This window comes from Vibrio inusitatus (genome assembly GCA_024346935.1).
Lineage (GTDB): Bacteria > Pseudomonadota > Gammaproteobacteria > Enterobacterales > Vibrionaceae > Vibrio > Vibrio inusitatus.
This window is the reverse complement of sequence record AP024878.1, coordinates 173,014-403,699: the sequence shown is the minus strand read 5'-3', so window position 1 is coordinate 403,699 and position 230,686 is coordinate 173,014. Positions and strand designations below refer to the sequence as shown.

Sequence of the window (230,686 nt, the reverse complement as noted above, 5' to 3'; positions counted from 1 at the left end):
AGGATATATTGTCAGTATTAGGTACCCAAGAAGAACCAGATCAATACCTTGTCACACTTGGCTATTCGGGTTGGGAGGCTGGCCAACTGGAAAATGAGTTGGCAGAAAACTCTTGGCTAACTATGGAAGCCGACCCCAATATTATCTTTACCACACCAGTACAAGAACGCTGGGCTAGCGCAGTTCAGTCGCTCGGTATAGATGCATCTCAATTATCAACACAAGCAGGACATGCATGAGTAGAACCATTATGGCGTTTGATTACGGCACCAAGAGCATTGGTAGCGCCATCGGACAAGATGTAACAGGCACCGCCACTCCTCTAAAAGCATTTAAGGCGAAAGATGGCATCCCACATTGGGATGATATTGGCGCACAGCTAGAGGAATGGAAACCCGATCTTGTGGTTGTTGGGTTGCCAACAGATCTGCATGGTAAAGACCTACAGACCATCACCCCAAGAGCAAAGAAATTTGCTCAGCGAATTCATGGCCGATTTGGGGTACAAGTAGAACTCCATGACGAGAGGCTTTCTACTACTGAAGCGAGAGCAGATCTATTCGCTATGGGTGGCTATAAAGCCCTAAGTAAGGGCAATATTGACTGTCAATCTGCAGTGGTCATCTTAGAAAGTTGGTTCGAAAGCCAATGGGGCGAGTGACTCTCACCCCATATCAATTTTAATATCATCTAACGGACCACTACTGCTCGTTCCTTGATGATTTTTAAGCATTAAGCGCAGATCGTTTGCGGAATCTGCGCTTCGCAACGCTTCTTCTTCAGTGACCTTACCTTCTATTACCAAGTCAAATAGAGACTGATCAAAGGTGCAGATCCCTACTTGCTTGGTTTTTGTCATGTAGTTCTTGATCTCAGCGATCTCTCCTTGGCGAACAAGATCCGAAGCTCTTGGTGTTACTAGCAAGATCTCTAGTGCAGCATGGCGCCCTGTATCATCTTTTGCTTTAAGTAATTGCTGACCCACGATCCCTTTCAAATTAAGCGATAGATCTAATAAAAAATGTTCTCGCTGACCCTGAGGAACTAAGTGTAATATTCGTTCAAGTGCTTGATTAGCATTATTGGCATGTAAAGTTGCGACGCACAGATGACCTGTTTCGGCAAAAGTCATCGCATAGCGCATAGTTTCTGGTGTTCGAATCTCACCAATTACAATCATATCAGGGGCTTGTCTTAGTGAATTCTTGAGAGCAATTTCATAACTTTCTGTATCTAACCCTACCTCACGCTGAGTGACTATGCTCTTTTGGTGCTGATGCACAAACTCGATAGGGTCTTCTACCGTAAGAATATGCCCTCGCTGATGCTGATTTCTATGTCCGACCATCGCTGCCAATGTCGTGGATTTTCCTGATCCTGTCGCTCCAACCACCAGCACTAAACCACGCTTTACCATCGCCAACTCTTTCAGCGTATCAGGCAAGCCAAGCTCATCAAAAGACGGAATATTGGTTTCTATATGACGAATAACAGCACCGGGCAGATCTCGCTGAAAGAAAGCACTGACCCTAAAGCGCCCAGATTCACTTTCTATGGCAAAGTTAGCCTCCCTAATGGCTCGATATTCTTTGCGCCTATCGTTATCCATAATGCTATCAAGGATAGCGGTCACCCCTGACTGATGTAGCTTTTCCCCAAAAGGCTGAAGCTCGCCATCTACTCGAAACATACAAGGAGAATCTACGGTGATATAGAGATCCGATGCCTTATGCTCTGTCATCGCATCTAACAGTTCTTTTAATTCCATGGTCTTCCCCTTTTCTGTTTCGCCAGCAATTAAAAGCCTGTACCTAAGCCAGTCTGTATTTCTACTTTGGCCTCAGCTTCTTCTCTGCTAACGAGATTCTGTTGCATCAGTTGATTTACCGACTGCTCCATTGTTCTCATGCCTTGAGCGGCACCCGTTTGGATAATTGAGTACATCTGCGCTACCTTATCTTCCCGAACAAGATTACGAATAGCAGGGTTCGCCAGCATGATCTCATGACATGCTACTCGCCCTCCACCGATACGCTTTAGAAGTTTTTGCGCGATAACGGCACGTAATGATTCTGACAGCATAGAGCGAACCATATTTTTATCCCCTGCGGGGAATACATCAATAATACGATCTATGGTTTTGGCCGCAGAGCTTGTGTGCAAAGTGCCAAAAACCAAGTGTCCTGTTTCAGCTGCGGTAAGGGCAAGACTTATGGTTTCTTGGTCACGAAGCTCGCCTACCAGAATCACATCCGGGTCTTCACGTAATGCTGAACGAAGAGCTGCTTTAAAGCTATGTGTATCGCGATGCACTTCCCTTTGATTGATCAGGCATTTTGAGCTTTGATGGACAAACTCAATAGGATCTTCAATGGTTAAGATATGTTTATTCTGACGGCGATTAATGTAGTCAACCATGGCAGCTAAGGTGGTTGATTTACCCGAACCGGTAGGTCCAGTCACTAAAACTAGCCCTTTCTCGTAATTAGCTATTTTTTCAAATATTGGCGGACAATCAAGCTCTTCAAGAGTTGGAATCGTTGTGGGGATGGTTCGAAACACCGCAGAGGCACCTCGGCTTTGATTAAAGGCGTTGACCCTAAATCGACCCACACCACCCAATTCAATTGAAAAGTCTAACTCTAGATTAGATTCAAACTCACTTCGCTGTGCATCATCCATAATGTCGAAGATAAGCTCATGCACCTCAGCTTCACTAAATTCTGGCATTTCCAAGCGTCTCACATCGCCATCAATCCTTACCATTGGCGGTAGTCCTGATGAAAGATGTAGATCTGAGGCATTATGCTTTACACTAAAGCGAAGCAATTCGGTGATATCCATATAATTTCCTGTTAAGTCAAAACTATGCAGACAATCCAATCAAATTTAGAACATATTCATCAGCAGATTAAAGAGTCTGAACGTAAGTTTGGGCGCGCAACTGATTCAGTGCAACTTCTTGCGGTAAGTAAAACTAAGCCTAACCATGCAATTGTAGACGCTTGTAGGGCAGGTCAACGCCAATTTGGTGAGAACTACGTGCAAGAAGGTGTTGAAAAAGTCCAATACTTTCAAGAACATCATAGCGATTTCGACATAGAATGGCACTTTATTGGACCAATACAATCCAATAAAACACGCCCTATTAGTGAGAACTTCGACTGGGTTCACTCTATTGATAGAGCTAAAGTTGCGCAGCGCCTTAATGACCAGAGACCTGAAGGTAGAAGGCCATTGCAAGTACTCATCCAAGTCAATACCAGCGGTGAGGCAAGCAAATCAGGTATTCCCGTTCAACAAGCGTTAGAGTTAGCCTCTTCTATTGAAGCGCTACCAAATCTCAGTTTGCGTGGATTAATGTCCATACCCGCAGCTGTTGCAAGTTATGAGGAACAGCTACAAGCCTTTAATCAACTCAAAGACTTGTTTGAAGCAATTAAAGCCCAATATCCTCAAGTAGATACTTTATCTATGGGCATGAGCGGTGATATGGAAGCCGCCATCGAAGCAGGTAGCACTATGGTTCGTATCGGCACTGCCATTTTTGGTGCTCGAGCCTATTCAAGCAAACAGTAAGTCAAACAAACAATAAGGGACAGAGCTCTTGGCAAATTCAGTACGTAACATCGCCTTTATTGGTTCTGGCAATATGGCAAGCTCCATCATTGCAGGGCTTATAGATAGTGGTTATCCAGCGAACGCATTAACAGCAACCGCTCCGTCACAGCAAAGCCGTGACAAAATTAGTCAGCGCTTTTCTATTAACGCTATATCTGACAACCAAGCTGCCGTCGCTCAGGCCGATGTCATAGTACTATCCGTTAAGCCGCAGATTATGTCTGAAGTATTAGCCGAACTTTCTAGTATCGACTTTAGCGACAAGTTACTGATCTCAATTGCAGCTGGCATTACGATTCCGAGATTGCAGTCAATGCTAGGGCAAGATGCCGACTTTGTGCGTGTGATGCCAAATACTCCGTCTTTACTTGGACTGGGTATGAGTGGCCTTTATGCACCGGAGAAAATCAGTCAAGAAGATAAGACCTTCGCCGGTGAGCTAATGCAAGCAGTAGGTAAAATCTGCTGGGTGGATTCAGAATCTCAGATAAACTCCATTATTGCTGCAGCAGGAAGCTCTCCTGCTTACTTCTTCTTGTTTATGGAAGCCATGCAGAAAGAAGCCATCGCACAAGGTTTTGACAACGATACCGCACGGATGCTTGTGCAACAATCTGCAATAGGTGCTGCGCAAATGGTTGCTGAAAACCCAGAGCTCGAGTTAGCAACTCTTCGCCAACAAGTGACCTCAAAAGGTGGCACTACCGCAGAGGCCATTGCCACATTTAATCAACACCAACTCTCTGACACCGTTGCTACCGCCATGCAGGCTGCAGTAAAACGTGCCGAAGAGATGGAATCCCTTTTTTAACCTCATCAAGGATTTGTAATGAATTCAATGCAGTTTTTAGTGACGACCTTTTTTGATCTCTACATCATGGTAGTCATCCTTAGAATCTGGTTACAGGCAGCGCGCGCTGATTTCTATAACCCGTTTTCTCAATTTATAGTGAAAGCAACTCAACCGGTATTAAAGCCTTTACGTCGCGTCATTCCATCTATTGGTAATGTTGACTTGGCAACACTTACCTTCGCTTATGTATTGTGTGTACTTAAGTTTGTACTTCTAATGTTGATGGCGTCAAATGGCGCTGTCGGTTTTAGTCCAGACCTTCTAATCATTGGTTTACTTGCCCTGATTAAAGCTGGCGGTAAGCTATTATTCTGGGTACTACTTCTTCGCGCAATTCTTAGTTGGGTTAGCCAAGGCCGTAGCCCTATCGAATACGTTTTCCATCAATTGACCGAGCCAATGCTAGCTCCGATCCGTCGCATCCTTCCAGCTATGGGCGGATTAGACTTAAGCGTACTCGTGCTATTTATTGTATTGCAGTTTGCTAATTTCTTAATGGGCGATCTCACCAGTAGCTTATTTGGACCAATTTGGTACGGCCTGTAAGAAACTAACTGTAACGCTCAAGTATAATTTTAGGGGTAAGAATGACAAAGCTACTCACAACCGCACTGTACACATTACTAATGGCCGGATTTGCTATGCCTACCTGGGCTGAGCAGTTTGTGCGTATGAAGGATATTGAATTGCACTACTCTGCTTTTAATTCCACATTCATTGCCCCTGAAATTGCAAGAGAGTTAAAATTAAAGAGAAACTCCAACGTTGCTCTAATCAACATCAGTGCCCTTGATCTCTATAGTGTTGGCAAAAAACCAACGCAGGTAGTACTTAAAGGCACAGCAAAAAACCTCATTGGTAATACTCGCACTCTAGCGTTTCGAGAAATCACTCAAGGTGAAGCAATCTATTATCTTGCTGAGTTGCCAATCACAGAGAATGAAACCTATCGCTTTGAAATAAAAGCAGATGCTGGTTCTAAAGGCAGTGGCATTCTCCGATTTAACCAAACTTTTCATATTCAGGAGTAATCCTTTGTCAGCAAAAAATAAACTCGTACTTGCTACCGGAAATCAAGGCAAGGTACGTGAAATGGCGAACCTGCTTTCTGACTTTGGCTTTGCAGTCCATGCTCAAAGTGAATATCAAGTCTCAGATGTAGCCGAAACGGGCACAACCTTTATTGAAAATGCAATCATCAAGGCTCGCCATGCGGCCCAAGAAACGGGACTGCCTGCTATTGCTGACGATTCCGGGTTAGAAGTCGACTTTCTTAATGGTGCTCCTGGCATTTACTCTGCTCGTTTTGCCGGTGAAGGGGCTACTGACCAACAAAATCTAGATAAACTGTTAAATGAACTAGATGGCGTTGCCGAGGAACAACGTAGCGCGCGCTTTCATTGTGTACTGGTTTACATGCGCCATGCGAGCGATCCTACCCCCATCGTTTGCCATGGAAAATGGGAAGGGCGTATTTTGACTAAAGCTCACGGTGAAAATGGCTTTGGTTATGACCCTATTTTTTATGTCCCAGAAGATGAATGCGCCTCTGCAGAATTGCCACCAGAGCGTAAAAAGCAGCTTTCTCATCGTGGTAAGGCTTTGAATGAGTTGTTCCAACAGCTAAAACAGGCTTTATGAGCAAACTAATACCACCTGCGCTGGGTCTTTATATTCACATACCTTGGTGTGTGCAAAAGTGTCCCTATTGCGATTTCAACTCCCATGCTTTGAAGGGAGATATTCCTGAAGATCAGTATATTGATGCTCTCCTCGAAGATCTCGATGGTGATATCAGTAAATATTCAGATTCTGTTGGTGAAAGAATACTGACCTCCATATTTATTGGTGGTGGTACGCCAAGTTTAATTTCCCCAAAGCAAATTGCACGCTTACTTAAGGAGGTTGAACAACGCATCGCCTTCTCTGAAAGTATAGAGATCACCATGGAAGCCAACCCAGGGACTATTGAAGCAGAGCGATTTGCGCAGTATGTCGAGGCAGGAGTAACACGTATTTCCATAGGCGTGCAAAGCTTTGAGCAACAAAAGCTAGAGCGTTTAGGTCGTATCCACGGTAAAGATGAAGCCGTGAATGCAGCCAAGCTAGCACATAGCATTGGTCTGAATAGTTTTAATCTAGATCTTATGCACGGCCTTCCAGAACAAAGTATTGAGCAGGCACTGGATGATTTGGATAAAGCCATTGAGCTCGCTCCGCCGCATCTATCTTGGTATCAACTGACCATAGAGCCCAACACTCTGTTCTACTACAAAACGCCGACACTGCCTGATGATGATGACCTTTGGGATATCTTTGAAAGGGGGCACGAGAAGCTGAATGCTGCAGGGTACGTGCAATACGAAATATCAGGATACAGTAAGCCTGGTTATCAATGTCAGCACAATCTTAACTACTGGCGTTTTGGCGATTATCTAGGTATCGGCTGTGGTTCGCATGGCAAACTTAGCTTTACCGATGGACGCATTGTTCGCACCACCAAGACAAAGCACCCTAGGGGCTACCTAGCAAGCTATCAGAACTTGGTTAAGCCGTATCTCGATACTGAACACATAGTCACTGATGAAGACCGTCCATTTGAGTTTTTTATGAACCGCTTTCGATTAATCGAAGCGTGCCCTAAACAGGACTTTGTGAACACTACAGGATTGCCACTCAGTTCGATCCAACCCACTATCGATTGGGCAATAGAAAAATCATACTTAAGTGAAACTCAAACTCACTGGCAAATTACCCATAAAGGAAAGCTATTTCTGAATGATTTGCTCGAAGCCTTTATGGCTGAAGAAGATTAGCGGTCAACTTTAAACATTTAACCGTCAGTTTCATTTCTTACCTTGCGTTATTCAAGGGCAAAAAAGCCAACACTAAGTTGGCTTTTTCAGTATCTATTTTAAAGCTAGCTTAAGGTTTAACAGCAATAAAAATATTGCGGTTAATTGACTGATCTACACGATGCAGATATCCAGTATAGGGTTCCTTATCTTGCACCTCAAAGCCTTGCTCGGCAAATAGCTCTGCTAGCTCTGTCCATTTTAGAGTGAACTCATTGAACGACAGTACTATCGCTCCCTTTGGCTTCAATACACTCTTCCATGCAGGAAGTGCTTCTTCAATTAATTCTAAAGGGCTTCTCGCCATTTTAGTGTCTTTGGCGCTTTTACTACCATGCTGCACACCGTACGGAAGATCAGATACCATCACGTCACATGAGTTTTTCTTGATGATTTGATTAACAATGCGCGTATCCGCCGCATACAGCTTCATCGACTGCCCTAGGTCGTTAACAAAATCTTCTTTGTTTACTGCAGCATTAACCACAAACCCATCAGCAATTTTTTTGCCCGCACTTCCAGTACGTTTTTCTTTGGTCACCTTGTGCTTATAACGACCGTTTTTCATGTATTTAACAATAAAGGTCTGGATCTCTTGGACCCATTTTGTATTGATCTCGACTCCCATGACATCAAGGCCTTGGATCAAGCCCTCATACAGAGTAGTGCCCTTCCCACACATAGGGTCCATTAGACATTTACGTGAGCTATTTGTTTTTGCGGCGCTTAAACCCAGGTTCACCATCAAACGCGTAAACTGCTCATTAGTCTTACCTGTATAGCGCAAGATTTGACTCATGCTTTCAGGAAAAGTGTTAAACGCTTCAGGCTGAAGTGGCTTGAGTAGACCCGACTCGACGACTTGGAAAATGGCATAATAAATTGACGACGACGACAGCCTTTTAAGTTGCTGTTCATTCAGTTCTTTTTCTGTTTCAAACACTAGGGCTGCTGGTAAGCCGATATCCTTTTCTATGACTTCATCCACAATGATATCCATAGAAGAAAGAATCGCTTTTAACTCTGAACACGCAATCTTTACTGCGGTATCAAAGTAGATGCGGTTGTGGCCTGGGTTCGCCAAAATAGCGTATTGAAACATCTAAAAACCTTATTATGTAATTCTGAGCAAGGTAGAAATAAAAAGGAGCTACCTAGTAGCCCCCTCGATATCAATTAAGCAGTGCGCTTATACTTAATATCCCAGACACCGTGTCCAAGACGATGGCCTCGAGCCTCAAACTTCGTCAGAGGACGCTCCTCTGGGCGAGGAATGTAATCACCATCTGTTGCAATATTAGCAAAACCTGGAGCTTGATTCATAATCTCAATCATATGCTCTGCATAGTTTTCCCAGTCAGTCGCCATATGGAAAATACCGGTTTCCATTTGAAGTTTAGAACGAAGCATTTCAGCAAATTCAACCTGTACAATACGACGCTTATGATGACGCTTCTTATGCCATGGGTCTGGGAAGAACAGCTGAACGGTCTGTAAACTTCCATCAGCAATCATGTTCTCAAATACCTCAACGGCATCGTGACACATAACACGAAGGTTAGTGATACCCTCATCACGAGCAAGACTTAAACAAGCACCAACACCAGGACGGTGGACTTCGATGCCGATGAAATTCTTCTCTGGTGCTGCCTTCGCCATTTCAACTAACGAAGCACCCATACCGAAGCCAATCTCAAGTACGACTGGATTAGTGTTACCAAACACTTCTGCCCAATCTAGCAATTCATTTTGATAATCGATGCCCAAAGTTGGCCAGCAATCGTTCAAAGCGGTTTCCTGACCTTTAGTCAATCGACCTTCTCGACGTACAAAGCTGCGGATTTTTCTCACCAGCTTGCCATCTTCGGTATATTCGTTAGTCGTTACTTCGCTCATTTTGTTGCCTGTTCATCGATTAATCAAAGCGGGAATTATCCAAAGAATTCTGCATTACGCAAGTGCATATATCATTCCAAAGGTAAATTATTCCAATTTCTATGCGTATTGGTTGTAAGTTGCGCTCAATCAGCACAACTTCGTTTTACTTAACCTAACTATTATGGTGCAATTTCTAACCTTTGATGACTAATTTTGTGAGCTCTCAGTGACACCATTCGCAAATCAGATACTTACTTGGTATCAGCAATACGGGAGGAAACACCTTCCTTGGCAGCAAGACAAAACGGCTTACAAGGTATGGCTATCAGAAATAATGCTTCAGCAGACGCAAGTGGCCACTGTTATTCCTTATTTTGAGCGCTTTATAGAGCAGTTTCCCGACGTTGATTCATTGGCTAAGGCCCATATTGATGAAGTGTTGCACCTTTGGACAGGGCTAGGTTATTACGCCAGAGCGCGCAATCTACACAAAAGTGCTCAGATCGTAATGCAGCAATATGAAGGTGACTTCCCACTAGATATTGATGAACTTAATGCTCTACCAGGCATTGGTCGATCGACTGCAGGAGCAATACTGTCCTCGGTATTTAAACAGCCACATCCTATTTTAGATGGTAACGTAAAGCGGGTTCTAGCTAGATGTAATGCTATTGATGGCTGGCCAGGGAAAAAAATCGTTGAAAACGCGTTGTGGGAAGTGGCAAGTGAGCATACACCCACTGAGCGAGTAGACGAATATAACCAAGCTATGATGGATATGGGAGCCACGGTCTGCACTCGAAGCAAGCCTAAATGCTCGCTGTGTCCCGTATCCAAGCACTGCATAGCTTTTAAGCAACAGAATCAAACTGACTATCCGGGTAAAAAACCTAAAAAAGATAAGCCAACAAAACAAACTTGGTTTGTAATTCTGCATCATAAAGATGAAGTATGGCTAGAACAAAGGCCTTCATCAGGTATTTGGGGAGGTTTACATTGTTTTCCTGAGCAACCGAGCGCCGATATCCAACACTACTTACAGAGCTTAGGTTGTAGTGAAGATGAAATTAACAATGCGAAAACGTTAATCGCCTTTAAACATACTTTCAGTCATTATCACCTAGATATTACACCTGTATTGTTAAACCTAGAGCAACTTCCTAGCCTTGTAATGGAACAAAACCAAGGTCTTTGGTATAACTTGTCTCAACCACAGAAACTTGGGCTAGCTGCACCGGTTAAGAACCTGCTAGCAAACCTTAAGTATGATCTAACATAAGGAACACTCATGAGTCGCACAGTATTTTGCGAGCATCTAAAGAAGGATGCAGAAGGTCTGGATTTTCAACTGTATCCCGGTGAACTTGGCAAACGCATCTTCGACGGTATTTCCAAGGAAGCTTGGGGCATGTGGCAAAGCAAGCAAACCATGCTAATCAACGAAAAGAAGTTGAACATGATGGATCCTGAACATCGAAAATTATTAGAAACAGAAATGGTTAACTTTCTATTTGAAGGTAAGGACATCGTTATCGATGGCTATACGCCACCAAGTCAATAATTCTATCGAGTGGCGTTTGCCACTCTTTTTTTAGTTTTTGGATGCCAATGAAAAAGCTGCTCTATCTTTTCCTTCCCTTAATTCTTGCCGGTTGCAGTCGTGAATTTGTAGAAAAAATATACGACGTAAACTACGAACCTACCAGCCGATTTGCAGCCAAAAATTTAGCGCCTAAACCCGGACAGTTTGAAAAAGACACCCTAGCTTTAGACTCATTGATCAATAGTTTTACCGGTGATATTGAGAAAAAATGGGGTAAACAACAGGTCAAGGTTGCAGGCAAAAGCAACTATGTGAAGTACATAGATAACTATGACAGTCGAGCTGAAGTTAACTTCTCAACCGGCAAGATCACGATCGAAACAGTAGCATCTAATGATCCAAAAGCTCACCTAAAAACGGCGATCATCACGACTTTATTGACACCGGATGATCCTGCTCATGTTGATCTTTTCTCTTCTTCCAATATTAAATTAGAGGGTGAACCCTTTCTATATCAACAAGTTGTAGATCAAGAAGGTAAACCGATTCAGTGGAACTGGCGAGCAAATAAGTTCGCTGACTACTTAATTGCAAACAAGATGAAGACCAAGAAAGTGGACTACAAAATAGCCCACTATGTCGAAATACCAATGGTCGCTACACACTCAGATGTGCGTTCATATAAGTACGCTGATATTGTACGAAGAGCTTCACAGCGCTACGACATCCCAGAAGATCTTATCTACGCAATAATTAAAACGGAAAGTAGTTTTAACCCCTACGCTGTAAGTTGGGCCAATGCCTATGGACTTATGCAGGTGGTACCAAAAACTGCAGGTGCCGACGTATTCAAACTGGTTAAAAAGAAGCCAGGCATCCCTACCCCTGAGTATCTATTTAATCCTGAAAATAATATTGATACCGGTACGGCCTACTTCTACATTTTGAAAAACCGTTATTTGAAGGATGTGAACAATTTCTTGTCACTAGAGTACAGTATGATCTCTGCGTACAACGGCGGAACTGGTGGAGTATTAAACACCTTTGATCGAAATAGTCGTAGCAATGCGATGAAAAACTTAAATTCTTTGCAGCCAAATCAAGTTTATTGGGCATTAACTAATAAACATAGCAATGCTGAAGCTCGACGATATTTAGAGAAGGTGACCAAATATAAGCGCGATTTTAACCAAGGAAAGGGATAATTTGAGCAATATGCTCAAATTAAAAGCAAACAACACGCTTTTTGAAAAAAAACCAAAAAACAGGTTGACGAATTCCTCAAAAATACGTTTAATAGCGCTCCGTTGCCCGGATAGCTCAGTCGGTAGAGCAGAGGATTGAAAATCCTCGTGTCGGTGGTTCGATTCCGCCTCCGGGCACCACAATTAGATTGTTGGTGTTCAAGTAACGTCAACATTGCACAAAGAATAAAGTGTGCCGACTTAGCTCAGTAGGTAGAGCAACTGACTTGTAATCAGTAGGTCACCAGTTCGACTCCGGTAGTCGGCACCATTCTTTATGCCTCGATAGCTCAGTCGGTAGAGCAGCGGATTGAAAATCCGCGTGTCGGTGGTTCGATTCCGCCTCGAGGCACCATTATTTGGTGTTTAATGTGAAAACATTACACAAATAATTCCCCTTTAGTTCAGTTGGTAGAACGGCGGACTGTTAATCCGTATGTCGCAAGTTCAAGTCTTGCAAGGGGAGCCACATTATAAGCCTCAGTCTTAGGACTGGGGCTTTTTTGTATCTGAAGAGCTTTGTGAACGATGAATATGCCGCAACCGGATGGCCGGCCCATTCAAGTCTTGCAAGAGAACTACATTACAAGCCTCAGTCTTAGGACCGGGGCTTTTTTGTATCTGAAGAACTTTGTGAACGATGAATATGTCACAACCGGATGGCCGGCCCATTCAAGTCTTGCAAGAGAGCCACATTACAAGCCTCAGTCTTAGGACTGGGGCTTTTTTGTATCTGAAGACTCATCTTGGAATAAATTGAGCTTAAACTGTTCTCAACAACTCAAACTTCCCCACTACCGTCGTCTCCGAAGTCTTTTATCGGAGACCTCTTCAACTTCCGACCTAACTAGCCTCCCCATAAACCATTCGGGGATGACGCTGATTTATCTTTAATTCCATGACCACCGTCTCCGAAGTCTTTTATCGGAGACCTTTTCAACTTCAGTCCTAATTAGATCTCCGATAAAAACATTCGGGGATGACGCTGTTTTATCTTTAATTCCACTGTCGTCGCCTCCGAAGTCTTTCATCGGAGACCTCTTCAGCTTCCGATCTAATTAAATTCCCGATAGACCATTAAGAGATGACACTGATTGCCTTTGCACTAGTGAGCCCGCAAGAGCAAAATCAAGCCCACTTAATATTTCAGATCTCAAGAGTTCCCCCTTTACCTCTACTATTTAAAGGTACAATAAACCAACACTCAAAAACTTATCTCTCAACTAATCTCAAGATATGCTCACAGTTAGCAACCAATAAGTTATTACTCAGTACGATCTCTGTATCATCATCGCTAAGTCATAGGTTTATCAGTCGCTACCCTATATGCGATAAGAAAATAATGTAGCAATAAGAAAAGAATTCGTTATTAATTGGTGAAAAAAGCGCTCTTTTATACATAAAACGTACGCTTCGGACTAGAATTTCATCAAGCGGAATATTTTTTGCATTTTTTTGTTGACCTGAATAACGAAAAACCGTTTAATACCCCCCGTCGCCCGGATAGCTCAGTCGGTAGAGCAGAGGATTGAAAATCCTCGTGTCGGTGGTTCGATTCCGCCTCCGGGCACCACAATTTAATTGTTGGTGTCTAAGACATCAGTAAAAAAATATAGTGTGCCGACTTAGCTCAGTAGGTAGAGCAACTGACTTGTAATCAGTAGGTCACCAGTTCGACTCCGGTAGTCGGCACCATTTATTTACTTTAAAAGTAATTCCCCCTTAGTTCAGTTGGTAGAACGGCGGACTGTTAATCCGTATGTCGCAAGTTCAAGTCTTGCAGGGGGAGCCATTTTTCGTTAATAGCTTAGGCTATTGATACGGAGCCGACTTAGCTCAGTAGGTAGAGCAACTGACTTGTAATCAGTAGGTCACCAGTTCGATTCCGGTAGTCGGCACCATTTATTTGCTTAAAAGTAATTCCCCCTTAGTTCAGTTGGTAGAACGGCGGACTGTTAATCCGTATGTCGCAAGTTCAAGTCTTGCAGGGGGAGCCACATTATAAGCCCTAGTCTTCGGACTGGGGCTTTTTTGTATCTATCGAAATCTAAAGATGAGCCATGGCTACTTAGGAAAAAAGATATTCCATGTTGCCAATACAATTATCAAATCACTATTGATTATTAGCACCCACATCATTTTGGCAGTGGAGCATCCAACGGATACCAAACTTATCAACTAGCTGCCCGAAGTGTGCGCCCCAAAACATATCGGTTAGAGGCATAATCACTTGCCCCTCTTGTGCCAACGTATTAAATATCTCAGCCTGCTGACTCATATCATCAAGCATAATAGACAGAGCTATAGGTCCGTCTCTCTCCGTGCTTTTCAGACCATCAGACATCATCAGTGAGAAGTGAACGCATTTAAACTCGGCATGCATAACCCAGTGAGGTTCAGCGCCTTCTATCACCTGCGGGGCATCAGAGAAGAGTTGCTGTGAAACAACCTCGCCAGAGAAAACATCACAATAAAAACTTAGGGCCTGTTCGCATTTCCCTGAGAAAAACAAATATGGAGTCAGTTGGCTCATATGCACACCTTGAATGAGTTGATCTGTATTTCAAAACTAGAAGTGCTACAAACAATGTTCAAGTTAGAGCGCTGATAAAAACTGGAACTAGACCAAAAACCAATAGTCTACATACGCTTGTGAATTCACACATGCTGAAACGCAGATCCTCACTTTTTAGAATATCACCCTGCTAGCAATGTAATTTAATTACAAAATATTGCTGACAACCATACTTCGCCTGCAATACACACAAGAGGTGCTTATAAATCACTCATGAATTCATGGTAATTATGTATGAAATAAAAGAAATGTGACCTTGATCTCATTAAATATTCCAGCCAAAGAACAGAAAGTGTGATCTTAATCGCCTGCAAATGAGATTGATTCTCACATGTAGGCTTATGTAATTTACTGACACCCATTTTGTGTGATGTGCATCACCATTAATTAATAACACAAACAATGGCAGTGAGATCCCCATCACAAATTATGCGTGAATCGTGCGTTTTCCAATTTATGTGATAGATTTTTGTCAACGTTAAACAAAACAACACTGCCAACTGGCTCAAATAATAAACGAGGTTACCCTTATGCTATCTCCCGAAGCTAAGATCAAAGTACAGAACTTTGGTCGTTTCCTCTCCAACATGGTTATGCCTAATATTGGGGCATTCATTGCTTGGGGTTTCATTACCGCTCTATTCATTCCAACAGGCTGGATCCCTAACGAAACGTTAGCTGCTATGGTTGGTCCTATGATTACCTACCTTCTACCGCTCTTAATCGGTTATACAGGTGGTAAAATGGTCGGTGGAGATCGCGGTGCAGTAGTAGGTGCTATCACTACTATGGGTGTCATCGTTGGTACTGACATCCCAATGTTTATGGGTGCAATGATCGTAGGTCCTTTAGGCGGCCTAGCAATTAAGAGATTTGACGCTGCGGTTCACGGTAAAGTGAAGAGCGGTTTTGAAATGTTGGTAAACAACTTCTCTGCCGGCATCGTTGGTATGATTTGCGCCATCCTAGCTTTCTTAGTGATTGGTCCTGCTGTTAAACTTCTATCTTCAGCACTGGCTGCTGGTGTAGATGTAATGGTAAATGCTGGCCTACTTCCTTTAGCCTCTATTTTCGTAGAGCCTGCAAAGATCCTGTTCTTAAACAATGCAATCAACCACGGTATCTTTACTCCACTAGGCGTTCAGCAGTCTGAAGAGCTAGGCCGTTCAATCTTCTTCCTAATTGAAGCGAACCCAGGCCCAGGTCTTGGTCTACTTCTAGCGTACATGGTATTTGGTAAAGGCAATGCTAAGCAATCTGCTGCGGGTGCTTCTATCATCCACTTCTTTGGTGGTATTCACGAAATCTACTTCCCATACGTATTGATGAACCCTCGTCTAATTCTTGCTGTAATCGCAGGTGGTATGACGGGTGTATTCACTAACGTAGTATTTAGCTCAGGTCTGATCTCTCCAGCTTCACCTGGTTCTATCTTTGCTGTTCTAATCATGACACCTAAAGATTCATTCGTTGGCGTCATTCTTTCTGTAGTCGCAGCAGCAGCAGTATCATTCCTTGTTGCATCACTACTAATGAAAACTCAGGCTCAAACTGACGACGAAGAAGACTCTTTAGAGAAAGCAGCGAGCCAAATGAAAGGCATGAAGGCTTCTTCTAAAGGTCAAGCTGCAAACGCTGACGTAAACATGTCAGCAGTAAAGAACATCATCGTAGCGTGTGACGCTGGTATGGGTTCAAGTGCAATGGGTGCAGGTCTACTACGCAAGAAAGTAGAAGCAGCCGGTCTCGATATCTCAGTAACCAATCTGGCAATCAATAACCTACCGCAAGACGTTGATATCGTTGTAACACACAAAGATCTAACAGACCGTGCTCGTTCAGTTGTTGATAGTGCTTACCATATTTCACTGTCTAACTTCCTAGACGGCGCTGTATACGACAATCTAGTTGCACAGCTACTAGAAGCTCAAGGTGCTTCAGAAGCTCCAACCACTGCTAAAAAAGAGCCAGAGCAACAAGGTACATTGAAGCTATCAAACGACAATATCTTTCTAGGTATGCAAGCAAAAACCAAAGAAGAAGTTATCAGGTTTGCGGGAGAACAATTGGTTAAGCTTGGTAATGTTCGCCCAGAATATGTAGACGGCATGCTTGCTCGTGAAGAGCTTGTATCTACCTACCTAGGTGAGTCGATTGCTGTACCACATGGCACTATCGAAGCTAAACAATATGTAGAAAGCACTGGCATCGTGTTCTGCCAATTCCCTGAAGGTATTCAGTGGGGTGAAGACGAAGATGATATTGCGAAGATGGTAATTGGTATCGCAGCACAAGGTGACGAACATATTCAAGTAATCACCGCTATCACGAATTCACTTGATGACGAAGAGGCTGTTGAACTGTTGAAGACTACATCTAACCCTCAAGATGTATTGAATATCCTCAACGGAAAGTAAAAGCTTTAAGTCACGCTCCTAAGTAAGTGACGAGGCCAGCTCCCCTTATTATGCTGGCCTCCTTTTTATTTTTATTAATTTCTATTGGTTAGGTACTGTTATGAAAGCTTTACATTTTGGCGCAGGTAACATTGGTCGTGGTTTTATCGGGAAGCTACTTGCTGATGCTGGTATCGCTGTGACATTTGCAGATGTAAATGAAACTGTAGTGAACGCTCTTATCGAGCGAAATGAGTATTCAGTTAAGGTTGTTGGCGCGGATTGTGTTGTAGACACCGTTTCAAACGTAACGGCAGTTTACTCAACTAGCCCTGAAGTTGTGAACTGCATTGCAGAGTCAGATATGGTGACAACTGCTGTAGGTCCAACAGTTCTAAACATCATATCAAAGACCATCGCACAAGGCCTTGAACTGCGTTTCTCACAAGGTAACGAAGCGCCACTAAATATCATTGCTTGTGAAAATATGGTGCGTGGTACGACTCAGCTTAAAGAAGCAGTTTACGCCCACCTAGATGATGAAGTAAAAGCTAAAGCGGACCAATTTGTAGGTTTTGTTGATTCAGCAGTAGACCGCATCGTTCCACCAGCAGAAGAAGGCGAAACTGATCCACTAGCAGTGACTGTTGAAACCTTTAGTGAGTGGATTGTAGATCAAACTCAATTCAAGGGTGAGATTCCTAACATCCCAGGAATGGAATGCACAGATAACCTAATGGCATTTGTTGAGCGCAAATTATTTACCCTTAATACCGGCCATTTAATCACAGCATACCTTGGCGTTCTTGCTGGTCACGAAACCATCAAAGACTCTATCGAAGACCCTGCAATTCTTGCTGAAGTAAAAGCGGCAATGGAAGAAAGTGGTGAAGTATTGATTCGTCGCTACGGCTTCGATCCAGAAGCTCATGCAGCTTACATTCAAAAGATTCTTGGTCGATTCGCTAACCCGTTCCTTCGTGATGAAGTTGATCGCGTAGGTCGCCAGCCTATTCGTAAGCTAAGCCCTCAAGATCGTTTGATTAAGCCTCTTAACGGCACTCTAGAGTACAGCCTACCAAACAAACACCTTTTAAAAGGCATTGCCGCTGCGTTCCATTATAAGAATGATGACGATCCACAAGCAGTTGAGCTTCAGGCTATGTTTGCTGAAAAAGGCTTTGCTGAGACATTAGCACACTACTCTGAGCTGAATATTGACGCTGAAGTTGTTAAACTAGCAGAACAAGCTTACCTAGCGATTAAATGATCCAAACCAAAGGTGCCTCTTATGGGGTACCTTTTAATTTTTGCCCCACAACAATAAGAGTAGTATGCCCATAACTCCTGAGCATGAAACAGATCTCCTAGAGGCCCTTTCTGAAGCAGAAAGCGCTCACGAGTGCCTGCTAACTGCCTATGATGCATTAGACGATACCGTCGATGCATTGCTTAAGAGTATCTTTTTCAAAGATGATTATGCGGTAAAATTTGTGGTTGATCCTCTATTAACTAACGATGGTCCGTTAGGTGAAATCCAAGTAAGAACCAAGCTCTTATTAGGATTAGGCAGTATTTCCAAAGAAATCTACGACGATATAGACATCTTCGTAACATTAAGGGAATGGGCTAAAATTCAAGGAGAAGAAGTTAGCTTCACTGAAGTTGATGTGTTGTTCGAGCTCAATAAGATCAACTCCATTAAAGGGATTATGCCACTTGAGTTTAATGCGGTCCTTGCTGATGGCATGAGTGGCGCAACGTTAGATATGTTTCTAACTCGACATTTCCAGAGAGTACGCTCTACCCTTGTGTTGGCCATCACGGATATCATCAATAAACTCTGCCGTGAAAATGATTTAACGTCTTAAAACAAAAAACCACCTTACGGTGGTTTTTTTATTCTCTGAAATCAGGTTTTTTCAATCTAACTAAGCTTATAAATCTTTAATGTTCTCAGCTTCTAGCTCGTTAAAGTATTTAACCGTCTTCACTTTAAGTTCTTGTTGTGCAGGTTCATCAGCAACAATGATTGCCTTATTATGAAGTTGTAGAGCTGTCACTGTCCACATGTGGTTTACACTGCCTTCAACTGCCATCTGCAATGCTTGTGCTTTATTGTGACCAAGAGAAAGAATCATCACTTCTTCAGCATCAAGCAAAGTAGCAACACCAATAGTAAGTGCGTATTTCGGAACTTGATTGATGTCACCATCAAAGAAACGAGAGTTCGCAATGCGAGTATCTTCCGTTAGAGTCTTAATACGTGTGCGTGATGATAGAGATGAACCAGGCTCATTGAATGCGATGTGCCCATCAATGCCAACGCCACCCATGAATAAGTTAATTTTACCGTAAGACTTCATTTTCGCTTCGTATGCAGCACAATGAGCATCAATATCATCAGCTAAGCCATCAAGCAGGTTGATGTTTTCGTCTTGGACATCAACATGATTGAAAAAGTTGTTGTACATGAAAGAGCGATAAGACTCTGGATGCTCAGGATCAATGCCCACGTACTCGTCCATATTGAAGGTAACAACATTCTTGAAGCTCACTTCGCCCGCTTTATATAAGTCAATTAGCGCTTTATAAGTGGTTAGTGGAGTGCCACCAGTTGGTAGACCAAGTACAAATGGTCGCTCTGCTGTTGGTTGGAACTTGTTGATGCTTGCAACGATATGACGAGCAGCCCACTTACCTACTTTTTCAGCATTGCTTAACGGAATCAGTCTCATAACTTTACCTTTTAATAATTAGGGTTTTAATGTTTTTTTGTAGTGTAAAATAAGTGGTCATTTTGTCCAACTCTTATTAGTGATTTTTTGACCTAGATCAGCCATCAACGCCAAAGAATTCCCCTTAATTACTCAATTAGTGTCCTTTCATTCCCTTTCAAAACGAAAGATAGCAACAATAAACCACTCCATAATTCTCAGCGAGAATTATGCGTTGAGATTTATGAATAACAGCAACTTTTGTGACGAAGCATACAAGCCCTTCACCCATCTAGCTTTCGAATTGTAGACATTTAAGTTTCGATATGAAAGAATCTACCACCCGAAACGAAAGATTATGAATATGACGAAACGAAATACTCAAATTCGACGCAGTGCTATCGCCTCCCTTGTGGAAGAACAAGGCGAAGTGACTGTTGAGGAACTAGCAAAGCGCTTTGATACGTCAGAAGTTACTATTCGTAAAGACCTCGCATCGTTAGAACAAAGTGGACAATTACTTCGTCGCTATGGTGGCGCAGTCTCTATCCCAACAGAAACGGTAGCGGAAGAACTCAATATACTCGTTTCAGAAGAAAAGTTATCTCTAGCGTCAGTTGCTGCCTCCTTGGTTCGTGACCACAATCGAATATTAATTGATAGTGGTAGCACCACTGGGGCCCTTATTTCTAAGCTCAGCACAAAGAAAGGCTTAGTGGTAATGACTAACTCTTTGACCGCAGCTAATGCGCTCAATGAACTAGAAAGTGAACCTACTCTATTAATGACAGGTGGCACCTGGGATGCGCATTCAGACTCATTTCAAGGCCAAGTCGCCGAGGCTGCTCTGCGTTCATACGATTTTGACCAACTATTTGTTGGCGCCGATGGAATCGACCTTGAACGAGGTACGACTACTTTTAATGAACTCATTGGCTTAAGTCGCGTGATGGCAGAGGTATCTCGTCAGGTCATCGTCATGATTGAGTCAGACAAGATTGGACGTCGAATTCCCAACCTAGAACTTGCTTGGGATAGTATCGATATCGTAGTGACCGATAAAAACCTGTCTGACGAATACAAACAAATAATCGAATCAAAAGCTGTTCGCGTTATTCGAGCAGCCAATTAAATTAAAACTACTATCGTCTTTGCTGCATATGCAAAGACAAACTGGAGAATAAAACATGTGTGGAATTGTTGGTGCAGTAGCACAGCGTGATGTAGCAGAAATCCTTGTAGAAGGCCTACGTCGTCTTGAATACCGCGGTTACGACTCAGCTGGCGTTGCTGTGGTAGACGCAGATTCAAACCTAACTCGAGTTCGCCGTTTAGGTAAAGTTCAAGAACTTGCAGACGCTGTAGATGCACAAAACGTTCTAGGTGGCACAGGTATCGCACACACTCGCTGGGCGACTCACGGTGAGCCAAGTGAAGTGAACGCACACCCTCATATGTCTGGTGATATTGCTGTTGTACACAATGGCATCATCGAAAACCACGAAGAACTACGTGAACTGCTCGTTGGCCGTGGCTATGTATTTACTTCTCAAACAGACACTGAAGTTATTGCTCATCTAGTTGAGTGGGAATTAAGAACATCAGCTTCTCTTGTTGAGGCGCTACAAAAAACCGCTAAACAACTTGATGGCGCTTACGGCACAGTAGCGGTTGATCGCAAAGACCCTAGCCGTATTGTTGTCGCTCGCTCTGGTAGCCCAATTGTGATTGGTTTAGGTGTAGGTGAGAACTTCCTTGCATCAGATCAGCTAGCACTGCTTAACGTAACTCGTCGCTTCATCTATCTAGAAGAAGGTGACATTGCAGAGATCACACGTCGTGACGTGTCTATCTTTGACATCGAAGGCAATCCAGTTGAGCGTGAAGAGCACGAATCTAACGCTGAACACGATGCAGGTGACAAAGGTAAATACCGCCACTTCATGCAAAAAGAGATCTTCGAGCAACCTACAGCGCTAATTAGCACTATGGAAGGTCGTATCTCTGCAGACTCAGTCATCACCAATGCTATTGGCGTTAAAGCAGAAGAAATTCTTAGCAACGTTGAACACGTTCAAATCATTGCATGTGGTACTTCTTACAACTCAGGTATGGCTGCTCGTTACTGGTTCGAATCTATTGCGGGTGTAAGTTGTGATGTCGAAATCGCTTCTGAGTTCCGCTACCGCAAATTCGTAACTCGTCCAAACAGCCTACTTGTTACTCTTTCTCAATCAGGTGAAACCGCCGATACGCTAGCAGCACTTCGCCTAGCAAAAGAAAAAGGTTACATGGCGGCAATGACCATTTGTAACGTGGCAGGCTCTTCTCTTGTTCGTGAATCTGATTTTGCTTTCATGACTCGCGCAGGAACAGAGATCGGTGTTGCTTCAACAAAAGCATTTACCACTCAACTTGCAGCAATGCTAATGATGGTTGTATCTATTGGTCGACTGCAAGGTCGCGTGGATTCAGCACGTGAAGCAGAAATTGTTCAAGCTTTACATGAACTACCGACTGCGATTGAGAAAGCACTAGCGTTTGATAAAGAAATCGAAGCTTTGGCTCCTGACTTCGCTGACAAGCACCATACGTTATTCTTAGGCCGCGGTGAGTACTACCCAATTGCGATGGAAGCGTCTCTTAAACTAAAAGAGATCTCTTACATTCATGCTGAAGCATATGCGGCAGGTGAATTGAAGCACGGCCCTCTTGCTCTAATTGATGCAGATATGCCTGTAGTAGTTATTGCTCCAAACAACGAACTTCTTGAGAAGCTGAAGTCTAATGTTGAAGAAGTACGTGCACGTGGCGGTCTGCTATATGTATTTGCAGACGAAAAAGCGGGCTTTGAAAGTGATGAAAACATGAAGATCATCAAGATGCCTCATGTAAATGAAATTACGGCACCTATCTTCTACACGGTTCCAATGCAACTACTGTCATACCATGTAGCATTGATCAAAGGTACCGACGTAGACCAACCTCGTAACCTAGCAAAAGCGGTTACCGTTGAGTAAACCTATAACTCTCTGTATTTAAAGGGGCCTTTGGCCCCTTTTTTAGACCTAAACAAAATAATATTCACACAATTGCACTTAATAGCCTAATATTTAACCACCGCAATATTGGCCGGATGAATTGATATGCAAATTGAGGAAACACAAAACTTCATCCAACCACTAAAAAATACCTTGTCCGACTTTTTCTTTTATCTTGCTATCGTCTGGGGAGCAGTAATGATCCTCGGGTATGTTCTTTTAACCCTAAAGCGCCACTTAGATGTCTTAAAAGAACAAAGAATTATGCAAAATAGGCATGACACGTCTCATCACAAATAGAATATTAATATTGCTTTAAATTATTTTATTAATAAATATATTTTAATTGCAAATTTATGAATTGTTACGGTTTGGTTGGTTATTTGTTTCTCTGTCTAATTTAAAGAATTAGACCATGACAACAGTTAAATTATCTCAATGAAATTTCGTTCATTATGATTTTTCGTATTACATTTATTATATTCACCGAATGAGTTTAAGATCACAACATCGTATTGACTCGGTGTATGAGTTTTTACTCTGCTGTTAGACTCATGCGACTTTGTTCTGACTCTATGGCTTATTGTTATTGTGGATAGGAAATATCGAATAAACTTGCTATTCAATGCAAATAAGGTTTATGACCGACAAGTAATTGAAGGCATTGGTGAATACTTACAGGCAACTCAATGTGATTGGGATATTTTTCTAGAAGAAGATTTCACGACTCACTTGGAGAATGTTCAAGATTGGCAAGGTGATGGCATTATCGCTGATTTTGACAATCCTGAAATAGAACGCTTACTTTCTAACTCAGACATACCTGTTGTCGGTGTAGGCGGCTCTTACGAGTCTGAGAGTGATTATCCTAATGTCCCCTATGTAGCAACAGACAACCAAGCCTTAGTGGAAATGGCATTCCAACATCTAAAAGGCAAAGGGCTGCAAAATTTTGCTTTCTATGGCATCCCTGATGCTCCTTGTCGCCGTTGGGCTGGAGAAAGAGAGAAAGCATTTAAAAACATAGTCACTCGTGAAGGTTATGCTAGCGCAATATTTCGTGGTAATGAGACCTCATCAAGCAGTTGGCAATATGATATGAACCGTCTAGCTGACTGGTTACAAAGGCTTCCAACGCCAACCGGAATTATCGCAGTCACCGATTCTAGAGCCAGACATTTACTGCAGGTATGTAGCCATTTGAACATTATGGTTCCCGACAAGGTTGCCGTGATTGGCATCGACAACGAAGAAGTGACTCGATACCTCACAAGAGTCTCTCTTAGCTCTGTGGCTCAAGGCAGTAAAGAAATGGGTTATCGCGCAGCTAAGATGCTTCACAACATTTTAGACACTCGAGTAAACTCAGAAAATGAAGCTTTAGTTCCCAAAGCAAAACCTAGAGTTATGATTCCACCATCAATGGTGTACGAGCGTCAAAGCACTGATTATCAAGCCTTAAATGACCCTTATGTGATTCAAGCAATGCACTTTATTCGACATAATGCTTGTAAAGGAATCAAAGTCGATCAAGTACTAAGCTATGTCGGTATTTCTCGTTCAAACATGGAGGTAAGGTTTAAAGAAGCCAGAGGGCACTCTATCCATCAAGAGATCCATAACTCCAAACTAAAGAGAGCTTGCAACCTACTCACCAGCACCTCACTCTCGATTAATGATATCGCTGAAGTATGTGGTTACCCGTCATTACAATATATGTATACGGTATTTAAAAAGAACTTCGAAATAACACCTAAAGACTTTAGAGAGAAATCGGCCTAAAAAATTCAAAGCCAATTCATATTAAAAAGCCCCGCTATAAATGCGGGACTTTTATTAATTAAATCTCTTACTTGGGGGTGAGCTTATTATAAACAATCACTCAGTAAATAATCTATCAATCAAGTTAGATAGTAATAAATAGGCGACCATTTGAAATTACTATTATTAGCAACTTGATTATGCAATCTAGTTTATGTGATAAGCATCTAAAAAATCATTATCACTGCTCAGTAATTCGACATAAATCGTGAATTCAAGCGTTTAAACTTCCTGAATGAGACTTGTCGCACAAATAACAAATACATGAATTTTACTACTAAAAATCGTAATTGAAGGAATTAAATAAAAAGTAAATTATGACTATCGAAGCCTGTTACTCATTTTGGATATTACGATCATGACCGAATTCTTTAAAAACATTAATACAATTAAATTTGAAGGCTCTGAGTCTTCAAACCCGCTTGCTTTCCGCCACTATGACGCCGACAAAATGGTTCTAGGCAAAAGTATGAAAGAGCACCTGCGCTTTGCTGCATGCTACTGGCACAACTTCTGCTGGGCTGGCTCTGACGTATTCGGTGCTGGCACTTACGACCGTCCATGGCTAAAAAGCAACGATGCGATGGAAGTCGCTCGCATGAAAGCCGACCACGCGTTCGACTTCTTCTCAAAATTAACTGTTCCTTACTACTGCTTCCACGACACCGATGTTGCTCCTGAAGGGAACTCTATCAAAGAGTACATCAACAACTTCCAGACGATGGTTGACGTATTAGAGCAGAAACAAGCCGAAACCGGCACCAAGCTACTTTGGGGGACAGCAAACGCGTTCTCTAACCCTCGCTACATGTCTGGTGCAGGCTCTAACCCTGACCCGAAAGTCTTTGCTTATGCGGCCACTCAAATCTTCAACGCTATGGGCGCAACTAAGCGTCTAGGTGGTGAGAACTACGTACTTTGGGGTGGTCGTGAAGGTTACGAAACACTACTTAACACCGACCTGCGCCAAGAGCGTGAGCAACTTGGTCGCCTAATGCAAATGGTCGTTGAGCACAAACATAAGATTGGCTTTAACGGCACTATTTTAATTGAGCCTAAGCCACAAGAGCCGACTAAGCACCAATACGACTACGATACGGCTACCGTGTATGGCTTCTTGAAGCAATACGGACTGGAAGACGAAATCAAAGTAAACATTGAAGCAAACCACGCCACTCTTGCAGGGCACAGCTTCCATCATGAGGTTGCGACAGCGACTTCTCTAGGTCTATTTGGCTCTATCGATGCAAACCGTGGCGATGCTCAGCTAGGTTGGGATACTGACCAGTTCCCTAACAGCGTTGAAGAAAACACGCTAGTGATGTACGAAATCCTAAAAGCAGGTGGCTTCACCACCGGTGGCTTTAACTTTGATGCTCGCCTTCGCCGTCCGTCTATCGATGCACAAGACCTATTCCACGGCCATATCGGTGGCATGGATGTCATGGCGAAATCTCTAGACAACGCCGCGGCTATGCTGGAGAACGATGTGCTAGGTAAACTCACTTCTGAGCGCTATGCAGGCTGGAATGACGACCTAGGTAAGAAAATTCTAAGCGGTGAAATGAACCTTGAACAAGTGGCTAAATTTGCTCAAGAGAAAAATATTGCACCTAAAATGGCATCGGGTCGCCAAGAGCATCTAGAAAACATCGTTAACGGCTTTATCTTTAAATAACAAAGCGGTACGTTAATCAATCGAGCCCGATCGCCATATACATTGAGGTTCTCGGGCTTTTTAATTAACAAGCTCTCAGTGAACGACAAGAATAAGAAATAACAATGACACATGTAATCCAAAACCCAATACTTAGAGGCTTTAATCCCGACCCTTCCATAGTTCGAGTCGGCGATGATTATTATATTGCGACTTCAACATTCGAGTGGTTTCCTGGTATTCAGCTCCACCATTCTAAAGACCTAGTTAATTGGCGTCTTGCCGGACATGTTCTCACTCGCACCTCACAGTTAGACATGAGAGGCATGGATAACTCTGAAGGCATCTACGCCCCTGCTCTTACCTATGCTGATGGTCAGTTTTGGGTATGCTTTTCCAACGTACACTCATGTCGAGGCGGAAACTGGATGGCCACCCCTTGTTTTGTGGTTACCGCAGAGAATATCGAGGGCCCATGGAGCGAGCCTATCTCTATCGGCAACTATGGCTTTGACCCTTCATTATTTCACGACGATGACGGCAAGAAATATATGGTTAACATGGTGTGGGATGGCAGACAAAAAAAGAATTTCTTTGGTGGCATTGTTGTTCAAGAGTTTGATGTCGAAGCTCAATCTTTGATTGGCAAGCCACACAATGTATTTAAAGGCACCAAACTCGGCTGCACTGAGGGGCCGCAAATCCTCAAAAAAGAGGGGTACTATTATCTGATTACAGCAGAAGGTGGTACATCTCGTGACCATGCAGTAACCGTCTGCCGCTCTAAGAACATATTAGGCCCTTATGAAGTTCATCCTGAAAATCCAATCCTCACCACACGCTTTCAGGAAAACGCTCCCCTTGAACGTGCTGGACATGGTTTCTTTGTTGAGACTCAAAATGGCGAATGGTACCTGAGTCATCTGTGTAGTAGACGAATACCAAACCCAGAGGGTTATCAATTCATACCCGATTATGACAATGGCTATTCTATTCTTGGACGTGAATCTGCAATTCAAAAAGCACACTGGCAAGAGGGTTGGCCTTATGTCACTTCAGGCCGAATCCCCGCTCTAGAAGTGGAAGCCCCAGATCTTCAGCCTCACCCTTGGCCAAGTAAGCCAAATCGCGACAACTTCGAGAGCACGACACTTGCTGTTGATTATCAAACATTAAGAGAGCCTGCGGACGAGTCTTGGTTGTCTCTAACTGAGCGCCCTGGATATTTAAGACTGAAAGGTCGCCACTATCTCTCATCAAGATACGAACAAAGCATGCTAGCTCGCCGTTTTCAGGCTTTTTATTGCACAGTAGAAACTAAGCTAGAGTTTGCACCTGAAACACCTTACGAGATGGCAGGGTTGTGCGCCTACTATTCGCGCAATGGCCACTACTTCCTGAAAATGAGCGCGGATGATGATGGGAATAGACTGCTACAAATTGCCGGAAACATTAATGATGTATATGGGGAATACTCCGAAGAAGTCTTCATTGGTGATGCAGACTCAGTGTTTTTGCGTCTCGAGCTCGATCGCCAATGGTATCGTTTCAGTTATTCATTAGACGGTCAAACTTGGCAGCCTATAGGCGCTCCCCTAAACAGCACACCGCTGTCAGATGAGGGTGGTCCAGATATCTTCCGCTTCACTGGTAGCTTTGCTGCCCTGTTTTCCGCTGATATTCGCGGACAAAAACAAGCTGCTGACTTTGCATATTTCGAGTATATCGAACATCAAGCCAAGCAATAAAACCGAACTATCAGCACATTGCTCAATCTGGTGATGTGCTGTGACAAGATTAAATGACTATTTGAGTGAGAGTATTATGAATGACACAACAGCAACCGAATTGAGTGATGCGGAAAAAGTAACGGCTCGCGATCTTGAGCGTGCGAGCTCACTGAAGCCAATCTCTTCTCCATTGGTTACTCACATGTACACTGCAGATCCCTCAGCACATGTGTTCAATGGCAAGATCTACATTTACCCTTCTCATGATGTCGAGACAGATCAGCCTTTAAATGATAGTGGTGATCACTTTGATATGCGTGACTACCATGTTGTCTCTCTTGACCAACCTTTTGGTAAGGCAACCGACCACGGCAAGGCATTAGACGTTAAAGACGTTAAGTGGGCAGAACGTCAAATGTGGGCACCAGATGCAGCAGAGAAAGACGGGAAATACTATCTATACTTCCCTGCAAAAAATGCAGAGGGCATTTTTCATATCGGTGTTGCCGTTGCCGAGCAACCTGAAGGTCCATTTGTTCCTGAAGAAACATATATTCAAGGCACATACAGTATCGACCCTGCAGTATTCCAAGATGAGGACAACCAGTACTACCTTTATATCGGAGGACTTTGGGGTGGCCAACTACAGAACTGGCGTGATAATGAATATGGTGAAGAGATCTTTCCACAAGATCACGAGCCAGCCCTTTTACCTAAGGTAGCTAAACTTGCAGACAACATGGTTGATCTTGCAGAGACACCTCGTGATATAGAGATCCTTGATGAGAATGGAGAGCTGCTTTTAGCAGGAGATACCGACCGTCGTTACTTTGAAGGCCCATGGCTACACAAACACAACGATACCTATTACTTCTCATACTCTACCGGCGATACCCACAAAATAGTGTACGCCACCAGCCAATCGCCATATGGTCCATTTACATACCAGGGTGTTATTTTAGAGCCGGTTCTGGGCTGGACAACTCACCACTCAATTGCTGAGTATGAAGGTAAGTGGTACTTGTTCTACCATGACAGCACGTTATCTGGGGGCCAGACACACCTTCGCAATATCAAAATGACAGAGCTCACTCACAACGAAGACGGCAGTATTCAAACCATTACACCTTATCTCGATATCTAAAAATAAAGTATCAACTCCCTTTAAGCGCACACTATAACGGTGTGCGTTTTTTGTTTATTTTCTTAATTTAACAACGAAAAAGAGATGACCTAAGCCACCTCTATCCTGATATCGGTTTATAGAACCTAACCAATCTAACGCAAAGTTATCCTAGTTAACTCCTCACCAAGATATGACATGTTACTACCCGGTACTGGATAGAGTTGGTATTTACGCCCCTCTCCGTCGTTATCTGAAAGGGCGATATTCCACTGAATGCTTTCGCCATCTTTTAGCTCTGAATCAAGTTCAATGGCAAACAATAATTGTGTACCCTCTTCGTTCCATTGCGCTTGATAGCCAAGTGCATAGTTAGCTGGCTCAAAACCTTCTCCAACCACAGTTCTAAATTGCGTCATATCCTTCTCGCCATACTGCACAAATACCTCTACGTTATCATTTTCATAGCTTTGTTCAGCTCCAGTAAAGGTCACATCATCTTGTCGCTCAACAACGCCGTACAACCATTTACCATGCACACCAACCTGCCACGAGCCCGATATATCTGCATCATCAAAACTCATGTCTCTTTGATTTAGCTGATTAAAAGCAAATGAGTAACGATAGGCATTTTCCCAAACAGCGTCATCTGCGCTACTTGGTGCGTTATTTAACTGGCTCATGGAGAAAGTCGGTGGTGTAGAAATTGGATTAGGTGACACAACAGCATTCTGTCCGTTCATGAACAACTCACCAAACTCCTCCCCCTGCCAACCTACGTTGTTACCGGTTAGTGGGTAAAGCTGAGCTTTGCGATTACCATCGTCTGTATCGTTGTCATTATCCGATAGTGCAATATTAAAGCCTACCGTCTCACCAACTAGGTCTTCAAAACCTTCAAATTCAATAACAAAATCAAACATCTTGCCGTCTTCACTCCAAGTTCCCTTTGCTTTTCCTGGGAAGCCTAGCGGAGCAAAATCTTGACCTATCACTGAACGGAATTGCCAATATTGTTCGCCAAGTCGAATGAACACCTCAACATTGTCATTCTCATGAACAAGGCTGTGATTGGTCACGGTTGTCTCGTCTGAGCGAATAACTTGGCCTATTAATTTGTTCTTGTAATAACCCACGCCCCATTTACCACTCACCGTCTCAGAATTAGGCAGCCTTTGGTCTTTACCATTAAGTTGGTTGTACACAAATGGATAATAGACGATAGCTTCCGCATTCAAGGATTCTGACGATAAAGGCTTAGCATTAAATGGAGAAATATGACGCTTCGCATTACTTAGGTCTGTAATCGGTTCATAACCAAAGTTTCCAGTTACGGCATCCACCAACACATCTTGCACCGCTAAATAGGCAGGTTTTGCTCGATAGTCTTTATCCAACATCAACGCTCTACCGTAACCCTCAAACCACGATGGAACCCATGAGTACTTATCAGTCAGTCCCCAGGTGGTGTACATATCTACTTCTGGATAATAAGCAGCAAGCTTCATTAAGGTCTCATAATGCTTAGCTTGGTCATTGAGCCCCGCCTGACCGTCGCTGTCTCGCATACGCACATCAATCTCAGTGAAGTGTGTATCCAATCCAATCTCAGAGAATCGTTCAATATTGCGAGCAATAGATGCCTCACCAATTGGGTACTCACTCATTAAATGTAACTGTGTACCTACACCATGAATCGGCACACCTTTATCCAGCAAGGTTTTTAAGTGACGATATACGGCATTGGATTTAGGGCCTATGGCTTCTGTTGAATAATCGTTATAAAACAGCACTGCGTCAGGATCGGCTTCATGCGCCCATCTAAAGGCCATCTCAATGTAATCTTCGCCTAACACCTGATACCAAAGCGTCTCTCTAAAAGTACCGTTGTCATTGAAGGCTTCGTTGACAACATCCCAGTAGGCTACTCGCCCTTTATAATGACCGACCACCGTCTTGATATGTTGCTCAAGTACCTCGCTCAATTCTTGTTTGGTCCACTTTGTCTCTTCTAACCATTTAGGGTTTTGGATATGCCAAACAAGAGCATGTCCTTTCACGACCATGTCATGCTCTTGCGCAAACTCAATAAGTTGGTCTGCTTTACTAAAATCAAACTGACCACGTTGAGGTTGAACATAGCTAAACTTCATCTCATTCTCTGGTGTAATCTGCGAAAAATCGCGGATCAACACCTGACGAAATAGAGGATCTTCTAAGTGACGCGTCTCTACAGCCGCACCTATAGCAAGGTTGATTTGGTCAGCTAAAGATTTAAGAGGCATACCAGGAAGTTCACCCGATTTAGCCATAGCCTGTGTGATTTCTTGAGTTGGTTGGTTTGTTTGTTCGGTGGAGCAAGCTGAGAGTAATGCGAGACAGAGTGAAGGGAAAAGTAACTTTCTCATCTTTATTTCCTTTTTCAAGATGCAATTACACAACTGGATGCCTCAGTAGCATCCAGTGTGTTGTTGTCATCAAATAGTTAGTATGTAGGATTTATCCTTTAACTGCACCAGAGGTAAGTCCGTCAATGAGTCGACGTGATGCCAGTATAAATAGAATAAGCAGTGGCAATACTGCGATGGCAGCACCAATAGAGACCGCGCCCCAAGGTACTTGCCCTGTACCCTGCAAAGCACGCAGAGCTAGCGGTACTGTAAACATTTTCATGTCATTCATTACTACCAAAGGTCCCATGAAGTTGTTCCATGTTCCGATGAAAGTAATCAAACCTAAAGTACCGAATGCAGGTGTGATAAGAGGCACGATAACTCGGTAATAGATCTTAAATTCCCCACAGCCATCCATGCGCGCCGCTTCAACAAGCTCTTTAGGGATAGAGCTTGAAATGAACTGACGCATCATGAAGATCCCCATCGCTCCACAAGCAGCAGGGATGATCAGTGCTTTTGGATCGTTCATCCAACCGATAGTTGACATGATCATTGCTGTTGGGATCATTCCTAAGAATGGTGGCAATAACATGGTCGCCATAATGCCAATGAACAGAGTGTTCTTAAATTTGAAATCAAACATCGCAAACGCATATCCTGCCAATGAACAGAATAGTAAGTTTAAGAACGTAACTACTATTGCTATGTATAAACTCAAACCCAAGTTGTGCCAGAAATACGGTAAAAATTCTAACAAGGTATTAAAGTTATCTAGTAAATAGTCTCCCAATCCAATCGGAGGCGGTACTGATAAAATGCCTGCATTTGAGTGCGAAGAAAATATAAACATGAAGTAGAACGGAGCAATCATGATCAATGCTCCAACGGCGACAAAACCGTAGGCAATGAGTTTGTCTTTTCCTATTACTTTTCTCATTGGTTGTTCCCACCTAATAGTTTGTTATTTACTAACGTCAATCCTGCGATAATCATGAATAGAATCCAGGAGATGGCCGAAGCTGTACCAAAATCACTCTCAACAAATGCCGTAATGTACATGTGCATTGCCGCTGTTTTACCTGCTTGTTCCAGACCACCTGTGCCACCGGTGATAATGAACGGTTCTTCAAACAACTGCAGGTTGCCAATAATAGTTAAGGTAACGGCAAAGAACGCCATCGGTTTTAGCATTGGTAAAGTTATGTGCCAGAATTGCTGATAACGATTAGCACCATCGATAATGGCAGCTTCATAGATATCTTTTGGAATCGTCTGTAATGCAGATAAATAAAGCACAGTATTCCAGCCAACAAATCGCCAGAAGACCACAAATGAAATCATATCCTTGGTATAAGCCGGTTTGGCCCAATCAATGTTTTCAGTAGGGAATAGCCACGCCAAGACTTTCATATCCCCAATGGTAAAGTTACCGAGAGAGGTTAAAACTTGGTTGATCATGCCAAAGTCGCGGGAGAACAGCGTAGTGAAGACCAAAGATATCGCCACGGTTGAAGTGATGTAAGGTACAAAATAAATACCGATAACCGTGTTACGCATTCTCATAAAGCTGGTATGAATAAAGAATGCTAAAGGCAGTGCAACTGCGTGTTGTGGAATACCTGATTTAAGTGCAATGACAAAGGTATTGTAAATTGAGGTTTGGAACCATTCATCTTGTAAAGCGAATACATAGTTCTCAATACCCACCCACTCCATAGAGGCTAAACCTGCTGCAGGTTCCCAATAATGGAATGACAAATACAAAGAAAATAACAATGGAAATAATCCAAACACGCCAAAAATCACAAAGAATGGCATCACAAATACATATGGAGCAATCTTGTTGCCTTTGCGAAGCCAAAAGCGACCTTTTTGTGACGAAGTAGGATTGGCAGCTAATAAAGAACTCATAATCTTATCCCAACTAAAAAAGAGCGGGTTAGAGCTAACGCCCTAACCCTAGGAGCGTTATTTAACGACGACGTGCACGTCGTTTGATTTGCTTCTCAGCTTCCGCTAGTACCGTGTCGATATCAGCGTCTTTTTCTAACACTTTTTCAAGAGCATCATTGATCACCTGACGAGCAACTTCGTCATAACGGTCAGCAACACGCGCGGGTACTTTTTCTGACGCAGCACGCCAGATCAAGCGAGCTTTTTGCCCCCCTAGGTACGGTACCTCTTCATTGAAAAATTCAGCTGAGTGAACGGATGTCAAAGCAGGGAAAGCGTTGATTTCTTCAAAACCAAGCATTTGCACTTCAGGGTTAGTTGCCATGAATTCTATGAATGTCCATGCCGCTTCTTTATTCTTCGCTCTCTTCGGAATGCCGTAGAAAGAGCCACCCCAACTCGCATAAGCACCTGCTGGAAGTTGCGCTGTACGCCACTTACCCACTTCCTCTGGTGCGATCCAATCTTGTAAGTGCCCACCTAACCAAGCGCCCATCATTTGTGATGCGATGGTTCCGCGACGAAGGCCTTCTGTCCACTCGTTTGACCAAGATCCTACTTCTGCATCGATTCCTGCATCACGCGCTTTTTTCGCCAAGCGGAACGCTTCTTTAAAGCGTGGCGAGTTAACTAGGATGTTGTGATCTCTGTCGAAGTAAACACCTTCACCATCTTTAAGGTTGGCACGAATGTAGATGTCTTTAATATCAACCGCATTAGCTAGCATGTAGCTACCTGTCGCTTCTTTAACCTTAATCCCTGCCTCAATAAAAGAATCCCAGTCTTTAAGAAGCTCTTCTTCAGTTACACCCGCCTCATCAAGGATGTCTTTGCGATAAAAGGTGGCACCTGGGCCAATATCTGCTGGAACACCAGATAGAACACCTTTTGAATTCGTACCCTGCGCAACAGCATAAGGCACTAATTGATCGGTAAATTTAGCTGCGTTGTACTGAGGCGCATTAAGATCTTCTAAACCACCACCCTCAATGAAACGTCCAACATAGGCATACTCTATACCCATAACATCAGGAACATTTGCACCGGTTGCTAGTGCCGTGGTCATCGCGTTGTGGTGATCGCCATAAGCCAATGTCACAACCTTTACTTTAATATTTGGATATTGCTTCTCAAATAAAGGAACTGCAGCTTCCGCCACTTGGTTGAAGTTTGGGAAAGAGGCAACACTAAGTTCCACTGTCTCTGCTTGCGCATAGCCCGCAACGGCGGATGCTATGGCAATAGACATTACCTTGAGGTTTAACTTTTTCATTATTTTTCCTTGTTATAGTAGGGTAATGTTTTGATTTTCATCGAAATAATGAACATTTCGAGAATCAAAGAACACGTTAATACGCTCGTCTATTTCTTCTTCTTGATATGGGGTCTCAATGGTGACTCGCTTCGAACCCAACAAGCCATTGACATGAATAACGGAGCCCAATACTTCATGCCCAATAACGTCTATCTCAGCAGAACAGCGGTGGGTAACATCAATGTCATTCTCAGCCAAAGTAAAATCTTGCGGACGAATACCAATAGATTCGATATTGCTGGTATCAATAGAAGTTGGCAGGCGACTTACGAATTCGTTCTCAGTCGAAGGCAGGATGTTGATTTCAGGGCTACCAATGAACTTGGCAACAAACTTAGTTCGAGGTTTTTCAAATATCTCTTTAGGCGTTCCAACCTGTTCGATGACACCATTGTTAAGAATCACAATGCGATCAGCTAAGGTCATGGCTTCAACCTGATCGTGTGTTACATAGATAACGGTAGTTTGCACACGCTTATGTAGAGCCTTAATTTCTTTACGCATCGCTCCACGTAATTTGGCATCTAAGTTAGACAGTGGCTCATCAAATAAGAAGACTTCTGGCGTACGAACCATTGCGCGTCCCATCGCTACACGTTGACGTTGACCACCCGATAGATCTTTTGGCTTTCTGTCGAGCAGCGGAGTCAACTCCAAAACCTCTGCTACTTCAGCAACCATCTCTTTACGCTTAGATTTATCTACCTTCATGTTTTCTAAAGCAAAACCAATGTTTTCTTCTACTGACATGTGTGGATAAAGGGCATAGCTTTGAAATACCATTGCGATATTTCGCTCGATTGGGTGTAGGTCATTGACGAGTAAGTTATCAATGTATATTTCGCCGTCACTGATGTCTTCTAGACCTGCTAGCATTCTTAGAGTGGTTGATTTTCCGCAACCAGAAGGCCCCAACAGAACCACAAACTCACCATGCTTTATATCTAGATCAACGCCCTTTACTACTTCCGTATCGCCGTAGGATTTTTTTAAATTATTAAATTTTACAGATGCCATTTACATCACCTAAGAGTAATAAACCTTCAAAATTTGCTGTCATTCATACTGTGAAATAATAAGCTCATCAGCAATTGTGAAATTTCATATCAAATTTATTCTTTTTATTTGTAGGCTATTTTTATCTCAATAATTAGCTATTGCTCACATTTACTATTACCTTGCAGTACATCATGTTGACGAAATCTATTTATTTAATGATAAGGCCAAAATCACTAAATAAACTTGAATAAGTAGAGCTAGATCAAACTCTAATTCTTTTGGTTTTATATGTGAACTTCGTCACTTAATTTATTATTTCCATGCTAAATAACCTAGAGATGTGATCATTCGCAAATTAGTCAAATAACTTAAAGTCAGTAATAAATTTCATAATTGAGCCAATGGATAAAACTGATTCATGATAAGGCAAGTGATTCATCCTTTTGGACTTAGGTAGAGACGATGGCAACGGTAGAGTTTAGAGGCGTAGACAAGATTTACTCCGGAGATACACACGTAGTAAAAGACTTCAATCTTAAGATTGAGGATGGCGAATTTGTAGTATTACTAGGTCCCTCTGGCTGCGGTAAGTCCACTACTCTCAGAATGCTGGCAGGCCTAGAGGACATCAGTAATGGTGAAGTTGTCATTGATGAACAGATAGTTAATGACCTGAATCCAAAGGATAGAAATATCGCAATGGTATTTCAAAGCTATGCGCTCTACCCACATATGACTGTGGCTGAAAACATTGGATTCTCCCTTAAAATGGCAGGCATTAATAAGAAAGAGATTGAGCAACAGGTTCGCCGTGTCTCTGACATGTTGCAGTTAACCCCGCTACTGAATAGAAAGCCTAGAGCATTGTCTGGCGGTCAACGTCAGCGTGTTGCTATGGGGCGCGCAATGGTCCGTACACCAGAGGTGTTCTTGTTTGACGAGCCACTATCAAACCTAGATGCTAAATTGCGAAATACCATGCGTACCGAATTAAAAGAGCTACATAAAAAGCATAAAAAAACCACGGTTTATGTTACTCACGATCAAATAGAAGCAATGACCTTAGCTGACAAGGTTGTTATTTTACGTGATGGATTAATCGAACAGGTAGGAACCCCAAAAGAGATTTTCCACAAACCTGCAAACCAATTTGTCGCCACCTTTATTGGCAGTCCAACCATGAATATGTTACCTGTGAATATTCATAAAAAGGATGAGCAGTGGGAACTCAGTGTAGAGGATACCAACTATCTGCTTTCAGAGGCCTATCACAACTCATCTATCCAAGAAGGCCCTGCAACCCTAGGTATCAGACCATCGGATATCAGCAGCGAAGAAAGTGACAACTCAATTCCCATCGAATTGTTTGTTGAAACAACTGAGTTGTTAGGTGCAACGGTACAAATAAACGGTCACTACCAAGATGTAAATGTTGTTATTGAAGTTGATTCTGATAAAAGTGTGTTAGCTAATAGAATGCACCGATTTTATATAGATAAAAATAGAATGCATATCTTTGACTGTAATGGGAAAGCTTTAATTTAATCTCCCGATTTAATTAAAAAAACAACCGCAGTGATAATTAAGTCACTGCGGTTGTTTTGCTGTTATAAATAACAGCAAAACAATAATAAATTACCTAAACAACAAATAAAATTTCATAATTGTAATTAAAACGCGGAACATTGATTATTGAATTCGAAGATTAATCCTAATAACTAGGTACCAAAATCATGACTGAATTCTTTAAAAACATCGATACTATTAAGTTTGAAGGTTCTAACTCTTCAAACCCGCTTGCTTTCCGCCACTATGACGCCGACAAAATGGTTCTAGGCAAAAGTATGAAAGAGCACCTGCGCTTTGCTGCATGCTACTGGCACAACTTCTGCTGGGCTGGCTCTGACGTATTCGGTGCTGGCACTTACGACCGTCCATGGCTAAAAAGCAACGATGCGATGGAAGTCGCTCGCATGAAAGCCGACCACGCGTTCGACTTCTTCTCAAAATTAACTGTTCCTTACTACTGCTTCCACGACACCGATGTTGCTCCTGAAGGGAACTCTATCAAAGAGTACATCAACAACTTCCAGACGATGGTTGACGTATTAGAGCAGAAACAAGCCGAAACCGGCACCAAGCTACTTTGGGGGACAGCAAACGCGTTCTCTAACCCTCGCTACATGTCTGGTGCAGGCTCTAACCCTGACCCGAAAGTCTTTGCTTATGCGGCCACTCAAATCTTCAACGCTATGGGCGCAACTAAGCGTCTAGGTGGTGAGAACTACGTACTTTGGGGTGGTCGTGAAGGTTACGAAACACTACTTAACACCGACCTGCGCCAAGAGCGTGAGCAACTTGGTCGCCTAATGCAAATGGTCGTTGAGCACAAACATAAGATTGGCTTTAACGGCACTATTTTAATTGAGCCTAAGCCACAAGAGCCGACTAAGCACCAATACGACTACGATACGGCTACCGTGTATGGCTTCTTGAAGCAATACGGACTGGAAGACGAAATCAAAGTAAACATTGAAGCAAACCACGCCACTCTTGCAGGGCACAGCTTCCATCATGAGGTTGCGACAGCGACTTCTCTAGGTCTATTTGGCTCTATCGATGCAAACCGTGGCGATGCTCAGCTAGGTTGGGATACTGACCAGTTCCCTAACAGCGTTGAAGAAAACACGCTAGTGATGTACGAAATCCTAAAAGCAGGTGGCTTCACCACCGGTGGCTTTAACTTTGATGCTCGCCTTCGCCGTCCGTCTATCGATGCACAAGACCTATTCCACGGCCATATCGGTGGCATGGATGTCATGGCGAAATCTCTAGAAAACGCCGCGGCTATGCTGGAGAACGATGTGATAGGTAAACTCACTTCTGAGCGCTACGCAGGCTGGAATGACGACCTAGGTAAGAAAATTCTAAGCGGTGAAATGAACCTTGAACAATTGGCTAAATTTGCTCAAGAGAAAAACATTGCACCTAAGATGGCATCGGGTCGCCAAGAGCATTTAGAGAACATCGTTAACCAGTTTATCTTCAAGTAAAACTAAAGGCGCCAGTGTTTACTCACTGGTACCTCCCCTCATTATCACTTTCTCCTAACACCATAGGATTAACAAACATGAACAATGCACTGCAACAATTAAGAAAATTCACAACTGTCGTTGCTGATACCGGCGAAATAGATGCGATTAGAAAATATGCACCTCAAGACGCAACCACCAATCCATCACTGATCTTAAAAGCGGCGCTAGTGCCGGAATACGCGCCCTTAATTGATGAAGCCATTGCCTATGCAAAATCTCAAAGCAATGACAGAACCACACAGATCCAAGATACCTGTGACCGACTTGCGGTAAACATCGGCAAAGAGATCCTCACTACTATTCCTGGTCGTATTTCAACAGAAGTCGATGCGAGATTGTCTTACGACACAGACGCGAGTGTCAGCAAGGCTCGTCAGTTGATTAAGATGTACAACGATGCTGGCATCAACAATGACAGGATCCTGATCAAACTTGCTTCTACTTGGGAAGGGATTCGCGCGGCAGAGATCTTAGAAAATGAAGGGATCAACTGTAACCTGACACTGTTATTTTCTTTTGCTCAAGCTCGTGCCTGCGCAGAGGTCGGCGTATTCTTAATCTCACCATTCGTGGGCAGAATCATGGACTGGTACAAAGCCAAGCAAGGACAAGAATTCCAAGCTTCTGAAGATCCAGGAGTACTTTCTGTCACCAAGATCTACAACTACTACAAGCAGCATGATTACAACACCATAGTTATGGGAGCTAGCTTCCGAAATATTGGTGAGATCATCGAGCTAGCAGGTTGTGATCGCCTCACTATCAGCCCTAACTTACTTCAAGAACTGGAAGAAACTGAGCTTGAAATCAGCGAGAAATTACAGGCTAATCAGCCAGTACAACATCGACCAGAGCCATTAACTCATGCCGAGTTCTTATGGCAACACAACCAAGATCCTATGGCCATAGAAAAGCTTGCTGAAGGCATTCGAAACTTTGCTATCGACCAAGGCAAACTTGAAGCGATGATCGCCAAAAAGCTTTAACTCAATTCCCTGCACCTAATTAGAGCGTTTGTATTCGTAAACCCGTTCAGTAAACAAATGCTCTGTTAGATAAGCCAACAATTTCCTTTTATCTATAGAGACATTCTAATATGGACCGTAAACACCTCGCAAACGCGATTCGTGCATTGAGCATGGACGGTGTGCAGCAAGCGAATTCTGGACACCCAGGAGCCCCAATGGGTATGGCTGATATCGCCGAAGTACTTTGGCGTACACACCTAAACCACAACCCAACAAATCCAAATTGGGTAGACCGCGACCGATTCGTACTATCGAATGGCCATGGATCAATGCTTATCTATTCTTTGCTACACCTTAGCGGTTACGATTTATCTATTGACGATCTAAAGCAATTTCGACAATTGCATTCTAAAACGCCAGGGCATCCTGAGTACGGGTATGCCCCGGGTATAGAAACAACCACAGGTCCATTAGGACAGGGAATCACTAACGCTGTTGGAATGGCAATTGCTGAGAAAACTCTAGCAGCACAATTCAACCGTGACAATTTTGATATCGTTGATCACCACACCTATGCGTTTATGGGTGATGGCTGTCTAATGGAAGGCATTTCCCATGAAGCCTGCTCTCTAGCTGGAACTTTAGGTCTAGGCAAGCTGATTGCTTTTTGGGATGACAATGGCATCTCTATTGATGGTGAGGTTGAAGACTGGTTCTCTGATGATACCCCTAAACGATTTGAAGCCTATGGCTGGCAAGTGATTGCAAACGTTGATGGCCATGATCCAATCGCCATCAACACCGCGATTGAAGAGGCGAAAGCAGACAGTTCACGCCCTACTCTAATCTGTACCAAAACCATTATTGGTTTCGGTTCCCCGAACAAGTCGGGCTCTCACGATTGCCATGGCGCACCATTGGGAGCTGACGAGATTCTTGCAACACGAAAACAACTAGGTTGGAACTATGGCTCGTTTGAGATTCCATCGGAAATCTACGCACAGTGGAACGCGGCTGAGGCAGGCTCAGCTAAGGAAGCAACGTGGAACCAGAAGCTTGCTGATTATGAAAAGGCATACCCTGAACTTGCCAGCGAGTTCAAGCGCAGAACCAGCGGTGAACTTCCAGACCAATGGCAAGAATTAAGCCAAAAAGTCATCGACGATCTACAAGCAAATCCAGCGGATATTGCCTCTCGAAAAGCATCGCAAAATGCCCTTGAAGCCTTTGGTAAGATCTTGCCTGAATTCTTAGGAGGATCGGCTGATCTAGCTCCATCTAATCTCACCATGTGGTCAGGATCTAAGGCGATCTCTGCAGAGGATGCCAGTGGCAACTACATGCACTACGGTGTTCGTGAGTTTGGCATGACTGCCATCATGAACGGCATCGCTTTGCATGGCGGTTTCGTTCCCTATGGTGCTACCTTCTTAATGTTCATGGAGTATGCACGCAACGCCATGCGCATGGCTGCATTGATGAAGATCCAAAATATTCAGGTATATACTCACGATTCTATCGGTCTTGGTGAAGATGGACCAACTCACCAACCTGTTGAGCAGATCGCATCGCTACGCCTAACTCCAAACATGATCACTTGGCGCCCTTGTGATCAGGTAGAATCAGCAGTGGCTTGGAAGCTTGCTATAGAGCGTAAAGATGCGCCAAGCGCATTGATATTTTCTCGTCAAAACCTAGCTCAGCAACCAAGAAACCAACAGCAACTCACTGATATCACTAAGGGTGGCTACATCCTAAAAGATTGCTCAGCTAAACCTGACCTGATATTGATTGCGACGGGCTCTGAAGTAGAACTGGCAATCAATTCAGCTGCAGAATTAGCAGCGCAAGGCAAACAAATACGTGTTGTATCAATGCCATCAACAGATACTTTTGATAAGCAGAGTGTGGAATATAGAGAGTCTGTATTGCCATCAGAGGTTACCAAGCGTATTGCTATTGAAGCAGGTATTGCCGATTATTGGTACAAATATGTCGGCTTTGATGGCGCTATCATTGGCATGACCACATTTGGTGAATCTGCCCCTGCTGGTGAGCTGTTCAAAATGTTTGGCTTTACCGTCGACAACATTGTTGGCAAAGCTACAGAACTATTGAAGTAACCTGAAGTAACCTGAAGTAACAAACCAAAAGCCAGTGCCGGAAGATTCAATTTCCAGTACTGGCTTTTTTGCATTCCCCACCAACCTCAATTCGAACTGTTCCATCGTATCCAAAAGCAAAAAGGCCAGCCCTTTCGGCTGACCTCTATTGTTCATAACTTAATTTCAAGTGACTTAAAACAGCCCTTTAAGTTGGGAGTATAACGCCTGATAAGTCTCTCGCTTAGTTGCATACTGCTCTGTAAGCGCTAAGTCAGGCATATGTATCTGTACTGCTGGAGGTACCGGACAAACATCGGTTATAGTCGCACCTTCTTCAACACCAAGTCTTGCCAACCTTGCTGCACCAAGAGCTGGACCTACGTCGCCACCTTCTCTGAACACTACCTTCATACCAAAGATATTGGACAACATTTGACGCCAGTATGCACTGCGTGCCCCGCCACCAATCAATGAGATCTCTTCTGGTATTAATTTGGTTTCATGCAAAGCATCGAGACCATCTGCAAATGCAAAGCCTACCCCTTCCAGTACGGCCTGAACTAAGTCATATTTAGTCGTAGAGTGGGTCATGCCAAAGAACACACCCTTTGCGGTAGGGTCATTGTGTGGTGTTCTTTCTCCTGAAAGGTAAGGCAAGAAACATAACGCCGACTCTTGATTCGCGTTAGCTTCTGTTTCCGCCAGCATCTGACCGACTTCTTCAAAACCGGTAAGCTGTGCAACCCAATCTAGACATGAAGCTGCACTTAAGATTACTGACATTGCATGCCAAGTACCTGGCAAAGCATGACAAAAACTATGCAGTGCAGATTCAGGGTTAGAGATATAGCCATCACTTACTGCGAAATATACGCCCGATGTACCAAGAGACAACATCGCCTGACCAGGCTCAGTAATACCTACGCCGACAGCACCTGCAGCATTGTCACCCCCACCAGCAATAATAGGCACCTCTTGCATCCCCCAGCGGGTGGCAAGCTCAGAGATGAGATGACCAGTCACTTCACTGCCCTCAAACAGTTTTGGCATTTGATTACGAGTCAGTCCCGTCGCTTTAAGTAGCTCTTCGCTCCAGTCTCTGTTGGCGATATCAAGCCACATAGTACCTGCAGAATCAGACATGTCAGATGCATAGTCACCACTGAGTTTAAAGCGCAGGTAATCTTTAGGAAGTAACACCATATCGACCTTGGAGAAAACATCAGGCTCATGATTAGCCACCCACTTCAGCTTAGGAGCGGTAAAGCCTGGCATCATTAAGTTACCAACGATATCGCGGCTATTCGGTACGTCTTTTTCAAGCTCAATACATTCAGCCGCACAGCGACCATCATTCCATAAAATAGCCGCTCTTAGGACTTCACCTTGACTGTCCAATAAGGTTGCACCGTGCATCTGCCCAGAAAGACCAATGGCTGTAACTGCTGACATGTCTATTCGCTCAGCAAGGCTATCAATAGCATTTTGTGTTGCTTCCCACCAAGCATGAGGATCCTGCTCTGACCATAGAGGTTGTGGTCTTTGTACCGTCAACGACTGCGTAGCTTGCGCGACAATTTTATCTTGATTATCCAGTGCGATCACTTTCACACCCGATGTGCCTAAATCTACTCCAATATACATACTCATTACCTGTTCATTGAAAACTAGTGTCACCGCGTATTCATCACAACGACATGCTTAAGACGATAATGAGCGCTCTATGAGAGGCTCTCAATTACGTTTTTTGTTTCTCAAATTAAGGGATTTCACGACTGGGGGGTGGATCACATCAGGTTGGTATTTTGTGTGGGATAGAAATATGGAATCCATAAATAAAACAGCCAATGAGAGTAATTTCTCATTGGCTGTTTTATTGCTAGTTTAAAAGCGCCCTATGATAGGTGACTTGCTACAATAATTAACTATCTCGTTTAAGAAGTAGGTTGTTCAGCTTGCAGGTTAATTGAGTGGGAGCCGAATACTAGCCTCAAAACACCATCATCTTTACCTATGAGGTCACTTAGTTGATTAAGTTGTGTGCCATATTGATTATTGATCTGTGTGAGATCTCCTGGAAAAAGATCCAATTCAATATTATCTCCGTACGAGTTGACCCAATTAGATAGTTCTATCTCTACACCATTAACATTTACAGCATAGTACCCCATATAGTCACTACCAACTTGTTGCATACTAATTGATAACTCTGGTTTAGCATTAGCTTCGTTTAAACTATATAGGATCGTTAGGTTGTCCAAAGTCGTTGCCTCATAATACGCTCCCACGGGCGTCAACTTGGCAATATATTGTTCTTCCCCTGGATTGTGTCCATCAAGTTCAGGTGGTGCTACAAGATTATTTTCATCTCTTATCTGTGGCGTATCACCTTGCACTGGTGCTGGTACTAGAAGACCATTTTCATCTCTTAGCTGTGGCGTATCGCCTTGCACTAATGCTGGTGCTGCAAGACCGTTTTCATCCGTTAACTGTGGCGTATCACCTTGCACTGGTGCTGGTGCTACAAGACCGTTTGCATCTCTTAGCTGTGGCGTATCGCCTTGCACTGATGGTGGTGCTACAAGACCGTTTTCATCCGTTAACTGTGGCGTATCGCCTTTCACTGGTGATGGTGCTACAAGACCGTTTTCATCCGTTAACTGTGGCGTATCGCCTTTCACTGGTGCTGGTGCTACAAGACCGTTTGCATCTCTTAGCTGCGGCATATCGCCTTTCACTGGTGCTGGTGCTACAAGACCGTTTGCATCTCTTAGCTGCGGCGTATCGCCTTTCACTGGTGCTGGTGCTACAAGACCGTTTGCATCTCTTAGCTGCGGCGTATCGCCTTTCACTGATGCTGGTACTACAAACTTGCTTGGATCCAAATTCGGTGTATTGGCAGCTGTAAGAGGGTAATCAGATGGAGCTAGTCGCCCTTGACTATCCACTTTGTGCGGTGTTAAACCGGCATAAACCTTTGAAGGTTCACTATTCACACGTAACTCAGGAGTCTGCTGGGTAATAACTGTAGGAACAGTTTGTTCTATTTTTGATTTTATATCCTTTTGAGCATCTAGATCTGCTACTGCAGAATCACCATTGCCACTACCACAACCAACCAAAGATGCAGTTAAAAGTGCAGGAACTAATACTTTATACATGTTTTTCTCCAAACATTTTGTAAAACGTTTATCAGAGGCCCCCCCCCTAAATACCGTAGACAATCGTTTGTGAAAGACTTGTGTAATTTCGAAACTGATAATGCTCTAAATTTGAGCATGTGAATAGGTGAGCATAATAACTTTCCAAATTTGAAAGTAGAGACTGACATTTATGCAAATGACAAGAGTAATTTGCACAAATGTCCATACTATTACGTTGTATTTCTTTGGTTAAAGTTTGAAGAGGATGGAATAGCACAACGAAGAATTGCTGGGTTATCTTATCGTCATTTCTGGTGTGAGTGGCTTTGGCAATATTTTCATTACCTAAGCCACTTGGGGAAAGAATAACCTTCGTTCTGTGCAGTATCACTGTACTGGATGTTGGACTTCTGCTCGTTAAAGCGGTCGATGATTCCATTGAGACATCTGTCGAAGAAGTCAGTGCAAATTAACCAGTAATCTAAGCTGCAACTTCATCAAACCTTAATATCTAGCTAAAGTTTTCTTATATAGATGCGTGGGTAACCTTTAGTTCAGAGATAAACACTATACTTCCTCCCAAACAAAAAAGGCCGCTATAAATAGCGACCTTTCTTTGTCATGGTACCGGTGGGCGGACTTGATGGGCCGACATTTCGGACGCCACTCGAATACACACTTAAGCGCATCATATTATATGATATTTCATACGCCAGAAACGACGAAAGGCCGCTATAAATAGCGACCTTTCTTTGTCATGGTACCGGTGGGCGGACTTGAACCGCCACGCCCGAAGGCAACGGATTTTGAATCCGTCGTGTATACCAATTTCACCACACCGGCTTTATGTACCTTTAAGGTACGTTTTGCATTATACGTAAGCCTAAGGGGCACGCAAGGGCAAATATTGTAATTATGACTCGTTCGCATGTTTTTTAGACATGAGTGCCACTTTTTTACACTGAATTACTTTGCAGTCAGGCAACAAATAGCTATTCTGAGCCGCAAAATACAATGATTAGAACTTCAAAACGAATGAATTCACAAAACTCTCTACCTAAAGCAGGTTTGATGCGACGTCTTGGTGCTTGGCTTTATGACGCACTAATTGTAATTGCTATTGAGATGATGGCGGCAGGTGTAGTCGTAGCAATCTTTGAAGCATTAGTTGCTGCAGGTCTAATGGATTATGGCCAATACATTGATGTTAGTGACTATCTTACTCAACACCCTCTATGGAGCGTCCTATTCACTTCCTACCTAGCCATCATCTGGATTGGGTTCTTCGTCTATTTCTGGACTAAAGCAGGACAAACTCTGGGAATGCGAGCTTGGAAACTCAGAGTACAAAATAAAGATGGGTCACTCATTAGCGTCACTCAAGCCTGTATCCGTATTGCAACCTCAGCCTTCGGTTTGAGCAATTTCGCCGTTCCTGTCGATACTGAAAAACGCGGTTTCCATGATATTTGGGCAAAAACTGAAGTAGTCGTGTTACCTAAGGCCATCTAATAAAAATGGCAAAAAAAAAAGGATGGCTGATTAGCCATCCTTTTTTGTTTACATTGTTTTATAGCTTACGTCTCAGCAACATAATGGCCACCAACATGAAGGCGACACTTGGAGCCAGCGCTCCCCACATGGGAGGGATTTGATAAACAACACTCAGAGGCCCGAAAAACTCGGAGGAGATGTAGAAAGAGAATCCTGCAATAACCCCTGAAAGTATCCTTGCCCCCATAGTTACACTACGTAGCGGACCAAATACAAAGGACAACGCTAGCATCATCATTACTGCGATGGATAAGGGCTGGGTTATCTTTCGCCAAAAGGCTAGCTCATATCGAGAGGCATCCAGTTCTGAGTCTTTAAGGTAGGTGACATAACTATATAAACCCGACAAAGACAGTTCTTCAGGTTTAACCGTTACAATCTCAAGTCTTTCTGGTGCGAGTGTGCTTTCCCATTCCAACTTACTTTGCTTGCTTTTATCAATTTCAGTTTCGTTGGTATACAAGGTGGTCGTGACGTCATTCAAGGTCCAAATATTGTCCCCTTTATAATCCGCACTTTTCGCGAATAAACTGCGCATTAGGTCTTTGTTTTCGTCATATTCCCATATATTTACTGCGGTTAGCTCTTTATCATTTACTCGCCCAATATAGATGAAATCATTGGCATCTTTAGCCCAAACGCCAGCTCGGGTAGAAACCATTTGCCCGCCAGAGACTGAAACGGTTCTTAAGTCACGAGCCATTTTTTGCGCTTGCGGAGCACCCCACTCACCCAACAGCATCACCATCATCATTAGCGGCAGTGCTGTCTTCAGTACCGACATGCCAATGTTCACTTTTGAGTAACCTGAAGCCTGCATTACCGTTAGCTCTGAGCTTGTCGCCAAGGTCCCTAGAGCAATCAATGCACCTAGCAACGCTGCCATAGGGAAGAACAGTTCGATATCACGAGGAACACTTAATAAAACAAAGTAAAGTGCATGCAATAAATCATAAGTACCACGCCCAACCTTACGCAGCTGTTCAACATATTTAATGATGCCAGACAAACCGACTAAGGTAACCAAACAGATAGTTGTGGTACCTATAATGGTTCTGCCAATGTATAAATCTAGAATCTTAAACATCTAGGCAGCCCTCTTTTTGCGAATCTTATCTTTCCAACGTCGCACAGGTAAACTATCCATTGAATTGAGCACTAACCCCACGACCAACAAACCAATATTCATCGGCCACATACCTATTACTTCGGATATTTTTCCATCTTCAATCGCCGATTTTGCAGCGCTGATAGACATAAAGTATGCCAAATAAAACAGAATAGCAGGTCCCATTTTAGCAAAACGACCTTGTCTTGGGTTTACCGCAGAAAGCGGGATAACCACAAGGGTGAGTAATGGAATACAAATAATTAGACTAATACGCCAATGAAGCTCAGCCTTTGCTCGTTTGTCAGGGTTATTGAACAATTGAACCGTGGGTAATGCTTCAAAGTCTCGCCCTTTAGGTTTGACGTCGCGCTGACCGATTAACGCATCATACTCATCAAAATCTGTTCTCATATAGTCCAGTTGGGTTGGTATTCCTTCCCATCGCGTACCATTGAACAGAGTTAAGATCTGACGACCATCAGACAACTCTTGCGCCACCCCTGAATCAGCAAAGGCAACACTTGGACGAATTGAACCTTCACCGACCGTTTGAGCAATAAAGACGTTGGTTAGCCTTTTATCTTTCAGTTCATCGATGAAGACTACCGCTGTGCCATCTGGCGTTCGCTGGAACTGGCCTTTCTGCAATAACTCAACGCTAGTGTCAGCTGCCAGATCCTCCATTATTTGCGCTTCTTTATCTTGAGCCCAAGGCGAGAAGTACAAAGAGTTAAACGCAGCAACACCAGAAGTAATAAGAGCCAGATACAAAGCAGCCTGAATCAAGAATTTATTCCCAATCCCTGTTGCATTCATAACGGTTATCTCACTTTCAGCGTATAAACGGCCAAAAGTAAGCAAAATACCAATGTATAAGCTCAGCGGTAGCATTAACAAACCCATAGCGGGCATGTTCAAACCAACCACTGTCATGATAAGTCTGGCGGGAATATCGCCATTTGAGGCTTCGGCCAACACACTGATGAATCTTTGGCTTAGAAAGATTAAAAACAGTACGAAAAAGATGGCCAACTGGCTCTTGATTGTCTCGCGGATCAAATATCTAACAATAATCACGCTAAAGTCCCTATAAGCTCGGATGCAAAACTTGTATTTTTACAGGAATCGCTATAATTTCTGATTAAACCTTTTGTTTTTCAATTTTTCTGACTAATCGATAATCAATTAACTTGCTTACGCTCATTGAGTAAACATAGCTCTTGACCAAGATTCAACAAGTTAAGCAGTTATTATCTAACATTTATTGTGGTTTGTCTTCAGGATGTAGGAGTAGGCATGGAGTTCAGTGTAAAAAGTGGTAGCCCAGAGAAGCAACGCAGCGCATGCATCGTTGTTGGGGTGTTCGAACCACGACGCCTTTCACCAGTTGCAGAGCAACTGGATAAAATCAGTGATGGATACCTAAGCTCACTGCTTCGCAGAGGTGATTTAGAGGGTAAACCAGGTCAAATGCTGTTATTGCATCAAGTACCTGGAGTGTTATCAGAACGTGTTCTGTTAGTAGGTTGTGGTAAAGAGCGTGAGCTTGGCGAGCGCCAATATAAAGAAATCATTCAAAAAACCATCAGCACGCTAAACGAAACAGGTTCAATGGAAGCCGTTTGTTTCCTTACTGAGCTTCACGTTAAAGGACGCGATACTTACTGGAAAGTACGTCAAGCGGTAGAAGCAACGCACGATGGCCTTTATACTTTCGACCAGTTTAAGAGCAATAAACCAGAGACACGCCGTCCACTGCGCAAGCTAGTGTTCAACGTGCCAACACGTCGTGAGCTGAATATCGGTGAGCGTGCAATTAACCATGGCTTAGCAATAGCATCTGGTGTTGCTGCTTCTAAAGACCTAGGTAACATGCCACCAAATGTGGCGAACCCAGCTTATCTGGCCTCTCAAGCCCGTCGTCTAGCGGATGACTATGAAACGGTCACCACTAAGATTATTGGTGAACAAGAGATGGAAAAACTGGGCATGACGTCTTACCTAGCAGTAGGCCGTGGCTCACACAATGAATCTATGATGTCGATCATGGAGTACAAAGGTAACCCTGAATCCACCGCTAAACCTATCGTACTTATCGGTAAAGGACTAACTTTTGATTCAGGTGGTATCTCATTGAAGCCCGGCGACGGCATGGATGAGATGAAGTATGACATGTGTGGTGCAGCTAGTGTTTTCGGTACAATGAAAGCCCTTGCTCAACTTAACCTGCCAATCAATGTGGTAGGTGTACTTGCTGGCTGTGAAAACATGCCAGGAAGCAACGCATATCGCCCTGGCGACATCCTAACTACTATGTCAGGTCAAACAGTAGAGGTGTTGAACACCGATGCAGAAGGCCGTTTAGTGTTGTGTGACGCTCTAACATATGCAGAACGCTTTGAACCAGATTGCGTGGTTGATGTTGCAACGCTAACAGGTGCTTGTGTGATTGCCCTTGGTCATCACATCAGTGGCGTTATCTCAAACCATAACCCACTGTCTCACGAACTTGTGAATGCATCTGAACAATCGGGTGACCGTGCATGGCGTTTACCTATGGCTGATGAATACCAAGAGCAAATCGCCAGCCCGTTTGCTGATATGGCAAACATCGGCGGTCGCCCTGCTGGCACTATCACTGCGGGTTGCTTCCTTTCTCGCTTCACCAAGAAATACAACTGGGCTCACCTAGATATTGCCGGTACAGCTTGGAAGTCTGGTCAAGCGAAAGGCTCAACCGGCCGTCCTGTATCTCTATTGGTTCAGTTCCTACTAAACCGTAGTGGACAAGAAGCCGAAGAATAATAGCCTTATACTGTGTGCTAATCTAAGTTAAGTAACGCCTCCTTCTGGAGGCGCTTTTTATTGAGAAAGATCATGTCTATAGCCACCTTCTACTTGATTGAACCTAATAGTGTTGCGGACTCGGAGCAAGGCTTTCGTGAGTATGTCTGCTACTTAATTAGGCATTTTACCAAGCAAGGCGCTCGTATCTATTTGAATACCAAAGATAAGCAACATTCAGACGTTTGGGATGACGCTCTATTTCAACTTAACGGCGCAGACTTTATTGCTCACAACCTGACCGGAGAGGGGCCTAGGCAAGGCACTCTTGTCGAGATTGGCAGTGGTTCTACTCAATTTAATCGCAGCCGTAATATTGTCATTAATCTGGCTGAAGATAATACAAACTTTGCGAGAATAGTGTCTCAAGTGGTAGACTTCGTGCCTTGCGATGAAAAAGCGAAGCATGTCGCCCGAGAAAGGTATAAAATTTACCGTCAGGCTGGCTATCAGATGCAGACGATATCCATTGCAGAATTAGACAAATAAACCAAACTTCATAGCTAAAGCATTTATCAACTGGCGGTTGATAAACCCTTAATTTATGCAGTTTGCCATCAACCAACTATCCATGTAAGAGCATTATGGAAAAGACATATAACCCACAATCTATCGAACAAGATCTGTATCAGACTTGGGAAGAAAAAGGCTACTTTAAGCCACACGGTGACACCTCGAAAGAATCATACTCAATCATGATCCCACCGCCGAATGTCACAGGTAGCTTGCACATGGGACATGCATTCCAAGACACCATCATGGATACGCTAATCCGTGCTGAGCGAATGAAGGGTAAAAACACTCTTTGGCAAGTAGGCACCGATCACGCTGGTATTGCCACTCAAATGGTAGTTGAGCGCAAGATTGCGGCAGAAGAGAACAAGACCAAGCACGATTACGGTCGTGAAGCTTTCATTGACAAGATCTGGGAATGGAAAGCTGAATCTGGTGGCACGATCACCAAGCAGCTTCGTCGCCTTGGCGCCTCTGTCGACTGGGATCGTGAACGATTCACTATGGATGACGGCTTGTCAGCTGCCACTCAAGAAGTATTCGTGCGCCTATACGAAGATGACCTTATCTACCGCGGTAAACGTCTCGTTAACTGGGATCCAAAACTGCACACTGCTATTTCAGATCTTGAAGTTGAGAACAAAGATAAGAAGGGCTTTATGTGGCACTTCCGTTACCCGCTAGCAAACGGTGCTACAACGGCAGACGGAAAAGACTACATTGTTGTTGCGACCACTCGTCCAGAAACAATGCTGGGTGATACAGGTGTTGCTGTAAACCCAGAAGATCCCCGCTATAAAGATCTTATTGGTCAGCACATTGAGCTACCTATCGTCGGTCGTCTCATTCCAATCGTAGGCGATGAGCATGCGGACATGGAAAAAGGCACAGGTTGTGTGAAAATCACTCCTGCTCACGACTTTAACGATTATGAAGTTGGTAAGCGCAACAACCTTCCAATGATCAACATCCTAACGTTCAACGCTGATATTCGTGATACTGCTGAAGTATTCAATACCAACGGTGAAGAAAGCGATGTTTACAGCACAGACCTTCCTATTAAATACCAAGGAATGGAACGTTTCGCTGCTCGTAAAGCTATCGTTGCTGAATTTGAAGAGCTTGGCCTTCTTGATGAGATCAAAGATCACGACCTAACCGTTCCTTACGGTGACCGTGGTGGCGTAGTTATTGAACCAATGCTAACGGACCAATGGTACGTTCGTACTGCTCCTCTAGCTGAGCCGGCGGTAAAAGCCGTTGAAGATGGTCAAATTCAATTTGTACCTAAGCAATATGAAAACATGTACTTTGCGTGGATGCGTGATGTGCAAGACTGGTGTATCTCTCGTCAACTTTGGTGGGGTCATCGAATCCCAGCATGGTACGACAACGACGGCAAAGTCTACGTAGGTCGTACTGAAGAAGAAGTTCGTGAAAAGAACAACCTAGCGCCAGTTGTCGTACTGCGCCAAGATAATGACGTTCTCGATACATGGTTCTCTTCTGCGCTTTGGACTTTCGGCACTCAAGGCTGGCCTGAAGATACAGAAGCACTGAAAACATTCCACCCATCTGAAGTTCTAGTATCAGGCTTTGATATTATTTTCTTCTGGGTTGCTCGTATGATCATGATGACCATGCACTTCGTGAAAGACGAAGACGGTAAGCCTCAAGTACCGTTCAAAACCGTGTACATGACAGGCCTTATCCGTGATGAAAACGGCGACAAGATGTCTAAGTCGAAGGGCAACGTACTTGACCCTATCGATATGATTGATGGTATTGGTCTTGAAGAACTAGTTGAAAAGCGTTGTGGCAACATGATGCAGCCACAATTAGCGAAGAAGATCGAAAAGAACACACGTAAGACCTTCGAAGACGGCATTGAACCATACGGTACTGACGCATTGCGCTTTACGCTAGCAGCAATGGCTTCTACTGGTCGTGATATCAACTGGGATATGAAACGCCTAGAGGGTTACCGTAACTTCTGTAACAAACTGTGGAACGCAAGTCGCTATGTTCTAATGAACACAGAAGACCAAGATTGCGGTTTTGCTCAAGGGGCAGAACTTGAGTACTCAATCGCTGATAAATGGATTGAATCTCAGTTTGAACTTACAGCGAAAGAGTTTAATGCTCACCTAGACACCTACCGTCTAGACATGGCTGCGAACACGCTCTATGAGTTCATCTGGAACCAATTCTGTGATTGGTACCTAGAGCTAACTAAACCTGTTCTTTGGAAAGGCACCGAAACTCAGCAACGTGCAACACGTCGCACGCTGATCACTGTGCTTGAAAAGACTCTACGTCTTGCTCACCCAGTTCTACCTTACATCACAGAAACAATCTGGCAGAGCGTTAAGCCACTTGTTGAAGGTGTAGAGGGCGATACCATTATGACTCAAGCACTGCCTCAGTATGAAGCAGCTAACTTCAACCAGGAAGCGCTTGATGATATTGAGTGGGTTAAAGCATTCATTACTAGCATCCGTAACCTGCGTGCAGAATACGACATTGCTCCAAGCAAGCCACTAGACGTAATGCTTAAAGCTTCTGATGCAAGTGAGGTATCTCGCCTAGAAGCAAACAAGGCTGTGCTTATGTCTCTAGCCAAGCTTGAGAACATCACTGTTCTAGAAGACGGCGCAGAGACTCCTGCATGTGCAACCTCTTTGGTTGGCAAGTCTGAACTAATGATCCCTATGGCAGGATTGATTGATAAAGACGCTGAACTTAATCGTCTAGCGGGTGAAATCAAGAAAACTGAAGGTGAGATCAAGCGCATCGAAGGCAAATTAAACAACCAAGGCTTTGTTGCTAAAGCACCTGAAGCGGTTGTTGCTAAAGAGCGAGAAAAGCTTGACGGTTACAAAGACACATTGACTAAACTTGCTGAGCAGAAAGCGACAATCGCAGCACTGTAATAGTAAGTAGTTGAATAACAAGGGTTGACGAAAGTCAGCCCTTTTTTTGTGCCTGATGTACTCTGCTGGTCGCTCATGTTTGGTGCGCTATGAGTTATTTGTCTCAGGTAGCTTTTATGTTCTCTAAGGTTCTAGATAAAGTCCAGAATGACGGTGCCAAATAGCTACATTTGATACCACCCACCTCTTCAAGAGAATCGTCATTCCGGCCATCGAGCCGGAATCTTAGGTCGTACATTGTGTACCTTTAACACGCATTCAATACCTTGATTACTTTTCCCTATCAAATTAATCAAAAAATAACTATTGACCAAATGAGAATAATTATCAATACTATTCTCAACAAAGGAAAGCACTATAGGATCCACAATGAAAAAGACACTTAGCTTTGCAGTATTACACTTCTCAATCGCCTTTACCGTAGCTTACGTTCTTACGGGTGATGTGATCCTAGGTAGTCTAATAGCAATGATTGAGCCTAGCGTTAACACTGTGGCATTTTATTTTCATGAAAAAGTCTGGAACTCAGTGCCTTACCTAAAAGCAAAACAAGCGTTTTCGCAGGTTAAAACCACCAGCTTTGCTGTTGTTCACTTTAGTGTGGCATTCACCGTTGTCTACCTAATCTCTGGAGATGCTTTAGCCGGTGGCTTGCTAGCTTTAGTAGAACCAACCATTAATACTGGCGTCTACTACTTTCATGAACGCGTATGGCGCAAATACTTCGCGCAACCAACTTTTAGCCACGCTTAATAGAGGCTTGAGTTACTTTCCAGTAGATACAAAAAAGCTCGCTAAATAGCGAGCTTTTTCAGTTAGATAGATAGGCAACGATTATTCGTCTTCATCATCTTCTTCGTCATAAACAAGCGCGTCTTCGCCCTCGTAATATGTACCCCAACCGTCATAAATAATGTCGTATTTTTCAGCTAGGTTAATCAGCGTCTCAACTTGCTGATCGATCAACTCAGGGTCTAGAGTACAAGTCATTGTTGCATCACAGCACAATAACTTTTTACCATCTTCGTCTTCAGTTTCTTCTGCTTCCAGAACCTCAAAACCCATTTTGAAAGCTTCAACAACCGCTTTTTCTAGAGTTTCAAAGTCCTCAGCAAAAAGGTGATGTTCAATTTCATACAAAGCATCAGGTTCACTACCGTCTTCAAGTAAAGCGGCGATGATATCGCGCGTCTCTTCTTTCTGAAATTCGATAAGTTCTTCGACTGATAGATACTCTTCCACTTGTGACATGGGTGTGCTCCCGAACAGGTAAAAATAATAGATTTATATACCGACGAAATATGGCACGGTTCGACACGAAATACCATATCTAGGCTCAATCTAGAGGGAGATTTCTCAATTATCCTCCTTGCTTACCTCTGTAACTTGCAACTTCACGCCATCCTTGTCATAAAGGATGGGTCATAATGATAAAGGATGCATAATGAGTAAGCTGTACGTCGGTTCAGAAGTGGGACAATTGCGCCGAGTTTTACTTAACCGCCCAGAAAGGGCATTGACCCATTTAACACCATCTAACTGCCAAGATTTACTGTTCGACGATGTTCTCGCCGTCGAAGCTGCTGGTAAAGAACATGACGTCTTTGCCGAGGCTCTACGAGACCAAGATGTTGATGTGCTGCTGCTACATGATCTTCTCGCCGACACTCTCGCTATCCCTGAGGCCAAGCAATGGTTGTTGCAGAATCAAATCTCCGATTATCGATATGGCCCTACTTTTGCCAGTGAACTTCGTGAGCACTTAGCCGATATGGATAACGACCACCTTGCTACTGTGCTCACTGGTGGTCTGGCCTACTCCGAGTTATCTATAACGTCTGCATCTATCTTGCCCAAAATGCATAAGGCTCTTGATTTTGTTATCGACCCACTACCCAACCATTTATTCACTCGCGATACCTCATGCTGGATCTATGGTGGTGTGTCATTAAACCCAATGATGAAGAAAGCAAGAAAAAGAGAAACTAACCATCTTCGCGCTATTTATCGCTGGCACCCTACTTTTGCTAAGCAAAACTTTGAAAACTATCTCGGAAATGAGAATGAGCACTATGACAACACCAATATAGAAGGAGGTGATGTATTAGTGATTGGTCGAGGTAGCGTGTTGATTGGTATGTCTGAACGCACTACTCCACAAGGCGTTGAAAACTTAGCTCATCGACTCTTTGAGACTGGGCAAGCAACACAAGTTATCGCTTTGAGACTGCCAAAGACCCGTTCATGTATGCACCTCGATACAGTAATGACCCAGCTTAACATCGATACCTTTTCTATCTATCCTGAAGTCATTAACTCCTCTTTAGAAACTTGGATTTTAACTCCATCAGAAAAAGGTCGAGTGCACGCTGTTCAAGCTGACTCATACGCTAGCGCCATCAAAGATGCTTTAGGTTTGCAAGAGCTGAAAATAGTCACCACTGGAGGAAACAGTTATGAAGCAGAGCGCGAGCAATGGAATGATGCCAACAACGTTTTAACCGTGAAACCTGGTGTTGTGATTGGTTATGAGCGTAACGTCTATACCAATGAAAAATATGAACAAGCGGGTATCAAGGTTATATCTATTCCTGGAAACGAACTCGGCAGAGGACGTGGGGGCGCACGCTGTATGAGTTGCCCTATTGAAAGAGATGCAGTTTAAGTGAATTTATATTTGATTAAAAAGCATTAATATGCAATAAATCATACATGACATCGAATGAGAGAACCCATATGGCCTACAACCTAAGAAACCGTAACTTTCTAAAACTTTTAGATTTTACTCAAAAAGAGATTCAGTTCTTATTAGAATTGTCTGCAGAACTGAAAAAAGCAAAGTATGCAGGTACAGAGCAAAAGCGATTACAGGGTAAAAACATCGCTCTAATTTTTGAAAAGTCTTCTACGAGAACACGCTGTGCGTTTGAAGTAGCAGCCTTTGATCAAGGTGCTCAGGTTTCTTATTTAGGTCCATCCGGTTCTCAAATTGGTCACAAAGAATCGATGAAAGATACCGCTCGAGTGCTCGGTCGTATGTATGATGGCATTGAATATCGTGGTTTCGGTCAAACCATAGTTGAAGAGCTAGGCGAATATGCTGGAGTGCCTGTTTGGAACGGTCTCACTGACGAATTCCATCCAACGCAAATCTTGGCTGACTTTTTGACGATGCAAGAGCATGCCCGAGGCAAGCAACTTCATCAAATCAGCTTTGCCTATCTTGGTGATGCACGTAATAACATGGGTAACTCGTTACTTGTGGGCGCGGCAAAGATGGGCATGGATATTCGCTTAGTTGCCCCAAAAGCCTACTGGCCAGAAGAAGAACTCGTTGCACAATGTCAGGAAATAGCTCAAAGCAGTGGAGCGTCGATCACTCTTACTGAAGATGTCGCATCTGGAGTTAAGGACTGTGATTTCTTGTACACTGATGTTTGGGTTTCGATGGGTGAACCCGCTGAAGCTTGGGAAGAACGCATCGCAGTAATGAAGCCTTATCAAGTGAATATGGATGCAATTAAAGCAACGGGTAATCCGCACGTTAAGTTCATGCATTGCTTGCCTGCTTTTCATGATGATCAAACTACTGTAGGCAAAGAAATAGCAGCTAAATATGGCATGCAGGGACTTGAGGTTACAGATGAAGTGTTTGAGTCTGAACACTCTATTGTATTTGATGAAGCTGAAAATCGAATGCACACTATCAAGGCAGTAATGGTTGCAACCTTAGGTCAATAATTCTGACGCAAACGCTTGCGATCGCATACTCAGTGCGTATAATCCCAGACGATAAATAGGAGGGTTGTATGCTACACCGTGGCAATCAAAACGTGACTAAGAAACACTGCCAACGCCGTGTTCCACTCCTATTCATTCAGAATTGATTCTAGCCTCCCTTTTTAGGGGGGCTTTTTTGTGCGTACTATCAGGGGAAGAAACCATGCAAAACACGCTTTTCAATAAGCACATCATCTCCATTCCAGAGCTAAACCGCGAAGAGCTTGAGCTAATTGTGCAAACGGCAGGAAAACTCAAATCAGAGCCTATGCCTACACTGCTAAAGAACAAGGTTGTCGCTAGTTGCTTTTTTGAGCCTTCTACGCGCACACGCCTATCATTTGAAACCGCGATTCAACGTGTTGGCGGCAGCGTCATTGGTTTCGATAATGGCGGTAATACTTCATTAGCAAAGAAAGGTGAGACCCTAGCGGACTCAGTACAGGTAATCTCAACCTACGTTGACGCATTTGTGATGCGCCATCCTCAAGAAGGTGCGGCTCGATTAGCATCGGAGTTTTCCAACGGTGTTCCAGTGATCAATGCGGGGGACGGTTCAAACCAACACCCTACACAAACCCTACTTGACCTGTTCTCAATCTACGAAACTCAGGGACGCTTAGATAACCTTAACGTGGCTTTTGTTGGCGACCTTAAATATGGCCGTACTGTGCATTCGCTGACTCAAGCTTTGGCTAAGTTTAACAACGTGCGCTTTTACTTTATCGCACCTGAAGCGCTAGCCATGCCTGATTACATTTGTGAAGAGCTAGATGAAGCAGGCATTCAATATAGCCTGCATACAGATATGGAAAGCGTTATTCCTGAACTAGATGTTCTTTACATGACTCGCGTTCAAAAAGAGCGTTTTGACGAATCAGAATATGCACACATCAAATCGGCTTACATTCTTACAGCCGCATTGCTGACAGAAGCACGTGAAAATCTAAAGGTTTTACACCCATTACCACGTGTTGATGAAATCACTGTTGATGTCGATAAAACACCTCATGCCTACTACTTTACCCAGGCTGAAAATGGTGTCTATGCACGTGAAGCTCTGTTAGCGCTTGTTCTTAACCAAACCCTGTAATAGAGGAGATTTAACCATGACTAAACCAACTCAATTACAAGTTGAAGCGATTAAAGACGGTACTGTAATCGACCATATCCCTGCACATGTAGGTATCAAAGTACTAAAACTCTTTTCAATGCAGAAGTCGAACGAACGTGTCACTGTAGGTCTAAACCTGCCTTCGTCGGCACTAGGTGCGAAAGATATCCTTAAGATTGAAAACGTATTCATCAACGAAGAGCAAGCCAGCAAACTCGCTCTCTACGCTCCTTGCGCTACGGTGAATCAGATTGAAGATTACAAGGTAGTGAAGAAGCTTGAGCTAGAACTGCCGAGCCAAGTTCGCGGTGTCTTTGCTTGCCCTAATAGCAACTGCATTACCCACGGTGAACCTGTTGAAAGCCAGTTTAATGTGGTTGAAAAGAAAGACAGTATTCGTTTGAAATGCAAATACTGTGAAAAAGTGTATTCACGTGAAGTGGTCACTGAGTTATAACTAGTATTCGTTAAAACAAAATAGAAATGGAATGAAAATGACGAAAGTACTGCATACTGACAATGCTCCAGCAGCAATCGGCCCTTACGTTCAAGGTGTTGACCTAGGTGGCATGGTAATGACTTCTGGTCAGATCCCTGTAAACCCAGAGACAGGCGAAGTGTCTTCTGATATTGCAGAGCAAGCGAAACAGTCTCTAGAAAACGTTAAGGCTGTGGTTGAATCATCAGGCCTAAGTGTTACCGATATCGTGAAGATGACGGTATTCGTAAAAGACCTCAATGACTTCGGCACAGTAAACGAGGTATATGGTAAATTCTTCGACGAGCATAACGTAGCAAACTACCCTGCACGCTCTTGTGTAGAAGTTGCGCGCCTTCCTAAAGATGTAGGCATAGAAATCGAAGCTATTGCAGTTCGCAAATAAGCATTCTAAAAATGACTAAAAGGGAGCCGAAGCTCCCTTTTTTATTGTTTAGTTTTTCACGCCGTCTGCGGTATTTCTTGCGTCAACTTCGTCATCCAAGTCTTTCAGCTTTTCTTCCATCTGAGCGCGGCAAAGCTCTGCCAATTTACGCACATCGGTTTTACCGTATTGAGAGGTATCTACCGGTGGTAACATCTCGATAATCACGTGGCCGTTATTCCAACGATTGAGTTTGATCTTATCTTGAGTAGTACTGCATACAATTGGAATAATTGGTGTTTCAGCACCAACTGCCGCATGAAAGGCTCCAGTTTTGAACGGCATCAAACCACGACCTCGTGAGCGTGTCCCTTCTGGGAACATCCATACAGAAAGGCTACTTTCTTTCATTTTATCGATAACTTGATCGATCGTCCCCATAGCTTTAGAACGGTTGGCTCTATCAATAAGAATGTTACCTGTTAGCCAGTAAATCTGACCAAACAAAGGTAGCCACAATAGACTTTTCTTACCAACGGTCACCACACTTGGTGTTACTGCTGAAGATATCGTGAAAAGATCCCAAGAGTTTTGGTGGTTTGCAATATATACAGCCTGGCCACGCTTATATGCATCTTCAGGAAGACGCAGTTCCAATTTGATACCAAACACACGGTGCATCGCGCCAAAGTAGCGACCAAATCTAAATACATGCTTTGGGTTTCTTGGACTAAATAGGCAGTAACCACACCCAAACACAAACATCAGTACAGCAAAAATTGCGACCATAAATATGCGCAGTAAAGCAATCATTGTTTCATTCCTAGCGATATCCTTCGCAGTTATATTGTTATACCCAACATATCCAAATCTCGGGGACATTGTTCTTTAAGAAGGTTATTACCCATGTTTACCTTGGGTTTAAACTAATTACATAAGCACACTGACAATACCTGTACTTAGCCCCACAAGTCTACCAAATAAAAAAGCCGAAACCATATGGTTTCGGCCGGAAATAGCATCTAAATATCGTAATTAGTCACTAAATCGCTCTATATTAGCGCCCAATAAGCTGAGCTTATGTTCAATGCGATCATAACCGCGATCAATATGGTAGATGCGATCAACTATGGTTTCACCCTTAGCGATACACCCTGCAATAACTAAGCTCGCTGATGCACGAAGATCTGTTGCCATTACTTGAGTACCGCTTAGCTCATCACTATCACCGCAAATCACTGTATGGCCTTCGATTTCAGCTTTTGCACCCATACGCTGTAATTCAGGCACATGCATAAAGCGGTTTTCAAAAATAGTTTCAGTGATGACACCGCCACCTTTAGCCATCATATTAAGCAAAGTAAACTGTGCTTGCATGTCGGTAGGGAAACCTGGATGTGGCGCAGTACGAACAGTGATCGCTTTAAGTTCACGACCGGTCATATCAGCAGAGATCCAATCTTCACCGGTTTCAATTTTAGCACCCGCTTCTTCTAGCTTAGCTAAAACAGCTTCTAGCAAAGATGCGCGAGTATTACGACACACAACCTTACCGCCGGAAACTGCTGCAGCCACAAGGAAGGTACCTGTTTCGATGCGGTCTGGAACAACGATATGCTCACCACCACCAAGACGCTCTACGCCCTCGATAGTAATAGTATCCGTGCCCGCGCCCGATATTTTTGCACCTAGAGTATTTAGGAACTCAGCAGTATCAACAATCTCAGGTTCACGAGCTGCGTTGTCCAGTACCGTAGTCCCCTCTGCTAGTGTCGCTGCACTCATGATGGTAATAGTGGCGCCTACGCTCACTTTATCCATGACAATGTGTGCGCCCTTTAGGCGCCCATCAACCTTCGCTTTAACATAGCCATCTTCTAGCGTAATTTTGGCACCAAGATGCTCAAGACCCTGAATATGCAGATCCACTGGGCGTGCGCCAATAGCACAACCGCCAGGCAAACTCACTTGGCCTTCACCAAATCTTGCCACTAATGGGCCCAATGCCCAGATAGATGCACGCATGGTTTTTACGAGTTCATACGGAGCACAGAACTCATTGATGCCCGATGAGTCCACCTGCAAAGTAGTGGTATCTCCATCGCGTGATGCTTTAGCACCTAACTTTTGTAGTAGTGCCATGCTTGTATCGATGTCACGCAGTTTTGGCACGTTGTGCAGCGCTACAGGCTCTTCTGCCAAGATCGCAGAGAATAAAATAGGTAAGGCGGCATTTTTAGCGCCAGAAATCGAAACCTCACCACTTAGTGGTGCTGACGATCCAGTTACTCGGAATTTTTCCATTACTTTTCCTTAAAGCGACATGAGTTTTTTATCGCGCTGCCACTCATCAGGAGTAAAAGCTTTGATTGATACCGCGTGGATATCATTACGTTGGATATATTCCATTAAAGGTGCATAGATAAGCTGTTGCTTCTTAACACGACTCATACCGTCAAAAGATTCGTCAACGGCAATGACCTCGTAGTGGCTACCTTCGCCTTTCACATGAATTTCTGCTAGCTGCAACGCATCGTCGAGCAACTTCTTAACTTGTGTACTATCCACTTTTACCCTCAATTTCGATTTCTATATGCCCCGCCAGTAACGGCATAGCATTACTTACTTCAAATAGTGTAAGCAGTTTATTTGGTACAGATCGCAACATTATATGGCAGTTACAATTTTTTGCATGTTCAATTAAGTGCAGAATGAGTGCCATTGCCGCAGAATCGGAATTTAGCACTTCATTTAGGTTGATTTCTAACCGCCTCACACTTGGGGTCCATTGTGAAATCTGCTGCCAAAGCTGGGGAACACTGTTTCTATTCAACACACCGTTAATCTCAGCATGCTGTTCATCAATTAATATCCAGGCTGCAGTATCGTTCATTATTTTGCAGACTCATAGCGAATAGGGGTTTTAGCTAGCCTCGCTAACTCTTTAGTGACTGCCGGAAGGCCATCACTGCGGATCTTGCCGCCCCACTCTGATTGCTTGCTAGATATCAGACTGACACCTTCAGCAACCATATCAAACGCTTCCCACTCGCCAGTTTTCTTATCTTTACGCCACTTAAATTCTATCTTTATTGGCGGCCGATCACCTTGCACAATTTCTACAGGAATAGAAACTATACGCTGGTCATCTCTTATCGACTTTGGCTTTGAGTAATTAATCTGTTGGTCTTTGTATTGCGTAAGCACCTGAGCATATGACGTCACCAGGTACTCACGAAAAACGACTAAGAAGTCAGCCACTTCAGCTTTGTCGGCTCTTTTCAGGTGGTTTCCTAGTACTTTCAATCCAGCGTAACGATCATTGACGTAGGGCATTAACTCCTCTTCTACAACGACTTTTAGTTGATCGGGGGACTCCCTCAACTGTGCCTGCTCGCTTTTTAGCCTGTCGAATGTGTTGCTACCTACCTGCTCCATCATCTGATACGGCTGAGTTTTATCAATAGTTCCACCCCAGACAATCGGTGAACAAAGTATTAAAATCAATGACATAAACCTAAGAATGCATTTCATACTTATTCTCCTGAACCATCACCAACGCTATATAAAAACTGTCCAATCAAATCCTCTAGCACTAATGCCGATTTAGTATCTTCAATCAAGTCGCCATCTTTGAGTAACTCTACATCTTCATCAATAAAGCCAGGTATTAAACTAATGTATTGCTCTCCTATCAGTCCTGACGTCAAGATGTGTGCACTTGAGGTATCAGGGAAGTGACCGTAGTGCTCTCCAATCGACAGGGTCACTATCGGCGTATAGTACTCAGTATCTAGGCTAATATCCGAAACTCTCCCGACGACTACCCCACCCACCTTGACGGGGGAACGCACTTTAAGGCTACCTATATTGTCAAAGTAGGCTTTTAACTTATAACTGTCTTGGCTTCCTAGTGATTTTACATCGGCAACCTTAAACACCATAAAAAGCACCGCGATGATACCAAGGATCATAAAGCTACCGACCCAGAATTCGAACTTCCTTGATTGACTCATACTTAACTTCCAAACATTAATGCGGTAAGCACAAAATCCAGCCCTAGTACGGCCAGAGAAGAATGCACTACTGTGCGAGTAGTTGCTTGACTGATGCCCTCTGAAGTAGGCACTGCGTCGTAACCATTAAACAAAGCGATCCAAACCACGGTGATAGCAAATACCAAGGACTTGATGAGACTGTTACCGATATCTCTACCTAGTTCCACAGAGGATTGCATTGCTGACCAAAAACTTCCATGGTCAATTCCCTTCCAATCAACGCCGACTAACTGACCGCCTAAGATACCAATGGCAATAAAAATCATAGTAAGCAGCGGCATCGAAATTACACCAGCCCAAAATCTTGGGTTGATGATGCGCTTTAGGGGGTCAACAGCCATCATCTCCAAGCTTGATAATTGCTCTGTTGCCTTCATCAAGCCTATCTCAGCCGTCAACGCAGAGCCTGCACGTCCAGCAAACAGTAGCGCTGTTACCACAGGACCTAATTCTCTCAATAACGACAAAGCAACCATCTGCCCCAGACTGCCTTCTGCGCCATAATCCACTAGCACCACATAGCCCTGAAGGCTCAATACCATACCGATGAAAAGCCCTGACACCATAATGATTGCCAAGGATTGCACACCTACTGAATGAAGCTGTTTAATCAGTAAAGGAAAACTTTTTAATGGTTCAGGTTTACTAAATAAAGCACCAATCATCATGAAAGTTGCTCCACCCAAAGAGCGACTAAACCTCACTCCTGAAGCGCCGAAATCAGCAACCTTGTTGATCACTTTAGACATCATCGTAGAAATAGGTCCTTGTCTAATTCTTTGGATGGAAACGCAAAGGGCACCGCACCATCTGCAGTTCCTTGCAAAAACTGCTGAACCTTTGGATCTGTACTTTGTTCAATCTCTACAGGCTGCCCTTTGGCAATGATTTTCTTGTCGGCCATCAAATACACATAATCAGCGATACTCATGACCTCAGGCACATCATGAGACACTACGATGGAAGTCATACCTAAAGCTTGATTTAACTTTTGAATCAACTCAACCAATACCCCCATCGTAATAGGATCTTGCCCCACAAAAGGTTCATCATACATAACCACTTCGGGATCCAGGGCTATCGCTCGAGCTAAAGCGACTCTTCGTGTCATTCCTCCAGACAACTCACTAGGCATCAAATCAGCAGCACCTCTCAAGCCAACCGCTTCCAACTTTAACAGCACAATGGTACGGATGAGAGACTCAGGCAGAGCAGTATGTTCACGAATAGGAAAGGCTACATTGTCAAAAACCGTCAAGTCGGTAAAAAGTGCACCAGATTGAAACAGCATGCTCATTTTCTTTCGAGTTTGGTATAGCTGTCGTCGACTCAAGGTTGGAATATGATTATCTTCAAACCATATCTCTCCGCTATCTGGCTGTATCTGTCCGCCAATTAGTTTCAACAGAGTAGTCTTACCTATACCTGACGGCCCCATGATTGCCGTTATTTTCCCTTCAGGGATCGATAAACTGATGTCATCAAAAATCACCCTATTGCCACGCGAGAAGGTGACATTATTGAGAATGATTTTGGGATTTGGTTCAGCCATCGACACTCCTTGTCCAGACCATATACACGCAATATATTAAAAAGGTTGAATAAATCAGTTAGTTGCTCGACTTAATCATAGGAATTTTATTAGACTTATGTGTAAATAATTTGTCTAAAATCTTCCCTTTTTGACAGCTTAACGTCAAAATCACTGTTTAACTCGCATCAATTAATAAAGAGTCCACTAATGATCGTAGCGATTTGTCTTCTTGTCGTCGGCTTAATCATGCTGGTATGGAGTGCCGATAGACTGGTATTCGGTTCCGCCGCACTGGCCAGAAACTTCGGAATTTCTCCTCTAGTCATCGGTATGACCATTCTAGCTATGGGCTCTTCTGCTCCTGAAATGATGGTATCTGCAACAGCAGCTCTTGAAGGTAAAACCGATACAGCGGTAGGTAACGTACTGGGCTCAAACATTGCAAACATTGCTCTTATCCTTGGTATTACAGCACTAGTTAAACCACTTTCAGTCAGCTCTGGTGTATTACGTCGCGAACTGCCTTTAATGATTGGTGTCACCTTGATTGCCGGCGGTATCATGTGGAACCACTATTTGGGATTCATGGAAGGCGTATTACTGGTCGTACTATTTGCTGCATTCATTATCACTATGCTACGTATCTCACGCGCTGAAAAGCTCAAGGGGGATACCATGATAAGTGAACAAGAATCAGAAGTCCCAGATGGCGTAGACAATAGAAAAGCCATATTTTGGGTGGTTGTCGGCCTCATCGTTTTACCTATTTCAGCAGATCTTCTGGTAAACAACGCAGTGATCATTGCTAAATACTTTGGTATGAGTGATTTAGTTATAGGTCTGACTATTATTGCCGTCGGTACTAGCCTTCCTGAGCTAGCAGCCTCTCTTGCGGGTGTAATGAAAGGAGAGGATGATATGGCAGTAGGTAATATCATCGGCTCAAATGTATTCAACATTCTTGCTGTAATGGGCATTCCGGGACTTCTAAATCCATCATTTCTCAATGAAGATGCGATGAATCGTGACTTTTGGGTAATGCTGGGGGTTTCTCTTCTATTGGTGGTCATGGCACTCGGTAAGTCCAGAAGTATCAATCGAATTGAAGGTAGTATCCTGTTCCTGTTATTTATCGCCTATCAAGGCTACCTAATCATGAATGTGTAGAATTAAATATCTAAGGAATCAACCGTGTCTTCAAAATTTGACTACCAAAAAGCTGCACAAGAAGTTCTGGACATAGAAATTGCAGGGCTCACTCAGCTATCTCAATATTTTAATGCTGATTTCAATCGCGCTTGTGATGCCATTTTAGAGAACAAACACGGCAAGGTCGTGGTAATGGGCATGGGAAAATCTGGCCATATTGGCAATAAGATTGCAGCAACATTAGCGAGTACTGGTACCTCCGCCTTTTTTGTTCACCCTGGAGAAGCCGCCCACGGCGACCTTGGCATGATAGCTCAAGGGGATATTGTTATCGCCATTTCTAATTCTGGTGAATCTTCTGAGATTCTATCGCTATTCCCTGTATTAAAACGGTTGAACATCCAGATCATCAGCATGACCGGCAAACCAAACTCCAACATGGCGAAGCTAGGGGATATTCACTTGTGTATTGCCGTTCCTCAAGAAGCTTGCCCAAGAGAGTTAGCGCCGACTAGCAGTACAACAGCTACCTTAGTGATGGGTGATGCTTTAGCTATGGCTTTGATGCAAGCAAGAGGCTTTACTACTGAAGACTTTGCACTCTCTCATCCGGGTGGTGCACTGGGTCGCAAGTTGTTATTAAAATTAGAAAACATTATGCACACTGGCTCAGCAGTTCCTAAAGTTAAAGCTGACGCTTTGATTAAGGATGCCCTGATTGAAATCAGCCAAAAAGGCTTAGGCATGACGGCTATTGTTGATGATCAGGACAAAATACTAGGTATATTTACCGACGGCGACTTGCGACGCCTTTTAGATAAGCGCATTGACATCCACAGCACTATCATTGGTGATGTAATGTCAAACAATCCAAGCTTTGCCTCGCCATCTCTGTTGGCGGTTGAAGGGCTGAATGTGATGCAGCAACGCAGCATCACAGCCTTGTTACTATGTGAAGATGATAAACTGGTTGGTGCCCTCAATATGCACGACCTTCTTAAAGCCGGAGTAATGTAATTCATGACTGAGATGGTCAACTCTCTATACGGTCCAGTTTCAACCTCTGTTTTTGCGATCGCAAAAGAGATAAAACTACTCATCTGCGATGTGGATGGGGTCTTTTCTGACGGCCTCGTTTATATGGGCAATGATGGCGAAGAATTAAAAACCTTCCACACCCGAGATGGCTACGGCGTGAAATCGCTTATGAACGCAGGTATTGAAATAGCCATCGTCACGGGTCGCCGCTCACAAATTGTTGAAAATCGCATGCGCGCTTTAGGTATATCGCTGATCTATCAGGGTCAAGATGACAAAATCAAAGCCTACAACGACATCGTTGATAAGTTAGGTATCCAACCAGAACATACTGGATACATCGGTGATGACCTCATTGATTGGCCGGTAATGGATAAGGTTGCTCTTAAAGTGTGCGTCAATGATGGACACCCATTGCTGGTTCAGCGTGCCAATTACGTGACCAAGATTAAAGGCGGACATGGCGCAGTGCGTGAAGTCTGCGATCTCATCCTGGAAGCTAGAGGTGAGCTTGAACAACACAAAGGCTTGAGCATATGACGGGTTCTCGCATTTTTCAGATAGTGCTAATCGGAGTCATCTGTATTTCCGGTTACTACCTACTGACAAATCAAGAACAAGTGGTTATTCAGATCGAGCCTAGTGCCGAACTGCCTATGTTTACTGGACGATTAGTCACGAATACCAATTATGATCAAAAGGGCATTCGCAACTACAAGATCACCTCAGAGAAGCTAGACCATTATGCCGACAGTGGCGATACCTTATTTGATAACATCGTTATGTATGTGTATCGTGAGGGGACTGTCGAAGAGTGGCAAGTAGTTTCAGATAAAGCCGTTTTAGATAACAATCATCACCTGACGCTGGAAGGCAATGTCATTGCGACCAACTTGCTTCCCGATGCCAGCTTTGAAACATTAACTACAGACAAAATGACAATTGAACTGGACACCAAAGACTTCAACTCTGATGTTCAGGTTACTCTCACAGGGCCACAGTTTGTGAATATTGGCCAAGCACTGGAGGGGAACCTGGATGAAAACGAAGCGGTACTGTTCAATAGTGTACAAGGGATCTATGAAAAAGCTCAGCCTTAGTCTTTTACTGGGAATATTGCTGTCTCCTGCTGCTCTCGCGCTATCAACAGATTCAGAGCAGCCGGTTTACATCGACTCAGACAGTCAGCACCTCGACATGAAAAGCAACAAAGTAACCTTTATTGGCGATGTAAAAATGCGCCAAGGGAGCATCAATGTTGAAGGTGATAAAGTCATTGTTTTCCGTGACCCAGAAGACGGCTCAATCAAAGAAATCGAAGCCTATGGAGAGCTAGCTAAGTTCTCTCAACTTACTGATGATGGTAAAACCATCCGCGGTCACGCAGAAGAGCTTTACTACAACATGGCAGAAGACCAATTAACTATGGTCAAACAGGCGATGCTGGCTCAGGATGGCAGTACCATTAGCGGTCAGCGCATCAAATACCATATCACTACCGAGAAAATGATCGCTGAAAGTGGCGAAGGCTCTCGAGTTTCAACGGTATTACAGCCACAACCTAAACAGCCAAAAGAGAAGAAATAGTCAACCTATGGCAATACTCAAAGCTGAACACCTAGCGAAAAGCTACAAGAACCGCAAAGTGGTTGCTGACGTGAGTCTGCAAGTAGAATCCGGACAGATCGTTGGCCTGCTAGGGCCTAACGGTGCAGGAAAAACGACATCGTTCTACATGATTGTAGGCCTAGTGGCTCGCGATGAAGGGCAAATCCTCATTGACGATCAAGACATTAGTATTCTTCCTATGCATAGCCGCTCTAGAATGGGTATCGGCTACCTACCTCAGGAAGCCTCCATCTTCAGAAAGCTTTCGGTTGAAGATAACATTTATGCCGTATTGCAAACTCGCAATGAAATATCCAAACAAGAGCGAGACGAGAAGCTAGAAGAATTACTCGATGAGTTTAATATTCAGCACATTCGTAAAAGTAACGGTATGGCACTTTCTGGTGGTGAACGTCGACGCGTAGAAATCGCCAGAGCACTAGCTGCAAACCCACAGTTTATCTTGCTAGATGAACCCTTTGCCGGTGTAGACCCTATCTCCGTTATCGACATTAAGAAAATCATTGAGCATTTAAGAGACCGCGGCCTAGGTGTTCTCATCACTGACCACAACGTGCGTGAAACCCTAGACGTATGTGAACGTGCATACATTGTTAGCCAAGGACATCTAATAGCAGAAGGAACTCCTGAGCAAGTCCTAAGTAACGAGCAGGTTAAGAAAGTTTACCTTGGTGAACAGTTCCGTCTGTAGACGGTTCGTTTCGGGCGACTCATTATCATGAAAGCGGCATTACAACTCAAATTTGGTCAGCAACTCGCAATGACCCCTCAGTTGCAACAAGCTATTAGACTGTTGCAATTGTCGAGCCTTGAGCTTCAGCAAGAGATTCAGGAAGCCCTAGATTCCAATCCATTACTACAAGTTGTAGAAGAAAATAATCACACAGACGAAAAAACAGAGTCATCGCAAGAATCATCACCAGAAACAACAGTAGTTGAAGCCAGTACTCAAGATAGCGCAGAACTAATGGCAACTAACTCCATTGGTGAAGACTTGGCAATGGATACTTCATGGGAAGATGTTTACAGTTCAAACACGGGTAATACAGGTATAGCATCGGATGATGAATTACCTATTTATCAAGGCGAGACTCAAACCAGTCTATACGACCATCTGTTATGGCAATTAGAGCTGACTCCCTTTACCGAAACTGACCATGCCATTGCTATCGCCATCATTGATGCTATTGACGATAGAGGCTTTCTAACTCTTTCTACGGCCGATATTACGGCTAGTTTGTCTCTTCCAGATATCGAAGAAGATGAAACCGTAGCAGTGCTCAAACGCGTTCAACAATTTGAGCCTTTAGGGGTAGGGTCGCGCAATCTACAAGAGTGTTTGTTGCTGCAGCTTAATGCTCTACCTGACGATACACCGCGTAAGCAACAAGCTTGCGAGATCTTAGAAAACTATATCGAACATTTAGCCAATCGCGACTACAAAATGATCGTTAAAGAAACTAAGCTCAAAGAGAGTGATTTGATCGCGGTTTTGCAGCTCATTCAGCAGTTAGACCCGCGACCAGGAAGCCAAATTGGTGAAAATGACATCGAGTATGTAATACCGGATGTCAACGTGATAAAAGTGAATGGTAAGTGGACGGTATTTCTCAATAACACGAGTACGCCTAAACTAGAAGTTAATCAGCATTATGCGACCATTACTGGTGCAAATAGCGATGACAATCAATACATCAAAGACCAGCTTCAAGAAGCAAAGTGGCTAATTAAAAGTTTAGAGAGTCGTAATGATACTCTACTCAAAGTAGCGAGATGCATAGTTGAAACACAACAAGAGTTTTTCAACAAGGGTGAAGAAGCTATGCAACCAATGATATTGAACGACGTCGCGCAAGTTATCGATATGCACGAATCGACTATTTCACGTGTCACAACTCAGAAATATATGCACACACCACGCGGTATTTTTGAGCTAAAATATTTCTTCTCAAGTCACGTCAGTAATGATGAAGGTGAGGATAAATCGTCAACCGCTATCAGAGCATTAATCAAAAAATTGGTAGCAGAAGAGAACAGCGCCAAACCATTGAGCGATAACAAAATTGCCACCCTACTCGCTGAGCAAGGGGTGAAGGTAGCAAGACGTACCGTGGCAAAATACCGTGAATCACTAGGTATTGCCCCATCGAGTCAGCGAAAACGCCTAGTTTAGGCATCACTAGAAGGAACGCTTATGCAAATCAATATCAAAGGCCACCATGTAGAGCTTACAGAGTCACTTCAAGAGTACGTTGATACCAAGTTTCAGAAATTAGAGCGTTTCTTCGAGCACATCACCAATGTGCACGTGATCTTAAAACTCGAGAAGGTCAATCATATCGCAGAAGCCACATTACACGTTAGCCAAGGCGATATTCACGCCACTGCTGAAGAAGAAAACATGTACGCAGCTATCGATGCACTCGTTGATAAGCTAGTACGCCAGCTGACCAAGCACAAAGAAAAGTTAAGTAATCACTAACCATGCAAATTAATGAAGTATTGTCGTTGGACTGCACCAAAAGTGCAGTCCATTGTACGAGTAAGAAGCGCGCTTTAGAGCTAATCAGTCAAATTGCAGCTACACATACAGGTCATGATTCAACTGACCTGTTTGAGTGTATGCTGGGCAGAGAAAAGCTAGGTAGTACAGGCATAGGCAATGGCATTGCTATCCCTCATGCACGCATGAGTAATTCAGACAAAGCGATTGCTGTACTCCTACAGTGTGATGAAGCTATTGAATTCGATGCCATTGATAACCGCCCAGTTGACCTGTTGTTTGCATTACTTGTCCCTGAAGACCAGTGCAAAGAACACCTTAAAACTCTTTCTTGTATGGCTGAACGCCTCAACGACAAGAAAGTTCTCAAACAGCTTCGTCACGCTAAGTCCGACGAAGAACTATTCGAGATTATGATCTCTGAATCGATTGAGTGTCCAAAGGGATAAATACATGTCCGAACCACGCCAACTAGTTGTTGTCAGCGGTAACTCCGGTGGTGGCAAAAGTGTTGCTTTACGCGCCCTAGAAGATATTGGTTACTACTGTGTTGATAACCTTCCGGTAACTCTGCTTAGCGCCTTTGTTGACGGTTTAAATCCACAACAAAGAAGAGTTGCAGTAAGCATTGATATTCGAAATTTACCTACAAACCCAAGTCAAGTTACTGCAGTACTGACAACCCTTGATGATGCAGTTCAGATAACGGTTTTATACCTCGAAGCCAATGAAGAAACGTTAGTTAAGCGATACAGTGAAACTCGAAGAATTCACCCTCTCTCTCTGGTTGAAGATTCACGCTCATTGCAGCAAGCTATTGTACAAGAGAAGCAACTTCTCTCTGGGCTTAAAGAGCAAGCTGATTTAGTCATCGATAGCAGTAAGCTCTCTATTCATGAACTAAGCGAGATGGTACGCAAGCGCATTTTAGGTCGCGATGGTCAAGAGTTAGTCATGGTGTTCCAATCCTTTGGTTTCAAACATGGCTTACCCTCTGATGTCGACTATGTGTTTGATGTACGATTTCTTCCGAACCCTCACTGGGAGCCTGAATTACGGCCTCTGACTGGTTTAGATAAACCTATTCAGGACTACTTGTTTGGCTTTGAGGATGTGGTTGAACTCAAAGAACAGATACAAGCTTTCATCGAGCGCTGGCTACCGTCTTTAGAGAAGAACAATCGCAGTTACCTTACGGTGGCTATAGGCTGTACTGGTGGCAAGCACCGTTCTGTTTTTCTAACACAACAAATCGGTGAGTATTTCCAACAACAAGGCCAACACGTACTGATTCGTCACAACGAGTTGGAGAAAGGCCGATGCTAGAGTCTCGCACCTTACTTATCGTCAATAAGCTAGGCTTACATGCTCGCGCAGCCGTTAAATTGGTAGAGCTAGCACAAAGCTTCGATGCTAAAGTCAGCGTTCACAACGAAGAGAATAGCGCCGAAGCAGACAGTGTAATGGCTTTGCTAATGCTAGAGTCTGCTCAAGGTGAATACGTGACTGTCACCGCAGATGGTACTGAGGCACCACAAGCTCTCAACGCTATTTGCTCACTTATCGAAGGCAAGTTTGAGGAAGATGAATAGTTTTCGTCCACTCAAATTAATTTTCTCTTTTAGTCTTAGGGCCTGCTGACCTTTTGCGATTAAATTTTGCTCGACCAGAAGCCATTTAATCAAGGCGAGCGTATTGCCGCCTAGTCATCTAAGCAAAAGACGCTCAACGACGAGTAAATGGTTTCTGGCCGAGCCCTTCGGGTAGCGGTTTGTTGGGCATTTCTACGGCGTTAGCCCCTTTTCATGTGGAAGCACCACACCTAAAAGTGACTGCCTTGTATAAATACTCAACAAATCGCTACAAAAATCAACTCAAAAGGTCAACAGGCCCTAATAACTTATTAACCCCTTGAATAAAATAAGCTAATATCCTTCTATTAAACTATTCAGTGTTCACAAATCTAACGGAGGCAAATAATGGCGGAACAGATCGAGTTTGATCAAGCCCACCAAACGCTCCAAGAAGTTAGTGATGCATTGGATAACGGTCGCTTTGTCTTCGTACGACGCCAACTGCAAAGTATGGAGCCAGAGGATATTGCCCACCTCCTCGAAGCCTCCCCAAGAAAAAGCCGTGAAGTATTGTGGCAACTCACCGATCCCGAAGATTACGGTGAGATCCTTGATGAATTAAGCGAAGACGTTAAAGATAACCTCGTCTCCAAAATGGCTCCTGGCAAGCTTGCAGAAGCAACAGAGGGCATGGATACCGATGATGTAGCCTACGTACTTCGAAGTCTGCCTGATGATGTCTCACAGCAAGTTCTAGGCCAAATGGATGCGGCAGATCGACTTCGCGTCGAGAAAGCCCTTTCCTATCCAGAAGATACCGCTGGCGGGATAATGAATACCGACGTAACCACGATTCGTGACGATGTCGATATTGACGTAGTTCTTCGCTACATGAGAATGAAAGGCGAATTGCCTGAGGCAACCGATACCTTATATGTTATTGATAGTGATGACCGACTTATCGGTAACTTATCACTAACAACATTACTGACTACTCAACCCGACATTCCTGTCATTGATGTAATGGAAGATGCCGATGAGGCGATCTCTGTTGACCTCAGTGATACTGATGTTGCTAGCCTATTTGAACGTCGAAACTGGGTATCAGCTCCTGTTGTGGATGAGAATCAACACCTAGTCGGTCGAATCACTATCGATGATGTGGTTGATATCATTCGTGAAGATGCCGAACATTCAATGATGAGTATGGCTGGTCTCGATGATGATGAAGATACCTTTGCTCCTGTAGTGAAATCAGCGCGCCGTCGAAGTGTATGGCTCGGAGCCAATGTTCTAGCCGCATTGGCTGCCGCTTCTGTTTCAAACATGTTTGAGGCAACCCTCGAACAAATGGCTGCGATTGCTATCCTAATGACTATAGTGCCATCAATGGGCGGTGTTGCGGGTAACCAAACCGTAGCACTGGTTATTCGTGGTTTAGCACTTGGACATATCGGTGACAGTAACCGCAAAGAACTCTTAATGAAAGAGGCGGCAATAGGCTTCTTAAACGGCATCCTATGGGCGCTGATTATTGGTGCGATTGTAGTGTTCTGGAAGAGTGATTGGATGTTAGGTCTGATTATTTCTGCAGCTATGCTAACCAACCTATTTATAGCTGGCGTCGCTGGTGTAACCGTACCTATTGTGCTGAAAAAGATGAACATTGACCCAGCTCTTGCAGGCGGTATGGCCTTAACGACCATTACGGATGTTATTGGCTTGTCGGTATTCCTTGGTTTAGCAACGGTATTTTTGCTTTAGAGCATTGGTTAAATAGATCCCCCGACCGAGATGCATGCCCAGAAAAGCGTTCGGGGTGATGTGTCTTAAGTCTGTCATGCCCGAAGTATTTTATCGGGCATCTGCTTCTTACATATACCAACTAATAACACAGTCACTAGATCTCCGATAGAAGCGCTCGGAGATGACAATTTCACGTTCAAAACATCAAATTTAATCCAATAAAAAACGAGCCAAACGGCTCGTTTTTTGTCACTGATTGCTAAGCTTAAGCACCTGCAACCTTCATCGATTCAATGAGCATCGAGCCAGTTTGGATCTGAGAGCGAGTCTCCACATCATTACCTACAGCAACAATTTTCTGGAACATATCTTTGAGGTTACCAGCAATAGTAACCTCTGATACAGGGTACTGAATCACGCCATTTTCAACCCAAAAGCCAGCCGCACCACGAGAGTAATCACCGGTTACGCCGTTAACACCCTGCCCCATCAATTCAGTGACTAAGAAACCTGTACCTAGTTCCTTGAGCATTGCTTGATAATCTTGACCTGTAGATTGAACAAACCAGTTGTGGATACCACCAGCATGTCCTGTTGTCGTCATACCTAGCTTCCGAGCGGAATAGCTCGTTAATAGGTAGGTCGCAAGCTTGCCATCTGTGATGATGTCGTAATCTTTGGTCTGCACACCTTCACTATCAAATGGTGTTGATGCTAGACCACGTAATAGATGTGGCTTCTCATTGACGTTAAACCACTCTGGCAATATTGTCTTGCCTAGGTGATCGAGCAAGAAAGACGATTTGCGATACAAGCTACCACCACTGATCGCAGTAACCAAGTGCCCCATCAAACCTGTTGCTACTTCTGCAGCAAACATAATAGGGTATTCACCGGTTTCAATCTGACGAGCATCAAGACGATCGACGGTTCTTTGAGCCGCTTTTAAGCCAACCTCTTTCGCTGACCAAAGATCTTCCGTTCGACGAGCTACGCTATAGCTATAGTCACGCTCCATATCGCCCGTAGCACCTGCACCAATCACACAACAGCTTACACTATGACGACTAGATGGATAGCTCGCGAGTACTCCGTGAGAGTTACCGTACACTCGAATACCATAGTGTGTATCGTAGCTTGCACCGTCACTCTGTTTGATCTTATCGCTGTAACTAAGAGCCGCTTCTTCAGCTTCAATGGTAATTTGTGCAATTTGGTCAGGATCTGGCTCGTAAGGATGGAAAAGATCTAGGTCTTTTATCTCTTTGACCATAAGATCTGCTGGAGCAGGACCTGCACATGGGTCTTCAGATGTGTATTTGGCAATATCTAGGGCTGCAGCCACGGTTTGTGCGATAGCTTTCTCGCTCAAATCAGAGGTAGAGGCACTTCCCTTCTTTTGACCTCGATAAACTGTGATACCCAGAGCACCGTCGCTATTAAACTCGACGTTCTCCACTTCACACATACGAGTGGATACACTGAGACCGGTAGATTTGTTGATCGCAACCTCAGCACCATCGGCCTCGGCAGAGGCTAAACTCAATGCTTTTGAGACAGCTTCTTCTAATTCTACTTTTTGTTGGGCAATTTGTTGTCTAGCGTCCATAGTTAAATCAAATATTTGCAGGCAATAAAGGTTAGAATAACAAGCTTTTCGCATTCTCCCCACTTTGTTTGGTAAAATAAACGACATTAAGCAAAATACGCATTAAGAATTGAGTAACTAAGAGCAGATTATGGCCAGAAAAAATCAGAAAGCCCCTTGGGAAGAAGAAGAAGAAATCATTTGGGTAAGCAAAACCGAAATGAAAGAGGACATGGAAGCCCTGCAAAAACTAGGTGAAGAGCTTGTAAGCTTAAAACCTTCAGTGCTAGAGAAGTTTCCATTGCCTGAAAGCCTAGCTGAAGCAATTAAAGATGCGCAGCGTTTTAATAAAGAAGCAAAACGTCGCCAATTGCAGTTCATTGGCAAGCTAATGAGACAAATTGAAATTGAGCCAATTCAAGCCGCGCTCGATAAGCACCACAATAAACACTCGCAAGCATCATCAGAGCTACACAAGCTAGAAGCATTGCGTGACCGCGTTGTTGAAAATGGTGACGCTGCAATTGAAGAAGTGCTGACTCAGTTTCCATCAGCAGATAGACAGCGTTTGCGCCAATTAGCTCGTCAAGCTAACAAAGAGAAGAAAGCAAGTAAGCCGCCTAAGGCTTATCGTGAGATCTTTCAAGTGTTGAAAGAATTGAACGAAGAAGTTTAATACACGCATCGTCATCCTGAACTTGATTCAGGACCTTAGATACAGCTCTAGTGTGTACTTTATAGATCTGTACTTTCTAAGGTCCTGGATAGCCGCAGGGCGGCTTCCAGGATGACGGGGATTGCATTAATATTTAGATCACTCGAACTAATCAGTACCACCAACAGTAATACTGTCTAGCTTCAATGTAGGCTGGCCAACACCCACAGGAACGCTTTGTCCTGCTTTGCCACACACACCAACACCTTTATCTATCTGTAGGTCATTACCCACCATAGATACCTGCTGCATTGCTTCTATACCTGAACCGACCAAAGTTGCACCTTTCACTGGGCGAGTGATCTTGCCGTCTTCAATTAAATAAGCTTCTGAAGTTGAGAACACAAATTTGCCAGACGTAATATCCACCTGACCACCAGCAAAGCTTGGGGCATAAATACCCTTCTTCACCGTAGAAATTATCTCTTCTGGGGTGTGTTGACCCGGTAGCATGTAAGTGTTCGTCATACGTGGCATAGGAAGGTGCGCAAATGATTCACGACGACCATTGCCCGTTGGAGCAACGCCCATTAAACGAGCATTAAGCTTATCTTGCATGTAGCCTTTTAGAACACCGTTCTCAATCAAAGTATTGTATTGCCCTTCGACACCTTCATCATCTATATTCAATGAGCCACGACGATCTAACATAGTGCCATCATCAACGATAGTACAAAGATCCGAAGTCACCTTCTCTCCCACTTTTCCAGAGAATACGGATGACTGCTTACGGTTAAAATCACCTTCCAGACCATGCCCAACCGCTTCGTGTAGCAGTACTCCCGGCCAACCGGCTCCAAGAACAACAGGCATAGCGCCTGCAGGTGCAGCACCTGATTCAAGGTTAACAAGAGCAAGGCGGATTGCCTCATCAGCCATGTGTGTAGCGACAGTTTTAGCACCATCCATTTCTAGGAATCGTTGATAATCATAACGACCACCACCACCAGATGAACCACGCTCTCGACGCTCTCCACGCTGAGCTAATACACTAATAGAAAGGCGTACTAAAGGACGAATATCTGTTGCATAAGTGCCATCTGTTGCGGCAACCAGTACCTGTTCGTAAACACCACTGATACTGATATTGACCTCAGAAACCAAAGGCTCCTTAGTGCGAATGTAGACATCTAGCTCTTTTAAAAGATCGATCTTTTGCTGCTTTTCGAGGCTTTGTAAAGGATTCACACTTGAATAGTGCTGATGAGAATGATGTCGAGAAAATGCCTGCACTTGAGCCGTTTGCCCTTGCTTAGCAATACCACGCGCTGCAATTGCACTTTGTTTTAAGCTATCAGCCTGAATTTGGTCAGAATAAGCAAAACCCGTTTTCTCACCGCTTACTGCTCTAACGCCTACGCCTCTATCGATATTAAATGAGCCGTCTTTGATGATGCTGTCTTCTAGGACAAGCGTTTCATGCCAGCTTGACTGGAAATAAACATCTGCATAGTCGATATCTCGAGTAGCGATCATAGAAAGTGTATTGTTGACATCCTGCTCAGTAAGGCCTGTAGGGGCCAGCAGTTCTTGTTCTACTTGTTCAATAGTCATAATCTACTCTTTATCCTCATTATTGATGAGGTTAGAAATTTTCTGATGTGAAGCGACAGGCATTGCCTTGCGAACCTTCTCCACTTGATGTAATTCAATGTCAGCTACTAAGTTGCACGGAGTCATAGCCCCTTGTGTGATGATTTTTCCCCATGGGTCAATAACCATAGAGTGCCCCCAAGTTTGTCTGTTGGCAGAGTGGTAGCCACACTGTCCTACGCCAATTACCCAAGCTTGGTTTTCAATAGCTCTAGCACGAAGTAATACTTCCCAATGCGCTTCTCCTGTGACCGCCGTAAAAGCAGCAGGCACTAGAATAATATCTGCCCCCTGCTCTCGCAGAAGGTTATACAGGTGTGGGAATCTTAGGTCATAACAAATCGAAAGCCCTAACCTTCCTATAGGCGTGTCTGTTACTTGAGTTTGAATACCATGAGCAAAGCAATCAGATTCTTTATAGCTACCATGTTCATCCTCAACCTCAACATCAAACAAGTGCATCTTGTTATAATGTGCGACTAACTCTCCGTTATTGTCAAAAACTAAGCACGAAGAATAAAGATGTGTCGCATCATAACGTATAGGAAAAGAGCCAATCACGATCCAAGTTTGCAGCTCTTTTGCCAATTGCGCCAATTTGGATTGAATTGGACCAGAGTTTAACTCTTCCGCGATTTCTTGATACGCCAATGCATTATCAAACAGCAAGCTATTTTCTGGGGTCACAATCAACTGACAACCTTGCTTGACCAACACTCGCAACTGTTGCTCAATGAACTGCAAATTCACAGAAACATCATTGCCTGATGTCATCTGAATCAACCCTATCCTTGGTTTATCCGCCATGAATTATTTTCCCTGTGATTCTGAGCGAAGCTGTTTTGGAACCTCGTAATCCGCCTTACGTCGAGACTTCTCTTTAACTTTAGGCGCATTCATTGGGCCTTTTACCTCATAGGTAACTTGAGTAATAATCTCTACAACCGGTGCAACTACTGTACTTATTGCCAATACATAAAGAGCCGTCTGCGGTGCCACAGCAAAAGCGGTCAACATAGGTATACCAGACGTAACATCCGGTTTAAACGTGACTTCCGCATCGACTGTCTGAGTATTCAAGTTGGCTAAACCACGGATGGTCATGTCTCCGGAGATAGAGTCCATCTTTAAGTCATTGGTAACAAAAATGCCCTCTTCTACCTTACCGGTACCCTTGATAGAGTCGAATGCTAAACCATCATCAAATACATCGCTGAAATCGAGTTGCATACGTCGAATAATAGAGTCGAGGCTAAACATACCCAAAAGCTTTGCTGCACCTCCAACATCTGAGATAACACCACGACCGAGCTCTGCTTTGAGCGTACCGTTAATCGTGTCAACGTGCATATTCCATGGAGACCCTTGCCATTCTAATGATGAATTCAGATCAAAAGAGGCTTTCTGTATGCCAGAATCAATACCAAAGCGTGCCATGATTTCAGAGTTATCTTCACCCTTCATATTTAAATCAAGATGCGTTGTACTGTCATCATCGCTTAATTCCCACCAACCACTAGCTAAGACACTTGATGTACCACTAGTAAAGTTAGCTTTATCCCAAACAATACGTTGGCCTTGATGATTCATCACCACATCAACTTTGCCGACCTTGTAACCCTGCATCCAAAAATCATCGACCTTAAAATCAAGGTTAGGCATTTTCTCAAAAAACTGTCGATCAAAATCTGTAATCAGTGGTTTGATGTCACCATTCTTATCTTTCACTTCGCCTTTAGCGACGGACTCTTCAATTAAACTCTTTGGCTCAGAAAGATAAAGTTGCAGTAGCGACAGGTTAACCCCAAGATTGGACCCATCATATTCAGCCTTACCTTTTATCTGCGAACTATCTACATTAAATAGCCATTTCTCTGCTCTCTTCCTGGCAATAAAGTCCACTTCATTCCAATCCAAACCACCTACTTTAATACTATTAGATTGTACTTGAATACGTTGTGGAACAGGGAACTCGGGAGCATTAAGCTCACTAAGGATAGGCTTAGGTCCAACACTAGGTCGCTCCAATGCATCCATCCATTCATCAAGATTAAATTCAGGCAAGCGTAATGAAGCATGGTGACCCACGATAGGGCTTACTCTGAAACTACCCGAGCCAATCACAGTATTGGTTGCTTCAAGAACCGGTCTTCCCTGAGTAATATCAATTTCGGTCTGAAATTTAGCGGTAGGAAACTGTAGCCTAGCTGAAATCGACTCTTGATTACCAGATGCTTGCATTCGAGCCTGCCAGTTATCCCCTACCTTTTTGTTCATTGGCGCAGGATAGGTACTCGCAAGAGAAGTTAAATTGGCTTTAGCATCTATCTGATAAGTAAAACCAACATCATTAATTTGTAAATCGATCCCCATATTCCATGGCGCATGTCCCGATATAGGCTCGAGCCAAGTCTTACCCAAATAAGGAATCAGCGGTTCAGCGCGCCAATCACCTATAAGGTCCATTCTGGTGTCGTAACTCGACTCTGCATTTTGCCCAACAAAGTCGAAGGTAATAGGTTGCTCCAGCAAGTTAGCACTAATTCCTGATGAGCGAACAACATCATTATCAAACTCAATTCGACCCGATGCTTTTTTCAATAGCATTGGTGGTGCTGTAATATTGATATCATTTTCACTAAGATCTGCATAACCCCACGCTCTAGGTTCCTGCTCTTCATTGAAAGGAATCTTAAGCTGGAACTGTGATTCAACCTTACCCTTGATATCGACGGTCGTAAGCACCGCCCCTACAGACCCCACTAATGGAGAGGCGCTCATATAATCCCGAACGTCCTTTCCTTCCGCCTTAGCAGCTGCAAAAATTTCTATATGCCCATTCCCATACATACGAGGAATTTGCCCTGAGATACGGTCAGCCTGAATATTAAGGAGCTTGGCATCTTTCGAGTCGAGGAACATAGTCTCGTTCTGGAATAGAAGGTCCAGTTGCATGTCGGTCAATGGTGGCCATTCGGTACTAAAGCTAAATTTGGTTTTGCGTAGCGGTACCCACGCTTGAAAAATACCGCTGTTATCGTTGTATGGGAAACTAGACAACTCTCCATACCACAACAGTTTTGCTGTTTTTACTCGACCACCTTGAATACCAGCAGACAGGTAATCGGTAAGACCTCGCCCTAGAGCAAGAGTCGGTAAGTAACGCCAAGTTTGTCCCGCATTCAGCAAGTCAGCTTCTGCATAGAAAGATAAAAATGCAGGGGCATCTTTTGGAAAGTCTAGTTTGAAGGCTCCCAGGACTTGTAAATCTGGAGTAGCGGCTGTGACTTTATCTGACCATAAACTCCAGCCGTTATCATCTGATTGCCAAACTATATCAACCTCTGCTTGGCGTATCTTAAGAGGAGCCTGAAATACTTCCCCATAAGGGAGCGTGTCATCAAGCATAGTGACCGTTGCTTTCGCGAGATCTGAGCGACCAAATATTCTCGCCTCTAAGGTATGAAACCCTGGGATCAGTTCCCAGTAATTCATACGACCGGCTTTTACCTTAGCCGAATACCGAAGTGTCTCTATGCCTTTCCCCATTGATACACGAATGTCTTGGATTGTGCCTCCAAGACGAACGGTATCCACCCACTCTTCACTCTTTTCCATATCAGGCAGTAGATCAAGGATCGGGGTAATGCTTTCTAACTTTATTTGGTTAGCATTCAATCGCCACGTCTCTGGAGACCACTCGAATGCCACATTCAAGTCTGGCCAAGAGGTACCATTTGAGCTGAACGCAAGGTCTTGCGCATTTAACTGCCAACCATTCTCTGTTGGATCGAGTTTGGCCACTCCCCCTTTAATAGAGATCGCGTTGGAGATATCATCTTTATCGCGCCACTCTAATTTAGATGGAGATATATCAAGGTAGGCGTCAACCGGCTGATTATGCTGTAGAGAAATCCATGTATTGAGGCTAACTCTACCCTTATCAATAATCACACCATCGGCAAGATACGGAGATACCCAAGGGGTGATATCGAAGTTATTACCTTGCAGATAAAAGTCGCCACTGATATCGGATAGGCCATTGTGGTCATAAAAATCGGCAGTAACACTAATGCTGTTAAGCTGCACATCTTTAACGCTCACTACACCATCAGCGCGGTGTCGGTTATCGTTATTGAGCCAAGCCAACTTTTCTATATCTATCTCACGCACATCACCAGAAATATCTGTAAAAATCACGCTCGAGTTAGTCAGTGAAAACTCACTTAACTGGCGTAGCAACAGATTTTCTAGACTGGTGAGTAATTGCTGCTCACCCTTTTCAGAGGAATCGGATGACTGGGGATTTGTTTTGAATAGATCGATATCGCTGATATCAATATGCAAACCATCAACGGTCAACTCACTTACCTTAGGTTGAAGGCTTAGCAGTGAATCGATTAGGTCAAATTCTGCGCGAACCTCACCAACCGAAAAGGCTTTAACACCCTGAGGTATGTCGGCTTCTAAGCCAGAAAGTGAAAGTGATGGGTGGGTATTTTTCCAGTACCCATGAACCTCACCAATGGTGAAATTTAATCCAGAGACTTGATTGAACCAAGTTTGAATATCATCTTGGTAGTGATCTAAGCGAGGCAAAGTAACACGTAAAGCGGTGACTAGCACCGCTAACGAAACAAAGATAAAGACCAGCAACGATAAAACTAGTCGCTCTAGTCGAACTGCGAATGACGCCAATGAAACATTATCCTACATCATAACTACGTCGAACTGCTCTTGAACATAAAGCGGTTCAGCCGTGATTTTAACTTCTTTACCAATAAACAGTTCTAACTCAGCTAGCGCATGAGACTCATCACCATGTAATGCGTCTGCTACTGCTATCGAAGCATAAACTAAAAATTTATCTGCATCGTACGCTCGGTTTACTCGAGTGATTTCGCGGAGCACTTCATAACAAACAGTTTCAACTGTTTTTACTGAGCCTCTACCTTCACAGCTAGGACAATCAGAACACAGTACATGCTCAATACTTTCCCTAGTGCGCTTGCGCGTCATCTCAACCAAACCTAACTGAGTAAAGCCATTTATGTTAGTTTTCACTCGGTCATGGCTGAGTGCGGCCTCCAGTGAGGCGAGTACTCGCTTACGGTGCTCATCGCTGGCCATATCAATAAAATCGATAATGATAATGCCACCTAAGTTACGTAATCTTAGTTGGCGAGCAATGGCTTCTGTGGCTTCTAAGTTGGTATTGAAAATGGTTTCTTCAAGATTACGACGGCCTACAAATGCCCCGGTATTGATATCCACCGTAGTCATCGCTTCGGTTTGATCAATAATGAGATAACCACCTGATTTCAATGTAACTTTACGATCTAGTGAGCGTTGAATCTCGCTCTCTGCATCGTATAAATCAAAGATAGGCTTATCACCATCATACAGCGCCAACTTTTCCATCAACTCAGGAACAAACTCTTCTGTGAATTCCAGTAAAGAGTCATACACCATACGTGAATCGACCTGAATTAAAGAAAGCTCAGTGCCAACGAAATCACGTAAGATACGAGGAGCAAGTCCTAGTTCACCATAGAGCGTCGAGCGAGTAATGTACTTAGAGCGACGCTCCATTACCTTAACCCACAAGCGTTCAAGAAAGGCTGCATCTTGTGCTAATTCTTTCTCATCGGCACCTTCGGCAGCAGTACGAATGATAAAACCACCCGACTCACTGCAATATGGAGCAACAATTTTCTTCAGACGGTTGCGCTCTTGCTCAGATTCAATGCGTTGTGACACGCCGACATGGCTAGCACCGGGCATGAAAACAAGATAACGAGATGGGAGAGTAATATCAGTTGTTAGACGAGCACCTTTGGTCCCAAGCGGATCTTTAACCACCTGAACCACAATATCTTGCCCTTGGCGAACTAGTTCAGAGATATCTCGAACTTTAAATTGCTGCTTTTCATTTTCAGCAACACACTCGGTATGAGGAACAATATCAGAGGCGTGTAAAAATGCAGCTTTATCCAGTCCAATATCAACAAAAGCGGCTTGCATGCCAGGAAGAACGCGACTCACTCGCCCCTTGTAGATATTACCGACAATGCCTCGTCTAGCTTCTCTTTCAATATGGACTTCTTGAAGGACACCGCCTTCGATCATTGCAACCCGCGTCTCACTCGGGGTTGAGTTGATCAATAACTCTGCACTCATAGCGCACCTCTAAATCTTATAAAAATTGGTGCAAGAGCTGTTCGGTTTCAAATAAAGGTAGACCTACAACTGCGTGGTAACTGCCCTCAATACGGGTAACAAACTTACCGCCTATCCCCTGAATCCCGTAGCTTCCTGCTTTGTCGCACGGTTCGCCAGTCAGCCAATAATCTTCTATTTCTTGGCGGCTGAGGGGCTTAAACCATACGTCTGTAATACAAATAATAGTTTCTGATTTTTCGGCATCACATACACATACAGCCGTCATCACTTGGTGCTTAGCATTAGACAGTTGACCCAACATATCTATGCTTTGTTGTAGCGAGCTCGGTTTTTCGAATACTCGCTCGCCTTGCGTAACTATGGTGTCTGCACCAATAACAATAGGTTTTGCATTATCCTCAGAGCGAGCGTGTTGCAGAACCGCTTTTGCCTTACTTTCAGCTAATCGCTGTACGTACTGACTAGGGGTTTCTCCCTCACTACGTACTTCTTCTATATCACTGATAAGTATAGTGAATTCATAGCCAAGTTGAGATAAAAGTTCGCGTCTTCTTGGAGAGGCAGACGCAAGAATTAGAGGCTTATGCATGACTTATCGTACTCTCCAAATGCGACGCACTCGGCGCAACAATAAAAATAGCCATGGCCATAGAATACCGTTAATTAAACCTACCCACAGTGACGCAGGATTAAATACCACATCTTGGATGACAAATTCGCCAAAGAACTCAATTAAGACACTCAACATGGTAAGTAGTGCCATAATCAAAGCTTGCTGCCACAGCGCCATGTTACGAAGTACTAGGAAATTGATCGCTACTAGATAAGTAATGATAGCCATCATCATGCCACGAACGCCAAGCGTCGAGCCTAGCAATAAATCCCATATCAGCCCCAGAATTAAACCAGTTCCAACATTGACTCTATGTGGCGCAGCCATCACCCAGTAACAGGTAACCAGCACCAACCAAGATGGGCGGAATACGTCCATAGTGCCCGGCCAAGGGATGGTTTGCAGAACTAAGGCAATTAAAAACGTTACCCAAATAACGAGCTTGCTACTAAAGACACTATTCGCCATCTTCGACCTCAATAACGGGTTGCTCAGGCTGAACTGGAGCTTGCTCTAGAGTGATGTCTTGCTCATCTTGCTGTGGCCACACCAACAGCAAATACCGTAAGCGACCAAAATCTACCGCAGGTGTTGCAGTAATCGTTGAAAACTCACGGTGGTTATCAATCTGCACTTTGCTTACCGTAGCGACAGGATATCCTTCAGGGTAAATACCACCTAAGCCAGAAGATACCAATACGTCGCCTTCTTGAATATCAAAGTTACTCGGGATGTGTTGAAGGTGGATATTGGTTTGATCGCCACTGCCTGCTGCAATCACTCGAATATCATTACGAATCACTTGAACAGGAATAGCAGAATTAGCATCGGTTAACAGTAGTACTCGGCTATTGTGAGCACCGACTTCGGTAACTTGTCCGACGATACCGTTTTCATTAATTACAGGCTGACCTGGATAAACCCCGTCAATATGGCCTTTATCAATCACAATCTGCTGATGGTAAGACGATGAATCTACCGCCATTACTTCAGTCACCACTTTCTTTTCATCACGTACAAATGTTGAACCAAGTAGTTTTCTAAATCTCTGATTTTCTTCTTTATATTGAGAGAGCAAAGAAAGCTCACTCTTCATTTTAAGAAGTTCTTCACGTAGCACTTTATTAGTAGTCAGCAATTGCTGTCTGCTACTAAAACGCTCATAGACGCTGCCAAACATACTGCGCGGTAAGTCCGCAAGATATTGAATTGGCGCTACCGTACTATTCAACACGTAGCGTACATTTGAGAAGGTATCTAAACGACTATCAGCCAACATTAAGCTGGCTGATAGTAATACGGCAAAAAAGAGTCTCAATTGCAGAGATGGGCCTCTGCCAAAGATTGGATTCATTCTTTATTACCCGTTCTAATTGCTAATCGGGAAAATCCAATGAAAGAGTTATTCTTCACTGAATAGATCACCGCCATGCATATCAATCATTTCTAAAGCTTTACCGCCGCCACGAGCAACACAAGTTAGTGGTTCTTCAGCAACAACAACAGGGATACCGGTTTCTTCAGTTAGTAGACGATCTAGGTCTTTCAGTAGCGCACCGCCACCTGTCAATACCATGCCGTTTTCTGAGATATCTGATGCCAACTCTGGAGGACACTGCTCTAGTGCAACCATTACTGCAGAAACGATACCAGATAGAGGCTCCTGAAGGGCTTCTAGGATCTCGTTTGAGTTTAGACTAAAGCTGCGAGGCACACCTTCTGCAAGGTTGCGACCACGAACTTCTAGTTCTTCTACTTCATCACCTGGGTATGCTGAGCCGATCATGTGTTTGATCTTCTCTGCTGTTGCTTCACCAATCAAGCTACCGTAGTTACGACGAACGTAGTTAATAATCGCTTCATCAAAGCGGTCACCACCGATGCGAACAGAAGAAGAGTAAACCACACCGTTTAGTGAGATAACTGCAACCTCAGTAGTACCACCACCGATATCAACAACCATAGAACCCGTTGGTTCAGAAACACGTAGACCTGCACCAATTGCCGCAGCCATTGGCTCGTCAATTAGGTAAACCTCACGAGCACCTGCACCTAGCGCAGATTCGCGGATAGCACGACGCTCAACTTGTGTAGATCCACAAGGAACACAAACAAGTACACGTGGGCTTGGTTTAAGGAAGCTGTTGTCATGAACTTGCTTAATGAAGTGCTGAAGCATTTTTTCAGTCACGAAGAAGTCAGCTATTACGCCGTCTTTCATTGGACGGATAGCTGAAATATTCCCTGGAGTACGCCCAAGCATTTGCTTCGCATCATGACCTACAGCTGCAACGCTTTTCGCAGAGCCTGAACGATCTTGACGGATAGCCACTACTGATGGCTCATCAAGGACAATACCTTGTCCTTTAACATAAATTAGTGTGTTCGCTGTACCCAAATCGATAGACAGGTCGTTTGAGAACATTCCGCGAATTTTTTTAAACATATCTAAGCGCTCTTCTCACAATCTTTGGAAGACAAAATTGTACTAAATGTACCAATGCCACACTTATTCAGCAAGGCATTGGATTACAAAGATTGATATAAAGTGCCTTTTTCTGACGTTGTCCTGACTTAGGCGCTAAAAAAACCATTTTAATTGGCAAATAACTCGCTTTCACCTTTAAATATGATCCGATCGTTACCTCGGAAAGTACCAAAGGTCACAACCGTTGATGGGTCTTCGTCACCTTGGTCTCTCCAGTTGTATTGGAGCCATGGTTGATCGACAAGAAGGCCTGAATCGGCAGTACAAACAATCCCTGCTTCATTCATTTGAGGAGAAGTATCGCCTTGACGCAACCAAAGACGCACCTGTGCTCTCTCGTTATTTGAGGCGGAACCAGAACTGTGTTGTGCGTGCAGTTCTTCAGAAGAACCTTGAGATACCTTTTGCTCACCATCACTTACCAAATTACTCGAGGCGCTTCCATCAGCCGCGTTACTCCAAATAACCTGTATACACTGCCTGTTGGCAGCGTTAAATGCACTACCTTGATCATCATTTGTATTGATCACGAAGGTTTCTCCATTCCAATACTCCACTCTCAACGGAACTCTCAGTTCTTGACCTGTATTACCACCCACATCATCCAAGTTCATACGGCCATATCGAAACTCAGGCTGATTAGGTAAGGTTTGCCCAATATTCACTTCACTATTACCAAGATCCGGTATATCAAGGCTCTCAATATCTACCCCATCTACGATCTGGGTTGTCTTCAAACCAAAAACAGCATTATCATTATCATACGGGCCATCAGGCAATGTATACGTTGCTGTTGTACCGACTTTCCTTAATAAAGAAAAGTTCGTCATTTCAACAAATAAAGTAGATGCATTAGCTCTAATCTTCGGCCAAGCATCCCCTGTCCATATACTCGTCCCCTTGATTCGGCTGCTATCTACAAAATCTATTTCGGGAGACTCGCCTTGAGTTTGAGCCATGTAGCCTATTTCTGAAATTAGGTCATCATTAAACAAACCATAATTCTCTGTAGGAGTGTCATCGGTAGCTTGCGCTTGCACCTTAAATCGATGAGTAATTTCTTGGCTCATATAGGCAAAATCACTATGCCCATCTGCATATTCCCATTGGATCCACACATCACCTGGATCATCGACTTCATCTAACATAGCTATATGGTTTGGGGAGAAACGGCCTACAGAGCGATAACCTGGATTAATAGGCTCGAACAGATAGTCCGCTTGATCTTTTAAGCTAGCGATAACACTGATACTTCCCGCTTCTCGCCATTTCAACGACGAAAAAGTTACTGGGCCAGACGTGTTTGTATTGTTTGGTATACCGTCAACCGGCACACCCTCTATATTACTACCAATAGTACCTGTATCTTCACTCCCCAAATCTACATGAGGACTATGGAGCTCAGCTTCTAAACTTACGTTTACAGCAGGTGCAAGATCAGGATAAAAATTCTTTGTTTCAAGGCTGTCGAGTTGGTTACAGAAAGTGCTCACTTCAATTGGTATGGTTGGTTCTATATCTCCGTCGTTCACCCAACGAATGGGGACTGCATTTAATTGAAACACCTCTCCTGAACGCTTGAAGAAAGAGCCCGACTCTGATGTGCCAGAAATATCATTTCCTTTAGGCTCACACACTGCAAATGTCCAAGGGCGAGATTGAATTGACTGTTCTCCAATTATTTCCTTACACTCCTCATCACCATCATCATTAGTGATACAAACTTCATCTTTCATTGTATAACTAACGCTACCCGCTTCTGAATACCGAACTTCAGCTGTAGCTTTTGCTGATTCGCTATCGCTCCCGCCAGTAAATGTTAGCTGAAGCTGGCTGTTCGGAGCATCAATCCAATTACCATCTTTGTCTTTAATTGATATGACTTCACTGGCATTGCGATCCGTACTTGGTTCAACATAAGTTGTGTCAGATAATATTAGTGTTTTATCGCCACTATATTCGTCAGAAGGTATACCAACCGGTTGCCCCTGCTCATTACACTGTATAGGGAAAATATCAATAGAAGTAGGCTTGCCTGCAATAACCCCTTTTGGCGATTCCATTGCAAACTTTTGAGGTACAAACTCATAGTTACCAGTCACAGAAGTTCCTGAACAATTGGTGCTTAAACATCCCGTCACGGTTACAGTACTGACCTCCCTTTGACCAAGAGATAGGTTTAGTTCCCCTGTATTATCTGGTGTGTACGAGCCTCCTCCTGGTTGCAGTTCTCCGGCAGTGTTTGTTACTTCAATAGTCCCCGGATAATCAGTTGCATTACTCCCATTTTTCTTTACTTGGAAGGTAAGATGCTGATCTTCACAGGTTAAACTAATACCGTTCAATGGAAATAATTCAAGAGTGTAATTTCCTGGAGTCGTTCCACCGCAGTTATCAGCAACCCGCCTCAACCAGTCTCCTCCCATGTAAACGTCATGAGCGGTAACTGAACCAGTATGTTCTGCCCCTTGTGCTAAAGTGACACTTCCGCGACTAAAAATGTCAGCTTGCAAGGTTTCCACAGAAACAGTAATACTAGGGGCTTGATCTTGCTCCAAGGGTTCGCCCCATAAAATCAAGCCTTCAGCAGCCCCACCAGATGGCGAGGTAATGCTAGCGCCTCCGTCAATCTCAAATCTATTAACCTTTATAAAGGTATCGCTACCTACTTTCAGTTGAGCGCCCCCAGTAAGGGTCAGTGTTTCTATCTCATAGTAACCATCGATTAATTCATATATATCGTCACCGCCACTAAGATTAATCTCTCTATACTTACCCTCTGGAATTTGAGGTTGCGCCTCATCAAAATCTTTATAATCCCCTGACGAAAATGGCATATCTATAGGTTCAGGAATTAGCAAGGTAGAGTCAGCGATACACTTTAGATCGTCACAGGCTTGTTGCCATTCACCTTGATCCGACACCGAACCAAAGCCTACTTTACCCAAGTCATTAGCTGTGCCATAAATCTTTGAGCCACCATTGGTAATTTGTAAAGATGATGCCCCATCCCACGACTGTACAACATCAGGAAACACTTCACATAAATCAGGAATTTCAGGTGGAGGAAGCGGTAAAGGTACATCCTCCCCACACTCAAGATTAATCACTTCTGATCCCCAGAAGCCTATTTGTCCATTAGTAATTTCACCCTCTTTTTGGGGTGCTGTTGGTAAATCGTGAGGGGGTACCTTAACCCCATTTACTACCCAATAATAATATAACTTACTAGGCTGATTACCTTGTTGATGCTCAACCTCAATTCGTATTGTGTACCAAACTCCCGTTTCCAAATCTAATTCTTTAAAATAGTGCTCTCTCGTACCAGTATCACCTGAGTCTTCATAGTTATACCAAAGCACATCTTCATCGTCTTGCCCGTTACCAGTACCTTTGGCAATTAAAGCCTGCAAAGGATCAACCGGATTTTTCTGTGAACCCTGAACTTGAAACTGAACCACAAAATCTTTACTACCATTCGTATCACATAAGAAATCTCCAGGTGGAAAATCAATATCCGAGGCAAATGATAAACCTGAAAATAAAATAGAATAGAAGATCACCAAAACACAAAGAAACCTATTCACCTTTCACTCCTCTAACCCATACCGTTTCTTCACGCTCGACTTCAAAGACATTACTTTCATTGCACTTTGCTCTAGTAGTAACTTTCAAGTGCTTCAAATCATCAGGAATATTTTCAGGCGAAACTTCACAAGAGATAATTGGCGACGAACAAGGGATATCACTGTTAGCAACGAGAGCATTTGCAGCATCTACTGCACTCGTACCTAGCGAGCCACATCGACCTTTCAATGAGGCAAAGTCATCAGCTTCATTTAATGGGAATAGGTGTGTTAGAGCCCATTCATTGCCTGATTGCGCAAGCAGAGAAGCTTGAGTACCGAGAACTTCTCTAGTGAGGGTGTCTTGGTTTGACCAAGCGATACGAGTGAGATTTAAGGTTAACATGCCCAAGACCACGATAACGAAAATGGCAATGATGTAGACATTACCTTGCTGCTTTGAAATTGATGTGTGTTTACTAAGGGACATTGCTCACCTGCACATCATGTTTGTATTGGCTCTGTTCGTCACCATTGTGGAACAGAAAATTGAAATGTATCAATCCACCTCGTTGCAAAGAGGTTTGCTGATAACTAAAACTGCTTTCGTTAAACGCCACTCCACTAGCCACAACAACGCCGATGAGATTAGAATCATCAAACGCTCCATAATAGCGAACCATTCGAGCGCTATTCACAGTTGTAGTCAGCTTTTCTATGCAATAAATAACGGCTTTATCTTGGTAGATATAGTGACGATTGCCACTAGATTGACTGGTTAAATTCATTGTTATTGAAAAGTAATCACCACCAGACTCTGGTATTTTGCCATCAGGTATCTCAACTGACTGCCCATTATTTTGCAGGTCTTCAATACGGCTAGGGTTAATCACTAAACGAGACCCACCAGAAAAAGCTGTAGGCTGATCATTCCCCACAACAAACTCAACATCACCCGTCGGCTCTCGGTACTTGTAGAAGCCAGCATATTCAATGGGATAAAACGTGAGACACTTATTATTGTCACTTAAGGCAAAGCTATTAGGTACCGCGTGCTGAACTTCTCGACTCATTTTCTCTATCGCAAAACGAGCTTGGTTCTGCAGTCTCTGCCTATCGATAGTTTGTGTGTAGCCTTTAGCACCAAACTCAACAAACCCTGCTATACCAAGAAATATGATGGCCACCACGACAATGGTTAATATCATCTCAATTAAGGTAAAACCGCGCTGCTTCATCAGTAGTTACCTCGATGCGCGACAAACTTAAAATCACCGTACTGACTGGCTGTGATAGTCACTGTAATCATTTTGAATAGGTCTGTGTCACTCGCACCCAGTCGGGTGTCGTTGTCGTAAACGACCTCTACTTCGGCTCTAAAGCCTAAGTAATCTTTTGCTATGTCATTACCGAAAATATCGGTGAGGCTGCCACCTTGCGAGGTATTATTGCAACCGTCTTGAGATTGTTCCGTGGTGTACCAACAGCCAATGTAATCATCCACATCGTTGAATAATTCTGGTGGCTCACCATTATCTGGGCCAAACAAGTTCTGAGGTGTGCAAGTGATTTCTTCATCATTGGTATTGGTGTACACATCCTCACCACAACGATAAAAGCCACCATTATGGTCACTGTTTTCATCAAAGTTTCGAGACAATATTTCAGTCATTAAACTGTTGGCTAAAGCGGACGCCCGCACTTCATAAAAAGGCTTGGCCGATTGTGCGATTTGTGGAAATAAAAAGCTGGTTAAGGTAACTAAAGCAATCCCTAGAATAACAATCGCAACGATGCTTTCGATAAGAGTAAAACCAGCGTTTTTATTGACAGCCATACACATACCCTTGACTGTTAATACATATCAATTCCGACTCTGTGGTACTGGCAATATGGATACGAATAGGATCAGCACAAGAGTCATTACCTGTACATCCTGACGGTAAACAACATCGAACAGGGTTGCCCAGCAAATCAAAATCTATGGATTGTGGTGGGTTAAACACCATGTTTTGCTCTTCAATCACGACTTTGTGGCTAAAAGGTTCTGTCGTTGTGGAATTACACGCTTGCTGCGAGCCAAGGCAATCCCCAGTGATCACCAATCGAAACCTGTCATGAAGTGAGCTCACATCTTCGATATTGGACTGCATTCTCCCAAGCTGTAATTGCCTAATCACAGCAATACCTTGTTCTTGTGCAGCAAGTGCTGAGAATTGAGAGACACCGATGTATTTACTGGAGGCGTACAAAGCCATGATCGCGACTACAATAATCACGATAATCAGCTCTACCAAGGTAAAGCCTGCATGATGCTTTATACGAGGATGATTCACTGCTTGTCCTTAACCAATGAAAACGTAAGTAATTAGATTATATATAATTAGTGGTAATTACGCTGAGAATTAGCGTGATTTATATAACTAAAAAAGGCCAGCGATGCTGGCCTTTCGGTATTTTATTTTTAACGACTAGCAATTGTCATCATTAACTGAAATTGATGGTGTAGATGCTGAATTTTCTGCTTCTACATATTCTACATAACAATCAGTAGCTAAAATGGCCGCTTCGTCCAATTGTGGTTCTCCTGCGAATGTCGCCACTAAAGTAGCTCCTGCTGCCGATGCATCTGTACCTAGAGCCCAATTCCATTCATTTGTATCTTCAAGGCCTTGAACTACAGCTACCAAGCCAGTAGCGTCGGCTGTTGGGTAACCAAAGTTAATTGTAGTACCATCTTCTAGGGCTGGTTTGGTTGAATTATCCAAACGCTCTTTTCCTTCAATTGCAGCCTTACCGTAAACGATAGAACCTGCGCCAGCCATTGCGCCCTTCAAGCCTTGTAGAGAAGACTCACGAGCATCAGATTGTAGATTCAAGAAGCGAGGAGCAGCCGTTACAGCTAGGATACCTAGGATAACGATAACTACTACTAGCTCAATCAGTGTAAAACCGCCTTGCTTTTTCATACTTTAATACCTTTTTAGTTGGGTAACATCCAAGTGTTACTAAATATATTAACTGGTAAATTTATATAAACAAGATGTATACCGTTATTTTTATGGTACATCATGCTTTTAATGATTTTTTAATCTAACAGCCTGTTTCTACAACTGTTATCTGAGGCGTAGAAGATGCGTTTTCAGCATTTTCATAGATTACCGAGCACTCAGTTCCGTCTGTAATCGTTCTATCGACAAAGGTCACGGCTAAACCTCCAGAAACTGCAGAGGCATACTTCCATTCATCTTTGTCTTCCAAGCCTTGGACAGCCAATACGATACCTTCCTCATCAGCAGTTGGATAACCAAAAGCAGTTGTTATGGTAGTTGTACCATTACTAATCCCGCTTAATGGGTTTGTCTCTACACCATTAATGGCAGCCTTACCGTACACAATTGAACCCGCTCCGGCCATTGCGCCCTTCATACCTTGCAATGCAGAAACTCGCGCATCGGACTGAAGGTTTAAAAAACGAGGTGCAGCTGTGACAGCTAAAATACCCAAGATCACAATCACAACTACAAGTTCGATTAATGTAAAACCACTTTGCTTTTTCATAGTACTGCTTACTCTATGTCGGTCAGATTAGTTAAGTGTTACTTGCACACTGCCTTTCGAAGCGTCGTATTCAAAGTAATGTGCTGCTGAAGCGCTTTGACTGCTTCCACGTTGAGTATAACGACAGTTATCACCACTCAGCTGAGCTGAGTACTTGATTGAACTATCAGCATCAGCTTCGGCTTCTGTGCCTACTGTTGGTGGATTCTGAAGAAGATTTTCAAATAAATCGGTACAAGCGCCCACAGTTAACGCTGTTGGAGAAGTACCCGTTGGTTCAGTATCATCAGCAAATGCAATTGGATAGCCATCTCTAAGTCCTGTGTCTGTTCCATTTCCAAGCTCTGAAGAAGTCAGTTGAAAGTAGCTACCATCGTAATCTACGAAGTTACTATTTTTATTGTCTGAAACAGCACGTGGACGCTGCTCTGCTTCCCACTGCGCACGAGCTGACAACACTGCGGTAGCAAAACCACCAGCAACACCTTCGACACTGGCCTCTTTTGCTTTATCAGTTACATCTAAAAATCTTGGTAGAGCCGCTACGGCTAGAAGGCCTAAAACAACGATAACAATCACTAGTTCAACTAGAGAAAAACCTGCATTACGTTTCATAAAAATTCCTCTTGGGTACGACTTTGGACGGCAGATTATATATAGATCGATTAAATAATCTACTAAAAATGTAAAATAAAGTTACTAAAACCACTAGTTTTGTTTTGATATTGATAGGTTCCCTCCAATCATTTTTACAATCAATAACTCGCCATTCTTAAAGGTAAAGGTGCATGAATAGATATTACTTTCCTGCAACAATCTGGTTGTAACAGGAGAGTAGTCTTGCTTTGGTACAGGCAACAATAATTGCTCCCATGTATCGCAGTTTCTCACCCCATCGAGTTCAGGGATCACCCAACCTTTGCTGTTGAAACGAACTATTGTTCCCTTTATCTCTGCATACTCTGGCTTGCCGTTAAGCTCCCAGTATTGACGCAGATAATTTGCTTTATCTAGAGCTTTTGCACTAATTAAAGTTACAGAAGTACTCTCGGCTTCTACTGTGATGCGGTTCAACGAAGCAATCAAAACACCAATGAGCATTAGCACTACAGCTGCCCAAGCAGCTAAGTGATTTATGTTGGCATTACGATATGTCGTCTCCACACTTAGCCCTGCATTGCATCCAGCATTCCCCACATAGGTAGGAATATACCCAGTGCAAGAATCAGTACCATACCCGCTACGATCACCAATAAAATAGGTTCAATACGTGCGGTTAGAGTTTTTAGGTCGTAATCCACTTCTCGATCGTAAAAATCAGCAACCTCAATTAATAACTCATCAATACGACCGGTTTCTTCACCAACTGAGATCATCTGCTCAACCAATGGCGTGAAAATGCCCGTATTTTTTGCTGCACTTGAAATAGCCGACCCAGCTTCAATAGCAGACTTCATTTCCAATAGGCGAGCTTCAAGGTATTTGTTGTCCATCGATTCTGCGGAAAGCGCCAAAGCATTATTAAGTGGCACGCCGGATTGGAGCATCAATGAAAACGTTCGAGAAAAACGTGCCAATTGAGCTCGATTGACTATGTCACCCACAATAGGAAACCTAAGACGCATTTTGTCCCACTTCTCTCGCCCTTCAGCTCGACTAATCCAAGCCTGAAAAGCAAATAACGCACCAGCCATCACCGCAATAATCAGTGTCCAATACTCAACAAAGAAGTTAGATGTGCCAATCAATATTCGTGTAGGTAGTGGCAAATCCACGCCAAAGCGACTGAACATGCTGGCGAATTGCGGTATTACCTTAATGTTGAGCACAAACATCGCTAGAGTAATAAATCCCAGTACTAGAATTGGATAACGCATAGCGGTTTTAATACGCTTACGGGTTTCCATTTCCTGCTCGTAGTAGTTACTCAGCTGTAGCAATGCCTTATCAAGGCGACCTGTACTTTCCCCGACAGAGATCATAGACACAAACAAAGGGCTAAAGACGTTCGAGTGCAACTGCATTGAAGCGGATAGACTTCGACCATTGGTTAGCTCATTCCCTACTTCTTCTAAGGCATGTTTTAACTGTTTATTTGTCGTATCAATGGTTAAACCACGAATAGCTCGCAGCAACGGGATTCCCGCTTTGGTTAAGCTGTACATTTGACGACAGAAGATAACGTAAACCTCTAGTGGCACCGCAGGGGTGAATATTGCCTTCCAATCAAAATTACTTTTATCTGACGATTTTCCTGTACGCAGAGAGATAGGGATAATTCCCTTATCCATCAAGGCTTCTGCAGCCAACTCTTCAGTTGCCGCATCCACTAGGCCATTCACTTTCTGGCCCTCTAAGTTTCGTCCTTGATATCTAAACGTCGCCATATCGCCCTACAACATATGCGCTTCAATTAGGCCAGAGCTATCGCCCTCGCCAAGACTCATCACTTCTTCTAAGCTGACCGTTCCTTTCAATGCCAACTCCATCGCAGACACCAGCAATGGTTTATACCCTTCGGTATGACGAGCTTGCTTGGTAAAGCCCACCGCATCGTTAGAGCGCAATGCATCCATTAACGGCTGATCGAGCTCTAGCAACTCAAAGACACCCACACGACCTTTGTAACCGGTTAAATTGCAGCTTTGGCAACCGCGCCCTTTATTAAAGGTCGCAGCAACTTGATTAGGAAAACGAGCTTGTAACCATGTTTGTTGGCGCTCACTAACGGAATGTGTTTCACCGCAATCACTACACACACGGCGGATCAGGCGCTGGGCCAATACCGCACGAACTGAGCTTGCTACCAGATAACCTGGAGCACCCATGTCCATCATTCGAAGTGCGCTGTCTACTGCATCGTTGGTGTGAAGTGTGCTCAATACAAGGTGACCGGTAAGAGCAGCACGCAAACCAATCTCCACGGTTTCTTGGTCACGCATCTCACCAACTAGGATAATGTCAGGATCTTGTCGTAAGAAGGTCCGCAGTACTGTCGAGAAGTCGAGGTTGATCTTAGTATTAACCTGAACCTGATTGACTCGAGGAAGTCGATATTCCACAGGGTCTTCTACTGTAATGATTTTTTTACCGGGTGAGTTAAGCTCTGACAGTGCACCATATAAGGTAGTGGTTTTACCTGACCCCGTAGGCCCAGTAACCAAAATCATGCCATGGGGACGCTTGAGCTGATAGCGCACTCGTTCCAATAGCTCTTTAGGCAAGCCAGTTTCATCTAGCTGACGTACACCTGCGGTCTGGTTAAGCAGACGCATAACTACCGATTCACCATATTCAACTGGCATGGTCGACATACGAATATCAATAGATTGGCCTTTCACTTTGATGTGAAAGCGACCATCTTGAGGCAAACGCTTTTCAGAGATATCAAGATCAGCCATTAGCTTAAGGCGTAGTACTAATGCAGAGGCAATATTAACCTCATTAAGAATGGTTTCATGCAAGATGCCATCAACACGCTGTCTCAAGCGCAGAACATTCTCGTCGGGTTCGATATGAATATCTGAAGCACCAACCTGAACCGCATCCTCAAAGAGAGAGTTGATCAGTTTAACAACCGTAACTTCATCACTATCAGCGTCACTACTTGCACTAATATCAAAGCTGTCTGTCGGTTGATGCTCTGCGTGCAACTGCTCAGCAAAAGAGGCAATTTCTTTAGTTCGGCGATAATAGCGATCAAAGCCGGAGACCAGTTGACGCTCTGAAGCGATAACCAGTTCAACATCATAATTAGATAGCAAACGCATGACCGACTCTTGCGCAAACAGGTCTGCTGGGTCACTCATTGCCACACGTACTGTGTGCCCATTTCTATCAATGACTAACGCTCTCAAACGACGAGCATGCACCTCGGGCAAAAGCTGTACGGCTTCAATATCAACTTGTGCAAGATTGAGGTCGATAAGAGGGAGGCTTAGTTGCTGAGACAAGAACTCTAAAAGCTGCTTCTCTGTAATAAAGCCAAGCTGAATTAAAGAATCACCGAGTTTTCGCCCGGTTTGTCTTTGCGCTTCTAGGGCCTGCTGAACCTGCACTTCAGAGACAATGTCATTTTCTACCAACAAATCGCCAAGGCGCTTTAAGAGTTTAATCGCCATTAGCGTCACCCTCTAATGATTCAAGCAGTTGCAAGCGATCACGAATAAAAGATTGGGTTTTTCTCGATACCCCAACAAGACCCAGTGCCTTTGTATAGGAGGCATGCGCTTCTGTGTATTCTAAACGACGCTCTTGCTGGATAGCCAAACCAAGCCACCATCGGGCATTATTAGGATCTCTCTCGGCTAAGCTTTGATAGCTTTCTAATGCTACATCGGTATTTTTTAGTTGCTGAGCGACACCAGCCCGCAAAGCTAAATAATCTTCACTAGCATTTTCAGGAACATACATTAGCGGACTCAATGCAGCTTCTGGTTGTTGTTCTTTAATTAATAGCTTGGCTAGAGCAAAACGGAGTTCTTCGCTTTTATCGTTCAAACGGATGCCATCTTGTAGCAAAGTTGCCGCTTTTCTAGCGTCTTTTCGGCCATAGTAAAGCGCGGCTAGTTTCTGGCGCACTTTTTCATCATTGGGTACTAAGCGAAGTGCTCGGCTGTATTCTGTAAACGCTGTTTTAACATCATTGGAATCAAGCGCCTTCTCTGCACGAGCTATCGATTTGTTTGCCAACTCCCTTGGTGTCAACTCAACATGCTCCACTGTCATGCTTTCTTCGGCAGGAGTATCGACTTTTGCGATCAATATTGGCTCTTTTTTTACAACCGCAGATGGAGCAGCAACAGAAGTTTGCGCAGGCTCTACCCTAGCGACCTTTACTGGCACTGTTTTTGCAGGCACTGGCGTAGTCGTCACAACAGACTGCACCGTTTTTGTCATACTCGTCGGTTTAGTCGCTACAGTCACCTTCTTCGAAGTTGGTTTAATTTCAGGTTGCTCTTCAAATGATGCCACTGATGGTTGGACAGTCTGCGTGGTATGTATCACAACAGACTCTTGTACCTTGTTATGAGTAGGTGAAGGCAAGTTTACTTTGGGTGTATCGACCACAGCCTCTGCTTGTGAATTCTGCTGTTGAGTTTTACTCACCGTCAGGATCTCATTCGAAGAATCTAAGCTAAGTGCTGATGTTTCCTGTTGTGAAACCGCCCAGCCACCAATAGCCATGCTGATCGCAAAACCGCCTACCAACCATACAACTGGTTTTGAGCGTTTAATTTCAGGTACTTCAGCCTTAGTAATGACTTGCCCTTGTAGCTTCTCTTTTTCAGCTAGCTTGGATAGAGCACTGTTAACTACACTCATACTTGTTGCCACCCCCATAAACATGGCGTTTTGTATTTCGGCTTTTGCATAACGTATGTATCTTTCATTGCGTCAAAAAGGTGCCGATTTGCGACGGTTTGTTTGTCTGAAGTAAATGCCAACAGCAAAGCCTTGTGACACAACTGATTCATAATTCTTGGTATCCCTGAGGCTGCTTTCCAAATCGACTTTTTCTGACTCATGTTGAATAAGTCTTTGCTACCCCCGCATGAAGTAATGCGATGATCGATATAAGCAGAGGCTTCCGCTAATGTCAGTGGTCGAAGCTGGGCACTGAATGTGATTCGCTGACGAAACTGACGCAAATGATGCTGAGCTAAACGCTCTTCAAGCTCCGGCTGACCAATCAAAACAATTTGCAGTAACTTACTATTTATCGTTTCAAGATTACCAAACAGGCGAATGGTCTCTAATGCTTCATCACTCAAGGCTTGCGCCTCATCAATCAGGGCAACTACAGGCTTGCCTGCTTCTCTCAGTTCCACCAGCTTACGCTGAACATTATCGACAATGGCCCTTGGATCACTGGCATCAACTTGCAGCTCATTGGCTATTGCAAAGCGAATGCCATCGCCATCCAGTACAGGATTGGGCAAATAGACCAATGAATATTCATGCTCTAGTTGCTCAATGAGCATTCGGCAGACCATTGTTTTACCCGTACCCACCTCGCCAGTAAGCTTGATAACACCCTCACCCATGTTTATCGCCGACATTACGGTATGGATAGCTTCGTAATGTGGTGCCAAACCATGGAAAAGTTCAGTGTTAGGTGTCAGCCCAAACGGAGGCTGACTAAAGCCAAATCGCGAAAAATACATTATTGCCCTTCAGGGAACCACTCATTCAACAAATTGCGCGAACGCTCAATTTCTTGCTGCCAAGTGTTCACTCCAACAACAGTTGGTTTAAGCAAGATGACTAGCTCGGTTTTCTCCGTTGAATTCACGGTATTTCGGAATAAATGCCCGATAGCTGGAATATCACCAAAGAAAGGAACCTTCGAAACAATTTCTTTATTGGCTGATTTCATCAATCCACCAATCACAACTACATCACCATCCGTGGCACGAATGATAGTGTCGGATTCTCGAATAGAACTTTTTGCCAGTGGCAACTGAATGACACCCGCCGTATCACCTAGATCGATCGCTTTAACTTCGGTGGTAACTTCAATAACCGCAGGATGAACATGCAAAAGTACATTACCTTTGTCATCTATCTGTGGAGTCACATCTAAAGAAATACCCGAGAAGAAAGGGGTTAATTCGACGTCAGGGGCTACGTTAGCATTGTCACCACTACCTACTGTGCTAGAGACATCAGTAACGAAATACTCATCTTCACCCACTTTAATCAATGCTTTTTGGTTGTTAGCTGCCGTCACTCTTGGGCTGGATAGAACGTTAAGATCACCTTGCGTGGCCATGAAATTTAGTACGGCTTGAAAATTGCCATCTGAAACAGTAACGCTTGTCGACCCACCTAATAGGTCTGCAATTGGATCTAAGCCTGCTAGTGTTGATGCAGCACGATTCACAATCACATCGGCACCACCGATTGACGCGCTCATGTTCGACCATTCGATGCCTTGTTGATATCCATCATTCAAGGTCACTTCTAAGATCTTAGTTTCAAGAATAACCTGACGCTGCAGGCGCTCTTGCGAAATACCAAGGAAGCGACGAATTTCGCGAATTTCATCAGGGTAAGCGCGTACAGTAATAACACTCGCTTGTGGAGAAACCACGACACTGCGTCCATCGCTAGAGCCTATTAAGGTCGCAACAGCGGATTCCAACTGAGTCCAGAAATCACTTTCACTGAGTGTTTCAATATCCGTGCCGCCGGTTTTTTCCGTTGAGCTAGAGTTTGATGAAGAATTTGAACTAGAGTCCGAGCTGGAATCAGATGAGCTGCTACCTGAGCTATCATCTTTTGACGTCACTGAACCATTGGTAATCGACGTTAAAGAGCGCCCCATTCTTTTCATCTGCAAGTAGTCTACTGGGATAGTTTCTGTACGTAGGCCTGCAGGATAAACCTGAATCACCTTGCCAGATTTAATCACATCGTACCCGTACATATCACGAACGACGTTAAGCACTTCATCCATTGTGACATCAGTAAGATTCACCGTGATGCGCCCCTCTACATTAGGGTGAATCGCAGCGCTGAATTCAGTACCTTTAACTAAACTGGCAAAGAAAGCCTTAGCTTGCACGCCATTAGCTTGTATTCTAAATCGTTTAATTGTGGGCTGTTCAGACGGAGACAATCCTTCAAGATCTGGCATCAGATCCGCTTGTACCGATTCTGGCAGTTCATCCAAACTTTTACTGTTGGCTTGATTAGCAGCTTCGTTCAAGGCTTGTTTTATCTCAACTGGATCCTTGTGCCCCATTGAGCACCCAGATAAAACTGCTATAACCATCCCTAGGAATATAATACGCATCAAATTACTAAAGCCTTATTGTCTAACGTCTGAATTAAAAAGTTCTAAATGCCAGATTTTTCCGGCGCGAGCTACAATGACTCGTTCTGAATTGATATGCCTGATTTTATAACCCGCCACAGACTGCCCATCAGACAAGATCTTATCGTTGAGCATAGCAAAGCAATTTGAGCCTTCATCGCATACTATGCTTTGCAAAGTAGGCAAAGGGTACGTCTTTACCTTAGCTACCCCAGTGGATTTTTTCTTGTACCAACCTAAAGGCGCAGTAGGATCTTGTGCGGCATAAGCAGCTTGTCCACTCACCAGCAAAGCAAGACCAATTATCATCACTTTAACCACTGATAAACTCCTGTCTTGTACCTAAGGTATATACCTCTAAAACCAGCTCTGCCCTCGGAAATTTTTGAACTTGATAGTCGAAACTGCGCCAAAAATACTTAACCGGCATATCTTCAAGAGTTGCTAGATAGTCTTTGATATCGAAATATCGACCAGAGATGGTAATTCTCACTGGGTGTAAGAAATAGCCAGAGCTATCGCTCGTTTTAGTGATTGACTCAGCAGGCAATGATTGCAGTGATTCCAATTTAAGTTTGCCACTGCTTCCCAACACCGCTTCTAAAAGTTGTGCCATCTGACTCGGAGCTATCAGACTATCCACAACTTCGGATAATTCTTCTGAAAGTTGCTGGTTCTGTACGGTTAATTCAGTAAGCTTCTGATCGATTTCAGCATCTGGGTCTCGCTTCAGCTTAGCAATCAATACATCGATATCCCCTTGAGTCATCTGAACTGCGTTCATTTCTCGTTCAAGGTTTCGTTGTGCCTTATTTTTTTCCTCTGAAGCGGGGTCCAATAGGAAAGTCAAAGAAATAAGAAGAATACCGACCCAACCACCAATAGAAACTAACCACTTTTCACGGTCACTGAGATCAGCGAAGCGGTCACAAAATAAAAGCCATTGTTCTTTCATTATTTCACCCCAGCCTTAGCTTTAAGCTCAAATGTCACAACGTTGTCTTCATCTCGCCCAATGTTCAGTGATTCAAAGGTTCTTCCTACCAATGCGAGCTCTTCTTTAAATTGATTAACCCAACTTGGTACGGATGCCGGTTCACTAGCTATACCCGAAAGATCTAGACGGGTGCTTGTAATGACTATGTGCTGTAGAGAGATATCGTTTCGAGCTTGTTCAGATAACGCGACCATTATTCCCGAATAGCCTACCTTTTGAGAGTCATCAAATTTTCCCACTGCCTCCAATGAGCTTCTTTTAGCTTCGATATCTTGCTCAATACGCTTGGCCGCATTAACTTTTGACTGAGTGGGAGTATGACTTGCTAGACGCTGCTGCAGGCTTGATTTCTCTCGGCTAAGCAGTTCGGATTGGCTTTTTACACTGACGAGCTTTTGTTGAAGATCTGCAGTTTGAGTCTTTTCTAAATAAGTCAGCCCAACAATAGCCACAACAGTTAATACCCACAAAGCAACAACCTTGTTTAGGTTCAGTAACTCTTGTTTTGGTCTTAGATGTTCAGGATAAAGGTTAATGCTAAATGAGGTTAACCCTGCCACCGTTTTGCATAGCTCGATGCCACAAGGCAGATGAGGCTCAGATAAAGCACTTATCTTAGGATTCACTGAATCTTGTAGACGAGCCATCAGCTCTTCTATGTTGTCTTCGTCACAACAAACCAAAAGCTGCCTAAATGAGGATTGAGGCATGGAGGCTGCCAAGTAATCTGCACTGCGCTGAATATCCAGAGCAAGTGAGTCATACATTAATGACGTGCCATTCTCTCCCGTAATAGGGGCAACAATACCGCGTAAGCTACGGTTAAATACTGGAGCTCCATCAACATAGGCCGCCAACTTGTAGCCATCGTTGATGCAACGCCTTAGTAATAGGAAACTTTGTTGTTCGGTAGGCGAATGTCCCCAGACTTCATCTTCAGTAATGACTCGAGTAACATCAATATCATTAGCTGCGCTGACTTCGAGAAGGGTTTGCAAGGTGCGTTTGGCCATGACATAGGCTTGCACTTTCTGACCATCAGGCATCAAACTGCCATCAGCAACAATATCTGAGAATTTTTCGGTGATCAGGTCTTTGAGTAAAAATGGCAGAGCTACTGGCCATTCTTCTTTTGGAAGCTGTGGCTTATCAAGCTGATAACTTTGATAGTGCTGTGCTCCAAGCACAACGCAAGCCTTTCCCTTGACGGACTTAGTAGACAGGGATTCTTTAAGAGCGCTCTCCCAGTTACCATGGGCAATAGGAAAGAGTTCAGGCGCTTTTTCAGAGTGTGACAATTCAGACAAATATACTGCATCCGTCTGAATCACTATGATTAATTGGAAGTCATCATCCTTTGACGACGTTAATTTTTTTAAGCTCGACAACCATGTCATATTAATTATCTACCAATAACCTATTTACAGGATCTATTGAATATTAGTACTCAACGGGGCACTTTATTCTTCCATCTATTCCTTCTGCTAGGAATAGTCGATATTATTTTTTTACTTTGTAATATTGGTGATGAAATAAAGTCACTTTCTTTTGCAAAAAATCGCCCTTGCCCACCATCTATGCCTAAAGCAACTAATTGATTCCACTCTCGCTTAGTCTCGACACCAACCGCAATAACCTTCGTTTTGGTATTGGCACAGGCACCAATCAAACTTCTAATATAGAGTTGATTCTCAGAGCGATTCTCGATATTACGTACTAGGCTTCTATGCAACTTGAGATAGTCAATCGTAGAGTCTTTGAGATAATGGGAGCTGATAATTGTGCGCCCAGCTTGATTGACAATAACTTTACACCCCAACCCAGATAGCATTCTTAATACAGGACGCATAGCATCTAAGTAAGTCACCATCGGGCCTTCCATAAACTCAAACGCCAGTCTTTTGCGTTGTGAAGGGGTCAACTGCAACAATTCGTCTCTCAGCCAATTGAAGTGCGAACGGTATCTGAAAGGTTGTGCATAGAAGTTGATAGAATAACACGATTCTTGAGCATCTTTCTTTAAAAACTTTACGATGTTTAACAAAACGTTTCTATCAAGTTGCCTCTCGTACCCCACCTGTCTAATCGCTGGGCTAAATTTAGACGCTTTCAATATTTTGCCTTGCTCATCAAGTATCCGACTAAAGATCTCTTGGTGAATCAGATCAACTTCTCCGGACTCATTTAATAAAAAGCACGGCTGTTTAATGAGTATCAGTTTATCTGCATCAAGCTGTTTATCGAATAGCGTACGCCACCGAACACTGCCACGCTCTGAAGATGGCGTATTAACCTTATTAAAGCGACTCCAATTATTTGAACCTTCTAGCTGGGCACTTTTAAGAGCTGTTTCTACTTCATTTAAAATATCAGTTTTTCGCTCGCCTTGTTGATACACCGTCATACCAGCATGAAGCCAGTTTTCAGAGTCTAACCCCTCTAGTGGTTCCAACTTTGCCACTTGTTTTAAAATTTGAGAGGCTAGGCTTGATAGATCTGTCGGTGACTGATTAGGGACTAGCGCTGCAAAAGTTGCTTCAAAATAGCGTGCAAACACCACATCGGGAAAGCGATTGACACAGTTAGCGACGGCCTCACCTAAGCTGACGATAAACCTATCTTTTTGCTCTTTAGTTAAATTATCTCGGATCTCAACCCAGTCATTCACCTGCACTACCAGAACACCACCAGCTGCGCCACTTTCGGTCAGCGTTGACTCCAGTTTATTGTCAAATGAAAGTCTATTGGCAGCACCAGTAAGCTGATCAAGGAAGGTTTGTGACCGAATGAAGGTATCGAATCGACTACGCTCTTGTCTTGCATCTTGTAGTTCCGCAATCATCTTATCTAGTGCCTCACTCGCGGTGTAAGGCCACTCTAAATGATCACCAACAGCATACTGCTCTACTCTACCGGCTAGGATCATCCGCCCACGCTCTTCTAGCAATTCAGAGCCTTGCAGTTGATCGCGCAGCCAGCGAACACCTTGAATCAAGCAAATAGCAATCAAGCCAAATGCCAATGTGAGGGACCATAAGGCACCGACTGAGTAGCTATAGCCGATATAGGGTGGCAATACTTTCACATCAACGGTGTATGTCGGATTCAAAACAAGAGGATTGGAGATGGAAATCAGCCGAGTTTTATCAAACTGAGCTTCAGTATCATGATAGTGAAAAATAACAGAGTTTGGCGTTGAAACTTCTAGTTCAATAACGTTACTAGCTTTGATGATCTTTGGGATCCAGCGACGTAGCTCACTAGTTTCAACATGCTCAAGCAATTGTTGATCTATGACCTTAACAATACCTTGGACAGAATGCTTGGTGTATTCCTCACCGAGCTGCTTAATAGACAGTGCTCCTCCAACGAAGAGGATAAATACAGCACCAATAACAATCATGGTCACAAAGGCAACCAAGCGAGTGCTGAGCTTTAAAGAAGGGGTTGAGCGCATGAAGATTCAATCCTTGAATTTCATCAGTAATCTATAGGATATACAGGTCGAGGGTGAATGATACTATTTTTGCTGTAAAAGCAGAGCGCGGTTAAAAAAATGGCCCCATTAAGGGACCATTTTGTTATTTTTCAATAAGTTTTGAGCTCAATGCCGGTTCTAGAACGGAATATCGTCGTCAAAATCCATTGGTGGCTCGTTGTACTGCTGAGGAGCCTGTTGTGGCTTCTGCTGCTGTTGTTGCTGTTGAGCTGGCTGATGAACTTGAGGTTGTTGCGGTTGACCCCAACCACCCTGTTGCTGTTGACCACCTTGAGATGCACCGTATTGACCGCCTTGGCTTGGCGCTTGACCACCGACTTGTCCACCTTGGCGAGAGCCTAGTAGTTGCATCTGACCCGTAGGCCACTGAACAACAACTTCCGTTGTATAACGGTCTTGGCCTGACTGATCCTGCCATTTACGAGTCTGTAATTGGCCTTCGATGTAAACTTGTGAACCTTTTTTAAGGTATTCACCTGCAATTTCAGCCGTTTTACCAAACAGAACAACACGGTGCCATTCTGTTTTCTCACGTTGCTCGCCATTGGCTTTGTCACGCCAAGTTTCAGAGGTAGCAATTGTAATGTTTGCAATTGCATTGCCATTTGCGGCGAAACGAACCTCAGGATCTTGTCCTAAGTTACCCATAATAATTACTTTGTTGACGCCACGGCTAGCCATGTATCGCTCCATTTGTTTCTTTATTTCGCTAATACGCCAAGCATAACACGCCTAACGGACTACTTAAATCACTAGAAAGTGTATTCGAGAACCTCAACCGTTGCGCGGTTACCGAGCACACCCTGACACACTTAGTTGCATCTTTTTCGGCTTATTACGCAGAATTATGCAACAAAAGGCATAATATGAGGGTTCTTATTGAATAAACACGCAAAAACTAGTGCCTGATTTCGCAAACTAAAGGAATGCAAAAGAAACTAGATGTAGGCAACAGGGAGAAAGAAGTATGTATTTTGATGGAATAAATTCTCAGATTTTCTTGCATGAAAACTGTGGTTTTGATGACAACACAATCAAGCAATTAGTGAAGGCTTCCGGTATTCAACTTTATCGACTTGAAGATTGGCATCAGAAATACAAGCCGAGCATGACACCTATGATCTTGGTGGACTACAACGACCCTACGTTTGAACCTATTGATTTTGAGAACCCTAGTTTTCCAGGACAGAATATCAACATGGTTATCACTCAAGCTCCTTTGCATCTCAGAACAACAGATCTTCTTAAATATGGCCGTCTTCGTGGCATCTTCTACAAGCAACAAGTCATTGATGAGATTGCCACTGGTTTACAGACTCTTAGTCAAGGCAACTCTTGGTTGAGTCGAAGCGTTACCGATCAGTTGCTTTCATATTATCAATCAGTACTGATTCGCTATGCACCTCCACACACGATCAATTTGACTCGGCGTGAAATGGAAGTACTTGAAGCATTACGAATCGGCAAATCAAACTATGGCTTAGCTGAGCAGTTATTTATCAGTGAGCACACTATTAAATCGCACCTATATAAAATATTTCGCAAGATTAACGTCAAAAATAGAGAAGAAGCCGTCGTCTGGGCGCACCATTTCTTACCATAAAGTGACAAAACGGGGCAATTTAATCAAAGTGTATTTTATATCGCCTATCTGTAATGATAGAGTTAGGTGCAACAATTTTATAATAATGATTCAGTTAGGCTATCCCCATGATCAAAAAATGTCTTTTCCCTGCCGCAGGCTACGGCACTCGCTTTCTTCCAGCGACTAAATCAATGCCAAAAGAGATGATGCCAGTGGTTAACAAACCACTGATTGAGTACGGCGTTGAAGAAGCAATCGACGCGGGCATGAATGCAATGTGTATTGTAACGGGTCGTGGTAAGCACTCCATCATGGACCACTTTGACAAAAATTATGAGTTAGAGCACCAGATTCAAGGCACTAACAAAGAAGAGTTGCTGATTGATATTCGCGATATCATCGAATCCGCCAACTTTACCTATATCCGCCAACGTGAAATGAAGGGCTTAGGTCATGCTATTTTGACAGGCCGTGAATTAGTGGGTGATGAACCTTTCGCGGTAGTTCTTGCGGACGACCTTTGCGTTAATGAAGAGCAAGGCGTTCTAGCTCAGATGGTTGCACTTTATAAGCAGTTCCGTTGTTCTATAGTTGCTGTTCAAGAAGTACCTGAGAACGAAACTCATAAATACGGTGTGATTAAAGGCGAGATGATCAAAGACGACATCGTGCGTGTTGATGACATGGTAGAGAAACCTGAACCTGGCACAGCGCCAAGTAACCTAGCTATTATTGGTCGTTACATTCTAACCCCTGATATCTTCGATCTTATCGAAGCAACAGAGCCGGGCAAAGGTGGCGAGATCCAAATCACTGATGCTCTGCTCAAACAAGCTAAAGCTGGCTGTGTTCTAGCATACAAATTCAAGGGTACTCGTTTCGACTGTGGTAGCGTTGAAGGCTATATTGAAGCAACCAACTACTGCTTTGAAAATGTCTATTTGAAAGACCAAAAAGCGACGGAACTTGGCAAGCAATCAACACATAAAGAACCAGAAGCTTAATCGTTAAGATTCATCCAATGCATAAAAACAGTGACCTTGTGTCACTGTTTTTTTATCCAGTATTTATTTGCAGGCGTATAAAGCTATGCAATACTTGGACAACGATTATGTAATTGAGCGGTATTAGATGGACACTATCGACGTTCGTGGCGCCCGAACCCACAACCTAAAAAACATCAACCTCACCATTCCGAGAGACAAGCTGATTGTTATTACTGGCCTTTCTGGTTCAGGTAAGTCTTCTTTAGCTTTCGATACCTTATATGCTGAAGGGCAACGTCGATATGTAGAGTCTCTATCTGCTTATGCCCGCCAATTCCTGTCATTGATGGAAAAGCCCGATGTCGACCACATTGAAGGTCTATCCCCTGCCATTTCAATTGAACAAAAATCGACATCGCATAACCCTCGCTCTACCGTAGGAACCATTACCGAGGTATACGATTACCTTCGCCTATTGTACGCGCGAGTGGGCGAACCCCGTTGTCCCGAGCATAAAGTCCCGTTATCAGCACAAACCATTAGCCAAATGGTAGATAAAGTTTTAGAGATGCCAGAAGGCTCGAAAATGATGCTAATGGCTCCGATTGTAAAAGAGCGCAAGGGTGAACACGTTAAAACCTTTGAGAACCTAGCAGCACAAGGCTTTATTCGAGCTCGTGTAGATGGTGATATCTGCGATCTTTCTGATCCACCGACTCTAGAACTGCATAAGAAACACACCATTGAGGTAATCGTCGACCGATTTAAGGTACGTAGCGATCTTAAACAACGACTGGCCGAATCTTTTGAAACCACACTCGAATTATCTGGTGGTATTGCTGTGGTGGCTTCAATGGATAAATCAGATGATGAAGAAGTCATTTTTTCTGCTAACTTCGCCTGTCCTTATTGTGGCTACAGCATGCAAGAACTTGAGCCTAGGCTCTTTTCTTTCAATAACCCAGCAGGAGCCTGTCATACTTGTGACGGCCTTGGTGTGCAACAATACTTTGATGAGACGAGAGTCGTTCTTGATCAGAATCTAAGTATTTCCGAAGGAGCAATTAAAGGCTGGGATCAGAAAAACTACTATTACTTCCAAATGCTTAGCGCTTTAGCTGATCACTATGACTTCGATTTATACGTCCCATTCAAATCCCTTTCTAAAAGAATCCGCGAGATCATATTAAAAGGTTCAGGTCGAACAGAGATCGAATTTAAGTACATCAATGATCGTGGTGATATTCGAGTTAAAACTCACCCATTTGAGGGAATCCTTAACACTCTAGAGCGTCGCTATCGTGACACTGAATCCAATTCAGTTCGTGAAGATTTGGCCAAATACATATCCACCAGATCTTGTAAAAGCTGTGATGGAACTCGTCTTCGAGAAGAAGCTCGAAATGTCTTCGTTCAAGATACTCCTTTACCTAACATCGTTGAGATGAGTATTAGTGAAGCTTTGGACTTTTTCGAAACCATGAATCTTGAAGGCCAGAAAGCCCAGATCGCTGAAAAGATCATGAAAGAGATTAATGATCGCCTCAGCTTCTTGGTTAATGTAGGTCTCAACTACTTAAACCTGTCGCGAAGTGCTGAAACTCTTTCTGGTGGTGAGGCGCAGCGCATTCGCCTTGCCAGTCAAATCGGAGCAGGGTTAGTTGGCGTTATGTATGTGCTTGATGAGCCCTCTATTGGATTACATCAACGAGACAATGAACGCCTACTTGGAACCTTGACACACCTGCGAGACCTCGGAAATACAGTGCTTGTGGTTGAGCATGATGAAGATGCTATCCGTACTGCTGATCATATTATTGATATAGGTCCTGGTGCTGGCGTTCACGGTGGCAATGTTGTCGCAGAAGGAACCTATGACGAGATCATTAATAACCCTGAGTCTTTAACCGGTCAGTACTTAAAAGGCACTAAAGAAATCGCGGTTCCTAAAAAGCGCACTCCTGTCGACAAAGCTAAACAACTGATACTCAGCGGTGCGTCGGGTAATAATCTAAAATCGGTAGATCTCACCATTCCATGTGGTTTATTTACTTGTGTAACGGGCGTATCCGGCTCTGGTAAATCAACGCTTATTAACGATACCTTTTTTAAGATTGCTCACCGAGAACTTAACGGAGCGACCACCAGCAACCCTAGTCCTTATAGTTCCATTAAAGGCTTAGAGCATTTTGATAAGGTCATCGACATCGACCAAAGCCCAATAGGGCGTACGCCAAGATCGAACCCAGCCACTTATACTGGGATCTTCACTCCAATAAGAGAGCTCTTTGCCGGTACACAAGAGTCACGATCTCGTGGCTACAAACCTGGCCGATTTAGCTTTAACGTCAGAGGTGGTCGCTGTGAAGCGTGTCAGGGAGATGGGGTTATTAAGGTAGAGATGCACTTCCTGCCCGATGTGTACGTTCCGTGTGATTCTTGTAAGGGTAAGCGATACAATCGCGAAACTCTTGAGGTGAAGTACAAAGGCAAGTCTATCGATGAAGTGTTGAATATGACGGTTGAAGACGCTCATGCCTTCTTTGGGCCCGTGCCTGTTATTGCACGTAAATTAAAGACTTTGATCGATGTAGGCCTTTCGTATATTCGCCTAGGACAAGCCGCAACAACCTTATCTGGGGGGGAAGCACAACGAGTCAAGCTAGCGAGAGAACTGTCTAAACGCGATACAGGTAAAACGCTATATATTCTTGATGAACCTACCACAGGTCTTCATTTTCATGATATACAACAATTACTTACTGTACTGCATCGTCTTCGTGATCACGGCAATACTGTTGTGGTGATAGAACATAACCTTGATGTAATTAAAACTGCAGATTGGATCGTCGATCTCGGCCCTGAGGGTGGACAAGGTGGCGGTGAGATTGTCGCAACCGGAACACCTGAACAGGTTGCTAAAGTGAAAGGCTCACATACGGCTCACTTTTTAAAACCGATGCTTAAATAGAACAAAGGATACAATTCATGGCAACCCTGTTGACCACAGGTACACAACTTGAAAAAAAGGCCCCTAAAGTACCGTTTAACAGGCGTTTTCTACTATTTATTGGGATTACCTTCCTGATAGCAACTCACTTCTTCTCCCCCAACCCCGGGGGAGCAGGATTGGCGCTTTCATTTAACCCTCCTGTATGGTTGTTTTTGAGCGTCGCGTTAGGCATTGCCATATATCAAACGGCAATTAACCGTGTCATCAAATACTCAAAGATGACGGTTGTATTGTTTATCAGTTGCCTATTAATGACGCTACCTATTGTCTTACCTAATGCCAGTATTGCCATTGCTGTACCAAGGCTCATTGGTTTATGGGCAGGGTTTCTTCTGTTTTTATCTTTTCAACAGTTCAGGTTTAGCAATGAAGAAAAACAACGCTTGTTATGGTTTATTTTATTCGCTATTGCTATTGAAGCTGTATTTGGCTGGGTTCAATACACCCTGTTATCTGAAGGAAATCCCTTTGGTTACAATACGATAAGAAATCGTCCTTACGGCATTTTCCAACAGCCTAATGTAATGGCTAGCTTTCTTGCAACAGGTCTAGCCTTATCTGCCTACCTTCTAGCGCGACAACCGCACGATAAGTACCTAAGCTGGCGACAAAAGATCGTCTTTCTTTATGCTATTCCCTTACTAACTGTCCCATTGCTGGTTGTTCTTGCATCTCGAACTGGGTGGCTAGGAGCGGTACTTGCAACGGCTATGGTTGCGCCTTACCTCTATCGCTTTGCACTAAAGTCACGTGCCATTATCTGGTCTGCTTGTTTAGTAGTAGGCCTAGCGATTGGTATAGGCATGACTTTTGTTGGTGATAATCAATCATTGTTGGGCGATAAGGCAGATTTAGAGAGCCCTAGAGCTTATACCTTCCCTCAAGGGCTAGACATGATGATAGAGCGACCTTTGTCTGGTTATGGTTATGGTAATTTTGAATCAGCCTATATGTTGTATACCGCAAGGCAGCATCAATTAAACCCTGACTATCCTGCTGGTCTTCCTTCTATGGACCACCCTCACAATGAGTTACTGATGTGGGGAATTGAAGGGGGCATGATTCCACTGATTGGTATTTTTCTCGCGATGGGATTTGTACTGTATCGCTTGCATATGGCAAGACCCGGCACTCGCATTGGAATATTATCGCTGTTTATACCGATTGTATTGCACACTCAATTGGAATATCCATTTTATCATTCAGCGATCCATTGGGTTTCTTTTATTGTCCTTCTGTATTGGGTTGACCAACGAACAGCGCGCTACAGGCAATTTAATTTTGGAAAATTAAGTACAATCAGTCTGCGCCTTGCGAGTCTGCTATTACCTATACTCACTTGTACCTACATGCTCACAGCACTGCATACCAATCATGTATTAACGGAATTTGAACGCTCTAAACCTAAAAATCCGGATATCTTAGACCGGGTGAGTAACCCAATAGCATGGAAAGATCGTTATGAATGGAATATTCACAGCACATTACTAAACATAGGCATAGCCACCAATGAAAAGGCGCATGTTCAAGCTTACGTAGATTGGTCTTTACCTTTTATACAGGATAAGCCTAGACCAGCGTTGTATAAAAACTTGATACTTGCGTATCAAGCACTAGACCAACAACAAATGGCTAGTGCTATACGAAGCGAAGCTGAGTTTCTATTTCCCAATGTGGACTTTAGCTCAGTTTCCCTAAAACGAATTCAAGTCAGCCAAGCTAACCAAAACCACAACGATAGCTAGTTTAATTTATAACCTCTTTAAGTGCCTGCAAGCAAAGTGCGATATTTTCCTTGCGGGCACCGTACCCCATCAAGCCAATACGCCATGCTTTTCCAGCGAGCTCTCCGAGTCCTGCACCAATTTCTAGATTGTATTCATTCAGTAAGCGCTGACGTACTAACGCCTCATCAATCCCTGTGGGTACATACACAGCATTGAGCTGTGGCAATCGATATTTTTCATCCACTACGAAATCAATTCCTAGCTGGGTCAATCCCTCTTTTAACTGTTGGTGGGCATCTGCATGACGCTTCCAAGCCAGTTCAAGCCCTTCTTCTTTGAGTAGCAACAATGATTCATGCAGGGCATAAAGGCTATTTACTGGCGCAGTATGATGATACGCACGTTTGCCTTCACCGCTCCAGTAACCCAGCACCAAGCTTTGGTCTAAAAACCAACTTTGAACAGGATACTGTCTAGATTCAATTTTCGCGATGGCTTTACTTGAGAACGTCAGTGGCGATAATCCAGGGGTACAGGAAAGGCACTTTTGACTACCCGAATACACCGCATCTAACTTCCACTCATCAACCTTCAGTGGCACGCCACCTAGTGAGGTCACAGCATCGACAATCACAAGCATATCTTTACTTCGAGCAATCGTTGACAAAGCTTCAGCGTCACTAAGCGCACCTGTAGAGGTTTCGGCATGCACAAACGCCACAGCTACTGCGTCTGGATGTTCTTCTACAGCATTTTGTAGCTTGTGTGCTGATACAGGGCTTCCCCATTCATCATCAACAACAATCGCAATGCCTCCACAGCGCTCTACATTCTGGCGCATGCGTTCGCCAAATACACCATTACGACACACGATCACTTTTTCACCCACCTCAATAAGGTTCACGATACATGCTTCCATTCCGGCACTCCCTGGTGCAGAAAGTGCAATAGTGAACTCATTTTCTGTTTGAAATGCATATTTTAAAAGTAACTTTAGTTCATCCATCATTCGAATAAACAATGGATCTAAGTGCCCTATAGTTGGTCGGGAAAGAGCTTGTAAGACCTGCGGAGAAATATCGGAAGGACCAGGGCCCATCAAAGTACGATGTGGTGGGATGAAGCTGCGCATAGTAAAACCCTATTCAAGGAAAAGTTTCGAATAGCTTATTGCATCACTAAAAGAGCCTCAATAAACAATGCTTAGAAGTATGGGATAGGTAAAAAAGTGACGATTTGTATACAAGCCATTGACATAATTTCGTCAAACCAGTTCAATGAAGACAAAGAGTGGATGACCAATGCAGTGCGATAAGAGCAAGCTCTTCTCATTTTATGCGGGTTAACTTTCTCGCATTTTATACTCACCTCTACAATCAGAGTGAGTATTTGCACATTTAAAGGACTAATGGAGAGACGCTGTGAGCGCAATCAACGTCGCCAAATTTGGCGGTACTAGTGTAGCAAATTTTGAGGCGATGAGCCGATGTGCGGCCATTGTAGAAAACAATCCGAATACCAAACTCGTTGTCATTAGTGCCTGCTCAGGTGTGACCAACGTATTGGTTGAGCTTGCTAATGGTGTCCCAGACCAAAGTAGGCGAGAGCAACTTCTACAACAACTGGTAGACATCCACTTCAGTATCATCAATCAATTAAAACACCCTGAGGTCATCAATGATGCGATCAACGAGATCCTAACCAAGGTATCTCAGTGCGCCGAGAAAGCCACCAGCGAGACTAGTGAACAATTGACTGATCAATTGGTTTCTTGTGGAGAACTGATGTCGACACACATCCTGTGTCAATTAATGAATGAACGTGGGCACAAGAGCGAGCGTTTCGATATTCGAACCGTAATGAAAACAACATCGGTATTTGGCAATGCAGAGCCGCTACTGGATGAAATCAGCATTGCAGCTCAAGCTCATTTAGTACCATTATTTAAAGAGTCTATTGTCATTACTCAAGGGTTTATTGGTTCAGATCTAAACAACAAAACAACGACGCTAGGTCGCGGTGGTAGTGACTACAGTGCAGCCTTGGTTGCTGAGGCTATCTCTGCATCTGGTCTTGAGATTTGGACAGATGTACCTGGCATCTACACCACAGACCCTCGTATTGCACCACAAGCACAACCCATCAAAGAGATCAGCTTCAGTGAAGCATCCGAGATGGCAAACTTTGGTGCTAAGATCCTGCATCCTTCAACTTTAGTTCCAGCTCTACGACACAAAATCCCTGTATTTGTTGGGTCATCGAAGGAACCAGAGCTCGGCGGTACTTGGGTAACACAAGAAGTAGAAAGTGCTCCTCTATTTAGAGCCGTTACTCTTAGAGGCAATCAAACCCTGATTACTCTAAAGAGCCTTAACATGTTCCAAGCCAGTGGATTTTTGGCAAAAGTATTTACTATTTTAGCTCGTCACAAGGTATCGGTAGATCTAATTACTACCTCAGAAATCAGCGTATCGCTGACGTTGGATCGCACAAACACTCAAGGCGGTGCACCGCAACTGCCTGCGGCTGCTCAACAAGAACTCGAAGAACTGTGCTCAGTCGTTGTGGAGCAAAACTTGAGTTTAGTCGCGCTTATTGGTAACAATATGGGACAAGCTAAAGGCACAGCGAAGCAGATTTTTGGCACTCTTGAAGACCATAATTTACGAATGATTTGCTATGGTGCAAGCAATCATAACCTATGTTTCTTATTGCATGAGTCATCAGCAAGACATGCCGTTCAGCAGCTACATCGACAACTATTTGAAAGTTAAGTCAATTAGCAAACATTGGTAAAAAAACAAGGGGCTATTTAGCCCCTTCTTACTTTCTGTTGCTAGCCGTTCAAGTTAGGCCCTAGCCACTTTTCGGCCTCAGTCCATTCCCAACCTTTACGTTCAGCGTAATCTCTTGCTTGGTCTTCTTGGATTTGCGCAATGGCGAAATAACGACAATCAGGGTGAGAGAAATACCAACCAGACACTGACGCACCTGGCCACATTGCGTAGCTCGTAGTAAGCGACATACCAATGGTTTCTTCAACTTGCATCAAATCCCAAATCGCTTGTTTTTCAGTATGCTCAGGACACGCAGGGTAACCAGGAGCTGGGCGTATACCTTGATACTTTTCACGGATGAGATCATCGTTACCCAATTGCTCATCAGGTGCATATCCCCAGATATCCTTTCGTACCTGCTGATGAAGATACTCGGCAAAACCTTCTGCTAATCGATCGGATACCGCCTGAATCATAATTGCATTGTAATCGTCACCGTCCGCTTTGTAGTTATCTGCAATCTCACGCTCGCCAATACCTCCGGTAACAGCAAATCCACCAATCCAATCTCTAACACCGCTTTCTTTAGGCGCAATGTAATCGCTCAAGCAATAGTTGAAGCCTTTAGGCTTTTTAGTTTGCTGACGAAGATTAAACAGCTTTTTAGCCACAACAGTGCGTGATTCATCGGTATACACCTCGATGTCATCACCGACACTGTTCGCAGGGAACATCTGACACATTCCGCTTGCCTTAATAATACCGTCCGCTTCTATCATATCGAGCAAGTCGTTGGCGTCTTTATACAAACGCTTCGCTTCTTCGCCGACTTCTTCATGCTCTAGGATGGCAGGATATTTACCCATGAGGCTCCAAGTCATAAAGAATGGCGTCCAGTCAATATAGTCACGTAATACCGATACACTCATATCCTTGATAACCACGGGATCAAGTTGCTTAGGTTGTGGTGGAGTGTATGACTCCCAATCAATAGCGACTTTATTCTCACGAGCTTTATCGAGAGTCACTGGTGCTGTCTTTGGTCGCTTCCTAGCATGCTGATCACGAACTCGTTCATAGTCGAGATCCAACTTTTCAATAAAACCTGGCTTTTGTTCATTAGAGAGCAATGCAGAGCATACCCCTACTGCACGGGAAGCATTATTGACATAAACAACAGGTTGAGAGTAGTTTTGCTCTATCTTCACCGCTGTATGAGCTTTAGAGGTAGTTGCACCACCTATAAGTAGCGGAAGATCGAACCCCTGGCGTTCCATTTCTTTAGCAACATGCACCATTTCATCTAGAGATGGAGTAATCAACCCTGATAAACCAATGATATCGACGTTCTCTTCTTTTGCGACTTTGAGGATTTTCTCACAAGGCACCATTACGCCAAGATCGATAATTTCGTAGTTATTACACTGTAAAACCACACCCACGATATTTTTACCGATATCGTGGACATCCCCTTTTACCGTCGCCAACAATATCTTACCGTTGGTATGACCCGCTTGTTTTTCTGCATCAATGTAAGGTTCTAGGTGACCCACAGCTTGTTTCATTACTCGAGCAGACTTTACTACCTGAGGTAAAAACATCTTACCTTCACCAAATAAGTCACCGACGACATTCATACCGTCCATCAACGGCCCTTCAATGACTTCTAAAGGTTTAGATGCCTTAACTCGAGCCTCTTCAGTATCTTCGATAATAAACTCGGTAATACCTTTAACCAATGCGTGCTCTAAGCGTTTTTCTACTGGCCAACTGCGCCACTCAAGTGCTGCACTATCATCCTTTGCAGCTACTCCGTTTTCACGATATTCATCAGCAATATCAAGTAGACGTTCTGTTGCGTCATCTCTACGGTTTAGAACCACGTCTTCAACGGCTTCGCGTAATTTGTCGGGTACGTTGTCGTAAATCTCTAACTGACCTGCATTCACGATACCCATATCCATACCGTTTCTAAAACAGTGGTATAGGAACACAGCATGAATGGCTTCACGTACGTAGTTATTGCCGCGGAATGAGAAAGAAACGTTAGATACACCACCAGACACCATTGCATGCGGCAGATCACGCTTGATATCCGCTACAGCGTTGATGAAATCAACCGCGTAATTATTATGATCATCAATACCCGTCGCTACTGCAAAGATGTTTGGATCAAAGATAATATCTTCAGCAGGGAATCCAACTTCATCGACTAGGATGTTGTAGGCATTGGTACAGATCTCAATCTTACGTTCACGCGTATCTGCCTGACCCTGTTCATCAAAAGCCATAACAATAACAGCTGCGCCATATCGACGAATAAGTTTGGCTTGCTCGATAAACTTCTCTTTCCCTTCTTTCAATGAGATAGAGTTAACAATGCCTTTACCTTGAATACATTTAAGACCAGCTTCAATCACTTCCCATTTAGATGAATCCACCATAACAGGTACTTTCGATATATCAGGTTCTGATGCACATAGGTTGAGGAAACGAACCATACACGCCTCAGCATCTAGCATTCCCTCATCCATGTTGATATCAATGATCTGAGCGCCGTTTTCTACCTGTTGACGAGCAACATCTAAAGCTTCTTCATAGAGCTCTTCTTTGATCAATCGTTTAAAGCGAGCAGAACCAGTAACGTTGGTACGCTCACCTACGTTCAAAAATAAGGTTTCTCTTTCGATAGCTAGCGGTTCTAATCCAGATAGGCGACAGGCTGCTTTTATTTCAGGAAGTTGACGTGGTCGAGCATTTTCAACCGCTTGCGCCATTGCCTTTATATGTTCAGGCGTTGTACCACAACAACCACCAACTAAGTTCAAGAAGCCTGACTCTGCCCACTCTTTAATATGTTCAGCCATATCTTCTGGCGATAAGTCATACTCCCCAAAAGCATTTGGTAGACCCGCATTAGGATGAACGGATATAAATGTTTCTGAAATACGAGATAACTCATCTACATAAGGACGTAGTTCATCCGGCCCTAAAGCACAGTTCAGACCAAAAGAGATTGGGTTTACGTGACGTAAAGAGTTATAGAAAGCTTCTGTAGTTTGACCTGATAAGGTACGACCGGATGCATCTGTGATGGTTCCAGATATCATGACAGGTAACGTGTAACCCAACTCATCAAAAACAGTATCAACAGCAAACGCACATGCTTTCGCATTCAAGGTATCAAAGATAGTCTCAATAAGGATAAGATCTGAACCGCCCTTTATAAGAGCAAGCGTGGATTCTTTGTATGCTTCTACCAATTCATCAAAGCTAACATTTCTAAATCCTGGATCATTTACATCTGGAGAGATAGAACAAGTGCGGTTTGTTGGACCAAGAACACCAGCGACATAACGTGGTCTATCGGGTGTTTTTGCTGTCCATTCATCTGCCGCTTCTCGAGCAAGCTTTGCCGCCGCAAAGTTAATCTCCTCACTGAGAGCCTCCATATCATAATCCGCCATCGCAATGGTGGTTGAATTGAAGGTATTAGTTTCAAGGATGTCTGCACCGGCTTCTAAATAATCGCAATGAATCTGCTTTATGAGCTGCGGTTGAGTAAGAACAAGAAGATCATTATTCCCTTTCAGATCACAATGCCAGTCTGCAAAACGATCACCTCGATAATCCGCTTCTTCTAATTTTTGATTTTGAATCATGGTGCCCATACCACCATCGATCAAAAGAATATGGTTCTTCAACTGGGCTTCTAATTGTGCTCTCATTTTGCGTCCTGCTCGGTATGGCATTTCCAACTTATTACTAACATCCTATCACAGTAAAATTAGATTTCTAGACGTCTAAATAATGCATATTTACGCTATGATGCTATCTAAGGTACAACTATATTTGATCTAGTTAAATTTTTGTCTCACAGTGTTGAGGCTATTCAAACTTAGGAGAAAGGAATGGAAGCCTACCATACGCTGTGCTTTCTAGCTGCGGGTGCAGCGCTCATCGCATTAATCAACAGTAAAATTGGCAAAATGCAGACCACCATTGCAATTACGGCTGGCGCTATGCTGTTGTCATTAGCCATTATTATCGCAGGTCAAGCGGGGTGGTTTAAGCTGTCCCATGTGGCCATTGAAACCATTGCGTCAATTAACTTTGAAGACTTTTTGCTTAAAGGAATCCTAGGGTTTCTGTTATTCGCAGGTGGACTTGGCATTAAGTTAGATCACCTAAAAGACCAAAAGTGGGAAATCACTGCGCTAGCGTTAGGGGCAACTCTATTCTCTACCTTCTTCATTGGTTTTGTTCTATTTGGTCTCTGTACTTTAATCGGCTTTAATTTAGACCTGATTTATTGCTTATTATTTGGTGCGTTAATATCGCCAACCGACCCCATTGCTGTATTGGCCATTGTTAAGAAACTTAATGCTCCTGCACGTATTTCCACGCAAATAGAAGGCGAGTCTCTCTTCAATGACGGCTTTGGTTTAGTTATCTTCGTAACCCTATTGACGATTGCCTTTGGCACAGAAGCTCCAACCGTTGGCTCGGTCTCTGCATTATTTTTGCAAGAGGCCATTGGAGGCATTGCCTACGGTTTTGTTTTAGGTGTTATTTTTCACTGGTTAATATGCACAACCGAAGATCATTCAATGGAGATGCTGTTAACCATTCTGATACCATCAACAGGCTATGCTATCGCAGAACTACTTGAAGTATCAGGGCCACTATCAATGGTGGTATCTGGCATCATTATTGGTAACTGGACACGAAAAACTGGATTTTCAGAATCTGGATTTAAAAATTTGGACCATTTCTGGGAATTGATTGATGAATTCCTCAATGCCATATTGTTCCTGCTTATCGGCATGTCGATGTTACTTTTCGAATTCCATCACGAAGATTGGATCATGATGGTAATAGCGGTGCCACTAGTACTCCTATCTCGCTACCTCAGTATTAGAATTAGCTATATTGGCTTCAAGCGATTTAGGTACTACAACCCTATGTCAGTGAAAATACTCACTTGGGGTGGGCTCAGAGGTGGTCTTGCGTTAGCCATGGCTCTATCAATACCTGCAGGTATCATGGTGATCCCTGAAAAGAATATCGATGTAAAAGAGATCATTATGGTCATGACTTATTCTGTAGTGATGTTCTCTATCTTAGTTCAAGGGATGACTATTACTCCTATGATAGAAAAAGCAAAACAGCTAGAACCCTCAGCTGAAACAGAACAAGAGTAATACCAATCACAGTAAGTAAGTGATCATAAATAGAGCAGGAAAACAGAAAAGGCATGCCAATGGCATGCCTTTCTTTAGCTCTAAAGAATGATAAGCTACTCATCTTTAGTAAAGTTAGCTTCGGAGAATTTATCCAAATCGTATGGCGTTTGTTGATAAACGCAGTAGTTGAGCCAATTACTAAATAATAGATGCCCATGGCTACGCCAAGTCGCCCTAGGCGCATTATCAGGGTTGTTATCAGGATAATAGTTAACAGGAATAGCCGGTTCCATTCCTTCCGCTAAATCTCGCACGTACTCAGTATGCAGAGTCTTTGACTCATACTCAGGGTGACCAGTAACAAATACATTGCGCTTGTCTTTGGTGGAGGCCAGATAAACACCAGCAGTATCAGAGGTTGCTAAGATATCGAGATCAGTATACTCAGATAAATACTCTGGAGAAAAGTCTGCATAGCGGGAATGAGGCGCTAAGAAAGAATCATCAAACCCACGAAGTATAGGATGGTGCTGATCCTGAGTGAAGTGCTCATAGACACCCGATAACTTTTCTTTACGAGTACGCTTAGGCAAGTCATAAAGTAGTTTTAAACCAGCTTGAGCTGCCCAACAAACGTAAAGCGTAGAAGTCACATGCTCTTTTGCCCAGTTCATTATGGACTGTAAGTGTTCCCAATAGATGACATCTTCAAACTGAACTAAACCAAGTGGCGCACCAGTGATGATCAGTCCGTCAAAATTACGCCCTTTAACACCTTCAAACTGGCGATAGAACGTATCTAAATGCTCGGTAGGTGTGTTTTTGCTTGGTCTGTTATCAATGCGAAGCAATTCGACATCGACTTGTAATGGACTGTTAGAAAGCAAACGTAGAAACTGAGTCTCAGTCTCAATCTTCTTGGGCATTAGGTTGAGCAGTAGGACTCTTAGAGGACGAATCTCTTGCGATGAGGCACGAGATTCAGACATAACGAAAATCTTCTCTCCTCTTAGTACATCTGTCGCAGGTAATTGATCAGGGACTCGAATCGGCACAACTTTTCTCCTTTAAACATCTAGACGTCCATACGTATCTAATTCAGATTACTGCATTCACTCCTTGATGTCGAGACTGATATCGTAAACCAATATTCAATCGCGAGACCATTGGAACTCTGTTGTCTCCCCTAGTCGTTCGAAATACTCGGGATGTAGTTGTTTGAACTGATCTTTTTTTAATTCAGCAACATTCCACGGCGCAAAGTCTATCTTCATTACGTGATTATTAAGTTCGATAGTCACACGTTCTAACGAACGTTCAATCGATAGATATCTAAGCTCAGTAGATTTAGTGCACTTTAACGTAATTGTTCTTTCTATATCATCATTAAGTGCCAATCGAGCTTCAACATCACTATCACACGAGGTAAACGCTGTCAGTTGTAACACCATGTTGTTATCCATGGTGGTATAAGCAGAAACTTCTAGAGAGTGCAGAGGATACAATTTGCGTAGCAACAGCTGATGCGTATCTTTAGTGCGAGCTATCTGCACACCACTATCTAATAATGGAAACCCTAACCATTGCCAGTCATAACCTCGATCCTTATATATCAGCAGCCCGTACAGGCTTGCCAGAGCACTAATTAGCACCATAGAAATCAAGCAACTCATAAGTATCAATAGTTTTTTCATTAACTGAGATTGTTGTGGGTATTAATATAAAGGTATCACTGATATGGCATAAAAGCAGGAAAGAGAAGTTAGGTTAGGAATATACAAGTGTAATGAAATAATCAGTGACAGAGGGATTAGAATCGTTACCGACAAGAAAACGTAATGCCAATCACAGTAAGTAAGTGATTAGAAATAGCGCAGGAAAAACGCTGGATAGCAAAGCAGGATTTTTGATAAGTAGTTGTTCTACAGTTAAAAATACTAACGCCGTTATCGGAGTATTTTAACAAGCTAGGATGAGAAATTATTTACTACGATTGGTATAATTTCTTACAAACGAAAAAAAGCCTTAGCATTTCTGCTAAGGCTTCTTATTAGTGGCGGAGTGGACGGGACTCGAACCCGCGACCCCCGGCGTGACAGGCCGGTATTCTAACCAACTGAACTACCACTCCGCACCAATTTGTTATTGTCTTGAAGTCTTACTCGCGTTGCTTCAATACAATCTAATTTAAAGCCTGGCGATGTCCTACTCTCACATGGGGAAACCCCACACTACCATCGGCGCTATTATGTTTCACTTCTGAGTTCGGCATGGAATCAGGTGGGTCCACAATGCTATGGTCGCCAAGCAAATTTTAAAATTCGGAAAGCTAATATCTAAAAGTTCTTAATACACATTCAAAGTTCTTACTTCGAGTCCACAAAACCCCTTGGGTGTTGTATGGTTAAGCCTCACGGGCAATTAGTACAGGTTAGCTCAATGCCTCGCAGCACTTACACACCCTGCCTATCAACGTTCTAGTCTTGAACAACCCTTTAGGACACTTAAAGTGCCAGGGAAGACTCATCTCAGGGCTCGCTTCCCGCTTAGATGCTTTCAGCGGTTATCGATTCCGAACTTAGCTACCGGGCAATGCCATTGGCATGACAACCCGAACACCAGAGGTTCGTCCACTCCGGTCCTCTCGTACTAGGAGCAGCCCCCTTCAATCTTCCAACGCCCACGGCAGATAGGGACCGAACTGTCTCACGACGTTCTAAACCCAGCTCGCGTACCACTTTAAATGGCGAACAGCCATACCCTTGGGACCGACTTCAGCCCCAGGATGTGATGAGCCGACATCGAGGTGCCAAACACCGCCGTCGATATGAACTCTTGGGCGGTATCAGCCTGTTATCCCCGGAGTACCTTTTATCCGTTGAGCGATGGCCCTTCCATTCAGAACCACCGGATCACTATGACCTGCTTTCGCACCTGCTCGAATTGTCATTCTCGCAGTCAAGCGGGCTTATGCCATTGCACTAACCACACGATGTCCAACCGTGTTTAGCCCACCTTCGTGCTCCTCCGTTACTCTTTGGGAGGAGACCGCCCCAGTCAAACTACCCACCAGGCACTGTCCGCAATCCCGATAAGGGACCAACGTTAGAACATCAAGCATACAAGGGTGGTATTTCAAGGACGGCTCCAACGATACTAGCGTACCGTCTTCAAAGCCTCCCACCTATCCTACACATGTAGGGTCAATGTTCAGTGCCAAGCTGTAGTAAAGGTTCACGGGGTCTTTCCGTCTAGCCGCGGGTACACTGCATCTTCACAGCGATTTCAATTTCACTGAGTCTCGGGTGGAGACAGCGTGGCCATCATTACGCCATTCGTGCAGGTCGGAACTTACCCGACAAGGAATTTCGCTACCTTAGGACCGTTATAGTTACGGCCGCCGTTTACCGGGGCTTCGATCAAGAGCTTCGACCGAAGTCTAACCCCATCAATTAACCTTCCGGCACCGGGCAGGCGTCACACCGTATACGTCATCTTACGATTTTGCACAGTGCTGTGTTTTTAATAAACAGTTGCAGCCACCTGGTATCTGCGACTCCTAGTAGCTCCATCCGCAAGGGACTTCACCGCCAAGAGCGTACCTTCTCCCGAAGTTACGGTACCATTTTGCCTAGTTCCTTCACCCGAGTTCTCTCAAGCGCCTTGGTATTCTCTACCCGACCACCTGTGTCGGTTTGGGGTACGATTTCTTATAATCTGAAGCTTAGAGGCTTTTCCTGGAAGCATGGCATCAATGACTTCACTGCACGTAGCAGCTCGACATCGTATCTCAGCGTTAAGAAAGTCCGGATTTACCTAAACTTTCCGCCTACATACTTGAACCTGGACAACCATCGCCAGGCCCACCTAGCCTTCTCCGTCCCCCCATCGCAATTATAAGAAGTACGGGAATATTAACCCGTTTCCCATCGACTACGCCTTTCGGCCTCGCCTTAGGGGTCGACTTACCCTGCCCCGATTAACGTTGGACAGGAACCCTTGGTCTTCCGGCGAGGGAGTTTTTCACTCCCTTTATCGTTACTCATGTCAGCATTCGCACTTCTGATACGTCCAGCAGCCCTTACAGACCACCTTCAACCGCTTACAGAACGCTCCCCTACCCCGCATACAAAAGTATGCAGCCGCAGCTTCGGTGTATAGCTTAGCCCCGTTACATCTTCCGCGCAGGCCGACTCGACCAGTGAGCTATTACGCTTTCTTTAAATGATGGCTGCTTCTAAGCCAACATCCTGGCTGTCTGAGCCTTCCCACATCGTTTCCCACTTAGCTATACTTTGGGACCTTAGCTGGCGGTCTGGGTTGTTTCCCTCTCCACGACGGACGTTAGCACCCGCCGTGTGTCTCCCGGATAGTACTCAATGGTATTCGGAGTTTGCAAAGGGTTGGTAAGTCGGGATGACCCCCTAGCCTTAACAGTGCTCTACCCCCATTGGTATTCGTCCGAGGCGCTACCTAAATAGCTTTCGGGGAGAACCAGCTATCTCCAGGTTTGATTGGCCTTTCACCCCTAGCCACAAGTCATCCGCTAATTTTTCAACATTAGTCGGTTCGGTCCTCCAGTTGATGTTACTCAACCTTCAACCTGCCCATGGCTAGATCACCTGGTTTCGGGTCTAATTCTAGCAACTCGACGCCCAGTTAAGACTCGGTTTCCCTACGGCTCCCCTATACGGTTAACCTTGCTACTAAAATTAAGTCGCTGACCCATTATACAAAAGGTACGCAGTCACGCTTCGAGGCGCTCCTACTGCTTGTACGTACACGGTTTCAGGTTCTATTTCACTCCCCTCACAGGGGTTCTTTTCGCCTTTCCCTCACGGTACTGGTTCACTATCGGTCAGTCAGTAGTATTTAGCCTTGGAGGATGGTCCCCCCATGTTCAAACAGGATATCACGTGTCCCGCCTTACTCGTTTTCACTTAAAATGCGTTGTCGGTTACGGGGCTATCACCCTATACTGCGAGACTTTCCAGACTCTTCACCTGACGCATTAAAAGCTTAAGGGCTAATCCAATTTCGCTCGCCGCTACTTTCGGAATCTCGGTTGATTTCTCTTCCTCCGGGTACTTAGATGTTTCAGTTCCCCGGGTTTGCCTCGTTATGCTATGTATTCACATAACGATACGTGCTTATGCACGTGGGTTTCCCCATTCAGAAATCCCAGACTCAAATGGTTATTACTACCTAATCTGGGCTTATCGCAAGTTATTACGTCTTTCATCGCCTCTGACTGCCAAGGCATCCACCGTGTACGCTTAGTCACTTAACCATACAACCCCAAAGGGTCTTGCTTAACGCAATACGCTTGCTACAGCGTAGTATGACGTTTCCAAGGTGCGTTATCTCTTTATTATGAGCGAGATAACATTCGATTTTGCCGGACTCAAATTTGAATGCACTCTGGCAAGAGTACATTCCCAAGAACACTTGAATGTGTGTTGGTACCTACATCATAAAGACATAGGATTTGAGAACTTTTAAATTTGAACAACAATGAAATCACATTGTTGTTCGTCAGCTTTCCAAATTGTTAAAGAGCGAGATTCAAACAAATGAACCATTTTTAAACACACTAACTTCTTTATTTCTAGAAGAAATATGCTTAAAGATGGTGGGCGATACCGGGCTCGAACCAGTGACCCCCTCCTTGTAAGGGAGGTGCTCTCCCAACTGAGCTAATCGCCCACATTGTTTTGCTGTTATTCACAGCTTCCTCTGTGGGGAGGAAATGGTGGGTCGTGCAGGATTCGAACCTGCGACCAATTGATTAAAAGTCAACTGCTCTACCAGCTGAGCTAACGACCCAATGGTATCCCGTAGGGGAGTCGAACCCCTGTTACCGCCGTGAAAGGGCGGTGTCCTAGGCCTCTAGACGAACGGGACACTAGATTTATCTTCACTCCGAAGAGTAAACATAAACTGTCGAAGCACCTTGGGAGGTGCTTCAAATCTCTTTACTTTCTAAACCATATCAATCTGTGTGGACACTCATCGTGAGTAATCATCGTATAAGGAGGTGATCCAGCCCCAGGTTCCCCTAGGGCTACCTTGTTACGACTTCACCCCAGTCATGAACCACAAAGTGGTGAGCGTCCTCCCGAAGGTTAAACTACCCACTTCTTTTGCAGCCCACTCCCATGGTGTGACGGGCGGTGTGTACAAGGCCCGGGAACGTATTCACCGTGACATTCTGATTCACGATTACTAGCGATTCCGACTTCATGGAGTCGAGTTGCAGACTCCAATCCGGACTACGACGCACTTTTTGGGATTCGCTCACCATCGCTGGTTGGCCGCCCTCTGTATGCGCCATTGTAGCACGTGTGTAGCCCTACTCGTAAGGGCCATGATGACTTGACGTCGTCCCCACCTTCCTCCGGTTTATCACCGGCAGTCTCCCTGGAGTTCCCACCATTACGTGCTGGCAAACAAGGATAAGGGTTGCGCTCGTTGCGGGACTTAACCCAACATTTCACAACACGAGCTGACGACAGCCATGCAGCACCTGTCTCAGAGTTCCCGAAGGCACCAATCCATCTCTGGAAAGTTCTCTGGATGTCAAGAGTAGGTAAGGTTCTTCGCGTTGCATCGAATTAAACCACATGCTCCACCGCTTGTGCGGGCCCCCGTCAATTCATTTGAGTTTTAATCTTGCGACCGTACTCCCCAGGCGGTCTACTTAACGCGTTAGCTCCGAAAGCCACGGCTCAAGGCCACAACCTCCAAGTAGACATCGTTTACGGCGTGGACTACCAGGGTATCTAATCCTGTTTGCTCCCCACGCTTTCGCATCTGAGTGTCAGTATCTGTCCAGGGGGCCGCCTTCGCCACTGGTATTCCTTCAGATCTCTACGCATTTCACCGCTACACCTGAAATTCTACCCCCCTCTACAGTACTCTAGCCTGCCAGTTTCAAATGCGGTTCCGAGGTTGAGCCCCGGGCTTTCACATCTGACTTAACAAACCACCTGCATGCGCTTTACGCCCAGTAATTCCGATTAACGCTCGCACCCTCCGTATTACCGCGGCTGCTGGCACGGAGTTAGCCGGTGCTTCTTCTGTCGCTAACGTCAAACACATAAGCTATTAACTTATATATCTTCCTCACGACTGAAAGTACTTTACAACCCGAAGGCCTTCTTCATACACGCGGCATGGCTGCATCAGGCTTTCGCCCATTGTGCAATATTCCCCACTGCTGCCTCCCGTAGGAGTCTGGACCGTGTCTCAGTTCCAGTGTGGCTGATCATCCTCTCAGACCAGCTAGGGATCGTCGCCTTGGTGAGCCATTACCTCACCAACTAGCTAATCCCACCTGGGCATATCCTGAAGCGAGAGGCCCGAAGGTCCCCCTCTTTGGTCCGTAGACGTTATGCGGTATTAGCTATCGTTTCCAATAGTTATCCCCCACATCAGGGCAATTTCCCAGGCATTACTCACCCGTCCGCCGCTCGACGCCCAACAAATCACCCGAAGGGTCAATGTTGTCGTTTCCGCTCGACTTGCATGTGTTAGGCCTGCCGCCAGCGTTCAATCTGAGCCATGATCAAACTCTTCAATTAAAGTTTTTTTGGTCTTTCGACCGGCTCAATGAATACTGACTTCAAAACTGTTCCTTACTCGAAAGTAAGAAGTAATTTTAAAGCTATTATCGTTCCAACAGAACGATAATGAATTGACTGTGCCAATGATTAAAAATCATTGTATTGGTCACTCAGTTCATTGATAAATCTTTTCGATTATCATCAACGAGTGCCCACACAGATTGATAGGTTTAAATTGTTAAAGAGCGTGCTTTAAGTGCCTTAACACTTAAGCAGGTCGCATATATTACGCGACTGACTGTTAAAGTCAACATAAAACTCTAAATAAATTAGAATCTTATGGTGACTCGCTTCAATAGAAGCAAGTCTAAAATTAAAGCCTGGCGATGTCCTACTCTCACATGGGGAAACCCCACACTACCATCGGCGCTATTATGTTTCACTTCTGAGTTCGGCATGGAATCAGGTGGGTCCACAATGCTATGGTCGCCAAGCAAATTTTAAAATTCGGAAAGCTATTATCTAAAAGTTCTTAATACACATTCAAAGTTCTTACTTCGAGTCCACAAAACCCCTTGGGTGTTGTATGGTTAAGCCTCACGGGCAATTAGTACAGGTTAGCTCAATGCCTCGCAGCACTTACACACCCTGCCTATCAACGTTCTAGTCTTGAACAACCCTTTAGGACACTTAAAGTGCCAGGGAAGACTCATCTCAGGGCTCGCTTCCCGCTTAGATGCTTTCAGCGGTTATCGATTCCGAACTTAGCTACCGGGCAATGCCATTGGCATGACAACCCGAACACCAGAGGTTCGTCCACTCCGGTCCTCTCGTACTAGGAGCAGCCCCCTTCAATCTTCCAACGCCCACGGCAGATAGGGACCGAACTGTCTCACGACGTTCTAAACCCAGCTCGCGTACCACTTTAAATGGCGAACAGCCATACCCTTGGGACCGACTTCAGCCCCAGGATGTGATGAGCCGACATCGAGGTGCCAAACACCGCCGTCGATATGAACTCTTGGGCGGTATCAGCCTGTTATCCCCGGAGTACCTTTTATCCGTTGAGCGATGGCCCTTCCATTCAGAACCACCGGATCACTATGACCTGCTTTCGCACCTGCTCGAATTGTCATTCTCGCAGTCAAGCGGGCTTATGCCATTGCACTAACCACACGATGTCCAACCGTGTTTAGCCCACCTTCGTGCTCCTCCGTTACTCTTTGGGAGGAGACCGCCCCAGTCAAACTACCCACCAGGCACTGTCCGCAATCCCGATAAGGGACCAACGTTAGAACATCAAGCATACAAGGGTGGTATTTCAAGGACGGCTCCAACGATACTAGCGTACCGTCTTCAAAGCCTCCCACCTATCCTACACATGTAGGGTCAATGTTCAGTGCCAAGCTGTAGTAAAGGTTCACGGGGTCTTTCCGTCTAGCCGCGGGTACACTGCATCTTCACAGCGATTTCAATTTCACTGAGTCTCGGGTGGAGACAGCGTGGCCATCATTACGCCATTCGTGCAGGTCGGAACTTACCCGACAAGGAATTTCGCTACCTTAGGACCGTTATAGTTACGGCCGCCGTTTACCGGGGCTTCGATCAAGAGCTTCGACCGAAGTCTAACCCCATCAATTAACCTTCCGGCACCGGGCAGGCGTCACACCGTATACGTCATCTTACGATTTTGCACAGTGCTGTGTTTTTAATAAACAGTTGCAGCCACCTGGTATCTGCGACTCCTAGTAGCTCCATCCGCAAGGGACTTCACCGCCAAGAGCGTACCTTCTCCCGAAGTTACGGTACCATTTTGCCTAGTTCCTTCACCCGAGTTCTCTCAAGCGCCTTGGTATTCTCTACCCGACCACCTGTGTCGGTTTGGGGTACGATTTCTTATAATCTGAAGCTTAGAGGCTTTTCCTGGAAGCATGGCATCAATGACTTCACTGCACGTAGCAGCTCGACATCGTATCTCAGCGTTAAGAAAGTCCGGATTTACCTAAACTTTCCGCCTACATACTTGAACCTGGACAACCATCGCCAGGCCCACCTAGCCTTCTCCGTCCCCCCATCGCAATTATAAGAAGTACGGGAATATTAACCCGTTTCCCATCGACTACGCCTTTCGGCCTCGCCTTAGGGGTCGACTTACCCTGCCCCGATTAACGTTGGACAGGAACCCTTGGTCTTCCGGCGAGGGAGTTTTTCACTCCCTTTATCGTTACTCATGTCAGCATTCGCACTTCTGATACGTCCAGCAGCCCTTACAGACCACCTTCAACCGCTTACAGAACGCTCCCCTACCCCGCATACAAAAGTATGCAGCCGCAGCTTCGGTGTATAGCTTAGCCCCGTTACATCTTCCGCGCAGGCCGACTCGACCAGTGAGCTATTACGCTTTCTTTAAATGATGGCTGCTTCTAAGCCAACATCCTGGCTGTCTGAGCCTTCCCACATCGTTTCCCACTTAGCTATACTTTGGGACCTTAGCTGGCGGTCTGGGTTGTTTCCCTCTCCACGACGGACGTTAGCACCCGCCGTGTGTCTCCCGGATAGTACTCAATGGTATTCGGAGTTTGCAAAGGGTTGGTAAGTCGGGATGACCCCCTAGCCTTAACAGTGCTCTACCCCCATTGGTATTCGTCCGAGGCGCTACCTAAATAGCTTTCGGGGAGAACCAGCTATCTCCAGGTTTGATTGGCCTTTCACCCCTAGCCACAAGTCATCCGCTAATTTTTCAACATTAGTCGGTTCGGTCCTCCAGTTGATGTTACTCAACCTTCAACCTGCCCATGGCTAGATCACCTGGTTTCGGGTCTAATTCTAGCAACTCGACGCCCAGTTAAGACTCGGTTTCCCTACGGCTCCCCTATACGGTTAACCTTGCTACTAAAATTAAGTCGCTGACCCATTATACAAAAGGTACGCAGTCACGCTTCGAGGCGCTCCTACTGCTTGTACGTACACGGTTTCAGGTTCTATTTCACTCCCCTCACAGGGGTTCTTTTCGCCTTTCCCTCACGGTACTGGTTCACTATCGGTCAGTCAGTAGTATTTAGCCTTGGAGGATGGTCCCCCCATGTTCAAACAGGATATCACGTGTCCCGCCTTACTCGTTTTCACTTAAAATGCGTTGTCGGTTACGGGGCTATCACCCTATACTGCGAGACTTTCCAGACTCTTCACCTGACGCATTAAAAGCTTAAGGGCTAATCCAATTTCGCTCGCCGCTACTTTCGGAATCTCGGTTGATTTCTCTTCCTCCGGGTACTTAGATGTTTCAGTTCCCCGGGTTTGCCTCGTTATGCTATGTATTCACATAACGATACGTGCTTATGCACGTGGGTTTCCCCATTCAGAAATCCCAGACTCAAATGGTTATTACTACCTAATCTGGGCTTATCGCAAGTTATTACGTCTTTCATCGCCTCTGACTGCCAAGGCATCCACCGTGTACGCTTAGTCACTTAACCATACAACCCCAAAGGGTCTTGCTTAACGCAATACGTTTGCTACAACGTAGTATGACGTTTCCAAGGTGCGTTATCTCTTTATTATGAGCGAGATAACATTCGATTTTGCCGGACTCAAATTTGAATGCACTCTGGCAAGAGTACATTCCCAAGAACACTTGAATGTGTGTTGGTACCTACATCATAAAGACATAGGATTTGAGAACTTTTAAATTTGATAAATAATGAAATCACATTATTTATCGTCAGCTTTCCAAATTGTTAAAGAGCATGAATTTCTTACGAAACCATTTTTAAGAGTACTTAAGCAAATACGCTTAAAGATGGTGGAGCTATGCGGGATCGAACCGCAGACCTCCTGCGTGCAAGGCAGGCGCTCTCCCAGCTGAGCTATAGCCCCATCTTGGTATTTTTTCTTAAACAAGGCAGATTGTGAGGCCGTGTACATCAGTACACAACGAAGAATCTAACGCAGTATAAGGAAAAATTGGTGGGTCTGAGTGGACTTGAACCACCGACCTCCCGCTTATCAGGCGAGCGCTCTAACCAGCTGAGCTACAGACCCAATTTTTCACAAAACAGTACAAGTACCATTTCGCAAAATACTCTCTTTACTTTCTAAACCGTATCAATCTGTGTGGACACTCATCGTGAGTAATCATCGTATAAGGAGGTGATCCAGCCCCAGGTTCCCCTAGGGCTACCTTGTTACGACTTCACCCCAGTCATGAACCACAAAGTGGTGAGCGTCCTCCCGAAGGTTAAACTACCCACTTCTTTTGCAGCCCACTCCCATGGTGTGACGGGCGGTGTGTACAAGGCCCGGGAACGTATTCACCGTGACATTCTGATTCACGATTACTAGCGATTCCGACTTCATGGAGTCGAGTTGCAGACTCCAATCCGGACTACGACGCACTTTTTGGGATTCGCTCACCATCGCTGGTTGGCCGCCCTCTGTATGCGCCATTGTAGCACGTGTGTAGCCCTACTCGTAAGGGCCATGATGACTTGACGTCGTCCCCACCTTCCTCCGGTTTATCACCGGCAGTCTCCCTGGAGTTCCCACCATTACGTGCTGGCAAACAAGGATAAGGGTTGCGCTCGTTGCGGGACTTAACCCAACATTTCACAACACGAGCTGACGACAGCCATGCAGCACCTGTCTCAGAGTTCCCGAAGGCACCAATCCATCTCTGGAAAGTTCTCTGGATGTCAAGAGTAGGTAAGGTTCTTCGCGTTGCATCGAATTAAACCACATGCTCCACCGCTTGTGCGGGCCCCCGTCAATTCATTTGAGTTTTAATCTTGCGACCGTACTCCCCAGGCGGTCTACTTAACGCGTTAGCTCCGAAAGCCACGGCTCAAGGCCACAACCTCCAAGTAGACATCGTTTACGGCGTGGACTACCAGGGTATCTAATCCTGTTTGCTCCCCACGCTTTCGCATCTGAGTGTCAGTATCTGTCCAGGGGGCCGCCTTCGCCACTGGTATTCCTTCAGATCTCTACGCATTTCACCGCTACACCTGAAATTCTACCCCCCTCTACAGTACTCTAGCCTGCCAGTTTCAAATGCGGTTCCGAGGTTGAGCCCCGGGCTTTCACATCTGACTTAACAAACCACCTGCATGCGCTTTACGCCCAGTAATTCCGATTAACGCTCGCACCCTCCGTATTACCGCGGCTGCTGGCACGGAGTTAGCCGGTGCTTCTTCTGTCGCTAACGTCAAACACATAAGCTATTAACTTATATATCTTCCTCACGACTGAAAGTACTTTACAACCCGAAGGCCTTCTTCATACACGCGGCATGGCTGCATCAGGCTTTCGCCCATTGTGCAATATTCCCCACTGCTGCCTCCCGTAGGAGTCTGGACCGTGTCTCAGTTCCAGTGTGGCTGATCATCCTCTCAGACCAGCTAGGGATCGTCGCCTTGGTGAGCCATTACCTCACCAACTAGCTAATCCCACCTGGGCATATCCTGAAGCGAGAGGCCCGAAGGTCCCCCTCTTTGGTCCGTAGACGTTATGCGGTATTAGCTATCGTTTCCAATAGTTATCCCCCACATCAGGGCAATTTCCCAGGCATTACTCACCCGTCCGCCGCTCGACGCCCAATAAATCACCCGAAGGGTCAATATTGTCGTTTCCGCTCGACTTGCATGTGTTAGGCCTGCCGCCAGCGTTCAATCTGAGCCATGATCAAACTCTTCAATTAAAGTTTTTTTGGTCTTTCGACCGGCTCAATGAATACTGACTTCAAAACTGTTCCTTACTCGAAAGTAAGAAGTAATTTTAAAGCTATTATCGTTCCAACAGAACGATAATGAATTGACTGTGCCAATGATTAAAAATCATTGTATTGGTCACTCAGTTCATTGATAAATCTTTTCGATTATCATCAACGAGTGCCCACACAGATTGATAGGTTTAAATTGTTAAAGAGCGTGCTTTAAGTGCCTTAACACTTAAGCAGGTCGCATATATTACGCGACTGACTGTTAAAGTCAACATAAAACTCTAAATAAATTAGAATCTTATGGTGACTCGCTTCAATAGAAGCAAGTCTAAAATTAAAGCCTGGCGATGTCCTACTCTCACATGGGGAAACCCCACACTACCATCGGCGCTATTATGTTTCACTTCTGAGTTCGGCATGGAATCAGGTGGGTCCACAATGCTATGGTCGCCAAGCAAATTTTAAAATTCGGAAAGCTATTATCTAAAAGTTCTTAATACACATTCAAAGTTCTTACTTCGAGTCCACAAAACCCCTTGGGTGTTGTATGGTTAAGCCTCACGGGCAATTAGTACAGGTTAGCTCAATGCCTCGCAGCACTTACACACCCTGCCTATCAACGTTCTAGTCTTGAACAACCCTTTAGGACACTTAAAGTGCCAGGGAAGACTCATCTCAGGGCTCGCTTCCCGCTTAGATGCTTTCAGCGGTTATCGATTCCGAACTTAGCTACCGGGCAATGCCATTGGCATGACAACCCGAACACCAGAGGTTCGTCCACTCCGGTCCTCTCGTACTAGGAGCAGCCCCCTTCAATCTTCCAACGCCCACGGCAGATAGGGACCGAACTGTCTCACGACGTTCTAAACCCAGCTCGCGTACCACTTTAAATGGCGAACAGCCATACCCTTGGGACCGACTTCAGCCCCAGGATGTGATGAGCCGACATCGAGGTGCCAAACACCGCCGTCGATATGAACTCTTGGGCGGTATCAGCCTGTTATCCCCGGAGTACCTTTTATCCGTTGAGCGATGGCCCTTCCATTCAGAACCACCGGATCACTATGACCTGCTTTCGCACCTGCTCGAATTGTCATTCTCGCAGTCAAGCGGGCTTATGCCATTGCACTAACCACACGATGTCCAACCGTGTTTAGCCCACCTTCGTGCTCCTCCGTTACTCTTTGGGAGGAGACCGCCCCAGTCAAACTACCCACCAGGCACTGTCCGCAATCCCGATAAGGGACCAACGTTAGAACATCAAGCATACAAGGGTGGTATTTCAAGGACGGCTCCAACGATACTAGCGTACCGTCTTCAAAGCCTCCCACCTATCCTACACATGTAGGGTCAATGTTCAGTGCCAAGCTGTAGTAAAGGTTCACGGGGTCTTTCCGTCTAGCCGCGGGTACACTGCATCTTCACAGCGATTTCAATTTCACTGAGTCTCGGGTGGAGACAGCGTGGCCATCATTACGCCATTCGTGCAGGTCGGAACTTACCCGACAAGGAATTTCGCTACCTTAGGACCGTTATAGTTACGGCCGCCGTTTACCGGGGCTTCGATCAAGAGCTTCGACCGAAGTCTAACCCCATCAATTAACCTTCCGGCACCGGGCAGGCGTCACACCGTATACGTCATCTTACGATTTTGCACAGTGCTGTGTTTTTAATAAACAGTTGCAGCCACCTGGTATCTGCGACTCCTAGTAGCTCCATCCGCAAGGGACTTCACCGCCAAGAGCGTACCTTCTCCCGAAGTTACGGTACCATTTTGCCTAGTTCCTTCACCCGAGTTCTCTCAAGCGCCTTGGTATTCTCTACCCGACCACCTGTGTCGGTTTGGGGTACGATTTCTTATAATCTGAAGCTTAGAGGCTTTTCCTGGAAGCATGGCATCAATGACTTCACTGCACGTAGCAGCTCGACATCGTATCTCAGCGTTAAGAAAGTCCGGATTTACCTAAACTTTCCGCCTACATACTTGAACCTGGACAACCATCGCCAGGCCCACCTAGCCTTCTCCGTCCCCCCATCGCAATTATAAGAAGTACGGGAATATTAACCCGTTTCCCATCGACTACGCCTTTCGGCCTCGCCTTAGGGGTCGACTTACCCTGCCCCGATTAACGTTGGACAGGAACCCTTGGTCTTCCGGCGAGGGAGTTTTTCACTCCCTTTATCGTTACTCATGTCAGCATTCGCACTTCTGATACGTCCAGCAGCCCTTACAGACCACCTTCAACCGCTTACAGAACGCTCCCCTACCCCGCATACAAAAGTATGCAGCCGCAGCTTCGGTGTATAGCTTAGCCCCGTTACATCTTCCGCGCAGGCCGACTCGACCAGTGAGCTATTACGCTTTCTTTAAATGATGGCTGCTTCTAAGCCAACATCCTGGCTGTCTGAGCCTTCCCACATCGTTTCCCACTTAGCTATACTTTGGGACCTTAGCTGGCGGTCTGGGTTGTTTCCCTCTCCACGACGGACGTTAGCACCCGCCGTGTGTCTCCCGGATAGTACTCAATGGTATTCGGAGTTTGCAAAGGGTTGGTAAGTCGGGATGACCCCCTAGCCTTAACAGTGCTCTACCCCCATTGGTATTCGTCCGAGGCGCTACCTAAATAGCTTTCGGGGAGAACCAGCTATCTCCAGGTTTGATTGGCCTTTCACCCCTAGCCACAAGTCATCCGCTAATTTTTCAACATTAGTCGGTTCGGTCCTCCAGTTGATGTTACTCAACCTTCAACCTGCCCATGGCTAGATCACCTGGTTTCGGGTCTAATTCTAGCAACTCGACGCCCAGTTAAGACTCGGTTTCCCTACGGCTCCCCTATACGGTTAACCTTGCTACTAAAATTAAGTCGCTGACCCATTATACAAAAGGTACGCAGTCACGCTTCGAGGCGCTCCTACTGCTTGTACGTACACGGTTTCAGGTTCTATTTCACTCCCCTCACAGGGGTTCTTTTCGCCTTTCCCTCACGGTACTGGTTCACTATCGGTCAGTCAGTAGTATTTAGCCTTGGAGGATGGTCCCCCCATGTTCAAACAGGATATCACGTGTCCCGCCTTACTCGTTTTCACTTAAAATGCGTTGTCGGTTACGGGGCTATCACCCTATACTGCGAGACTTTCCAGACTCTTCACCTGACGCATTAAAAGCTTAAGGGCTAATCCAATTTCGCTCGCCGCTACTTTCGGAATCTCGGTTGATTTCTCTTCCTCCGGGTACTTAGATGTTTCAGTTCCCCGGGTTTGCCTCGTTATGCTATGTATTCACATAACGATACGTGCTTATGCACGTGGGTTTCCCCATTCAGAAATCCCAGACTCAAATGGTTATTACTACCTAATCTGGGCTTATCGCAAGTTATTACGTCTTTCATCGCCTCTGACTGCCAAGGCATCCACCGTGTACGCTTAGTCACTTAACCATACAACCCCAAAGGGTCTTGCTTAACGCAATACGCTTGCTACAGCGTAGTATGACGTTTCCAAGGTGCGTTATCTCTTTATTATGAGCGAGATAACATTCGATTTTGCCGGACTCAAATTTGAATGCACTCTGGCAAGAGTACATTCCCAAGAACACTTGAATGTGTGTTGGTACCTACATCATAAAGACATAGGATTTGAGAACTTTTAAATTTGATAAATAATGAAATCACATTATTTATCGTCAGCTTTCCAAATTGTTAAAGAGCATAAAGCAAAAAGCTTTAATCAATAACCGAAGTCATTAATTAAAGCTCTATTACTTTAACTAAATTAAACCATCAATCTGTGTGGACACTCATCGTGAGTAATCATCGTATAAGGAGGTGATCCAGCCCCAGGTTCCCCTAGGGCTACCTTGTTACGACTTCACCCCAGTCATGAACCACAAAGTGGTGAGCGTCCTCCCGAAGGTTAAACTACCCACTTCTTTTGCAGCCCACTCCCATGGTGTGACGGGCGGTGTGTACAAGGCCCGGGAACGTATTCACCGTGACATTCTGATTCACGATTACTAGCGATTCCGACTTCATGGAGTCGAGTTGCAGACTCCAATCCGGACTACGACGCACTTTTTGGGATTCGCTCACCATCGCTGGTTGGCTGCCCTCTGTATGCGCCATTGTAGCACGTGTGTAGCCCTACTCGTAAGGGCCATGATGACTTGACGTCGTCCCCACCTTCCTCCGGTTTATCACCGGCAGTCTCCCTGGAGTTCCCACCATTACGTGCTGGCAAACAAGGATAAGGGTTGCGCTCGTTGCGGGACTTAACCCAACATTTCACAACACGAGCTGACGACAGCCATGCAGCACCTGTCTCAGAGTTCCCGAAGGCACCAATCCATCTCTGGAAAGTTCTCTGGATGTCAAGAGTAGGTAAGGTTCTTCGCGTTGCATCGAATTAAACCACATGCTCCACCGCTTGTGCGGGCCCCCGTCAATTCATTTGAGTTTTAATCTTGCGACCGTACTCCCCAGGCGGTCTACTTAACGCGTTAGCTCCGAAAGCCACGGCTCAAGGCCACAACCTCCAAGTAGACATCGTTTACGGCGTGGACTACCAGGGTATCTAATCCTGTTTGCTCCCCACGCTTTCGCATCTGAGTGTCAGTATCTGTCCAGGGGGCCGCCTTCGCCACTGGTATTCCTTCAGATCTCTACGCATTTCACCGCTACACCTGAAATTCTACCCCCCTCTACAGTACTCTAGCCTGCCAGTTTCAAATGCGGTTCCGAGGTTGAGCCCCGGGCTTTCACATCTGACTTAACAAACCACCTGCATGCGCTTTACGCCCAGTAATTCCGATTAACGCTCGCACCCTCCGTATTACCGCGGCTGCTGGCACGGAGTTAGCCGGTGCTTCTTCTGTCGCTAACGTCAAACACATAAGCTATTAACTTATATATCTTCCTCACGACTGAAAGTACTTTACAACCCGAAGGCCTTCTTCATACACGCGGCATGGCTGCATCAGGCTTTCGCCCATTGTGCAATATTCCCCACTGCTGCCTCCCGTAGGAGTCTGGACCGTGTCTCAGTTCCAGTGTGGCTGATCATCCTCTCAGACCAGCTAGGGATCGTCGCCTTGGTGAGCCATTACCTCACCAACTAGCTAATCCCACCTGGGCATATCCTGAAGCGAGAGGCCCGAAGGTCCCCCTCTTTGGTCCGTAGACGTTATGCGGTATTAGCTATCGTTTCCAATAGTTATCCCCCACATCAGGGCAATTTCCCAGGCATTACTCACCCGTCCGCCGCTCGACGCCCAACAAATCACCCGAAGGGTCAATGTTGTCGTTTCCGCTCGACTTGCATGTGTTAGGCCTGCCGCCAGCGTTCAATCTGAGCCATGATCAAACTCTTCAATTAAAGTTTTTTGGTCTTTCGACCGGCTCAATGAATACTGACTTCAAAACTGTTCCTTACTCGAAAGTAAGAAGTAATTTTAAAGCTATTATCGTTCCAACAGAACGATAATGAATTGACTGTGCCAATGATTAAAAATCATTGTATTGGTCACTCAGTTCATTGATAAATCTTTTCGATTATCATCAACGAGTGCCCACACAGATTGATAGGTTTAAATTGTTAAAGAGCGTGCTTTTCGATGATTCCTTTTGTGAGGAACCTCTCAAAGCGGACGGCCATTCTAGCGATTTGAACCTCAGTGTCAAACACTTTTTTGAATTTATTTTCGAATCGAACTTAAACTCAAATGGTTCGGCTAGTTAGCCTACTGAACTACTGCGAAGCGTTGTGCGCTCTGCCGTGTCAGTGAGGCGCATTATAGAGATGCTCGTCACATTGGCAAGGCTTTTTTTCAATAAATTTAATAAAAAAGGCTTTTCGCTCGTTTTTTGAGTGAAACGCTTATTTATCTATTTTTACCCCCTTGTTAGGTACAGGTTATCCACAGACTTATTCTTATTTCACTGATTTCGCATTCCACAAACAATAAAAAAGAAACCGCCTAAGCGGTTTCTTTTTCTTTATGAGCAGCAACAAAAGGAGGAATGTCTAAAAAATTAAATTCCCGAACCGTCTTGCTCTGCATTATCTTCGTGTAACCCACATTCTCTTTTAAGACCAAAGAATCGTGTATCTTCTTCTTTCATGCCTTGTTCAAACTTAGTAGTGGTATGAATGTCACCAATTGACAGATAACCCTGCTCTTTAAGTGGGTGCTGAGGCAAAGCATGTTCCTCTATATAGCTATCTACTTGTGCAGCGCTCCAATCTACTATTGGAAGAAACTTGAATACACCATGTTGAATTGAGAGAACCGGTAACCCCTGTCTAGAATCAGACTGACTTCTTCTCAAGCCTGAAAACCATGTCCCAGCATTGAGCTCAGATAAAGCTCTACGCATCGGCTCCACTTTATTCAGTTGGTTATATTGAGTAATACCTTCTACGCCCTTTTCCCACAATTGGCCAAAGCGCGATTCTTGCCAAGCTGGACTTAAAGAGCTTCGGTATATCTTGAGATTGAGCCCCAGAAGTAGCGTTAACTCATCTATGAACTGATAGGTTTCAGGAAATAAGTAACCAGTATCCGTTAGTATCACCGGAATACTAGGTGCTTGTCTTGTTACTAGGTGCAACATAACCGCGGCTTGAGCACCGAAACTTGATGACAGAACTAGGCTTTGTTGCAAATTCTCTAGCGCCCATGCAATTCTTTGCTCGGTTGTCATATCCTCTAACTCAGCATTGAGTTTAGCCAACTCTAGACTCTGCTCTACCTTATTGAGTTTGACTATCTCTTTCAGGTTTGGTTTTTGAGTAAGTTCAAGCATGAAAATCCCTCTTAGATACTAAGACTTCTTTTACGATGCCATCTCTAATGACAAAGTCCCCAAATGCTTCTTCTGGTAAACGCTCATTCGACCAACGAGCCACCAGCGAATCGATATCTTGTAATATTTGGCCTGAACTAATGTTCTCTTTATATATATTAGGAACACGAGTACCCGCTTTATTGCCACCAAGGTATAAATTGTATTTATCCGGCGCTTTACCTACTAAACCAATTTCAGCTAGCATCGCTCGACCACAACCATTAGGGCACCCGGTTACCCGCAATATAATGCTTTCATCTTTACTAAGTCCGTGTTTTTCCAGTACCCCTTCAACATCAGTAACGAACTGAGGAAGGAATCGCTCTGCTTCTGCCATTGCTAATGGGCAAGTAGGAAATGCAACACAAGCCATGGAATCTTTTCGTTGCTGGGACGTAGCAGGATCTAGTAGCCCACTTTCAAAAGCTATCTTTTCAATCTGTTCTTTGTCTTTCGCATCTACGCCGGCCACTATCAGGTTTTGATTTGCAGTCATACGCAAATCCCCTTTATGAATTTTGGCAATGTTAGCCACACCGCTCTTCAAAGGTTTACCTGGGTAATCAAGTAATCTTCCATTTTCAATAAACAAAGTTAGGTGGTGCTTTCCATCAATACCTTCTAGCCAACCGAACTTATCACCCCTATTAGTTAACTGATAAGGCTGTATAGGTTCAAAACTCACAGCGGCACGCTTTTCGACTTCTTGTTTGAATACCTCTATACCTATTCGGTCTAATGTATATTTGGTCTTCGCATTTTTTCTGTTTGAGCGATTACCCCAGTCACGCTGCGTAGATACTACCGCAGCGGCAACATCTAGCGTTTTATCTAGTGGGATATAACCAAATTCATCCGCTTTTCTTGGATAGGTCGACGTATCACCATGTGTCATCGCCAAACCACCACCAACAAGGACATTAAAACCGACCAGTTTTCCGTCTTTGGCAATCGCTACAAAGTTGAGATCATTGGCATGTAAATCAACATCATTATCCGGCGGCACTACTACTGTTGTTTTAAACTTACGAGGCAAATAATTACTGCCTAGAATTGGCTCTTCATCTGTAGATTCAAGCTTTTCACCATCTAACCATATCTCTGCATAAGCTCTAGTTTTAGGGAGTAGGTGCTCACTTATCTTGGTTGCCCATTCATAGGCTTGCTGATGCAGTTCTGTTTCAACTGGGTTACTGGAGCATAGAACATTACGGTTTACATCCCCAGCCGTAGCGATTGAGTCAATTCCAATAGCATTTAGCGTTTGGTGCATCAGCTTAACATTTGGTTTTAACACTCCATGAAATTGAAAGGTTTGACGAGTCGTAAGACGAATACTGCCATACATAGTACTTTCGGTAGCAAACTTATCGATGGCTAACCATTGCTTCGGGGTAATTACCCCCCCAGGCATACGCGCTCTTAACATTACATTGTGTAGCGGTTCTAGTTTTTGCTTAGCTCGCTCGTTTCTATAGTCTCTATCATCTTGTTGATACATCCCATGAAAACGAATCAGCTGGAAGTTATCTGCATCGAACCCACCCGTAATCTCATTATCGAGGTCGTTGGTAATGGTACCGCGCAAAAAGTTACTTTCTCGTTTAAGTCTTTCATTGTCAGAAAGTGGGCCTAGTTCTTCACCCAATACAACTTGCTTTTCCATTAGTACACGTCCCTTTGATATCTTTTCTGTTTACGGAGGTCTTTTAACCACTCTTCTGCGCTTTCTGGGTTTAGCCCACCTTCTTGTTGGGCGATTTCCAATAATGTTGACTGCACATCTTTGGCCATTCGTTCAGCATCTCCACAAATATAGAGATAGGCTCCGTCTTGTAGCCATTGCCAAACCTGCTGAGCATTCTGCTTAAGTTTGTCTTGAACGTAGACCTTATTTGCTCCGTCTCTACTAAAAGCCACATCTAAACGACTCAATAAGCCATCTTTGAGATAACGCTGGAATTCAAGCTGATATAAAAAGTCTTGAGTAAAGGTACGATCACCAAAGAACAACCAGTTTTTGCCTTCCGCTTCTCTGGCATCACGCTCTTGCAAGAAGCTTCTAAACGGAGCAATACCTGTTCCTGGACCAATCATGATCACTGGAGTGTTGTCATCGGTGGGTAGTTTGAAATTGTTGTTATGTTCAATGAACACTTTAACGTCTTCACCTTCTTCAAGTGCGTGAGATAAGAAACCTGAAGCACCACCGACTCTTTGGCCCTTATTGGTTTCGTACTCGACAACACCTACAGTTAAATGAACCTCTTCATCCACTTCTGCTTGTGAAGATGAGATGGAATATAGGCGAGGAGTTAGGCGTCGTAGCATTGCTAATAGCTCTGTGGCACTTAGCTTTGTTCTCTTCTCAGCTAACACGTCCATCACTTGTGTGCGGGCAGCATATTCTCGTAGCTTGCTTTTATCTTCTGTAAGTTTGAGGAGTCTCTTACTCCCCGACGTCTCTGCATATTGAGAAACAAATTGAGGATTAGAGGCAGTGACTTCAAAATGTTCTACGAGAGCCTGCTTTATAGATAGTGCTTCACCACCGACCTCCACTTGCTCGTCTTTATCAATAGAAACGAGTGCTAAGATAGAGTCCACCAGCTGTAGGTCGTTTTTGTACCAAACACCTAGTGCATCGCCAGGTTGGTATGTAATGCCCGATTTTTCCAAATCAATTTCGATGTGTCTGACATCTTTTGTAGAGTCTCGACCGGTAATTTTTTGATTGGTAAGCAAAGTAGCGGTATAAGGGTTTTGCTTAGTGTATTGAGATTGGCTTGCAGCCAAAGGCAATTGAACTACTGCACTTTCTGCTCCTGCTGAGTTATCTTTGAACAACTCAGCAACTTTACTTAGTGCTTGTGATTGCCACGCAGCGACAGGAGACTCGTAATCCACATCACAATCAATTCTATCGAGAAAGGCTGTCGCTCCGAGTTTGTTTAATGCAGTATCAAAATCTTTACCCGTTTGGCAAAAGAATTCATAGCTAGAATCCCCCAGCCCCACAACGGCATATTGCAACTTATCTAGCTTTGGCGCTTTCTTGGAGCTGAGGTAATCATAAAATTCAATCGCATTGTCTGGAACTTCACCCTCACCATTGGTAGAAGCCACAATTACGATATGCGTTTCATTTTTTAAGTTCTTTAGTTTGTAATCTGCTGCATCGTATAGTTTGGCTTGATATCCCTCCTCTACAACCTTGGCATGCAATTGCTTAGCGACACCTTTGGCATTACCTGTTTGCGAAGCAAAGATGATCGAAAGCTGAGAGGCTGTCGCTACAGCAGGTGCAGTATCTGGAACCGAAGCTAAAGAGTGGTTTTGGCTGATGCCATAGAAATAGCCACTAACCCAAGCCAACTGTTGTGGCGATAATTCGGCGGCGGCCTGTTTTAGTTGATTGGCTTGGTTATCACTCAACGGAGTAGCAAAGCCAGAAAGTTCCTTAAGCAACATGGTCACGTTATCCCTGTATATTACGTGACCATAAGATTACCTACTATTTGTAATAGCAATAAAGAATAAAGGGGTATGTTTAATAATCAAAAGGAATGAAAAAGTATTTTACCTACAAGACTTCAACTCTCACTTGGCTAAACCCAACAGCCATCGCACTCTTAGAGGCCGAATCTAAGTCATTGTAATAGCGCTGTTCTCCTTGCGGATCAGTAAGAGCAAGTATTCCGCCACGACTGTCTCTAAACTCTACCACCCATAAGCCATCTTGATCAGCTTGTTCTACGATTGCTTCCACCAAACGCTCAGAGCGATATAACACACGAAGTTCATTGATTGTCATATAACCGCTTGCTCCTATTCAACTCTACTAATGATGGACCAAACGCGCAAAAATGCGAATTGAGAACAGCTATCAATTACAAAACGATAGGCAATAAAAAACCCATCCGGAGATGGGCTTTATCATTCTAATAGGTACTTTAAAAAGCGACTTGTCCGCCAACAAACCAGCCGTCGACAAAGCCATAGGCTTTACTATCGAACTCTTTAAAGGTGTAGTCCAACACACGATAACCACCGCGTACAACCAAATCAACTGAATCTAGGTCGAAGGTGTATTGTAAACCAGCTGTTAAGTCGGCTGATTTAATATCAGATGTTTCACCAAAATCAAACTCACCGATGACCGCTAGGTTTGTATTAGGAACAGCGATTAATGCATTGGCATACCAACTAAAGATAATGCCATCAAAATCACCACTTTCACCTGTATCGGTATCTTCATAGAAACTATTGCGATAGTCAGTCAAAGTGAAGCCAAGATCCAACTCAAGATTTTCAGTTCTCAAAGGTCGATAATAGAAAGTGTAATCGAACTTATCATGAGCAATGTATTGGGTATCTAACGCAGTATAACGGATTCTAAAGTTAGGCAAATAAGGCACATCGTGCTCAATTTGCGCAGCAAGAACCGGAATCTCATCATCTTCTTGACGAGTTTCTCTGATCTTAGTGCTACCCCAGAACATGTCTGCAGTAACTTTACCATGAACACCTGGTTCAGCGACTTTTGCCTGCACCGACCAAGAACTTGCTAATGCACTGGCTCCTACGACCGCAATTAAAGTGCATTTGTTCATTTTCCACTCCCAAGAAAACTAAATTCGTTACTTTATGAGCAGATACTAGCATACATACACCTTAGTTAAATCAATAACTAACATCATGAACATGCACTTGTACGCTTAAGCACCCAGTAGATCACAACTGCAAGTAGAATATAAGGCAAGAACTTAAGTGCGACTCCCAGTAAACCTAGCACTAGGCTGAATGCAAATACGACAAAAAATGCCATTAATAGGCCAAAGAAAGTCAGACCCGTAAAGAAAAATACACCAAAGAACATCAACAACATAAGTAGCTCAAACATAGATACTCTCCAACTACAGATTAATAAGTAGGGGTAACATCGTGTTTAAACCCCATGATTACAGTTAGAAAGCAAGTACAGTGCCAACCTTGCATTGGATGCTAAGCCCCTGATTAAAGTTAATAAAAAAGGCCTTCACTGTATGTAAAGGCCCTTGGATGAATTGAATGTAGTGAAAATAACCAGTTAATGGTGAGTTTTACACACCTAGCTCTTTAGGGATTTTAGCCAATGCAGCCTCAACCACCTCAATACCAGAACCCGGCTTATGTGCATTTTCACTGATATAACGTCGCCATTGGCGTGCGCCAGGCATGCTTTGGAATAATCCTAGCATGTGACGAGTGATATGCCCTAGGTAAGCGCCTTCCGAAAGTTGTTGTTCGATGTATGGGTACATAAGCTCAACCACTTCACTGCGCTTAATAACCGGCTTGTCTTGACCAAATATACGCTGGTCCACTTCTGCTAACAGGTATGGATTTTGATAAGCTTCTCGACCAATCATCACGCCATCAAGATACTCAAGATGCTCTAACGTTTCTTCTAAGGTTTTCACACCACCGTTAACAGCAATATCTAAATGAGGGAAATCTTTCTTAATCTGATAAGCACGAGGATAATCCAATGGCGGGATCTCGCGATTTTCTTTCGGGCTAAGTCCACTCAGCCACGCTTTACGCGCATGAATAGTAAAGTGCTCACAGCCACCCTTCTCATTAACTGTAGAAACAAAGTCCGTCAAAAACTCATACGAATCTTGATCGTCGATACCAATACGAGTTTTTACTGTCACTGGAATATCGACTACAGATTTCATTTCGGCAATGCAATCCGCAACCAATTGTGGTTCAGCCATTAGGCAAGCGCCAAACCGACCATTTTGGACTCTATCAGATGGACAACCGACATTAAGGTTCACTTCATCATAACCGCGCTCTTCTGCCAGTTTTGCACAGTGCGCTAGATCTTTTACGTTTGATCCGCCAAGTTGCAGAGAAATTGGATGCTCTTGTTCGTTAAAACGTAGAAAGTCACCCTTACCATGAATAATCGCACCCGTTGTTATCATCTCGGTATACAACAAAGTGTTTTGCGATAGCAACCTGTGAAAATATCGACAATGACGATCCGTCCAATCAAGCATTGGAGCGACAGAGAGTCTAGAAGATGGGTACATAAGGTTCAATCCACGAATAAAAATGAGGCCGTATTCTACATCCTGTCTATAAAATAGACCAGTTTATTACAGGCATAAAAAAGACCAGCACTAAAGCTGGTCTTATATAACGTTAGATAAATTACGCTTTGTATTGTTTAAATGCGTTAATCAAACCGTTAGTAGAGCTATCATGCGAATCAACTGCAGAGCCGTCAGCTAGCTCAGGAAGGATTTGGTTTGCTAGTTGTTTACCTAGCTCCACGCCCCACTGATCAAAGGTAAAGATGTTCCAAATAACACCTTGAACGAAGATCTTGTGCTCGTACATTGCAATTAGGTTACCCAGCGTGCGCGGAGTAATTTGCTTCACAAGGATAGAGTTTGTTGGGCGGTTGCCTTCAAATACTTTAAATGGTGCTAGTTCAGCCACTTCTTGTGCAGATTTACCCGCGGCTACAAGCTCAGCTTCAACCACTTCACGAGACTTACCAAACGCCAATGCTTCTGTCTGAGCAAAGAAGTTCGACATTAGTTTCTGGTGGTGGTCACCCGTTGGGTTGTGGCTGATTGCTGGTGCAATGAAATCACACGGAATCAGTTTAGTTCCTTGGTGGATCAACTGGTAGAACGCGTGTTGACCGTTAGTACCTGGTTCACCCCAAATAATTGGACCAGTTTGGTAATCAACAGCATCGCCATTACGGTCAGTGTACTTACCGTTTGATTCCATGTTGCCTTGCTGGAAGTAAGCAGCAAAACGGTGCATGTATTGGTCGTATGGAAGAATCGTCTCAGACTCAGCACCGTGGAAGTTGTTGTACCAAATTCCAATAAGCGCAAGAATTGTTGGAATGTTGTTCTCAAGGTCTGTTGACTTGAAATGGTTATCCATCTCGTGAGCACCCGCAAGGAGCTCAACAAAGTTGTCGTAGCCTACACCTAATGCAATAGAAAGACCGATTGCAGACCATAAGGAGTAACGGCCACCAACCCAGTCCCAGAACTCAAACATGTTATCAGTATCAATACCAAACTCTGACACTGCTTCGCCATTGGTAGAAAGAGCAGCGAAGTGCTTAGCTACGTGTGCTTCATCTTGTGCTTCAGCAAGGAACCAATCACGCGCACTGTGTGCGTTAGTCATTGTTTCTTGAGTAGTGAACGTCTTAGAAGCCACCAAGAACAATGTTGTTTCTGGGTTCACTTTCTTAAGAGTTTCAGCAATGTGTGTGCCATCAACGTTAGAAACGAAGTGCAGGTTTAGGTGATTCTTGTATGGGGCTAATGCCTCAGTCACCATGAATGGACCTAGATCAGAGCCACCGATACCGATGTTCACTACATCAGTGATAGCTTTGCCTGTGTACCCTTTCCACTCACCATCAATAACGCGATCAGTAAAAGATTTAATCTTTTCAAGTACAGCGTTCACTGCTGGCATTACATCTTCGCCATTAACCACTACTGGCGTATTGCTGCGGTTACGAAGTGCAGTATGAAGAACTGAACGTCCTTCCGTCTTGTTGATGGTCTCGCCAGAGAACATTGCGTCGATCGCAGACTTCAGTTCTGTTTGTTTAGCAAGATCAAACAGGTGCTTCATCGTCTCGTTGTTCACTAAGTTCTTTGAATAGTCGACTAGGATGTCGTCGCCGAATTTTTTAGAGAAGTTATCAAAACGCTCTGAGTCTTGTGCAAAGAGATCTTTCATCTCCATATCTTGAGCTGATTCAAAGTGAGCAGTTAAGGCTTTCCAAGCATCGGTATGCGTCGGATTGATGTTTTTCAACATTGTGAGTTCCCATTATTTCTAATTTTAAGTTGTGCTCAACAAAGGGCAGACAAGCCACTCAATTGTTAAACGCCCCTGATACTGGTTCTAGTGGCCGTGCATTGTTCCGCACCACCACTTCAAATAATTTGTTCTAATGTACCGTGTTCTGGGGTCGATTTGGGATTATCACTGAAGCGTTTCACGCAGTTATTGACTCAGTTCACATTTTAATCTGCTAAATGCTGTCTTTAGTGTAAACAGGTATCACTCGTGAGGTGAGTTTTGTCACTAACTCATAGCCAATAGTTCCTACATACCTTGCTACTTCCTCTACGGGTAAAGCCTCTCCCCAAAGCACGGAAGGATCACCGACCTTATCGCTTGCATCAGGCCCAAGGTCCACGGTCAGCATATCCATCGATACTCTTCCAACTAATGGAACCTTGCGGTTGTTGACCAAGACAGGTGTGCCATTTGGTGCCATACGAGGGTAACCATCACCATACCCGACCGCTATCACACCGATTTTAGTATCTCGTTCTGAAGTCCAATTTGCACCATATCCTACGCTTTCACCAGCCTTAAGTTCGTTAACCGCAATAAGGTGTGAACGCAAAGTCATGACTGGGCGATAGCCTAACTGCTGTGCATCGTTGTCACTGAACGGAGACACCCCATACATGATTATGCCAGGTCGTACCCACTCAAAATGGCTATCACTGCGAGACAATATGCCCGAAGAAGCAGCAATTGAGCGCTCACCCGTGCAATTAGCCGTCGTATTTTTAAAAAGCTCAATTTGTTGCGAAGTGATTGGATTATCTAGTTCGTCTGCGCAGCCAAAGTGACTCATATAACGCAAAGGGTGAGCTACATTTTTGCAGTTATGTAGGCGTTGAATATACTCATCATAATGTTCAGGACGCACACCTAAACGGTGCATTCCTGTATCCATTTTCAACCACACAACAACAGGACTTTCCAGTTCTGCTTGTTCTAGAGCGTCTAGTTGCTCTTCGCAATGCACCACGGTTTGTATGTTATTGGCGACTAAGATAGGTAAATCACTCGCCGAGTAAAATCCTTCGAGTAACAATACAGGTTTAACAATACCACCGGCGCGAAGTTGCAATGCTTCTTCTATGCGAGCCACACCAAAGGCATCGGCACCTTCGGCGTGTTTGGCCACTTCTATTAAGCCATGTCCATAACCATTGGCCTTAACAACCGCGAGCAAACGACTGTTAGGCGCTTGCTTATGCAGTAATTCTATATTGTGGCAAAGAGCATCTGTATTAATTGATGCTACAGCAGCTTTTAATCTACTCATACCGCTTCCTACTCGTCATCATAATCGAATGCTGGACCTGCATAGTTATCAAAACGAGAGAACTGTCCTTGGAATGTTAAACGGACAGAACCGATTGGGCCGTTACGCTGCTTACCAAGAATGATCTCTGCGGTTCCTTTCATGGAACTGTCTGGGTTGTAAACTTCATCTCGGTAAATAAACATGATCAAATCGGCATCCTGCTCGATCGCACCTGATTCACGAAGATCTGAGTTGATCGGACGTTTATCAGCACGTTGTTCCAAAGAACGGTTGAGCTGAGAAAGCGCGACAACCGGTACTTGCAGTTCTTTCGCTAGTGCTTTCAAGGAACGTGATATTTCAGATATCTCTAAAGTACGATTATCTTGCATACCAGGTACACGCATTAACTGCAGATAATCGACCATGATAAGACTTAATCCTCCATTATCACGGGCGATTCGTCTTGCACGAGAGCGTAATTCTGTTGGTGTTAGACCAGAACTATCATCAATGAACATATTCTTCTTTTGCATCAGAATGCCCATCGTAGATGAAATACGAGCCCAGTCTTCATCGTCTAACTGACCAGTACGAATCTTCGTTTGGTCAACACGAGATAAAGAGGCAAGCATCCTCATCATAATCTGTTCTGAGGGCATCTCTAGGGAGAAGATTAAAACCGGCTTATCGGAGCTCATCGCTGCGTTTTCACACAGGTTCATTGCAAATGTGGTTTTACCCATAGATGGACGAGCTGCAACGATTATTAGATCAGAAGGTTGAAGACCTGCTGTTTTCTTGTTTAGGTCATTAAAGCCAGAATCCACACCGGTTACACCATCTTGCGGAGTTTTGTATAACTCCTCAATGCGCTCCAGCGTTTTCTCAAGAATGTTATCTACGTTCTGCGGACCATCTTTTTCACTACTTCGCTCCTCTGCAATCGCAAAGACCTTACTCTCAGCAAAGTCGACAAGATCACTGGATGAACGACCTTGTGGATCATAACCTGCATCTGCAATTTCATTAGCAACACCAATAAGATTTCGAACGACGGCCCGCTCTGCCACTATCTCCGCATACGCATTGATGTTTGCCGCACTCGGTGTGTTCTTTACAAGGTCAGCGAGATAAGCAAATCCACCTACATCTTCAAGTTGCTCTCGACGCTCTAAGAATTCGGATAGCGTAATTAAATCAAGTGGTTGGCTGTCTTCAAGAAGAGTTATTACCGCTTCAAAGATCAATCTATGTGGGCGACTATAAAAGTCTGTTGCCATCACTTTTTCGGCAACTGTATCCCAACGCTCATTATCCAGCAATAATCCACCAATTACCGACTGCTCAGCCTCTAATGAATGTGGAGGCGCTTTGATTGCATCGACTTGGGAATCTTGTTTTGTGTTTGTTCGTTGATCTACCATGAATGTGCTCAGTGACTTGCTGTTATTTGCATTATACCAATGCTAATGATGATGTGTTTAGAAAATTATCTTTAATAGATATCATCATAAAAACTAACCACTTATTGACGTTGTCTAAAGAGTGACAGGTTTGAAGTTGAGTGGACACCCATTGTATAATTTTTACCTAAGCTTGACGCTTAATCAATAAGTTGGGGTACAATGCGCCAGCGCTATTTTATGCTAGAGGTATTTCGTGTCGAAAAAACTGCTATTTTGTCTGGGGTCTCTGATGTGCTCAGTGCTCCATGCGGAAGAGCTTACTGATACGGATATCGAGAGCCCTTCCCCCTTCAAGAGCGAAGTAGAATTTGGTTATCAGGCTCACTCTGGAAATTCAGATTCTGAATCGCTAAACGCTCGACTCAGTGGCGAATACACCAAGAACCGCTATCGTGCAACCGGCGAATGGAAATATTACCTGTTATACAAAGACGGGGAAGAAGATAAACGTCAATCAACCTACGACCTTCAAGCGGATTATAAGTTAGGCTCCAAGAGCTATGCATATTCAAGTTTTAGTGGCTATGACTCGAAATACAGCGCTTACTATACAGATTACACCATATCTGCTGGTCTAGGTTATCAGTTAACTAACAGTAAACATTGGCTAATAGAAGGCGAACTAGGTCCCGGCTATCGCTATCAAGAACCCAACCTTGATGAGATCGATGATGATGACATTGTTTTTCCTGACGTCGTTAAAGAGGCGATCATTCGTGGCAACTTGGCTGCGACTTGGAAGCCCATTAAAACATTGTCGATTGGTGGAAAACTGACTGTGGTTGCTGGTGAAAGTAATACCCGTACCGATACAGAGATTTCAGTAATCAATGAAATCACCGCTGATATAGCGCTTAAATTGGTACATAACCGCCAATATCACAATAAGGTTCCAAATGGATTGAGTAATACAGACTCTATACTGTCGGTAAACTTATTGTTCCTTTTTTAGCTATCCCCATATTTTAGATAAAAAAAACACCGGCCAAGGCCGGTGTTTTCAAATCGTCTTTAGAGTAAAGAATTACTCTGCAGGTACAACTTGTAGGTTCACAGTTGCGAAAACTTCAGAGTGAAGTTGAACGCTTACTTCGAACTCACCAGTGTTACGTAGTGCGCCTTCAGGAAGACGAACTTCGCTCTTAGCAACTTCAACGCCAGCAGCTGTAACAGCGTCAGCGATGTCACGAGTACCGATAGAACCGAATAGTTTGCCTTCGTCACCAGCTTTAGAAGCGATAACAACTGCTTCTAGAGTGTTAACTTTCTCAGCACGAGCTTGAGCAGCAGTTAGTTGCTCAGCAACTTTAGCTTCTAGTTCAGCACGACGAGCTTCAAACATTTCAACGTTAGCTTTAGTAGCCATTACTGCCTTATTTTGAGGAATAAGGTAGTTACGAGCGTAACCAGATTTAACATTAACAGTATCGCCAAGTGCACCTAGGTTACCGATTTTATCAAGTAGAATAACTTGCATTATTTAATCCTCTATTTAATAAACGGTGCCGATTACTGATGCTTATCAGTGTACGGCAGTAGTGCTAGGTAGCGAGAACGCTTGATTGCACGAGCTAGTTGACGCTGATATTTAGCGCTTGTACCAGTGATACGGCTAGGTACGATTTTACCAGCTTCAGTGATGTAGTTTTTAAGAGTTGCTACGTCTTTGTAATCAATCTCTTGTACGCCTTCTGCAGTAAAACGGCAGAATTTACGACGACGGAAGAAACGAGCCATGGGCTATCTCCTGATCTTAAATTTGAGTGATATCTTGGGCATGTAAAACCAGTTTTCCTGAGCCGTTTCGACTCATTTGATAAGCAACAAAGCCGCTTACCCTGATTGTACTGCCTTTAACTAGTTCTTGAGTTAATGTGTGTGACCCTTTGCCACTCACCACTACAGGCATTCGACAGTAAACCTGTCTTGGAAGCTCAGCTTCCATCACATTTGAGCGATGCTCGAGCCAAAATTGGCAATGCGATATCCCCGAGGGGCTTTGCGTTCGAATTGGGTCTTTAGCAACAATGCCGCTTAAGTCCATTCGATTGGTCATACAATCAATTACTCAGCAGATGCTTCTGGCTTAGCTTCAGTACGCTCTTCGCGACGAGGAGCACGTTCAGCACGCTCTTCTTTTTGCTTAAGCATAATTGATTGCTCAGTCACAGCGCCTTTAGTGCGCATGATCATGTTGCGTAGAACTGCATCGTTAAAACGGAAAGCAGTTTCTAGCTCGTCGATCACAGCTTGATCAGCTTCAACGTTCATAAGAACGTAGTGAGCTTTATGAAGCTTGTTGATTGGGTAAGCCAGTTGACGACGACCCCAGTCTTCTAGACGGTGTACAGTACCGCCAGCTTCAGTGATAGAACCAGTGTAACGCTCGATCATGCCAGCAACTTGCTCGCTTTGATCAGGGTGCACCATAAATACGATTTCGTAATTACGCATTTGTTGCTCCTTACGGATTATTAGCTTCCACGAGTGGCTCGGTCGTCCAGAGGAAGCAAGGAACTAAAGATAAATGACCGAGTTTTAAGGACGGCAAATAGTACAGAAAGCAGGCAGTAAGATCAAGTAAAAAAAGGGCATCTGAAAAATATAGTTTCCCCATCCCTTATTGTCTTATATCTATTGATGTTTTTTATTCATAAACCCTTGTTTCTTAAGGTAACTAAGAACTGAGTGTGAAAGTTCAACATGGGACTCTTTGGTGTATTTTTGTTTGATGTAAACTTCAATCAAATTCTCGACTCTAAACACTTCAATCATCAGCTTAAGCTCCGGAAATACCGTATAACGTTACCAGTGTGCAGATTCTCGTTGTCGATAAATATCAAAAATCGCTTACTCAGTATGATCTCACCCTTGATACAAAAATAGGAGCCAAAGCTCCTATTTGATTTTACTATGGGTTAATGGCACTTAACCTTGACGTTGTCTCACCGCTTCAAATAAACAGACACCCGAAGCTACAGAAACATTCAGGCTTGATACTGAACCCGCCATAGGGATCTTAATCAAGTCATCACAGGTTTCACGAGTAAGACGACGCATGCCATCTCCCTCTGCACCCATCACAATCGCTAAAGGACCTGTTAGCTTGCTTTGATACACATCATGGGTCGCCTCTCCTGCCGTGCCTACAATCCACACGTTCTGTTCTTGTAGGTGACGCATAGTACGCGCTAGGTTAGTTACTCGAACCAATGGTACGGTTTCTGCGGCGCCACACGCTACTTTGCTTACTGTCGCCGTTAGAGGCGCTGATTTATCTTTTGGCACAATCACTGCCGCCACACCTGCTGCATCGGCGTTACGCAGACAAGCACCTAGATTGTGCGGATCCGTTACGCCATCCAAGATTAGAAGCAATGGATTAGCCTGAGAAGCTAGAATCTCGTCTAAGTCATTTTCATTCAGGGCTTTCGCAGGCTTAACACGGCCAATAATCCCCTGATGATTTGCACCATTGGCTTTATCATCCAGAGCCTTACGGCCTGTTTGCTGAATAGACACACCAAATACCTGAAGCTGATTGATTAAAGGTAACAAACGGTCATCCTGACGCCCCTTTAAAACAAACGCTTCGACAAAGCGTACAGGATCTTTCTCTAGTACCGCTTTAACTGCGTGGATACCGTAAATATATTCGTTACTCATTATTTGCTTCTCTTATTTCTTCGAACCACGAGCTTTATTCTTGCTGCTACGCGCTTTACTCTTTCGGGCTTTTTGCGACTTTTGCTTCTTCGATGCAGATTTCTCATCAGAGCTGCCATCTGGGCGAACCGTAGGTTCTACCATAGTCTTCGCACGTTTAGAGCTGCCTTTTCCTGCTGCGCCGTCTTTCTTTTTATCAAAGCGCTTCGCTTCTTCGACTAAGCGCTTCTTCGCCGTTTTTCCTTTGCCTTTAGGCGTACGCACAGTACCAGCTAATTCAAAATCAATCTGTTTGTCGTTGAGGTTAACAGCTAACACCTTAACCTTAACCTGATCACCTAAACGATATATTTGGCCAGAGCTTTCACCCACCAATCTTTGGCTCACTGCATCATAACGATAGTAGTCGTTAGCGAGTGCTGATATATGCACCAAGCCATCGATATGTAACTCAGTCAGCCTAACAAAGAAGCCAAAACCAGTCACATTAGCAATAACACCATCAAGCTCTTCACCTACATGGTCTTGCATGTACTCACACTTCAACCAATCCGCTACATCACGAGTCGCATCATCGGCACGGCGCTCTGTCGTTGAACATTGCTCACCAAATACATCCATATCATCAAAGGAGTAATGGAAGCCGCCTGTAGGTGTCCATCGGTCTTGATTATGGCCTTCTTGCTTGGCAATCAGGTACTTAATGGCTCGATGCAACAACAAATCAGGATAACGACGAATTGGAGAAGTGAAGTGCGCGTATCGCTTCAGTGCCAGACCAAAGTGTCCAGCGTTGTCGGGATTATACACAGCTTGCTTCATTGAGCGTAGCAACATTGTCTGAATCAATTCTTTATCAGGACGCTGGGTTACAACGTGCATCAAATCAGCGTAATCCGTAGGAGAAGGTGCAAGCCCGCCATTTAGGGTTAAACCCAGTTCACTCAAGAAATCTTTGAAACCAACGAGACGTTGCTCTCCTGGAGATTCGTGGATTCGATATAAAGCGGGTTCTTTTAGTTTCTCTACGAGTGAAGCTGAGGCAATGTTTGCCAAGATCATGCACTCTTCTATTAGCTTATGTGCATCATTGCGAATCACAGGTTCAATGCGATCAATCTTTCTATCCGCATTAAAAATGAACTTAGTTTCTACTGTTTCAAACTCTATTGCCCCTCTGCCATCTCTAGCAGTCTTTAGAGTGCGATACATATTGTGTAACTCTTGAAGATGCGGCACTAACGGTTCGTAACGCTGATTAAGCTCCTCATCGCCATTGAGAATATCATTTACCTTGGTGTAGGTAAGACGAGCGTGAGAGTTCATCACTGCTTCATAATGCTTATAGCCAGACAGTTTACCGCTTTCGGAAACCGTCATCTCACAAACCATACACAAACGGTCGACTTCTGGGTTTAATGAACATAAACCGTTCGACAGTACCTCTGGTAACATTGGTACAACTTGAGAAGGGAAATAGACTGAGTTACCGCGATTAATGGCTTCTTTATCTAGCGCAGAGTCTGGGCGTACGTAATAGCTGACATCGGCTATAGCTACCCATAACCGCCATCCTCCACTTTTTTTCTTCTCGCAGAAAACAGCATCATCGAAGTCTCGTGCATCCTCGCCATCGATGGTCACCAATGGTAACTCTCTAAGGTCAACTCGCCCTTTTTTAGCCTGCTCTGGAACTTCCTCTTCAAGAGAAGCTATTTGCTTGGTAACTTCTTCTGGCCATTCATTTGGAATTTGGTGTGTACGAATAGCGATTTGAGTTTCCATGCCCGGCGCTAGGTTTTCTCCGAGTACCTCAACCACTTGACCTGTCATGCCTCGAGAACGACTCCCCCTGTCGGTAATCTCGATAACCACAACATTGCCCATTCGAGCACCCATTCTATGTTCTTTGGGTATGAGGATATCTTGATGGATTCTTGAATCGTCGGCAACGACATAGGCTTGTCCAAATTCCAAGAAGAAGCGACCAACGATCTGCATGGAGCGTTCTTCAAGCACTCGAACAATACGAGCCTCTTTTCGACCTCGTTTATCCGTGCCCGATTCTTGAGCGAGAACATAGTCACCATGAATGATGCCACGCATCTGGTGGAATGGCAGAACAAGGTCATGCTCTTTTCCAATCACACCTTCAGGCCGCACCCAGCCAAAACCATCTTTATGACCAATTACATGCCCTTTAATCATCTCAAGTTTTTCTGGCAAGGCGAAGCATTGACGACGAGTAAAGACCAACTGACCATCGCGTAACATAGCATTTAGCCTGCGACGTAAGCCTTCATATTGTTCTTCACCATCAAGTTCAAGGGCGGTAAATAAATCATTGCGATTCATTGGTGCGCCAGCACTTTCTAGAAAGCTTAAAATAAACTCTCTACTCGGCACTGGGTTTTCATAATTTTTCGCCTCTCGATCTGCATGGGGGTCAAGAGAATTAGAATCGGACATGGAGTGCTCATTAATTAGAATAATTGAGTAAAGTATATTCTAGTAATGCCCTACAAGGAAAAAATGCTTTAAAAATTAATGAAATATTCGCTTTTACGTCTAGCCCTTAGACAACAGAATCATTAGATCTGAATTATCATCGACCAAATCATCAAGATTGCATTTATCTAACTCAGCCAAAAAGGCTTCTTTCGCTTTATGTAGATAATTCTTAAGGCGGCACGCCGGGGTAATGTGACAAAATTCTGGGGAGCAATTGATTACTGTCAGTGGTTCTAGCTCTCTGATCACATGCCCTATATTTATTTCACTTGCTGGCTTGTTCAGTCTAATGCCACCATTCTTACCTCGAATAGTTTCAATAAAACCGGTTTGCCCTAACTTGTTAACGATCTTAACCATGTGATTGCGAGATATACCGAATACTTCACTGACCTGAGTAATATTTGTCAGTTCATCATCTTTAAGTGCTGCTAAGTAGATGAGCGTGCGGATGGCATAGTCAGTAAAGCTAGTAATTTGCATATAGTGGTACTCCGTATCGTTCAACAAGTGTAATTCTTTTGTTGACTTTAATATACACTTTCTACAACATTAAACATGAATCTTAAATACACCTTTAAATGAGACGCTAAGATGTTAGAACAAAAAACCATTGATATTGTTAAAGCTACTGCTCCACTCTTGGCAGAAACGGGCCCTAGTTTGACAGCTCATTTCTATGATCGCATGTTTGCACATAATCCAGAGTTGCAAGATATTTTTAACATGAGTAATCAGCGCAATGGGGACCAAAGAGAAGCATTATTCAATGCTATCTGTGGTTACGCTTCTAACATCGATAACCTCGGTGCCCTATTACCCGTTGTAGAAAAAATCGCACAAAAACACACAAGTTTCATGATCACTGCAGAGCAATACAACATCGTTGGTAGCCATTTATTGGGCACTATTGACGAGTTATTTTCTCCGGGCCAAGAAGTACTTGATGCATGGGGCGAGGCTTACGGCGTTCTAGCGAATATATTTATACAACGCGAAGAACAGATTTATGTGGCCAACGAACAAAGCCTAGGCGGATGGCGTGGGCTTCGCGAGTTCGAGGTAGTAGAGAAAAAAGATGAAAGCGCTGTAATAACAAGCTTTGTATTCAAGCCTATTGACGGTGGTTCAGTTGCTGACTTCAAACCTGGACAATACCTAGGTATTTACCTCAACACACCAAAATTTGAAAACCAAGAAATTCGTCAATACAGTCTATCGGCAGCAGGTAATGGCAATACTTATCGCATTTCAGTGAAGCGCGAAGGAGAAGGTAAAGTGTCTAATTTCTTGCACGACCACCTTCAACAGCGTGATATCGTCAAACTTGCACCGCCTGCAGGCGATTTCTTTTTAGATTCAGAATCGAAAGAACCTGTAGTACTTATCTCTGCAGGCGTTGGTCTTACTCCTATGTTATCTATGCTAGAGACGCTGGAGCAAAGCAATCAAGCTGTGACCTGGCTGCATGCAGCTGAAAATGGCGAACATCATGCCTTTAAACAGCACGTATCTCAACTTTGCAATCGCAAGGATAACTTTGAGCACTTCACTTGGTATCGAAGCCCTCTAGCATCGGACCTTCAGTCTGAAGACTATCAAGCAGAAGGGTTAATTGACCTATCTAAATTGAATCAAGAGCAGCTACCAAAGAATGCCAAAGTGTACTTCTGTGGCCCTGTTGTCTTCATGCAATCTGTAGCTCAACAACTCATCGACCTAGGCTATGCTAAAGAGCAGCTAAACTATGAGTGCTTTGGGCCACACAAGGTTCTTTAATAAAAAGCAGAATGACAGATACAAAAAAACCGGCAATTGCCGGTTTTTTTTATTCAAGATACCTATTCAATTAAGAATTAAATGGGTGAACCTTGATCATAGTCTCGTTACGGTCAGGACCGGTAGAGATAATATCGATAGGCACGCCTGTGAGCTCTTCAATGCGTTTGATGTAATCTAGAGCTGCTTTTGGCAATTGCTCAAGAGAAGTTGCACCGTATGTTTTTTCAGACCAACCTGGTACTGTTTCATAGATAGGCGTTGCTTCTTCAAATGCTTCTGCAGCCATTGGAGAAACTTCTAGTACAGAACCGTCTTTCATCTTGTAACCAGTACAGATTTTCAGTTCTTCTAAGCCGTCTAGTACGTCTAGTTTAGTTAGACAGAAGCCAGTAATTGAGTTGATTTGAACCGCGCGACGCATAGCCACTGCATCAAACCAACCAGTACGACGCAAGCGACCTGTTGTTGCGCCAAACTCATGACCAACATCACCTAAGTGCTTACCTACTGGGTCTTGCTTGTCCAAGCCATCATATAGCTCAGTTGGGAAAGGACCTGAACCTACGCGAGTACAGTATGCTTTTGCAATGCCTAGAATGTAGCCAATGTGACGAGGACCAAAACCTGAGCCCGCTGCAACGCCACCTGCTGTAGTGTTAGAAGACGTTACGTATGGGTAAGTACCGTGGTCGATATCAAGCAGAGTACCTTGAGCACCTTCAAACATCATCTTGTCGCCACGCTTACGTGCTGCGTCAAGTTCATCAGTTACGTCAATAACCATTGAAGTAAGAAGATCTGCATAGCTCATCGCTTGCTCTAGAACTTCTTCGTAGCTTACTGTGTCTGCTTTGTAGAAATGCTCTAACTGGAAGTTATGGAATTCCATTACTTCTTTTAGTTTTTCAGCAAATGCAACTTTGTCGAACAAATCACCAACGCGTAGACCGCGACGAGCAACTTTATCTTCGTATGCTGGACCAATACCACGACCTGTAGTACCGATAGCTTTCTTACCGCGTGCAATTTCACGAGCTTGGTCGATAGCGACATGGTAAGGAAGAATTAGAGGACACGCTTCTGAAACGAATAGACGTTCGCGTACTGGGATTCCGCGGTCTTCAAGAGGTTTCATTTCTTTCAGAAGTGCTTCTGGAGAAAGTACAACACCGTTGCCGATAATGCATTTTACATTATCACGCAGGATGCCTGATGGAATTAAGTGTAGAACGGTTTTTTCACCGTCAATAACTAGAGTGTGGCCTGCATTGTGACCGCCTTGGTAGCGCACCACGTACTTCGCATCTTCAGTTAAAAGGTCAACGATTTTACCTTTACCTTCGTCACCCCATTGGGTGCCTAAAACAACTACGTTATTTCCCATCTTTCCAAATCTGATTGCTAGTTAAAAAAGGATTCTAGCACCGAAAAATCAAATTTGCAGTCATTTTTTAAACACTAACCATAAAATAATGGCGGTTATTCCTATTGATTTAAGCCAAAAGCAAAGAGTTTATTAATGCTCACAGTAACATAAAGGTAATTACTGCTCCGGCAACAACAAGACATCCACCCAGCCTTCTCAGTTGATTATCAGGTTGCTGGCTCAGCTGTGCCATCATATTGCGCCATGCGTTTGGAGCGAGTAACGGACCAATACCTTCCAAAATTAAAACTAAGCCTAAGGCAATCCATATTCCTTGAGACATATCTACTTCCTATTTTTTATGAATAAAAAAGGCTCCTGTAAAAGGAGCCTTTGCGATATCTAGCTGATATTACTTACGCGGTGCGCCGCTTGAATCGTTCATGAAGCGGAAGAAGTCGCTCTTCGGATCAAGGACCATGATGTCCCCTTTCTGCGAGAATGATTTCTCATACGCTCTAAGTGAACGAACGAAGCTGTAGAACTCAGGATCTTTGTTATACGCTTCAGAGTAAATCTTAGCTGCTGTTGCGTCTGCATCACCACGAGTTACTCGAGCTGTTCTGTCAGCTTCTGCAAGGACAGTTGCTACCTCTAGCTCAGCTTGAGCTCGGATAACTTCTGCCTTCTCACGACCTTGAGAACGGTGCTTACGCGCTACAGATTCACGTTCAGCACGCATACGACGGTAGATAGACTCAGAGATTTCATCCGGTAGGTTGATCTTCTTCATTCTGAAGTCAACTACGCGAACGCCCAAGTCATCCATTGCGCTTTGACGAGTATCTTCCAATACTACAGACATGATCTTATCACGCTCACCGTCGATCTCTACAGCTTCACGAGCTGCTTCAGAAACCGTATCATCCAACTCATCTTCATCAGGCAATACAGCTTCATTACGAGGACCCGATACAATCTGCTTGATTTCACGAGAACCGATTTCAGCACGAAGCACGTCTGTGACTTTACGCTCCAATAGTGCTTGCGCTGTCAGTGCATTACCACCACCAGTTGCTAGGTAGTACTGACCGAAGTCTTCGATACGCCATTTAACGTACGAATCGATGATAACGTCTTTTTTCTCTGACGTTACAAATCGATCAGAACGGCCATCCATAGTCTGGATACGTGCATCTAGACGCTTCACGTTGTCAAACAATGGCATTTTAAAATGCAGACCTGGCTCATGGATACGAGACATATCATTGTTATCTTTCAAGATACGACCAAATCGAACCACGATACCGCGCTCACCCTCAGGGACAACGAATACCGACATTAGCATTAGTGCGAGTGCAACCACCAATACTGGGATCATTAACTTACGCATTCCTAGTATCTCCCTTGACGAGTAGTAGTTGAACGAGTGTCAGTTGAAGACGGTTGCGGTGTTGTCTTCGCATCTAGTTCTATCTTGTCGTACGTTGAAGACGACTTGCTAGCACGGCTAGTTGAAGAACTATCTTGACCTGCTAACTTGTCGATTGGCAAGTACAGTAGGTTACCGCTTGATTCTGAATCAATAAGCACTTTAGACGTGTTTGAGTACACTTCTTCCATTGTATCTAGGTACAGACGATTACGAGTAACCTCTGGAGCCGCATGATATTCCGGTAGTAGTTTCTCGAACTGAGCCACTTGACCAAACGCTTCGTTCACGATGCGCTCGCTGTAACCCAATGCCTCTTTCTTCAGACGCTCTGCACGACCTGTTGCTTTCGGCAAAATTTCATTCTTATAAGCTTCAGCTTCACGAATGAAACGCTCCTCATCCTCACGCGCTGCGATAGCATCATCGAATGAGTCTTTAACTTGCTCTGGTGGACGTGCTGATTGGAAGTTGACGTCAACAACAAGGATACCCATGTCGTAGCCATCAATAATTTCATTCAGAGTCTCCTGAGTGCTTTGACGAATTTGCTGACGACCACTTGTTAGGATGCTATCCATCAAAGAGTCACCGATCACTGCACGCAATGCAGAGTCAGTAGCTTGACGCAAACTGTCATCCGCGTTTGTTACGCGATACAAATACTTGTACGGATCAGATACGCGGTATTGAACACCCATACCAACAGTTACAACGTTTTCATCTTTCGTAAGCATTAAGCCTGAGGCTTGAAGTGCACGAATTGCTTCAACGTTAACTGTTGTTACTTCATCGACGAAACGTGGACGCCAGTTCAGACCAGGATCTACGATGCGGTCGTATTTACCTAAACGAAGTACTACGCCACGCTCTGCTTCGCCTACGGTGTAGAAACCAGAGGCAACCCAGATAACGATAGCAACTACAGCAATAAGGCCAAAACCAACTGCACCACCACCGCCTGATGATGAACCACCACCACGCTTGCCAAATTTACCACCCAGCTTTTGACTTAGTTTATTAAATACTTCGTCTAAATCTGGTGGTCCTTGATTGCGACCACCGGATTGTTGATTACCACGATCTTTATTACCCCAAGGGTCATTATCGCGGCCATTGTTTCCGTTGTTATTTCCAGGCTCATTCCACGCCATTAGAAAACTCCATCACTAGATATGACGTTATAAAGTAACAGTCTTTTAACCGACTATAAAGTCGTCCAACTGCGCCTCTTCCCTCTTTTGCAGTCTAGCCCAATCGGCTTGCTGCATTCGAATATCAATCAACAAGTTACCTTCTGAATCATATGCTTCTTGTCGAATAGATTTCATATTGAAAAATACACCGCGTAAACGCCCCTGATATAAGGGAGGAATACTTAGGGTATATTCGACCATTTGACTCGCTAAGCGTTCAGTCAACGCTTGAAAAAGTAGGTCTAAACCCAAGCCTTCCATCGCAGAAACCCACACGGTAGTGGGCACACCCTCTTCGTTATACTCAATACGAGGAGACTGCTGTTCCATGTTGTCTATCTTGTTCATAACAAGTAAGACTGGGATCTCATGCGCATCGATCTCTTCTAAGACGATATCGACAGCTTGGACATTCTCTCTGAAACGCTCGTCACTAGCATCTATAACATGTAACAAGATGTCTGCTTCTTGGGTTTCCTGTAAGGTTGCTTTAAAGGCTGCAACCAAATCATGCGGAAGATGACGAATAAAACCTACCGTATCCGCAAGGATAGCTAAGCCTACATCATCTAACTCTATCTTACGTAGAGTTGGGTCCAAGGTAGCAAATAACTGGTCAGCAGCATAAACGCTAGCTTCAGTAATCCTATTAAACAAAGTGGATTTGCCGGCGTTGGTGTATCCAACCAAAGAGACAGTAGGGATTTCAGCTCGCTTTCTTGCTCTGCGACCTTGTTCGCGTTGCTTAGCTACCTTTTCTAGGCGACGTAAAATCGCTTTGATTCGGTCTCTTAGCAAACGACGATCGGTTTCAAGCTGGGTTTCACCCGGCCCTCTTAAACCAATACCACCTTTTTGTCTCTCCAAGTGAGTCCAACCGCGTATTAATCGGGTGGATATATGACGCAACTGCGCCAACTCTACTTGCAGCTTACCCTCATGGGTTCTCGCCCTTTGAGCAAATATATCCAAGATAAGACCTGTACGGTCTAACACTCGGCATTTGCACAACTGTTCTAGGTTTCGTTCCTGAGCAGGAGAAAGGGAATGGTTAAAGATAACTATCTCAGCCTCAAGTTGCTGAACAAAATCAGCAATTTCTTGTGCTTTACCCTCACCCACAAAGTACTTCGCATGGGGGGATTGACGGCTACCCGTTATGGTTTGCAGGTTGTTAACACCCGCAGAAGACACTAACATCTCAAATTCAGCTAGGTCTTCCCACTCCCCTTCTTGTGTAAAATTAATATGAACAAGTACCGCCTGTTCACCTGATTCATACCGGTCAAACAAGCGATAAGCTCCTTACACAAGATACTTGATGATTAAATAACTTTTTCAATTAGTCTTCAGATTTCTCTTGAGTGCGATCTGCACGTTCATTACTGCTGTGATGAGTTACTGCTCGTGCAGGAACTACTGTCGAAATAGCATGCTTGTATACCATCTGATTCACGGTATTTTTCAATAGGATCACAAATTGATCGAAAGACTCGATTTGACCCTGAAGCTTGATGCCATTGACAAGATAAATAGAAACTGGCACGCGCTCACGACGCAATGCGTTTAAAAATGGGTCTTGTAAAGATTGCCCCTTTGCCATTGTTATTTTCCTTATTAGTATGTTGTTGTAATTATTTAGCAAGTGACAGTAGAAAAATTGTACTGTTTACGCATCCTAGCTAAACCAAACAATACCTCAATAAATTCTACGTTCCGTGTAGAGGTATTATTCATGTAAAACGATCATATTATACACAGCAAATTCAATTAGATGCTATGACATTTGCGATAGTTTCTACCCCATGATCGATATTTTGACTATCGAGCCAAGTTAGGTCTTTCCAACTTCGAAGCCAAGTAATCTGGCGCTTCGCTAATTGCCTCGTCGCACAGACTCCTTTAAAGATTGCTTCATCAAAGCTGTACTCCCCTTCTAGATAGCCCCACATCTGACGGTAGCCAACACAACGAATGGAAGGAAGATCTGGATGTAAATCAGATCGTTGATGCAACGCTCTGACTTCATCTTCAAATCCAGTATCTACCATTTTTTCGTAACGAAGCTCTATACGTCGATGCAGTTCTGAGCGCTCTTGAGGGGCAATAGCAAACTGTTTCACATCATACGGGATAGGATCTCCCTTCTGTTGCGTCAATTCAGTTAATGTTTTTCCTGAAATCCGAAAAACTTCTAAAGCACGAGATAAACGCTGTGGATCATTAGGATGAATGCGCTCAGCTGAGACAGGATCTATCTGTTTTAGTTCATCATGTAAGACTTGCCAACCCTTTTGTATCGCTTCTTGCTCGATTTGAGCTCGAATTTCTTGATCAGCTGCTGGTAATGGAGAAAGCCCTTCTAGCAAAGCTTTGTAGTACAGCATAGTGCCTCCCACTAGCATAGGGATCTTCCCTTGAGAGGTTATCTCATCCATTAATTGCAGTGCATCACGACGAAAATCTGCCGCTGAATAAGATTCTACAGGATCGATTATATCAATAAGGCGATGAGGGGCTGCTGCTTGCTCATCCGCTGTCGGTTTAGCCGTGCCGATGTCCATTCCCTTGTATATTAGAGCGGAATCAACACTGATTAACTCAATAGGAAAACGTTGTCGAAGGCGAATCGCCAGTTCGGTTTTACCGGAGGCTGTTGGGCCCATTAAAAATATGGCCAAAGGCAATTTATCATTCATGTGATAGCGCTTTAATTTGGGTGGAAAAGTCCACTAATTGAATAAGTTTCGTATCTTTTAAATCGAGACTTTGTGCAGAAGCCCCCTCTAAGTCAGACAGTAACTGAACCGCTTCTGACAAAGTGTAGGTCTTATTTTGTTCCGCTACCTGAGAAGCTAACCATAGGCTTAGCTGCTCAAACGACAGTTGTTGTCCGTTACTCAATATATCAATGAGCCTAGAGAACAGCTGTTGAAGATTATGCTGCCTCAAGGGCTGAGGTACAGCCATTATCATCACTTTAGCACCGGCTTTAAACATCAACTGAATCGCGAAACGCTCAAGCACCGGCTGAATTTTCTTAAGTAGGTCGATATCTTCGTTTCTTACTCGCAGAGCAAGAGGAATCAACAATGGTTGCTTAATCAATTGCCTTTGATCGACTGACAATTGCCCTCGAAGCTTTAATATTTCCGCATAAGACAAGGCGAGTAACCCACATCCTGCGTTAGTGTTAACCAGCAAAAATTGCTCATTGATGATTGTTAAAGCCTTTCCTAGCTGAGTTATGGGTTGATCTATAACGGAGGGTGGAACCTCCTCGGCAGAATTAGACTCAACCGTCATTAGTTGTTGATAGACCTTAGCTTCTTGTTCAGACACCTGAGGTTTTGGTGCTCTTAAGGTGTTATTTTGTCCCCAACTTGAACGCGACTGCCCTTCATTTCGTGGTGTATCGCAAGATCCCTCTGCCTTGTTAGGATAGGCAGGAATCTGTTGCATCGCCTGCGCTTCTCTTTGTGAAGGAGATGGTGATGTTGCTTTCGGTTCAGGGTTAGAATTGAAATTGGTTTGCTCCAATTCACTTATAGAAGATTGCTGCGGATGAGGTGTGGCGAATGCACTCTCTCGTCTCTCCTCTGAAATGAACTGGTGCGACTGTCCTAGCGCATCAACAAGGGCTTGATAGATAAAATCATGTACCAGTCGCGCTTGATGAAAGCGCACTTCATGTTTCGCTGGGTGAACATTCACATCTACTTGATGCGCATCTATCTCAATGAACAGTACATAAGCTGCAAACTGCTCAGGGCGCAACGCTAGTTCGTAGCTTTGACGAATAGCATGATTGATGAGTTTGTCACGCATCATTCTGCCATTCACATAACAGTATTGCAGATCACCTTGCGAGCGCGCAGCCTCGGGAGTGGTTATCCAGCCATACAATTTAAGGTCTTGGTGCTGCAGTTCCACCTTAAGCATATTGTCTGCAAAGTTTTTCCCACAGACAGATTGTATGCGTTGCTCTATCTGACGTTCTGTTTTTGCAGCACGGTATTGTTTAACCAATTTACCATTGTGTCGAAGATTGAGAGTGACATCAAAGCGACTCAAAGCAATACGCTTTAACAACTCTTCAATATGAGTGAACTCTGTTTTTTCAGTACGCAAAAACTTTCGTCTTGCAGGCGTATTAAAGAACAAATCCAACACCTCGACCGATGTACCCACAGGATGAGCAGTAGGCTGCAGCTTGACCTGCATATCCCGGCCTTCAGAATAAGCAGCCCACGCTTGCTCTTGTGTTGCTGTTCTTGAGGTTAAGGTTAAGCGAGAGACTGAACTGATACTCGCCAGTGCTTCTCCTCGAAAACCCAAACTCATAATAGCTTCAAGATCATCTAAGGTGGTGATTTTTGAGGTTGCATGTCGGCTCAGGGCAAGCTGAAGTTCATCCTTAATGATGCCCTTTCCGTTATCCCTAATACGAATCAGTTTACTACCACCTTTTTCGATATCGATATCGATACGAGTAGCTCCGGCATCGATGCTATTTTCAACCAACTCTTTCACCACAGAGGCCGGTCTCTCGACCACTTCTCCAGCTGCTATTTGGTTTGCCAGTCTTGCTGGTAGTATCTTAATTTCACTCATCGATTTGGAATAATCAGCGTCTGCCCAATGGCAAGCTCATCGGAACGAAGGTTATTGGCACTGCGAATACTACTGACAGTCACGCCATACTTAGATGCGATCTTACCCAGAAACTCTCCTCGCTGAACCTTATGATGTCTTATTGGTGCATCTTTTACAGCAACGGTAATCTTAAGCTTTTGCCCGACACGAACTGTATTTGATTTAAGGTTGTTCTCTCTTTTTATCGAGGCAACCGGCACTTTGTAACGACTTGCTATCTTGCCTAAATACTCTCCAGATTTTACCACATGGGTGACTGTTTTAGTCTCTACGGTATTAAGTGTGCTCGTTGGTACTGAAGCACCAGGAATTGTCAGCTTCTGACCAACTTTGACTGTATCGCTTTTCAGGTTGTTTGCTGATTTAATCGCACTAACCGATACTCCGTGTTTTTGAGCAATCTTCGATAAGAAATCACCGCGCTGAACAACATACGTCCCACTGTGGCTTGGGCTCTTATCAAATCCGGTTCCTTCAGGTGGATTCTGTTTTAGATACGTCACAACTGCACGTGACAAAGCACTCGCTAACTTGTCTTGGTATGAACGCTGAAAAAGAAGTTTTTCTTCGGTCGGATTTGAAATAAAGCCGGTCTCAACGAGAACTGAGGGTATTTGAGGTGAACGCAACACCGCAAGGCTAGCTTCACTTGGCTTACTTTTATGTAGACGAGCGACTTTTTTTAACTCTCCTAGTATCTCCGTCGCTAGTTTCTCGCCCTCTCGTTTCGAGTGAGTAAACTGCAAATCCAATAATGTTTGGTTTACGTTTTTATCCGCTCGAGTCACAGTGGAAGTGCCACCTAACTTCTGAGATTGACGCTCTTGATTTTCCACCCAGCGAGATATCTCTGTGTTCCTGCGGCGGTCATTCAAGAAGAAAACGGATGCGCCTCTTGGCTGCGGTGAGGTAAAGGCATCTGCGTGCACGGAGATAAATAGGTGCGCTTTCTCACGGTCGGCAATCGCAACGCGCTGATCTAAATTCACATAGTAGTCGCCAGTTCGAGTCAACTTGGCTCTAATACCTGGGATAGCATTCAGTTGTGCTGCAAGCTTCCTTGAAACACTCAATGTTGTATGCTTTTCATATTTACGGCTAGGCCCAATGGAGCCTGGATCTTTGCCACCGTGGCCTGGGTCGATAACGATAACCACATCTTGTCGACTAGGTACGGTAGTCTTTGTCACGACAATCGGCTTAGCAACAGGCTGAGACTGGCTTGTTGCAGAGAGAGGGAAGTCGATAACTAAACGATGACCGGCACCGTTTCCAGGATTCAGCTTGAATAATTTAGGTGAAGACTTTCCCTTCAACTCAAATACCAATCGAAAGGTATCTTTATTAGGAGGAGAACTCTCTCTCACCTTGGTTAAGATAGGGCTTTTGGTTACCGATTTTGGTAATTTAGAACGATTAGCAGTGTTCTTAAGATCTACAACCAAACGGTCCGGACTACCTAAAGTAAAGTAGCTGAAATCAGCAGACTGGCTCAGATCAATAACAGTCCTTGTTTCTTTATTAGTGGTCGAAATACGGATGTCCTTAATCTCGTTCGATTGCACGGCGGCAAATAACGAAGAAACAAAGAACAAGGCAAACGCCCATATTGAATTCTTAATCAATTTAACTCCAGATTTTCAATCAGTGTTAATCCATTGTCACTGTTTGCGGTAATAGTAGCGACACGACCTTCGCCCTGATAACGAATGTCGATATCTAGATCTGCTTTAGGCAGCAACCCTACCCCTCTCTCTGGCCATTCTACAAGGCAGATTGCATCAGGGGTAAAATAGTCTCGAATTCCCATAAACTCGAGCTCTTCAGGGTCAGCAAGACGATAAAGGTCAAAGTGATACACTTGCCAATCCTGCAAGTTATAAGGTTCGACCAAGGTATAAGTTGGGCTCTTAACGTTACCTTTATGTCCCATAGACTGGATAAAACCACGACTAAAGGTAGTTTTTCCCGCACCAAGATCGCCATGTAAATAAATGGTCGTCTGCTCAGAACACAGGGCTGATAAATTTGCTCCCATTTTTACAGTGTCATGCTCATCTTTGAGGGAGAAGTGCTTCTGGGTCATAAAAGGGTCGTCTTTACTTGGTTTTATTAATAATGACCTAATTATCTCTACTGAGCGCGTTTTGTCGAGCAAACCCGCCTCTTTGGTAGACGATGACCAATAAATTTCATTCAAAAGCACTTCGAATGAGTCGTAGTGTTACGTGTCGACAAGTTTATTCGCTAAAATAGACTCAACTTTCTTCGGACGACAGCATCAATGAATCTTCAATATTTGGCAGAGCAAATCAAAATTTGGGGCAACGAACTTGGATTCCAAAAAATAGGAATAACCGATGTCGACCTATCATCACATGAAGAAGGTCTGAAAAGTTGGGTTGCTCATGGCTACCACGGCAGTATGGAGTGGATGGAGCGAAATGAAGATAAACGTCTGCATCCGGAAAAACTGCACCCGGGCACATTAAGAGTTATCAGTGTGCGCTTGGATTATCTTCCTCCAGAGGCCCATTTTGCCAGTAATCTTTCAGATCCTACCCAAGCCTATATTAGTCGTTATGCGTTAGGCCGTGATTACCATAAACTGATGAGAAACAAGCTCAAACATTTAGCCAAGAAAATAGAAGATGAACTTGGAGAATTGAATTATCGACCTTTTGTTGATTCCGCTCCTGTTTTAGAGCGCCCCTTAGCTGAAAAAGCAGGTCTTGGATGGACAGGTAAACACTCTTTACTACTCGATGAAGATGCAGGCTCATGGTTCTTTCTAGGTGAGTTACTGATTGGATTGCCTCTTCCTGTCGATGCTCCAGTGGAAAACCAATGTGGAAAATGCCGGTCTTGTATAACGAGTTGCCCTACGGGAGCGATAATCGAAGAGGGTGTCATTGATGCCCGCAAGTGCATCTCTTATCTAACCATAGAATATGATGGCATCATTGATAGTAAGCTTAGTGATGCAATGGGGAATCGCATCTACGGTTGTGATGACTGCCAACTGGTATGCCCATTTAACCGTCATGCAAAACTTACACAGCAAGCTGATTTCCACAGACGAGAAAGCATTAAAGACAGCAATTTGATGACACTTTTCTCCTGGAGCGAACAAGAGTTCCTTAAAAACTTTGAGGGTTCGGCAATACGTCGTATTGGTCATTTGCAATGGTTGCGAAATCTCGCTATTGCATTGGGAAATAGTGTGTACAGTGATGAAGCCATAATGACTCTAGAAAGCAAGTTGGGGCTTTGTAATGTATTAGACCACCATATTACCTATGCTATCGAGCGGCTTAAATCTCAGCCCCCATTAACTTCCACCAAACAACAGCGATTGATACGTATTGTTCAAAAAGGGCTACCTAGAGATGCGTAGCTAGATGTCATTTCATCAGCTCTTGAATATTCAGAACAAATATCCGTTAGAAAAACCAATCAAGTGTAATCAAACGCATGTTGAGCCTTTATTCCAGCATAAAATGGTAAGTACAAAGGTAATGTGGAAAAAGAATATAAAGCAAGTCTCATTTCATCATGCCCTAAAGTTAAACACAGACACGGAATATGATGAAGATCAAATAAAGTGACATTTAAGATCAATTTATTACATTCTAAGAATCAAAGATTCACATCCTTAGCCCTTATTCTTCAAGGTGTTAGACCCTAAGTGATAAATGCCGATGCTCTTATGATGAAATAAGATCTTGACAAAAGATCCATGAAATCTCATTACTAAAAAACTTATCAACCAAGTTATCCACAGATATGGTTTTGTGGATAAGTCTGTGAGTTAATTCTTAATGGAGTGTGATAATAGGTGCTTCACAGAGAATGTGAAAAGTTATCGATAAAGAGATAGTGCTGGGTAATGCTAGTGAAGAAAATATGGGGTTATCGAGTAAGCTTAGTCAAACTACTGGAATATTGGAGCGACTCGACCAGATGGGCACGAGGTTCCTCGTGTTCGGTCAAACATTCCAAAATATTGGAGCGACACACGAGGTTCGAACTCGTGACCTCAACCTTGGCAAGGTTGCGCTCTACCAACTGAGCTAGTGTCGCATTCCGTTGACTGCATGAAGGACAAGCCATCCATACTGTCTAGAAATTGGTTGCGGGGGCCGGATTTGAACCGACGACCTTCGGGTTATGAGCCCGACGAGCTACCAAACTGCTCCACCCCGCGTCCGAATTGTGTCACCGTTAAGTACGATGAAGACTTACTCTCTATTTAAAGAGAAATTTGGAGCGACACACGAGGTTCGAACTCGTGACCTCAACCTTGGCAAGGTTGCGCTCTACCAACTGAGCTAGTGTCGCATTACTTACAGCTAACTGATAGCTATAAGTTAAAATTGGTTGCGGGGGCCGGATTTGAACCGACGACCTTCGGGTTATGAGCCCGACGAGCTACCAAGCTGCTCCACCCCGCGTCCGAATTGTGTCACCGTTAAGTACGATGAAAACTTTTTATTTGGAGCGACACACGAGGTTCGAACTCGTGACCTCAACCTTGGCAAGGTTGCGCTCTACCAACTGAGCTAGTGTCGCATTCCGTTGACTGCATGAAGGACAAGCCATCCACACTGTCTAGAAATTGGTTGCGGGGGCCGGATTTGAACCGACGACCTTCGGGTTATGAGCCCGACGAGCTACCAAGCTGCTCCACCCCGCGTCCGAATTGTGTCACCGTTAAGTACGATGAAAACTTTTTATTTGGAGCGACTCGACCAGATGGGCACGAGGTTCCTCGTACTCGGTCAAACATTCCAAAATATTGGAGCGACACACGAGGTTCGAACTCGTGACCTCAACCTTGGCAAGGTTGCGCTCTACCAACTGAGCTAGTGTCGCACTACTTACAGCTAAAAGCTTTGAGCTCACAGCTATAAGTTTAAATTTGGTTGCGGGGGCCGGATTTGAACCGACGACCTTCGGGTTATGAGCCCGACGAGCTACCAAGCTGCTCCACCCCGCGTCCGAATTGTGTCACCGTTAAGTACGATGAAAACTTTTTATTTGGAGCGACACACGAGGTTCGAACTCGTGACCTCAACCTTGGCAAGGTTGCGCTCTACCAACTGAGCTAGTGTCGCATCGTAAACGTCTTTGTGCCGTTTAGGGATGCGAATTATAAGAGGTTATTTTTGTGATGCAAGCCTTAATTCTGATTTTTTTTATTTCAGTGCTTTAACTGAATAAAAAAGCATCAGATCTTCATGATTGTATCTCTATAGTAACGAAGTTCAGCGATTGACTCTCGAATGTCATCTAGCGCTAGATGTACACCTTTCTTAGTAAAGCCATCCAATACTTCTGGCTTCCAGCGACGAGTGAGCTCTTTGAGTGTACTCACATCAACATAACGGTAGTGGAAATATTGCTCTAGTTCAGGCATGTGCTTGTACAAAAAACGTCTATCTTGACCAATGCTATTCCCGCAGATAGGTGAGGCTCCTTTCGGTACCCACTTCTCTAGGAACTCAATGGTTAGAGCAACGGCTTTGTCTTCATCGATATTGCTGTTTTTAACTCTCTCCACCAAACCACTATTGGTATGAGTATTAGTACACCAATCGTCCATCTTAGCCAGTTCGGATTCTGGCTGATGAATTGCAATAACAGGCCCTTCAGCAAGAATGTTCAATTCGCTATCGGTAACGATAGACGCTATTTCAATGACTTTATGTGTTTCTGGATCCAACCCTGTCATTTCAAGATCGACCCAAATTAAATTTTTATCGTTCAACGCCATGAATGAAATTGCCTATTATTGTTGTGAAAGAATGAAATCTCAGTGGAATGATTAAATGGACTGCATAAAAGTAAGCAGTGACCGCTTAGTCTCGCTTCTTGAGGTCAATTGGGTATATCATACTCCTCAATTATAGAAAGCCAACTGGACACTAGATAATACATGGCTAAAAAGAAGAAGCTAACCAAAGGACAAGTACGTCGAGTACGCGGAAATCAAAAGAAGCGACTGGAACAAGACAAAACTGTCCAATGGGATGAGCAAATGCTTGGTGAAACCAAGAAGGGCTTAGTCATCACTCGATTTGGGCAGCATGCCGATATTGAGGATATTGAGACTGGAGAGATTCATCGCTGTAACTTACGTCGTGGTATTGAAAGCTTAGTCTCCGGTGACCGAGTGCTGTGGCGAATTGGCCTTGAATCTATGGCGGGTATCTCTGGTGTTGTAGAAGCTGTAGAACCAAGAACTTCAATGCTAACTCGACCTGACTATTATGATGGTCTCAAACCAGTTGCTGCCAACGTAGAGCAAATGGTTATTGTCTCTTCAGTACTGCCTGAGCTGTCTCTGTCTATTATCGACCGTTATCTGATCGCCTCAGAAACCTTAAACATAGCCCCGTTACTGGTGCTAAATAAGATTGATTTAACTACGCCAGAACAACTTATTGAGCTAAAAAAGCAATTAACGATTTACAGTAATATTGGCTACAAGGTTTTATTGGTGAGCAAGGAGTCTGGCGAAGGCATTCCAGAATTAGAAGCTGAGCTTGCAGGTAAGATTAACATTTTTGTCGGTCAATCTGGTGTAGGGAAGTCGAGCTTAGTTAATGCGTTGATGCCAGAACTTGAAGTAGAAGAAGGGGTTATCTCTGAAAACTCAGGGTTAGGTCAGCACACCACAACCGCAGCGCGATTGTACCACTTCCCTGCAGGTGGCGATCTTATCGATTCACCAGGAGTACGTGAGTTTGGTTTGTGGCACTTAGAAGCAGATGAAGTCACCACAGCTTTCGTTGAATTCAGAGAATTTCTAGGCCTATGTAAGTTCAGAGATTGTAAGCATGCTGATGATCCAGGTTGCGCTATTCAGCAAGCGATTATCGACGGTAAAATTCACCCCAACCGATTTGAAAACTACCAGAAAATCATTGAAAGCATGGTAGAAATGAAAGCTAACCGTCAGTACTCGAAAAACAAGAAGCTAGATCAGTAGTATATTTAGACAAACGGTGCCAGTTTGCGTAATATTCTGGCCCAATTTAGGAAGAATGGACCTTATTGTGATTGATAAAATCAAAGTTGGTGCCCAATACTGGATGCCACAACACGGCCTAACGCGCCTAGTTGGAAAGCTTGCATCTGCGAAACTTGGCGGAGTTACTACGTCGATCATTCGCGGCTTCATCAAGCAATACAAAATTAACATGGACGAGGCTTTGCACTCAGATCCTGCTCACTTCGAAACCTTTAACGATTTTTTCGTACGTGAATTGAAGCCAGGGATTCGTCCTGTTGTTGAAGGCGACTCGGTTATCACACATCCAGCGGACGCTTGTGTGAGTCAATTTGGTCCAATCGAAGACGGTAAGCTCATTCAAGCAAAGAAACACAGCTATTCTGCTCGTGAATTGCTTGGCGGCGATCTAAACCTTGCTGAAAGCTTTGCTGACGGTAGCTTTGCAACACTTTACCTATCACCTAGCGACTATCATCGTGTGCATATGCCTTGCGACGGTACATTAAGACAAATGATCTACGTTCCTGGTGATTTGTTTTCGGTAAACCCGCTAACCGCTGAGAATGTAGAAAACCTATTTGCCCGTAACGAACGTGTAGTGTGTATCTTTGATACTGAATTTGGTCCAATGGCACAGGTTCTTGTCGGAGCTACCATAGTAGGCAGTATCGAGCTAATTTGGGCCGGTACCGTTACTCCTCCGCGAGGAAACACTGTCTATCGCTGGGATTACCCTGCGGATGGAGAGAAGGCTATACACATTAAGAAAGGCGAAGAAATGGGTCGCTTTAAGCTAGGTTCAACAGTGATAAACCTGTTCCCTAAAAATGCTATTGAGTTTGACCAAAGCATGCAGCTTGAAGCAATTACTCGACTAGGCACAGCTTACGCTCACAAGCGAGAATAGCGAGCACTTACAAGATGTCATAAAAAGGAGCCTTAGGCTCCTTTTTTATTTTTCAGCGACACAACTCATTTGCAAACCTTCCTCAAGCAAAAGCAACTGCTCTCTACCTAATTGGGTGGCCATTGGTTTTACCATGGCCAAGATCTGCAACATACCCTGCATAATCATTGCCTCTGTCACTTTTTGGTTTGCATTCATTGCCGATTGATAACCTAACCAACCCGTAGCAATAAAATGTAAGTTGGTGACTAACCTTGGCATATCCTGGGAATCGACTTCTATTAACTCAAGGGTAAGAAACGACTGTACGATAGCGACTAGATTAACCCTTAGCTTTTCTTGAACTTCCAAATAGGCATGATGTAGTTGAGTATCACGACTCACAATATCGGCTAAGTTGGCATAGAAAAATCGATACTTCCACATTAGAGAAAAAGTCGAATTTACATAGTGTTTTAACAACACCAAACTCTCTCCCTGACTTTCATAAGGACGAAACCTATCCAACAACTCAGAGGTATAGTCCTCAAAAATCGCACGAATTATTTCTTGCTTGTTGGAGTAATGGTAATAGAGGTTTCCTGGACTGATACCAAGGTGGGCTGCGATATGATTAGTAGTAACGTTACGCTCACCTTGTTTATTAAACAACTCTAGCGCGCCTTGCACAATTCTTTGCTTTGTTTTCATTAAGCGACTTAATACCCTAGGTCATTGTTAATTAGATCGAAATAGAAAAGAGTTTTGCTATACTCAAGCACTCTTACTGTAACGTAAAAAGCTATTATTACTTTGTCTGTATCTCATTGGCTATCTGCCGCTAGACCCAAAACATTGCCCTTGGCTTTGACTTCTATCGTGACTGGAAGTTGCTTAGCCTATACCCACCAGCAGTTTTCGTGGAGTGTCAGTATTCTGGCTCTACTCACCGCAACGCTTCTACAAATATTATCAAATCTTGCTAATGATTATGGTGATGCTCAGCAAGGAACCGATAATCAAGATCGACTTGGTCCTACCAGAGCAATTCAATCCGGTGAGATAACTGCGAAACAGATGAGAAATGCAATGGTACTGTGCTCATTGCTGAGTCTATCTGCGGGTCTGACGCTGATTCTAACATCTTTAACTACGTTGGTGGATATTGGTATTTTCCTCGGCTTAGGTGTTCTTGCAATATTCTGTGCTATCGCTTACACGGTAGGGAAAAAACCTTATGGTTATATTGGGTTAGGTGACCTATCTGTCTACGTATTCTTTGGCTTATTAGGCGTCGGTGGGACCTTTTACCTGCATACCAACACCCTCTCTGCAGACTTGTTTTTACCCGCTACTGCTACCGGATTACTTGCTGTCGCGGTACTCAATGTCAATAACATGAGAGATATTGATAACGACCGGGCATTTGGTAAAACCACAATGGCTGTGCGCATGGGATTGGCAAAGGCTAAGCACTATCACGCGCTACTTGTCTTAACGGCATGGCTGGCTTATTTCATATTCGTATTCAATAATCACTTTAGCCCTGTTAGCTTGCTCTTGACCTCATTGATTTTGGTTCCAAGCTTATTGCATTTGCGCTCAATTAACCGCGCAACGGACAGTTTAGCCATTGCTCCACTAATGGCTGGAGTGGTAAAACTTGCACTAATTGCTAACTTATTATTTTCTTTAGCTATTATTGTTTAATTAAAAAGTTAACTTGCATCAACTTTCCATTACTGTTGCAGGATATACTCGAGTGTAAGAATACTAACTTAGAAGGTGACACTGATTATGGAATACAACACTTCAGCCCTGTGTGACGTCTACTTAGATCAGGTTGATGTCGTAGAGCCAATGTTTAGTAATTTTGGTGGCAGTGCGTCATTCGCAGGTCAGGTAACCACCATCAAATGCTTTGAAGACAATGGACTTATTCGCTCTGTTCTTGAGCAAGATGGGCAAGGTCGAGTATTACTTATTGATGGCGGTGGTTCACTAAGGCGAGCCTTAATTGATGCTGAAATAGCTTCCCTCGCTGAAGAAAACGAATGGGAAGGTCTTGTGGTTTATGGCTCTGTACGTGAAGTTGATGAACTCGAGGATATGAGCATTGGTATTCAAGCCCTAGCGTCTATACCTGTCGGAGCGAGCCAAACGGATATAGGTGAACTTGATGTTCCGGTTAACTTTGGCGGCGTAAGCTTCTTGCCCGAGGACTACTTGTATGCAGACAACACCGGCATTATTTTGTCACAGGAGCCTCTAGACACTAATTTTGAGATTGACGAAGAAGAGGCCTAGCCTGCTTATTGTCAATATTGAGTTACATTTAGAAGCAGAACGATAAATTCGTTCTGCTTTTTTTTGATTGAAAGCAAATTAATCTCGAATATATTTTATCATTTTAAAAAAAACCGCATGACATCCAAACACTTGCAATAACTTTTCGATAATCTGCATGTTCCATGTTGAGAGGAAGTGATGGAATGGATAAAGAAAATTCGAGTCAGGTAATTAAGTTAGTATTCTGCATTCTTATACCTATTCTAATATTGATGATGCCAAGCAGTTGGATCCCTATCAATGATCTTACTGTGGTTCAACATCGACTGTTGGCTATCTTCGTCATGTCCGCCCTACTCTGGGTATTAGAGCCTGTTCCCGTTTTTGCGACTTCGATACTGATCATTACCCTAGAACTTATTTTCTTATCCGATAAGGGGTTGAACGTTCTAAGAGTCGATCACGCCAATGAGGCCTTTGGCACTCTCATTCCCTATACGGATATATTGGGTTCGTTCTCTTCACCCATCATCATTTTATTTATGGGCGGGTTTGCTTTAGCTATTGCCGCTTCTAAGTACCAACTTGACAACAACCTTGCTCGGGTTCTATTGAAGCCATTTGGCTCTCAGCCTAGATACATCATGCTTGGCTTAATGTTGATTACTGCCGTGTTCTCAATGTTTATGTCGAACACCGCTACCACGGTGATGATGCTGGCACTGCTTGGCCCTATAGTGGCATCAGCTAAGCCCGGTGATTTGGGTATTAAGGCTTTAGTTTTATGTATACCTATCGCAGCGAACACGGGGGGGATCGCGACTCCAATCGGTACTCCACCTAATGCCATTGCCTTACAGTACCTCACAGGAGAAAACAGTATCGACTTTCTAAGTTGGATGATGTTTGGCCTGCCTTTTGTCATTGTACAGCTAGCCATTGCTTGGTTGTTGCTACAGAAATTATTCCCATCATCAGAAGATAAAATGGTGCTGTCGTTAGAAGGTAAGTTCTTAAAGTCTTGGAAGGCGATCGTTGTTTACATTACCTTTGCACTGACAATCGTATTATGGATGACCACCAAGCTTCACGGTATGAACACCTACGTAGTCTCTGTCATTCCTCTGGCGATATTTACGCTTACTGGCATCATGGGCAAAGCAGAAATTAAACAGATTAACTGGGACGTTTTGTGGTTGGTTGCAGGTGGTATCGCTATTGGACTTGCTCTGGATAAGACGGGCCTCGCCAAAGGGTTGGCTCACTCTATTGATTATCAGAGCCTATCTCCTGTTGCTGTAGTACTCACACTGTCGATCATCTGCTGGTTAATGGCCAACTTTATGTCCAATACGGCAACCGCCAACTTATTAATGCCAATTGCTGCAGCCATTGGCGCATCTATGCCTAGCCTAGCTGCGACTGGAGGATTACAAGGTCTACTGATTGTGGTCGCGTTCTCTGCCTCGCTAGGTATGATTCTGCCAGTCTCAACACCACCTAATTCATTGGCATACTCTACAGGGCTTATTGAGAGCAAAGACATGGCAAAAACAGGCATTATTCTAGGTATCGTCGGCCTAGCACTCGTCTACGTTGCTATGTTTATCCTAACCTAAAACGAATGCCAAGCTTTAGCAGGGAGAAGTTATGTTTATTGTTGCCCATAGAGGAACAAGAGAAACCCATCCAGAGAACACATTGCTCGCCTTCGAGAATGCGTTGGAGGGCGGAACAAAAGCTATCGAATTGGATATCCATCAACATCAAGGTGAGTTCTGGGTTATTCATGATAGCTGGGTCAATCGCACTACTGATGGCGCTGGCCCACTCAATTGGTTTTCAGCTAAAGGCTTAAAAGAACTGGATGCTGGTGAAGGTGAGCAGATTCCAACTCTGAGAGAGACGTTGCACCACCTCTCTGGTCGCTGTGCTTTAAACATTGAGTTAAAAGGACTGGATGACATAGCAACTCTGAACTCTCATCTAGACTATGCCATCAATGAGTGTGGCTTTAATCAAGAGCAGCTTTTAGTGTCATCATTTAATCATCACTGGTTAGCAGAGCTAAACCGCCAGCGCCCCGAGCTCAAGATTGCGGCATTGACCGCCAGCAAGCCAATCGGTCTGTGTCGATTTGCACAAGAGCTCAATGCTTACAGCGTCAACATCGACCTACATGTTCTCGATGGTGAAATGGTTGATGATGCAAAGAAACGTGGGCTAAAAGTTTACGTGTATACGGTGAACCGCCAAGAAGACTGGCAGCGCCTAAAAACAATGGGAGTAGATGGTATTTTCTGTGATGTTCCCAACGAAGCGGTAAAGTACTTCGCCTCAACCACGAGTCAAACCCGAGTTTGGCCTAAGTAGCACCTTTAAATCGAGGGTTTCTAATCCTCCCAATATGGTGCATATTGAGGGTATCTATCAAAAACTTCAATGTGCACCATGGGATACGAATGGTTGGCCCTTGCCGCGGCCTTCTTATGGGCGATATCTAGCCTAATTTCAGTTAAACCTGCTCGCCACCTTGGTCCTTTTGCCTATAGTCGCTGGCGGATGGGGTGTACTGCGATCATGTTAACCAGCATGGCAGCCTTTACTGGAGGCTGGGCAACAGTTGGTGCTGAGCATATAACGCTAATGATGCTCTCTGGCCTAATCGGTATTTTTATTGGCGATACCGCTCTATTTGCCTGCATGAACCGAATGGGACCACGACAAGCAGGTCTCCTTTTCTCATGCCATGCCGTATTTTCAGCCATCTTGGGATATTGGCTTTTTAGTGAAACCTGGAGTGGCATCGAACTTCTGGGAGCACTGCTTGTATTCGCAGGCGTTGTTATCGCGATATTCTTTGGTCGAAAACAATCAGGAAAGCATGATTGGGAGTCGTTACAGGGAAAAATGGCTGTGGGGATCAGCATAGGGTTACTATCTGGCCTTTGCCAAGCTCTCGGCGGCATCATCGCTAAGCCAGTCATGCAAACCAGTATCGACCCCGTTGCGGCTTCTGCCATTCGAATGATCACAGCGTTTGTGGCGCATTCATTATTTTTATTTAGTGGCGCAAAGCTTGCAAAAGCCAAACAAGCCATCAACTTAAAGATACTTGCGATCACCGCATTAAATGGCTTCTTAGCCATGGCAGTAGGTATGACACTGATACTCTACGCTTTGCAAGAAGGCAACGTGGGTATGGTAGCCCTGCTCTCTTCCACAACACCTATTATGGTACTTCCTCTGCTATGGTTTATCACCAAGCAAAGACCAAGTCGTTACGCGTGGTATGGCGCAATCTTGGCCGTCATTGGTACTGGATTAATCGTTAGCTGAAACTGATAACTGACAGCTTTAAAAAACGTCATCCTCGAGTGCTCCTATCGGGGATCTAACCAAGAGAATGTTAACCTTTAAAAATTGCCGATAAGAGTGCTCGTCAATAACGACTTCTTTTGGAAAAATAGCCTAATAGCTGACAATTTATAGCTTTTGGAATGTCGCTCTAAGCCCTTGGGAAAGGGAATGCAGTGACTTCATCAATATGTGTTTTCTTACTGGCCAACATAATGAGTCTATCTATGCCTAAAGCAACCCCTGAGCATTGTGGCAATCCATGGCGTAATGCCTCAATCAAATGATAATCAATAGGTTGCGGGGATAGTCCCATTTGTATCCGCTTCTCATTATCTTGTTCAAAGCGTCGTAGCTGCTCCTCTGCATCATCCAACTCATGAAAGCCGTTAGCCAACTCAATACCCTTAAAGTAAACCTCAAAACGATCGGCTACCCGATGGTCATTCGGATTTATCTTCGCTAATGCCGCTTGCGAGGCAGGGAAATCATATACAAAGGCTGGAGCCTGTTGCCCTATTTTAGGTTCAACACCAATACTAAATAGCAGCTGTAATAGCGTATCTCGGTCTGTTTCAGGCTCAGCAATATCAGACAATCCGAGAACTCCCGCTGCGGCTTTCAGTTGTTCCATACTACCTTGCAGTGGACAAACGTTTAAGACATCAATAAAAGCTTGCTGATAAGTCATGCGCTCAGCTTGATTACATGACAGTACAAGCTGCAATAATTGATCCATCTCATTCATCAAATCATGGTGATCAAACCCTACTCTATACCACTCCAAGAGCGTAAATTCAGGGTTATGATAACGACCGGCTTCTTCGTTCCTAAATGCTTTGGCTATTTGGTAGATACAGCCACTGCCAGAAGCTAACAAGCGCTTCATGTGAAACTCAGGACTGGTCATAAAAAAGAGCTTTCTTCCATCCGCATATCCAGGCCCTATAAATTCCGTTTGAAAGGTATGCAAATGAAAATCGGTCACTGTGGCATGGCTCATTGCGGGAGTATCCACTTCCAATACATTGCGCTCAACAAAAAACTGCCTGATATGAGTGATGAGATCTGCTCTTCTTTTTAAAGAAGATAGGTCTGCTGAAGGCTGCCAATTGAGAGTGCTCATAGAGTTTCCTGTGAAATGAATTGAATAAGTTTTGTAGATTCATATGCTTATTTTGGCATGATAATGATCACACTCCCCGTTCTTTTTAGATCTTTTCACCTGTATCGGCATTAAAAAACTAGGTAAATCAATTTTTTCACAACACGCATCCCATACAATGGTGCGTAGCATTTCTTAAGAAACTTAAAATCACGAGCAGGATAACCTGCCTAACACTCTGGAGGATAACTGTGAAAATATTACACACAGATATCGCGGTCATCGGCGCAGGGGGTGCCGGCCTTCGAACTGCTATCGCAGCAGCTGAAGCAAACCCTGATTTGGAAGTTGCTTTAATTTCCAAGGTTTATCCAATGCGTTCGCACACTGTAGCGGCTGAAGGTGGCTCTGCTGCCGTTGTCAAAGAAGAAGATAGCCTAGACAATCATTTTGACGATACCGTTGGTGGTGGTGACTGGCTTTGCGAACAAGATGTTGTTGAGTTCTTTGTAGAGAATTCAACACGCGAAATGATCCAGATGGAACAATGGGGCTGCCCATGGAGCCGCAAAGAAAATGGCGAAATAAACGTACGCCGTTTTGGTGGTATGAAGGTTGAGCGAACTTGGTTTGCTGCAGATAAAACCGGATTCCACATGCTACATACTCTATTTCAAACCTCTATAAAATACCCACAAATCAAACGCTTCGATGAGTACTTTGTTGTTGATTTACTCGTAGTTGAAGGGGAAATTCAAGGCCTAGTCGCTATTCATATGGCTGAAGGCGAACTCGTCACTATTAAAGCTAAATCTGTTGTGCTCGCAACAGGTGGTGCAGGTCGTGTTTATCACACTAACACTAATGGCGGCATCGTAACGGGTGACGGAATGGCCATGGCATACCGCCATGGTGTACCACTGCGTGATATGGAGTTCGTTCAATATCACCCAACAGGTCTTCCTGGTACAGGCATCCTGATGACCGAAGGTTGTCGTGGTGAAGGTGGCATCATAGTGAATAAAGATGGCTACCGTTACCTGCAAGATTACGGGATGGGCCCAGAGACCCCAGTAGGCCAACCTAAAAACAAATATATGGAGCTTGGACCTCGAGATAAGGTATCTCAAGCATTCTGGCATGAGCAACAAAAAGGCAACACTATTAAGCACCCACTGGGTGATGTGGTACATCTTGATCTTCGCCACCTGGGTGAAGAGTACCTACAAGAGCGCCTGCCATTTATCTGTGAGCTTTCTAAGGCTTACGTCAATGTAGACCCAGCTAAAGAGCCAATCCCTATTCGCCCTACGGTCCACTACACCATGGGTGGTATTGAAACCAACCCTAAATGCGAAACTCGTATCAAAGGTCTATTTGCCGTTGGGGAATGTGCTTCTGTTGGCTTACACGGTGCAAACCGCCTTGGTTCAAACTCACTGGCTGAATTCGTAGTATTTGGCCGTGTAGCGGGTGAAGAAGCTGTTAAGCATGCTAGTGAGTTCCAAGGCTGGGATGATGATGCAATTAAGGCTCAAGTCGAACTTGTCGAAGCGCGCATTCAAGCTTTAATGACTCAAGATGGCGACGAAAACTGGTCCACTATTCGCACCGAAATGGGTCACGCAATGGAATCTGGCTGTGGCATCTACCGTAGTGAAGAGCTCATGCAAGAAACCATCGACAAACTTTCTGAGCTGAAAGAGCGCTATAAGAAAATCAGTATCAAAGACAAAGGCAAAGTATTCAATACTGACCTTTTATATGCCATTGAGGTGGGTTACGGCCTAGAAGTGGCAGAAGCTATGGCTCATTCTGCTTTGTTACGTAAAGAGTCTCGTGGTGCCCACCAGCGCCTTGATGAAGGTTGTACGGAGCGAGACGATGAGAACTTCTTAAAACACTCACTTGCCTACTACACACCACAAAGTGCACCGAGTATTGACTACAGTTCAGTGACCATTACCAAATCGCAACCAAAAGCTCGCCTGTATGGCGCTGCAGCTGAAGAAGCTGCAGCGGCAGAGAAAGCGGCGAACAACGCGGAGGAGCAACAGTAATGCCAGCACGTATTCAAAAAGTAGACATTCTCCGTTACGATCCTGAGAAAGACTCAGAACCGTATTTTCAAACCTTCGAAGTGCCATTTGATGAAACCATGTCAGTGCTTGATGCTCTGGGTTACATCAAAGATCACCTCGATAAAGACCTTGCTTACCGCTGGTCTTGTCGTATGGCAATCTGTGGCTCATGTGGAATCATGGTAAATCAGGTGCCCAAGCTTGCTTGTAAAACCTTCTTACGTGATTACCCTGATGGCTTAAAAATTGAAGCGCTGGCTAACTTCCCAATCGAAAAAGACTTAATTGTCGATATGACGCCATTCATTGAGCGCCTTGAAGCAATCAAGCCTTACATTATTGGTAATGACCGTACGCCAGAAGACGGCACAAACATTCAAACCCCAGAGCAAATGGCTCGCTACAAGCAATTTGCAGCGTGTATCAACTGCGGTCTTTGTTATGCAGCTTGTCCTCAGTTTGGTTTGAACCCTGATTTCTTAGGTCCAGCGGCTCTTACTCTTGCTCATCGCTACAACTTAGATAGCCGTGACAATGGTAAACAAGAGCGTATGGAATTAATCAATGGTGACAACGGCGCCTGGGGCTGTACTTTCGTAGGTTACTGCTCTGAAGTCTGTCCAAAGAGTGTTGATCCTGCAGGTGCAGTAAACCAAGGCAAGATTGAATCTTCAAAAGACTTTGTCATCGCCATGTTGAAGCCGGAGGATGTGTAATGAGTAATCGTAAACCTTATGTTCGCGAGATGAAGCGCACATGGTGGAAAGATCACTCTTTCTACCGTTTCTACATGCTGCGAGAAGCGACAGTTCTGCCTTTGATTCTGTTTACTCTATTCATTACATTTGGATTGGGTGCATTGGTTAAAGGTCCTGACTCTTGGGCTGCGTGGTTAGAATTCATGAGCCACCCAATCGTTATTTTAATCAATATCTTAGCGTTGGCTGGCAGCCTATTTCACGCCCATACTTTCTTCAATATGATGCCGCAGGTTATGCCGATGCGCTTCAAGGGTAAGGCGATAGACAAGAAGACTATCGTACTTGCTCAGTGGGCTGCTGTAGCGTTTATTTCTCTCGTTGTTCTCATCATTGTATAAGGAGTCGAATGTGATTAATCGAAACCCTAAACGTTCAGACGAACCCGTATGGTGGGGATTATTTGGTGCCGGTGGTTCATGGTTTGCCATGATCACCCCAGTAACAGTGTTTGTATTAGGTATCTTAGTGCCACTGGGTATTATTGATGCTGATGCAATGAGCTACGAGCGAGTATCTAGCTTTGTTACGACTATTATTGGCGGTCTATTTGTGATTGGTACTATTGCACTACCTATGTGGCATGCAATGCACCGTCTTCATCACGGAATGCACGACCTCAAGCTACACACGGGTGTTGCTGGCAAAATTGCCGTTTACTTCACCGCGGCCTTCTTAAGTGGTTTAGCTATCGTGTTTGTATTCATGGTTTAAGAAACCATACATAAATAAAAGGCCGCTGTTCTATGAACTAGCGGCCTTTATTTTTATGCTTTGTAATCAGAGATTACTTTACACGTCCAACGTATTCGCCAGAGCGTGTATCACACTTAACTACTTCACCAATTTGGATAAATAGAGGTACACGAACCACAGCACCTGTAGTCAGTGTTGCTGGTTTACCACCAGTACCTTGTGTATCACCTTTTAGACCAGGATCAGTTTCAACTACTTCAAGCTCCACAAAGTTTGGTGGAGTAACTACGATCGGGTTGCCATTCCACAAAGTGATCATACAAGTATTGTTCTCTACCAACCACTTAGCATTCTCACCCACTGCTTTTACGTCAGCAGCGATTTGCTCGAATGTCTCATTGTTCATAAAGTGGTAGAATTCACCGTCCGAATATAGATAATCTAGATCGATATCCAGAACGTCAGCCAGTTCTACGTTTTCACCAGACTTAAATGTCTTTTCTAGAACTTTGCCAGACAGTAGTTTACGAATTTTAACGCGGTTGAAAGCTTGGCCTTTACCAGGCTTAACGTATTCGTTTTCTAGGATAGTGCATGGCTCGTTATCGAGCATGAACTTTAAACCGCCCTTGAATTCATTGGTACTTACAGTAGCCATTTTTTCCTCTTTAGATTCTTAGAGTAAGTTTTAATGCCGCATATAATAACCCAAAAAGCCTTATCTGTTGAACAAAACTGGTTACAACAACTGGCGAATGGGATCTCAGATCCAGCTGAACTACTCTCAATGCTAGAAATTGACCCTCAACATTATGCTGATGGTTTCGCAGCGCGCAAACTTTTTGCCCAGCGAGTGCCTCTAAGCTTTGTAGAGAGAATGGAAAAAGGCAATCCCAATGATCCACTTTTAAAACAAGTTTTACCTGTTGCTGAAGAGTTTGCACAAGTAAATGGGTTTACGACCGATCCACTCGAAGAACAGGAAAATCAGCAGCCAAGCTTGTTGCACAAATACAAGAACCGAGTGTTACTTATTCTAAAAGGAAGTTGTGCCATCAACTGCCGCTACTGTTTTCGTCGTCATTTCCCATACTCGGAAAATAAGGGCTCTAAGTCCATCTGGCAGCAAAATCTTGACTACATCGCTCAACACTCAGAGATCAATGAAGTGATCTTATCTGGTGGCGACCCGTTAATGGCTAAAGACCATGAGTTGCAATGGCTTGTGCAAGAGATAGAGAAAATTGAGCATATACGCACCCTGCGTATTCACTCCCGCTTACCCGTTGTGATTCCCAACAGAGTCACCGATACATTGTGCATAATGCTTAAGAAGACTCGGCTAAACACCGTATTAGTGACTCACATTAATCACCCCAATGAGATCAACACTGAGTTCGCCATTGCTATGTCCAAGTTGAAACAGAGTAATGTCACTTTACTCAATCAAGGAGTAATGCTGAAAGGGGTAAATGATGATGTATCGACATTAAAAAGTTTAAGCGAAACATTATTTGCTGTCGGTATTTTACCTTACTACATGCATGTACTGGACAAGGTGCAGGGTGCAGCGCACTTTTACATTAGCGATGAAAAAGCAAAAGCATTGATAGCGAGCTTAATGAAAGAAGTTTCTGGTTATCTAGTACCATCACTAACCCGTGAAATTGGTGGTAGAGACAGTAAAACCCCTCTTGATCTGAATTTAGAGTGATTGAAAAGCCCTGATGGAGTGATCCATCAGGGCCTTACTATAAATGTATTTATTTAGCGAAATTGATGATTGGGAAACACTTCAAAAAGCCATTGCTCGCACAGTTAATAATACCAATCTGCACACCATCAATCTTCTCGGTCATGTTAAAGAAACCAAGTTGGAAGTTTGAGCTTTCTGAAACACTTGCAAAGGCAACATCGGCAACCGTATGCCCTGTTGCGTAGTTTACTGCTGCCAAGTTTAGACCTTTCACATCATTGGTGATGTTCACAGTACCTGCATTCAAACCGGTTGCACTGCCCTTATTCCAGTTAAATATCCCCAGAGACACACCACTCATTTGTTGGTTTACCTTAGATGCACCAAAGAACAACCCAAAATTTAAGCCTACTGTGGTATCAGTTTCAGACATACCAATTACAGAGAAGTCTACCCCTTTAACCTGCTGCACTTTACCGTGTAATACCGCTAAACGAACTCCGCCTACCGCTGTTGAATCTGGTGCATTAAAGCCATTTAGTGAAGAAAACATTACTGGAGAACTTTCCGCTAGTGCTACTGGAGATGCCACCGCGGCTGCCACTGCTAATACTGATAATAGTTTTTTCATTATAAAATCCATCTCTTATTTTTCCGACTTACACCATGACGTCAAATCGCCAAAAAGTGCCACTCCAATAAGCATAAGACATAGGCGGCAAACAGCAAGCAAACCATAGTTTTTTTGTATGTTTATCATTATGTTAAAAAAAAGCCTCTGCATTTCTGCAGAGGCTCAATAAATATAGAGAGTCAGTTCGCTTTATTTATCTCGAGCGTTTAAGAGCTCAGCATAAGTACCACGGAAGTCGTTGATCTTGCCGTCTTTAATCTCAAGAATACGCGTTGCCAAAGAGTCTACAAATACTCGGTCATGAGAAACGAAGAACAAGGTACCTTTGTAGTTTTCAAGAGCCAAGTTTAATGACTCGATTGACTCCATATCCATATGGTTGGTTGGTTCATCCATAAGTAGAATATTAGGTTTATGCATCATAATCTTACCCAGAAGCATACGACCTTGCTCACCACCAGAAAGCACCTTAACAGACTTCTTAATGTCGTCTTGCCCAAACAGCATACGACCAAGGAAGCTACGTACTACCTGTTCATCGTCGCCTTCTTGACGCCACTGCGCCATCCAATCAAATACTTTAAGGTCTTCCTCAAAGTCATGAGCATGATCTTGTGCATAGTAACCAATGTTGGCGTTTTCAGACCATTTATACTCACCTGAACGTGGGGCGATTGCACCCGCTAGAGTATTCAATAGTGTGGTTTTACCCACGCCGTTCTCACCGATAATTGCAACGCGCTCACCGACTTCAAAAATAGCGTTAAAGTTGTTATACAAGTCTTCATCAAAACCTTGAGTCAGGTTTTCTAGAACCAAAGCATTACGGAATAGCTCTTTAGATTGTTCAAAACGAATGAATGGGCTTTGACGACTAGAGGCTTTCACTTCATCCAATTCAATCTTGTCGATTTGCTTCGCTCGAGAGGTCGCCTGCTTTGCTTTAGATGCGTTAGCAGAGAAACGAGAAACGAAGGTTTGAAGCTCAGCGATTTGTGCTTTCTTCTTTGCGTTATCAGACAACAGACGCTCACGTGCTTGCGTTGCCGCCGTCATATACTCATCATAATTTCCAGGATATAGACGCATTTCACCGTAATCTAAATCCGCCATATGAGTACATACGGAGTTTAAGAAGTGACGATCGTGCGAGATGATGATCATAGTGCAGTTACGCTGATTTAGCGTCTCTTCCAGCCAACGGATGGTGTCCATATCCAAGTTGTTGGTAGGCTCATCAAGAAGCATGATATGCGGGTCAGCGAAAAGTACTTGAGCAAGAAGCACACGCAGTTTCCAACCTGGAGCAACTTCGCTCATCAGACCAAAGTGTTGCTCTTCAGGGATACCTACAGCAAGCAATAATTCGCCCGCTTTAGCTTCTGCCATGTAACCGTCCATTTCCGCGAACTCAACCTCTAGGTCAGCCACTTTCATGCCATCTTCTTCACTCATTTCAGCCATTGAGTAGATGCGGTCACGCTCTTGTTTTACTGCCCACAGTTCTTTGTAACCCATGATCACTGTATCGATTACAGTAAATTCTTCATAAGCAAACTGGTCCTGATTTAGCTTTGCTACACGCTCGTTCGGATCGTAACTCACGTTACCACCAGAAGGCTCAAGCTCACCGCTTAAGATCTTCATGAACGTGGACTTACCACAACCATTTGCTCCGATCAGACCGTAGCGATTACCTTCGCCAAATTTAACCGAGATATTTTCAAATAGTGGCTTAGCACCAAATTGTTGAGTGATATTAGCTGTGGAAATCAAAGCAGGCCCTTATGCATTAAATATTTAACCGCGCAAAGGTACTCGTTTGCGGGAAAAATAGCCAGTAAAGTTTGACTCAGTGCACACATTTATCGGCTTTAATGACTAGCTAATGACCAAACGATGACCTTCTGGCTGAGGTTCAAAATCAATAAAGTGTTCAATGGCATCTAGCGCATCTTCTGCATAATGAGTCACATACAATAGTTGGCTCAAATTCGTTTTAGCGATTCGATTCAACACAAACAAAACCAGCTTTCGGTTAATGTAGTCTAGACCTTGATAGGGCTCATCGAGCACTAATAATGCAGGCTGTTTTATCAAAGCTCGACCGATCAACAACAAGCGCTGCTGCCCATAATCGAGACTCTTAAAGCCTATTTTTTCAAACTCACTCATCTCAAACACTTTAAGCCACTGCTGGGCTACTTGTATCTGCTTTTTGCTGGGCTGCTCATACAGACCAATGCTGTCAAAGAAGCCTGAAAGCAAAACATCAAGAGAGCTGCAATTCACTCGATACTGCAAATGCAATGCTGACGAGACAATACCGATCTGTTTCTTTATGTCCCAAATACTCTCGCCCGAACCTCGCTTCATCCCCAATACGGTAATGTCATTGCTATAGCATTGAGGGTGGTCTCCCATGATCAATCCCAGTAAGGTGCTTTTTCCGCATCCATTGGGCCCACGTATTTGCCAGTGCTGCCCCACCTTAGCCTGCCAAGTGAAGTCTTTGAAGATCAAGCCATCAAGGTACTCTACTTTAACGTCTTTCATGTCCACTAATGGGTCAGGTAATGACTGCTGTTGATGATATGACTCCATCAGTTCATACACCCCACCACTCTTTTGCAATGAGAGTTTCTTTATATGTTGTTTTATCGGATGGTTATGCCATTCGTCCAAAGTCATCGTTTGAGTTAGGGATTGATGATCAAATAAAGCAACATGGGTAATGCAGGTAGGTAACTCATCTTCTCGAGAAGTAATCACAATCAATTGCATTTGCTTGGCACATTCATTGAGTAATTGACTCAATGCGAGCCGATGCTCGATATCTAAACCAGAATAGGGTTCATCTAATATTAGAAGCTGTGGCTTTGTCACTAATGCTCTTGCAAGCATCACTCGTCTGGTTTCACCCGTAGACAGTTGACGAAACTGACGTTGACGCAGTGACCCTAAATCTGTTTTCTGTACAACCTCTTCAAGTTCAGCCTCCGTACACCCCACCTCCAGAACAAGTTGTTCTACTGCAGTTCCGTAATCGATGCAGTCTTGAAAGTCGGTTTCATCCTTGGCTATCTCTTCTTCAAGTAGGCGTTGCTGTTGCAACAAAGATACGCAGGCAATGCGCTGGGGAACATTGGTAATGCTTCCTGAGGTAGGCTGCAATTCGCTACTGAGCAATTGCACAATCAAGGCTGAACACTGACTTTGTGAGGAGAATATTCCCCAGTGCTGCCCTTGCTCTATTTGCCAGTCTGATACAGATAGTTCAGCTATTCCCTGTTTATATTTCAGTTTATCTATATGCATCATTTCTTCCCTAACTGCCTGAATAAAAACAGTGTGCAAGAAAAACCAGCGTGTGCCTAGATATAAAAAAAGCGTCACTTAAAAAAGTGACGCTCTACTGCAAAAGTCATTACTTAGTATTATAGCTGACTAATCAGTACCTTCTTCTGCAAGAAGTCGAACACGACTTGATAGGTAGCGGTTGCTTCTGGAGCAAACGCGATATTGCCCCCTACATCAAAGATTGGCAAAGAGTCTACATCAGCAGATACATCGGCAAATCCATGCTCGCACTGACCCCAGTCACCGCAAGTAAGCTTAAATTGGTAAGCCTCACCCGCCGCTAGTTCTCCTGTGGTGAACAGCACTAGACCATCTTGCTCACCAAAGGTCATTTTACGTTCATCCGAATGATCCCAGTCACCAGAGATTGAACCAGGGATATACCACTCTCTATCCGCATAAGACTCAACAAGTCTGGCATCAAGAACAATAGGATTAGACGTATCATTCGCATCTAGCGCAAATTCATACATGCCAATCTCAGTGAAATTAGATAGACAGTCTTGACCTTCACAGCCCATCGCACTGTTCCAATCTCCCAGAGTGAACTTGTATCCTGTATCTGCACTTAGACCCAGTTTTACACTGTATACACCGCCTGTCGCATAAGGCGCTTCAATACCAGCAGGATCCCAAACCGCCTCTCCAAAGGCACCTGCAATGTAAACCGTTGATGCTCCAAATGGAGGTAGGTCCTGATCTTTCTCTGCTACCGGTAAGCCTGTACCTTGCGCACCATACTGAGGTTGCACAAACACAGCGGTTGTCAGTGCTGGTACAGAGAAGGTACCCGCTGAGAAAGAGGCATCTCGCACTATGTAGTCAGCAGAATTAGCCTGAACTTCATGCAATTGGAAGCCCGCAGCACCCTCTATTTCAAAGCTTTGGTCTTCTGCTGTCGCGTTGATCATGACAACAACTGCATCACGGTTTGGATCAAGGTCTTTACCTGCATAAAATCCATCATCAATAGACATAACGATGAGGCCTTGTGTTTGCCCTTCACCTACATTGCGGAAGTCGACACGCTTCATGACTTCTTGCTTTGAGTTAAGACGGAACAAGTCACTTGAACTACGAATCTTCAACAACTCAAGGAATTGCTGTTTTGCCAATTCAATATCTTGGGTATTCGGTTCGTTGGTCGTATCAGCTATAATCTCAGAAATTAATGCCCAATTAGCACCATCTTTGTCTTCACGAGGCAGACCCACGTTCCAGTTGTTATCGGAGCCATCAAACTTCACTCGATTAAACCAATCACCTGAATCATAAGAGTCTCGCTGCATTGACTTGGAGCGCAACAGTTCAGAGCCCATGTGGATAAATGGGATACCTTGCCCCATCATCACAGTAGAAATACCGACTGTTTGCATGCGAGCACGCTCATCAGAGTTGATGTTCGTTGCGGTTTTATAAGCATTGTTGTCCCAGAAGGTTTGGTTATCATGCTTAGAAACGTACGATATATTCTCTGAAGGGTACTCAGTATAGCCTGCAGGTGCGCCGTTGTAGTCAATACCTTTACCGTTCTTAGTCGTACCAGTGTAATCAACCATGACATAGTCAGCTAAGTTACCTGCCATTCCTAAACGCACAAGATCTTGATTGTGAAGCAAGCTGTTGGCTTCTTCTTCGCTCATGTCGCGACGTTCATTTGGGTAAGCTGCATTAGCGAAGCCTTGGTTTTTACGCAGACCTGTACCATCACCATCAAATGGACTACCACCACGTACCGCATCACGCAGACGATCAGAGAAGGTACCAATTTGTGTACCCGCCATGTTCAATTGCGTTGCTTGAGTAAAGCGAGCGTTATTTGATACTTCACCAAAGTCCCAGCCTTCACCGTAGAATAAGATATCAGAGCGAACCTTACGTACTTCTTCTAGCGCCTCAACCATAAGCTCTTTTGGCTGATGTCCCATCAAATCGAAACGGAAGCCATCAACGTTATAGTCTTCAGCCCATGTAACTAATGAATCGATCATTAGCTTACCCATCATGCGGTTTTCAGTCGCCGTATTATCACAACAGGTAGAGGTTTCTACACCACCGGTGTTTACATTTAGGCGGTGATAATATCCAGGGACAATCTTATCTAGAACTGACTTTTCGTTCGTTCCAGAGGCATTAGTGTGGTTGTAGACCACATCCATAATCAGCTTAAGATCCATCTCGTGAGTCGCTTTCACCATCTCACGGAACTCAACGATTCTGGCTGTACCTTCAGCATTGGTTGCGTAGCTACCTTCAGGCACTGTGTAGTGATATGGGTCATAGCCCCAGTTAAAGCTGTCTAAGTCACGCAGGTCATTCATTAATAGCTGTGCTTGTCCCGTTGTCGGGTCATAGCTATTCAGGACACTCTCTAGAGTTTGAGAAGAGTCCTCGGTACCACATACCACCGCGCTAGGTCTTACTGTACAAAGCTCTCCCACTGTATCGTTAATATCTATGGTTTCAGCTTCATTAACCGTAGCAATATCAAAGGCAGGTAAGATATGTAAAGTGGTTAAGCCTGCTGCTTGCAGCTCTTTCAGATGACTTACCGACTCACGCTCTTCTTCCGTAAGAGCTAGGTATTTGCCATTGAGTTTGTGATTGCCTAGCGTATCGCTAAAGCTAAAGTCTCTTAAATGTGATTCATATAGGACATGGTATTCATCCAAGTACTGACCATCTTCGCCAACAGGTGTTTCTGGTCTTTCGTAGTTATCCCAGCCTTTAGGCTTCAGTTTTTTATCATTCTTAAGGTCGACGACCTGCGAGTATGCTGAATTAGTAGAAACACTTAACGAGTATGGGTCAGTCACCATTACTGTTTCTATTTGCTTGGTTGTTGGATGGTAAACCGTCACCTCGTAGCGATAGTACTTACCAACAACACCATTGACTCTTTCTGACTCCCAAACACCAGTTTCTGAATTCTCAACCAACTGAATACGCTTGGTCTGCTTTTTCACTGTATTGTAGATATGCAGAGTGACATTTTGCGCTGTCGGAGCCCAAAGCTTGAATTCAGTTCTTGAACCATTAACGATTGCGCCCAATTCTTCAGAAATGGCATTACCCGTATCTTCATTAACAAACACATCATCCAATACGCCCGCTTTTTGCACTTCAGTTGCGGCCATCACCTTGTCTTGAACATCATAAGCGACCAGTACAATTTGGCTCTTAAGAGTGCGTGCTAAATCTTCATCCGTAACATCAATCTCAGTTGCCGTCATACCACTTAAATGAGGGAAGCGTTGTTGTAACTCCGCATCTAAACCACCGGTAATAGCTAACTCAATAGCCTGTCCTCCAGTGATCTCGTTGTTCTCCTCATCTAGCTTGATATCATTAGTAGGAGAAAATCTCAGCTCGACACGAGCAGCGCTTGCGGCGTCCTCCCAAGCAATCGTCTCTTTATCTAACCAATGTGCTTTTTGACCGTCAATCGCAATTGGGCGTTCAGCAGTAGGCTCATAGTAAAGTTGGCTAGAACCGTGGAAGCCAAAAATACTGCGGCTATCATCAAGCTGTTTCAGTTGAGCCTTGTGATTTGCACTACCAAAGGCTTTTTCATCGCCCTTGTGCAAAATGAAGTTCATGCACTCATGAGGGTCACTCGCATTCATGTCGACTTTAAAAATGTAGTAAGCACCATAAGTTTGGTTAAAGCCGTCTGCTAGATAAGGGGCATCCCAACTGGTACCTGCTGAGTTGATGCCCATTGCCTCTAAATCAGTGCTAGTACAGCCTTCGCCATTCCATAGGTGCATGCCCCAGTCTTGGTACTCACCCTCATCACTAGTTCCTCGGTTGTAATAAACGACAACCTCGTCTTCTGATGGCACGTACAAGTCAGAGGCATAAGCGACGTTAGTTTGCGTATGCCCCATCAAAAGAATTGACGTCACTAGCATCGGCATCGTTGCCTTAGCGAGTGTATTTATTTTGAACTCCATAATCCCTTCCACTAGTTAATAAAAACATTAAACCGAAGACGAATCCTTACTACTGTTCGTCAATTGGTCGAGCAACATAGTAGAAACAATCGATAGCTACAGAGTGTGATCGAATGTTTAAAAATTCTTTATAAACAGATGGATAGGAATAAGTGCAGTAACTGTCACGGATTGCATATCTACAAAACCGCGTCAGGATCATGATTTGTACGCTGAGATTCTACTCCTAAAATTAAACAGTACTACGCCACTAAAGTACGCCCTTCCATAGATATTTTGTATAAATAGAAAAAAAGCCATAACTCCCGCAAATTGGAGCAAAAAAAAACGAGAGCCTAAGCTCTCGTTTTCTATTTATAGGTATTTGATGTGATTACATCATGCCAGGCATACCGCCCATGCCACCCATACCGCCCATATCAGGCATTGCTGGTGCATCGCCTTGTGGCTTATCAGTTACCATTGCTTCGGTAGTGATCATAAGACCAGCAACAGAGGCTGCAAACTGAAGTGCGCTACGAGTTACTTTAGTTGGATCAAGGATACCCATCTCTAGCATGTCGCCGTATTCGCCCGTTGCTGCGTTGTAGCCGTAGCTACCTTCGCCTGCTTTAACGTTGTTTGCTACTACAGATTCTTCATCACCAGCATTTGCTGTAATTTGACGAATTGGTGATTCCATAGCACGTAGAGCAACGCGGATACCGACGTTTTGCTCTTCGTTGTCACCAGTAAGCTCTGTTAGCTTAGACGCTGCACGAATTAGAGCAACACCACCACCAGCAACTACGCCTTCTTCAACCGCTGCGCGAGTTGCTTGTAGAGCATCTTCTACACGGTCTTTTTTCTCTTTCATTTCAATTTCAGTTGCTGCGCCGACTTTGATTACTGCAACACCGCCAGCCAATTTAGCTACGCGCTCTTGAAGTTTTTCTTTGTCGTAGTCAGAAGTTGCATCTTCAACTTGCTGACGAATCTGAGATACGCGAGCGTTAATTGCCACTTCATCACCAGCGCCATCGATGATGGTTGAGTTTTCTTTAGTGATAGTAACGCGTTTAGCTTGACCAAGATCTTCTAGAGTCACTTTTTCAAGATCTAAGCCGATTTCTTCAGAAATCACAGTACCGCCAGTTAGGATAGCGATGTCTTGTAGCATTGCTTTACGACGATCGCCAAATCCAGGCGCTTTAACAGCTGCAACTTTAACAATGCCGCGCATGTTGTTCACAACAAGCGTTGCCAGTGCTTCACCTTCTACATCTTCAGCGATGATAAGCAGTGGACGTGATGCTTTAGCAACTGCTTCTAGAGTAGGAAGCAGCTCGCGGATGTTAGATACTTTCTTATCAATAAGAAGAATGAATGGGCTTTCTAGATCAACAGAACCCGCTTCTTGGTTATTGATGAAGTAAGGAGATAGGTAGCCACGATCGAACTGCATACCTTCAACTACGTCTAGCTCATCTTGTAGAGCCTGACCTTCTTCTACAGTGATAACACCGTCACGGCCTACTTTTTCCATCGCTTCTGCAATGATGTTACCAACCGTTGCATCAGAGTTTGCTGAGATAGTACCAACCTGAGCGATAGCTTTAGTGTCTGCACAGGGTTGAGATAGAGATTTTAGCTCTTCAACTGCTGCAATAACTGCTTTGTCGATACCGCGCTTTAGATCCATTGGGTTCATACCCGCAGCAACCGCTTTTAGACCTTCCGTAATGATAGATTGCGCTAGTACTGTTGCAGTTGTTGTACCGTCACCTGCTGCATCATTTGCTTGAGATGCAACTTCTTTCACCATTTGTGCGCCCATATTTTGGAACTTATCTTCAAGTTCAATTTCACGAGCTACCGATACACCATCTTTAGTGATCGTGGGTGCGCCAAAAGATTTGTCTAGAACGACGTTACGACCTTTAGGGCCTAAAGTTACTTTTACTGCGTCAGCTAGAACGTTGACACCTTCTAGCATTTTGATTCGTGCGTCGTTACCAAATTTAACGTCTTTAGCAGCCATTTTTTAATTCCTTTCTAAATTCGATTTTATTTTTAGTTGTTGATTCAGAGAATGGTTACTTATTCAACAATTGCCATGATGTCATTTTCAGACATGATAAGAACTTCTTTGCCATCAATCTTTTCTGTCTTAGTGCCGTAGCCTTCTGCGAAGATCACTGTGTCACCAACTTGAACGTCTAGAGGTTGAACAGTGCCGTTCTCTAGAATGCGACCTTTACCGACAGCAAGGATTTTACCGCGAGTAGATTTCTCAGCAGCAGAACCAGTTAACACGATGCCGCCAGCAGATTTTGATTCAACTTCTTGACGCTCAACGATAACTCGATCATGTAATGGACGGATATTCATCGATTGATTCTCCTAAATAATGTTTCTAACAAATGATTGCCGTTTATTGGCTAGTGAAGAATATGTTGGGGACAATCCCTATGATCCCAAGGGTGAGAGATGAGTTTTTTATAAAAACTTCATATAAGTGTGCACTTAGCTTGCTTGGGCAGAACCTTGCTTCTCTGGTTGAATGTCTTGGAACAAGGTATTCTTAACGCCCAATCAGAAAGACAGAGTCTCCATGCAAGATAAACACGGCCTTTTAACCGCTCCTATCAACAAGGTTTTGCGCGAAATGACGCTGCCTATGGTGCTAGGTATTGTGGCTATCTTGATGTTCAACCTCGTTGATACCTTCTTTATCTCACTGCTAGGAACCGATGCGCTCGCTGCCATCAGTTTCACCTTCCCTGTCACTTTCGCCATGAACTGTATCACTATGGGTATTGGTATGGGGTTATCGACCCATGTAGGTCGCTTCTTAGGTCAAAACCAACCAGAGCAAGCCGCTCGGTTTTCTAGTCATGGTATTTTGCTCGCTATCGTCCTCGTTAGTGTCGCTTCATTCATCGGACTGCAGACTATAGAGCCATTATTTACTCTGCTTGGGGCTGAACCAAAACTACTACCACTGATCGACCAATACATGTTCGTGTGGTATCTAACCGTGCCACTTCTGGTTATTCCCATGAGTGGTAATGCGGCCATCAGAGCATGTGGTGATACTAAGACTCCTGCCAAGATTATGATTAGTGCTGGTGTGGTGAATGGCGTATTGGACCCATTGTTGATATTTGGTATCGGACCATTTCCTGAATTAGGTATCCAAGGGGCGGCTATTGCTAGTGGTATCAGTTGGTTTGCCGCTTTGATTGGTGCGTTCTATTTTCTAGTTGTTCGAGTGAAATTGCTTGCTATACCAAAGCCAATGCAATTACTTAGCGATTGGAAAAGCATTCTTCAGATCGGTACTCCTGCCGCTCTGTCCAACGCATTAAATCCACTAAGTGCCGCCATTTTAATGATGATACTCGCGAGCCATGGTACCGCTGCTGTCGCAGCGTATGGTGCGGCACAGCGTATAGAATCATTACTGTTGATCGTATTAATGGCTCTTACCTCGGTGCTCACTCCGTTTATGGCTCAGAACTTAGGCGCGAATAATCATGAGCGTAGCTTCAAAGCTCTGTTCATGTGCATGCGCTTTTCAATCTTATTTCAATTGCTCATTTTTATTATGATGGTGCCACTTAGTGTCCCCTTCGCCAGCCTATTTAGTCAGGAAGAGAACGTGCGTCATTTGCTATGGTTGTACTTAGTTTGCGTGCCAATTAGCTATGGATTTCAAGGAATCATTATGTTGCTAGTGAGCAGCTTGAATGCGATGCACAAACCTATGCTGGCATTTGTTTGGAGTTGCTTGCGCCTGTTCATTTTTACCTTGCCATGTGCTTGGCTCGGCAGCCAGTGGTTTGGAATTACAGGGTTATTCATGGGAGTAGCAATCGGGAATGTTTTAGGGGGGATTTTGGGGTATTTGTATGCACTAATACTTCGTCGAGACACCCTAAACGAAATAAGCTCAGCCGCAAGCTGAGCTTATTATTAATAACTTATCAATGCTAGGCTGAAAGCTAGATACCATCGCCACCAATAAAGCTCTGAGAACGACCATTAAAATTTTGGTCCATATCTTCTGAAGGTTTATCTGATTTAGGCTTACCAGTTACTTTTGCTGGTACGCCCGCCACCGTAGTATGTGGAGCTACAGGTTGAAGTACTACAGAGCACGAACCAATCTTAGCACCCTCGCCTACCTCAATATTACCCAAGACTTTAGCACCAGCTCCAATCATTACCCCTTCGCGAATTTTAGGATGTCGATCACCAGTTTCTTTACCTGTACCGCCTAAGGTGACATCCTGCAAAATAGAGACATCATCCTCTACTACAGCGGTCTCGCCTATGACGATTCCAGTAGCATGGTCAAGCATGATGGCTTTACCGATTTTAGCTGCAGGATGGATATCCACTTGGCAAGCAACAGAGATCTGATTCTGCAAATACGTTGCTAGTGCCTTTCTGCCCTGTTTCCATAGCCAGTTGGCAATACGATAACCTTGCAATGCATGGTAACCTTTTAAGTACAACAAAGGCGCTGAGTACATTGCGACAGCAGGATCACGGTTTACCGTTGCGCAAATATCGCAAGCAGCTGAATCCGTAATACTAGGGTCGGCGGCAAGCGCCTCTTCTATAACATCACGAACGCCCATAGCTGGCATGGATGCAGTCTTAAGTTTATTCGCTAGGATATAGCTAAGCGCTGCAGCGAAGCTATCGTGATTGATGATGGTCGCGTGATAAAAACTGGCCAGCATCGGCTCTTGATCAGCTTGCTCTCTAGCCTCTTTAACGATGCATTCCCACACCGAATTAGATTCACACCTATCCATCAAAAAAATCCTTTGTAATTAACTATTATCGTTCTGCTTTCTTGTCGCGAGCCAGTAGGTCTTGAGCGGCTTCTCGCGCATCTTTACCTTGATAAAGAACTTGATAGATTTGGTCGACAATTGGCATTTCAACCCCTTCGCGACCCGCAAGCATCCATACTTCTTTAGTATTTCGATAGCCCTCTACAACCTGACCAATCTCTTGTTGGGCTGTATCTACGTCTTGGCCTTTACCTAACGCTAGTCCAAAACGGCGATTTCGCGACTGATTATCTGTACAAGTCAGAACTAAATCACCTAGTCCCGCCATTCCCATAAAGGTCTCTGGTTTTGCACCTAGAGCCGCACCTAAGCGCGTCATTTCAGCAAGGCCACGTGTGATCAATGCAGTGCGAGCATTGGCACCAAAGCCAATACCATCAGACATACCCGCGCCAATCGCAATAACATTCTTCACCGCTCCGCCAAGTTGCATACCAATAAAGTCATCATTTGCGTATACACGGAATGATTTACTGCAGTGGATCTTCTCTTGCAACTCAGTAGCGAAGCTTGGATCCGATGACGCTACCGCAATAGCGGTTGGCATCCCCATAGCAAGCTCTTTGGCAAAGGTAGGGCCTGATAACACAGCCAATGGATAATCATTGCCTAGCTTGTCTTGAGCGACATCTTTCAATAAACGGCCAGTTTCTGGCTCTAGGCCTTTAGTTGCCCAGCAGATACGGCTGTCCGTTTTTAAATAGGGTTTTAGGCTATTAAGCACAATACCAAACACATGGCTTGGCACTACTACTAACAAGTCTCGGCTCGCCGCAACCGCTTTCTCAAGGTCGCACTCAACAATCAACGAATCAGGAAAAGGAATGTCTGGCAGGAACTCTTTGTTCATTCTGTCTGTTTGAAGTTGCTGCATATGCTCTTTTTCATGACCCCAGATGACAACTTTCGCACCATTACGTGCTAGAGAGATCGCGAGTGAGGTGCCATAAGAGCCTGCACCAATTACCGTCATTGATACATCTTTTAGGTCACAATTTGATGCTGCCATATTTCAATCCATTCATGCGTTATAGAGGGTCTAGTAGCTTTATTTTGAAAAGGCTACTGATCTTGAAAGATAGTATAAATAAAAAATGCACAGCGCATCAGATAATTAGATGCAGTGTGCATTTTTATTTGCCGATAAATTCAATCAAAGATGATTGAGTTTGTCGTTTAATTAAGCGTCAGCTTGAGGTTGCTGCTCTTGCTGCTGTTGGCTTTGTAGGTAGTTCATGAACAATGCATCAAAGTTAACTGGCGCAAGGTTTAGTTGAGGGAACGTACCTTTAACTACTAGGCTTGAGATAGTTTCACGAGCATATGGGAATAGGATGTTAGGGCAGAATGCACCTAGGCAATGCGCTAGTTGGCCTTGCTCCATTTTCTCCGCAGAGAAGATACCCGCTTGTTGAATTTCACATAGGAAAGCTGTTTCGTCAGCATTCTTAACTGTCACAGTAAGACGAAGAACTACTTCGTATACGCCTTCGCCTAGTTGAGCACTTTTAGTGTCTAGGTCAAGATTTACATCTGGTTGCCACTCTTTTTGAAACATTGCCGGAGAGCTTGGTGCTTCAAAAGAAAGATCTTTCAAGAAGATGCGTTGGATAGTGAAGTTCTGTTGTGGAGCCTGAGTTGCTGCTGCATCAGTCATTATTTTTATTCCTTAAAATTTGTCTATTTCTGTGATGGATACGAATTATCGCATTCAATCATTACATTATTCAGTCAGCGCTTTCTGCTTTTTCTTACGTGGCTCTTTTTTAGCACGTACTAGAGGCAGATTTGCATCGCTCCAAGAAGTTAAGCCGTGTTTCAGTACGAACACTTTTTCAAAACCAGCTTTAGCTAACAGGTTTGCATTGTCGACTGCAGTTTGACCTGTCTTACATACAACAATGATTGGGTCGCTTTTCTTGTTTTCAAGCGATCCAAAAGAACCGTCTTTGATCTCTGAAGGCAAAATGTGAACTGAATCAGTAATATGCCCTTTTTTGAACTCATCCTTGGTACGAACGTCCACAACCACACCGCCTTCACGGTTGATTAGTAGTGTCATAGCCTGAGTATCAACTTCTTTATACTCTGCAGTAGACGACTTGATGATATTCATCACTAAGGCCACAATAAGACCAGCCCAAACTACAGACAGAATCATGTTCTGCTGAACGAAATCGAAAATTTCTTGCATCGTCGGATACTCTTTTTTAAATCATAAAGCGAAAATTTTAACGCGCAGTATACCATCACAGGCGCAGGATGCGAGACAGAGCCTAAGATGATCGCTTTTTAAAAAGGAAACCTAGATCACGAATACGGCACTATTCACGCAAAGGTTCTAATATTGAAACCTGAATGCAACCTAAATGATCGTAAATCCAAACCTTTTTTGAAATTTAGTTACTCATATTGTATAGATTTCAATCTTACTGCCCAATTCAAAGCCGGGATCGATAAATTAATTTGATCTTAAACGGCATCAATTAGGGTATTCTGTAGTAAAATTACGCTAATTAAAGCTACTGAAAATTAAAACGAGGCCAAACTATGTCAGCTAAGAAGCCTATGGCTCTAGTGATCCTTGACGGTTACGGATACCGCGAAGATAAACAAGACAACGCAATCGCAAACGCAAAGACTCCTATCCTTGACGGTCTAATTGCAAACCAACCAAACACTCTAATCTCTGCCTCAGGCATGGATGTAGGTCTACCAGACGGCCAAATGGGTAACTCTGAAGTAGGTCACACCAACATCGGCGCTGGCCGCGTTGTATATCAAGACTTAACTCGCATCACTAAATCTATCGCTGACAAAGAGTTCCAACAAAACGAAACTCTTGCGAACGCAATAGACAAAGCGGTCAAGTCTGGTAACGCAGTTCATATCATGGGTCTTATGTCTCCAGGTGGTGTTCACAGCCATGAAGATCATATCTACGCAGCTGTAGAAATGGCGGCTGAGCGCGGCGCTGAAAAAATCTACTTACACTGCTTCCTAGACGGGCGTGACACTCCACCTCGTTCTGCTGAAGGTTCTCTACAGCGCTTCCAAGAGCTATTCGCTAAATTGGGTAAAGGTCGCGTTGCCTCTCTAGTAGGTCGCTATTACGCAATGGATCGTGATAACAACTGGGATCGTGTTCAACAAGCTTACGAATTGCTAACAGAAGCTAAGTCAGAGTTCACTTTTGACAGTGCTGTAGCAGGTCTAGAAGCAGCTTACGCTCGTGACGAAAACGATGAATTCGTAAAACCAACTGAAATCAAAACTGATTCAGAAGAATCAGCAGCGATCGTTGACGGTGATGCGGTTATCTTCATGAACTACCGTGCTGACCGTGCTCGCGAAATTACTCGTAGCTTCGTGCCTAATTTTGATGGCTTTGCTCGCAACGTATTCCCATCAGTGGACTTTGTAATGCTGACTCAATATGCAGCTGACATTCCTCTACTTTGCGCGTTCCCACCAGCATCTCTAGAAAACACTTACGGTGAGTGGCTATCTAAAGAAGGTAAGACTCAGCTACGTATCTCTGAAACTGAGAAATACGCACACGTTACTTTCTTCTTCAATGGCGGTAAGGAAAGCGAGTTTGACGGTGAAGAGCGTCAACTAGTCGCTTCTCCTAAAGTAGCTACTTACGACCTACAACCTGAGATGAGCGCACCAGAACTGACTGATAAACTAGTCGCTGCTATTAAGTCTGGTAAATATGACGCTATCGTTTGTAACTACCCTAACTGTGACATGGTAGGCCACACTGGTGTTTATGATGCAGCAGTTAAAGCAAGTGAAGCACTCGATGAGTGTCTAGGTCGCGTTGTTGATGCAATCAACGAAGTTGATGGTCAAATGCTAATCACAGCTGACCATGGTAACGCAGAAATGATGGTTAACCCTGAAACAGGCGGCATCCACACTGCACACACCAACTTACCTGTTCCTCTTATCTACGTTGGCGGTAAAGACCTAGAGTTCAAAGAAAACGGTAAGCTATCTGATCTAGCTCCAACTATGCTTAAGCTATCAGATATGGAAATCCCAGCGGAGATGTCTGGTCAGGTTATCGTAAATCTGAAATAATCTTTGCTATCAAATCGTTGCCACGGTGTATGCTGTGGCAACGAAAGCCAAGATTAAAGATTTAGGATGAATCTCATTCCTCAAAAGCCAAAGCTATTGAATAGAAAAAACGTCAGTGTCGTGTGCGCTGGCGTTTTGTTATGTCTATCATCTTCGATATTTGTCTCAACTCCTGCCTCAGCTAGTACTGAAGAACTAAAGGGAGTAAAGGGAGAAATAACTCGCCAGCAGAAAAGTCTTTCTCAGCAACAGAAAGAACTCGATAAACTACAGAAGCGACTTAAAAGCGACGAGCTTTCTATTGCTAATGCGAGCAAGAATCTAGCGCAAACGCGTACTTCACTGAAACGCTCTGAAGCAAACCTCAAAGCTTATGATCAGCAACATCAAGAACTGCTAGAAAAGACTCAAGCTCAAGCCTCTGCCTTGCAGAAATTAGTTAAGTCATATTACATGATGCACACCAATGCCAAGATAGAGAGTTTTCTCAGCCATGAAAGCACTCAAGATAAAGATCGCATTAGTCAGTATTATCAACACTTGGCAAAGCAACGCGCCGAAGTCATCACCGAGTTGCAACAAACGAATGCCAAGCTAGAGCAAAAGAACCTTCAGCTGATTGCAGAGCAGCAGCAAATAGAGACACTTCTTTCTCAGCAGTCGGATCAATTAAATAAACTGCGCTCTTCACAAACCAGCCGAAAATCAACTGTCACGAAAATCAAGCGTGGCATTGCTGGAGATAGCGCCTATCTTAATGAGCTCAAACGCAATGAAGCTAGATTAAAAGCTGAAATAGCAAAAGCTGCGAAGCGTAATTCAGTCCCAATGGACGGACTAGCCAAACAAAAAGGTCGTCTACCTTGGCCAATTAAAGGGTCGGTGTTGCACAACTATGGCACTAAACAAAGCGGTCAAGTCAATTGGAAGGGCATGGTGATCAGCGCTCAATATGAGCAACCGGTGAAAGCAGTTTACCCGGGCACCGTTGTATTCGCTGACTACTTACGTGGTTATGGCTTAGTTCTATTGCTAGATCATGGCAAAGGCGATATGACCCTATATGGGTACAACCAAGTACTGACCAAGAAAGAAGGCGACAAAGTCACATCAGGTGAAACAATCGCTCTTGCTGGTGATACCGGTGGGCAATCTCGCTCTTCAGTCTATTTCGAATTAAGGCGTAACAGCCAAACCCAAAACCCTCGTTCTTGGTTAACTCGCTAGAAACAAAAACGCCAGCTAAATAGCTGGCGTTTCTTTAATAATGGTTTGGTAGAATTTATTCTACTTCTTCCATTTTGCCTAGCATGCTGCGAATACGCTCTTGCCACGCATCATGCTCAGCTTGAACTTGATGAGCGCGCTGTTCAGTTTCAACTTTTTCGTTGCGTAACTGCTCGGCTTCATTAGCAAGCTGTTGCTTTTGTTCTCTAAGTTCTTCAACTTCCATTTGCAGCAGAGTAATTGTATCTACTGCTGTTTGCACTTTGGCTTCTAGTTTTTCTAATACTTCTAAAGACATCTTGGCCTACCTAATTCGTTATCCATATGTAAAGACTGGCTTCCCAACCATTCTACCCACACACATGTATATAAACACACCTAATAATTTAATTCTGGTTCAAGTGAACAAAAAAAGAGCGATCCTAATCAAATTTTGACACTCCCAAGGCAATCTTTATCTTTTGCACCTAGTAAATGTGGGACGAAATCAATAAACCTCAGGGTTCTGGCTTAAAGTTGAGCAAATTAAGCAAACGTTACCGTGAAGGTATGATAGAATCTCGGCGATTTTTTGAACCCTCTTGATTGGAGTCGATATGAAGCGCGATTTGGCGATGGCATTTTCTCGTGTAACAGAAGGCGCAGCCCTAGCTGGTTACAAATGGCTTGGACGCGGAGACAAAAACGCAGCAGATAATGCAGCTGTTGAAGTTATGCGTAGCCTACTGAATAAAACAGACATTAGCGGTGAGATCGTTATTGGCGAAGGTGAGATAGATGACGCACCTATGCTATATATCGGTGAAAACGTTGGTGTTGGTGGTGACGCTGTAGATATCGCTGTTGACCCTATCGAGGGAACGCGCATGACAGCAATGGGCCAATCAAATGCATTGGCAGTACTTGCTGCAGGCGAAAAAGGTAGCTTCTTAAAAGCACCTGACATGTACATGGAGAAGCTGGTTGTTGGTCCTGAAGCTAAAGGTCAAATCGACTTAGCTGTATCGCTAGAAGATAACCTAAACAACGTAGCAAAAGCACTGGGTAAATCACTACAAGAATTGACTGTAATTACTCTAGCTAAGCCTCGTCACGACCAAGTTATTGCCGATATGCAAGCGATGGGTGTACGCGTATTCGCTGTGCCAGATGGTGATGTTGCTGCGTCTATCCTAACGTGTATGCCTGACAGCGAAGTCGACATGATGTATTGCATTGGTGGCGCTCCAGAAGGTGTTGTTTCTGCTGCTGTAATTCGTGCTCTAGATGGTGACATGCATGGTCGCTTACTTCCACGCCACGAAGTTAAAGGCGATAGCGAAGAGAACCGCATTTACGGAGAAGAAGAGCTGAAGCGCTGCGCTGAAATGGGTGTTGAAGCGAACGTTATCCTTAAGATGTCAGATATGGCACGTAGCGACAATGTTGTGTTCTCAGCAACAGGCATCACTAAAGGCGACCTTCTTGAAGGTATTACTCGCCAAGGTGATATTGCGACAACAGAAACTCTACTTATCCGAGGCCGTTGCCGTACTATCCGTCGCATCAAGTCGATTCATTACCTTGAGCGTAAGGATGAAGAAATTAAGGGACATATTCTTTAAATCTTCATTCAATAAAAAACGCAGCTCAACGCTGCGTTTTTTTATGCCTTACCATTGTCAAATGGTGCTCCATAATCGTTGTCTTTTTCACTACCTTTTAGCAAGCTACATTCCACAAAGATCCACAATCCACATATCAAGGCAATCAGCGATAGAATTCGTGAAAGACCTTCCCCCGTCTCCATTTGAGCCGACATAGGAATTAATGATCGACCAATAACCAGTGGCACATTGAGCAATAAAAATCGATTAGACTTGTTACGATCATGCCAACGCTTCGCTGTTACCGCCAAATCGGGATACAGCAAAATGATAGCCAATACAGGGACAGCATATAAAGCAGTGCCCGGTGAAACTTGCGCTATGGCTGTGGCCACCATAGAAAGAAACAAGTAATAGCTAATGTTCCAAAGCCAGAATTGTTTGCGCCCGATACGACCGTCAAAAGAGAGCAATAAAAACTTAAAGTCCATGGGTATTCCTAAATAGTAGTGTGCTTAGCAAAGCAATCTCTATCCATATCTCTAATATTAACCGTAACGCTCCCCACCCAATTGGCTTGTTCTGTCAGTATCGAAAATACACTTTGTGACAAAGCTTGTTTTTGCTCCACTGTTCTTCCTGAAAGCAACTCAACTGTCACGTGGATAAAGTCGTATTGATCTTCACTATCACCGATGAGCCATGAATGGCAACGTAAGGTTCGAGATTTTACTGAGTTTAGTTCAAATAGGTCACTATCAATCAATACTTGATGCATATCCTGAAGCAATCCTTGAATGTTTAGTCTGTCTTCTAAGGAATCGGTATATTCCATTACTAAATTGGGCATGACACATCCTCCGTGAACACTAAACCATACACTAGACACAAGCTTTTTAAGTAGTTGATCTGCTTTTTTGCCCGCCAGATCACTAGTCCAATAATTATGCAGCTACCCTAGGTCAAGAAATGATTCGTATCATGATATAACCGTTTTTATCTGTTATATTCTTTCACCTACAACGTATATTTTTTACTAATTTAGAAGGGAGTATTTTTATGCGTCATCCTGTAGTTATGGGTAACTGGAAACTAAACGGCACCAAAGAGATGGTTGTTGACTTGCTAACTGGTCTGAATGCAGAACTAGAAGGCGTAACGGGTGTTGATGTGGCAGTAGCGCCACCAGCACTATTCATCGACCTAGCAGAGCGCACTCTTACTGATGCTGGTAGCGCTATCATTCTAGGTGCTCAAAACACTGACGTGAACAATCAAGGTGCTTTCACTGGCGATATGTCTCCAACGATGCTGAAAGAGTTTGGGGCAACTCACATCATCATCGGTCACTCTGAGCGTCGTGAATACCACAATGAATCAGACGAGTTTGTTGCTAAGAAATTTGCATTCCTAAAAGAAAACGGCCTAACTCCTGTTCTTTGTATCGGTGAGTCTGATGCTCAAAATGAAGCTGGCGAAACTGAAGCAGTTTGTGCTCGTCAGATCGATGCTGTAATCAACCTACTAGGTGCAGAAGCTCTAAACGGTGCAATCATCGCCTACGAACCAATCTGGGCTATCGGTACTGGTAAAGCTGCTACAGCTGACGATGCTCAGCGTATCCACGCTTCAATCCGTGCTCACATTGCACAGAAGAACGAAGAAGTTGCTAAGAATGTTGTTATCCAATACGGCGGTTCTGTTAAGCCAGAAAACGCAGCAGCATACTTCGCACAACCAGACATCGATGGTGCTCTAGTTGGCGGTGCAGCTCTTGACGCGAAAAGCTTTGCAGCTATCGCTAAAGCAGCAGCAGAAGCGAAAGCTTAATTTGTCTTGATAGATAAAGTGATTGAAAGGTCAGCCTAGGCTGACCTTTTTTATGCCTACTCATATCTAACTGACATAAAAAAACCGCTATCTAAGTAGCGGTTCTATCGATTACGACTATTGCCTAATGAGCTTAGAACAACTCGTCAGCAACAGTGTATAAGTCACTGCGAACTGGGCGACGCATGTTTTCAATTGCATCAATAATGTCGTGATGAACCAACTCTTCTTTTTGAATACCCACACAGCGACCACCATGACCTTCTAGTAGAAGATGAACTGCGTAGTTGCCCATGCGAGAAGCGAGAACGCGGTCAAATGCTGTTGGGCGACCACCACGTTGAATATGCCCAAGAACCGTCGCGCGAGTCTCGCGACCTGTCGCTTCTTCAATGTCTTTTGCTAGATCATTAGCATCAAACATCAATTCAGTCAGAGCAATGATGGCATGCTTCTTACCTTTTGCGATGCCTTCTTCAATACTAGTTATCAGCTCCTCTTTACTCCACTGACGCTCAGGAGTGATGATGTATTCACAACCACCCGCAATAGCAGACATTAGAGTTAAATCACCACAATGGCGACCCATGATCTCAACAATAGAGATACGTTGGTGGGAAGATGAAGTATCTCGTAAGCGGTCAATAGCATCGATAACAGTATTTAGAGCTGTAAGGTAACCGATAGTGTAATCAGTACCTGCGATATCATTATCGATAGTTCCAGGAAGACCGATACATGGGAAGCCCATTTCAGTTAGTTTTTTTGCTCCCATGTAAGAACCATCACCACCAACAACAACAAGAGCTTCAATGCCGTGTTTTTTCAGGTTCTCAATAGCTTTAGCACGTACTGCTTCGTCTTTGAACTCAGGGAAACGCGCTGAACCAAGGAAGGTACCGCCTTTGTTTATTACATCAGAGACACTTGAACGATCTAGTTTCTCGATGCGATCTTCATAGAGACCTTGATAGCCGTCATAAATGCCGAATACTTCAACACCTTTTGACAATGCTGTACGTACGACCCCACGTACTGCAGCATTCATACCAGGTGCGTCTCCACCACTTGTTAGTACACCAATTTTTTTAATCATGTTGACCCTCAATATTTGGGATTGATCTTATTTTTAATTTAAATCGCCTTGTCATCGGCAAGAATTCTAATCACCACGCTCGAGTCACCCTTCTTGACTCTGGTGAGCGAAGCTAACAAAATTTCAACTTGGTAAGAGTATTACAGTTTCCGGTATAGTTAAGATTGATTCAAATCAGAATCATAAAGTTTAACCATTCACCTAACCAAGATAGTTAATTCTACCTAAATTTCCTAAAAAATTCAGTGTTTACACCTTACCACCCTTGCTGCTTCTCGTGTTGCTCAACATTGTTAACAACTGAAACAGGATCTTGATGGATTAAAACATCACACCCTTCAAAATGACTCATTAACTGTGCTTCAACCTCATCGGCAATCTGATGAGCTTCAATCAAAGGTAACTGATCATCCAGCTCTAAGTGCAACTGAATAAATCTAGTCGGCCCCGACAAGCGTGTTCTCAATTGATGAATGCCGTACACTCTATCTATCGATGTTGCTATTGTCTTAATTTCTATAAGCTCAGATTCTGGAAGTTGCCGATCTAGCAAGGATTGCACGGCCTCTGCGATCATTTTAAACGCGCTATACAGAATGAATATACCAATACCTATTGCAAATACCGCATCCGCTTGTCCCAAACCATACATGCTCAATACCAGTGCCAGTAGTATGGCTGCATTCATATACAGATCAGATTGATAGTGAAGCGAGTCCGCGGCAATAGCCTGACTGCCGGTTTGTCTTACTACGTGCTTTTGGAACGTAACTAAGCCAAAGGTCACTACCATAGCAAACAAGCTAACATAGATACCAAGCTCAGGTTGGTTGATCTCATGAGGACGGAAGAAGCGGTCTATACCATTAAGAACTAAGAAGAGAGCCGAACCGGAGATAAACATAGATTGAGCAAGCGCCGCAAGAGACTCTGCTTTCCCATGACCAAAAGTATGCTCTTCATCTGCTGGCTGCAGGGCATATTTAAGCACCACAAGGTTTATGGAAGAGGCGGCAATATCCAGTAATGAATCCACTACGGATGCCAGTAAACTAACGGATCCTGTGACCCACCACACTGCAATTTTCACGATAAGTAAAATCGTTGCCACTATTGTGGCTGACCACGCAGCGATGGTGACTAATTTTTTATACTCTTGCTTCATAATTATTAATGGAAAAGGTTTGCACGAATTATACACTGAAATATAAGCGATGGGTGCATTCACAATAAAAGAGGAATCTAGACTAGCAAATGATGAAATGGTTACGAAAAATGCTAAAACGCTACGATGAATGGTGTTTAAGTCTAGGCCTCACACCCGAGAACAAGCGCAGTTGCGTGCCTTATCGCTCAGACCCTTCCAGTTGTTTGAACTCGCATAAAGAAAAAAAGCGCGACCAATAGTAGTCACGCTTTCTATGTTCAAAATAGACTGATTAAGTCAGTCTATTTTTGCAGATTACTCACTGTCTTTTTTAGACATTCTCTTCTGCATTTTTTGCTCACATTTTGCTGTACGCTCTGCTCTTTTTTCTACCAGTTGTTGCTTTTGATCGTCAGTCAATACGCTCATCATGCGATGAATGGTACGCATTTTCTCTACTTGCATAGCCGTGCGCTCTTCAACCATAGATGAAGCTAGTTTTTGTGCCTCTGCTTCATTGAAATCAGCGGCAAGAACTAGTTCTTGCTCCTGCGCTTTTATTTCTTTCATCGTTTCACGCTTAGAGTCACCTTTCGCTTTCTTTGAAGCACGAACGTCATCACGAATGGTTTTCAATTCTGCTTTTTGCTCATCAGTCAGGTCTAGACCTCTAAATGCGCTTTTTCCATCCATTGGCATCATGCAAGATTGACCACCTTTCTGGCCCTTCTCGCCACCTTTATGACCGTTTGCTAACACCGATGCACTTCCTAGTGTCAGTGGAACCATCATTGCTACTGCTAACCATTTTTTATTCATTGCCATGAGATATACCTCGATAATTTAGACATCGGCTGCTGTTTTTCAGCAGATGCATTTAGAATAATAGTAAGCGTGTAAAGTGCGGTATGTGAAACGTAAAGATAAGTAAATCAAATCCAAGCCCTTTACAATCCGCCTTACAATCTAAACATTAAACATAGTCGTAGAGTGAGAACCTGATGCCACATATTTTATTAGTAGATGACGATACTGAGCTAACGGCTCTGCTAGAAGACATTCTCACCTACGAAGGCTTTACTGTTTCTCAAGCTCATAATGGTGTTGAGGGGCTTGAAGCCATCAATGAAGATATCGACCTGATTCTCCTTGATATCATGATGCCCAAAATGAGCGGTATGGAAATGCTAAAGCAACTTAGAGAGAAGTGGCAAACTCCTGTTTTATTCCTTACAGCTAAAGGCGAAGAGGTCGATCGGGTTATTGGCCTTGAGCTCGGTGCGGATGATTTTCTACCCAAACCATTTAGTGACCGAGAGTTGTTAGCTCGAATACGCGCTATTTTACGTCGTACACAAAATACGCCTGTAATATCGACACCAAACAATACCTTTGATGATCTTTCTTTAAATCCTGGAGCTCAAGAAGCTTATTGTGAAGAGGAGCTTCTTGACCTCACTAGCACAGAGTACGCTCTACTAGAGTACTTTTTGCGCACTCCAGGGCAGGTACTTACCAAGGAAAATATCAGCCTTGAAGTTCTAGGCAAACGCTTAGCTGCATTCGATAGAGCTGTAGACATGCATGTATCCAATTTGCGAAAAAAGCTTCCTGAACGCAAAGATGGAAAACCCCGCATTAAAACCCTGAGAGGCAAGGGTTACCTATTTGTCGAGACTGTGTAATGAGAATACCTAAATTTAATAGCCTTTATGGACGTATCTTTGCCATATTTTGGCTCACCATTTTGCTGGTACTACTTGCCGTCATTGGCCTGCAAATGCTAGATCCAAGGAAGTCACATTCCATTAATAAAGAGTCTTTAAATAAAATAAATCGCCTAGTCACAACCATAGAGAGAGACCTAAGTAAAAGCACCAACCCTGCACGCACTCTAAGAAAACTTGAAGAACGTCGATTTGGCAGTAAAGATTTTCGTCTCTACTTAGTGGATAACGAAGGAACACTTGTCAGCAAAGAACATGGCCCGAGACGTCACGCACTTCAAACAATGGCGGCACAGTACATCAGCGCAGCCGAGCCAAGCCAGCGGCTGTTTGGCCGTTTTATGGTGGCGGGTCCCTTTCCGATTCAAATCAGTGGCAATGACTTCGTTATCTATGCGGGGTTTAGCACCAATATGCCACCACCACTTCTTTATCAATTCTTAGATGCCCCTTTCAAACTGTTACTATTTATTATGGTCGTAAGTACTCCGTTACTCTTGTTATGCGCTTGGAATTTGAGCCTGCCTGCTAGAAGACTAGAGCTTGCTGCCAAGCGAGTCACACATGGACAATTCGAAGTAGACCCAAGTCTTGAGCAAGGCACCAGTGAATTTAAACAGACCGGAGCTAGCTTTAACCAAATGGTACTGTCCATAAATCAAATGGTCTCGGGTCAGCAAAAGCTTTTATCGGATATATCTCACGAGCTTCGCTCGCCACTAACTCGCTTAAGGATGGCCAATGCTCTTGCCACACGAAAGCAAGGTTCCTCCAAGGAACTAGAGCGCATAGAAACAGAAGCAGAAAGATTAGAGCAAATGATAAAAGATCTACTTGGACTGTCACGTATGCAAATAGACAGCCATCATAATCGAACACAATTGCAGGCTCAGTCGTTATGGGAAGAGATGCTACTAGATGCTCAGTTTGAAGCCGAGCAGAGCCAGATAAGCTTAAACTTTCAACCTATTCCCAACGTAACTTTGGTGGGTAACGAAAAACTACTCTCCAGCGCCTTTGAAAACATCGTGCGCAATGCCATTCGCTACGGTCAATCCAAAATAGACGTGCGCTTCTTCACAACTGACCACCAATTAACATTTACTGTTGAAGATGATGGTTCCGGTGTACCAAAAGAAGAACTCGAAAGCATATTTCGCCCTTTTTATCGTGTATCAACTGCACGAGATAGAGAAAGCGGTGGCACAGGACTAGGCCTTGCCATTACTGAAAGTGCCATTTTGCAACACAATGGGACGATCAATGCGGAGCGTGGCACTTCATTGGGCGGACTTAAAATGACCGTAAATTTACCCATCCAAGCCTAGTGTCAGTCGCGGGCAGTGCACCTAAAAGGGGTTTAGGTATATACTGCCTGCATTATTTATCAATACATGACTGTTTATGTTTGACATCGCTTTATACGAACCAGAAATCGCGCCGAACACCGGCAACATCATCCGACTTTGCGCAAATTGCGGTGCCAACTTGCACCTTATTGAACCACTGGGTTTTGATTTAGAAGAAAAAAAAGTAAGGCGAGCTGGCCTTGATTACCACGATCTTGCACGCGTTAAGCGTCATAAGAACTATCAAGCCTTTATTGATTTCTTAAATGAGCGTGATGGCAATTATCGTATCTTTGCCTGCACAACCAAAACCACCGGCCATCATGTCGATGCTAGCTATCAGCAAGGCGATGTTTTGCTGTTTGGTCCTGAAACTCGCGGCCTACCAGCAGAGCTGATTGAATCGATGCCAATGGAACAAAGAATTCGCATTCCAATGGTGGCAGATAGTCGCTCTTTAAATTTGTCGAATGCCGTCGCCATTATTGCGTTTGAAGCGTGGCGTCAGATGGGATTTGATGGCGCTGTATGATACAGCGCCTGATTAGCTAGCTTTAATTAAGACGGTCTTTATCTTGATCGTCTTTTTTCTCAAACTCACCCTCGAACACATTACCATCACTCTTCTGATGGTCATCAAACGGTCCGCGTTGCTCAAAATGCGTATGGCTTTGAAAGCCCGAATGCATGCTATTTACCTGCACTCGTTTCATTAATTGCTGAGCAATAATGGCTCTTGGCTTTGGCAGCAGCACCAACATACCCAGAGCATCAGTCATAAAGCCAGGAGTTAACAAAAGCACTCCTGCGACTGCCAGCATCACGCCCTCAATAATTTGCTGAGCGGGCATTTCGCCTTGTTGCAGACGAGACTGCACAGAAAGTAGCGTCGCAATACCTTGGCTACGTACCAGGGATGCACCAATCAGCGCCGTCAAGATGACAAGGAATATCGTAGTCCAAACACCGAGAAAACCGCCTACTTGAATAAATAGACCAATCTCGACGATTGGCACCAAGATGAATAACAATAATAAAATAGGGAACACGTATCCTCCTCGAATTCAGATGCTCAGTTTACGCGCAAAAAGGGGGTAAGCTCAATTGATATATAGTTTTAGGTGCATAATACCAATCGTGGTAAATAACTGTTCACCCTAGCTTGTTAAAACACTCGATAACGGCGTTAGAATTTTTGACTGTAGAATAACTACTTATCAAAAAGTTCAGCCTTGTTATCCAGCGTTTTTCCTGCGCTATTTCCGACCACTTACTTACTGTGATTGGTATAAGCCCACGTATAGTTTCATGATGGAACAAATTTAATGACGCAGATGGCAAAAAACTTGTCTATTTTTCCGCAACAAAAGTGATCAAATTATGATTTTTTTTTGTAGATTGCAGTATCATTGAACAACATAAAATCTAGTCTGATTTTAGAACCAAAATAATCTGCTGAATGGACTCATTAAACAGAATTGGTCATTGAACTAATAGGCTCTCAACATTCGCCTTTTAGATAAAAACCAAGATGAATAAAGGTCCATGCTATGACAACAACTACTACACTGTCAGCAACTCGTATAGAAGAAGATCTCCTTGGCCAACGCCATGTTCCTGCCGACGCTTATTACGGCATTCATACTCTGCGCGCAATCGAAAACTTTAATATCTCAAATGCGACCATTTCTGATGTGCCTGAATTCGTTCGCGGTATGGTCATGACCAAAAAAGCCGCTGCGATTGCCAACAAAGAACTCAGTGTTATTCAACCCGACGTTGCCCAACACATTATCGATGCTTGTGATGTTATGTTAGAGACAGGCCGCTGTATGGACCAATTCCCTTCTGATGTTTTCCAAGGTGGCGCAGGTACTTCAGTCAACATGAATACCAATGAAGTGATTGCTAACCTGGCCCTCGAATTGATGGGCAAGGAGAAGGGCCAATACGATATCATCAACCCAAATGATGATGTGAATAAGAGCCAATCAACCAACTGCGCCTACCCTACAGGTTTCCGTATCGCGGTATACAATAGCGTGAGTAAATTGATCGACTCGATTGAGTACCTTAAAGGCGCCTTCGATCTCAAGAGTGAAGAGTTCAACACCATTCTAAAAATGGGCCGCACACAGCTACAAGATGCGGTGCCTATGACGGTTGGCCAAGAGTTTCGTGCCTGGTCAGTGACGCTCGCCGAAGAAATCCGCAACCTACAATACACAGCCAAGCTACTGCTAGAGGTAAACCTAGGCGCAACTGCAATAGGTACTGGTCTTAATGCGGCAGAAGGCTACCAAGAGTTAGCAGTGAAAGCACTTGCTGATGTCACTGGGTTAGAATGCATTCCTGCAGAAGATCTTATCGAAGCGACTTCAGACTGTGGCGCTTACGTAATGATGCACGGTGCGCTGAAGCGCCTTGCGGTTAAGCTTTCTAAGATCTGTAACGACTTACGCTTATTATCGTCAGGTCCTCGTGCGGGGCTAAACGAAATCAACCTACCAGAGCTTCAAGCGGGTTCTTCAATCATGCCTGCTAAGGTAAACCCTGTCGTTCCTGAGGTTGTAAACCAAGTGTGCTTTAAAGTACTAGGTAACGACAACACTATCTCTTTTGCTGCTGAGGGTGGTCAATTACAGCTTAACGTAATGGAACCGGTTATCGCTCAAAGCATGTTTGAGTCTCTAGATATCTTAACCAACGCTTGTGTGAACCTTCGCGATAAGTGCATCGATGGCATCACAGTGAACAAAGAAGTGTGTGAGAGCCACGTATTCAACTCCATAGGTATTGTGACTTACCTAAACCCTTACATTGGCCACCATGAAGGCGACATCGTCGGTAAGATCTGTGCCGAAACAGGCAAGAATGTGCGTGAGGTAGTACTCGAAAGAGGACTGCTCACCGAGGCTGAACTAGAAGATATATTCTCTGTTGAGAATCTAATGAAGCCACAATATAGAGCGAAACGCTTTAGCTAGGTTTCGCCCTACTAAGGAAGGGGAACTCAGCTTGGTCTAGTCTACCCTTCCTAAACACTCAATCTCAAAGCCCCCACTTTGAGATTGTTTACAATTACCCCCAAACAAAATCGAATTAAAGGAAAACAACAAATGATAATGGTAGAACTGTTAGTTGTTCTAGTGTTCATATATTTAGGTGCCAGAATTGGCGGTATTGGAATAGGTTTAGCCGGTGGCTTAGGTGTCATCGCTCTGTCTCTTGGTCTCGGTATTCCAACTAGCCAAGACTTTATCCCTATCGATGTAATTCTAATTATTATGTCGGTGATTACCGCAATCGCTGCAATGCAGGTAGCCGGTGGTATGGATTGGCTAGTGCAGATTGCGGAAGATTTCTTACGTAAGCACCCTGAACGCATCACCTTTTATGCACCTATCGTAACCTTTGTTATGACATTAATGGCAGGTACAGGGCACACAGCATTCTCTACGCTTCCGGTTATTGCCGAAGTAGCAAAAGGCCAAGGCATTCGTCCCTCTCGACCACTTTCTATTGCCGTAGTTGCCTCTCAGATTGCTATCACCGCTTCTCCAATTTCTGCTGCTGTTGTTGCCTTTGCTGCTATGCTAGAGCCTCAAGGTGTGGGTTACTTAACCCTACTTGCTATCTGTATTCCAACTACGTTCATCGCCTGTATGGTCGGTGCGTTCGTTGCTAACTTTATTGGCTGTCCATTGAAAGATGATCCTGTTTATCAGGAACGTCTAGAGCAAGGCCTGATCAAGCTTGATACTGGGAAAAAACGTGAGATTCTCCCTACAGCAAAACGCGCAACCTACATTTTCTTAGGTGCTATCGTATTTGTGGTCTTATACGCAGCAGCTATCTCGGGCTCCGTGGGACTCATTGAAAACCCGACTCTAGGTCGTAACGAAGCTATCATGACTGTTATGCTAGGTGCTGCGGCTGTCATTGTACTAACTACGAAGATTGATGCAGCTATGATCCCAGCCGCCGCAACTTTCCGCTCTGGTATGACTGCCTGTGTATGTGTACTTGGTGTTGCTTGGTTAGGCTCTACTTTTGTTAACGCACACGTTAACGACATTAAAGAGTTTGCCGGTTCACTTCTTGCCGACTACCCATGGATGCTAGCTCTAGTGCTCTTCTTTGCCTCTATGCTTCTTTACTCACAAGGCGCAACGACCGTTGCACTTATGCCTGCAGCGTTAGCGATTGGTGTTGCTCCACTAACCGCAGTAGCCTCTTTTGCGGCGGTTAGTGCTCTGTTTGTGCTGCCAACCTACCCAACACTATTGGCGGCTGTTGAGATGGATGACACAGGCTCAACTCGAATTGGTAAGTATGTGTTTAATCACCCATTCTTCTTGCCTGGTGTAGCAACCATTACTACGTCGGTAACCCTAGGCTTTATATTTGGTAGCTTCTTTATCTAAGCGCAATCACTGACTATCTTGGGGCGCTGTTTGCGCCCTTTTTTATCCACGTAATAACTCCTCAGATCCACCAACACCGTGTAGGCGAACGAAACTTATTCCGCTACTATCAGGTCTACTAGTTATCTGAATCATAAATTGCCGGACACTATGCGCACTGTCTTACTCTCATTTTTATTGCTTTGTTTTTCTCAGGCTTCCTTTGCCTCATTCAACAGTGAATCAAGCTCACCCGCTCAAAACGGCTTTGAACAGCCAAGCTTTGGTCAGCCTAGCTTTTTACGAGTTGAGCAAGCCTTCCCGTTTGATGTCGTTCAGCAAGGAAAACAAGTACGACTCACGTGGCAAATTACTGATGGCTATTATCTTTATCAATCTCGATTTGATGTTAGCAGTGAAAATGCCACCTTAGGCGAGCCCTCTCTCAAAGAAGGGACACCGTACAACGATGAATTTTTTGGCAAGGTAAATATCTACACCGAACCCGTCACTATTACCGTGCCAATCATAGAGCAAGGTAGTAATGCACAGCTCATTGTTCAATATCAAGGGTGCGCCAAGGCGGGATTCTGCTATCCACCAGAAACAAAGGTTATTGACCTTGAACCTGTGGCAGACTCACAGAGCGTACATTTAGATAATGTTGCCAACTCTTCAAATTTACCGTCAAGATCATCGTTACCCAAAAGCGAGAGCGACATGGCGGCGATGCTCGGTGATTCCATATGGACCCCTTTAATCTTTTTACTTCTCGGGGTTGGACTGGCCTTCACGCCATGTGTTCTACCTATGTACCCTATTTTGACCAGCATCGTTTTGGGTAATGGTAAGCTATCGCCTGCTCGCGCACTGATGCTTTCCTTTGTTTATGTTCAGGGAATGGCACTCACCTATACCTTGCTTGGGTTGGTTGTTGCCTCTGCAGGTTTGCAGTTTCAAGCTGCTCTGCAGCATCCTGCCGTGCTAATCACCATTAGTGCGCTATTCGTGCTGTTGTCTCTCTCTATGTTTGGTTTATATAACCTACAACTGCCCAGCAGCGTTCAAACCAAGCTCAACGAGATAAGTAACCAGCAAAAAGGGGGGCGCTGGTTTGGTGCCTTTATTATGGGTGCCATATCTGGATTGATATGCTCGCCATGTACCACTGCGCCTTTATCAGGTGCACTGTTGTACGTAGCGCAAACCGGAGACCTATTCACCGGAGCGATAACGTTATATGCATTGGCTCTCGGAATGGGAATCCCTCTGATCCTGCTTGCAGTATTTGGCAATCGTTTCTTACCTAAAGCAGGATTATGGATGGACAAGGTAAAGACCCTATTTGGCTTTGTCTTACTAGCCGCACCGCTGTTCTTCCTTGAGCGAATCCTAAGTGCTGAGTGGATTTCTGCATTGTGGTCGATTCTCGGTGTTTCTTTCTTTGCTTGGCTCTATCACGCCAAGAACCATGTTCCTTTTGGCAGTTGGAAGCAGAGCCTTATTGGTATCATTGCGATTTTAGGATTAATCGGCTCCGCTCAACCAGTATGGAACAAACTACTTGGATTGGAGAGCAGCGTTGAAGCTCCACAATCTGAGATAGAATTTATTCGCGTAGCTACAGTTCAAGATCTGCAGCAAGAATTAGAAAAAGCCAAACAGGCTGGTAAGCCTGTGATGCTAGATTTTTACGCCGACTGGTGCGTAGCGTGTAAAGAGTTTGAGAAATATACCTTCCATGAAGCTAACGTAGAGGAAAAACTCAAAGGCTTTGTACTACTGCAAGCAGATGTCACTAAAAATCAACCTAGAGATATTCAAATGCTAGAGCAGATGCGAGTACTCGGACTGCCAACCATAGAGTTCTGGAACGCAGAAGGTGAACACCTTCCAGCGGCAAGGCTCACTGGTTTTGTGAAGGCAGACCCATTTTTAAATCACTTGCAGCGCTTCAATCTATAAAAAAAATAGACGCTCATCAAACCAATTGATGAGCGTTTTATCCACCTAAGCGCATAAATATCGATACAACTCAGAGTTTTAGTGACCAAATCTTGTTCATTAAAATAAAACCATCAATAATCACTTAAACCACTAATGAATACTGGGTAAAAGTGATATGGACGCCACTTACACTATTGTTATCGCGGATGATCATCCTCTGTTTCGAAACGCTCTGTTTCAGTCCGTACACATGGCGATTAGTGGAGCCAATCTTCTAGAAGCTGAATCACTCGATACTCTGCTTGAATTGCTTCGTAAACAAAAAGACGTAGACCTAGTTCTCTTAGACTTAAAAATGCCAGGAGCAAATGGCATGTCTGGACTGATGCAGTTGCGCAGTGAATTTCCAGACATCGCAGTGGTGGTCATTTCTGCAAGCGAGGAGCCATCCGTAGTCAGCCAAGTCAAAAGTCATGGTGCTTTTGGGTTTATTCCCAAATCCAGTGATATGCGAAGCCTTATTAATGCGCTCAATCAAGTACTCAGTGGCGATCAGTTCTTTCCAGCAGATCTGGCAAAGCAAGCCGAGCAATATAGTGATATATCGGATAAGCTCGCCTCCCTTACGCCACAGCAGTACAAAGTCTTGGCCATGCTAGCTGATGGGCTTCTGAACAAGCAAATTGCCTATGAACTTGATGTCTCTGTGGCAACCATCAAAGCACACATGACCGCTATTTTCCGCAAGCTTGGAGTCACCAATCGCACTCAAGCTGTTATCCTACTTCAGCAATCAGAAGTAGAGTCTTGATACTAAGACAGCTTCTCAATTGGTAAATAAAACCAGTATTTCCCTTATTTCGTATTAGACCTTTGGCTAATACCGCACAAAACTCACTTCACACTTTTCTGCTCAATACACTTAAAGCACTGATTTTAATGTTTTTTATTAAAATCATCATCAAGACCAAAGTTCAAATGAGTTATTACAACCCCACTGCTATCGTATGCTTGAAACATTTTATTAACAAATGAGCGTAAGGAGACGGCAATGGCGTTTGAAAATGAAGAACGAGCTAAAGCCTATTGGAGTAAGAATGTTCGACTCATGATTAGCCTATTGATTATCTGGTTTGTTGTGTCATTCGGCTGCGGTATTTTATTTGTGGATCAACTCAATCAATTTCAAATCGGTGGCTATAAGCTAGGTTTCTGGTTTGCACAGCAGGGTGCCATCTACTGTTTCTTGGGTATTATTTTCTACTATGCGTGGAAAATGCGTCGAATTGACCGTGAATTTAACGTAGAAGAATAAGGAGCTACGAAGATGGATCTTAAGACAATTACATACCTTGTTGTAGGTGCGACCTTCGCACTCTACATCGGTATAGCAATATGGGCTCGAGCGGGCACAACCAAAGAGTTCTACGTTGCCGGTGGCGGGGTGAACCCGATCGCCAATGGTATGGCAACAGCCGCAGACTGGATGTCTGCAGCATCATTTATCTCCATGGCAGGTCTAATCGCCTTTATGGGATACGGTGGTTCAGTATTCCTTATGGGCTGGACGGGTGGCTACGTACTTCTGGCATTATTACTCGCGCCTTACCTTCGTAAATTTGGTAAGTTCACGGTTCCTGAGTTCGTCGGTGAACGCTTTTACTCTAAGACAGCACGCGTTGTAGCCGTAGCTTGTTTGATTATCGCATCGGTAACCTATGTTATTGGTCAGATGAAAGGCGTCGGTGTTGCATTTGGTCGCTTCCTTGAAGTGGACTATGCAACTGGACTTGGCGTAGGTATGTGTATTGTATTCATCTATGCCGTTATGGGTGGTATGAAAGGCATCACTTACACCCAGATTGCTCAATACTGCGTACTCATTCTTGCTTACACTATTCCAGCAGTATTTATCTCTCTACAACTCACCGGTCACGCTCTTCCTCAAATAGGGTTGGGTAGTACCATGACGGGGTCAGATGTCTATTTGCTAGACCGGCTTGACCAGGTGGTGACTGAACTCGGCTTTACTGAATACACGACACATGTGCGGGGCGATACCCTCAATATGTTCGTATATACCATGTCACTGATGATCGGTACTGCGGGCCTACCCCATGTAATTATCCGTTTCTTCACCGTGCCAAAAGTGCGTGATGCTCGATCCTCAGCAGGCTGGGCGCTAGTGTTCATTGCAATTCTATACACTACAGCTCCAGCAGTTGCGGCTATGGCTCGCCTAAACCTAATGGAAACAGTAAACCTTCCTTCTGGTCAGAATCTTATCTATGACGAGCGTCCTGATTGGTTTAGAAACTGGGAGAAAACCGGTCTTCTAGGCTTTGAGGATAAAAATGCTGATGGTGCGATTCAGTACACTTCTAGCGCAGAAACCAATGAGCTAAAAGTAGATAGGGATATCATGGTATTAGCTAACCCTGAGATTGCTAAGCTACCAAACTGGGTTATTGCCCTAGTAGCAGCAGGTGGTCTTGCAGCGGCACTATCTACTGCGGCAGGTTTACTACTGGCTATCTCCTCCTCCATCTCGCACGATCTGATAAAAGGGGTAATAAACCCCAACATTTCAGAGAAGAAAGAGCTGCTCGCTAGCCGGATATCTATGGCAGTGGCAATTGGGGTCGCGGGGTATCTGGGACTCAACCCACCGGGCTTTGCCGCCGGTACGGTTGCCCTCGCATTTGGTCTGGCCGCCTCCTCCATCTTCCCTGCCTTAATGATGGGTATATTTAGTAAAAACATTAATAAGGAAGGTGCGATTGCAGGTATGATCGCAGGTATCGGTATCACGCTATTCTACGTTTTCCAACACAAAGGCATCTTGTTTGTTGCGGATTGGAAATATCTAGAAAGCTGGGGTAGTAATTGGTTCCTAGGCATTGAACCTAATGCATTTGGTGCAATTGGCGCAGCCTTCAACTTCATCGTGGCATTCGCTGTATCTAAAGTAACAGCAGAGACTCCACAAGAAGTAAAAGACCTTGTTGAGCATGTTCGAGTTCCAGCAGGAGCCGGTTCAGCTCAAGATCACTAGTACAATCTATCCAATCTAGTCCACAAAAGCCCCTTCGGGGGCTTTTTTAATAAAGTAAGTCGAGTATTGTAAAGAAAGAGTTTCAAACATAAAACATAGACTCTCTCTCTAGAATTTTACATTGTCGCTAGGATGCAAAAATGTTCAAAAACAAACACTTTATCGTTGCTTTACTGGTTGCCCCTATATTGGCTGTGATCACTTATTTTGGTATAGATATGGCTGTGAGTGAAAAACCTCATGCAGCCAAACAAGGCGAAAGCTACAAACTAATCAGCAAATCGAATTGTCGTTATACCAGTGGTTTGTGTGATTTTGAAAATGGTGAATTCAAGGTGCAATTTCGTTCAGAGAAGCTCACTGCAGACACTTTAGATTTAACCTTAAAATCCAAATTCCCGCTGCAGGGTATAAAGGTCGCATTGGCCGAAAATGGCGAGAGCCAACCTGTAGAGATGACACCTACCAATCAAGATATGCGGAACTGGGCTATCTCCTTGCCAGCGAACAATATTGAAGCAAAGAATCTTCGAATTGCTATCCAGGCCGAAGATACTCTCTACTATGGAGAGACTGAAACCACCTTTGTGGTTTACGAAACTCTATTTACTGAAGACAAATAACGCTCAAATTTATTGAGAAGGGTTCGAAGCTTTAATGGCTTAACTGGTTTAGGCAGAAACTCAAACCCTTCGTTCTTAATCTCGTCAATGATGTCTGGCGTTCTATCAGCACTGATGATTACGCCATTAAACTCTGCCCCCATTACCTGTCTGAAGCGCTGCAATACCTGCAGCCCTGTTCTGCCATTTTCCAAACGATAATCAGAAAGAATCACATCAGGTAGCCAATGGTTATCCAATTGCAACAGACTCTGCTCTAGATCCGTTGCCAATCTCACCTCGCACCCCCAGCGCTGCAGCAAATGCTCCATACCTTCCAAAATAGAGACTTCGTCATCAACACACAGCACTCGCAATTTACTGAGCGGAGTCGCAGTCACAATAGGCTCCATTGAAGGACTCTTTTCAGCAATCACCTTCTTTGCCAGTGGTACAGTGACAGAAAATACGCTTCCTCTGCTGGGCCAAGAACGCAGTGATATTGTGTGTCCTAACAGTTGTGCTATCCCTTTTGAAATCGCGAGCCCTAAGCCAAGCCCTTTATCGGAACGGATTTGATTGGTGCGGGTAAACTCTTCAAATATCAATTGCTGTTTGTCTTCTTCGACGCCAATGCCATTGTCCCAAACTTGAATAGAAAGAGTGTTCCCCTCTCTTCGCGATCCTAATACAACCTTTCCTTGAGGACTGTAGCGAAAAGCATTGGTTAAGAAGTTTTGGATTACCCTGCGTAATAACTTTGGATCTGACTCGACAAACAACGAAGTGGATACCGTTCTAAAGTTGATGCCTTGCTCCTCAGCAATAACACCAAACTCAGCATCTAGGTTAAACAATACTTCACTTAGAGCAAAGGGCTGCACCTTAGCCTCTAGTTTTCCAGATTCCAAACGAGAGATATCCAATAGGTCACTGATCAGCACTTCAGCCGCTTCCATTGCACTTTCTATATGGCGTGCCACTTGCTGAGTTTCAGCGTCTTTTGCCACCTCAGACAATGATGAAGTAAACAAACGAGCCGCATTTAAAGGCTGCATTAGGTCATGACTAACAGCCGCAAGAAAGCGAGATTTAGATTGGGATTCTTGCTCTGAGCGCTGAGTTGCAATCGTCAATTTCCGATTCAATTGCTCCAACTCATGAGTTCGCTCTTGCACCCTTTCTTCTAAGGTAATATTCGCATCCTTTAGTGCCTGCTCTGCCTGACGGTAAACGGTAATATCACTGAAACTCATTGCAAATCCGCCACTGGGCATAGGATTGCCTTGCACTTCGATAACGCGCCCATCAGCACGTTGACGAGAAGATGTATGACTAGTGCCTCTTTGTAGGTGCTCAATTCGACGCTGAACATGAATCTCCGGATCTCCAGGCCCACACAGCCCCTTCTCTGCGTTATAACGAATCACATCTGCAATAGGCCTGCCGACTTGAATTAACCCAGGAGGAAATTCAAACAACTCCAAGTAACGCTGATTCCATGCCACTAGCCTCAGTTGTTTATCAACAACGGCTATGCCTTGCTCAATATGCTCAATGGCTCCTTGTAAAAGACTACGACTAAAGTCATACAGCTCTGAGGCCTCATCGACTATAGTCGCCACCTCTTCAAGCTGCATGTTTTTGCCTTGCAAGGCAGAAGTGAGCACTAACTTAGCGGATGATGCACCAAACACACCCGCGAGCACACGCTCGGTATGCCTAATCAAGGTTGAAGGGGCGTATTGATTGGGCATCAATACCTCTTCTTGCTGACTCCAAAACTGGTTGAAAGCAGTGCGAACCCTATGTCTACCAACAAATTTAGAAGCGACTAGTTCCAACTCAGCAACAGTAACCCGACTTTGATATAGGCTAATATTGTCCGACTCTGGCAATGGTGAGCCAACGAAAGCGGCTGATTGTAAGCGCTCACTAATGTTAGGACGCGTCAATATCGATACCAACACATAACACACACTATTGGCACTGATACTAAGCAGCATGCCCCAATCAGAGTTTTTAATATCTAGACTCGCCAATAATTCTGGTGGTGATATCACCCAAATAAGAACATTGGTTCCTGCATCTCCCGCCAGAATGCCCGTTTGACTCATCAGAGTAACAAGCCAGAGAATAAACCCTACAACCAAGCCAACATAAACCCCATTGCGATTGCCGTGTCGCCAATACATTCCTCCCAACAATGCTGGTGCAAACTGGGTGACAGCAGCAAAAGAAAGAAAGCCAATCGCAGACAAACTACCGATGCTATCCAGCACCTGATAAAAGAACCACGCACCAACGATCAACATGACAATCAGGATTCTGCGAATCACTAATAAGCGTCCAGAGAAATGCCTGAAGTTGTGTTGTGACAACTTCATTCTTCGCAGAAGCAGCGGCATAACAAGGTCATTGGACACCATGATAGCTAAGGCAATAGTGGACACTATCACCATGCCACTTGCAGCTGAGACACCGCCAATAAAAGCAAATAAAGCAACGCTATCAGCCCCTAATGCCAGCGGTAAACTGATGACGTAGCTATCTGCTGGGCTTCCAGGTAATAAGCTAGAACCCACCCAGGCGATAGGAAGCACAAATAGCCCCATCAGCATCAAATAGGCAGGAAAAACTCGCCTTGCGGTATGCAAATCATGAGCACGCTCATTTTCAACCACTGTGGTATGAAACTGCCTAGGAAGACAAAAGATAGCCATCATGGTCAAAAGGGTATGTATCAATAAGGTAGGTATATTAGGTGATTCATAGGTTTGCTTTGCCGCTTGCCAGAGCTCTATATCCGTTCGCTGTAGCACCACAAACATAACGAATAAGCCAACAAACAAAAAAGCCACCAGCTTTACTATAGATTCAAAAGCAATGGCCATCATCATCCCTCGATGATGCTCGGTGTTATCAATATGGCGAGTACCAAATAGCACGGTAAAGGTAGCAAGGGCTGCCACCATCAACCAAGAAACAAGATACTTTTGATTCCCTTCCTCCCCTAATACTTCTGGAGCGGCAAGTTCAATCCCCATCATAATGCCGCGCATCTGCAATGCGATATATGGCAATATACCGACTACGGATATTAAGGTAACGAATACTGCCAAGCCTTGAGATTTGCCATAGCGAGCAGCGATGAAGTCAGCAATCGAGTTAATGTGTTCGCGCTTTGCCACTAAGATCATGCGTGCCAATACGCGCCAGAAAAAGACAAATACGATAATTGGGGCAAGATAGACGGGCAGAAATGCCCAAGGGTTGTTGGCGGCTTGGCCTACGGTGCCAAAAAAAGTCCAAGAGGTGCAATAAACCGCAATAGAAAGGCTATAAATCCAAGGGCGCCATGAGGCTAACCACTGCGGACGTTTGTCCCCGTACCATGCTACTAAAAAAAGCAGTACTAAATAGAGCAGCGATGCGGGAACGACAACCCATCCTTGCATAAACAATCCTTAACCAGCCTTAGTTTTGAATACATCTAACCTATGGTCTATTCTCAAGAACGCGTAAGTTTAGATGCTATAAGACTAGTCAAAGATCGCTTTGTAGCTCAATTAGTTAGCTTGTTTTTGTGGTTCAATCCCCACTTCTTCAACATTCCCTTTCTGAGGGTCCAATTTAACAAACATGGCTAACACACCCATACTGGCCATAACCCAGAAGACATTTGCCCCCCAAAGCTCATAGCCCCAACCACTAAGC

At 44.1% G+C, this 230,686-nt stretch carries 190 protein-coding genes, 25 tRNA genes and 9 rRNA genes (2 of these 224 running past the window's edge); 93 read left to right on the top strand and 131 right to left on the bottom strand.

Annotated elements, in window-relative coordinates; all coding sequences use genetic code 11:
* A protein-coding gene (locus OCU48_RS01940) for a YqgE/AlgH family protein (RefSeq protein WP_141346874.1) crosses the window boundary here: on the top strand, positions 1-239 show its 3' end. Its footprint begins 322 nt before the window's first position; only the last 239 of its 561 coding nucleotides appear in the window; its start codon lies off the left edge, out of view; it ends in the stop codon at positions 237-239.
* Positions 236-661, top strand: a complete 426-nt coding sequence (gene ruvX / locus OCU48_RS01935; RefSeq protein ID WP_141346875.1) for a Holliday junction resolvase RuvX — start codon at positions 236-238, stop codon at positions 659-661. Before OCU48_RS01940 ends, ruvX begins: the two co-directional genes overlap by 4 nt.
* Positions 662-664: 3 nt before the next feature.
* Here ruvX and OCU48_RS01930 read toward each other — a convergent pair whose 3' ends face one another.
* Both OCU48_RS01930 and OCU48_RS01925 read right to left on the bottom strand, forming a co-directional pair.
* Entirely contained in the window at positions 665-1,768 is a 1,104-nt protein-coding gene (locus OCU48_RS01930; protein WP_141346876.1) for a PilT/PilU family type 4a pilus ATPase, read from the bottom strand.
* 29 nt (positions 1,769-1,797) lie between these two features.
* Entirely contained in the window at positions 1,798-2,844 is a 1,047-nt protein-coding gene (locus OCU48_RS01925) for a type IV pilus twitching motility protein PilT (RefSeq protein WP_141346877.1), read from the bottom strand.
* Between the two features lie 24 nt (positions 2,845-2,868).
* Here OCU48_RS01925 and OCU48_RS01920 point away from each other — a divergent pair, with 24 nt between their 5' ends.
* Genes OCU48_RS01920 through hemW form a run of 6 tightly spaced genes read left to right on the top strand, consistent with a single transcriptional unit; the run spans position 2,869 to position 7,290 of the window.
* On the top strand, positions 2,869-3,579 hold the full coding sequence (locus tag OCU48_RS01920) for a YggS family pyridoxal phosphate-dependent enzyme (protein WP_141346878.1): 711 nt from the start codon (positions 2,869-2,871) through the stop codon (positions 3,577-3,579).
* A gap of 28 nt (positions 3,580-3,607) precedes the next feature.
* A complete protein-coding gene (gene proC / locus OCU48_RS01915) occupies positions 3,608-4,432 on the top strand; it encodes a pyrroline-5-carboxylate reductase (protein ID WP_141346879.1) in 825 nt (274 codons plus the stop codon).
* Between the two features lie 18 nt (positions 4,433-4,450).
* A complete protein-coding gene (locus OCU48_RS01910) occupies positions 4,451-5,020 on the top strand; it encodes a YggT family protein (protein WP_141346880.1) in 570 nt (189 codons plus the stop codon).
* 41 nt (positions 5,021-5,061) lie between these two features.
* Complete coding sequence (locus tag OCU48_RS01905; protein ID WP_141346881.1) at positions 5,062-5,505, top strand: DUF4426 domain-containing protein; 444 nt, start codon at positions 5,062-5,064, stop codon at positions 5,503-5,505.
* 4 nt (positions 5,506-5,509) lie between these two features.
* Entirely contained in the window at positions 5,510-6,115 is a 606-nt protein-coding gene (locus tag OCU48_RS01900; RefSeq protein WP_141346882.1) for an XTP/dITP diphosphatase, read from the top strand.
* Entirely contained in the window at positions 6,112-7,290 is a 1,179-nt protein-coding gene (gene hemW, locus OCU48_RS01895; protein ID WP_141346883.1) for a radical SAM family heme chaperone HemW, read from the top strand. The genes OCU48_RS01900 and hemW overlap by 4 nt, the downstream gene beginning before the upstream one ends.
* Positions 7,291-7,399: 109 nt before the next feature.
* Here hemW and OCU48_RS01890 read toward each other — a convergent pair whose 3' ends face one another.
* Together OCU48_RS01890 and trmB are read right to left on the bottom strand one after the other, a co-directional pair.
* Complete coding sequence (locus OCU48_RS01890) at positions 7,400-8,431, bottom strand: TRM11 family SAM-dependent methyltransferase (RefSeq protein WP_141346884.1); 1,032 nt, start codon at positions 8,429-8,431, stop codon at positions 7,400-7,402.
* A gap of 74 nt (positions 8,432-8,505) precedes the next feature.
* Complete coding sequence (gene trmB, locus OCU48_RS01885; protein ID WP_141346885.1) at positions 8,506-9,225, bottom strand: tRNA (guanosine(46)-N7)-methyltransferase TrmB; 720 nt, start codon at positions 9,223-9,225, stop codon at positions 8,506-8,508.
* A 208-nt stretch (positions 9,226-9,433) separates the two neighbouring features.
* Here trmB and mutY point away from each other — a divergent pair, with 208 nt between their 5' ends.
* The 12 genes from mutY to OCU48_RS01825 all read left to right on the top strand — a co-directional run bounded on the left by mutY (position 9,434) and on the right by OCU48_RS01825 (position 13,991).
* Positions 9,434-10,486 carry an A/G-specific adenine glycosylase gene (gene mutY, locus OCU48_RS01880; protein ID WP_141346886.1) on the top strand — a complete coding sequence of 351 codons (1,053 nt, stop codon included), beginning with the start codon at positions 9,434-9,436 and terminating at the stop codon, positions 10,484-10,486.
* Between the two features lie 9 nt (positions 10,487-10,495).
* Complete coding sequence (locus OCU48_RS01875) at positions 10,496-10,768, top strand: oxidative damage protection protein (RefSeq protein ID WP_141273141.1); 273 nt, start codon at positions 10,496-10,498, stop codon at positions 10,766-10,768.
* Between the two features lie 47 nt (positions 10,769-10,815).
* The gene (gene mltC / locus OCU48_RS01870) at positions 10,816-11,955 is read left to right on the top strand and encodes a membrane-bound lytic murein transglycosylase MltC (protein WP_141346887.1); all 1,140 of its coding nucleotides are present in this window, start codon (positions 10,816-10,818) and stop codon (positions 11,953-11,955) included.
* A 104-nt stretch (positions 11,956-12,059) separates the two neighbouring features.
* Positions 12,060-12,135 (top strand) — tRNA-Phe (locus tag OCU48_RS01865).
* Between the two features lie 54 nt (positions 12,136-12,189).
* A tRNA-Thr gene (locus OCU48_RS01860) sits at positions 12,190-12,265 on the top strand.
* An 8-nt stretch (positions 12,266-12,273) separates the two neighbouring features.
* Positions 12,274-12,349, top strand: a tRNA-Phe gene (locus OCU48_RS01855).
* Between the two features lie 38 nt (positions 12,350-12,387).
* A tRNA-Asn gene (locus OCU48_RS01850) sits at positions 12,388-12,463 on the top strand.
* Positions 12,464-13,491: 1,028 nt separating this feature from the next.
* Positions 13,492-13,567, top strand: a tRNA-Phe gene (locus tag OCU48_RS01845).
* A gap of 46 nt (positions 13,568-13,613) precedes the next feature.
* Positions 13,614-13,689: transfer RNA gene (locus tag OCU48_RS01840), tRNA-Thr, on the top strand.
* Between the two features lie 21 nt (positions 13,690-13,710).
* A tRNA-Asn gene (locus tag OCU48_RS01835) sits at positions 13,711-13,786 on the top strand.
* 33 nt (positions 13,787-13,819) lie between these two features.
* Positions 13,820-13,895, top strand: a tRNA-Thr gene (locus OCU48_RS01830).
* A gap of 20 nt (positions 13,896-13,915) precedes the next feature.
* Positions 13,916-13,991: transfer RNA gene (locus OCU48_RS01825), tRNA-Asn, on the top strand.
* Between the two features lie 116 nt (positions 13,992-14,107).
* On the opposite strand, the gene OCU48_RS01820 is transcribed toward OCU48_RS01825, so the two are convergent.
* Entirely contained in the window at positions 14,108-14,527 is a 420-nt protein-coding gene (locus OCU48_RS01820) for a VOC family protein (RefSeq protein ID WP_141346888.1), read from the bottom strand.
* A 572-nt stretch (positions 14,528-15,099) separates the two neighbouring features.
* On the opposite strand from OCU48_RS01820, the gene OCU48_RS01815 reads away from it, so the two are divergent.
* The 3 genes from OCU48_RS01815 to OCU48_RS01805 all read left to right on the top strand — a co-directional run bounded on the left by OCU48_RS01815 (position 15,100) and on the right by OCU48_RS01805 (position 18,836).
* Positions 15,100-16,986, top strand: coding sequence for a PTS mannitol transporter subunit IICBA (locus OCU48_RS01815; RefSeq protein ID WP_141346889.1), 1,887 nt, complete (start codon positions 15,100-15,102; stop codon positions 16,984-16,986).
* Between the two features lie 100 nt (positions 16,987-17,086).
* Positions 17,087-18,235 carry a mannitol-1-phosphate 5-dehydrogenase gene (locus tag OCU48_RS01810; RefSeq protein ID WP_141346890.1) on the top strand — a complete coding sequence of 383 codons (1,149 nt, stop codon included), beginning with the start codon at positions 17,087-17,089 and terminating at the stop codon, positions 18,233-18,235.
* Positions 18,236-18,299: 64 nt separating this feature from the next.
* Positions 18,300-18,836: an MltR family transcriptional regulator gene (locus OCU48_RS01805; protein WP_141346891.1), complete on the top strand. Its 537-nt coding sequence runs from the start codon at positions 18,300-18,302 to the stop codon at positions 18,834-18,836.
* 66 nt (positions 18,837-18,902) lie between these two features.
* On the opposite strand, the gene nagB is transcribed toward OCU48_RS01805, so the two are convergent.
* A complete protein-coding gene (gene nagB / locus OCU48_RS01800) occupies positions 18,903-19,703 on the bottom strand; it encodes a glucosamine-6-phosphate deaminase (RefSeq protein WP_141346892.1) in 801 nt (266 codons plus the stop codon).
* A 343-nt stretch (positions 19,704-20,046) separates the two neighbouring features.
* Between nagB and OCU48_RS01795 the strand changes: the two genes are divergently transcribed.
* The 6 genes from OCU48_RS01795 (at position 20,047) to OCU48_RS01770 (ending at position 29,075) form a co-directional block, all read left to right on the top strand.
* Positions 20,047-20,814 (top strand): DeoR/GlpR family DNA-binding transcription regulator, encoded by a 768-nt coding sequence (locus tag OCU48_RS01795; RefSeq protein WP_141346893.1) that lies wholly within the window; start codon positions 20,047-20,049, stop codon positions 20,812-20,814.
* A 55-nt stretch (positions 20,815-20,869) separates the two neighbouring features.
* Complete coding sequence (glmS, locus tag OCU48_RS01790; RefSeq protein ID WP_141346894.1) at positions 20,870-22,702, top strand: glutamine--fructose-6-phosphate transaminase (isomerizing); 1,833 nt, start codon at positions 20,870-20,872, stop codon at positions 22,700-22,702.
* Positions 22,703-23,314: 612 nt separating this feature from the next.
* Positions 23,315-24,505: a XylR family transcriptional regulator gene (locus OCU48_RS01785; protein ID WP_280176882.1), complete on the top strand. Its 1,191-nt coding sequence runs from the start codon at positions 23,315-23,317 to the stop codon at positions 24,503-24,505.
* A gap of 397 nt (positions 24,506-24,902) precedes the next feature.
* Positions 24,903-26,222 (top strand): xylose isomerase, encoded by a 1,320-nt coding sequence (xylA, locus tag OCU48_RS01780; protein WP_337983897.1) that lies wholly within the window; start codon positions 24,903-24,905, stop codon positions 26,220-26,222.
* Between the two features lie 104 nt (positions 26,223-26,326).
* Complete coding sequence (locus tag OCU48_RS01775; RefSeq protein WP_141347407.1) at positions 26,327-27,949, top strand: glycoside hydrolase family 43 protein; 1,623 nt, start codon at positions 26,327-26,329, stop codon at positions 27,947-27,949.
* Positions 27,950-28,025: 76 nt separating this feature from the next.
* Positions 28,026-29,075, top strand: a complete 1,050-nt coding sequence (locus OCU48_RS01770) for a glycoside hydrolase family 43 protein (protein ID WP_141347408.1) — start codon at positions 28,026-28,028, stop codon at positions 29,073-29,075.
* Between the two features lie 134 nt (positions 29,076-29,209).
* Here OCU48_RS01770 and OCU48_RS01765 read toward each other — a convergent pair whose 3' ends face one another.
* The 5 genes from OCU48_RS01765 to OCU48_RS01745 form a co-directional block, all read right to left on the bottom strand.
* On the bottom strand, positions 29,210-31,462 hold the full coding sequence (locus tag OCU48_RS01765; RefSeq protein ID WP_141347409.1) for an endo-1,4-beta-xylanase: 2,253 nt from the start codon (positions 31,460-31,462) through the stop codon (positions 29,210-29,212).
* A 91-nt stretch (positions 31,463-31,553) separates the two neighbouring features.
* Complete coding sequence (locus OCU48_RS01760) at positions 31,554-32,387, bottom strand: carbohydrate ABC transporter permease (RefSeq protein WP_141347410.1); 834 nt, start codon at positions 32,385-32,387, stop codon at positions 31,554-31,556.
* Positions 32,384-33,361 (bottom strand): carbohydrate ABC transporter permease, encoded by a 978-nt coding sequence (locus OCU48_RS01755; RefSeq protein WP_141347411.1) that lies wholly within the window; start codon positions 33,359-33,361, stop codon positions 32,384-32,386. Before OCU48_RS01755 ends, OCU48_RS01760 begins: the two co-directional genes overlap by 4 nt.
* Before the next feature lie 61 nt (positions 33,362-33,422).
* Positions 33,423-34,676: an extracellular solute-binding protein gene (locus OCU48_RS01750; protein WP_141347412.1), complete on the bottom strand. Its 1,254-nt coding sequence runs from the start codon at positions 34,674-34,676 to the stop codon at positions 33,423-33,425.
* Between the two features lie 12 nt (positions 34,677-34,688).
* On the bottom strand, positions 34,689-35,735 hold the full coding sequence (locus OCU48_RS01745; protein ID WP_141347413.1) for an ABC transporter ATP-binding protein: 1,047 nt from the start codon (positions 35,733-35,735) through the stop codon (positions 34,689-34,691).
* A 444-nt stretch (positions 35,736-36,179) separates the two neighbouring features.
* Between OCU48_RS01745 and OCU48_RS01740 the strand changes: the two genes are divergently transcribed.
* The 4 genes from OCU48_RS01740 (at position 36,180) to tkt (ending at position 41,903) form a co-directional block, all read left to right on the top strand.
* The gene (locus tag OCU48_RS01740) at positions 36,180-37,262 is read left to right on the top strand and encodes an ABC transporter ATP-binding protein (RefSeq protein WP_141347414.1); all 1,083 of its coding nucleotides are present in this window, start codon (positions 36,180-36,182) and stop codon (positions 37,260-37,262) included.
* 188 nt (positions 37,263-37,450) lie between these two features.
* Positions 37,451-38,770, top strand: a complete 1,320-nt coding sequence (gene xylA / locus OCU48_RS01735; protein WP_337983896.1) for a xylose isomerase — start codon at positions 37,451-37,453, stop codon at positions 38,768-38,770.
* A gap of 77 nt (positions 38,771-38,847) precedes the next feature.
* Positions 38,848-39,798, top strand: coding sequence for a transaldolase (gene tal / locus OCU48_RS01730; RefSeq protein ID WP_141346965.1), 951 nt, complete (start codon positions 38,848-38,850; stop codon positions 39,796-39,798).
* Between the two features lie 110 nt (positions 39,799-39,908).
* Complete coding sequence (tkt, locus tag OCU48_RS01725; protein WP_141346964.1) at positions 39,909-41,903, top strand: transketolase; 1,995 nt, start codon at positions 39,909-39,911, stop codon at positions 41,901-41,903.
* A 174-nt stretch (positions 41,904-42,077) separates the two neighbouring features.
* On the opposite strand, the gene xylB is transcribed toward tkt, so the two are convergent.
* From xylB to OCU48_RS01710, 3 genes are all read right to left on the bottom strand, one after another.
* Positions 42,078-43,529, bottom strand: a complete 1,452-nt coding sequence (xylB, locus tag OCU48_RS01720; protein ID WP_167496229.1) for a xylulokinase — start codon at positions 43,527-43,529, stop codon at positions 42,078-42,080.
* A 290-nt stretch (positions 43,530-43,819) separates the two neighbouring features.
* Positions 43,820-45,046 (bottom strand): hypothetical protein, encoded by a 1,227-nt coding sequence (locus OCU48_RS01715; RefSeq protein ID WP_141346962.1) that lies wholly within the window; start codon positions 45,044-45,046, stop codon positions 43,820-43,822.
* A gap of 740 nt (positions 45,047-45,786) precedes the next feature.
* A tRNA-Leu gene (locus tag OCU48_RS01710) sits at positions 45,787-45,871 on the bottom strand.
* A 192-nt stretch (positions 45,872-46,063) separates the two neighbouring features.
* On the opposite strand from OCU48_RS01710, the gene OCU48_RS01705 reads away from it, so the two are divergent.
* Positions 46,064-46,540, top strand: a complete 477-nt coding sequence (locus OCU48_RS01705; RefSeq protein WP_141346961.1) for an RDD family protein — start codon at positions 46,064-46,066, stop codon at positions 46,538-46,540.
* Positions 46,541-46,598: 58 nt separating this feature from the next.
* Here OCU48_RS01705 and lptG read toward each other — a convergent pair whose 3' ends face one another.
* Entirely contained in the window at positions 46,599-47,669 is a 1,071-nt protein-coding gene (gene lptG / locus OCU48_RS01700; protein WP_141346960.1) for an LPS export ABC transporter permease LptG, read from the bottom strand.
* Positions 47,670-48,770 carry an LPS export ABC transporter permease LptF gene (gene lptF / locus OCU48_RS01695; protein WP_141346959.1) on the bottom strand — a complete coding sequence of 367 codons (1,101 nt, stop codon included), beginning with the start codon at positions 48,768-48,770 and terminating at the stop codon, positions 47,670-47,672. It abuts the gene before it with no gap.
* 219 nt (positions 48,771-48,989) lie between these two features.
* Between lptF and pepA the strand changes: the two genes are divergently transcribed.
* The 4 genes from pepA (at position 48,990) to OCU48_RS01675 (ending at position 54,736) form a co-directional block, all read left to right on the top strand.
* Positions 48,990-50,498 carry a leucyl aminopeptidase gene (gene pepA / locus OCU48_RS01690; RefSeq protein WP_141346958.1) on the top strand — a complete coding sequence of 503 codons (1,509 nt, stop codon included), beginning with the start codon at positions 48,990-48,992 and terminating at the stop codon, positions 50,496-50,498.
* Positions 50,499-50,570: 72 nt separating this feature from the next.
* Positions 50,571-51,026 carry a DNA polymerase III subunit chi gene (locus tag OCU48_RS01685; RefSeq protein WP_141346957.1) on the top strand — a complete coding sequence of 152 codons (456 nt, stop codon included), beginning with the start codon at positions 50,571-50,573 and terminating at the stop codon, positions 51,024-51,026.
* A 95-nt stretch (positions 51,027-51,121) separates the two neighbouring features.
* Positions 51,122-53,983 carry a valine--tRNA ligase gene (locus tag OCU48_RS01680; protein ID WP_141346956.1) on the top strand — a complete coding sequence of 954 codons (2,862 nt, stop codon included), beginning with the start codon at positions 51,122-51,124 and terminating at the stop codon, positions 53,981-53,983.
* Between the two features lie 369 nt (positions 53,984-54,352).
* Positions 54,353-54,736, top strand: coding sequence for a DUF2061 domain-containing protein (locus tag OCU48_RS01675; protein WP_141346955.1), 384 nt, complete (start codon positions 54,353-54,355; stop codon positions 54,734-54,736).
* A gap of 81 nt (positions 54,737-54,817) precedes the next feature.
* Here OCU48_RS01675 and rraB read toward each other — a convergent pair whose 3' ends face one another.
* Positions 54,818-55,234, bottom strand: a complete 417-nt coding sequence (gene rraB, locus OCU48_RS01670) for a ribonuclease E inhibitor RraB (protein WP_102485004.1) — start codon at positions 55,232-55,234, stop codon at positions 54,818-54,820.
* A 193-nt stretch (positions 55,235-55,427) separates the two neighbouring features.
* On the opposite strand from rraB, the gene arcA reads away from it, so the two are divergent.
* The 5 genes from arcA to OCU48_RS01645 all read left to right on the top strand — a co-directional run bounded on the left by arcA (position 55,428) and on the right by OCU48_RS01645 (position 59,761).
* A complete protein-coding gene (gene arcA, locus OCU48_RS01665; RefSeq protein WP_141346954.1) occupies positions 55,428-56,648 on the top strand; it encodes an arginine deiminase in 1,221 nt (406 codons plus the stop codon).
* A 71-nt stretch (positions 56,649-56,719) separates the two neighbouring features.
* Complete coding sequence (locus tag OCU48_RS01660) at positions 56,720-57,724, top strand: ornithine carbamoyltransferase (RefSeq protein ID WP_141346953.1); 1,005 nt, start codon at positions 56,720-56,722, stop codon at positions 57,722-57,724.
* 202 nt (positions 57,725-57,926) lie between these two features.
* Positions 57,927-58,856 (top strand): aspartate carbamoyltransferase, encoded by a 930-nt coding sequence (pyrB, locus tag OCU48_RS01655; protein WP_141346952.1) that lies wholly within the window; start codon positions 57,927-57,929, stop codon positions 58,854-58,856.
* A 16-nt stretch (positions 58,857-58,872) separates the two neighbouring features.
* Positions 58,873-59,334: an aspartate carbamoyltransferase regulatory subunit gene (gene pyrI / locus OCU48_RS01650; protein ID WP_141346951.1), complete on the top strand. Its 462-nt coding sequence runs from the start codon at positions 58,873-58,875 to the stop codon at positions 59,332-59,334.
* Positions 59,335-59,371: 37 nt separating this feature from the next.
* Positions 59,372-59,761, top strand: coding sequence for a RidA family protein (locus OCU48_RS01645; protein ID WP_141346950.1), 390 nt, complete (start codon positions 59,372-59,374; stop codon positions 59,759-59,761).
* A 48-nt stretch (positions 59,762-59,809) separates the two neighbouring features.
* Here OCU48_RS01645 and OCU48_RS01640 read toward each other — a convergent pair whose 3' ends face one another.
* The 8 genes from OCU48_RS01640 to mlaF form a co-directional block, all read right to left on the bottom strand.
* Entirely contained in the window at positions 59,810-60,553 is a 744-nt protein-coding gene (locus tag OCU48_RS01640; protein ID WP_141346949.1) for a 1-acylglycerol-3-phosphate O-acyltransferase, read from the bottom strand.
* Between the two features lie 222 nt (positions 60,554-60,775).
* Positions 60,776-62,044, bottom strand: a complete 1,269-nt coding sequence (gene murA / locus OCU48_RS01635; RefSeq protein ID WP_141346948.1) for a UDP-N-acetylglucosamine 1-carboxyvinyltransferase — start codon at positions 62,042-62,044, stop codon at positions 60,776-60,778.
* A gap of 9 nt (positions 62,045-62,053) precedes the next feature.
* Positions 62,054-62,308 carry a BolA family iron metabolism protein IbaG gene (gene ibaG / locus OCU48_RS01630; protein ID WP_017028814.1) on the bottom strand — a complete coding sequence of 85 codons (255 nt, stop codon included), beginning with the start codon at positions 62,306-62,308 and terminating at the stop codon, positions 62,054-62,056.
* Positions 62,301-62,633, bottom strand: a complete 333-nt coding sequence (locus OCU48_RS01625; protein ID WP_141346947.1) for an STAS domain-containing protein — start codon at positions 62,631-62,633, stop codon at positions 62,301-62,303. The genes ibaG and OCU48_RS01625 overlap by 8 nt, the downstream gene beginning before the upstream one ends.
* Positions 62,633-63,274, bottom strand: coding sequence for a phospholipid-binding protein MlaC (mlaC, locus tag OCU48_RS01620; RefSeq protein WP_141346946.1), 642 nt, complete (start codon positions 63,272-63,274; stop codon positions 62,633-62,635). The genes OCU48_RS01625 and mlaC overlap by 1 nt, the downstream gene beginning before the upstream one ends.
* A 2-nt stretch (positions 63,275-63,276) precedes the next feature.
* Positions 63,277-63,756: an outer membrane lipid asymmetry maintenance protein MlaD gene (mlaD, locus tag OCU48_RS01615; protein ID WP_141346945.1), complete on the bottom strand. Its 480-nt coding sequence runs from the start codon at positions 63,754-63,756 to the stop codon at positions 63,277-63,279.
* A gap of 2 nt (positions 63,757-63,758) precedes the next feature.
* On the bottom strand, positions 63,759-64,550 hold the full coding sequence (mlaE, locus tag OCU48_RS01610) for a lipid asymmetry maintenance ABC transporter permease subunit MlaE (RefSeq protein WP_141346944.1): 792 nt from the start codon (positions 64,548-64,550) through the stop codon (positions 63,759-63,761).
* Positions 64,547-65,350 (bottom strand): phospholipid ABC transporter ATP-binding protein MlaF, encoded by an 804-nt coding sequence (gene mlaF, locus OCU48_RS01605; protein ID WP_141346943.1) that lies wholly within the window; start codon positions 65,348-65,350, stop codon positions 64,547-64,549. The genes mlaE and mlaF overlap by 4 nt, the downstream gene beginning before the upstream one ends.
* 189 nt (positions 65,351-65,539) lie before the next feature.
* Between mlaF and OCU48_RS01600 the strand changes: the two genes are divergently transcribed.
* The 12 genes from OCU48_RS01600 to mgtE all read left to right on the top strand — a co-directional run bounded on the left by OCU48_RS01600 (position 65,540) and on the right by mgtE (position 74,989).
* A complete protein-coding gene (locus OCU48_RS01600) occupies positions 65,540-66,499 on the top strand; it encodes a calcium/sodium antiporter (protein WP_141346942.1) in 960 nt (319 codons plus the stop codon).
* A 24-nt stretch (positions 66,500-66,523) separates the two neighbouring features.
* A complete protein-coding gene (gene kdsD, locus OCU48_RS01595; RefSeq protein ID WP_141346941.1) occupies positions 66,524-67,498 on the top strand; it encodes an arabinose-5-phosphate isomerase KdsD in 975 nt (324 codons plus the stop codon).
* 3 nt (positions 67,499-67,501) lie between these two features.
* Positions 67,502-68,059: a 3-deoxy-manno-octulosonate-8-phosphatase KdsC gene (gene kdsC, locus OCU48_RS01590; RefSeq protein WP_141346940.1), complete on the top strand. Its 558-nt coding sequence runs from the start codon at positions 67,502-67,504 to the stop codon at positions 68,057-68,059.
* Positions 68,056-68,619 (top strand): LPS export ABC transporter periplasmic protein LptC, encoded by a 564-nt coding sequence (gene lptC / locus OCU48_RS01585; RefSeq protein ID WP_141346939.1) that lies wholly within the window; start codon positions 68,056-68,058, stop codon positions 68,617-68,619. The genes kdsC and lptC overlap by 4 nt, the downstream gene beginning before the upstream one ends.
* Positions 68,600-69,106 carry a lipopolysaccharide transport periplasmic protein LptA gene (gene lptA, locus OCU48_RS01580; protein ID WP_141346938.1) on the top strand — a complete coding sequence of 169 codons (507 nt, stop codon included), beginning with the start codon at positions 68,600-68,602 and terminating at the stop codon, positions 69,104-69,106. The genes lptC and lptA overlap by 20 nt, the downstream gene beginning before the upstream one ends.
* A gap of 7 nt (positions 69,107-69,113) precedes the next feature.
* Positions 69,114-69,839, top strand: coding sequence for an LPS export ABC transporter ATP-binding protein (gene lptB, locus OCU48_RS01575; protein ID WP_141273060.1), 726 nt, complete (start codon positions 69,114-69,116; stop codon positions 69,837-69,839).
* Between the two features lie 27 nt (positions 69,840-69,866).
* Entirely contained in the window at positions 69,867-71,321 is a 1,455-nt protein-coding gene (locus OCU48_RS01570; protein ID WP_141346937.1) for an RNA polymerase factor sigma-54, read from the top strand.
* A gap of 21 nt (positions 71,322-71,342) precedes the next feature.
* Entirely contained in the window at positions 71,343-71,630 is a 288-nt protein-coding gene (gene hpf, locus OCU48_RS01565) for a ribosome hibernation promoting factor (RefSeq protein WP_141346936.1), read from the top strand.
* A gap of 2 nt (positions 71,631-71,632) precedes the next feature.
* Positions 71,633-72,100: a PTS IIA-like nitrogen regulatory protein PtsN gene (ptsN, locus tag OCU48_RS01560; protein ID WP_017032861.1), complete on the top strand. Its 468-nt coding sequence runs from the start codon at positions 71,633-71,635 to the stop codon at positions 72,098-72,100.
* Positions 72,101-72,104: 4 nt separating this feature from the next.
* On the top strand, positions 72,105-72,977 hold the full coding sequence (gene rapZ, locus OCU48_RS01555; RefSeq protein ID WP_141346935.1) for an RNase adapter RapZ: 873 nt from the start codon (positions 72,105-72,107) through the stop codon (positions 72,975-72,977).
* Positions 72,971-73,243 (top strand): HPr family phosphocarrier protein, encoded by a 273-nt coding sequence (locus tag OCU48_RS01550; protein ID WP_141346934.1) that lies wholly within the window; start codon positions 72,971-72,973, stop codon positions 73,241-73,243. The genes rapZ and OCU48_RS01550 overlap by 7 nt, the downstream gene beginning before the upstream one ends.
* Before the next feature lie 387 nt (positions 73,244-73,630).
* Complete coding sequence (gene mgtE / locus OCU48_RS01545; RefSeq protein WP_141346933.1) at positions 73,631-74,989, top strand: magnesium transporter; 1,359 nt, start codon at positions 73,631-73,633, stop codon at positions 74,987-74,989.
* 247 nt (positions 74,990-75,236) lie between these two features.
* Here the strand turns inward: mgtE and pmbA are convergent, their stop codons facing one another.
* Positions 75,237-76,580, bottom strand: coding sequence for a metalloprotease PmbA (gene pmbA / locus OCU48_RS01540; RefSeq protein WP_141346968.1), 1,344 nt, complete (start codon positions 76,578-76,580; stop codon positions 75,237-75,239).
* 130 nt (positions 76,581-76,710) lie between these two features.
* On the opposite strand from pmbA, the gene yjgA reads away from it, so the two are divergent.
* Complete coding sequence (yjgA, locus tag OCU48_RS01535) at positions 76,711-77,235, top strand: ribosome biogenesis factor YjgA (protein WP_141346932.1); 525 nt, start codon at positions 76,711-76,713, stop codon at positions 77,233-77,235.
* 147 nt (positions 77,236-77,382) lie between these two features.
* On the opposite strand, the gene tldD is transcribed toward yjgA, so the two are convergent.
* The 27 genes from tldD to OCU48_RS01400 all read right to left on the bottom strand — a co-directional run bounded on the left by tldD (position 77,383) and on the right by OCU48_RS01400 (position 108,277).
* Positions 77,383-78,828: a metalloprotease TldD gene (gene tldD / locus OCU48_RS01530; protein WP_141346931.1), complete on the bottom strand. Its 1,446-nt coding sequence runs from the start codon at positions 78,826-78,828 to the stop codon at positions 77,383-77,385.
* A 3-nt stretch (positions 78,829-78,831) separates the two neighbouring features.
* The gene (locus tag OCU48_RS01525; RefSeq protein WP_141346930.1) at positions 78,832-79,674 is read right to left on the bottom strand and encodes a carbon-nitrogen hydrolase family protein; all 843 of its coding nucleotides are present in this window, start codon (positions 79,672-79,674) and stop codon (positions 78,832-78,834) included.
* Between the two features lie 3 nt (positions 79,675-79,677).
* Positions 79,678-83,565 carry a YhdP family protein gene (locus tag OCU48_RS01520; RefSeq protein WP_141346929.1) on the bottom strand — a complete coding sequence of 1,296 codons (3,888 nt, stop codon included), beginning with the start codon at positions 83,563-83,565 and terminating at the stop codon, positions 79,678-79,680.
* A 12-nt stretch (positions 83,566-83,577) separates the two neighbouring features.
* Positions 83,578-85,047, bottom strand: a complete 1,470-nt coding sequence (gene rng / locus OCU48_RS01515) for a ribonuclease G (RefSeq protein WP_119011408.1) — start codon at positions 85,045-85,047, stop codon at positions 83,578-83,580.
* A gap of 16 nt (positions 85,048-85,063) precedes the next feature.
* Positions 85,064-85,639 (bottom strand): Maf family protein, encoded by a 576-nt coding sequence (locus OCU48_RS01510; RefSeq protein WP_141346928.1) that lies wholly within the window; start codon positions 85,637-85,639, stop codon positions 85,064-85,066.
* Between the two features lie 3 nt (positions 85,640-85,642).
* On the bottom strand, positions 85,643-86,131 hold the full coding sequence (mreD, locus tag OCU48_RS01505) for a rod shape-determining protein MreD (protein WP_141346927.1): 489 nt from the start codon (positions 86,129-86,131) through the stop codon (positions 85,643-85,645).
* On the bottom strand, positions 86,121-87,017 hold the full coding sequence (gene mreC, locus OCU48_RS01500) for a rod shape-determining protein MreC (protein WP_141346926.1): 897 nt from the start codon (positions 87,015-87,017) through the stop codon (positions 86,121-86,123). Before mreC ends, mreD begins: the two co-directional genes overlap by 11 nt.
* Before the next feature lie 48 nt (positions 87,018-87,065).
* Positions 87,066-88,109 carry a rod shape-determining protein gene (locus OCU48_RS01495; RefSeq protein WP_141346925.1) on the bottom strand — a complete coding sequence of 348 codons (1,044 nt, stop codon included), beginning with the start codon at positions 88,107-88,109 and terminating at the stop codon, positions 87,066-87,068.
* 149 nt (positions 88,110-88,258) lie between these two features.
* Positions 88,259-91,738, bottom strand: coding sequence for a DUF6701 domain-containing protein (locus OCU48_RS01490; protein ID WP_141346924.1), 3,480 nt, complete (start codon positions 91,736-91,738; stop codon positions 88,259-88,261).
* Positions 91,731-92,207: a hypothetical protein gene (locus tag OCU48_RS01485; protein ID WP_141346923.1), complete on the bottom strand. Its 477-nt coding sequence runs from the start codon at positions 92,205-92,207 to the stop codon at positions 91,731-91,733. The genes OCU48_RS01490 and OCU48_RS01485 overlap by 8 nt, the downstream gene beginning before the upstream one ends.
* Positions 92,197-92,955: a PilW family protein gene (locus tag OCU48_RS01480; protein WP_141346922.1), complete on the bottom strand. Its 759-nt coding sequence runs from the start codon at positions 92,953-92,955 to the stop codon at positions 92,197-92,199. The genes OCU48_RS01485 and OCU48_RS01480 overlap by 11 nt, the downstream gene beginning before the upstream one ends.
* Positions 92,955-93,554, bottom strand: coding sequence for a type IV pilus modification PilV family protein (locus OCU48_RS01475; protein ID WP_141346921.1), 600 nt, complete (start codon positions 93,552-93,554; stop codon positions 92,955-92,957). The genes OCU48_RS01480 and OCU48_RS01475 overlap by 1 nt, the downstream gene beginning before the upstream one ends.
* Positions 93,541-94,053 (bottom strand): prepilin-type N-terminal cleavage/methylation domain-containing protein, encoded by a 513-nt coding sequence (locus OCU48_RS01470; protein WP_141346920.1) that lies wholly within the window; start codon positions 94,051-94,053, stop codon positions 93,541-93,543. Before OCU48_RS01470 ends, OCU48_RS01475 begins: the two co-directional genes overlap by 14 nt.
* A gap of 135 nt (positions 94,054-94,188) precedes the next feature.
* The gene (locus tag OCU48_RS01465; protein WP_141346919.1) at positions 94,189-94,686 is read right to left on the bottom strand and encodes a type II secretion system protein; all 498 of its coding nucleotides are present in this window, start codon (positions 94,684-94,686) and stop codon (positions 94,189-94,191) included.
* A gap of 124 nt (positions 94,687-94,810) precedes the next feature.
* The gene (locus tag OCU48_RS01460; RefSeq protein ID WP_141346918.1) at positions 94,811-95,278 is read right to left on the bottom strand and encodes a type II secretion system protein; all 468 of its coding nucleotides are present in this window, start codon (positions 95,276-95,278) and stop codon (positions 94,811-94,813) included.
* Between the two features lie 27 nt (positions 95,279-95,305).
* Positions 95,306-95,893: a prepilin-type N-terminal cleavage/methylation domain-containing protein gene (locus OCU48_RS01455; RefSeq protein ID WP_141346917.1), complete on the bottom strand. Its 588-nt coding sequence runs from the start codon at positions 95,891-95,893 to the stop codon at positions 95,306-95,308.
* A gap of 93 nt (positions 95,894-95,986) precedes the next feature.
* Complete coding sequence (locus OCU48_RS01450; protein WP_141346916.1) at positions 95,987-96,442, bottom strand: hypothetical protein; 456 nt, start codon at positions 96,440-96,442, stop codon at positions 95,987-95,989.
* A gap of 2 nt (positions 96,443-96,444) precedes the next feature.
* Positions 96,445-97,665, bottom strand: coding sequence for a type II secretion system F family protein (locus tag OCU48_RS01445; RefSeq protein ID WP_141346915.1), 1,221 nt, complete (start codon positions 97,663-97,665; stop codon positions 96,445-96,447).
* A 6-nt stretch (positions 97,666-97,671) separates the two neighbouring features.
* Positions 97,672-99,399, bottom strand: coding sequence for a GspE/PulE family protein (locus OCU48_RS01440; RefSeq protein WP_141346914.1), 1,728 nt, complete (start codon positions 99,397-99,399; stop codon positions 97,672-97,674).
* Positions 99,389-100,603, bottom strand: coding sequence for a tetratricopeptide repeat protein (locus tag OCU48_RS01435; RefSeq protein ID WP_141346913.1), 1,215 nt, complete (start codon positions 100,601-100,603; stop codon positions 99,389-99,391). The genes OCU48_RS01440 and OCU48_RS01435 overlap by 11 nt, the downstream gene beginning before the upstream one ends.
* A complete protein-coding gene (locus OCU48_RS01430; RefSeq protein WP_141346912.1) occupies positions 100,600-101,445 on the bottom strand; it encodes an ExeA family protein in 846 nt (281 codons plus the stop codon). Before OCU48_RS01430 ends, OCU48_RS01435 begins: the two co-directional genes overlap by 4 nt.
* On the bottom strand, positions 101,445-103,079 hold the full coding sequence (gene mshL / locus OCU48_RS01425; protein ID WP_208727216.1) for a pilus (MSHA type) biogenesis protein MshL: 1,635 nt from the start codon (positions 103,077-103,079) through the stop codon (positions 101,445-101,447). The genes OCU48_RS01430 and mshL overlap by 1 nt, the downstream gene beginning before the upstream one ends.
* A gap of 15 nt (positions 103,080-103,094) precedes the next feature.
* The gene (locus OCU48_RS01420; RefSeq protein ID WP_141346910.1) at positions 103,095-103,421 is read right to left on the bottom strand and encodes an MSHA biogenesis protein MshK; all 327 of its coding nucleotides are present in this window, start codon (positions 103,419-103,421) and stop codon (positions 103,095-103,097) included.
* A complete protein-coding gene (gene pilO, locus OCU48_RS01415; protein WP_141346909.1) occupies positions 103,414-104,055 on the bottom strand; it encodes a type 4a pilus biogenesis protein PilO in 642 nt (213 codons plus the stop codon). The genes OCU48_RS01420 and pilO overlap by 8 nt, the downstream gene beginning before the upstream one ends.
* A complete protein-coding gene (locus OCU48_RS01410; RefSeq protein WP_141346908.1) occupies positions 104,055-105,494 on the bottom strand; it encodes a hypothetical protein in 1,440 nt (479 codons plus the stop codon). Before OCU48_RS01410 ends, pilO begins: the two co-directional genes overlap by 1 nt.
* Before the next feature lie 50 nt (positions 105,495-105,544).
* Positions 105,545-107,554, bottom strand: coding sequence for an RNase E specificity factor CsrD (gene csrD, locus OCU48_RS01405; protein WP_141346907.1), 2,010 nt, complete (start codon positions 107,552-107,554; stop codon positions 105,545-105,547).
* A gap of 159 nt (positions 107,555-107,713) precedes the next feature.
* Positions 107,714-108,277: a single-stranded DNA-binding protein gene (locus OCU48_RS01400; RefSeq protein ID WP_141346906.1), complete on the bottom strand. Its 564-nt coding sequence runs from the start codon at positions 108,275-108,277 to the stop codon at positions 107,714-107,716.
* A 286-nt stretch (positions 108,278-108,563) separates the two neighbouring features.
* On the opposite strand from OCU48_RS01400, the gene OCU48_RS01395 reads away from it, so the two are divergent.
* The 4 genes from OCU48_RS01395 to OCU48_RS01380 all read left to right on the top strand — a co-directional run bounded on the left by OCU48_RS01395 (position 108,564) and on the right by OCU48_RS01380 (position 114,925).
* Positions 108,564-109,199 carry a response regulator transcription factor gene (locus OCU48_RS01395; RefSeq protein WP_141346905.1) on the top strand — a complete coding sequence of 212 codons (636 nt, stop codon included), beginning with the start codon at positions 108,564-108,566 and terminating at the stop codon, positions 109,197-109,199.
* A gap of 107 nt (positions 109,200-109,306) precedes the next feature.
* Positions 109,307-110,185: a UTP--glucose-1-phosphate uridylyltransferase GalU gene (gene galU, locus OCU48_RS01390; protein WP_141346904.1), complete on the top strand. Its 879-nt coding sequence runs from the start codon at positions 109,307-109,309 to the stop codon at positions 110,183-110,185.
* A 127-nt stretch (positions 110,186-110,312) separates the two neighbouring features.
* The gene (uvrA, locus tag OCU48_RS01385; RefSeq protein WP_141346903.1) at positions 110,313-113,138 is read left to right on the top strand and encodes an excinuclease ABC subunit UvrA; all 2,826 of its coding nucleotides are present in this window, start codon (positions 110,313-110,315) and stop codon (positions 113,136-113,138) included.
* Between the two features lie 17 nt (positions 113,139-113,155).
* Complete coding sequence (locus OCU48_RS01380) at positions 113,156-114,925, top strand: PglL family O-oligosaccharyltransferase (RefSeq protein ID WP_141346902.1); 1,770 nt, start codon at positions 113,156-113,158, stop codon at positions 114,923-114,925.
* Position 114,926: 1 nt separating this feature from the next.
* Here the strand turns inward: OCU48_RS01380 and OCU48_RS01375 are convergent, their stop codons facing one another.
* Positions 114,927-116,039 carry a pyridoxal-phosphate-dependent aminotransferase family protein gene (locus OCU48_RS01375; RefSeq protein WP_141346901.1) on the bottom strand — a complete coding sequence of 371 codons (1,113 nt, stop codon included), beginning with the start codon at positions 116,037-116,039 and terminating at the stop codon, positions 114,927-114,929.
* A 289-nt stretch (positions 116,040-116,328) separates the two neighbouring features.
* On the opposite strand from OCU48_RS01375, the gene lysC reads away from it, so the two are divergent.
* On the top strand, positions 116,329-117,681 hold the full coding sequence (lysC, locus tag OCU48_RS01370; RefSeq protein WP_141346900.1) for a lysine-sensitive aspartokinase 3: 1,353 nt from the start codon (positions 116,329-116,331) through the stop codon (positions 117,679-117,681).
* A gap of 62 nt (positions 117,682-117,743) precedes the next feature.
* Here the strand turns inward: lysC and metH are convergent, their stop codons facing one another.
* Positions 117,744-121,412, bottom strand: a complete 3,669-nt coding sequence (gene metH, locus OCU48_RS01365) for a methionine synthase (RefSeq protein ID WP_141346899.1) — start codon at positions 121,410-121,412, stop codon at positions 117,744-117,746.
* 183 nt (positions 121,413-121,595) lie between these two features.
* On the opposite strand from metH, the gene OCU48_RS01360 reads away from it, so the two are divergent.
* Entirely contained in the window at positions 121,596-122,888 is a 1,293-nt protein-coding gene (locus OCU48_RS01360; protein WP_141346898.1) for a cation:proton antiporter, read from the top strand.
* A gap of 95 nt (positions 122,889-122,983) precedes the next feature.
* On the opposite strand, the gene metA is transcribed toward OCU48_RS01360, so the two are convergent.
* The 27 genes from metA to OCU48_RS01225 form a co-directional block, all read right to left on the bottom strand.
* A complete protein-coding gene (gene metA, locus OCU48_RS01355; RefSeq protein ID WP_141346897.1) occupies positions 122,984-123,925 on the bottom strand; it encodes a homoserine O-acetyltransferase MetA in 942 nt (313 codons plus the stop codon).
* Between the two features lie 96 nt (positions 123,926-124,021).
* Positions 124,022-124,543 carry a hypothetical protein gene (locus OCU48_RS01350; RefSeq protein WP_244312374.1) on the bottom strand — a complete coding sequence of 174 codons (522 nt, stop codon included), beginning with the start codon at positions 124,541-124,543 and terminating at the stop codon, positions 124,022-124,024.
* 381 nt (positions 124,544-124,924) lie between these two features.
* A tRNA-Asp gene (locus OCU48_RS01345) sits at positions 124,925-125,001 on the bottom strand.
* Between the two features lie 61 nt (positions 125,002-125,062).
* A 5S ribosomal RNA gene (rrf, locus tag OCU48_RS01340) occupies positions 125,063-125,178 on the bottom strand.
* Positions 125,179-125,270: 92 nt separating this feature from the next.
* Positions 125,271-128,160 (bottom strand): 23S ribosomal RNA (locus OCU48_RS01335).
* A gap of 340 nt (positions 128,161-128,500) precedes the next feature.
* Positions 128,501-128,576: transfer RNA gene (locus tag OCU48_RS01330), tRNA-Val, on the bottom strand.
* Positions 128,577-128,620: 44 nt separating this feature from the next.
* Positions 128,621-128,696 (bottom strand) — tRNA-Lys (locus OCU48_RS01325).
* Between the two features lie 2 nt (positions 128,697-128,698).
* Positions 128,699-128,774 (bottom strand) — tRNA-Glu (locus OCU48_RS01320).
* Between the two features lie 126 nt (positions 128,775-128,900).
* A 16S ribosomal RNA gene (locus OCU48_RS01315) occupies positions 128,901-130,453 on the bottom strand.
* A gap of 360 nt (positions 130,454-130,813) precedes the next feature.
* Positions 130,814-130,929 (bottom strand): 5S ribosomal RNA (gene rrf, locus OCU48_RS01310).
* A gap of 92 nt (positions 130,930-131,021) precedes the next feature.
* Positions 131,022-133,911 (bottom strand): 23S ribosomal RNA (locus tag OCU48_RS01305).
* A gap of 324 nt (positions 133,912-134,235) precedes the next feature.
* Positions 134,236-134,311 (bottom strand) — tRNA-Ala (locus OCU48_RS01300).
* 88 nt (positions 134,312-134,399) lie between these two features.
* Positions 134,400-134,476: transfer RNA gene (locus OCU48_RS01295), tRNA-Ile, on the bottom strand.
* 101 nt (positions 134,477-134,577) lie between these two features.
* Positions 134,578-136,130, bottom strand: a 16S ribosomal RNA gene (locus OCU48_RS01290).
* A gap of 360 nt (positions 136,131-136,490) precedes the next feature.
* A 5S ribosomal RNA gene (rrf, locus tag OCU48_RS01285) occupies positions 136,491-136,606 on the bottom strand.
* Between the two features lie 92 nt (positions 136,607-136,698).
* A 23S ribosomal RNA gene (locus OCU48_RS01280) occupies positions 136,699-139,588 on the bottom strand.
* 380 nt (positions 139,589-139,968) lie between these two features.
* Positions 139,969-141,521, bottom strand: a 16S ribosomal RNA gene (locus tag OCU48_RS01275).
* The 16S, 23S and 5S rRNA genes sit together here with 6 tRNA genes alongside, the layout of an rRNA operon.
* A gap of 656 nt (positions 141,522-142,177) precedes the next feature.
* Complete coding sequence (locus OCU48_RS01270) at positions 142,178-142,951, bottom strand: phosphoadenylyl-sulfate reductase (protein ID WP_141347275.1); 774 nt, start codon at positions 142,949-142,951, stop codon at positions 142,178-142,180.
* Positions 142,944-144,659, bottom strand: coding sequence for an assimilatory sulfite reductase (NADPH) hemoprotein subunit (cysI, locus tag OCU48_RS01265; protein ID WP_141347274.1), 1,716 nt, complete (start codon positions 144,657-144,659; stop codon positions 142,944-142,946). Before cysI ends, OCU48_RS01270 begins: the two co-directional genes overlap by 8 nt.
* Positions 144,659-146,464, bottom strand: coding sequence for an assimilatory sulfite reductase (NADPH) flavoprotein subunit (locus OCU48_RS01260; RefSeq protein ID WP_141347273.1), 1,806 nt, complete (start codon positions 146,462-146,464; stop codon positions 144,659-144,661). Before OCU48_RS01260 ends, cysI begins: the two co-directional genes overlap by 1 nt.
* 112 nt (positions 146,465-146,576) lie before the next feature.
* The gene (locus OCU48_RS01255) at positions 146,577-146,807 is read right to left on the bottom strand and encodes a thymidylate kinase (protein ID WP_141347272.1); all 231 of its coding nucleotides are present in this window, start codon (positions 146,805-146,807) and stop codon (positions 146,577-146,579) included.
* 139 nt (positions 146,808-146,946) lie between these two features.
* On the bottom strand, positions 146,947-147,606 hold the full coding sequence (locus tag OCU48_RS01250) for a TIGR04219 family outer membrane beta-barrel protein (RefSeq protein WP_141347271.1): 660 nt from the start codon (positions 147,604-147,606) through the stop codon (positions 146,947-146,949).
* Positions 147,607-147,689: 83 nt separating this feature from the next.
* Positions 147,690-147,896: an envelope stress response protein PspG gene (locus OCU48_RS01245; RefSeq protein ID WP_141347270.1), complete on the bottom strand. Its 207-nt coding sequence runs from the start codon at positions 147,894-147,896 to the stop codon at positions 147,690-147,692.
* Between the two features lie 199 nt (positions 147,897-148,095).
* Positions 148,096-149,076, bottom strand: a complete 981-nt coding sequence (gene dusA, locus OCU48_RS01240) for a tRNA dihydrouridine(20/20a) synthase DusA (protein WP_141347269.1) — start codon at positions 149,074-149,076, stop codon at positions 148,096-148,098.
* A gap of 121 nt (positions 149,077-149,197) precedes the next feature.
* Positions 149,198-150,850, bottom strand: a complete 1,653-nt coding sequence (pgi, locus tag OCU48_RS01235) for a glucose-6-phosphate isomerase (protein WP_141347268.1) — start codon at positions 150,848-150,850, stop codon at positions 149,198-149,200.
* 217 nt (positions 150,851-151,067) lie between these two features.
* Entirely contained in the window at positions 151,068-152,162 is a 1,095-nt protein-coding gene (alr, locus tag OCU48_RS01230) for an alanine racemase (protein ID WP_141347267.1), read from the bottom strand.
* Positions 152,163-152,170: 8 nt separating this feature from the next.
* Positions 152,171-153,571, bottom strand: coding sequence for a replicative DNA helicase (locus OCU48_RS01225; protein WP_141347266.1), 1,401 nt, complete (start codon positions 153,569-153,571; stop codon positions 152,171-152,173).
* Positions 153,572-153,842: 271 nt separating this feature from the next.
* On the opposite strand from OCU48_RS01225, the gene OCU48_RS01220 reads away from it, so the two are divergent.
* A complete protein-coding gene (locus OCU48_RS01220; RefSeq protein ID WP_141347265.1) occupies positions 153,843-154,565 on the top strand; it encodes a DUF481 domain-containing protein in 723 nt (240 codons plus the stop codon).
* A 72-nt stretch (positions 154,566-154,637) separates the two neighbouring features.
* Here OCU48_RS01220 and rplI read toward each other — a convergent pair whose 3' ends face one another.
* From rplI to nsrR, 7 genes are all read right to left on the bottom strand, one after another.
* The gene (gene rplI / locus OCU48_RS01215; protein ID WP_141347264.1) at positions 154,638-155,090 is read right to left on the bottom strand and encodes a 50S ribosomal protein L9; all 453 of its coding nucleotides are present in this window, start codon (positions 155,088-155,090) and stop codon (positions 154,638-154,640) included.
* 32 nt (positions 155,091-155,122) lie between these two features.
* A complete protein-coding gene (gene rpsR / locus OCU48_RS01210) occupies positions 155,123-155,350 on the bottom strand; it encodes a 30S ribosomal protein S18 (RefSeq protein WP_000090472.1) in 228 nt (75 codons plus the stop codon).
* A gap of 16 nt (positions 155,351-155,366) precedes the next feature.
* On the bottom strand, positions 155,367-155,669 hold the full coding sequence (gene priB / locus OCU48_RS01205) for a primosomal replication protein N (protein ID WP_026012832.1): 303 nt from the start codon (positions 155,667-155,669) through the stop codon (positions 155,367-155,369).
* An 8-nt stretch (positions 155,670-155,677) separates the two neighbouring features.
* Positions 155,678-156,067 (bottom strand): 30S ribosomal protein S6, encoded by a 390-nt coding sequence (gene rpsF / locus OCU48_RS01200; protein ID WP_141347263.1) that lies wholly within the window; start codon positions 156,065-156,067, stop codon positions 155,678-155,680.
* Between the two features lie 474 nt (positions 156,068-156,541).
* Positions 156,542-157,279 carry a 23S rRNA (guanosine(2251)-2'-O)-methyltransferase RlmB gene (gene rlmB / locus OCU48_RS01195; protein WP_141347262.1) on the bottom strand — a complete coding sequence of 246 codons (738 nt, stop codon included), beginning with the start codon at positions 157,277-157,279 and terminating at the stop codon, positions 156,542-156,544.
* Between the two features lie 12 nt (positions 157,280-157,291).
* Positions 157,292-159,748, bottom strand: a complete 2,457-nt coding sequence (rnr, locus tag OCU48_RS01190) for a ribonuclease R (RefSeq protein WP_141347261.1) — start codon at positions 159,746-159,748, stop codon at positions 157,292-157,294.
* 99 nt (positions 159,749-159,847) lie between these two features.
* The gene (nsrR, locus tag OCU48_RS01185; RefSeq protein WP_141347276.1) at positions 159,848-160,273 is read right to left on the bottom strand and encodes a nitric oxide-sensing transcriptional repressor NsrR; all 426 of its coding nucleotides are present in this window, start codon (positions 160,271-160,273) and stop codon (positions 159,848-159,850) included.
* A 111-nt stretch (positions 160,274-160,384) separates the two neighbouring features.
* Here nsrR and hmpA point away from each other — a divergent pair, with 111 nt between their 5' ends.
* Positions 160,385-161,569 carry an NO-inducible flavohemoprotein gene (gene hmpA / locus OCU48_RS01180; RefSeq protein WP_141347260.1) on the top strand — a complete coding sequence of 395 codons (1,185 nt, stop codon included), beginning with the start codon at positions 160,385-160,387 and terminating at the stop codon, positions 161,567-161,569.
* Positions 161,570-161,639: 70 nt separating this feature from the next.
* Here the strand turns inward: hmpA and OCU48_RS01175 are convergent, their stop codons facing one another.
* The 10 genes from OCU48_RS01175 to tsaE form a co-directional block, all read right to left on the bottom strand.
* The gene (locus OCU48_RS01175) at positions 161,640-162,956 is read right to left on the bottom strand and encodes an adenylosuccinate synthase (RefSeq protein WP_141347259.1); all 1,317 of its coding nucleotides are present in this window, start codon (positions 162,954-162,956) and stop codon (positions 161,640-161,642) included.
* A gap of 139 nt (positions 162,957-163,095) precedes the next feature.
* Complete coding sequence (locus OCU48_RS01170; protein ID WP_017027510.1) at positions 163,096-163,281, bottom strand: DUF2065 domain-containing protein; 186 nt, start codon at positions 163,279-163,281, stop codon at positions 163,096-163,098.
* Positions 163,282-163,350: 69 nt separating this feature from the next.
* Complete coding sequence (gene hflC / locus OCU48_RS01165) at positions 163,351-164,331, bottom strand: protease modulator HflC (RefSeq protein ID WP_141347258.1); 981 nt, start codon at positions 164,329-164,331, stop codon at positions 163,351-163,353.
* A gap of 2 nt (positions 164,332-164,333) precedes the next feature.
* Positions 164,334-165,524: an FtsH protease activity modulator HflK gene (gene hflK / locus OCU48_RS01160; RefSeq protein WP_141347257.1), complete on the bottom strand. Its 1,191-nt coding sequence runs from the start codon at positions 165,522-165,524 to the stop codon at positions 164,334-164,336.
* A 45-nt stretch (positions 165,525-165,569) separates the two neighbouring features.
* On the bottom strand, positions 165,570-166,859 hold the full coding sequence (gene hflX, locus OCU48_RS01155) for a ribosome rescue GTPase HflX (RefSeq protein WP_141347256.1): 1,290 nt from the start codon (positions 166,857-166,859) through the stop codon (positions 165,570-165,572).
* Between the two features lie 49 nt (positions 166,860-166,908).
* A complete protein-coding gene (hfq, locus tag OCU48_RS01150; RefSeq protein WP_017027514.1) occupies positions 166,909-167,169 on the bottom strand; it encodes an RNA chaperone Hfq in 261 nt (86 codons plus the stop codon).
* 163 nt (positions 167,170-167,332) lie between these two features.
* Positions 167,333-168,265 (bottom strand): tRNA (adenosine(37)-N6)-dimethylallyltransferase MiaA, encoded by a 933-nt coding sequence (miaA, locus tag OCU48_RS01145; RefSeq protein ID WP_141347255.1) that lies wholly within the window; start codon positions 168,263-168,265, stop codon positions 167,333-167,335.
* Positions 168,258-170,180: a DNA mismatch repair endonuclease MutL gene (mutL, locus tag OCU48_RS01140; RefSeq protein WP_141347254.1), complete on the bottom strand. Its 1,923-nt coding sequence runs from the start codon at positions 170,178-170,180 to the stop codon at positions 168,258-168,260. Before mutL ends, miaA begins: the two co-directional genes overlap by 8 nt.
* Entirely contained in the window at positions 170,177-171,847 is a 1,671-nt protein-coding gene (locus OCU48_RS01135) for a LysM peptidoglycan-binding domain-containing protein (RefSeq protein WP_141347253.1), read from the bottom strand. Before OCU48_RS01135 ends, mutL begins: the two co-directional genes overlap by 4 nt.
* Positions 171,844-172,308, bottom strand: coding sequence for a tRNA (adenosine(37)-N6)-threonylcarbamoyltransferase complex ATPase subunit type 1 TsaE (gene tsaE / locus OCU48_RS01130; protein ID WP_141347252.1), 465 nt, complete (start codon positions 172,306-172,308; stop codon positions 171,844-171,846). The genes OCU48_RS01135 and tsaE overlap by 4 nt, the downstream gene beginning before the upstream one ends.
* 198 nt (positions 172,309-172,506) lie before the next feature.
* Between tsaE and queG the strand changes: the two genes are divergently transcribed.
* Positions 172,507-173,619 carry a tRNA epoxyqueuosine(34) reductase QueG gene (queG, locus tag OCU48_RS01125; protein WP_141347251.1) on the top strand — a complete coding sequence of 371 codons (1,113 nt, stop codon included), beginning with the start codon at positions 172,507-172,509 and terminating at the stop codon, positions 173,617-173,619.
* Positions 173,620-174,229: 610 nt separating this feature from the next.
* On the opposite strand, the gene OCU48_RS01120 is transcribed toward queG, so the two are convergent.
* From OCU48_RS01120 to orn, 10 genes are all read right to left on the bottom strand, one after another.
* Positions 174,230-174,305 (bottom strand) — tRNA-Gly (locus OCU48_RS01120).
* 47 nt (positions 174,306-174,352) lie between these two features.
* Positions 174,353-174,429 (bottom strand) — tRNA-Met (locus OCU48_RS01115).
* A 58-nt stretch (positions 174,430-174,487) separates the two neighbouring features.
* A tRNA-Gly gene (locus OCU48_RS01110) sits at positions 174,488-174,563 on the bottom strand.
* Between the two features lie 36 nt (positions 174,564-174,599).
* Positions 174,600-174,676 (bottom strand) — tRNA-Met (locus OCU48_RS01105).
* A gap of 42 nt (positions 174,677-174,718) precedes the next feature.
* Positions 174,719-174,794 (bottom strand) — tRNA-Gly (locus OCU48_RS01100).
* Positions 174,795-174,841: 47 nt separating this feature from the next.
* Positions 174,842-174,918 (bottom strand) — tRNA-Met (locus tag OCU48_RS01095).
* Between the two features lie 103 nt (positions 174,919-175,021).
* Positions 175,022-175,097 (bottom strand) — tRNA-Gly (locus OCU48_RS01090).
* 47 nt (positions 175,098-175,144) lie between these two features.
* Positions 175,145-175,221 (bottom strand) — tRNA-Met (locus OCU48_RS01085).
* A 42-nt stretch (positions 175,222-175,263) separates the two neighbouring features.
* Positions 175,264-175,339: transfer RNA gene (locus tag OCU48_RS01080), tRNA-Gly, on the bottom strand.
* Positions 175,340-175,452: 113 nt separating this feature from the next.
* On the bottom strand, positions 175,453-175,998 hold the full coding sequence (gene orn / locus OCU48_RS01075) for an oligoribonuclease (protein ID WP_141346475.1): 546 nt from the start codon (positions 175,996-175,998) through the stop codon (positions 175,453-175,455).
* A gap of 162 nt (positions 175,999-176,160) precedes the next feature.
* Here orn and rsgA point away from each other — a divergent pair, with 162 nt between their 5' ends.
* Together rsgA and asd are read left to right on the top strand one after the other, a co-directional pair.
* On the top strand, positions 176,161-177,216 hold the full coding sequence (gene rsgA / locus OCU48_RS01070; protein WP_141346476.1) for a small ribosomal subunit biogenesis GTPase RsgA: 1,056 nt from the start codon (positions 176,161-176,163) through the stop codon (positions 177,214-177,216).
* Between the two features lie 70 nt (positions 177,217-177,286).
* Positions 177,287-178,147 carry an archaetidylserine decarboxylase gene (gene asd / locus OCU48_RS01065; protein WP_141346561.1) on the top strand — a complete coding sequence of 287 codons (861 nt, stop codon included), beginning with the start codon at positions 177,287-177,289 and terminating at the stop codon, positions 178,145-178,147.
* A gap of 45 nt (positions 178,148-178,192) precedes the next feature.
* Here asd and OCU48_RS01060 read toward each other — a convergent pair whose 3' ends face one another.
* Positions 178,193-178,837 carry a TetR/AcrR family transcriptional regulator gene (locus OCU48_RS01060; RefSeq protein WP_141346477.1) on the bottom strand — a complete coding sequence of 215 codons (645 nt, stop codon included), beginning with the start codon at positions 178,835-178,837 and terminating at the stop codon, positions 178,193-178,195.
* A gap of 96 nt (positions 178,838-178,933) precedes the next feature.
* On the opposite strand from OCU48_RS01060, the gene OCU48_RS01055 reads away from it, so the two are divergent.
* From OCU48_RS01055 to OCU48_RS01035, 5 genes are all read left to right on the top strand, one after another.
* The gene (locus OCU48_RS01055; protein WP_141346478.1) at positions 178,934-179,836 is read left to right on the top strand and encodes a 1,4-dihydroxy-2-naphthoate polyprenyltransferase; all 903 of its coding nucleotides are present in this window, start codon (positions 178,934-178,936) and stop codon (positions 179,834-179,836) included.
* A gap of 87 nt (positions 179,837-179,923) precedes the next feature.
* Positions 179,924-180,433, top strand: a complete 510-nt coding sequence (gene rraA, locus OCU48_RS01050; RefSeq protein WP_141346479.1) for a ribonuclease E activity regulator RraA — start codon at positions 179,924-179,926, stop codon at positions 180,431-180,433.
* Between the two features lie 185 nt (positions 180,434-180,618).
* A complete protein-coding gene (locus OCU48_RS01045; RefSeq protein ID WP_141346480.1) occupies positions 180,619-182,034 on the top strand; it encodes an SLC13 family permease in 1,416 nt (471 codons plus the stop codon).
* A gap of 31 nt (positions 182,035-182,065) precedes the next feature.
* The gene (locus tag OCU48_RS01040; RefSeq protein ID WP_141346481.1) at positions 182,066-182,788 is read left to right on the top strand and encodes a glycerophosphodiester phosphodiesterase; all 723 of its coding nucleotides are present in this window, start codon (positions 182,066-182,068) and stop codon (positions 182,786-182,788) included.
* 78 nt (positions 182,789-182,866) lie between these two features.
* Entirely contained in the window at positions 182,867-183,754 is an 888-nt protein-coding gene (locus OCU48_RS01035; protein WP_141346482.1) for a DMT family transporter, read from the top strand.
* Positions 183,755-183,923: 169 nt separating this feature from the next.
* Here OCU48_RS01035 and epmA read toward each other — a convergent pair whose 3' ends face one another.
* Positions 183,924-184,898 carry an elongation factor P--(R)-beta-lysine ligase gene (gene epmA / locus OCU48_RS01030; protein WP_141346483.1) on the bottom strand — a complete coding sequence of 325 codons (975 nt, stop codon included), beginning with the start codon at positions 184,896-184,898 and terminating at the stop codon, positions 183,924-183,926.
* Between the two features lie 230 nt (positions 184,899-185,128).
* Between epmA and frdA the strand changes: the two genes are divergently transcribed.
* The 4 genes from frdA to frdD are packed head-to-tail and all read left to right on the top strand — an operon-like array spanning position 185,129 to position 188,430.
* Positions 185,129-186,937 carry a fumarate reductase (quinol) flavoprotein subunit gene (gene frdA / locus OCU48_RS01025; protein WP_141346484.1) on the top strand — a complete coding sequence of 603 codons (1,809 nt, stop codon included), beginning with the start codon at positions 185,129-185,131 and terminating at the stop codon, positions 186,935-186,937.
* Entirely contained in the window at positions 186,937-187,674 is a 738-nt protein-coding gene (locus OCU48_RS01020) for a succinate dehydrogenase/fumarate reductase iron-sulfur subunit (protein WP_141346485.1), read from the top strand. The genes frdA and OCU48_RS01020 overlap by 1 nt, the downstream gene beginning before the upstream one ends.
* On the top strand, positions 187,674-188,057 hold the full coding sequence (frdC, locus tag OCU48_RS01015; protein ID WP_141346486.1) for a fumarate reductase subunit FrdC: 384 nt from the start codon (positions 187,674-187,676) through the stop codon (positions 188,055-188,057). Before OCU48_RS01020 ends, frdC begins: the two co-directional genes overlap by 1 nt.
* Before the next feature lie 10 nt (positions 188,058-188,067).
* Positions 188,068-188,430, top strand: coding sequence for a fumarate reductase subunit FrdD (gene frdD, locus OCU48_RS01010; protein WP_141346487.1), 363 nt, complete (start codon positions 188,068-188,070; stop codon positions 188,428-188,430).
* A gap of 73 nt (positions 188,431-188,503) precedes the next feature.
* Here the strand turns inward: frdD and efp are convergent, their stop codons facing one another.
* Positions 188,504-189,070: an elongation factor P gene (gene efp, locus OCU48_RS01005; protein WP_065598467.1), complete on the bottom strand. Its 567-nt coding sequence runs from the start codon at positions 189,068-189,070 to the stop codon at positions 188,504-188,506.
* A gap of 33 nt (positions 189,071-189,103) precedes the next feature.
* Between efp and epmB the strand changes: the two genes are divergently transcribed.
* Positions 189,104-190,126: an EF-P beta-lysylation protein EpmB gene (gene epmB, locus OCU48_RS01000; RefSeq protein ID WP_141346488.1), complete on the top strand. Its 1,023-nt coding sequence runs from the start codon at positions 189,104-189,106 to the stop codon at positions 190,124-190,126.
* A gap of 49 nt (positions 190,127-190,175) precedes the next feature.
* Here the strand turns inward: epmB and OCU48_RS00995 are convergent, their stop codons facing one another.
* The 6 genes from OCU48_RS00995 to OCU48_RS00970 all read right to left on the bottom strand — a co-directional run bounded on the left by OCU48_RS00995 (position 190,176) and on the right by OCU48_RS00970 (position 200,428).
* Positions 190,176-190,739 carry a VC2662 family protein gene (locus OCU48_RS00995; RefSeq protein ID WP_141346489.1) on the bottom strand — a complete coding sequence of 188 codons (564 nt, stop codon included), beginning with the start codon at positions 190,737-190,739 and terminating at the stop codon, positions 190,176-190,178.
* Positions 190,740-190,931: 192 nt separating this feature from the next.
* Positions 190,932-192,518 (bottom strand): ABC-F family ATPase, encoded by a 1,587-nt coding sequence (locus OCU48_RS00990; RefSeq protein WP_141346490.1) that lies wholly within the window; start codon positions 192,516-192,518, stop codon positions 190,932-190,934.
* 105 nt (positions 192,519-192,623) lie between these two features.
* Positions 192,624-194,060, bottom strand: a complete 1,437-nt coding sequence (locus tag OCU48_RS00985) for an ATP-binding cassette domain-containing protein (RefSeq protein ID WP_141346491.1) — start codon at positions 194,058-194,060, stop codon at positions 192,624-192,626.
* A 119-nt stretch (positions 194,061-194,179) separates the two neighbouring features.
* A complete protein-coding gene (gene pulA, locus OCU48_RS00980) occupies positions 194,180-198,058 on the bottom strand; it encodes a pullulanase-type alpha-1,6-glucosidase (protein ID WP_141346492.1) in 3,879 nt (1,292 codons plus the stop codon).
* A 373-nt stretch (positions 198,059-198,431) separates the two neighbouring features.
* Positions 198,432-200,078, bottom strand: coding sequence for a chaperonin GroEL (gene groL, locus OCU48_RS00975; RefSeq protein ID WP_141346493.1), 1,647 nt, complete (start codon positions 200,076-200,078; stop codon positions 198,432-198,434).
* Positions 200,079-200,137: 59 nt separating this feature from the next.
* The gene (locus OCU48_RS00970) at positions 200,138-200,428 is read right to left on the bottom strand and encodes a co-chaperone GroES (RefSeq protein ID WP_021714589.1); all 291 of its coding nucleotides are present in this window, start codon (positions 200,426-200,428) and stop codon (positions 200,138-200,140) included.
* A gap of 223 nt (positions 200,429-200,651) precedes the next feature.
* On the opposite strand from OCU48_RS00970, the gene OCU48_RS00965 reads away from it, so the two are divergent.
* Positions 200,652-202,007, top strand: a complete 1,356-nt coding sequence (locus OCU48_RS00965) for an MATE family efflux transporter (RefSeq protein ID WP_141346494.1) — start codon at positions 200,652-200,654, stop codon at positions 202,005-202,007.
* A 37-nt stretch (positions 202,008-202,044) separates the two neighbouring features.
* Here OCU48_RS00965 and cysE read toward each other — a convergent pair whose 3' ends face one another.
* The 4 genes from cysE to OCU48_RS00945 all read right to left on the bottom strand — a co-directional run bounded on the left by cysE (position 202,045) and on the right by OCU48_RS00945 (position 205,102).
* Positions 202,045-202,866, bottom strand: a complete 822-nt coding sequence (gene cysE, locus OCU48_RS00960; RefSeq protein ID WP_141346495.1) for a serine O-acetyltransferase — start codon at positions 202,864-202,866, stop codon at positions 202,045-202,047.
* A gap of 25 nt (positions 202,867-202,891) precedes the next feature.
* The gene (gene gpsA / locus OCU48_RS00955) at positions 202,892-203,917 is read right to left on the bottom strand and encodes an NAD(P)H-dependent glycerol-3-phosphate dehydrogenase (RefSeq protein WP_141346496.1); all 1,026 of its coding nucleotides are present in this window, start codon (positions 203,915-203,917) and stop codon (positions 202,892-202,894) included.
* 171 nt (positions 203,918-204,088) lie between these two features.
* Positions 204,089-204,565: a protein-export chaperone SecB gene (secB, locus tag OCU48_RS00950; protein ID WP_141346497.1), complete on the bottom strand. Its 477-nt coding sequence runs from the start codon at positions 204,563-204,565 to the stop codon at positions 204,089-204,091.
* 66 nt (positions 204,566-204,631) lie between these two features.
* On the bottom strand, positions 204,632-205,102 hold the full coding sequence (locus OCU48_RS00945) for a rhodanese-like domain-containing protein (protein WP_141346498.1): 471 nt from the start codon (positions 205,100-205,102) through the stop codon (positions 204,632-204,634).
* Between the two features lie 356 nt (positions 205,103-205,458).
* On the opposite strand from OCU48_RS00945, the gene gpmM reads away from it, so the two are divergent.
* Both gpmM and OCU48_RS00935 read left to right on the top strand, forming a co-directional pair.
* Positions 205,459-206,997 carry a 2,3-bisphosphoglycerate-independent phosphoglycerate mutase gene (gene gpmM, locus OCU48_RS00940; RefSeq protein ID WP_141346499.1) on the top strand — a complete coding sequence of 513 codons (1,539 nt, stop codon included), beginning with the start codon at positions 205,459-205,461 and terminating at the stop codon, positions 206,995-206,997.
* A gap of 66 nt (positions 206,998-207,063) precedes the next feature.
* Positions 207,064-208,224, top strand: a complete 1,161-nt coding sequence (locus tag OCU48_RS00935; protein ID WP_141346500.1) for a murein hydrolase activator EnvC family protein — start codon at positions 207,064-207,066, stop codon at positions 208,222-208,224.
* A gap of 55 nt (positions 208,225-208,279) precedes the next feature.
* Here OCU48_RS00935 and zapB read toward each other — a convergent pair whose 3' ends face one another.
* Positions 208,280-208,522, bottom strand: a complete 243-nt coding sequence (gene zapB, locus OCU48_RS00930) for a cell division protein ZapB (protein ID WP_141346501.1) — start codon at positions 208,520-208,522, stop codon at positions 208,280-208,282.
* A 298-nt stretch (positions 208,523-208,820) separates the two neighbouring features.
* Between zapB and glpX the strand changes: the two genes are divergently transcribed.
* The gene (gene glpX / locus OCU48_RS00925) at positions 208,821-209,828 is read left to right on the top strand and encodes a class II fructose-bisphosphatase (RefSeq protein ID WP_141346502.1); all 1,008 of its coding nucleotides are present in this window, start codon (positions 208,821-208,823) and stop codon (positions 209,826-209,828) included.
* A gap of 41 nt (positions 209,829-209,869) precedes the next feature.
* Here glpX and OCU48_RS00920 read toward each other — a convergent pair whose 3' ends face one another.
* Positions 209,870-210,301: a DUF805 domain-containing protein gene (locus OCU48_RS00920; protein WP_141346503.1), complete on the bottom strand. Its 432-nt coding sequence runs from the start codon at positions 210,299-210,301 to the stop codon at positions 209,870-209,872.
* Between the two features lie 8 nt (positions 210,302-210,309).
* A complete protein-coding gene (locus OCU48_RS00915; protein ID WP_167496216.1) occupies positions 210,310-210,660 on the bottom strand; it encodes a 5-carboxymethyl-2-hydroxymuconate Delta-isomerase in 351 nt (116 codons plus the stop codon).
* A 209-nt stretch (positions 210,661-210,869) separates the two neighbouring features.
* On the opposite strand from OCU48_RS00915, the gene tpiA reads away from it, so the two are divergent.
* Positions 210,870-211,640 (top strand): triose-phosphate isomerase, encoded by a 771-nt coding sequence (tpiA, locus tag OCU48_RS00910; RefSeq protein WP_141346504.1) that lies wholly within the window; start codon positions 210,870-210,872, stop codon positions 211,638-211,640.
* 133 nt (positions 211,641-211,773) lie between these two features.
* Here the strand turns inward: tpiA and pfkA are convergent, their stop codons facing one another.
* Together pfkA and fieF are read right to left on the bottom strand one after the other, a co-directional pair.
* Positions 211,774-212,736 (bottom strand): 6-phosphofructokinase, encoded by a 963-nt coding sequence (pfkA, locus tag OCU48_RS00905; protein ID WP_141346505.1) that lies wholly within the window; start codon positions 212,734-212,736, stop codon positions 211,774-211,776.
* Between the two features lie 256 nt (positions 212,737-212,992).
* The gene (fieF, locus tag OCU48_RS00900) at positions 212,993-213,901 is read right to left on the bottom strand and encodes a CDF family cation-efflux transporter FieF (protein WP_141346506.1); all 909 of its coding nucleotides are present in this window, start codon (positions 213,899-213,901) and stop codon (positions 212,993-212,995) included.
* 89 nt (positions 213,902-213,990) lie between these two features.
* Here fieF and OCU48_RS00895 point away from each other — a divergent pair, with 89 nt between their 5' ends.
* A complete protein-coding gene (locus tag OCU48_RS00895) occupies positions 213,991-214,143 on the top strand; it encodes a DUF5363 family protein (RefSeq protein WP_167496217.1) in 153 nt (50 codons plus the stop codon).
* 55 nt (positions 214,144-214,198) lie between these two features.
* Here OCU48_RS00895 and OCU48_RS00890 read toward each other — a convergent pair whose 3' ends face one another.
* Complete coding sequence (locus OCU48_RS00890) at positions 214,199-214,708, bottom strand: Spy/CpxP family protein refolding chaperone (protein WP_141346507.1); 510 nt, start codon at positions 214,706-214,708, stop codon at positions 214,199-214,201.
* A 176-nt stretch (positions 214,709-214,884) separates the two neighbouring features.
* Here OCU48_RS00890 and OCU48_RS00885 point away from each other — a divergent pair, with 176 nt between their 5' ends.
* From OCU48_RS00885 to trmL, 3 genes are all read left to right on the top strand, one after another.
* The gene (locus tag OCU48_RS00885) at positions 214,885-215,568 is read left to right on the top strand and encodes a response regulator (RefSeq protein WP_141346508.1); all 684 of its coding nucleotides are present in this window, start codon (positions 214,885-214,887) and stop codon (positions 215,566-215,568) included.
* Positions 215,568-216,938 carry an envelope stress sensor histidine kinase CpxA gene (cpxA, locus tag OCU48_RS00880; RefSeq protein ID WP_141346509.1) on the top strand — a complete coding sequence of 457 codons (1,371 nt, stop codon included), beginning with the start codon at positions 215,568-215,570 and terminating at the stop codon, positions 216,936-216,938. Before OCU48_RS00885 ends, cpxA begins: the two co-directional genes overlap by 1 nt.
* 76 nt (positions 216,939-217,014) lie before the next feature.
* Positions 217,015-217,491 carry a tRNA (uridine(34)/cytosine(34)/5-carboxymethylaminomethyluridine(34)-2'-O)-methyltransferase TrmL gene (trmL, locus tag OCU48_RS00875; RefSeq protein ID WP_141346510.1) on the top strand — a complete coding sequence of 159 codons (477 nt, stop codon included), beginning with the start codon at positions 217,015-217,017 and terminating at the stop codon, positions 217,489-217,491.
* A gap of 22 nt (positions 217,492-217,513) precedes the next feature.
* Here trmL and OCU48_RS00870 read toward each other — a convergent pair whose 3' ends face one another.
* Entirely contained in the window at positions 217,514-218,008 is a 495-nt protein-coding gene (locus OCU48_RS00870) for an FxsA family protein (RefSeq protein ID WP_141346511.1), read from the bottom strand.
* A gap of 501 nt (positions 218,009-218,509) precedes the next feature.
* On the opposite strand from OCU48_RS00870, the gene aspA reads away from it, so the two are divergent.
* The 7 genes from aspA to OCU48_RS00835 all read left to right on the top strand — a co-directional run bounded on the left by aspA (position 218,510) and on the right by OCU48_RS00835 (position 226,990).
* Positions 218,510-219,946: an aspartate ammonia-lyase gene (gene aspA / locus OCU48_RS00865; protein WP_141346512.1), complete on the top strand. Its 1,437-nt coding sequence runs from the start codon at positions 218,510-218,512 to the stop codon at positions 219,944-219,946.
* A gap of 132 nt (positions 219,947-220,078) precedes the next feature.
* A complete protein-coding gene (locus OCU48_RS00860) occupies positions 220,079-221,386 on the top strand; it encodes an anaerobic C4-dicarboxylate transporter (protein WP_141346513.1) in 1,308 nt (435 codons plus the stop codon).
* A gap of 150 nt (positions 221,387-221,536) precedes the next feature.
* Complete coding sequence (locus OCU48_RS00855) at positions 221,537-223,330, top strand: protein-disulfide reductase DsbD (RefSeq protein WP_141346514.1); 1,794 nt, start codon at positions 221,537-221,539, stop codon at positions 223,328-223,330.
* Between the two features lie 157 nt (positions 223,331-223,487).
* Positions 223,488-224,123, top strand: a complete 636-nt coding sequence (locus OCU48_RS00850) for a response regulator transcription factor (RefSeq protein WP_141346515.1) — start codon at positions 223,488-223,490, stop codon at positions 224,121-224,123.
* 240 nt (positions 224,124-224,363) lie between these two features.
* The gene (locus OCU48_RS00845; RefSeq protein WP_141346516.1) at positions 224,364-224,627 is read left to right on the top strand and encodes a DUF4212 domain-containing protein; all 264 of its coding nucleotides are present in this window, start codon (positions 224,364-224,366) and stop codon (positions 224,625-224,627) included.
* Positions 224,628-224,639: 12 nt separating this feature from the next.
* Positions 224,640-226,367 carry a sodium:solute symporter family protein gene (locus OCU48_RS00840; protein WP_141346517.1) on the top strand — a complete coding sequence of 576 codons (1,728 nt, stop codon included), beginning with the start codon at positions 224,640-224,642 and terminating at the stop codon, positions 226,365-226,367.
* 140 nt (positions 226,368-226,507) lie between these two features.
* Complete coding sequence (locus OCU48_RS00835) at positions 226,508-226,990, top strand: hypothetical protein (protein WP_141346518.1); 483 nt, start codon at positions 226,508-226,510, stop codon at positions 226,988-226,990.
* Here the strand turns inward: OCU48_RS00835 and OCU48_RS19710 are convergent.
* Positions 226,960-228,609, bottom strand: coding sequence for a hybrid sensor histidine kinase/response regulator (locus OCU48_RS19710; RefSeq protein ID WP_420719109.1), 1,650 nt, complete (start codon positions 228,607-228,609; stop codon positions 226,960-226,962). The two genes, OCU48_RS00835 and OCU48_RS19710, sit on opposite strands and share 31 nt — an antisense overlap.
* A gap of 1,929 nt (positions 228,610-230,538) precedes the next feature.
* Positions 230,539-230,686, bottom strand: the 3' portion of a protein-coding gene (locus OCU48_RS00825) for a 3-phenylpropionate MFS transporter (protein WP_141346520.1). The gene runs 1,037 nt beyond the window's last position; only the last 148 of its 1,185 coding nucleotides appear in the window; the start codon falls outside the window, past its right edge; it ends in the stop codon at positions 230,539-230,541.

Bases quoted from the DNA above. Each gene is read 5' to 3' on its own strand.
- tsaE (WP_141347252.1), bottom strand. From the start codon at position 172,308: ATGACCCAGAAGCACTTCTCCCTCAAAGATGAGCATGACACTGTAAAA.
- OCU48_RS01755 (WP_141347411.1), bottom strand. From the start codon at position 33,361: ATGAGTTCTTTATTAGCTGCCAATCCTACTTCGTCACAAAAAGGTCGC.
- OCU48_RS01040 (WP_141346481.1), top strand. From the start codon at position 182,066: ATGTTTATTGTTGCCCATAGAGGAACAAGAGAAACCCATCCAGAGAAC.
- tkt (WP_141346964.1), top strand. From the start codon at position 39,909: ATGGACCGTAAACACCTCGCAAACGCGATTCGTGCATTGAGCATGGAC.
- groL (WP_141346493.1), bottom strand. From the start codon at position 200,078: ATGGCTGCTAAAGACGTTAAATTTGGTAACGACGCACGAATCAAAATG.
- xylA (WP_337983897.1), top strand. From the start codon at position 24,903: ATGACCGAATTCTTTAAAAACATTAATACAATTAAATTTGAAGGCTCT.
- OCU48_RS01930 (WP_141346876.1), bottom strand. From the start codon at position 1,768: ATGGAATTAAAAGAACTGTTAGATGCGATGACAGAGCATAAGGCATCG.
- hmpA (WP_141347260.1), top strand. From the start codon at position 160,385: ATGTTAGAACAAAAAACCATTGATATTGTTAAAGCTACTGCTCCACTC.
- OCU48_RS01920 (WP_141346878.1), top strand. From the start codon at position 2,869: ATGCAGACAATCCAATCAAATTTAGAACATATTCATCAGCAGATTAAA.
- OCU48_RS01220 (WP_141347265.1), top strand. From the start codon at position 153,843: ATGTGCTCAGTGCTCCATGCGGAAGAGCTTACTGATACGGATATCGAG.
- mlaC (WP_141346946.1), bottom strand. From the start codon at position 63,274: ATGAAATGCATTCTTAGGTTTATGTCATTGATTTTAATACTTTGTTCA.
- OCU48_RS00920 (WP_141346503.1), bottom strand. From the start codon at position 210,301: ATGGACTTTAAGTTTTTATTGCTCTCTTTTGACGGTCGTATCGGGCGC.
- kdsC (WP_141346940.1), top strand. From the start codon at position 67,502: ATGACTGAGATGGTCAACTCTCTATACGGTCCAGTTTCAACCTCTGTT.
- OCU48_RS01910 (WP_141346880.1), top strand. From the start codon at position 4,451: ATGAATTCAATGCAGTTTTTAGTGACGACCTTTTTTGATCTCTACATC.
- glpX (WP_141346502.1), top strand. From the start codon at position 208,821: ATGAAGCGCGATTTGGCGATGGCATTTTCTCGTGTAACAGAAGGCGCA.
- mreD (WP_141346927.1), bottom strand. From the start codon at position 86,131: ATGGCGAATAGTGTCTTTAGTAGCAAGCTCGTTATTTGGGTAACGTTT.
- OCU48_RS01260 (WP_141347273.1), bottom strand. From the start codon at position 146,464: ATGTTGCTTAAGGAACTTTCTGGCTTTGCTACTCCGTTGAGTGATAAC.
- xylA (WP_337983896.1), top strand. From the start codon at position 37,451: ATGACTGAATTCTTTAAAAACATCGATACTATTAAGTTTGAAGGTTCT.
- OCU48_RS01250 (WP_141347271.1), bottom strand. From the start codon at position 147,606: ATGAACAAATGCACTTTAATTGCGGTCGTAGGAGCCAGTGCATTAGCA.
- OCU48_RS01905 (WP_141346881.1), top strand. From the start codon at position 5,062: ATGACAAAGCTACTCACAACCGCACTGTACACATTACTAATGGCCGGA.
- orn (WP_141346475.1), bottom strand. From the start codon at position 175,998: ATGGCGTTGAACGATAAAAATTTAATTTGGGTCGATCTTGAAATGACA.
- OCU48_RS01485 (WP_141346923.1), bottom strand. From the start codon at position 92,207: ATGTCCCTTAGTAAACACACATCAATTTCAAAGCAGCAAGGTAATGTC.
- OCU48_RS01495 (WP_141346925.1), bottom strand. From the start codon at position 88,109: ATGTTTAAAAAAATTCGCGGAATGTTCTCAAACGACCTGTCTATCGAT.
- tldD (WP_141346931.1), bottom strand. From the start codon at position 78,828: ATGACTATTGAACAAGTAGAACAAGAACTGCTGGCCCCTACAGGCCTT.
- OCU48_RS01795 (WP_141346893.1), top strand. From the start codon at position 20,047: ATGACGAAACGAAATACTCAAATTCGACGCAGTGCTATCGCCTCCCTT.
- OCU48_RS01745 (WP_141347413.1), bottom strand. From the start codon at position 35,735: ATGGCATCTGTAAAATTTAATAATTTAAAAAAATCCTACGGCGATACG.
- trmL (WP_141346510.1), top strand. From the start codon at position 217,015: ATGTTTGACATCGCTTTATACGAACCAGAAATCGCGCCGAACACCGGC.
- OCU48_RS01380 (WP_141346902.1), top strand. From the start codon at position 113,156: ATGGCAACCCTGTTGACCACAGGTACACAACTTGAAAAAAAGGCCCCT.
- OCU48_RS00850 (WP_141346515.1), top strand. From the start codon at position 223,488: ATGGACGCCACTTACACTATTGTTATCGCGGATGATCATCCTCTGTTT.
- OCU48_RS01675 (WP_141346955.1), top strand. From the start codon at position 54,353: ATGAAAAAGACACTTAGCTTTGCAGTATTACACTTCTCAATCGCCTTT.
- OCU48_RS01715 (WP_141346962.1), bottom strand. From the start codon at position 45,046: ATGTATAAAGTATTAGTTCCTGCACTTTTAACTGCATCTTTGGTTGGT.
- OCU48_RS01810 (WP_141346890.1), top strand. From the start codon at position 17,087: ATGAAAGCTTTACATTTTGGCGCAGGTAACATTGGTCGTGGTTTTATC.
- rplI (WP_141347264.1), bottom strand. From the start codon at position 155,090: ATGCAAGTTATTCTACTTGATAAAATCGGTAACCTAGGTGCACTTGGC.
- xylB (WP_167496229.1), bottom strand. From the start codon at position 43,529: ATGTATATTGGAGTAGATTTAGGCACATCGGGTGTGAAAGTGATCGCA.
- OCU48_RS01750 (WP_141347412.1), bottom strand. From the start codon at position 34,676: ATGAAAAAGTTAAACCTCAAGGTAATGTCTATTGCCATAGCATCCGCC.
- rapZ (WP_141346935.1), top strand. From the start codon at position 72,105: ATGTCCGAACCACGCCAACTAGTTGTTGTCAGCGGTAACTCCGGTGGT.
- OCU48_RS01460 (WP_141346918.1), bottom strand. From the start codon at position 95,278: ATGAAAAAGCAAAGTGGTTTTACATTAATCGAACTTGTAGTTGTGATT.
- pyrI (WP_141346951.1), top strand. From the start codon at position 58,873: ATGACTAAACCAACTCAATTACAAGTTGAAGCGATTAAAGACGGTACT.
- gpmM (WP_141346499.1), top strand. From the start codon at position 205,459: ATGTCAGCTAAGAAGCCTATGGCTCTAGTGATCCTTGACGGTTACGGA.
- OCU48_RS00890 (WP_141346507.1), bottom strand. From the start codon at position 214,708: ATGGCAATGAATAAAAAATGGTTAGCAGTAGCAATGATGGTTCCACTG.
- OCU48_RS01570 (WP_141346937.1), top strand. From the start codon at position 69,867: ATGAAAGCGGCATTACAACTCAAATTTGGTCAGCAACTCGCAATGACC.
- OCU48_RS01400 (WP_141346906.1), bottom strand. From the start codon at position 108,277: ATGGCTAGCCGTGGCGTCAACAAAGTAATTATTATGGGTAACTTAGGA.
- rsgA (WP_141346476.1), top strand. From the start codon at position 176,161: ATGGCTAAAAAGAAGAAGCTAACCAAAGGACAAGTACGTCGAGTACGC.
- fieF (WP_141346506.1), bottom strand. From the start codon at position 213,901: ATGAAGCAAGAGTATAAAAAATTAGTCACCATCGCTGCGTGGTCAGCC.
- OCU48_RS01430 (WP_141346912.1), bottom strand. From the start codon at position 101,445: ATGTATTTTTCGCGATTTGGCTTTAGTCAGCCTCCGTTTGGGCTGACA.
- csrD (WP_141346907.1), bottom strand. From the start codon at position 107,554: ATGCGCTCAACCCCTTCTTTAAAGCTCAGCACTCGCTTGGTTGCCTTT.
- glmS (WP_141346894.1), top strand. From the start codon at position 20,870: ATGTGTGGAATTGTTGGTGCAGTAGCACAGCGTGATGTAGCAGAAATC.
- OCU48_RS01445 (WP_141346915.1), bottom strand. From the start codon at position 97,665: ATGGCGACGTTTAGATATCAAGGACGAAACTTAGAGGGCCAGAAAGTG.
- frdC (WP_141346486.1), top strand. From the start codon at position 187,674: ATGAGTAATCGTAAACCTTATGTTCGCGAGATGAAGCGCACATGGTGG.
- tal (WP_141346965.1), top strand. From the start codon at position 38,848: ATGAACAATGCACTGCAACAATTAAGAAAATTCACAACTGTCGTTGCT.
- OCU48_RS01035 (WP_141346482.1), top strand. From the start codon at position 182,867: ATGGGATACGAATGGTTGGCCCTTGCCGCGGCCTTCTTATGGGCGATA.
- OCU48_RS01440 (WP_141346914.1), bottom strand. From the start codon at position 99,399: ATGGCGATTAAACTCTTAAAGCGCCTTGGCGATTTGTTGGTAGAAAAT.
- OCU48_RS00915 (WP_167496216.1), bottom strand. From the start codon at position 210,660: ATGCCCAATTTAGTAATGGAATATACCGATTCCTTAGAAGACAGACTA.
- OCU48_RS01820 (WP_141346888.1), bottom strand. From the start codon at position 14,527: ATGAGCCAACTGACTCCATATTTGTTTTTCTCAGGGAAATGCGAACAG.
- OCU48_RS00835 (WP_141346518.1), top strand. From the start codon at position 226,508: ATGTTCAAAAACAAACACTTTATCGTTGCTTTACTGGTTGCCCCTATA.
- nsrR (WP_141347276.1), bottom strand. From the start codon at position 160,273: ATGCAAATTACTAGCTTTACTGACTATGCCATCCGCACGCTCATCTAC.
- OCU48_RS01805 (WP_141346891.1), top strand. From the start codon at position 18,300: ATGCCCATAACTCCTGAGCATGAAACAGATCTCCTAGAGGCCCTTTCT.
- rraB (WP_102485004.1), bottom strand. From the start codon at position 55,234: ATGTCACAAGTGGAAGAGTATCTATCAGTCGAAGAACTTATCGAATTT.
- OCU48_RS00895 (WP_167496217.1), top strand. From the start codon at position 213,991: ATGATGAAATGGTTACGAAAAATGCTAAAACGCTACGATGAATGGTGT.
- priB (WP_026012832.1), bottom strand. From the start codon at position 155,669: ATGACCAATCGAATGGACTTAAGCGGCATTGTTGCTAAAGACCCAATT.
- pfkA (WP_141346505.1), bottom strand. From the start codon at position 212,736: ATGATTAAAAAAATTGGTGTACTAACAAGTGGTGGAGACGCACCTGGT.
- OCU48_RS01455 (WP_141346917.1), bottom strand. From the start codon at position 95,893: ATGAAACGTAATGCAGGTTTTTCTCTAGTTGAACTAGTGATTGTTATC.
- pulA (WP_141346492.1), bottom strand. From the start codon at position 198,058: ATGGAGTTCAAAATAAATACACTCGCTAAGGCAACGATGCCGATGCTA.
- OCU48_RS01645 (WP_141346950.1), top strand. From the start codon at position 59,372: ATGACGAAAGTACTGCATACTGACAATGCTCCAGCAGCAATCGGCCCT.
- metH (WP_141346899.1), bottom strand. From the start codon at position 121,412: ATGAGAGCACAATTAGAAGCCCAGTTGAAGAACCATATTCTTTTGATC.
- OCU48_RS01625 (WP_141346947.1), bottom strand. From the start codon at position 62,633: ATGAACGATACTGCAGCCTGGATATTAATTGATGAACAGCATGCTGAG.
- OCU48_RS01060 (WP_141346477.1), bottom strand. From the start codon at position 178,837: ATGAAAACAAAGCAAAGAATTGTGCAAGGCGCGCTAGAGTTGTTTAAT.
- OCU48_RS01600 (WP_141346942.1), top strand. From the start codon at position 65,540: ATGATCGTAGCGATTTGTCTTCTTGTCGTCGGCTTAATCATGCTGGTA.
- zapB (WP_141346501.1), bottom strand. From the start codon at position 208,522: ATGTCTTTAGAAGTATTAGAAAAACTAGAAGCCAAAGTGCAAACAGCA.
- OCU48_RS01170 (WP_017027510.1), bottom strand. From the start codon at position 163,281: ATGTCTCAAGGAATATGGATTGCCTTAGGCTTAGTTTTAATTTTGGAA.
- OCU48_RS00995 (WP_141346489.1), bottom strand. From the start codon at position 190,739: ATGAAAAAACTATTATCAGTATTAGCAGTGGCAGCCGCGGTGGCATCT.
- tpiA (WP_141346504.1), top strand. From the start codon at position 210,870: ATGCGTCATCCTGTAGTTATGGGTAACTGGAAACTAAACGGCACCAAA.
- lptA (WP_141346938.1), top strand. From the start codon at position 68,600: ATGAAAAAGCTCAGCCTTAGTCTTTTACTGGGAATATTGCTGTCTCCT.
- mgtE (WP_141346933.1), top strand. From the start codon at position 73,631: ATGGCGGAACAGATCGAGTTTGATCAAGCCCACCAAACGCTCCAAGAA.
- rpsF (WP_141347263.1), bottom strand. From the start codon at position 156,067: ATGCGTAATTACGAAATCGTATTTATGGTGCACCCTGATCAAAGCGAG.
- OCU48_RS01255 (WP_141347272.1), bottom strand. From the start codon at position 146,807: ATGACAATCAATGAACTTCGTGTGTTATATCGCTCTGAGCGTTTGGTG.
- pepA (WP_141346958.1), top strand. From the start codon at position 48,990: ATGGAGTTCAGTGTAAAAAGTGGTAGCCCAGAGAAGCAACGCAGCGCA.
- mreC (WP_141346926.1), bottom strand. From the start codon at position 87,017: ATGAATCCAATCTTTGGCAGAGGCCCATCTCTGCAATTGAGACTCTTT.
- secB (WP_141346497.1), bottom strand. From the start codon at position 204,565: ATGACTGATGCAGCAGCAACTCAGGCTCCACAACAGAACTTCACTATC.
- OCU48_RS01350 (WP_244312374.1), bottom strand. From the start codon at position 124,543: ATGAGTTGCTTGATTTCTATGGTGCTAATTAGTGCTCTGGCAAGCCTG.
- OCU48_RS01890 (WP_141346884.1), bottom strand. From the start codon at position 8,431: ATGTTTCAATACGCTATTTTGGCGAACCCAGGCCACAACCGCATCTAC.
- epmB (WP_141346488.1), top strand. From the start codon at position 189,104: ATGCCGCATATAATAACCCAAAAAGCCTTATCTGTTGAACAAAACTGG.
- OCU48_RS00855 (WP_141346514.1), top strand. From the start codon at position 221,537: ATGCGCACTGTCTTACTCTCATTTTTATTGCTTTGTTTTTCTCAGGCT.
- OCU48_RS01410 (WP_141346908.1), bottom strand. From the start codon at position 105,494: ATGACATGGTTGTCGAGCTTAAAAAAATTAACGTCGTCAAAGGATGAT.
- OCU48_RS01225 (WP_141347266.1), bottom strand. From the start codon at position 153,571: ATGGTAGATCAACGAACAAACACAAAACAAGATTCCCAAGTCGATGCA.
- OCU48_RS01875 (WP_141273141.1), top strand. From the start codon at position 10,496: ATGAGTCGCACAGTATTTTGCGAGCATCTAAAGAAGGATGCAGAAGGT.
- OCU48_RS01760 (WP_141347410.1), bottom strand. From the start codon at position 32,387: ATGAGAAAAGTAATAGGAAAAGACAAACTCATTGCCTACGGTTTTGTC.
- OCU48_RS01765 (WP_141347409.1), bottom strand. From the start codon at position 31,462: ATGAGAAAGTTACTTTTCCCTTCACTCTGTCTCGCATTACTCTCAGCT.
- OCU48_RS01640 (WP_141346949.1), bottom strand. From the start codon at position 60,553: ATGATTGCTTTACTGCGCATATTTATGGTCGCAATTTTTGCTGTACTG.
- OCU48_RS01175 (WP_141347259.1), bottom strand. From the start codon at position 162,956: ATGGGAAATAACGTAGTTGTTTTAGGCACCCAATGGGGTGACGAAGGT.
- uvrA (WP_141346903.1), top strand. From the start codon at position 110,313: ATGGACACTATCGACGTTCGTGGCGCCCGAACCCACAACCTAAAAAAC.
- rng (WP_119011408.1), bottom strand. From the start codon at position 85,047: ATGAGTGCAGAGTTATTGATCAACTCAACCCCGAGTGAGACGCGGGTT.
- cysE (WP_141346495.1), bottom strand. From the start codon at position 202,866: ATGGATAGGTGTGAATCTAATTCGGTGTGGGAATGCATCGTTAAAGAG.
- rnr (WP_141347261.1), bottom strand. From the start codon at position 159,748: ATGTCCGATTCTAATTCTCTTGACCCCCATGCAGATCGAGAGGCGAAA.
- mlaE (WP_141346944.1), bottom strand. From the start codon at position 64,550: ATGATGTCTAAAGTGATCAACAAGGTTGCTGATTTCGGCGCTTCAGGA.
- OCU48_RS00945 (WP_141346498.1), bottom strand. From the start codon at position 205,102: ATGCAAGAAATTTTCGATTTCGTTCAGCAGAACATGATTCTGTCTGTA.
- mlaF (WP_141346943.1), bottom strand. From the start codon at position 65,350: ATGGCTGAACCAAATCCCAAAATCATTCTCAATAATGTCACCTTCTCG.
- OCU48_RS00985 (WP_141346491.1), bottom strand. From the start codon at position 194,060: ATGCATATAGATAAACTGAAATATAAACAGGGAATAGCTGAACTATCT.
- OCU48_RS01925 (WP_141346877.1), bottom strand. From the start codon at position 2,844: ATGGATATCACCGAATTGCTTCGCTTTAGTGTAAAGCATAATGCCTCA.
- hfq (WP_017027514.1), bottom strand. From the start codon at position 167,169: ATGGCAAAGGGGCAATCTTTACAAGACCCATTTTTAAACGCATTGCGT.
- OCU48_RS00845 (WP_141346516.1), top strand. From the start codon at position 224,364: ATGGCGTTTGAAAATGAAGAACGAGCTAAAGCCTATTGGAGTAAGAAT.
- mlaD (WP_141346945.1), bottom strand. From the start codon at position 63,756: ATGAGTCAATCAAGGAAGTTCGAATTCTGGGTCGGTAGCTTTATGATC.
- OCU48_RS00840 (WP_141346517.1), top strand. From the start codon at position 224,640: ATGGATCTTAAGACAATTACATACCTTGTTGTAGGTGCGACCTTCGCA.
- OCU48_RS01435 (WP_141346913.1), bottom strand. From the start codon at position 100,603: ATGAGTGTAGTTAACAGTGCTCTATCCAAGCTAGCTGAAAAAGAGAAG.
- pyrB (WP_141346952.1), top strand. From the start codon at position 57,927: ATGCAAAACACGCTTTTCAATAAGCACATCATCTCCATTCCAGAGCTA.
- aspA (WP_141346512.1), top strand. From the start codon at position 218,510: ATGACAACAACTACTACACTGTCAGCAACTCGTATAGAAGAAGATCTC.
- OCU48_RS01395 (WP_141346905.1), top strand. From the start codon at position 108,564: ATGTATTTTGATGGAATAAATTCTCAGATTTTCTTGCATGAAAACTGT.
- mltC (WP_141346887.1), top strand. From the start codon at position 10,816: ATGAAAAAGCTGCTCTATCTTTTCCTTCCCTTAATTCTTGCCGGTTGC.
- hflC (WP_141347258.1), bottom strand. From the start codon at position 164,331: ATGCGTAAGTTAATGATCCCAGTATTGGTGGTTGCACTCGCACTAATG.
- OCU48_RS01815 (WP_141346889.1), top strand. From the start codon at position 15,100: ATGCTATCTCCCGAAGCTAAGATCAAAGTACAGAACTTTGGTCGTTTC.
- OCU48_RS01770 (WP_141347408.1), top strand. From the start codon at position 28,026: ATGAATGACACAACAGCAACCGAATTGAGTGATGCGGAAAAAGTAACG.
- OCU48_RS01705 (WP_141346961.1), top strand. From the start codon at position 46,064: ATGAATTCACAAAACTCTCTACCTAAAGCAGGTTTGATGCGACGTCTT.
- lptG (WP_141346960.1), bottom strand. From the start codon at position 47,669: ATGTTTAAGATTCTAGATTTATACATTGGCAGAACCATTATAGGTACC.
- OCU48_RS01550 (WP_141346934.1), top strand. From the start codon at position 72,971: ATGCTAGAGTCTCGCACCTTACTTATCGTCAATAAGCTAGGCTTACAT.
- OCU48_RS01680 (WP_141346956.1), top strand. From the start codon at position 51,122: ATGGAAAAGACATATAACCCACAATCTATCGAACAAGATCTGTATCAG.
- cysI (WP_141347274.1), bottom strand. From the start codon at position 144,659: ATGGAAAAGCAAGTTGTATTGGGTGAAGAACTAGGCCCACTTTCTGAC.
- rraA (WP_141346479.1), top strand. From the start codon at position 179,924: ATGGAATACAACACTTCAGCCCTGTGTGACGTCTACTTAGATCAGGTT.
- mshL (WP_208727216.1), bottom strand. From the start codon at position 103,079: ATGCGTATTATATTCCTAGGGATGGTTATAGCAGTTTTATCTGGGTGC.
- efp (WP_065598467.1), bottom strand. From the start codon at position 189,070: ATGGCTACTGTAAGTACCAATGAATTCAAGGGCGGTTTAAAGTTCATG.
- gpsA (WP_141346496.1), bottom strand. From the start codon at position 203,917: ATGGCAGCATCAAATTGTGACCTAAAAGATGTATCAATGACGGTAATT.
- OCU48_RS01775 (WP_141347407.1), top strand. From the start codon at position 26,327: ATGACACATGTAATCCAAAACCCAATACTTAGAGGCTTTAATCCCGAC.
- OCU48_RS01510 (WP_141346928.1), bottom strand. From the start codon at position 85,639: ATGCATAAGCCTCTAATTCTTGCGTCTGCCTCTCCAAGAAGACGCGAA.
- queG (WP_141347251.1), top strand. From the start codon at position 172,507: ATGAATCTTCAATATTTGGCAGAGCAAATCAAAATTTGGGGCAACGAA.
- yjgA (WP_141346932.1), top strand. From the start codon at position 76,711: ATGGCCAGAAAAAATCAGAAAGCCCCTTGGGAAGAAGAAGAAGAAATC.
- OCU48_RS01245 (WP_141347270.1), bottom strand. From the start codon at position 147,896: ATGTTTGAGCTACTTATGTTGTTGATGTTCTTTGGTGTATTTTTCTTT.
- lptB (WP_141273060.1), top strand. From the start codon at position 69,114: ATGGCAATACTCAAAGCTGAACACCTAGCGAAAAGCTACAAGAACCGC.
- OCU48_RS01020 (WP_141346485.1), top strand. From the start codon at position 186,937: ATGCCAGCACGTATTCAAAAAGTAGACATTCTCCGTTACGATCCTGAG.
- ptsN (WP_017032861.1), top strand. From the start codon at position 71,633: ATGCAAATTAATGAAGTATTGTCGTTGGACTGCACCAAAAGTGCAGTC.
- hflK (WP_141347257.1), bottom strand. From the start codon at position 165,524: ATGGCGTGGAATGAGCCTGGAAATAACAACGGAAACAATGGCCGCGAT.
- OCU48_RS01375 (WP_141346901.1), bottom strand. From the start codon at position 116,039: ATGCGCAGCTTCATCCCACCACATCGTACTTTGATGGGCCCTGGTCCT.
- hpf (WP_141346936.1), top strand. From the start codon at position 71,343: ATGCAAATCAATATCAAAGGCCACCATGTAGAGCTTACAGAGTCACTT.
- OCU48_RS01525 (WP_141346930.1), bottom strand. From the start codon at position 79,674: ATGGCGGATAAACCAAGGATAGGGTTGATTCAGATGACATCAGGCAAT.
- OCU48_RS00935 (WP_141346500.1), top strand. From the start codon at position 207,064: ATGAATCTCATTCCTCAAAAGCCAAAGCTATTGAATAGAAAAAACGTC.
- rpsR (WP_000090472.1), bottom strand. From the start codon at position 155,350: ATGGCTCGTTTCTTCCGTCGTCGTAAATTCTGCCGTTTTACTGCAGAA.
- epmA (WP_141346483.1), bottom strand. From the start codon at position 184,898: ATGAGCACTCTCAATTGGCAGCCTTCAGCAGACCTATCTTCTTTAAAA.
- OCU48_RS01685 (WP_141346957.1), top strand. From the start codon at position 50,571: ATGTCTATAGCCACCTTCTACTTGATTGAACCTAATAGTGTTGCGGAC.
- OCU48_RS19710 (WP_420719109.1), bottom strand. From the start codon at position 228,609: ATGCAGCTTGAAGAGGTGGCGACTATAGTCGATGAGGCCTCAGAGCTG.
- mutL (WP_141347254.1), bottom strand. From the start codon at position 170,180: ATGAGTGAAATTAAGATACTACCAGCAAGACTGGCAAACCAAATAGCA.
- pgi (WP_141347268.1), bottom strand. From the start codon at position 150,850: ATGTTGAAAAACATCAATCCGACGCATACCGATGCTTGGAAAGCCTTA.
- OCU48_RS00860 (WP_141346513.1), top strand. From the start codon at position 220,079: ATGATAATGGTAGAACTGTTAGTTGTTCTAGTGTTCATATATTTAGGT.
- rlmB (WP_141347262.1), bottom strand. From the start codon at position 157,279: ATGAGTAACGAATATATTTACGGTATCCACGCAGTTAAAGCGGTACTA.
- alr (WP_141347267.1), bottom strand. From the start codon at position 152,162: ATGAGTAGATTAAAAGCTGCTGTAGCATCAATTAATACAGATGCTCTT.
- arcA (WP_141346954.1), top strand. From the start codon at position 55,428: ATGAGTAAGCTGTACGTCGGTTCAGAAGTGGGACAATTGCGCCGAGTT.
- OCU48_RS00885 (WP_141346508.1), top strand. From the start codon at position 214,885: ATGCCACATATTTTATTAGTAGATGACGATACTGAGCTAACGGCTCTG.
- OCU48_RS01660 (WP_141346953.1), top strand. From the start codon at position 56,720: ATGGCCTACAACCTAAGAAACCGTAACTTTCTAAAACTTTTAGATTTT.
- pmbA (WP_141346968.1), bottom strand. From the start codon at position 76,580: ATGGACGCTAGACAACAAATTGCCCAACAAAAAGTAGAATTAGAAGAA.
- OCU48_RS00970 (WP_021714589.1), bottom strand. From the start codon at position 200,428: ATGAATATCCGTCCATTACATGATCGAGTTATCGTTGAGCGTCAAGAA.
- OCU48_RS01360 (WP_141346898.1), top strand. From the start codon at position 121,596: ATGGAAGCCTACCATACGCTGTGCTTTCTAGCTGCGGGTGCAGCGCTC.
- trmB (WP_141346885.1), bottom strand. From the start codon at position 9,225: ATGAGCGAAGTAACGACTAACGAATATACCGAAGATGGCAAGCTGGTG.
- ruvX (WP_141346875.1), top strand. From the start codon at position 236: ATGAGTAGAACCATTATGGCGTTTGATTACGGCACCAAGAGCATTGGT.
- pilO (WP_141346909.1), bottom strand. From the start codon at position 104,055: ATGAAAGAACAATGGCTTTTATTTTGTGACCGCTTCGCTGATCTCAGT.
- OCU48_RS01465 (WP_141346919.1), bottom strand. From the start codon at position 94,686: ATGAAAAAGCAAGGCGGTTTTACACTGATTGAGCTAGTAGTAGTTATC.
- dusA (WP_141347269.1), bottom strand. From the start codon at position 149,076: ATGTACCCATCTTCTAGACTCTCTGTCGCTCCAATGCTTGATTGGACG.
- OCU48_RS01480 (WP_141346922.1), bottom strand. From the start codon at position 92,955: ATGAAGCAGCGCGGTTTTACCTTAATTGAGATGATATTAACCATTGTC.
- OCU48_RS01045 (WP_141346480.1), top strand. From the start codon at position 180,619: ATGGATAAAGAAAATTCGAGTCAGGTAATTAAGTTAGTATTCTGCATT.
- OCU48_RS01270 (WP_141347275.1), bottom strand. From the start codon at position 142,951: ATGCTTGAACTTACTCAAAAACCAAACCTGAAAGAGATAGTCAAACTC.
- lptC (WP_141346939.1), top strand. From the start codon at position 68,056: ATGACGGGTTCTCGCATTTTTCAGATAGTGCTAATCGGAGTCATCTGT.
- galU (WP_141346904.1), top strand. From the start codon at position 109,307: ATGATCAAAAAATGTCTTTTCCCTGCCGCAGGCTACGGCACTCGCTTT.
- OCU48_RS01475 (WP_141346921.1), bottom strand. From the start codon at position 93,554: ATGGCTGTCAATAAAAACGCTGGTTTTACTCTTATCGAAAGCATCGTT.
- OCU48_RS00965 (WP_141346494.1), top strand. From the start codon at position 200,652: ATGCAAGATAAACACGGCCTTTTAACCGCTCCTATCAACAAGGTTTTG.
- murA (WP_141346948.1), bottom strand. From the start codon at position 62,044: ATGGAAAAATTCCGAGTAACTGGATCGTCAGCACCACTAAGTGGTGAG.
- nagB (WP_141346892.1), bottom strand. From the start codon at position 19,703: ATGAGACTGATTCCGTTAAGCAATGCTGAAAAAGTAGGTAAGTGGGCT.
- OCU48_RS01740 (WP_141347414.1), top strand. From the start codon at position 36,180: ATGGCAACGGTAGAGTTTAGAGGCGTAGACAAGATTTACTCCGGAGAT.
- miaA (WP_141347255.1), bottom strand. From the start codon at position 168,265: ATGAATGATAAATTGCCTTTGGCCATATTTTTAATGGGCCCAACAGCC.
- cpxA (WP_141346509.1), top strand. From the start codon at position 215,568: ATGAGAATACCTAAATTTAATAGCCTTTATGGACGTATCTTTGCCATA.
- hemW (WP_141346883.1), top strand. From the start codon at position 6,112: ATGAGCAAACTAATACCACCTGCGCTGGGTCTTTATATTCACATACCT.